Genomic DNA, 230,686 nt, shown 5'->3' on the forward strand with positions numbered 1-230,686 from the left:
CAGGTCCTGCGGATAATGGTTGATGCCACGGATGATGATGAGGTCCTTGATTCGTCCCGTGACGAACAATTCGCCTGTGACGTCGATGAAGCCGAGGTCGCCGGTGCGCAGCCACGCTCCGTCTTCGCCGGCAATCTGCGCATTGAGCCCCTCGCGCGTCGCCTCGTCGTTGCGCCAATAGGCGCGGGCAATATTGGCCCCACTCACCCATATCTCACCGACGCGATCCGGGGGCCGCGTGCGGTTGTCCGCGTCCACGATGGCGATCCGTTCGCCGGTGAGCGGGCGCCCGCAGCCGACGGCGACCTGTGTATCTTCGGCGTCGGAAGGCGCCTGCGCCGCATGCGCCTGCAGCGCCGTGCGGCTCACGCTGCGTGTGACATGACCGCCGCCACGGCGTCCGCCGGAAATCAGGAGCGTCGCTTCCGCCATTCCGTAGGCGGGATACATTGCGCGCGGATCGAAGCCGTGCGGCGCGAATGTCTGGGTGAACCGCTCGATGGTTTCCGCATGCACCGGTTCTGCGCCGTTCAGCGCGATCCTGAGCGAGGACAGATCGATGCCCTCCATCGGGTCGGCGCGATAGCGGCTGACGCAGAGGTCGAAGCCGAAATTCGGGCTGCACGCCACTTCCGCGCGATAATGCGCGATCGCGCGCAGCCAGCCGAGCGGCCGCTGCATGAACGCATTCGGCGCCATCAGCGCGCAGGTCGCGCCGACATAGAGCGCTTGCAGCGCGTTCAGGATCAGCCCCATGTCGTGATAGAGCGGCACCCAATTGACGTAAGTCGATTGCCGGGTGTTGCCGAGCGCGAGCCGGATCATCTCGAGATTAGCGAGCAGATTGGCGTGGCTCACCATCACGCCTTTGGGCGCGGACGTCGAGCCGGAGGTGTATTGCAGGAAGGCGATGTCGTCCGGCGCCGGCTCGGGTAGTTCGATTGTCTCACCTACGGCCGCGGCGAGATCGACCTCGATCCAGCGGATGTGCTCATGCGCGAAGCGTGCCCGCAAATCACCGCGGAGCGCGACGGCCGAATTGGTCAGCGCCAGCGCCGGCGTGCAATTGGCGAGGATCGCGGCGCTGGCATCGCGCGCGCCGTTTCGCCGCGGCATCATCATCGGCACGGCGATGATGCCGGCCATCAGACAGCCGAAGAACGCCACTATGAATTCGATGCCGGGCGGAAACACCAGGATGGCGCGATCGCCGGGACGCGCGGCCACGGTCAGTCGCGACGCGAGCGCGCCCGCGGCATCGTGCAGCTGTCGAAAGCTGAGGACAGCGTCCTCCGTCCCGCGATCGGAGACGAAGACATAGGCGCGGTCGTCGGCCTGCTCCGCCGCACGCCAGGCCAGCAATGCCACGAGCGAGCGGAAGGTTTCCATGGGTTGCGCCGACTTCAACCGCCCTCAGGCGGCGGGGCGGATTGCGCGCTTGTCGGCGAGAAACCGCGACAACGACTCAACGGTCGGATGGTCGTAGAAGTCGTCCGTCGATAGCTCGAGGTCGAGCTTCTCCTCGAGTTCCATCATCAGGTAGACCAGCATCGCCGAATCGAGGCCGAGGCGGCTGAATTTCGTGCCGATATCGACGCGGTCGCTCGAAATTCGCAGGATATTTGCCAGGGCGGTAACGCAGAAATCCGAAATCTGCTCGCGTGTCATGTCATGTCCCAGAAACAATGGGAACGACAATAGGGGCGACCCCCTGGTTGTCAATTTGGTCGGAACGCCGCTGCGTTGAAGGTTGTGGACTGTTGCTTCCTTGCGTCGGCCGGTGCCCAATCCGTGCACGGGCTGGCGCCATTTCCTGCGGTCGATTGCGGCAAGCGCCCGTCGCGGCAGCGGCTTCCTGATTCGCTGGCGCGGCAACGGCGCGTTCAAGTAGGTCAGTTCTGGTAGTAATAGCCCCGCGGTTGGTAAACCTGCCGGGGCTGCGGCTGATAGTAGGTGCCCTGCTGGCCGTAGCCCTGATTGTAGTATTGCTGCGGCTGCGGCTGATAGACCTGTGCGTCATAGAGCGGGCGGTTACCGCGCGGCGCGGGGTAGCGCGCGCCGGTGTCGCTGCCGTCGGCCGGATAGATGTAGTTGTCGTCTTGCGGCATGTAGCGGCGGGCAGGTGCGGCCTGAGGCGTCAGGTTCACGGGATCGCCTGATGTGGCGTACTGCTCTTCGGCGGGCTGCGGCGCGCGGGCCACTGCCGTGGGAGTGCGGCCACGCGGATTGCGGGCGAGCGCCACCTGCGCCGAGCCGGTCAGCGTTACCGTGGTGTTGAGCACGCCCTGCTGCTGCACTAGCGCGTAGAGCGTGGTGGCATTCTGGCGCGACAGCCGCACGCAGCCATGCGAGGCGGGCGTGCCGAGCCGGCCGACCGAGTCGGTGCCGTGGATGGCGTGCCCAACCTTGGTGAAGAAGATCGCGTGCGGCATCGGCGCGTCGTCGAATTCCTTGGAATAGTGATCCTCTTCCATGCGGAAGGCGCGGAACGCGCCGTTCGGCGTCTCCCGCGAGGGGATGCCTGTCGACACCGGCCAGTGGTAGCGCGCGACGCCGTCGACGGCGACGGTCATCTGCTGATTGTCCTTGTCGACGGTGATGTCGACCTTGGCCTGCGCGGCGCCCGCGCTCAAAAGCATCAGGGAGGTGAAAGCAATAAAAAACGAACGCATCTGACTCGTGGCCTCCGGCCTGTTCATACTAGGCGCCGCGGCTCTCCGTCCCCCGGCGTGCATTATGCCTGCAATCGCGCTTTCGTTCCAGCGGCCTGCAAAGCTAACCTTATTGCCATCGTTAACGGGACGCCCGGCGTAAGCAAGGCCGCTTTGTGCCGCAAAGCGAGCGGCAGCGCTGACATTTTCGCGAGCGGGAGATGCGTTCACAACGCCGACAATTCATCACAATGGTGCAACCATCCGGGGCGCAACCATTTGGCCGCATCGGCGTTGACGATCGCTGCCTCGACCGGCCGCTTCCGCGGCCGGTTTTACCTTTGGGAATGAAGATGAACAAAGTTTGCGTCGCCGCCGCTTCTCGGCCGGCTGGTCTGCCTTTCCGTGTGCTCTTCGCTGGCGCGGCCGTTCTGGCCGCGCTGTCCTGCGTCCCCCAGCCTGGCCATGCCCAAGGCATCGTTCGGGGCGCCCAGGAAGGTTCTTACGAAGGCAACCGGATCGCCGGCCCCGTCGGCGGCGTGGTTGGGGGCGCGGTCGGCGCCGGTGTCGGCGGTGCCGTCGGCGCGGTCGAGGGGGTGTTCGGCATTCCCCATCGCGGCCACCGTCGGTGTCGCGGCTATTACGACGGATACAACCGCTTCCACTGCTATCGGTAGAGCTTGCGATTCCGGGGCGCGCGCGTGCCCCCCGGAATGACGGCCGGATCAGTTCTTCAACCGATATCCCGTGCGGAAAATCCACCAGATCACGACCAGGCAGATCACCAGGAACGCCGTTGTCATGCCGATGCTGACGGCCATGCTGACGTCCGCGATCTCGTAGAAGCTCCAGCGGAAGCCGGAGATCAGATAGACGACCGGATTGAGCAGCGCCACCGTGCGCCAGGCGGGCGGCAGCATGTCGATGGAATAGAAGCTGCCGCCGAGGAAGGTCAACGGCGTCACCACCAGCATCGGGATCATCTGCAGCTTTTCGAATCCGTCGGCCCAGATGCCGATGATGAAGCCGAACAGGCTGAACGTCACCGCCGTCAGCACAAGGAAGGCCAGCATCCAGACCGGATGATGGATGTGCAGCGGCACGAACAGGCCAGCCGTGGCGAGGATGATCAGGCCGAGGATGATCGATTTGGTCGCGGCCGCGCCGACATAGCCGAGCACGATCTCGAAATAGGAGATCGGCGCCGACAGGATCTCGTAGATCGTGCCGGTGAATTTCGGGAAGTAGATGCCGAACGAGGCGTTGGCGATGCTCTGCGTCAGCACCGAGAGCATGATCAGGCCTGGCACGATGAAGGTGCCGTAGCTGACGCCCTCGACCTGGCTGATGCGCGAGCCGATCGCGGCGCCGAACACCACGAAATACAGCGAGGTCGAGACCACCGGCGAGACGATGCTTTGCAGCAGCGTGCGCCAGGTGCGCGCCATTTCGAACAGGTAGATGGCGCGGACAGCGCGGTAGTTCATGAGGCCCTCACGAGATCGACGAAGATGTCCTCGAGCGACGATTGCGTCGTGTCGAGATCGTTGAAGCGGATGCCGGCCGTGCGGAGATCGCCGAGCAGGCTGGTGATGCCGGTGCGCTCGCCCTGGGTGTCGTAGTCGTAGACCAGCGTCGCGCCGCCGTCGCAGAGGTCGAGCTCGTAATGCCTGAGGCTCTCCGGCAGCGCATCGAGCTTGCCTTGCAGATGCAGCGTCAGCCGCTTCTTGCCGAGCTTCTGCATCAAGGTGGCCTTGTCCTCGATCAGCACGATCTCGCCCTTGTTGATGACGCCGATGCGGTCGGCCATCTCCTCGGCTTCCTCGATGTAATGCGTGGTCAGGATGATGGTGACGCCGGATTGCTGGAGCGTGCGCACCACCTCCCACATGCCCTTGCGCAGTTCGACGTCGACCCCGGCGGTCGGCTCGTCCAGGAACAGGATCTGCGGCTCGTGCGACAGCGCTTTGGCGATCATCACGCGACGCTTCATGCCGCCGGAGAGCGTGATGATCTTGCTGTCCTTCTTGTCCCACAGCGAGAGGTCTTTCAGCACCTTCTCGATATGATCGGGGTTCTTCGGCTTGCCGAACAGCCCGCGGGAGAAGCTCACGGTCGCCCACACGCTCTCGAAGGCATCGGTGTGCAATTCCTGCGGCACCAGCCCGATCAGCGAGCGCGCCTTGCGATAGGAGGTCTGGATGTTCTCGCCGCCGACGAGGACCTTGCCTTCGCTCGGATTGGCAATGCCGCAGATGATCGAGATCAGCGTGGTCTTGCCGGCGCCGTTGGGGCCGAGCAAGGCGAAGATTTCGCCGCGCGTGATGTCAAGATTGACGTTCTTGAGCGCCTTGAAGCCGGACCCATAGGTCTTCGACAAATTGGCGACGGAAATGATGGAGGACATGATGGCCGCAAGTCTGAGGGGCTAAGGCTGGGGAGGGGAGGCTGGAACCTACCGGGAGGGGCGGGTCAGCGGAGCCCTGACATAGGAAGGCCCTTGCGCGGCTGCAATTAGCGGGAGAAAAATGGCCTCGAAACAGCTCCTTCCGTGGCAGGTTTCGGGCAAGTGTTGCGCGATGGTCACGGCTTGATGCTAAGATCGTCGTTCACGCGGCTCTTTGTTGCGTCTGCGAGCAGGCCATGGCTACGATTCCGGCCGAAGCATATTCCCAGGGAAAAGATCGATGAGACCGAACGGCCGTCACACCGCTGGCGTCAGCCAGTTGTCCGCCCTCCGTGCCTGGGCGATGGGCCTGCTCCTGCTGTCAGCTGTTGCCATCAGCCCGACCACCGCCAAGGCGGCGCCAAGCCAGGCTGCCGTCGCGACCACGCATGTCTACCTGCTCCGCGGCGTGCTCAACATCTTCTCGCTCGGGCTCGACACGATCGGCGCCCGGCTCCAGGCGCAGGGCATCCCGGTGACCGTGGCGAATTTCGTGTCCTGGTCCTCGCTCGCGGATGAGGCCGCTACCGCCTACAAGGCCGGCCGGCTCAAGACCATCGTACTGGTCGGGCACTCCTCCGGCGCGACTGCGCTGCCAGACATGATCGCCAAGCTCAACCGTCTCGGCGTGCCCGTGAAACTCGCGATCGGGCTCGACTCCGTGTTCAAGACCAAGCTGTCGACCGGCGCGGAGCGCTACATCAACATCTATATCGGCGACGGCCCCGGCGAGCCGGTGAAGCGCGCGGACGGTTTTCGCGGCAAGCTCGACAATGTCGACGTCCGCGGCTCCGGCGTCGGCCACATCTCGATCGACAAGAACGAAGCGATCCAGCGCCGCGTGATTGCCGAGATCGACGCCGCAATCATGCGATCGCGCGCACCGGCTCCGGTTGCCGAACCCGGCGCGCCCAGGTCGGCGCGCTCGGCGGCGGCAACGGCTCCCCGGAATTAAGCTGTTCGCCGCAAGCAGGTGAATTGACAATGCCGCCGTCACGCCGACGGCGGCATTGTCGTATCTGCACAAGCCAAGCTCGATCACCCGCCGGTCGAGGAAGGGAACTCGGCGTACGATCTGGTGTTGTTACAGCATGACAAGCGGACGAAACGTCGGCCCCATGGCGGTTCAGCCCGAGCGGACGTGGGCCGGTCGGCCTGTTTCCGAAAATGTCCTTGAGAAAAAGCCGCAGCCTCAATCGAGCCAGTTGAGCGCGACGCGAGCCGGCTTGTTAAGACAGCACGCGCTGCGGACGCAGCGTGCGTTGCTCGCCGGCAACAGCGACGGTCGCAAGAGTTCCTCGAAGTGCAAGAGTTCCTCGAATTGACAGGCCGGTCTTCCGGTGTGCCGTCTGTCTGGGGCCAGTCCACGTGAAGATCTTTCAGTGCCCGTCATGCCGCCATCCTGTCTCGTTCGAGCACATCGCGTGCGCGAATTGCAGCACTGAGTTGGCGTTCGACTCCTCGCGCATCGAGATGACTAGGCTTGCATCCCATCAATCTTGCCGTAACCGCGAGATCATCGGCTGCAACTGGTGTGTCGAGGGCGCGGACTGGTATTGCGGCTCGTGCCGCCTCACGCGCACAATTCCAAACCTCGGCAGCACCAGAAACATCATGCTCTGGCGCCGTATGGAGGAAGCCAAGCGCCGTCTTCTCTATGATCTCAGTCGCCTCAAGCTTCCGCTCGCATCGCGCACCGGCGCAGAATTGGCTTTCGACATTCTTTCGGACGAGGTCGGTCCGATCGTGACGGGGCATCTCTCGGGCCTGATCACGCTCAACCTTGCGGAGGCCGACGATGTCGAACGAGAATCTCGCCGCGTGGCGTTCCGGGAGCCGTACCGCACGCTGCTCGGGCATTTCCGGCACGAGATCGGTCACTTCTATTGGGACCTGCTCGTCGACGGCACGACATTCCAGGCCCCGTTCAAGCTGATCTTCGGTGACCAGGCGCAGGACTATCAGGCCGCGATCAACTCCTATTACAGCCGCGCCGATCGTTCATACGACCGAAGCGGCTTCATCAGCGAGTACGCCACGTCCCACCCCTGGGAGGATTGGGCGGAAACGTTCGCGCATTTCCTGCATATCGTGTCGACGCTCGACTCGCTGGCAGGTTTGCCGTTGGCGCTGGACGAGCGCGCCCGGCAGACCCTGACGGATCCCTATCTCGAGAGCGACTTCGAGGCACTCTTGGCACTGTGGATGCCGCTTGCTCGCAGCATCAACGAACTCAACCGCTCGCTCGGGATGAGCGATGCATATCCCTTCGACATATCGCCGGCGGTCAAAGGCAAGCTGCATCTCGTCCATATGGCGATCAGCGCATTCCGCGCTCAGCAGAGCCTGGCGGCGTAACTTTCGCGGAGGACAGCCCCCGTTACGTCAGGAAGGTACGAATGCTGTCCGCGATTTCCTTCGCGTGCGTCTCCAGCGCGAAATGACCGGTGTCAAAGAACTGCACCACGGCATTCGGATTATCGCGCTTGAACGCTTCGGCGCCGGGCGGAATAAAGAATGGGTCGTTCTTGCCCCAGACCGCGAGGAACGGCGGCGTGTGCTTGCGGAAATAGTCCTGGAAGGCCGGATAGAGCGCGACGTTGCTCTTGTAGTCGCCGAACAGGTCGAGCTGCACGTCGTCCGAGCCCGGGCGCGCAAGGTAGAAATTGTCGAGGTTCTGGCCGTCCGGTGACACGGTCATCGGATCGGGGACGCCATGCGTGTACTGCCAGCGCGTCGCTTCCGGCGTGAGGAGCGCGCGTAGCGCGTCGCGATTGGCCGGCGACGGATCCTGCCAATAGGTCTTGAGCGGAGTCCAGTCGTCGCTGAGCCCTTCCTCGTAGGCGTTGCCGTTCTGTGAGATGATTGCCGTGATCCGCTCGGGGTGACTGAGCGCAAGCCGGAAACCAGTCGGCGCGCCGTAATCGAAAACGTAGACCGCGAAACGGTCGAAGCCGATCATTTCGGTGAAGCGTTCGATCACGCGCGCGAAATTGTCGAACGTGTAACGGAAGCTTTCGCGCGAAGGCATGTCGGATTGGCCGAAGCCGGGAAGGTCGGGCGCCACGATATGAAACCTGTCCGCCAGCAGCGGGATGAGGTCACGAAACATGTGGCCTGCGCTGGGGAAGCCGTGCAGCAGCAGGAGTTTTGGCGCTCCGACACGACCGGCCTCGCGATAGAACACCTTGAAGCCCTCGACATCCGCGGTGCGGTACGCGATTGCGGCCATGACATTCTCCATCTTAGTAACCACTAAATTGCCTACTAAGAGGTTACGTCTCCTTACCGTAACTTGTCAATGCCGTTCTATCAGGTTATCTGAGTCCATGCTCCCGACCGGCCAAGGACCGCTCATGGACCGCCCGCCCGCCATGTTCATCGCCGACTCTCTCGGCCTCGACTTCCTCAACTCGGTGGCGACGCCGCTCGATACGCCGGTCGACTGGATCGATGATGGTCATGGCCTGATCGACTGGCTGGCGCAGGCGAAGCTGGTGCCCGCGGATGATCTGCACGCGCTGACGGCGCGCGCCACGCCGGAGGAGCTGGACAAGGTTGCGGATCAGGCGCGCGCCTTGCGCGAATGGTTCAGGGGCTTCGTGCGCAAGCATGCAGGCCGACCGCTCACGACGGATGCATTGCGCGAGCTCGATCCGTTGAACAGCCTGCTGGAGCGCGACGAAGCGTTCAGCCGGATCGAGCCGGGCCATGCCGATGGCGGCGCTCTGGCATTGCGAATGAGGCGGCGCTGGCGATCGCCGGAGGCGCTATTGCTGCCGGTTGGCGAAGCCATGGCGAAGTTCGTTTGCGACGAGGATTTTTCGAACGTCAAGGCGTGCGAGGGGCACAACTGCACCATGCTGTTCGCCGACCACACGCGCAGACGCGCGCGGCGATGGTGCATCATGGCGGTCTGCGGCAACCGCGCGAAACAGGCCGCACACCGCAGCAGGCTCAAGAGCATGCAGTGATTGGGGGGCGAGATGCTGGAATGAGCGCGGATCGAGCCCCGGTTCCGTGCCCCAAATTCCACCCAATCGACCGTCACTAAGCGCCTTTGGGGGAGGCTGCAGCCTCCCGGAGTGGGACTGCTGGACTGATGATCGATTTGAGGCGACTTCTCGCGCTGGCAGCCGTTGCGCTGCTCGCCTTGAGCACCGGGACGACCGCTGCCTCACCTGCCAAGACGAAGCCCGCCGCGGCCGCACCCGTCGCGCCGCCGCCCCCACCGTTCGAGCCATTGCCGCCGCCGAAGATCTACCTGTTCCGTGGCGCCATGGGGCCGTTCTTCTCCACCGGCATGGACCGGCTCGAAGAGAAGCTGACGCAGGCCGGCTTTTCGGCTAACGTCTATGAATTCACCATCTGCCGATGGATCGGCGATCGTGCGATCTCCAGCTACAAGGAAGCGCCGGCGCCGATCGTGCTGATGGGGCATTCGATGGGCGGGCTTTGCTCGATCGTCATCTCCGAGATGGCGGCCAAGGAGAACATCCCGATCAGCCTCGTCATCACCATCGATCCCGCGCATGCGACCGGCGACGTGCCGCTCAATGTCGAGCGCTTCATCAACATCTATCTCTCCGACAGCGTGCTTGGCGGCGGCAACGTGGTCGCGGTGCCGGGCTATCGCGGTCACTATGCGAGCTATGACCTGAAGGAGAACGCGCGGGTCAGCCACATCAACATCGAGAAGTCCGACGACATCCACCGTCAGATCGTCGATATGGTCACGCAGTTGCCGCGCATTCCGCCCCAGACGCAGGTCGATGCCGTGCCGCTGCGTTATCTCGTGCCGGCGAATACGCTGGTCGAATTGTGGGACAGTGGCGTGCGGCTACCGGTGCGCCGCGGCGACACCATGGAGAGCATCGCGGCAGCCAATCGCGTGCCGCTGTGGTCGCTGGCGCAGAGCAACTCGCTGCCGGAGAACGCGACGCTCACCCCCGGCCAGTCCATCATCGTTCCACGCCACCTGACGCCGCCGGAGCCGACAGCCGCCATGGCGACCCCCCCGCCGGGACGGCGGTAAGCGGTCAGCAACGGAGATGGCCGGGATGGGCTTGGCTGATGCCAGGCACCATCCCTCGCGGCACCTGTCATTCACGCATCTTGTGCCGCGGCAGCCATCTTGATGCGGGAGTCGCCAAGGAGGAGCGAGCCGTGGCGGAAGCCCGGCCCGCCGGGCCATAGGGCGCGGCGAGAAGCATCATAAACAAGGCCCTGTCAGCCGCATATTTGGCAGCGGGTCGGCCATTTTCGAAGCCGTGCATGACCAGGCGTCCTTCCGTCGTGCAGACACGCCATCGCCATGTCCTTCGACCGCACTTCTTCAGGAACACTTCGAATGTCGGGAGGTGTTCGGGCATGTCGATCACCCGTGCCGGCTTGCCGTCAGGCGCGTGGTGGCGTTCCCCATTGCCCGGCTCGGAGCCTGAAAGGTGAGCGGAAAGGCGGAGACGGCGAGCTTCTCGATCGCCGAGCGCTCCTCGGACACACGTCTCTCGATGAACCGCCGTTCGAACTCGGTCAGCTCGGTCTTGAGCAACCGCTGATAGCGGCTGATGTTGCTGCGGTGGCCGCGCAACAAGGCCAGCTCTTCATCAAGCATCATCGCAATCCCCGTTGAGCTGTCGTTGCCTAGGCTGCGAGGCCGGTTCGTTCGACGGATCGCGTGCGGACCGGCTTGCCGCCCGGAGGGCCCTTCGGATGGTGGTCGAGGCTCGCGAGCGCTTCCAGAATTTCGTCGATGGTGACGGCTTTGTCCGAGCCGGGCAGCTCCCGCAATGTCGGGCTCGAGGCGACACTGGCTGCGTCCGAAGCCCAGGACGTGAGGATCGCGCGCTTCTCGCCGATCGACAAAGTTGGATCGGCTATGACGTCGCGGGGATGATCATAGACGGAGCCAGGGTGCAATATCGCGTTCAGATCGATGATGTTGTCGGCATGATCGAGCATGAGAGGTCCTCCTCCTTTCTCTAAAACCTCTGACTTGCATTCGGGTACGCGATCGAAGGCCATGGCCCATCCCGCCCGACGATCGGGCGGGATCACCGGGCCTCCGACAGACCGAATTCAGGCGGCTTTGCCCTCGAGTTGATGCACGTTGCCGGACGGCGCGGCATTGATGGCAATTCGCCGCGGCTTCATGGCTTCAGGGATTTCTCGGACCAGTTCGATCTTGAGCAAGCCGTTCTCGAACGAGGCGCTGTGCACCTGAACATACTCGGCCAGGTTAAACTGCCGCTTGAACGGTCGCGCGGAAATGCCCCGGTAGAGATATTCGCGTTCGGTTCTGTCCGGCTTGTTTCCCTCGACGGTCACCGCATTCTGCTCGGCCGTCACCGCGACCTCGTTGGGTGAGAAACCCGCAATCGCAAGCGAAATCTGGTAGCGATCCTCGCCGAGACGTTCGATGTTGTAGGGAGGATAGTTGTCCTCGCCGGCACGCTGTGCCGTTTCAACGAGGTCGAAAAGGCGGTCGAAGCCAACGGTCGAACGCCACAAGGGAGAGAAGTCGTAAGTGCGCATAGCCAGATCCTCCAAGGAGCAAAATGGATACGAACGACACCGGACACGACCGGTGCCCGTCTCAGCTTCCCGACCCTACAGGCGTCGGGAACGCCACCTCTCGGCGGCAGCGGAAAAATAAAAAAAGCCCGTTTTGGTTTCAAGAGGGGGGCTCAAAATTTTTCGGAAACCCTGGCGCCTCCCGCTGACGTAGCTCGGATTACACGTTCGATCCGTGGATCGCTTCGATCACGGCATCGGTCACGTCCTTTGTCGTCGCCTTGCCGCCGACATCGGGCGTCAGCACGCCGGCCGCGCAGACGCGCTCCACCGCCGCCATCAACCGCACCGCCGCGTCCTTCTCGCCCAGATGCTCCAGCATCTGTGCGCCGGTCCAGAACGTCGCGACCGGGTTGGCGATGCCCTTGCCGGTGATGTCGAAGGCCGAGCCGTGGATCGGCTCGAACATCGAGGGGAAGCGGCGCTGCGGGTCGATATTGGCGGTTGGCGCGACGCCGAGGCTGCCCGCCAGCGCCCCGGCGAGGTCGGAGAGGATGTCGGCGTGCAAATTGGTCGCGACAATGGTGTCGAGGCTCTTCGGATGCAGCGTCATGCGCACCGTCATGGCGTCGACCAGCATCTTGTCCCAGGTCACATCGGGGAATTCGGCCGCGACTTCGGCGGCGATCTCGTCCCACATCACCATGCCATGGCGCTGCGCGTTCGACTTGGTCACCACGGTCAGGAACTTGCGCGGGCGCGACCGCGCCAGCTCGAATGCATAGCGCATGATCCGCGTCACGCCGACGCGGGTGAACACCGCGACCTCGGTGCCGACCTCTTCGGGGAGACCCCTGTGGGCGCGGCCGCCCATGCCGGCATATTCGCCCTCGGAATTCTCGCGCACGATCACCCAGTCGAGGTCGCCGACGCCGACATTGCGCAGCGGCGAGGCGACGCCCGGCAAGATCTTGGTCGGCCGCACATTGGCGTATTGGTCAAAGCCCTGGCAGATCGGCAGCCGCAGGCCCCACAGCGTGATGTGATCGGGCACGTCGGGCGCACCGACCGCGCCGAAATAGATCGCGTCGAATTTCTTGAGCTCCGCGAGACCGTCGGCCGGCATCATCACGCCGTGCTTCTTGTAATAGTCCGAACCCCAGTCGAAGGTCTTGATGTTGAAGGCGAGGTCACCGCTGCGGTTGGCCAGCGCCTCCAGCACGCGGACGCCGGCGGAGATGACCTCGGGGCCGATGCCGTCCGCGGGGATCGCTGCAATCGAATGGGTGCGCATGAAGGGCTCCGTCCAGATGTCGGTGGGGTTGCGTAACGCTAGCGAACCTAGGGGCCGGGACTCAATCGGCGCTGGTTTATACAAAAAAATGATATAATCCCGTCACAGGATCAGAGGACCGGTGGATGGAATTGCATCAGTTGCGATGCTTCGTGGCGGCGGCCGAGCAGTTGCATTTCGGCCACGCGGCGCAGCATCTCCAGATGCTGCCCTCCGCGCTGGGCCGCCAGATCAAGCTGCTGGAGCAGGATCTGGACACGCGACTGTTCGCACGGACGACGCGTGCGGTGTCGCTGACGGAAGATGGCGCGACGCTGCTGCGTGATGCCCGTGCCATCCTCGCCCGCGTCGAGGCGGTCGAGACCAACCTGCGCAATCGCGCGCGCGCGGGGGCTGCTCGAAAACTCCGGGTCGGCGCCATCGACAGTGCCGCGGCGGGGCTGTTACCGGCGCTGCTGCGCGATTTTCGCGCAAAGCATCCCGATATCGCAGTGCAGCTCCTGGAAGAGAAGACCGTCCGGCTGCTGCCAAAGATCCTGACCGGCGCGCTCGATCTTGCCTTCGTGCGTCCACCGGCTCAGCGGGACAAGCGGCTCGAATTCCGCGATCTGCTGCAGGAAACAGCCATCGTGGCCTTCCCGCAGCGCCACGCGCTGGCCAAACGCAAGTCGATCACGCTGGCGGAGATCGCCGAGGAGGCGATGCTGGTGCCGGATCGTCGCTCGCGGCCGCACAGCCACGACCTCACGATAAGACTATTCGAGCAGGCAGGCCTCACGCCGCGCGTCGTGCAGGTCGCCGACGAGAAGCAGACCATCATCAATCTCGTCGCAACCAGGCTCGGGGTCGCGATCGTGCCGCGCTGGACCATGCGGATGGCGGTGTCAGGCGTGCGCTTCGTGCCGCTGCGGCCAAAGCAGATCGGGCCCGTCGGCCGGCTGCCGCTCGCTGCCGCATGGCTGCGCGGCTCGCGCGACCCCGCCCGCGACGCAATGCTCTCCGTGCTCGAGACGCGCCTGCGCAGCTATGCGCGCGACGCCTGAGGCGCTATGACATCGACTTGGCGAGAGGGGTGATGCGATGGCTGAACGGACAGCTTCGAACGAATTGCGGGTTGCCGTCGCGGGGCTCGGCTCGATCGGCACCAAGATCGCGACCGCGCTCGATCAGGGCATCGAGGGATTGACGCTCTCCGCCGTGGCGGTGCGCGATCCTGCAAAGCATCAGAAATTGCTCGGCAGCCTGCGTCGTCCGCCATCCCTACTGCCGCTCGACCAGCTCGGCGACGCCGCTGATATCGTGGTGGAGTGCGCGCCGAGCAGCCAACTCCGCGCGATCGTCGAGCCCGCGGTGAAACGCGGCAGGGCCGCGGTCGTTGTCAGCGTCGGAGGGCTGCTCGACAATTTTGATCTCGTCGATCTCGCCCGGGCCAATGGCGGCCGCATCCTCGTGCCGACCGGCGCGCTGATCGGGCTCGACGCCGTCAACGCCGCTGCGATCGGCACCATCCATTCGGTGAAGATGGTCACGCGCAAGCCGATCGACGGGTTGAAGGGCGCGCCGTTCATCGTCGCGAACAACATCGATATCGACAATCTGCGCGAGCCGCTCAAGCTGTTCGAGGGCACCGCGCGGGAGGCAGCGAAAGGCTTTCCGGCCAACCTCAACGTTGCGGTCGCGCTGTCGCTCGCGGGCGTCGGGCCGGATCGCACCCAGGTGCAAATCTGGGCCGACCCGACCGTGACGCGCAATGTTCATCGCATCGAGGTCGAGTCGGATTCCGCGCGCTTCTCGATGTCAATCGAGAACGTCCCCTCCGAGAATCCCAAGACCGGGTTGATCACGGCACTGTCGGTGATCGCGCTGCTCCGCAAGCAGCGCACCACGCTTAGCGTTGGAACATAACCTTCAAGCGCCCGTCACGCGCCAGATCACGTTGCCGACGTCGTCGGCCATCAGCAGCGATTTCTTGTCGGGACCGATCACGACGCCGACCGGACGGCCGTAGGATTCTTTCTCGTCCGGCGCGAGGAAGCCGGACAGGATGTCGCGTGCTGGACCCGAAGGCTTTCCGTTCTCGAACGGGATGAACACCAGCTTGTAGCCGGACAGCGTGCTGCGATTCCACGAGCCGTGCTGGCCGATCGCCATGCCGTCGGGGAAGCCCGGCAGCGTGCCCGCGGGCATCCAGCACAGGCCGAGCGAGGCGGTGTGGCCGCCGAGCGCGTAGTCAGGCGTGAGTGCCTTGGCGACCATCGCCGGATCCTGCGGCACGCGGTCATCCACCGTCTTGCCCCAGTAGCAATAGGGCCAGCCGTAGAAACCGCCATCGCGCACCGAGGTCAGATAGTCCGGCGGCGTTTCGTCGCCGAGGCCGTCGCGCTCGTTGACGACGGTCCAGAGCACACCGGTCGTCGGCTCCCAGGCGAGACCAACCGGGTTGCGCAGGCCGGCGGCGAAGATGCGGTGCGTACCGGCGACGAGGTCGAGCTCGTAGACAGCGGCGCGGCCTTCCTCGACCTCCATGCCCATCTCGCCGATGTTGCTGAGCGAGCCGACGCCGGCATAGAGTTTCTTGCCGTCGGGGCTTGCGAGCAGGCTGCGGGTCCAGTGGCCGCTCGGCTTGAAAGTGGTGAGGCGCTTGCCCGGCGCGGTGATGCGATCGGCATTCGCCACGTACGGGAAGGCCATCACGCCGTCGGTGTTGCCGACATAGAAGGTGTCGCCGACCAGCGCCATGCCGAACGGCTGGCTGAGGTTTTCCATGAACGCGCCGCGATACTCCGCGACGCCGTCGCCATCCTTGTCGCGCAGCAGCGTGATGCGGTTGGCGCTGACGCCGAGCGCGGCGGCGCGCCGCATCGTCGCTTGCATTGCGTAGTGAAACACGGACCGCGGCGCCCCCGCGATCTGCGTCGCCTCCGCGATCAGCACGTCGCCATTGGGCAGCACCTCGATCCAGCGCGGATGGTCGAGGCCGGTCGCGAACGCATTGACCTTGAGCCCGGGTGCGACCGTCGGCTTCTGTCCTTCGCTCCAGCCCCGCGCCGTCGGCATCTTCAGTGTCGGAATGGCGCCTTGCGGCTTTGCTTGTGGAATGGCGGGCGACTGGCCCCAGGCCGGCGCAGGCACGGTGCCCGACAGCTTTCGCCATTGCAGCGCGATGCCACCGAGAAGCGCAACGAACTGCGCAAAGATGCTGGAAAAAGTCATGAGAAGCCCCTGTTTGCGCGCGCATCCAACGGGCTGACGGGGCAGACGTCAACCTGTGTGGAGCGCCGCGGGGCTCTATTCCCGTGGAATGGCAGCCGTTCGAATTTGCATGGGACGAATGCCGACAGGCTGCCCGGAGATCAGCGGCCGATCTGCCGCTCCGCCCGGCGCGCCGCGCGAAAATCATCCAGATGATGGATGTTCGGCGCGAGCGCCGCCTCTCTGGAGAGGAGATGATAGACGCGCGCCACCGTGCGCTGCTTCTGCTTCGGCCGCCCGGGCGGCAGCGCCCGCGCCTTGCGGACGGCGGCGATCGCGTGCTCGCGAAAATAATCGTAGGCGTCGGACATGGCTCGATGCTCTGCGGTCAGTGGCAGGTATCGAGAGGCTAACGGGCTGGAGGGAAGGCAGTTCCTCTCGCTGTCGTCCCGGCCTAGTGCGCAATTGCGCACGGGGGGCCGGGACGACAGCGAATGTGGGGCGCGTCCGCCGCTCTCAGCGCGGCGACAGGAACGGGATGATCATCGGCACGCGGCGGCAATAGGCGCCGTAGGCGTCTTCGCCGAGCTCCTTGGACAGGAACACTTCTTCCATCCGGCCCTTCTGCCACATGCCGAGCGAGATCAGGATCGCGCCGAGCATCGCGGTCACCGTGCCGACCGCGATGCCGGTCACCAGCATGCCGAGGATCAGGCCGGTGTAGATCGGATGGCGTACGATGCCGTACGGGCCGGTGTCGATGACGCGGTGGTCTTGCTTGTGGGTGATGGTGTTGGACCAGAATTGTCCGAGATGCAGCCGTCCCCACCAGGTGAAGGAGATGCCGGCCAGCACGATCAGCGCCACCACGTAGACAGCTGTATTGCTGAACACCCAGAGCGGCTTCTCGCCGAGCACTTCCGCGGTCCATGGCGTGAACAGGATGCCGCCGACCAGGATCGGGATGCGATAGCGGCCGGACTCCAGCGTCATTACCTGCTTCTGGGTGCGGCCCTGCCAGAACGAGGCGCCGACCCAGCTTGCGAGCCAGGCGAGCCAGATCAGGGCGAGCAGTTGCGTCGGCCAAGTCGTGGTCCAACCACCCCAGGCGACAGAGAGAAGCTTGCTGAAATCGAAGGACATGCGGAAAGGTTCTTTGGGTTGGGCGGCAGCTCAGCTGGCGCGCGAGGAGAGCGCGTGATGCTCGATGGCGCCGGAGGCAAGCGCGCCGCCGCGGGCGAGAAGATGGGTGATGGTTTCGCGCAGGACCGGCTCGATCGGGCGCGGCGCGTAGCCGAGTTCGGTGCGCGCCTTGCCGATCGAGAGGTCGCTCGCGGCGAGCGCAATGCGCACGCCTTCGGCGGTGCCGTTGGGCGGCCTGCGCGTGATGCGGTCAGAGAGATATTCGAGCATGATGCCGGACAGCTCGGCCATCTTGCCGGGAACGACGACCGGGAATTGCCGGCGGCCGCTCATCGCGGACATCATCCGCAGAATCTGGCCGAGCCTGACGCAGTCGCCGCCGAGGATGTAGCGCTGGCCGTTACGCCCGCGTTCCATGGTCAGCACGAGGCCCATGGCAACGTCGCGAACGTCGACGAGATTGACCGGGAAGTCGAGATGCGGCTGCACTTTCTTCTGCAGGAAGTACCACAGCATCGCAGTCGGCGGCGTCAGATTGTGGTCGGCAGCACCGATCGGCATGGTCGGGGTGCCGATCACCAGCGGAAAACCTTCAGCTGCGGCCTTCGCGGCGCAATGCTCGGCCAGCGATTTCGACCGCGTGTAGGCGCCCGGCATCGCATCGGCCGGCTGCAGTGCCTCTTCGGCGGGAACACCGTTGAGGTCGGAATAGGGGAATAGGATCGATTCCGTCGAGCAGTGCAGAAAGCGCGAGACCCCGCGCTTCATCGCGGCCGCGAGCACGATCTCGGTGCCGCGGCAATTGACGTCGTGAAAGGCCTGCTTGTCGGCGACCCACATGCCGGGCAGGCCCGCGAGGTGATAGACCTGATCGACCCCAGCAATCGCGGCATCGACCGCGGCACCGTCGAGCACCGAGCCTTGGGCATATTCAACGTCGGCATACGGCGCGGCAGGCGCACGGACGTCGAGAACACGCACCCGCTGCCCACGGGCGCGGAGCGCTTCTACAAGATGATGTCCGATGAAGCCGCTGCCACCGGTAACCAGTACGAGAGCCATGCAGTAGGTTTGCTGTTTCGCGTCTAGAACTATCGGGTTGAAAGGGAATTGGTCGGAGCAGGCGCCAGAATCGCGGCAAGGTCGCGACGGAAGCCCAATGCAATGAATAATTTTGCCATGACAAACATCGGTCCAAGCAGAAAATGCGTGGGGTGGTCGACGATCGACGGCTGCCGCTCCTCGAAAACCTTGTGACCGACGATTTGCGACGCGACGCCGAGCCCGATCAGCACCACAAAAATCGACCACATCATGACGATCGAGACCTGATTGCCAATCGCGGTTGCGACCGAAAGCAGCACGATCATCGAGGCGAGGATGCCGAGCCCGATCCCGGCGTCCAGCATCAGCCAGTAGGCCAGCACCGGCAGGGCAAGAACCATGGCCAGGCTGACCTCGATCCCGAACACCGGGAAATGGACCAGCGTCAGCGGCAGCACGGCGCCGGTGAAGAGCAGGAGGATGCCGACCACGTGCATCGCGCAGTTCCAGGGATCGCGATGATATTCGACGTAGTCGGCCAGCTGACGTTGAAAATAACTGGCCATCTCGGTCTCGTGCAGCATGGGGTCGGGCAGGGCGAAAAAAGCCTATAGCACCTGATAGGGCGGTGCACAAACCGGCGTAATTGTCGCGCGAAACCGCGCTGTTGCGCTGTGAGACAGGTCACAAAAGAAACGTGACTTCAAAGGGTTGCGTCAGACGCCGTGGCGCGTCCGCTCAGCGCTTCTTGGCGGGCTTTTTCGCCGCAGGCGCAGGTGTCGCAGCGGGATGCGCAGGCGCTTCCTCCGGTACCTTGGCGTAGGTCAGGATTTGCAACTGGGCGTTGGCGGCTGAGGTCGGCCTGGCCCGGTCGAGAAACTGCTCCTCGCCGAGGCCGATCGGATGCAGCCGCTTGGTCGAGATCTTGAACGTGTTCACCAGCACGTCGCGTATCGCATCCGCCCGGCGCTGGCTCAGGATCGCATTGGCCTCGCGCGTCTTCGCGTTGGATTCGACATGGCCGACGATCAGGAACGTGTAGGGCAGCAGCGAGGCATGGACCAGCGCATCGGCGAGGCGGCCGACGGTCTGGTAGGACGCCGGCTGGATGATCGGCGTGTCGGCGTCGAACTGGATCTGCGCAGTGAAGGTCGGCAGATTGACCAGATCAGGCGCGATCAGCGGCCGGTTCACCGGACCGGGATCGTTCTTGATCCTGGCCTTGGCCCGCTCCATCACCTGCAGCTTCAGCGCGGGGAGATCGATCTCGGCGGCTTGTTCGAAATGGTTGAGCTTGCCGACGATGTCGTCGCGGGTTGGCGGCGCCGTCTGTGCTTCCGCTGTGCCCGCGAGCAAAGCGAGGCCGAGCGCGATGCATATTCCGGCGGTGGAAAGCCTCGTCGCTGGCATCACCGATACCCCGCGTCGTCAACGGCCTTCAGGCAATTGTTGCTGATGCCCTTGGGCGTCGAGACCAGGCAGGGGACCGCCTTGCTGGTCTCCTTGGTCGAGCCGCCGCAGACCTTGACGATCTCGCGCTGGCAGACGTTCGCCACGGTGACACGGGCTGCGACGCGCTTCTGGATGGCGTCGAAGGCACCGAGATAATCGCTCTGGCACTGCTGCGAGAGCACGTCGCGGTTGCGCGAGAGGCACTCCTTCAGGCGGGTCGAATCCGGGTTGACGCCGCGGCAATTGGCGACGATTTCCGCGCCGCAACTTTTCGCCAGCAGCCCGATCGCATCGCCAAAGCTCATGGTCTCCGCCGCCGCAAGCGACGGCATACCCAATGCCAGCAAGATCAGTGTGATGGAGCCCCGGACCATGGTCGCATCTGATACGGGGAAGTTCACGGTGGTCAAGGGCTGTTCGGACCTGAACTGTCGAGAGTCCGACCAGTGCGGCGAACAGTCCTCACTCCGTGGCCTCAGTGAGGGGTGGCCATTCGATCAGGGCGACCGTGTGCTTCCCGAGCTCGTCGGCGACATCAGGGTCGGCCTTGAGCTCGTCCAATGTCCGCGGCGGGGGAAGCCGGCGGCCGTCCGCGGTCAGTTCCTGTGCATAGAACGCGAGTGCCTCGGGCGCATTCTCCAGGGCCTCATCGACGTCGTCGCCGCCGGAAATGCAGCCGGGCAGGTCGGGAAACCACACGCCGACGGCTTCGTCCGGGCCGGCGTCCTCGATGATGGCGATGTAGTGCGGCATGCAGGCCTCACGCCCGCTGCACAAAACTGTCCACGACCTTCTTCTCCCCCGCCTTGTCGAAGGCGATGGTGAGCTTGTTGCCGTCGATCTTGGTGACGCGGCCATAGCCGAATTTCTGGTGGAAGACGCGGTCGGAGAGGGAGAATTCCGAGGTCGTGCCGGTGGATTTGGCCACCAGCTCGCCCTCGATCGTCAGCGGCCCGCGGCGGCGCGAGGAGAAGCTGCCGAAATCGGGCGAGGACGACTGGGACGAAAACGACGAGGCCTGTTCCTCGAAACTGCCGCGGCCGCCATTGCCGCCGCCACCGCCGCCGCGATTGCGATTGGCCTGGGCGCGCTGCCAGCCCGGGGTCGAATAGGTGGAGCCGAACGCTTCCATGTCGTCGAAGCGGGAGGCGCCGTAGCCGCCGGTGCCGCCCCAGGCCGAGCCGCCCTTGGATTCCGTGATCTCGACATTGGCCGCGGGCAGTTCGTCGAGAAAGCGCGAGGGGATCGTGGTCGACCAGGTGCCGTGGATCCGGCGGTTGGTGGCAAAATAGATTTTGGCGCGGCGGCGGGCCCGGGTCAGGCCGACATGACCGAGCCGGCGCTCTTCCTCGAGGCCGGCGCGGCCCTGTTCGTCCAACGTGCGCTGGCTCGGAAACAGGCCTTCCTCCCAGCCGGGCAGGAACACGTTGTCGAATTCCAGCCCCTTGGCCGAATGCAGCGTCATCAGCGACACCGCGTCCTCGTCGGCGCCGCTGTCGCGGTCCATCACCAGTGAGATGTGCTCCAAAAACCCTTGCAGGTTCTCGAACTCCTCCATCGAGCGCACCAGCTCCTTGAGGTTTTCGAGCCGACCCGCGGCGTCCGCCGAACGGTCCTTCTGCCACATCTCGGTGTAGCCGCTCTCGTCGAGCACGATCTCGGCGAGCTCGGTGTGCGAGGTGACCTCGCGCTGGGCGCGCCAGCGGTCGAACTGGGCGACGACGTCGCGCAAGGAGCCGCGCGCCTTCGGCTTCAGCTCATCGGTCTCGACCACCGCGCGCGCCGCCTCGAACAGCGGGATGCGGCGCTTGCGGGCGTGATCGTGCAGCATCTGCACGGTGGCATCGCCCAGGCCGCGCTTGGGCGTGTTGACGATGCGCTCGAAGGCGAGATCGTCGGCCGGTGAATTGATGACGCGGAGATAAGCCAGCGCATCGCGGATCTCGGCGCGCTCGTAGAAGCGCGGGCCGCCGATGACGCGATAGGGCAGGCCGAGCGTGACGAAGCGGTCCTCGAACTCGCGCATCTGGTAGGAGGCGCGCACCAGAATCGCGATCTCGTTGAGCTTGTCGCCCTGGCGCTGGATCTGCTCGATCTCCTCGCCGATGCCGCGGGCTTCCTCTTCCGAATCCCAAGAGCCTGTTACCGTGACCTTCTCGCCGTCCTGGTCCTCGGTGCGCAGCGTCTTGCCGAGCCGGCCCTCGTTGTGGGCGATCAGGTGCGAGGCGGCGGCGAGGATGTGGCCCGTCGAGCGGTAGTTGCGCTCGAGGCGGATGACCTTGGCGCCGGGGAAATCATGGTCGAAGCGCAGGATGTTGTCGACCTCCGCGCCGCGCCAGCCATAGATCGACTGGTCGTCGTCGCCGACGCAGCAGATGTTTTTGACGTGGCGCGTCTGCTCCTTCTCCCCGCTTGCGGGGTCGCGACGAGCTTCGCTCACGCTGAGAAGGTCAGGATGAGGGGCTGCCTCCACGAGCTCAGCTTGCTGAGAGTCCCCCTCACCCGGATCGCTCGGGCGCGCAATTGCGCTGCCGGGCGATCCGACCTCTCCCCGCACGCGGGGAGAGGCAAAAGAAGTCGGCGCTTGGGACAGCAGCCGCAGCCACAGATATTGAGCGACGTTGGTGTCTTGATACTCATCGACCAGGATGAATTTGAAGCGCTGCTGGTACTGCCGCAGGATATCCGGGTGCTCGCGGAAGATGCGGATGTCCTCGAGCAGCAGATCGCCGAAATCGGCGGCGTTCAGGATCTTCAGCCGCTCCTGGTAGCTCGCATAGAGCTTGCCGCCCTTGCCGTTGGCGAACACGGCGGCTTCGCCCGACGGCACCTGCGACGGCGTCAGGCCGCGGTTCTTCCAGCCGTCGATCAGCCCGGCCAGCATGCGCGCCGGCCAGCGCTTGTCGTCGATATTGTCGGCTTGCAGAAGCTGCTTGAGCAGTCGGACCTGATCGTCGACGTCGAGCACGGTGAAGTTCGACTTGAGCTGCGCCAGCTCGGCGTGGGTGCGCAGGATGCGCCCGCCGATGGAGTGGAAGGTGCCGAGCCACGGCATGCCTTCGACGGCATGGCCGAGCATCTGACCGAGCCGATGTTTCATTTCGCGCGCGGCCTTGTTGGTGAAGGTCACCGACAGGATTTCGGATGGGCGGGCGCGGCCCTGGCTCAGGATGTGGGCGATGCGCGTGGTCAGCACGCGGGTCTTGCCGGTGCCGGCGCCGGCCAGCACCAGAACCGGCCCGTCCAGCGTCTCCACAGCCTCGCGCTGCTCCGGATTGAGCCCGGACAGGTATTGCGGGCCTACCGAGGCGCGCGCACGCGCGGCGATGCCGCCGGCTGCGGGCTGGTGGTCGGGGACGCTCTGGGACGTGATCTTGCTCGGCTCGGTCATGCGAATCATTTGCCCCACGTTGGCACCGCGGGGTGGTGAAAGGGGAGCCTTCTTAACAGGGATTGGTCCCTATATGGGGCCGCGGACAGGGGTTTTCCACGTGCGCCGAAAGCCAATTTGTTCCTGTCGGTCAGGCGAATTTCCGGCTTCAGCGGCCCGGAACCATTGTTCCGAGTTGGCGATTGGTTCTGCAAGTGAGGCGCGTCAGCCGCGCCGATCGCAGACAGACATCGAAACAGAGGTTCGGATCATGCTTAGCTGGGTAGTTACGTTTCTGGTTATCGCCCTGATCGCCGGTATCCTGGGCTTTGGCGGCCTCGCCGGCGCGTCGATCGAAATCGCCAAGATCATCTTCTTCATCGCAGTCGTGTTGTTCCTGGTCTCGGCCGTTGTCGGACTGGCACGGGGTCGTAACAGGGTTTAGCGCGCTTACCGCTTCGAGGGCATCGCCACGTTCCGGCCGATGCCCTCGGGCCGCGGGACGGCGCTGTGGGCCTTGACCACCGCTGCGATGCGCTCACGGATGTCTGGGGGAAAAGCCGCCACCTTTCGTGAGCCCATGTCGATGTGAAGCGACATGTTTTCCGATGTGGCGGACAGCCATCCTTCGGTCGCGTGCCGCAGCTCCTGGAAGGTGTGCAGCCGCTTGTCGTCGGCTTCCAGCAGCCAGACCGAGACCTGCACGAGATCGTCGAGGTGGATTTCGCGCAAATACCGCACGTGGCATTCGGCGGTGAAGGTCGAGCCGCCGCGCTCCTTCATGTAGCCCGGTCCGATCCCGAGCGTCAGCCACATCTGGTCGATCGCGCGGTCGAACATCACGTTGTAATAGGCCATGTTGAGGTGGCCGTTGTAGTCGATCCATTGCGGCTCGATCTGCATGATTGACGAGCGGAACGGCACGCCCTCGATCGTTGTGGCAGCAGTCTCCGGCATGTGTCCTTCCCCAGCTATGCGTCCGGTCGCTTGACTTGACCGGTGAGATGTCCTTTGCCACGGTTCGTCTCGTCGGGAGGAACGTCCGTGGGTACGACCATCACCAATAATCCGCCGCGGCCGGCGCCGAAAGCCCTCGCGAGCGCGCTGGAGCAACTTGCCGCGCGGTTCGGCAACCGCCTCATCACCTCGCAAGCCGTCCGCGAGCAGCACGGCCATACCACCACATGGATCGTGAACCAGCCGCCGGACGGCGTGGTGATGGCGCAGGAGACTGCCGACATCCAGGACGTGGTGCGGATCTGCGCGAAAAACGGCGTGCCCGTCATCGCCTTCGGCACCGGCACCTCGCTCGAGGGCCAGGTCAACGCACCCGCCGGCGGAATCTGCATCGACCTGCGCGACATGAACAAGGTGCTCGCGGTGCATGCCGAGGACCTCGATTGCGTGATCCAGCCCGGGGTCACCCGCAAGGCGCTCAACGAGCATCTGCGCGACCAGGGCCTGTTCTTCCCGATCGACCCCGGCGCGGACGCTTCCCTCGGTGGCATGGCCTCGACCCGCGCTTCCGGCACCAATGCGGTGCGCTACGGCACCATGCGCGACAGTGTGCTGGCGCTGAAAGTGGTCCGCGGCGACGGCGAGATCATCACGACCGGCACGCGTGCGAAGAAATCATCCGCCGGCTACGACCTGACGCATCTGTTCGTCGGCGCCGAGGGCACGCTCGGCATCATCTCGGAGCTGACCATCCGCCTGCGCGGCATCCCCGATACGATCGCGGCCGGAGCGGTGTCGTTCGAGACCGTGCACGGGGCGTGTCAGGCCGTGATCCTGGCGATCCAGACCGGTATTCCCGTGGCGCGCATCGAGCTGCTCAACGCCGCGCAGGTGCGGGCCTGCAACGCCTATTCGAAGTTGACCCTGCCCGAAACGCCGCTGCTGCTGATGGAATTCCACGGCAGCGAGATAGAGGTCGCCGAACAGTCCAAGGCCTTCGGCGAGATCGCCAGGGATTGCGGCGGCGGCGATTTCTCCTGGACCACCAAGCCGGAGGACCGCACAAAACTGTGGCAGGCGCGGCACGACGCCTATTGGTCGGTGAAAGCGCTGCGGCCCGGCGACAGCATCGGGGTGGTCGCGACCGACGTTTGCGTGCCGATCTCGCGGCTTGCCGAATGCGTCGGCGAGACCGAGGAAGATCTCAAGCGCCTCAACCTGTTGTCGCCGATCGTCGGCCATGTCGGCGACGGCAATTTCCACTGCTCGCTGGTCTGCGACACCAACGATGCCGACGAGATGGCGCGCGGCGAGGAGTTCATGCATCGGCTGGTCGAGCGCGCGCAGGCGATGGACGGCACCTGCACTGGCGAGCACGGCATCGGTCAGGGCAAGCAGAAATACCTCAAGGCGGAGCTCGGGCCCGAGGCGATCGACGCGATGCGGGCGCTGAAAAAGGCGCTCGATCCGCAGAACATCTTCAATCCCGGGAAGATCGTACCGGAGGCGTAGCGCGCGGCGTGGCCGCCGTTTATGCTCGCTCCCTCACCACGGAGCAGGCAATGCAGTGGTTCGCGCGCAAGACGCGTCAGGACATCTGGGACGAAGCGATCGAACGGCCGCTCGGCGACATCGAGGCCGCCGAGCGCATCCGTGCGATCTGTGACGCCGCTGCGGCGAGCGCGGCAGGTAGCGCGCGCAGCGACAAGCGCGACAGCGAGCGCTACGAGCGCGCGGCGAAAGTCGCGATGGAAATCGCGATGAAGATCTCGGATGGACTTATGCGCGACGACGCAGTCCGTCGCATCGTCGATCTCTGCATGAAGGCGAACGACCTCAAGACGGCGCAAATCCTGTTTCGCGCGATCCATGCCAGCTGGATCCGCGAAACGATCCAGCGCGATCACCCGCCATTGGCGCAGTGAGCCCAGTTATCGCGCCAACTTCCGCACGGCCTCGTCGACGCTGTGGAAGACACGCTCTCTCGGCAGGGCGTCGAACAATCTAAACCGCTCGAACGCGTCCTGCGCGCGCACCGATTCCAGCCGGGCCAGCGCGACGGTGACGCCCTGTTCGCTGCACGCCCTGAACACGTCCAGCAGGATCTGCGCGGCGGTGAAGTCGATCTCGACCATGCCGCTCGCCTCCAGCACCAGCAGCTGTGGCGGCGTCGTGCCGAGCACCTTGATCACGTCGCTGCGAAAGCCGGGCGCGTTGAGGAAGGACAGCGGCGCCTGCAGCCCGAGCACGGCGACGCCGGCGATGCGCTCGCCGGCGATGTGCGGATGTGCCGGCCACCAGATCGTGGTGCCCGGCACGCGCTCGAACTCGACCAGCCGCGCGCGCGTCGTGCTCCAGATGCCGTGCAGCAGCGACAGCACGATGCCGAGGAACGCGCCTTGCTGGATCGGCAGCACGATGATCAGCGCGGCGGTGGCGGCGATCAGCAGGAATTCGCTGGGGGATTGGCGATAGATCGTGACGATCTGCTTCACGCGGATGATGCGCAGCGCGACGAACAGCAGGATGCCGCCGAGGGCTGCGTCCGGAACGTGCTGCAGCAATCCCGTTCCAAACGCGAGCAGCGCCAGCACGATCGCAGCGGCGGCGAGACCCGCGAGCTGCGATTGTCCGCCGGTCTCGGCGACAATGCCCGTCCGCGGCGGGCTGGCATTGACCGGAAACGCACCGAACAGGCCCGACAGTACGCAGCCTACGCCCGCGCCGAGAAAATCGCGATCGACATCGGCCGGCTTGTCGGGATCGGACGGGAATGAGCGCGTCGTCGCCGCGGTCTGCACCATCACCACGACCGTGATGACAAAGGCGAGCGGCACGAGGCGGACCCATTGCTCCGGTGCAAGCTCGGGGAAGGTCGGCCGCGGCAGCGTCCCCGGCACGAGGCCTACGACATTGACGCCCTTGCTCTCGAGGCCGAGCGCGATCGTGGCCAGGGTCGCGGCGACGAGCCCGATCAGCGCGCCCGGAATTTTTGCGCTGACCTTCTCGGCGACGAAGACCACGGCCAGCACACCGAAGCCGATGCACAGCGTGAAGGGATTGGTGCGGCCGAGCTCGCTTGCGAGCACACCGATGCGATCGAGCGTCGGCCCGTTCGGCGAGTCCAGGCCCAGCACGCCCGGTAATTGCGACACGATGATGTGGACGGAGATGCCGGCGAGGAAACCGACCATGACGGGCACGGACAAGAGATTGGCGATGCCGCCGAGGCGGAAGGCGCCGCCGGCCAGCATCATTGCGCCGACCATCAGTGCCAGCGCGATCGCGAGGCCCTGATACTCAGGCGAGCCGGCGGCGGCCAGCGCCGCCAGCCCGCCGGCGAAGATCGGCGTGATCGTGGAATCGGCGCCGCAGGACAGGAAGCGGTTTCCGCCGAGCATCGCAAAGCCGAGCGATCCCGCCATGAAGGCGAAGAAGCCGATCTGCGGCGCGAAGCCGCCGAGCCGCGCCGTGGCCATCTGCTCTGGGATCGCGATTGCCGCGAGCGTCAGGCCGGCCATCAAATCGCCCGGCAGCGAATAGGACGCGAGTGAGCGAAACAGCGGCCATGATGTTGCGGTGTGAGCGTCCTGCGCCATCAGCAGCGAATCCCCGAAGCGTTCCGTTGGCCGACCAGACCACAGCTGCCGGTCGTCGGCAAACATGGGGTTGCCGGCCTCGCCTGTATATCGTGCGACACCGCAGGGCTCGCGGCACTTATCGCGTCTGCGAGCCCCACGCGCACTCCCGCGAGGCACGCCCTATGGCTTCGACGCCTGCGCCTGCTTCAGCGCGCTCTTGCAGCCATCCGACAGCTGTTGAAATGCTCGATCATGCACTGCTTGACGCGGCCGCCTCCCGGCATGATGCCGGAGCACAGCGCGCGCATGTCCGCGGTGCACGCTTGGCGTATCTCCTGTCGCGGTTGCTGGGCGGACGCGGCGCCCGCGGACGATATCGCGACCAACGCGGCGATGATGACCGCGATCGCGCGTCGCAGCTCCCGTAGCTGTACAGGTCTCACCATGCGCAGACCCTCCGCACGCCGAATGGCGTGCTGGTCCACCAACAGGCCCCAGGATAGGGAGGCGCCGCATAGGCATAGGGTGGATGGGCGTAGGGCACGATGGTCCGCCGGCACAGGCCGTTGGCCGTCAGGTGCCAGCCGGGTCCGCAGCCGCCGCTGACTTCGGTGAGGCCGTCGGACATACCGGGGTGAGGGCTGGGGGTGAAGGCTAGCGCGGTCGAACCTGCGGCCAGTGCGGCTGCCGCGGCCGACGCCAAGATCGTCAATCGTCGCATTCGAGATATCCATGCTTGCAAGTTGGAGGAAGGCAGTCCGCGGCCAGTGTTCTGACCCCGGCCGGAATTTCGCGGTCGTCCGGCGCGACGGTCAGTACCGGTATTCGTAATAAGGATGAGTCCCGACCGTGCCGCTGCGCGTCACGCTATGGCCGTTCGGACCCGTCGCGGTGCGCGTGTAGTCGAATGCATGCGGAGCGACGCGCGTGATGCTGCCGCTGCGTGCGATCGTGCCGCCATAAGGTCCCGTCACCGAAGCCGAACGCGAGCAGGTTCCGCCGGCGCATCCGCCGCTGGCGCTGCCGTAGTAGGTACCTCGCCAAGTCGTGACGCTGCCGCTGCGAACCCAGGCGTTTGCACCGGAGGCTCCCGTGAGGGCCAGCACCGTTGCGAGTGATAGCGAAGCGAGAATGGGTTTCATCGGATACTCCTGTTTGTGAGGACGCGCCGGAACGAGACCGGTCGCCGCATGGGGCCAATCTCGCCTCGATCTTTTGCCGTGATGTTGCCGGCGAGGCCGGAAGTGTAACGTTTTGTAACGAGCGACGGGGTCGCCACATTCCTGCCAGCGGGCTGCTCGATAGAGGCCGCGATGGACACTCGGACGATCATGATCGTGGAGGACGACCGCGAGATCCGCGCGCTCTTGGCGGACCTGCTGACGCGGGAGGGCTATGCGCCGGTTTGCGTCGAGAACGGCGCGGCGATGGACCGGGCGCTGATGCAGGCATGCCCGGATCTCGTCGTGCTTGACATCATGCTGCCGGGCGAGGACGGACTGTCGATCTGCCAGCGCCTGCGCAGCAAGAGCCGCACGCCGATCCTGATGCTGACGGCCAAGGCCGACGATGTCGACCGCATCATCGGCCTGGAGCTCGGCGCCGACGATTATCTGCCGAAGCCTTTCAATCCTCGGGAATTGCTGGCGCGCATCAAGGCCGTCTTGCGGCGTGTGGACGGCCCGCTGCAGATGCCGCCGCCGCGGCGAATTGCTTTCGGCAGGCTGGTGGCCGATCTCGACGGGCGCAGCCTGACCAACGACCAGGACCATATCGTCGAGTTGACGGCAGCGGAGTTTGATCTGCTGGCATGTTTCCTCGAACGGCCCAAGCGGGTGCTGTCCCGCGACCAGTTGCTCGACTGGACGCGCGGCCGGACCGCGGATCCGTTCGACCGCGTCATTGACGTGTCGGTCAGCCGGCTGCGCCGCAAGCTCGTCGCCGCGGATCCCAAGGCTGCGTTCTCGATCAGGACCGTGCGCAATGGCGGCTATCTCTTCAGTGCTGACGTTCGCCCGCTCTGAGCACGGAGCCTGTGCGGGATGAGCAGGCTTCACATCGCCGCCCGCCTCGGCCTTATCGTCGTCGGCGCCATCATTCTCGTGCAGTTGCTGTCGGTCGCCATCTATTTCGTGGAGCAGCGCGGCCGCGGCGAGCCGTCCGGATTTGCCGCTTTGTTCGCGCAGGTCGCCGCCTTGGCGGAGGCTATCGACAGGGTACCGCGCGACGATCGCGACCTGGTGCTGCGCGCGGCCACGACGGCGCGATTCAAGCCGGTCGTGCGTCAGGACGTGCCGCCCAACCCGTTGCATGGCCGTTTCCTGAGCAGCGCGGAGCAACGGCTGCGCGCGCAGAGCGGTGTGCCAGCGGAGCGGCTGGTCGCACTGTCCTTCGTCAACGTCAGGGACGGCCAACAGGTGGCCCGCTTGCGTGATCTCGTCACCTCGCGCCTGCAAGCTGTCATTGAACTTGCTGGCGGCGGCTATCTGGTGATCGAGACCGCAGGTGAGCTCAGCCTTCGCCTGCTCGGCATTCCTGTCGGCCTGCTGGCCGGAATTCTCGGCTTCGTCGTCGCTTTGGCGGCCTTGCTCGCGGTCCGCCACGAGACCAGGCCGCTGTCCGAGTTGACCGTCGCCATCGAGCGCTTCGGCGCTGCAATGGAGACCATGCCGGTCAGCGAGCGGGGTGCTCCCGACGTCCGGGCGCTGATCCGCGCCGTCAACGCCATGCAGGCGAACATCGCCGAACTGCTGCGCAGCCGCACCCTCGTGCTCGGCGCGATCAGCCATGATCTGCGCACTTATGTCACGCGGCTGCGGCTACGTCTCGAGCTGCTGCCCGAAAGCGTGCAGCGGGACAAGGCAACCGTCGATCTCGACGACATGCAATCGCTGATGGATGATGCGCTCGCCTTTGTCCGCGCCTCGTTCGCAGGCCCGTCGGCGGAAACCGTCGATCTTGCCCGCGTCGCGCGGACCGAGTACGAAGCGCGCAAGGGTGCCTGCGCAGCGCTGACGCTCACCTGCGAAGATCCGGCTCTCCTCATCCGCGGCTCGGCTGCGGGCATGGCTCGGGTCGTTGCCAATCTCGTCAACAACGCGATCCTCTATGGTGGCGCCGCGGACATCTCGTTGTACGCCGAGACCGATGTGATCGAACTCCTGGTCGAGGACCGCGGGCCGGGAATCCCGGTTGACGAACGCACCCGCGTATTCGATCCATTCTACCGGCTGGAGACCTCGCGCAGCCGCGAGAGCGGCGGCGCAGGATTGGGACTCACAATCGTGAGGCAAGTTGTCGAAAGCAACGGCGGCACGGTCGCCATTGAGGATCGTCCCGGTGGCGGCACCCGTGTCCGCGTCCGGCTGCCGCGCGAGCGGTCTCAGTAACGGCTGCGGTAGCCATCGCCGTGTCCCGGGCCGCCGTAGTTGCCGCCTCGACCGCCCATGCCCATGCCAATTCCGATGCCTATTCCGACACCTAAGGCTTCTGGCGGCGGGCCGCGATCCGGTGGCGGCGCGCGCTCGTAGATCACCTCATCAGGCGGCGGCCGGCGCGGCCTGGGCGGCGTGTCGACCACCTTGCGCTTCGGCGGTGTGTCGTCGACGCGCTTCTTGATCACAGGCGCGATCGTCGGGTTGATCGGCGAAGCCGGTGGTGTGGGCGTCGAGCACGGGCAGGTCGGGGCCATCGCGACGGCGACCGGGGCAGGAGCGGCCGCGACCGCGGCAGGCAAGACGTAGTTGCGGTTCTGCACGCGGAGCAGCAGCCGGCGTGCGGTCGCGGCCAGATCGCTGTTGTCCCAGTTCGCCAGATACGCCTCGAACGAGGCGCGGGTGTTGATCGCGGTGGCGCGCTCCCACGCCAGCATCTGGCGCCGGCGCTCCACAATTGTGCGCAGCCGCGGCGTACGGGTATCCTGAGCGTACAACTCGATATAGGCCTGATACGCCGGCACGGTGTCGTCGGTGATCACTATCTCATAGGCGACCATGGCCGGCTTGCCCTGCAAATCCTTGCGCCAGTCCTCGAGGCTGCGCGTGCCGCTCGCAAGTGCCATGGAGGATGCGCCAGGAAGCGCAGTCTGACTGCCGCTGCTGTCGCCGCCGAAGAACTTGAAGTCAGTCGTCAGCGACGAGCTTTCCCAGGGGATCTGGCGTCCGTCGGTCGATTGCGCCACGGCGACGCGAATGCGCTTGAACACTTCCTCGATCGGCAGATTGGGCTGCTTGGCGACGGTCAGCGCCGCGGTGGTATAGGGGCTGTCGATGCCGGAGCCATCCTCGGCTTCGGAGCCCGGCGAGGTCGAATAGGAAATGAAGGAGCCCGGCGCGCCGGCCTTGGTGTCGACGATCGCAAGCCCGTGTCCGGCGCCGCTGAGCGCAGGGAAGGGATTGTTGCGGCAGGCATCGAGCATGAAGATGCGCGCCCGCGTCGGCAGTGCGCCGAGCGTGTTGAGCAAATCGTTCAGTCGCACACCCTGCAGCGGAATGTCGGCTTCGCGCTTGGGGTCGAGATCGACGGGAACGAGATAGTTCTCGCCGTCGATCTGGAGGCCGTGGCCGGCATAGAACACCAGCGCGACGGTGTCGGCGCCGCTGGCGCTGACCTTGCCGGCGAAATCCGAGATCGCCTGACGCATATCGTTTTGCGCCAGATTGGATGCCGTGGTGACGGTGAAGCCGGCATTGCCGAGCAGCTCCGTCATGCCCTTGGCGTCGTTGGCTGCGTTGGGGAGTTCCGGCACGGTGCGATAGGCCGATTGGCCGATCACCAGTGCGAGCCGCGCTTCGGCCGCGGCCCCCGTCGGCATCGTCAATTGCGTGAGCGCGAGAAGAGCGGATGCAAGAAACAAATTGCGAAAGACTGGACGGCGCATGGTGTCACCTCCATCGGCAATGCGCGCGATGATGTCACCTTTTCTAGGTGGCCGCCATGCGTCTGTCTGTGCACTGGATCACGTTGAGCTGCGGCAAAATGGGGCAGAAGGTCTGCCAGAGCTGGTGCGGCATCGTTCTGGCGCCATCCATGTGAATTGCGCATTGATCCATGCGCCAATTGGATCGATGCCCAACGCTGCGCGAAAGCATCTTCTCGCGCATCGGCCCCATGCCGATCTGATCGAGAATCCCGCAAAAACATGGCTGTTTTGCCGCGCGCTGATGCCGTTGATCCTCGCGACACGCCGCTTTGCAACGGCCGGCCGCAAGCCTTGCCTGCGCCGTCGCTTTGGCCATACAGTCCGCGCAACGGGCTGCGGCAACGACCGTTGCTCGAAAAACAATAATTGGGGAGAAACCGCATTATGTCCATCGTGCCCGTGAACCGTCGCGCGTTCATCAAGTCGTCGACGGGACTTGCCGCCGGCCTCGTGCTTTCCCCCGCACTCATCGGCCGCGCCGAAGCCGCGACGCTGAAGCTGAAATGCTCCTCGTCGCTGCCGAACGATCCCAAATTCGCCAACGGCCGGGTCTACTACGACAATCTGGTGAAGAACCTGAAGGCGAACGGCCTCGGTGAGCAGGTCGAGGTCGCGTTCTTTCCCGACAACCAATTGGGTCAGGAAATCGACGTCATCAACTCAGTGAAGCTCGGCGTCATCGACCTCATGGTGTCGGGCTCCTCGATCTCGGCGAATCTGGTGCCGCTGGTCGGCACCTACGACCTCGGCTTTCTGTTCTCGAGCTTTCCGCAGCAGACCAAGGCGTTCGACGCTGGCGCGGCCAAGCCGATCGAGGACGCGCTGCTCAAGGGCAGCAACATCCGCATCATCGCCTGGGCCTATAATTTCGGTTCACGCAGCGTACTTGCGAGGAAGCCGGTGAAGACGCCGGAAGATCTCGCCGGTCTCAAGATCCGCACGCTGCCAAATCCCGTCATCACGGAATGCCTGCGCCTGATGGGAGCCGCCGCGACGCCGCTGGCGTTCGGCGAAATCTACACGGCATTGCAGGCCGGCGTGCTGGACGGGCTAGAGCACGACCCGCCGACCATCCTGGCCAGCAAGTTCTTCGAAACGGCGAAATTCTATGCATTGACGCAGCACAATTTCTCGCCGCTCGCGATCTATTTCAGCGACACGACCTACAATCGCATGGATCCGAAGCTGCGCGAGGGATTTCTCGATGCCGCGAAGAAGGCTGCGGCCGACACGCGGACCCACGGGCTCGCCGTCGAGAAGGAAGCGCTGTCGGCCTTGACCGAAAAGGGCGTGACGGTGGCCGAATGCGACCGCGAGGCGTTCAAAAAGCGCGTCGCGCCGCAGATCGAGAACTTCATGAAGGCGCGGCCGGAATCCAAGGCCGTGATCGACATCATCCGCGCCACGCAGGCCTGACGTGGCAATGACAGCTGCCGTACCTCTCTCGGGCGGCCGCCACGGGAGCATCGCCCTGCTGCTTCGCTTCAGCGACGCGATCGCGGCCATCCTGCTGGCCACGGATCTCGTCGTCGTCTGCGGTTCCGTGCTGCTGCGCTTCTGCTTCAACGCGCCGGTGGAGTGGTCCGACGACGTCGCGCGCGGACTGATGGTCGGATCGGCCTTCTTCGGCGCGGCGAGCGCGCTCGCGCGCGGCGAGAATGTCGGCGTCTCTTTCTTCCGCGATCTGGCTCCGGTACGGCTGCGCGCGCTGGTCGACGCCGCGAGCGCGCTGCTGGTGGTGCTGATTTCGGGCTACGTCGCCTACAACGCCATCAAGCTCGGCTCGCTGACGGCGGGCCAGACCACCGGATCCGGCCTGCCGCTGGAGCTGACCTTCTACCCGATGGGCGCCGGCGCGCTGTTCATGACGGTGTTTGCGATCGACCAGCTCTGCGCCAGGCCGCTCCCTGACATCGTCAGAGGCCTCGTCGCGATTGCCGTCGTGACCGGCCTTTATCTCGCCTGGGATTATCTGTCGCCCGCCACGGTGCCGTCGGCGGGCACGCTGATGCTGATCGGTTTCTTTGCGACGTTGGTCGGTGGCTTGCCGATCGGCTTTGCACTGGCGCTGGCCGCGCTGATCTTCATCTGGGTCGAGGGCGCGCTGCCCGGCGTGATCTTCGCCCAGCAGATGGCGCGCGGCATCGACAATTTCGTGCTGCTCGCGATTCCGTTCTTCATTCTCGTCGGCTACCTCATGGAAGCCAACGGCATGTCGGTGCGGCTGATCGAGCTGTTGCAGCGCGGGGTCGGCCGCATGCGCGGCGGTTTGAACGTCGTGATGGTGGCCTCGATGGTGCTGTTCTCCGGCATTTCCGGCTCGAAGATGGCCGACGTCGCCGCGGTCGGCTCCGTGCTGATTCCGGCCGCGCGCCGCTCCAAGCAGAATCCGGGCGGCGCCGTGGCGCTGCTCGCAGCCTCCGCGGTGATGGCGGAGACTATTCCGCCCTGCATCAACCTGATCATCCTGGGCTTCGTCGCGAACCTGTCGATCGGTGGTCTGTTCGTCGCAGGGCTGTTGCCCGCGGCGCTGATGGCGCTGGCCTTGATCGCCGTCTCCATCATCTTCGGCAAGACTCCAATTGAGACTCCAACTGAGTCTCCAGCTGATGCCGAGGTCATCGCGCCGCAGATGCCGGTGTCGGGCCTGTGGAGCGGCGCGATCGCCTCGTTCGGCCTGATCTTCATGATCTTCTTCGGCTTCAAGAGCGGCTTTGCCACCGCCACGGAAATCTCGGCCTTCGCCGTGGCTTATGCACTCGTCGTCGGCAGCGTGGTGTTCCGCGAACTCAGCTTCACATCGGCTGCGCACAGCTTCGTCCAGGGAGCGACGCGCGCGGGGCTCGTGCTGTTCATCGTTGCCGCAGCGCAATCGCTGGCGTTCACGCTGACCCTGCAGCAGGTGCCGCATGCGGTCGGCGATTTCATGCTGGGATTGTCCAAGACCAGCGGCACCTGGCTGTTCATCCTGCTCGCGATCGGCGTGCTGATCGTGATGGGCTCGGTGCTGGAGGGGGCGGCCGCGCTGATCATCTTCGGGCCGCTGCTGCTGCCGGTGGCCGTGCAGCTCGGCATCGATCCCCTGCATTTCGGCGTGGTGCTTGTGATCGCGATGGGCATCGGCCTGTTCGCGCCGCCGCTCGGGCTCGGGCTTTACGGCGCCTGCCTGATCGGCAATGTGCCGATCGAGCAGACGGTGAAGCCGATCATGGGCTATCTCGGCCTGTTGTTCCTTTGCCTGCTCGTGATCGCGTTCGTGCCATGGCTCAGCACGGCATTGCCGCGCGCGTTCGGCTATTGAGGGAGTATCGCCGTGAAAGTCCTGCTGGCCCACACGCCGGAGATGCGCCGCAATTACTACGGCGATCGCAGCCTGAACGGCTTGCGCGCGACCGCCGAGGTGATCCTGCACGAGAGCGATGAGACGCTGGTCTCAGCCAGCCTCGTGCGCGCTGCGCAAGATGTCGACATCATCGTGGCCGATCGCATGACCGAGGGACGCGGCGAGATCTTTGCGCAACTGCCGCGCCTGCGCGCCTTCGTCCGCTGCGCCGTCGACATCCGCAACGTCGATGTCGAGGCGGCCTCGAACGCCGGCGTGCTCGTGACCCGCGCCGGGCCTGGCTTCGTGCAAGCCGTTGCCGAGCTCGCGGTTGGCTTCATGGTCGATCTCTCCCGCGGCGTATCGCGAGCGACGGCCGATTATCACGCCGGCCGCAAGCCGGAAGCGCGGATGGGCCGTCAACTCGCCGGCAGCAAGATCGGCATCATTGGCTATGGCAGCATCGGGCGCTATCTCGGGGAAATCGCCAAGGTGATGCGCATGGAAGTGCTGGTCGCAGATCCCTTTGCGACCGTGACCGACGGTGCCATCCGGCAGGTCAGCCTCGACGAGCTCCTCGCCGCGTCCGACTATGTCGTCTGCCTTGCCATCGCCAACGAGCAGACCGAAAATCTGATCGGCGAGGCGGCGCTGGCGCGGATGCAGAAGCATGCGGTCTTCATCAATCTCTCCCGCGGCAACCTGGTCGACGAAGCGGCGCTGGCGAAGGCGTTGCTTGAAAATCGAATCGCGGGTGCCGCGATGGATGTGGGCCGCGCGCCCGACCAGATGCCAAGCCCGGAGCTTGCGAAGCTTCCCAACGTCATCGCCACGCCCCATGTCGGCGGCCTGACGCCGCAGGCGATCGAATATCAGTCGCTGGAAACCGTGCGGCAGGTCGAAGCGATCGTCAAAGGCGAGATCCCGCAAGGCGCCGTCAACGCCGACCGCTGGACGCGGCGGCCGTGATCCGCTCTATAGCCGGTCCACAGCTTTGAACGTCCCGTCCTTCTGGATCACCGTCAAAAACACCTTCGGCGGCGCGTCGAGCATGCGCATGCCGACGGTGATGGTGCTGCCGCTGATGTCGAAGCGGCCGACATCGTTGATGGTGCGCAGCAGGCTCGCGCGCGTCGGTTGCGGTCCGGCTTGTTCCAGCGCCGCGGCCGCGAGACGGCCGGCGATATAGCCTTCGAGCGCCACGAAATTCGGTGTCAGCGCCGGGTCGAACGCCGTCTGCGCCGCCTGGTAGTCGGCGACCAGCTTAAGCGAGCGGTCCCAGGGAAACGGCACGACCTGCGTGACGACGACGCCTTCGCCCTCGGGGCCGAGCTCCTTGGCGAGCGCAACGGCGCCGACAAAGGAGATGTTGACGAAGGTCGGATTGGCGCCGCTGCGGTGCGCGAGCTTGATGAACTCGGCGCAGGGACCGTAGGTCCCGACCATGACGATCGCCTCGGGTTCGACGCGCTTGATCGTGCGCCAGGCCGACGCGACGGCGCGGGTGTTGCGCTCGAAGGTGCCTTCGGCGGCGAGCTCGAGGCCGCGCCTGGCAAGCGCGCGCTTCACGCCGGAAAGACCGTCGCGCCCGAACGAGTCGTCCTGGTAGAAAATGGCGATGCGGGTGAAATGGCGATCCTCGGTGAGATGCTTGACCCACGCCTCGGCCTCGGCGCCATAGCTTGCACGGATGTTGACCACGTTCGCAAGCTCGAAGTCGCGCAAGAATTCAGCGCCGCTGAAGGGACCGATGAAGGGCACGTTCCTGGCGCTGGTGATCGGTATCGTCGCCACCGCGGTCGGCGTGCCCACCGCGCCGATCAGCGCGAACACCTTCTCGTCCTCGATCAGCCGCAGCGTCTGCGCCAGCGAGCGGTCGGGGTCGTAGCCGTCGTCACGGCTGATGAGCTGGAGCTTGCGGCCGTGGACGCCGCCTTTGGCGTTGATCTCGGTGAAGGCTGCGACAATGCCCTGCCGCATGCGCTGTCCGAGTGTGGAGGAGGGACCCTCGAGCGCTGCGGCTTGGCCGAACAGGATCGCATCCTCGCTGACGCCGATCTCGTCGGCTTTCGCCGGCAGCATGATTGCTGCCAGGACGGCGACGGTCATGACGATGCATGTCGCAGATCGAGATCGATACATCAGAAAAGTCTTGCCGGGTGCGGTGAGTAGCTTCGTGAAAGCTATCGCCACGGGATGAATCGGCGATGTATCGACGGCTCCGTACTACTCCGGGGAAAACCGGCAACTTGCTTCGACAGAGCCCGCATCATCCTGCACTTCATTAACTAAACCGGGTAATGCGGAAAAGCCGGGTTCCGAAATTGTGCAGTTCTTAACCGCGGTCCTGTTCCGATAGTGGCTCCGGCGGCTCAACCAGAGGTTCGGTTGAGCGGGACAGGGGACGGCGGTTTTTGGAATGGGCGGTCGGGATCAGAACGATCAGGATCGGGGGCGTATGACCGGATGGTGGCGTGCCGCGCCGCTGCTCGGGCTCTATCGCCCTGCGCTCGTCGCAGTCGGCGTCGGTCTTCTGTTTTCGGTCGTGGCTGCAGCCGCCGTGGCGCGATGGGAAGGCCGCGTCAACAAGATCGAGTTCGAGAACGCGGCCGAGACCGAAGTGATCGTCATGCAGAACGGCATGAGCGAGTACATCTCCAGGCTCGTCGCGCTGCGCACGCTGTTCGAATCGACCAATCAGGAGATCACCCGCAGCGAATTCGAGACCTTCAGCGCCCGCCTGTTCGAGCGCCATCCCGGCATGCTGCGCATCTCCTGGGTGCCGCGGGTGAACCGCAAGGAGCGCGCCGAATACGAGGCCGCGGCGATCACGGACGGCGTGTCCGGCTATCGCATCAAGTCGCTCCAGGGCGATGCGTTCGCGACCGCGCCGCAGAGCGACGAATATTTTCCGGTGTTCTACTCGACCCAGCCGAAGACGTCTCCAGTCTACGGAATGGACTACGCGACCGTTCCGGAGCGCCGCGCGGTCCTCGAGCGCGCGCGCGACACCGACCGGATAGGGGCCATTCGCACCCGCCTCTACGAGCCGAAGGAGGGCGGCCGGTTGCCCGACGTCCTCGTCGCCATTCCCGTCTACGCCAAGGGAACGTCGCGCGACGCGGTCGTGGACCGGCGCCGCAATCTCGCCGGCTTCGTCGTCGGCGTCTTCGACCTGCCGCTGCTGATCCAGTCCATTCGCGTGACCACCGGGGCAAGCCCCGCGGTCAGCGTCAACGTCTATCCGCCGTTCGCGGGTCAGATCGTCGGCCTGGAGCAAATGCTGCCGGATTACTCGTCGGCCGCGACGGCGCCGCAGACGATGCGGGACGTCGCGCGGACCCTGCACTGGTCGGGCAATCTCAAGATCGGCGACACCGATTGGCAGGTGCGGGCGGTTCCGGCTGCCGGCGGTCCGCTGGAGACGACTTACGATCGCGCGGGTGCGGTGCTGATCGTCGGCATGCTGCTGACGCTGTCGCTTTCGACCTATCTCATGCTCGCAAGCCGCAATTCGCAGCGGCTGTCACTGGCGAACCGGCGGGTGCTCGAACTCGCCCAGACCGACATCCTGACCGGATTGCCGAACCGCGCTTTCTTCCTGGCCCGGCTCGACGAGCTCAAGGGCCGTTTGAAGGACGCCGGTCCGACCTTCTCGATCCTGATGCTCGACCTCGACCGCTTCAAGAACGTCAACGACTCGCTCGGTCACGGTGCCGGCGATGCGCTGCTGCGTCAGGTCGCACAGCGGCTGAAATCCGCTTTGCGCACCAGCGACGTGCTGGCCCGGCTCGGCGGCGACGAATTCGCCATCATCCAGGAAGCTTGCGAGGATCAGCGCGTCTGCTCGACCGAACTGGCGGGGCGGATCGCCAAGCTCGTGGCCGAGCCGTTCCTTCTTCCCGGACACCGCGTCGAGATCGGTACCAGCATCGGCATTGCGATCGCGCCCGATCATGGCAGCGATCAGGAGCAGCTGCTGAAGAAGGCGGACCTGGCGCTCTACCGCTCGAAATCGTCGGGCCGCAACTGCTTCACCATCTACGACAAGGCGATGTCGGCCGAGCTCGAGGCGCGCAGCACGCTGGAAGGCGATCTGCGCGACGCCATCGCGCGGTGCCAGCTCGAGGTGCACTACCAGCCGTTCGTCGACGCCCTCAGCGGCACGCGGCGCGGCTTCGAGGCGTTGGTGCGCTGGCGGCATCCGACGCGCGGCTTGATTGCGCCGGACCAGTTCATCCCGCTTGCGGAGGAGACCGGGCTGATCGTGCCGCTCGGCGAGTTTGTGCTGCGGCGCGCCTGCGCGGACGCGGCCGGCTGGCCGTCCGATCTTGCGGTCGCCGTCAACCTGTCGCCGATCCAGTTCAAGGAGGCCGAGCTGTTCGAGATGATCAGCGCGGCGCTCGCCGATTCCGGATTGCCGCCGCAGCGGCTGGAGATCGAGATCACGGAATCCGTGCTGCTGGAGCGTGGCGTCGAGAACCACGCCTTCATGGAGCGGCTGAAGAGCATCGGCATCGCGCTCGCACTCGACGATTTCGGCACCGGCTATTCGTCGCTCAGCTATCTGACCGCTTTCCCGTTCGACAAGATCAAGATCGACAAATCGTTCATCCGGAACCTCACGCATCAGCCGCGCAGCTCCGCCATCATCTCCTCGATCGTGACGTTGGCGCGCGGGCTGGACATGTCGGTCACCGCCGAGGGCGTCGAGACCCGCGAGGAGTACGAGCGGCTGAAGGCGCTCGGCGTCAATTTCGCGCAAGGCTATCTGTTCGGCCGCCCGCAGCCGATCGAACGGATCCTGTTCGACGCGCCCGCCAAATCGTCGCAACGCGACGCGGCCTGAGGGCGGCCGCCCAAGGATCGCTCAATGAGGCATGCGCGAAAAGCGCTTGACCCGGGCGGTCCCGGATGGTCGGAAGGACCGTCCAGGGATGAAACACACAATGCGGCTTCCGTTCTTCTACGGCTGGGTCGTGGTCGCGGTGACCTTCGTCACCATGGCCATCGGCGTCAACGCGCGCACCGCCTTCTCGCTGTTCTTTCCTCCCATCATCTCCGAATTCGGCTGGGAGCGCGGCGTCACCGCGGGCGCCTTCTCCTTCGGCTTCGTCGTTTCGGGCATGGTCAGCCCGCTGATCGGCCGGCTGATGGACCGCGCCGGCCCGCGCGCGGTGATGGAGCTCGGCGTGGTTCTGATGGGCGGCGGATTGCTGCTCGCGCCGCTCACGAGCCAGCCCTGGCATCTCTACGTCACCATCGGCGTCATGGTCGGTGCCGGCTCGGTGTGTCTCGGCTATTCCGGACAGTCGTTGTTCCTGCCGAACTGGTTTATCCGCACGCGCGGCCTCGCCATCGGCATCGCCTTCGCCGGGGTCGGTATCGGCTCGGTCACGCTGCTGCCGTGGGTGCAGCACTTGATCGAAGGGACCGGCTGGCGCACCGCCTGTACGGCGATGGGCCTGATGATCCTGATCGTGCTGGCGCCGATCAATCTGTTCCTGCATCGACGTCCCGAGGATATCGGCCTGCGGCCTGACGGCGATGCGGCCCCGGCCGCAGGCGCCGCAAAACCCGTCTCCAACATCGTCGATCCCGTCTGGGCCGGGACCGAATGGACACTCCGGAAAGCGGTCGCCACGACACGGTTCTGGTGGATCGCGCTCGGCTATTTCTGCGGCCTCTACATCTGGTACGCGGTGCAGGTGCACCAAACCAAATTCCTGCTCGACATCGGCTTTAGCCCGGGTGTCGCGGTGTGGGCACTCGGCATCGTCAGCCTGCTCGGCATTCCCGGCCAGATCCTGCTCGGCCATGTCTCCGACCGGATCGGGCGGGAATGGGTGTGGGCGATCAGCTGCGCGGGTTTTGCGATCTCTTTCGCGGCGCTGATGGCCCTGAAATTCCAGCCGTCATTGTGGCTAGTCTATCTCATGGTGTTCACGCAAGGCGCGCTCGGCTACGGCCTGACCTCGATCATGGGCGCGGTGGTGTTCGAGATTTTTCAGGGCAAGCACCAGGGCAGCATTTTCGGCACGATCATGCTGGCGGCATTGGCCGGCGGCGCTGCCGGTCCCTGGGTCACCGGCTTGCTTTACGATCGGGTCGGCGACTACACGCTGGCCTTTGGCGTCGCCATCATCGTGAGCGGATTGTCGGCGCTCTCGATCTGGCAAGCTGCGCCCCGCAAGGTGCGCGCCGTTGCCGGCAAGCTTCAGGTGGAAACCGGCGCCGAATAGGTTCCGTGCGCGCCCAATTACCTTCGTTTCTTTCGCGGAATGTTAATCATGTCGCGTCTTGGCGCGGTGCGAGGGGACTGCAAAAACGACTTGGACACCATGGTGGCGCTAGCGTCGGTTGCATATTTTCCCGATGCCTCCGGGTCTAGCGATGTCCGCCTCCGATTGTGCCATGATAGAAACTCCGGAAGTGCTATTGGCCGCGCTCGAACGCGCCGACGAGGGCATCGTCATCGTCGACAGCGCGCATCGCATCACGCATTTCAATGCCGGTGCGGAGCGGATCTGGAAACTCGCACGCGCTGATGTGCTCGGTCACGACGCCGAAATTCTCACCCTCAAATGCCTTCAGGCCGATCCGGTTGCAGAATTCCGTGACGAGATCAGCCTCGTGCGAAACGACGGCAGCCGCATCCGGGCGGCCATCTCGCTTTCATCCATTGCAAGTGAAGGCATCACCTATCGCATCGTGTTCGCGCGCGACGTCACCGCGGATGCCGAACGCCGCGCCAGGATCGGGCTTCTCCACGCCGTCTCCGACCAGACCAACCGCGCGGTGCTCATCACCGACACCGACCAGAGCATCGTCTACGTCAATGCCGCCTTCACGACGCTGTTCGGCTACACCAGCGAGGAAGCCGAGGGCCGCCGTGCCAGGGGCCTGCTCGCCGGCCGCCACACCGATCGCAAGGCCGTTGCGAAGCTCGTCAAGCGCCTGATGGAGGGTGGCCACCGCGGCGAGGTCGAGATGCTCGCCTATGACAAGGACGGCGAGGAGATCTGGGTCTGCGCTCGCATCGATGCCTTCCGCGACAGGAAGGGCCAGGTCAAGCACATCTTCGCGCTGCTCGAGGATATCACCGAGACCAAGCAGCTGCGCTCGCTGCAGCAGCTCATCATGGGCGCGCTGGCTGACGAGGTTCCGATCGGCGAGATCGCCGACCGGCTGTGCCGCCGTGTCGAGCAGATCGCGCCCGACGTCGTCTGTTCGCTGCTTCATATCGATGCCGCGGGCCTGATCCATCCGCTCGGCGGCCCAAGCCTGCCCGAGGACTATTCCCGCGCACTGGACGGCGTTGCCATCGGCCCCAATGTCGGCTCGTGCGGAACCGCGGCCTTCTACGGCGAGCCGGTGCTGGCGACGGATCTGGAGACCGATCCGCGCTGGCGGCCGTACAAGGCGATGCCGCTCGCGATTGGCCTGCGCGCATGCTGGTCGACGCCGGTCAAGGCCAAGGACGGACGGGTCATCGCCACCTTCGCCTTCTACTACCGGGAGCCGCGCGCGCCGAGCAATTGGCATCGGCGCATCGTCGAGGCCTGCGTCAATCTCGGCGCTTTCGCGATCGAGCGCAAGGAAGCGCGCGCCGAGATCGCGCGGCTCGCCTATCACGATATCCTCACCGGCCTGCCGAACCGCGCGCAATTGCGGCGCCTGATCACCACCGCCATCGATGCCTGCCCGACCGGCAGCCACGTCGCGCTGGCCTTCCTCGACGTCGATCATTTCAAGGACGTCAACGACACACTCGGTCATGCCGCCGGCGACGAGCTCCTGATCCAGCTCGCGCAGCGCCTGCGCGAGCAGATCGGGCCCGAGGACATGCTGGGGCGACTCGGCGGCGACGAGTTCGTGATCCTGCTGCCGCAGCGCAACGCCGAGGGTGCCGAGCGCGTCGCGGCCGGAATCACCGAAGCGCTGGCCGCGCCGCTGCGGCTCGGCTCGAGGCAGCTGCAGATGTCGGCGAGCATCGGCGTCAGCCTCTATCCCGATCACGCCACCGACATCGACACGCTGATGCAGCAGGCGGACGCGGCCATGTACATGGCCAAGCAGGCCGGCCGCTCGACCCATCGCCTGTTCAGCCCCGAGATGAACGGGCTCACCGAGCAGCGGCTGGCCTTGATTGCGGCGCTGCGCCGCGCCATCGCCGAGGGCGCGCTGACCCTCCGCTATCAGCCGCAGATCCGCAGCTGCGACGGCGCGATCCATGGCGTCGAGGCGCTGGCGCGCTGGCACGATGCCGAGCTTGGCGACGTCTCGCCGGCAAAATTCATCCCACTCGCCGAAGAGTGCGGCCTGATCGAGCAGATCGGCCTGTGGTCGGTGCGCGAGGCCTGCCGGCAGATGGCGAACTGGCGCCGCGCCGGGCTGAACATTCCATCTGTGTCGGTGAATCTGTCGCCGATCAATTTCCGCAACGTCACGCTGGCCGCGCGGCTCAAGGACATCCTCGCCGAATACGATCTGGCGGCGGATGCGCTGATGCTCGAGATCACCGAGGGCGCGTTCATGCAGGACAGCGTCGCCGCGCTCGAGACGATGAACGCGATCCGGGAGCTCGGCGTCGGGCTTTCCGTGGACGATTTCGGCACCGGCTATTCCAGCCTCAGCCGGCTCGCCCATCTGCCGATCCGCGAGCTCAAGATCGACCGCAGCTTCATGCGCGACATCGAGCGTGACGCTGGCGCGCTCGCGATCGCCACCGCTGTGGTGCGCGTCGGGCAGGGCCTCGGCATGACTGTCGTCGGGGAAGGAGTTGAGACCGAGGCGCAGCGCAAAGTGCTGGCCGAGCTCGGCTGCGACGTCGTCCAAGGCTTCCTCTACGCGCCCGCGCTCGCGCCCGTAGCGTTCGAGCGCTGGCTGATCGAGCACTGCGCCGAGCAGGCGCGGGCGATGCTCGCTCGTCTCGACATTGCACCGGCCGGCGCGACCGAGGTGAAGCGATCGGCGTAGAGCATCTGCCCTCGGAGCCGCCACAGCAGCAACGACTGGCTAGTCATCGAAATCAACCAAACGCGTTACTTCGATCGTGTCTGGTTTGATTTTGCTCGGCATTGACGCGGCAATGCATAGTGAACGGTCAGCAGGCTTTCGTTCCTGTCATCGAAAATCAAGTGATCGGTCAAGGCCATTTCCGCGCGCATCGCGTTGCAGCAGAAGATCATCCATCGATTGAACGTGGGCGGCTGGCTCATGGACCGGTAAAGCTCGCCACACTCGATGGTCAGGTTCGGCCGGCCTTCCGCGCTCGCCAACTCGAGCCGGGATCGAATCTCTTGCCGGAAACGATCCGTTGAAACCATGCGACTCCGATAGCCGAAAACCTTTCTGAGAAGGGGATCAGCCGGCCAATAATGAAATCGAGCGAGGAACCCCGTCAACTCAGACGTCAGGCCGCGTGACCATAGAGCAATGCCAACACAAAGATACAGCTAATAAAGCCGATCGGATTGATGCGCTCGTCTCGCTATTGGGTGACGGCGTTCCTATATGCTCGAGATCACCGCCCGCCCTTGGCAGTTATCGGTGACTGAGAGCATTTCGCTCCCGCCTCAACCACGCAGGCGGTCGCATGTCCGATATCCCAAAATACAAATCTCCTGGACCGATTGGTATCTCGGGTGCCGGTGCGGGTCGCTGCGTCGGCTTGCATGCAGCGGAATCCATTTTCAATTGATCTGCGGCAGCGATCTCGCACGCAGATCGTCAGGAGGTTTACGTGGCAAACACAGCAACGATCCGAAATTCGAACGGACTTCCGGCCACATTCACGGGATCGAAGACCGGGCAGGACGACGCTCCGTTTGTCTTCGTCAAGGTCGGCGATGAAGAGCGCCGCATGCGAAGGGCCGAATGGGATGCGCTTCCGCCCTGGACCGGTCCGCGCCCGGCACGAACAGCCAACGACTGATCGCACAGCCTTGGGGAGGCCCGCTTGACGGTCGAACATGCCATCGTGCGAACCAAGCCGAAGCCCTGGGGCAGTCTCGATCTGCGGCCCTGGAGTGAGACGTCGACGAGCGACGGGCCGATCGGGGAATTGTGGTTCGAGCGCCCGGGTCTTGCTGCGCCCAAGACGACGTTGCTGCTCAAAATGCTCTTCACCACCGAACCGCTGTCGATTCAAGTTCACCCGGATGATGCGTTCGCGCGCTCGATCGGGCTTGCCAATGGCAAGACCGAAGCCTGGTATATCGTCTCCGCGATCCCCGGCGCCCGGGTCGCGGTGGGATTGAACCATTTGCGCTCCGCCGCGGAGTTGCGAACCGCGATCACTGATGGCTCCATCGCCGATATCGTGGATTGGCAGCCGGTTCATCCAGGCGACGTCATTTTCATTCCTGCTGGAACGATCCACGCGATCGGCGCCGGCATCGTGCTCGTGGAAATCCAGCAGCACAGCGACGCCACCTTCCGGCTGTTCGACTATGGACGAGAGCGCAAACTGCACATCGACCATGCCGTCGCGGTGGCGACGGCAGGCCCACGCCAGATCCAATCGCCGTCCGAACGCCTGAGCGGCGCGCGAACGGTCCTCACGGTCAATTCCTATTTTGCGCTGGAGCAGACGGACCTTGCTCCTGGCTCCGTTTGGATGCTCGACGCACCGAAAGAGACCTGGCTGCTGGCGATAGAAGGCCAGGCCCAACTCGGCTCGACGAGGCTGGCGCCGGGGGACGCGATCTTCCTGGAAGCCGACCATGCGGAAATCGAGGTCGGCGCGAACGGGTTGAAAGCGCTGCTGGCCTATCCCGGCCCGAAGATAAACCCTGCTGCGCTAACAGAGCGCAGTGCCGCGAGCGCCAGTCTCGCACCGCACGCCTTTCCCGGCACCCTGGTCCCGTCTCCCTTCGAGACCGCCACGCTCAAACAATCGGAGACGCCAAATTGGCTGCCGTAAATCGTATCGCATTCATCGGCAATTCGCTTCCCCGCCGCTGCGGCATCGCGACCTTCACTACTGACTTGCAGAGCGCCGTTGCGGCGTCCCGGAGTGATCTGGAGACGGTCATCGTCGCGATGACCGATCACGGCCAGGTCTACGATTATCCTGCCACCGTGGGCGTGGAGATCAACGACGACAGGCAAGATGATTATGTCCGAGCGGCTGCCTATCTGAACATCGGCGGCTTCGAGGCCGTTTCGCTGCAACACGAATTCGGAATTTTCGGCGGCGAAGCCGGAGGCCAGATCATGGCGCTTCTGTCGCGCCTGACCATACCGATCGTGACAACCCTGCATACGGTCTTGTCCGAGCCGACAGAGGCTCAGCGCGACGTCATCACGCGCATCGTCGAGTGCTCGTCCAAGATCGTCGTGATGGCTGAAAAAGGTCGGGAATTGTTGCGCTCCGTCTATCACGTGGCTGACGAGAAGATCGAGATCATCCCGCATGGCATCCCGGAATTTGCGTTCGTCGAACCCGACGCGGCCAAGGCTGCGCTCGGATTCAGCAACAAGTCGGTCATCCTGACCTTCGGATTGCTGTCGCCGAACAAGGGTATCGAAGTCATGATCGATGCGATGCCTTCGATTCTGAAGACCCGACCCGATGCCGTTTACGTCGTCCTCGGTGCGACGCATCCCAACCTCGTGCGCGACCGTGGCGAAGCTTATCGTGAGTCCCTGATGGCGCACGCGCGCCAGGCTGGCGTCGAGGGTCACGTCGTGTTCCTCGATCAGTTCGTCGACAAGAAAACGCTGCTCGATTTCATCTCGATGTCCGACGTCTACGTGACGCCGTACCTCAGTGAGGCCCAGATGACCTCAGGCACGCTGGCCTACAGTTTTGGCCTCGGTAAAGCCGTGGTGTCCACCCCGTATTGGCATGCCCGTGAACTATTGGCCGAGGGCCGTGGCATCCTGGTTCCGTTTGGCGACGCGGCAGCGCTCGGCATTGAAATCGCCAAGTTGCTCACCAACGACGTGCTTCGGCAGGCGATGCGCAAGCGCGCCTATTCGAGCAGCCGCGCGATGACATGGGAAAGAACCGCCGAGCGCTATATGTCGGTCTTCGAGAACGCCGGCCGCCGGCATCGGCTCAAGACCATCGCGCGTATGGATACTGGTACGCTGCTGCGCGACAGCCGCGCCCCGCCGGAAATGCAGCTCGGCCATTTCCTGTCGATGTGCGACGACACGGGACTGTTTCAGCATGCCGTTCATAGCGTGCCGGATCGTGCCCACGGCTATTGTGTCGACGACAACGCCCGGGCGCTGCTCGTGGCCTGTGCGCTCAACAATCCGGGCGAAGAGCGGCTGCCGGAAGCGCTGACGGCGCGATTTGCCGCCTTCGTCCAGCACGCCTGGAATCCGGATACACGACGATTTCGCAATTTCATGGGCTTCAATCGCTGCTGGTTGGAGGACAAGGGGTCGGAGGACAGTCACGGACGCACGCTCTGGGCCTTGGGCGCGTGTGCATTGACCGATGCCAGCACGTCGCGGCGCTCATGGGCCGCGGCCTTGTTTTCCGAAGCAATGGCGACAGTGGAAGATTTTCGTTCGCCCCGTGCGTGGGCGTTCGTATTGCTGGGCCTCGATGCTTACTGCTCGGCTGTCCCGGGCGATGTCCAGGCGACCCGCCTGCGTGCCGTGCTTGCCGATCGGTTGATCTTGATCTTTGACACCGTGGCAACCGGCGATTGGGTCTGGTTCGAGGACGGGTTGGCCTATGATAACGCGCGCTTGCCCCAGGCGCTGATCATAACCGGTCTTGCCAGCAAGACATCGCGCTGCGTCAATATCGGGCTGGAGTCGTTGCGCTGGCTTGTGAAGCGGCAAACCTCAGCGAAAGGCCAATTCCGCCCGATCGGCACGGCGGGGTTTGGCGATCGACGCCAGCCGTCGCAAGCCTTCGACCAGCAGCCGCTGGAGGCCGCGGCGACCATCGGGGCATGCCTCGCCGCGTGGCGGGCCGATCACGATGTCGAGTGGAAAGCCGAAGCCGCGCGGGTCTTCGCGTGGTTTCTGGGCAGCAACGACCTGTCGGCCTCGCTGGTCGATCTGGAGACCGGAAGCTGCCGGGATGGCCTGCACCCCGATCGTCCCAATGAGAACCGCGGAGGGGAATCCGTGGTGTCCTATTTGCTTGGGCTTTCCGAGATTCGGCAAATTGCCCGCCTGAGCGAAAGCCGGGCCAAACCTGCTCCTCTCGTCGCTTGACGGAGCAGGATTACGATTTCCTCCTTCAACCCATCGAGGCCGTCTTGTCGCAATCTCCCTTCCTCAAACGTCAAGCCCTTCAGCTGCGGCCTGATCCGACCCGTGTCATCGTTCGGCCTTTCAAGCCGGCAACAGAGCCGCGCGACCTCAATCCGACGGACAAGACCCGCGCCAACCATATCGTCGAACGAGTCCTCGCGCTCGATGCCGAGACGGCTGACCGGCAATTGGCCGACGTTCTGGAGAATTTCCTCGGCCGTCACCGCAACCTGTTGCAGATCTTCGAGACACGCGCCGCGGAAATGGAAGAGGCGCTGGCCGACCATGCTGTATTCACGCAGGTGCAGCGCCAACTCGCGGGCGCCTATTTTCTCAACGAATATTCGTTCGAGGCCTCGGCATTGTTCAATCCGAGTATCGTGCCGCATCCCGATCAATCCGGAACGCCGGAAGGCAGCCTTCGCTTCATCCTGAGTCTTCGTGCCGTCGGCGAGGGTCACGTGTCGTCCCTGACATTTCGCTCGGGGCTTATTGCGGCAGACGGGACCGTGACCATCGACCCGACGGCGCGCCTTGCATCCAGCCCCGATCTCGCCAAGCTGACATCGGGCGCCGGCGGCGACGAGATTGATGTTACATTTGCGGCCGGCCAGGATCTGAGCGAGCGGGTGATTTTCCCGGTCACTGAAGCGCAGTCGAACGGGATCGAGGACGCCCGCTTTGTGCATTTCAGCAACGCCGGCGAGACGATCTACTACGCGACCTACACCGCTTATAGCGGACGGGCGATCCGGTCGGAGCTGATCGAGACGTCCGACTTTGTATCGTTCCGGCTATCGACCCTGAAAGGCAGTGCCGCGCGCAACAAGGGCATGGCGTTATTCCCGCGCAAGATCGGGGGCAGATATGCGATGATCGCGCGCCAGGACAACGAGAACCTCTATCTGATCTTTTCCGACGACCTCCAGACGTGGGATGGCGGCCAGCCGATTCTGAAGCCGCGATACCCCTGGGAATTTGTGCAGATCGGCAATTGCGGATCACCCATCGAACTCGACGTCGGGTGGCTGCTTCTGACGCACGGCGTCGGACCTTTGCGAAAATATTCGATCGGGGCCGCGCTGCTCGACAAGAACGACCCTTCGAAGGTGCTCGGCCGCCTGCGCGAGCCACTATTGCGCCCGGACCCTTCCGAACGCGAAGGATATGTTCCAAACGTCGTCTACACTTGCGGCGCGATGCGCCACCACGACAAGATCATCTTCCCCTACGCGGTTTCCGACAGCTATTGCAATTTCGCGACCATCGAGATCGCATCCTTGATTGCGGCCATGGACAGGAGCGCATAGGAACTGCGCTGACCGTTCTCGACACCATCCGGTGGATTGGAAAAAGCGTGAAGCGGTCGGCGCAGAACACTGCGTCGAGCTGGTGATGTCCGGACTCAAGCATCCGGTTGCAGGAACGTGCCGTACTGCTTGGTCGCGGCGACCGCGGCCGCGGCCTGTCCGATCACCCGCATCGCTGCCAGCATCGGCCACGGCCCGAGGCTGACCCGCCGAACGCCGACGCGAGCCAGATCCGGAAGTGCGGGAACGCCTTGTGTCACCATGATGTTGACCGGCAAAGGCGTGAGCTGAACGAACTTTTCAATGAGAGCGAGGTCGGTGAGGCCGGGGACGAAAATTCCGTCGGCGCCGGCCTCGGCATAGACCTTCGCCCGCCTTGCCGCTTCGTTCATGCACTCGTCCGGCGATCCGAATTTCAGCAGGAATGGATCTGTTCTCGCATTGATGAATAGCTGAACTCCCAGATCTTTCGCGGCGTCGCGCACGGCCTTGATCTTGGCGGCATGGAGTTCGGGATTGACCAGTTGCCGCTTTCCCCCCGATAGCCCGTCCTCGATATTGATGCCGACGGCGCCGGCTTTCAAAATCTCGGTCGCCGATCTGGCGGCGGCCTCCGGGGTGTCGCCATATCCTGCCTCCAGATCGATTGAGACTGGAACCGACACGGCCGCAGTCATCCGCGATACGAGGCCGGTCACCATGTCGAACGGGACATTTTCTCCGTCGGCGTATCCAAGTGCGGAGGCGACCGCGCCGCTGCTGGTCGCGATGGCCGGAGCGGTCTTCGCGATGGCTTTGGCGGTGGCGGCGTCCCAGGCGTTGAACAGGACGAGCGGATCGCCCTTCCTGTGAAGGGCATGAAAGGTCTCGGCGTATTGATGTTGTGTCTTGGCGTCCATTGCGCGCACTCCAGATTAGAAAATCGAAGGATGTTGTGGGCCACCGCCCTCTGCGTTCAGTCAGGCGCGTGCGTCTTGAACCAGTCCATGATCAGGCCGGTGACTTCTTCCTCACGCTCGAGGTGCGGGAAGTGCCCGACATCGGGCAGGACAATCCGCTTGTGCGGCCCCTTGAACAGCGGCTCCTCCTTGACCGAGTACCTCGCTGTCGGATCGTTGCTGCCATAGATCGTCAGCGTCGGCGTGTGCATGTCATTGATCGGCAGCCGGCCCGTGAGCCCCGCATCGGTCAGGCCTCCGTAATATTTCAGCGCTGCGGCCATCGTGCCGGGCGAGCTGAGTGTCTCCTTGATCGAACGGATGTGCTCGGCATTGTTGAATGTCGGTGACCACAGCTTCCAGAGATAGTCGACAAAGGGGAGGCCCTCGGTATTGACAGCGGATTCGGCGCCGGGCAGCTGGAAAAAATAGACGTGGAAGACGGCTCGAACGAGCTCCGGATCCCGTCTGATGCTCGAAATTGTAATCGGGTGCGCGGTGTTCATGACCACGGCGGCCTTGATTGCCGATGGCGCCGTGGCCAGCGCCTGAAAGGTCGAGGTGCCGCCCCAATCCATGCCGACGACGCGTGCCTGTCCGTCGTCGCTCAGCGCCGCGATGAGGGCTTCGAGATCCTTGCCCAGTGCGATCGGATCGAAAATGCCGTCCGCCGGAATCTCGGTCGGCGCATAGCCACGCAGGAACGGCGCGACGGCACGATACCCGGCATCCGCGAAGACCTGCAGCTGCTTTCGATACGACCAGGCATTGTCGGGAAAGCCGTGCAGGAACATGACCAGGGGGCCATCGCCCTGTTCGAGATAGGCGAAGCGCACGCCGTTGGCCTGGACGTATTTCAAGGCGGGTTCGGTGCCCCTGGTATCCGCTTGGGCATTCGCTTGTCGTGCCGCGCTCCGAGTATTCATCGTCATTCTCCATGTGATCGAGCCCCGCGATCCAAATTATGTGCGGAGCGCACATATCGTCAAGTTGTTTTTTGTGCGCTCCGCACATATTGTCGGTGTATGGAAATTGGAATCGCAAATTTGCTGGGGGCGCTTTCGCTCGCCGTCATGGATCGGATCGAGCAGGGCGCGCGCGAGGTCATCGGCCGCGGTGGCGAGACCCCTGCGGCACTGGTCGTCATCGGCTATGGCCAGGGCATGACCAACGACAAGCTGCGGCGGATCCTTGGCCTGTCGCATTCAGGAACGGTCCGGCTGGTGGACCGTCTGGTGTCGGATCGGCTGGTCGAACGTCGGCCCGGACAGGACGGCCGCGAGGTTGCCTTGCACCTGACGGCGAAGGGCGCCGCAACCCGCAACGATTTGATGACTTCGCGGATTTCGGCCGTCGCATCGCTTCTGGATGTACTGTCGCCGGCTGAAACGAAGCGCCTTGAAACGCTGCTCCATGAGTTGTTGGCTCGGCAGGATACCTCCGAGATGGATCGCTTCACGATCTGCCGCATGTGCGACGACAGCGCTTGTACGAATTGCCCCTTGCCCACGGACAAGGGCAAACGCGCTCGCTAGCGGGCGCGCTCGAGACTATCATCCGGCTTGGGCGCAACGCGCGTTCACATCGCGGAAAGGAACGTCCGGCGTTTCCCCACGTTGTCGGCCCACCAGCACAAGCCGGGCCATACGATGAAGAAGATCGCCACCATCCTTGTCATGCTCTGTGCCTTTCCGGCGGCCGCCCGCGCGGACAGCTGGAGTGGCTATCGCATTCCCGAGACCGGGACCAGCGTCGATATCCCTTCGTCCATCTTCACCGAGCAAGCCGGCCGGCCCGACGGCTATGGCATGCAGTACCGGACCAGCGACGGCCGTGCGGATTTGACGGTGCAGGCCGTTCCCAATGACGGCAGCTCACCGGCCGCTTTCCTGGCGCGGAAGAATCCGCCGCCCGGCATCACCTACAAGCGCATCACGCCGCGCTTCTTCGTGGTCTCCAGCACCCGGGGCGGCAAGATCTGGTACGACCGCTGCAACTTTGGCCGCCGCTACGTGCATTGCGTGCTGATCAACTATCCGGCCGCCGAGAAGCGGCAGTGGGATGCACTCGTGACCCGCGTCAGCCGCACGCTGAGCGGCGGTTGATCTGTTCACCAGCGAAAAACCTGCTCACAAAGAAAAACTGCCCGCAGGTTGCGGGCAGCAGTCTCGTGAGGATGTTCAGCGCACGTTGGTCGATGTCGTCGACATGGTCGGCTTGGAGCCCGGCACGTGCGACATGGTCTTGGTGGTCGACCCGACCTCCTCGCCCGCCTTGACTTTCGTGCGGGTGTGGGAGCGGCTGAACGTACCACCCTCATGCGCCTGCGCGCGCGCATTGGAATTGAGCACCGGACCGTTGCCCTTGTTCATGCTGGTGCCGGACTGCGCCTTGCCGTTGGCAGACGCGGCGCTGCCGCCCGCTGCAATCGACGAGCCGGTCTGTCCGGAGCCCGACGTCGACGTGCCGCCGGTGCCGAGCGTGCTGGCCGAGGTGCCGCCGGCCGCGGCCGAGCCCCCAGTGCCGCCGGTCATGCTGGTTTGCGCCGACAACGGTGAGGCGGCGGCGAGCAGAAGTGCGACCGACGAGGTCGCGATCAACATTCTCATCTGTGAAATCCTTTTGCTAGGGCGACGATGTCGAGATGGTGCAGCCGTTGACCGTGACGGTGCTCGCGCTGGTCGAACCCGGGCCGCCGGCCGTCGAGGACGAACTCGACACGTTGCCGCCACCGGCCTGGACGTGCACCGACGATCCGCCGGCCGAGCTAGAGCTCGACAGCGAGCCGCTCGATGAGGTCGAGCCGGTGGTGCCCGAACCCGATGACCCCAGCGCGGTAATGCTGCCGTCGGGATGTTTTTCCACCGTGACCCGGCAGGTCTCGCCGGACGCGGTCTTGCCGGTTTTCTGCATGGTTTCCCCCGCAGCGGCGCTGCTCATCAAAGTCAAAACTGCGATCGCAACGATTGGTCTGTTCATGCCAGTCCTCCTCAGGAAGGACGAAGGAGCGGCATTGCTGCCGCTCCGCCGGCCGGATGTCAGTCCTTGTCCTTCTTCATCTCGTCCTTGTGGTGGCCTTTGCCCTTTTCCCTGCCCATGTCGCTGGCATGTCCCGCGGAGGAGCCGGCCGCTCCCACGGTCGAGCCGCTCTTGCCGCCGCCGGCCGACGAGCCGCCCGTGCCGACTGTCGATGCCGAGTTGGAGCCGGAGCCTGCCGCAGAGCCGCCGGTGCCGACGCTGGACGAACTCTTGCCGCCACCCGCCGACGAACCACCGGTGCCGAGCGTCGAGGCCGAGCCTGAGCCGCTGCCGGAGCCTGCGGCGGAGCCGCCGGTGCCGATCGACGAACTGCTGGTGCCGCCGCCCGCCGACGAGCCGCCGGTGCCAAGCGTCGAGGCCGAGCCCGATCCGCTGCCCGAACCCGCCGATGAACCGCCCGTGCCTACGGTCGAGTTGCTGGTGCCACCGCCGGCTGACGACCCGCCAGTGCCGACCGTCGAACTCGACTGCGCCACGGCGAGCGCGGTACCGGCCAGCAGCGCAGCTGCGGCCGCAGACAATTTCAGAATCCTCATCGCTGTCTCCTCGAATGATCAAATTGCCAAAACAGGCACGGGATAAAGTGGCAAGCTGCAGAAACGTTCCTTGGATCGGTATGAGGATGTGGAAATGCGCGCGAGAATTGCGACGAGGTTCCAGCGGCGCGGCGCGCCGATGCCGAGCGGGAACAGCGAAGCGCGACGATCTGAAGAAAACAAACGCTACTTCAACGACAATCCCGTCCTGCGCCGCAGATCCGTGATCGCGCGCAGAAAACTGTCGGCCGGCGTCGTCTCCGGATCGATCAGGCGGTGCAGGCGAAAGCCGTCTTCCAATGCCAGCACGACGGAGGCCATCCAGGGGGGATTGAGCGTGTCGCCCTTCGCGTTGCTCTTCAGCGTTGCCTCGATGATGTCGGCGACCAGCTTGCGCCGCGCGCGCAGGCGCTTTGCAAGCTCCGGTCGGCGCTTCTCGGCGCGGGCGACAAACAGGATCATCTCCATGTGGAGCAGCGGCGAGCGGCCGAGCGGATCCTGCCTTGTGCGATCCATCGCCTTCAGCGCCGCGATGAAGTCGTCGAGATTGTCGTGCTGCGCGAGGATGTCCATGTTGCGCCGGATCGACTGCGCGACATGGTCCTCGAGCATGGCGATAATCAGCTCGTCCTTGCTCTTGAAGTTGGAATAGAACGCGCCGCGGCTAAATCCGGCCGCCGCCGCGATCGCCTCGATGCTGGCGCCGCCGATGCCGTCCTGCTCGAACACGCGCGCCGCCGCCTCGAACAGCCTGTCGCGCGTGTCGTCCCTGGTCGGCCTAGTTCTCACCCTTGACATCGGGGCAGTTTAGGGCAAAATGCAACTCGATACAACAATGTATCGAGTTGATAATTCCGGGATGGTTACGCTGCGCAAGAGGGGCTGCGGCGTATGCGATTCATGCGGCAACCGATATGAGGTCACCATGAACGAGCACGTGCAGGGCACCGGCGGTCCGCTGTTCCCGCTGTCGCCGGACTTCATCCGCGATCCCTATCCGCATTATGACCGGCTCCGCGCGATCTACCCGATTCACGTGACGCCGTTCGGCCAGTTCGTCGCCAGCCGCCATGCCGATGTCAGCCTCGTGATGCGCGACAAGCGTTTTGGCAAGGATTTCGTCGAGCGCTCCAGGCGCCGCTATAGCGAAAAGATCATGGAGGAGCCGGTCTTCCGCAGCATGAGCCACTGGATGCTGCAGGCCGATCCGCCCGACCACACCCGCCTGCGCGGCCTCGTCGTGAAGGCCTTCACCGCCCGCCGCGTCGAGGACATGCGGCCACGCATCCAGGAGATCGTCGACCAGACCATCGATGCCGTGATCGACCGCGGCCACATGGACCTGATCGAAGACTTCGCCTTCCGCCTGCCTGTGACCATCATCTGCGACATGCTCGGCATCCCCGAGGACCATCGCGAGACTTTCTATAACAGCTCGCGCGATGGCGGACGGCTGCTCGATCCCGTGCCGCTGTCGCCGGAGGAAATCGCCAAGGGCAACGCCGGCAACATGATGGCGCAGATGTATTTCCAGCAGCTGTTCGAACTGCGTCGCAGAAATCCCGGCGACGATCTCATCACCAAGCTGGTGCAGGCCGAGGAAGACGGCAACAAGCTCACCAACGAGGAACTGACCGCCAACATCATCCTTTTGTTCGGCGCCGGCCACGAGACCACGGTCAATCTGATCGGCAACGGCCTGCTGGCGCTGCATCGGAATCCGGACCAGCTCGCGCTTTTGAAGGCGCGGCCGGACCTGATGGTGGGCGCGATCGAGGAGTTTCTGCGCTACGATTCCTCGGTGCAGATGACCGGGCGGGTCGCACTGGAGGATATCGACGATCTCGGCGGCGCCAAGATCCCCAAGGGCGAGACCGTGCTCTGCCTGCTGGGCTCGGCCAACCGCGACCCGGCGGTCTATCCTGACCGCCCCGACCGGCTCGACGTCACCCGCCAGAATGTGAGGCCGCTGTCGTTCGGCGGTGGCATCCATTTCTGCCTGGGGGCCCAATTGGCCCGCCTCGAGGCCGAGATCGCCATCGCCACGCTGTTGCGTCGGCTGCCCGACCTGCGCATCGACGACGTCGAAAACCCCGAATGGCGGCCGACCTTCGTGCTGCGCGGCCTGAAGCGGCTGCCTGCGAGCTGGTGATGGCTCGCCGGCGTTAACCTCCGCGCGCAACAGTCGCTGTGACTTCGCCACACTTCCCCCTATATAAGGGGCTGTTCCGGTACGTCTGAGGCCCTGCGGCTCAGGCAAGGCCCGCATCCGGTTTGGCCGAGGGGAGACCCGTGCAGACGACGCTGCTCGGATTGGCGATTGCCTTTATCTTAGCGCTGCTGGCCGCTCTGATCGGACCGTACTTCGTCGACTGGAACCAGTTCAGGCCCCAGTTCGAAGCAGAGGCCGGCAGGATCATCGGCGTGCCGGTGCGGGTGGCGGGCGAGCTCGACGCGCGGCTGTTGCCGGCGCCGACGCTGCGGCTGCGCGCGGTCACCTTCGGCGGCAACAACGATCTCGGCCGCCTGCGCGCCGACAAGCTCGACGTCGAATTCAGCCTGAGCTCGCTGATGCGCGGCGAATGGCGCGCCACCGAGCTTTCGGTCAACGGCATGGCGGTCGATCTCGGTCTCGACGCGCGCGGGCGGGTCGATTTGCCGTCCACGGCGAGCGGCAGCTTCAATCTGGCATCGCTGGCGATCGAGCGGCTGAACCTCACCGGCCGCATCGCCCTGCATGATGCCGCCAGCCATTCGACACTGGAGCTCAACGACATCGCTTTCTCCGGCGATGTGCGCTCGCTGGCCGGCTCGGTCCGGGGCGACGGCAGTTTTGCCCTCAGCGGCGTGCGCTATCCGTTCCGCGTCTCCTCCGGCCCGAGCGCCGACGGCAACGCCACCCGCCTCCACCTCAACATCGATCCCGGCGAGCGCGCGATCCTCGCCGATCTCGAAGGCGTGCTCGCCTTCGACAACCGCCTGCCGAAATTCGAGGGCGCGCTGACGTTCGCCGTGCCGGCGCCGAAGAAGCCGGGCGAGGCGGGGCCGATGCCCTGGAAGCTCACGACGAAACTCAAGGCTGATCCGGCCGGCGCCAAGTTCGAGCAGGTCGACGCCAGCTTCGGGTCCGAAGACTCCGCGCTGAAGCTCGGCGGCGTCGGCGATATCAGTTTCGGGGCTTCGCCGCTGCTGCGTGCGGTGCTGTCGGCGCGCCAGGTCGATGCCGACAAGCTGACCGGCAAGGATGAGCCGCAGCGCATCCTTCCGGCGCTCCGCGCAGGCCTCGCCGCAATCCCGCAGGCGCCGATCCCGGCACAGATCGAGTTCAACTCCGACCAGATCATGCTCGGCGCACGGCCGCTCCAGAACATCACGGCCGAGCTTGCGACCGACGGACGATCCTGGACCTTCCAGCGGCTCGAGCTGCGCGCGCCGGGACAGACGCAGCTCTCGCTCAACGGCGCGACGCCCGGTGCCGACAGCTTCAGCGGCCGTCTCAGCGTCGATTCCTCCGATCCCGATACGCTAGTGGCCTGGCTCCAGGGCCGCAGCGAGGTCAACCGCCGCAGCACGCGGCCGCTGCGCCTTGCCGGTGACGTGACCATCGCCGCCAACCATTTCGCCATCGACAGGCTGAAGGCCGAGATCGACGGCGGCGCGGTCGAAGGCCGCATCGCTTTCGTCCAGACCGGCGCGAGCAAGGGCTCGCGGATCGACGCGGAGCTCAAGGCCGACCGCCTTGACCTCGATGCGGCCGCAAGTTTTGTGCGCGCGCTTTCGGGATCGCAGGGCGAATGGCCGGAGGAAGCGAAGCTGTCGCTCGATATCGGCCGCGCGATCTCGGCCGGGCAGGAGCTGCGGCCGTTCACCGCGAAACTCGGCTACGGCCCCGCATCGCTCTCGCTGGAGCAGTTGCGGTTCGGCCAGGCCAGTGGCGTGACCACGGAAGCAAGTGGCAGCTTCGACCGCGCCAAGGCCACGGGCAAGCTCGCGCTGAAATCCTCCGCCAATTCGCTGCGCGATCTCACTGCACTGCTCGAGCCGTTTGCGCCATCGGTGCGCGCGCGCTTCGACGCCATCCCGTCGCTGCCGGGTGCGACCCGCCTGAAGCTCGACCTCAGCCTCGACAAGAACGCCGAGCACGCCGATCGCAACGACGCGCGCGCTGTCCTCGAACTCGACGCGCCGCAGCTCAAGGCCACCGCGACGCTGGCTGCGCAGACGCCGGTGGCCGCCGTCAACGGCATCGACGTCGACCGCTTGCGCAACAGCGACTTCACGCTGGACTCGAAAGTCGCGACACCGCAAGCCAGTGCACTGCTGGCGTTGCTCGGGCTCGATCGCGTGGTGGCCGCAGGCGAGGGCGCTTCGCAGTTCGAAGGCCGCTTGAGCGGCGCGTGGCGCCATCAGCTGCAATTGAATGCCAAGCTTAGCGGCGGCGGGCTGGATGCGGACGCACAAGGCAACGTCGAATTGTCGGAGCCGAAAGGCAGCGTAAATTTGCGCGTGCGCAACGCCAATCTGGGGCCGCTGTTCGGGACCAGCCCGGCCGATAAATCGGTGCAGAGCGTCAATCTGTCCTCGCGCGTCGGCCTCTCCGGCAACCGCCTGACCTTCAACGATCTCGAGAGCACCCTGGCCGGCTCGCATTTGCGCGGTCATCTGGCGGTGACGCTCGATCAGGAGAAGACCGTCGACGGCGAAGTCGGCCTCGATACGCTCGACCTCGTGCCCGCGCTCGCGATGGCCATCGGCGCGGCCGGACACGATGCCAATGCGCCGCTGAGTGCCGGGCTTCTCGGCGGCTGGCGCGGCCGCGTCGCCTTCCAGGCGTTGCACGGCACGTTGCCCGGCGGCATCGAGCTGCGCCCCTTCGGCGGTACGGTCCGGAGCGACGGTCAGTCGCTCGCGCTCGACGCAATGAAGGGCGGCGTCGGCGGCGGCGAGATGTCGGCGAGCCTTGATGCGCGCAATGGCGCCAATGGTCTGACGCTCAACGCGCGCATCGAGCTCGGCAATGTCGACGCGGCGGCGCTGCGCTACCGCGACCTCGCGCTGCCGAAGGGACGAGCCTCGGCGCAGATGGCGCTGACCAGCCAGGGCCGTAGCGTCGCGGCGCTCACCGGTGCGCTCGCCGGCAACGGTACGGTGACGCTCGAATCCGCTGAAATCTCCGGCCTCAATCCACGCGCCTTCGAAATCGCCATCCGCGCCAGCGACGGCGGCCAAATTGCCGACGACAATCGGCTGCGGCAGCTGGTCGAGCCCGCGCTGTCGGCGGGTCCGATTGCAGTGGCCTCGGCGCAGATCCCGTTCACGATCCGGGACGGGCGCCTGCGCGTCGGCGCAACGTCGCTAGAGGCGAAGAACGCGCGTGCCATCGTCTCCGGCGGTTACGACATCCCCGCCGACCAGGCCGACATCCGTGCCAGCCTGACGCCGATCATGACCGGGCTCTCCGGCGCGCCGCCCGAAATCCAGCTGTTCGCGGCCGGTCCCCCCGACAGGCTCAATCGCACCGTCGATCTTGGGCCGCTGTCGTCGTGGCTCGCGGTACGCACGATCGATCGCGAGACGCGCCGGCTGGACGCCATCGAGCGCGGCGAGCCGCCGCCGGCCACCGCCGCGTTGCCGACGCTGGTGTCGCCCGAACCGGCGCCGGAGCCGTCGCTCACGGATGTGCCGATGCCCGGCCGCGATCCGCGCCGTGCGCCGCCGCCGAAGCCCAAGTCCGATATCAGGGTTGCGCCGACGCCAAAGGCGCCGCAGGCCGCTCCCGCGGCACCAAGCCCGCCGCTTGCAAGCACGCAGATCGCGCCGCTGCCTCCGCCGATCGACGTCAGGCCGGCCCCGGGCCCGCCGCCCGCAAAGCCCAAGCCAAAGCCGCCGCTGGTGCTGACGCCGTCAAATCCGTAGGCGATAGTCCGTCATGCCCGGGCTTGTCCCGGGCATCCACGTTCTCCGTCCCAGGCGGTGAGACGTGGATGGCCGGGACAAGCCCGGCCATGACGCCGGAGAGACACCCTCACCCCAACCCTCTCCCGCAAGCGGGAGAGGGGGCGCAGCTTCCTCGTGACGTACCGGTAAACTCATTCTCTCGCTTTTTATCGAATTTTCCGCGGCAAAACTGATCTGCCGACTTTACCGGATTCTCGCGTTTGTTCCCTAGCCTCTGTTCCCAGAGGAACTCGGCGTCCTGCCGGCACAAGCAGGATGGCCAGCCAAGAACTGGGGTCATCGGGATGAACGGCGCGACAACACTTCTGCAGGATCTGGACGACGCAATCGCACGCGGCACCGACGAAAGCCGGACCAAGGCGTTGTGGCATGCGACCGACATTCTGATCACCGGTCGCTACAGCGACGACGAGATCAGCACGTTCGGCGAAGTCATCGGCCGGCTCGCCGACGAGATCGAGGTCGCCGCACGGGTGCAGCTCTCCGAGGTGATGGCAGCCTGCGATCACGCTCCGCTCAATGTCGTTGCGCAACTCGCGATCGCCGACGAAATCGAGGTCGCCGGTCCCGTGCTGCGCGATTCCAATCGTATCGACGAGAAGCTGCTGGTCGAGAGCGCCATGACCAAGAGCCAGTCGCATCTGCTCGCGATCGCCCAGCGCAAGTCGATCGGCGAGGCCGTCACCGACGTGCTGGTCAAGCGCGGCGACCAGGAGGTCGTGACGTCGGTCGCCAAAAACGAGGGCGCGCGCTTTTCAGGTTCGGGTCTGCTCCACATGGTCCGCCGCGCCGAGGGTGACTCGATTCTCGCCGAGCAGCTTGGCCTGCGCAAGGACGTGCCGCGTCACATCTTCCAGCAACTGATCTCGAAGGCGTCGGAGGACGTCCGTCGCCGGCTCGAGCACGAGCGCCCGGAAATGATGGCGCAGATCCAGAGCTCGGTAAGCGACGTCACCGGCGATCTGCAGTCCAAGTTCGGCCCGTCCTCGCGCAGCTATTTCGTTGCCAAGCGCGTGGTGACGACGCAGTACCGGCAGGGCAACCTCAACCAGGACTCGATCTCGAACTATGCTCGCCAGCACCGGTCCGACGAGGTGCAGATCGGCCTGTCGCTGTTGTCGTCGCTGCCGGTCGACGTGATCGAGCGTGCGATGATGGACCGCAATCGCGAGATGATCCTGGTGCTGTGCAAGGCGCTCGACTTCTCCTGGGACACCACCATGTCGCTGCTGTTCCTCGGCGCCAAGGATCATCTGATCACGGCGCGCGAGCTCCACGACAACGAGCGCGATTTCGGCAAGCTCAAGATCGAGACCTCGCGCAGCGTCTTGAAGTTCTACCAATCGCGCAAGACCGGCACCGATCCCGTCACGGGTCGTCAGCCCGAGCTGCAGGTGCACTGAGCGGTACACCGAACAGGTACACCGAGCATCATCCGGGAATTGGCAGGGAGTATTTTCAATGTTGCCTCAATTCGGCACCGCAGTTCGCAAGAAGAACCTCAACAACGCCGCAGCCGGCGAGATCGGCGGCGGAGCAGCGGACCAGGCCTCGGTCGATGCGGCATGGCTCGTGCTGGAAGCCGCCAACGACCTCGGCGACCATGCCGCGATCGAGGCTTGCCGCCGCGTCATCGACGCCGAGCTGAACGGCACGGCGGCCGGCAGCGCGGATGTCGATCTCGTGCTCGGGTATTTCAGGTAAGACTCCGCGGGCGTCCGCTCCATCCGCGCGATAGCGGCTGTTTCCACACCGTCATTGCGAGCGCAGGGCACCGCCGTCGCTCCTTCAACGGCACATTAACGCGCCGACAGCCCCAGACCGGGCGGCCATCCCGCGAACACGCGCATCGCACGCAGCTGTGATCTCCGGAACCGGCCGACGCGGGTAACGACCGAAGCTCCCCTTCGTACAGCCTTCAGCGAGCGTAGTCTCGCAGAGCTGATGGATGTGAAACCGGGGAGACATGGTCGGATGAAAGAGTTCAACGTCGCTGAGGTCGGGGGCGGTTCCTATCGTCCTCTTGCCATTCTGCGCTGGGTCATGGTGATCATCTTCGTATCGTTTGGCATGCAGAAATTCACGCCGCAATCTGCGCAGGGCATCGCGCAGTTCATCAGCAACAGCCCGTTCATCTCCTGGCTGTCGGTGTTCGGCCTGAGGGGAGAGGCCTATGTCCTCGGTGTCGCTGAATTCGTGATTGCGGCGCTGCTCGCGGCAGGCAGCTTCAGCCCGGTTTCGTCCGCCCTCGGTTCATTCATGGGCATGGTGACCTTTGCGATCACCTGGTCGTTCTTCTTCACGACGCCCGGTGTGGTCAAATGGAGCCTTTCATCCGATCCGATGGCGTGGAATCTGACCGGCGAATTTCTGTTCAAGGACATCGTCCTGCTGTGCGTTTGCGCGGTGTTGTTTCTGGCCTCCCTGCCGCAATCGGTTGTCCGGCTGCGCACCGGGTGATCGTCAGGCCGTCTCTCACCGCCGGATCCGGTAGAGGACGCCGTTCTCGCCGTGACGGAACGTGGTTCGCTCGAGGAGATAGTTGGACTTCTCCAGAACTCGGCGCGATGCGCCATTGCCGACATAGACCAGGCCAATGAGGGACGGCAGCTCATGGTGTAACAGTCCAATATCGGTGAGTGCGGTCGCGGTCTCGCTTGCAAGGCCACGGCCCCAGAATTCGCGCTTGAACGCGTAGGCAATCTCGATCTCGTCGACATCGTCCACGAGGATATGCCTGATGCCCGCTCGCCCGGCGAATGCCCCGTCTTTCGTTCGCAGCACCCACAGACCGAAGCCATGCTGATCCCAATGCGCCATATTGGCGTCGAGATAGGTCTTCGTCTTCTCCGCCGAACGGACGCCGCCGAGATAGCGCGAAACCTCGGCATCGAGATGCAACGCGACGAGGTCGGCGAGATGATTTTCACGAAGCCTTTCGGCGCTGAGCCTCGCCGTTCTGAAATGTTCCATTGGGAACAGATAGCCGCTTCCGAGGTGGGGCGTCGAGTAACATTGACGCGGAATGACTTGGCTGGCAGTGCTTTTCACCGTTGCAAGGACGCGCTTTCAGTTGGGCGGCCGGCCCGGGGCGAATGTTCCCAAGCGGAGTGGCAATGGATTTCGAGCGCGACATAGCCAAGATCAGCGGGATCGCTGCGGTCTCGACCATCCTCGACGTGGTCAGCCGGACCACCGGCATGGGGTTTACGGCCGTTGCCCGCGTCACCGAGGACAGGTGGATCACATGTGCCTCGCGTGACGAACTTGCGTTCGGGCTGAAACCCGGTGACGAGCTCAAGGTCGAGACCACGATCTGCCATGAGATCCGGCAGAGCCGCGAGGCGGTCGTCATCGAGAATGTCAGCAAAGACGCCGGCTACTGCAAGCATCACACGCCTGCACAATATGGCTTCCAAAGCTACATCTCCGTGCCGATCATTCTGCCCGACGGTTCATTCTTCGGAACTCTTTGTGCGATCGATCCGAAGCCGCGCAAGCTTCGGACTCCCGAAGTCATCGGCATGTTCAAGCTTTTTGCCGAGCTGATCGCGTCTCATCTCGACGCGGCCGAGCGCGTCGAACTGATCGAGAACAGGCTCGCGCTGGAACAACGCAATGCGGAACTGCGCGAGCAGTTCATCGCCGTGCTCGGTCACGACCTCCGAAACCCTCTTGCCTCGATCCAGGGCGGCCTGCGGCTTCTGAACAAGAAGGTCGATGACGAGGGGAAGAACTGGATCAACCTCCTGCAGGGAAGCGTGGGCCGGATGGCGGGCCTGATCGACAATGTCATGGACTTCGCCCGCGCGCGGCTCGGCGCCGGGATGCAGCTCAAGTTGAAAGAACAGCCACTCGAGCCTGTCATCAGGCAAATCGTCGCGGAGTTCGAGAACGTGCACCCGGATCGCGTCATCGAAACGGTCGTCAACGTTCCGGGACCTGTGAGAATCGACGCCGACCGCATAGGTCAGATGCTGTCCAATCTTCTCGGCAACGCGATTTCCTATGGCGCCGCCGACAAGCCGATCAGGGTGCTGGCGCAGACGACCGGCGCTGGCTTTGATCTCAGCGTTGCCAACAAAGGCGCGCCAATTCCGGCTGATGCGATCCCGCGCCTTTTCACTGCGTTCGATCGCGGCGACGTTCTGCCGAACCAGAAAGGGCTTGGGCTCGGACTGTACATTGCCCAAGAGATCGCGCGCGCCCATGGCGGGTTGATCGTCGCGTCGTCGATGCGAGATGAAACGGTGTTCACCGCGACGTTTCCGGCGAGCCCGGCCCGCGGCTGAGAAGGCGTGCTACGCCGGCCTAGCTTGCCGTCACGAAGCGTCGCGCCAATTCTCCGACAATACCATCATGCGCCTGTTTTGCGCGACGGTGCAACCGGCGAACAGCTGATAGCGCTGATTGTGCGAGGCTCTTTCCGGATGCGGTCCGGCGATTTTCTTGCGGGCAAGGCATTGTGCCTCTTCAGAGAGAGAGCTGCACGAAAACGTCCAGAGGATGTGAATTGGTTCACACACACGTGGTCGCTCCGGATTTACGGTACGCCTAATTCCGCGTAGAGCGGCCCGTTCGAACTATCTCGCTCAAGAGGGAGTTCAGGCTATGGCTAGCATCGTGTTGGGAATTGTCATTTCCATTTTACTATCGACACAAGCCTCCGCAGATCAGGTCCGTGACGCCGCGTCCGACCTGGTTCCTTCGCTGGTGCGCTGGTCCATCACGTTGTTGGGCCTGGTGGTGGCAGGCCGGTTGGCCTGGCAGGCTTTTGGCCGCGCGGTCAACATTGCCGAAGTCCCGACTTTCCCGCGATACATGACGACCCGGCAGCAGTATCGATTGGGCGGGTTCATCTTTGTCGTATTCTCATGCGGCTTCTTCCTTCTTCTCATCCATGAGAACCGCGACGTCATTGCCCTGGCGCCGCTGGTTCCTGCATTTCCAGTAGCCTTCATAGAGGCTGCGAAAAGTCAGTCTGCTCCGTACCTGACCGTCGTCGCCGCAATGGGGATCGTGTATCTGTTCCTCCTGACGAAGGAGGCTCAATGGAACGTCCTGCTGATGGTGCGCGATGTGATCCAGAGCTGGATCAGCGTGCCTCAGCTCGCGAAGCAGATCATGGCGCAAATCCGCTTTTCGCTGCGTGTGCCGCAGGAGGTGCTCTCGAAAGTCATCGCGAATTCTCCAGATGTCGTCGATCAGGACTTCCGCAAGGATCCGAACACCCCGGATCGGATGTGGGCGGAAATCTGTTACATGAAATGGTGGCTGACGCAGGGACGCGACACCGGAGATGACGCCACCTTCTTCACCGAGGACAGCTTTGGTTTCGACAAGCTGATGGCAGACTTCCAGCAGGGGGCGCCGACGATGAGCCAGTGGAAGGCTGGGACGTTGACGGGCCTTGCTGCGCCCCAGGCCACGCAACTGATCAAGGACCTCTACAACCGATTTGCCAGGCTTGTCGCGTGTTACCTGATCTATCGCAACGGCTCCCGCATCGACCTGCGCAATGAGGCCAGCAAATTCGGCATCGAAATCGATGCGCCCATTCACGACAATCCGCTACGGTACTGGATCGTCTATATCATTGCCTTGATCTGCTCCGTTTATCTGGGCGTGACCATTTCGGCCGTGATTTATGACGTGCTGCAAGGCAGAGGCGTCGTCTGGGCGCAGGACCCCAATCGCTCGATTGCATGGGTCATGTATTCGCTTTGCAATTATGGATTGGCAATCGTCGTCGTTCTCTTGCTTCGATTTGCGATGTCATCTCTGGGAAGCGATTCAGATCAGTCCCACCTCACCACTTATTGCTGGAGCTTCCTGGTCGCGCTCGCCGTAGGGCCCGCTGGTCTGACGTTGGCCGTGCATAACTTTGGCGAGGGCAATTTGCGGGAAATGTCCCTTGCCAGCCTTTACTTTGCGATGTTGCGGTGGGGCCTCGGGCCGGCGCTCGTGACAGTCTATATTTCGTACTATCTCGACAGGCAGAGTTGCTCCGATCTGCCGGACATCGACAATTCGATGCGAACGGTCGCGTGGCGACTGTTCAATTGCTTCGGCTTTGCGGCAACCAATGTGTTGTTGCTTCTGCCCCAACTGCTGTCGCTGATGGCACAGGAGGGGGCAATCTGGGAAACCAATAAGCTGCGCTTCATTGCGGCTGGGACGACGTTCTGCCTGGCATTCGGCCTCGCATTGGCCGCGCAGTTCGCGCTCAAGAAGGAGCGGATTGGAACGGTGCTGGCGCATAAACCGGCTTGACGCCAGATATGGTCGGTCGTGGCGATGATGGCATCATGCTCCTGTTTTGCCCGACGGAGCAACTGGCGCAGCCCTGCGGCCGGACGATTTTCGCCCAAGTGTAAGTCATTGATTTCACAACACCCGTCTACTGTGCATGGGGTTGTTTTCGCAGTTTTTTGTTTGGGGCCTACCCCGCCCCGAACGCGACCGCGACATTGTAGGTCAGAAGGCTCGCGGCATAGGCCAGCACCAGCATGTAGAAGAAGGTGACGGCCATCCAGGTCCAGCTTCCGGTCTCGCGCCGGATCACGGCCAGCGTCGATGCGCATTGCGGGGCAAAGATGTACCAGGCAAGCATCGACAGCGCGGTCGCGAGCGACCATTTCGTCGCCAGCACCTGGCCGATCTGCTCGGCCGCTTCCTTGCCGCCTTCGATCGCATAGACGGTGCCGAGCGCCGCGACCGCGACCTCGCGCGCTGCCATGCCGGGGATCAGCGCGACCGCGATCTGCCAATTGAAGCCGACCGGCGCCAGCAGCGGCTCGAGCGCCTTGCCGATGATCGCAGCGAGGCTGAAATCGATCGCCGGTTCGGTGGCGCCTGCGGGCGGCTGCGGGAACGAGGCCAGGAACCAGATCAGCACCATCATCGAGAAGATCGTGGTGCCGGCGCGGTGCAGGAACATCTTGGCCCGCGTGTAGACGCCGATCGCGATCGATTTCAGCCGCGGCATCTTGTAGTCCGGCAGCTCCAGCATGAACGGCGCCGGCGCATAGTCGCGCAGCATGAAGAATTTGATGAGAAACGAGACCAGCAGCGCGCTGATGATGCCGGCAGCGTAGAGGCCGAACATCACGAGGCCCTGGAGGTTGATGAAGCCCCAGACGTCTTTGGCCGGAATGAAGGCGGAGATGATCAGCGTGTAGACGGGAATGCGCGCCGAGCAGGTCATCAGCGGCGCGATCAGGATCGTGGTCAGCCGGTCGCGCTTGTTGTCGATCACGCGCGTCGCCATGATGCCGGGGATGGCGCAGGCGAAGCTCGACAGCAGCGGAATGAAGGCGCGGCCGTGCAGGCCGGCGCCGCCCATGATGCGGTCCATCAGGAACGCGGCGCGCGCCATGTAGCCGAAATCTTCCAGCAGCAGGATAAACAGGAAGATGATGATGATCTGCGGCAGGAACACGACGACGCTGCCGACGCCTGAGATCACGCCGTTCTGAAGGAAGCTCTGCAGCAGGCCTGCGGGTAAGGTCGCGTGCACGAACTCGCCGAGGGAGTCGAAGCCGGAATTGAGCAACTCCATCAGCGGCTGCGCCCAGGCGAACACCGCCTGGAACATCACGAACAGGATCGCCGCGAGCACGATCAGCCCCCCGACGGGATGCAGCACGACCGCGTCGATCCGCGCCGTCCAGGTGTCGGGCCGGCTGGGCAGGCTGACGCAGTCGGCGATGATGCGGTCGGCTTCGCGCTGGGTGGCGCGCAAGTCGGCCACGCTGAGCGCCCGCCAATTGTTCTCTCCCGGCTCGGCGGCGAGCTTTGCCGAAATCTCGTCGGTCAGCGACAGCAGGTCGGCCGTGCCGCCCTTGCGCACCGCGATCGAGGTGACCACGGGCACGCCGAGCTCCTTGGCGAGCCGCTCGACGTCGACAGTGATGCCGCGGCGGGTCGCGATGTCGAACATGTTGAGCACGAGGATCATCGGCCGGCCGGTGCGCTTGAGCTCCAGCAGCAGGCGGATGGTCAGGCGCAGATTAGTCGAGTCCGCCACGCACAGCACGAGGTCGGGCACGATCTCGCCGGTGGCCTTGCCGAGCACGAAGTCCCGGGTGATCTCCTCGTCCGGGCTCCGTCCGCGCAGCGAATAGGTGCCCGGCAGGTCGACCACGGAGACCTGGCGTCCCAAGGGCGTGACGAAGAAGCCTTCCTTGCGCTCGACGGTGACGCCGGGATAGTTCGCGACCTTCTGCCGGCTGCCGGTCAGCGCATTGAACAGCGAGGTCTTGCCGCTGTTTGGCGTGCCGACCAGGGCGAGATGCAGCAGGGGTGCTTCCATGGAATTGGGGTCCGGTCGCTTCAGGCGACAATAATGGCCATGGCTTCGCGACGGCGGACCGCGATGGTGATGCTGTCGACCCGCACGGCGATCGGGTCGCGGCCGACCAACCCCTCGTGCAGGATCTCGACCCGCGCGCCCTCGACGAAGCCGAGCTCGATCAGCCGACTCTCGAGTTCGATGTCCGAGAGTGCCGAGCCTGCGTCCTTGGGGGAAAGGTGCTGGATGACGCCGGTATAGCCGCGCTGGGCCAGGCCCAGCGGCATCTGCGGACGCGTATCATGGATGTCGGTCATGCCCTGTATTTTCAACGCAGGGCATCGAGGTCAAGCGCGCTCGGTCGCTGAAACTGCACCTTAGAGTGATTTTAAAGTACCAGCTTCGTGACAGAAGCGATCGGCGCCAGGATCGGCATCAAGGATCGGCGCAAAGACGGCTACTGGGCCGGGACCTTTTCCGCCTGGATGGCGGCCATGGCGCGGCTCTTGAAGTAGTCGAGCACGAACAGGCGGATCGCCGAGGACAGATTGCCCTGCTGGCGGTTGCTGTCGATCTCGCCGACCAGCTCGGACAGCGTCATGTTGCGCAGGCCCGAGATCTCCTTCATGCCGTTCCAGAACGCCTCTTCCAGGCTGACACTGGTCTTGTGGCCGGCGACGACGATCGACCGTTTCACGACGGGCGACTTCATGGCTGCTCCTCGCAATCGATCCGGTGCTGGTCCAGGTGCGTCTTCGCCTGATCCGCGCGCGTCTCCTCCGCCGACCGCTCCGCCTTCGTGCGGCCGAACTTCGTTCGGTTGGCGTCCGCCTGCTTCGCCGTGGCTTCCCGCTCGGCGCGCTTCCGGAAACGATTCAGGTTGATGACGTTCGCCATGTCGCGTCTCCATCATCCGATCCTCCGTGGGCAGGATGAAACATTCAGAAACTGTGCGCCGAATTGCGCCCGATGAGACTTGATCGCCATTCGCTTGTCCTCGTCAATCGACCCTTGGGCCATCAAACGATGAATTCCGCCCCGTGGGGGCGGAGGGGCTACGTAACACGCAATCCCGCCGCGACATTGACGGTAATCAAATCCCGTCCTTTAAGCCCTACATTTAATGGAGCTAGGGGCTCCGTATCATTACGGATGGCTATCGGAATTCGGAATTTATCCCGGGCTGGTCATCTTCTCGGGGCGCACCAGGCGGTCGAATTCCTCGCTTGAGACGAAGCCAAGCCGCAGCGCCTCTTCCTTCAGGGTGGTGCCGTTGGCATGCGCCGTCTTGGCCACCTTGGCCGCGTTGTCGTAGCCGATCTTGGGGGCGAGCGCCGTCACCAGCATCAGCGAGCGCTGCATCAGTTCCTTGATGCGCTTCTCGTCGGCGCGGATGCCGCTGACGCAATGCTCGGTGAAGGAGCGCGCGGCGTCCGCCATCAGCCGGATCGAGTGCAGCATGTTGTAGGCCAGTACGGGCTTATAGACGTTGAGCTCGAAATGGCCCTGGCTGCCGGCGACCGTGATCGCGGTGTGATTGCCGAACACCTGGCAGCACACCATCGTCATCGCCTCGCACTGCGTCGGATTGACCTTGCCCGGCATGATCGAGGAGCCCGGCTCGTTCTCCGGCAGCATGAGTTCGCCGAGGCCCGAACGCGGACCCGATCCGAGCAGGCGGATGTCGTTGGCGATCTTGAACAGGCCTGTCGCGACCGAATTGATGGCGCCGTGCGCCGATACATAGGCGTCGTTCGAAGCCAGCGCCTCAAATTTGTTGGCCGCGCTGGTGAACGGCAGCTTGGTAATCCCGGCAACGTGCTTTGCGAACAGTTTTGCAAAGCGCGGCTTCGAATTGAGGCCGGTGCCGACGGCGGTGCCGCCCTGCGCCAGCGGATAGAGCTCCTTCACCGCGACCTTGAGCCGGGCGATGCCGCTTTCGACCTGTGCGGCATAGCCGGAAAATTCCTGGCCGAGCGTCAACGGCGTCGCGTCCTGGGTGTGGGTGCGGCCGATCTTGACGATCTTTGCGAACTCCTTCTCCTTCTTGCGCAGTGCACGCAGCAATTCGCCAAGGGCAGGGACCAGATCGGCGGTAATGCGGCTTGCCGCCGCGATATGCATCGCGGTCGGGAACGAGTCGTTCGACGACTGGCTCATGTTGACGTGATCGTTGGGATGCACCGGCTTCTTGGCGCCAAGCTCGCCGCCCAGGATCTCATTGGCGCGGTTGGCGATGACCTCGTTGAGATTCATGTTGCTCTGGGTGCCCGAGCCGGTCTGCCACACCACCAGCGGAAAATGATCGTCCAGCTTGCCCTCGATCACCTCGCGCGCAGCGCGGATGATGGCGTTGGCGCGGCGCTGGTCGAGCAAACCGAGCTCCTGGTTGGACTGCGCTGCGGCGAGCTTGACGATGCCGAGCGCATGCACGAGCGAGATCGGCATGCGATCGATGCCGATGCGAAAATTCTGGCGCGAGCGTTCGGTCTGCGCGCCCCAATAACGATCGGCGAGGACCTCGATCGGGCCGAAGCTGTCGGTCTCGGTGCGGGTCGCCGGGCGCGAGGAGCCGTCGGTCTTCGAGGGGGAAGTCTTCGAGAGGGAAGTTTTGGCCATGAGCACATCCATTCCGCCGCGCGAAATGCCGCGCGGCCTCATCATGTGCCTCTATATAGGGAGTTTGGCCGCCTGCGACGGGCGCCGACCCGATCTAGATCATTTCTTGCGGAAACGATCCAATCGCACGACTTCGGCGCCGCCCTGGTTCGGAGCCGCCGGCTCCTCAGTGCCTTCCGCAGGGTCAGTGGCAGGGGCCACCGCGACCGCGGACGGGGCGGGAGCGGCCGGCAAGGTCTCGGCCGAGACGTCGGCGACATCGGAGGTGTCGAACTGGAGGCCGAATTTCACGGACGGATCAAGGAAGCTCTTGATGGCGCTGAACGGCACGATCAGCCGCTCCGGAATGCCGCCGAAAGACAGGCCGACCTCGAAGCGGTCCTCGAGCACGGTCAAATCCCAGAACTGGTGCTGCAGGATGATCGTCATCTCTTCTGGATATTGGGCCAGCAGCCGCGACGACAGCTTCACGCCCTCCGCCTTCGACACGAAGGTGATGAAGAAATGATGCTCGCCGGGTAGTCCCTGGGACGCGGCGTCGGTCAGCACCTTGCGCAACACGCCGCGCAGCGCGTCGCGGGCCAGCACATCGTATCGGATATGATCGGTCGCCATGGTGGTCCTGTTGCATTCCAGGAGCTGGGCCCTGCCGGCCCGACTCGCCAAGTCGCAATAGTACCGCGCCTGACGGGTCAGCAGGAGTCCCCGCGGGGTAGGAAATAAGAGGTAAGTGGAGGCTTCTGTTGCCAGGTGCCTCCGAACCCCGCCTAACGGAGCTTAACCCGTTAGGACTTCAGAATGGTCTTTCAAACTGCGTTACGCAGCCTGAGCAACCGGAGCAAAGTTGTCGTTGGCAACTATTGCATAGCCCGATAACGGCGGAACAATACCGGGAAAAAGAACGCCCTTTACGCCCTCGTCGATCCTATTTCGCCCCCGCCAAAGCCCGCTTTCAGGGCCAGCCCGCTGGTGGGCTTTGGTGGAGGCGCCGGGTACCGCCCCCGGGTCCGAATGGTTTATTGCGACGACCGTTTATTTCCATAGCCGGCGAACCGGCACTCCCAATATAGGGGGCAAACGTTTCAAATAACAGGTGTTTCGAGCGATCATTCCGAGGTTCCCTCTGGATAGGTTCCCGGCAGGCTTGGCCGCCTGCCGGCCGGCGTTCTAAGCTCCTGACATGTCCGAGGATTCCGCACCGGTCGCGCAACAACCAGTTCAAGAGCCGGACGGTCCAGCCACCAGCGCCGTTCCGCCGGGCTTGCTCGCGCTGTTCCTCGCCTTCGCCAGGATGTCGCTGGCGGGCTTCGGAGGGGTTTTGGTATTCGCCCGGCAGGCCATCGTCGAGCAGCACCGCTGGATGACGGCGGACGAGTTCAACGAGACTTTTGCGCTCTGCCATTTCCTGCCCGGGCCCAACATCGTCAATCTCTCGATGGTGTTCGGCGCGCGGCTGCGCGGGATCGCCGGCGGCATTGCCGCCTTTGCAGGGCTGTTGCTGCCGCCCACGCTGATCATGACGGTGCTCGCGATCATCTACGCCCGGTTCGGCGATGTGGACGTGCTGCGCCGCATCCTCGCGGGCATTTCCTGTGCGGCCGTCGGCCTCTTGATCGCGGTGGTCTTCCGGATGATGACGCCGCTGCTCAAGCGGCTGGACGCCTTGGCGCTCATCCTGATGCTGGGCGTGTTCCTCGCCATCGGCGTCCTTCGCCTGCCGCTCCAGGCCGTGCTTTTGGTCGCGATCCCCGTCAGCGTCGGCGCCACTTTCCTGATGCGGCGGAAGGTAGCAGCATGAACGCGGAGAACCCGATCTGGGGGCTGATCTCGACCTTCGGTCTGATGTCGCTGTTCGCGGTCGGCGGTGCCGCGGCGGCGGTGCCCGAGATGCACCGCATCGCGGTCGATGTGCATCACTGGATGACCGACAAGCAGTTCGCCGATGCCTATGCGATCGCGCAGCTCTCACCAGGTCCGAATGTGCTTATCGTCACGTTGATCGGCTATGCTGTCGCCGGCATCCCCGGCGCCCTGGCGGCGACTTTGGCCATGTGCCTGCCCACCGCGTTGCTTGCCTATTATGTCAGCCGGCTCCTCAACCGGCCGAACCAATCGCGCTGGCCCGGGCTGATCCAGGCTGCACTGGTTCCGCTCTCGATCGGCCTGATGGCGGCGAGCGCCCTGATCCTCGCCGAGTCGACCGATCGTACGCTTGCTGCGCTAATTCTGACCGCGACGGTTGCAGTGGTCGCATCCGTCTCGCGCATCAATCCACTATGGATTTTGCTCGTCGGGGGCTTGTTGGGTTTTGCTGGCATTGTGTAATGAAAATGGCTAGGCAGGGATCCGGGCGGGGGCATCGATTTCCAGCCGATTAGAACAACAGTGCTCGTGGCTTACGGGTCGCGGAGGAGACATGCATGGCCGATACGATGGGCCACTCGGCGACAGCCAACCGAAACACCTCGGTGGTGATCAGCTTTTGTCTGCTGGCCATAGCGCCGCAGATTTTCGAATTCATCTGGTCGTTCGGGACGATCTTTGGCTGGGGCGCTGGACGCGGGCCGGCCGCCGTCGTCATCAGCCACGCGACTGCGCTGCTCGCGGGGGCGCCCGGCGCGTTGCTCGGGGCGGTCGGCGGTGACACCAAGAAGGCGTCATCCGATGTGCTGCTGGCGCTGATCTATTCCTATCCGATCTTTGCGGTGGCGATTCTCACGTTCTTCATGACGATCAGGTCCGCGCAGGACTATGTCGGCGGAATCGTGCTGATGGCGCTCGCCTTGTTCGCACTGTGGGCCTCTAGCGATTTGCAGGGGATGCGGGGCTTCTCCTTTGGCGCCGGCACGGCGCCGCGGATGTTTGGCGGGCTCCTCGTCGCACTTGGCGCCGGCATCGCGTTGACGGGGCTGCTGACCGACGGGCCCAGCATGGCGCACTATGCCTGGCGTGGGCCGCTCTTCGTGATGTTCTCGATCGTCTTCTTCGCGCTGGCGATTCGTCCGCTTGGGGTGGTGGTAACGGCGTTCGCAAGCTTCATGATCGCGGCGATGGGTACGCATGAGACACGCTGGGTCGAAGCGCTCATTGTCGGCGCCTGCCTGACGCTCGGCTGCGCGCTGCTCTTCCCCTACGTGCTAGGCCTGCCGATGCCGATGTTCCCGCGCTTCCTGGTTCAGTGAGGGTGTGATGTTCGATCTCTTCCACAATCTGGGCCTTGGTTTCGGTGTGGTGTTTCAGATCTCCTGGTGGTCACCCTGGTGGCTCTACGGTCTGTCGCTCCCGATCTCGATCAATATTCTCATGTGCCTGATTGGCGCATTGGTTGGCACACTGGTCGGCGTGCTGCCCGGTATCGGCACCGTCGCAACCGTGGCGATGCTCCTGCCGATCACGTTCGGATTGCCGCCGGTCGGCGCGCTGATCATGCTCGCCGGCATCTATTATGGTGCCCAGTACGGCGGCTCCACCACCTCGATCCTGGTCAATATTCCCGGTGAGGCGACGTCGGTCGTTACCGCCATCGACGGTCACCAGATGGCGAAGCAAGGCCGTGCCGGCCCGGCGCTGGCGATCGCGGCGATCGGCTCGTTCTTCGCCGGATGCGTTGCGACCGTGCTCATCGCCGTGCTCGGTGCGCCGCTGACCAAGCTCGCTCTGGCGTTCGGCCCGGCGGAATATTTCTCGCTGATGGTGCTCGGCCTGATCTTTGCGGTGGTGCTGGCCAAGGGCTCGGTCCTGAAAGCGATCGCGATGATCGTGTTCGGCCTGATGCTGTCGATGGTCGGCTCCGACATCGAGACCGGCGCCTCGCGCATGGCGTTCAACATTCCGGAGCTTGCCGACGGTCTCGGCTTTGCGACGGTGGCGATGGGCGTGTTCGGCTTCGCCGAGATCATCCGCAACCTCGACGCCGGCGCCGAGATGAACCGCGACCTCGTGCAGCAGAAGATCACCGGCCTGATGCCGACCAGGAAAGACCTGATCGACTCGGCGCCTGCGATCCTGCGCGGCACCGTGCTCGGATCGATCCTCGGTATCCTGCCGGGCGGCGGCGCGGTCATCGCGTCCTTTGCGTCCTACACGCTCGAGAAGAAGATCGCCAAGAACCCGTCGCGGTTCGGCCGCGGTGCGATCGAAGGCGTGGCGGCGCCGGAAAGCGCCAACAATGCCGCGGCGCAGACCTCCTTCATCCCGCTGCTGACACTCGGCATCCCGCCCAATGCCGTGATGGCGCTGATGGTGGGCGCGATGACCATCCACGGCATCGTGCCCGGTCCGCAGGTGATGCAGAAGCAGCCGGAGCTGGTTTGGGGCATGATCGCCTCGATGTGGATTGGCAATCTGATGCTGATCATCATCAACCTGCCGCTGGTCGGAATCTGGGTGCGGCTGTTGCGCGTCCCTTACCGGCTGATGTTCCCCTCGATCGTGATCTTCTGCGCGATCGGCATCTACTCGGTGAACAACGCGCCGGTCGACGTCATCCTGGCAGGCGTGTTCGGTCTGGTCGGCTACTGGCTGATCAAGCACGATTTCGAGCCGGCGCCGCTGCTGCTCGGCATGGTGCTCGGACCGCTGATGGAAGAGAACCTGCGCCGCGCGCTGCTGATCTCGCGCGGCGACTGGAGCGTGTTCCTGACGCGTCCGCTGTCGGCCGTGCTGCTCGGCATCGCCGCTTTCCTCCTGGTGCTCACGGTGCTGCCGGCGTTGCGTGCCAAGCGCGACGAGGTGTTCACCGAATCCGAAAACTAGGGGCGCCGCCAGCGTCGGCGCGCCGTGACCCGAACCCAAGCCGGCAAGTTGGCCAGCAGGATCAATCTGATAGACAAGGGGCGGGACGCTGAGTTCCGCCCCTTGTCGTTTGCACCGGGAGCGCTCACTTTTCCGGGTATAATGCGCATGGATGGCGAATCGCCGCTGTCGCAGCGCGGGGGCGGCCGCTAAGTTCGCCGCCTCCCCAAAGGCTCACGCACATGCACCAGTATCAGGACCTGCTCGAGCGGATTCTTTCAGACGGCGCCGAAAAGACCGACCGGACCGGCACCGGCACGCTGTCGGTGTTCGGCCATCAGATGCGCTTCAACCTGTCCGCCGGTTTTCCGATGCTGACGACAAAGCGCCTGCCGCTGAAGGCGATCGTGCACGAACTGTTGTGGTTCCTGAAAGGCGATACCAACATCAAATATCTGCGCGACAACGGCGTCACCATCTGGGACGAGTGGGCCGACGCCAACGGCGATCTTGGCCCCGTCTACGGCCACCAGTGGCGCTCCTGGCCCGCGCCGGACGGACGCAGCATCGATCAGATCGCGAATGTGATCGACATGATCAAGCGCAACCCGGACTCGCGCCGCCTGATCGTCTCGGCCTGGAATCCGGCCGAGGTCGACAAGATGGCGTTGCCGCCGTGCCACTGCCTGTTCCAGTTCTATGTCGCCAACGGCAAGCTGTCGTGCCAGCTCTATCAGCGTTCGGCCGACGTGTTCCTCGGCGTCCCCTTCAACATCGCCTCCTACGCACTGCTCACCATGATGGTGGCGCAGGTCACGGGCTTGAAGCCCGGCGACTTCGTGCATTCGTTCGGTGACACCCATCTCTATTCCAACCATCTGGAGCAGGCGAAGCTCCAGCTCACGCGCGCACCGCGCGCGCTGCCGGTGATGCGGATCAACCCCGACGTGAAGGACATCTTCTCCTTCCGTTACGAGGACTTCGAGCTCGTCGGCTACGATCCGCATCCGCACATCAAGGCCGCGGTCGCGGTCTGAAGTCGATGCAGCTCAACATCCGCCGTGTGCGTCCCGGTGAGGCCGGGCTGGTTCTCGCTTTCATCCGCGAGCTCGCCGAGTACGAAAAACTTTCGCACGAGGTCGAGGCGACCGAGGCTGACATCGCCGACGCACTGTTCGGCGAACGACCGCAACTCCATTGCGCTCTCGCCGAGTGGAACGGCGAGCCGGTCGGCTTCGCGGTGTGGTTTGCGAATTTTTCGACGTTCAGCGGCCGCCACGGCATCTATCTCGAAGATTTGTATGTGCGGCCATCGCATCGGGGCAGGGGCCTCGGCAAGGCTCTGCTCGTGCACCTCGCCAGGGAATGCGTCGAGAACGGCTGGTCGCGGCTGCAATGGGCGGTGCTTGACTGGAACGCGCCGTCGATCGCGTTCTACAAATCGCTCGGTGCCATCATGCTGGAGGACTGGACGCTGTGCCGCGTCACCGGTCCGGCGCTGACGCGGCTTGCCGGGAGCGCGACCTGATGGAGATCGTCTTCGTCGTCGCGATCGCGGAGAACGGCGTCATCGGGGCCGGCAACGCAATGCCGTGGCGAATGAAATCCGACATGGCGCGCTTCAAGGCGCTCACGATCGGCAAGCCCGTGATCATGGGCCGCAGGACCTTCGAATCCCTGCCCCGGCCGCTTCCCGGCCGCACCAACATCGTCGTCACGCGCGATGCGGATTATCGCGCCGCCGGCGCCATCGTGACGACATCGACTGCCGCCGCAGACGCCATCGCGCGCGGCGATGCCCTGCGGCGTTCGGTCGCCGAGATCGCCGTGATTGGCGGCGCCGAAATCTTTCGGCAATGGCTCGATCGCGCCGATCGCCTCGAGATCACCGAAGTGCATGCCCGGCCCGAAGGCGACACGCATTTCGACATCGACAGGGCAGAGTGGGATGAGGTTGAACGCATCCGTCATCCTGCCGGACCCCACGACAGCGCCGACTACTCCTATGTGACATATCGTCGGCGGGCAGGCCATTAACCGCATTTGCCAATGTTAACATTGACTTTTCTGCCCCCAAGCTTAGCTCGGAGGGCGGCGAGGGCTGCGTTGTAAGGGACCTGCCTGTCCCCTATAAAGCCGGACCGGACAAAGCGGGCGGGGGCAATTTCACCCTGCCGAGGAGAGCGTCGAATGCCGTGGAAGAATCAGGGCGGTGGCCCATGGGGCTCGGGTCCGAAGGGACCATGGGGCAACGGCCCGCAACCGGTCGGGCCAAGGCCGCCGGATCTGGAAGATCTTCTGCGGCGCGGCCAGGATCGCCTCCAGCAGATCATGCCGGGTGGCTATTTCTCCGGCATCGGCATCACGCTGATCGTGCTGCTCATCGTCGCGTTCTGGCTGCTGTCGGGCTTCTTCCGGGTGCAGTCCGAAGAGCTCGGCGTCGTGCTGCGCTTCGGCAAGCATGTCCGCACCGTGGAGCCCGGCCTGAACTACCATCTGCCCTATCCAATCGAGACCGTGCTGCTGCCAAAGGCCTTGCGCGTTTCCACCATCTCCATCGGCATGACGCTGATCGACGACCCGGCGCGGCGCGGCCGCTCCATTCGTGACGTGCCGGAAGAGAGCCTGATGCTGACCGGCGACGAGAACATCGTCGACGTCGACTTCACCGTGCTCTGGCGCATCAAGCCCAACGGCGTCGGCGATTTCCTCTTCAACATCCAGAATCCCGAAGGCACCGTGAAGGCAGTCGCCGAGAGCGCGATGCGCGAGGTGATCGGCCGCTCGCAGATCCAGCCGATCCTGACCGGCGCGCGCAACGTTACCGAACAAGGCGTGCAGGAACTAATCCAGAAGACCCTGGACAGCTACGGCGCCGGCATTCAGATCAGCCAGGTGCAGATGCAGAAGGTCGACCCGCCGGCGCAGGTGATCGACGCCTTCCGCGACGTCCAGGCGGCGCGCGCCAATCTCGAGCAGCTGCAGAACGAGGCGCAGACGTATGCCAACCAGGTCGTGCCGCAGGCACGCGGGCGTGCGGCGCAGATCATGCAGGCCGCCGAAGGCTACAGGGAGCAGACCGTCGCCGAGGCCAAGGGCCAGAGCTCGCGCTTCCTGAAGGTTTACGAGGAATACAAGAAGGCCCCCGACGTGACGCGTGAACGGATTTATCTGGAGACGATGGAGCGCGTGCTCGGCGGTTCGGAAAAGCTCATTTATGACGGCGGCCAGTCGGGCCAGGGCGTCGTGCCTTATCTGCCGCTCAGCGAGTTGACTGCCAAGCGGCCGCCTGCAACCGGCCAGCAGACGACCGGAGGCAACCGATGAGATCTCCGGTCACAGGTATCGTCACGCTGCTCGGCCTCCTGCTCGTCGTGATCGTGGGCTACATGTCCCTGTTCACGGTGGCGCAGACCGAGCAGACCATCGTGCTGCAGTTCGGCAAGCCCGTCGATGTCGTTACCGCTCCCGGCCTGCACTTCAAGGCGCCGTGGAATTCGGTGATCAACATCGACAAGCGCATCCTCGATCTGGAGAACCCGTCGCAGGAAGCGATCGCGTCCGACCAGAAGCGGCTCGTGGTCGACGCCTTCGCGCGTTACCGCATCAAGGACGCGCTCCGCTTCTATCAGAGCATCGGCTCGATCCAGGCCGCCAACATCCAGCTCACCACGCTCTTGAACGCTGCGCTGCGCCGCGTGCTCGGCGAGGTCACCTTCATCAACGTGGTCCGCGACGACCGCGAGAAGCTGATGCAGCGCATCCGCGATCAGCTCGACCACGAGGCCGACGGCTACGGCATCCAGGTCGTCGACGTCCGGATCCGCCGCGCCGATCTGCCGGAGCAGAACAGCCAGGCGGTCTATCAGCGCATGAAGACGGAACGCGAGCGCGAAGCCGCCGAGTTCCGCGCGCAGGGCGGCCAGAAGGCCCAGGAGATCCGCTCCAAGGCCGACCGCGAGGCGACCGTGATCGAGGCGGATGCAAGGTCGCTGGCCGAGCAGACGCGCGGCGTCGGCGATGCCGAGCGCAACCGTCTGTTCGCCGAAGCCTACGGCCAGGACGCGGATTTCTTCGCCTTCTACCGTTCGATGGCGGCCTATGAGACCGGGCTGCGCGCGAACGACACCCGCTTCCTGCTGCGCCCGGACTCGGATTTCTTCCGGTTCTTTGGTAACCCGTCCGGCAAGACGGCGACCACGACGCCAGCGAAGCCGTAAGTGAGACAAGGGCGGCAAGTCCGGCCGCCCTTCGTCCAGACAAGAACAGCACAACGGGAGGTTCCAATCCGATGAGGTCCATTGCGTTCGCCGACTTCCTCATCGGTTTGGGCATCCTGTTCGTGCTGGAAGGCTTGATGTTCGCGGCAAGTCCGGCCTGGATGCGCAAGGCCATGAAAAGCGCGATGGCCACGCCGGATAACGTCCTGCGGGCGGTCGGCATTGGTTCGGCCGTGGCCGGCCTGGTCCTGATCTGGGTTATGCGACGTCCAATTTAGCCGTCGCACCAACGCCAAAGTGAAGGCGAGGGACCGGTTTTCGCCTTATTATCCGGGTCTTGAGGCCCGTTAAGGTCCGCGCTTGCGCCGTCCCCCCGTTCGAGCGCAGTCTTGACGTCGAATCCTTGTTTCCTGGAGATCACAATGACCGCTGCCACCATTGCCCCGACCCGTTTGCGCTTAGGGCTGGCCGCGCTCGCCGTTGGCGCTTTCAGCGCACTCGGCACACCGGCCTATGCGCGCGGACCGGATGGCATCGCCGACGTCGCCGAGAAGGTGATTGACGCGGTCGTCAACATCTCGACCTCGCAGACCGTCGAAGCCAAGGGCGGGGGCGGCGGCAGCAATGCCATGCCGCAACTGCCGCCCGGTTCGCCCTTCGAGGAGTTCTTCGACGACTTCTTCAAGAACCGCAAGGGTCCCGGCGGCGGCAGCAAGGGCGGCGAGAACAGCCCGGCGCCGCGCAAGACCAACTCGCTCGGAAGTGGCTTCATCATCGACACGTCAGGCGTCGTCGTCACCAACAACCATGTCATCGCGGACGCCGATGAGATTAACGTCATTCTCAACGACGGGACCAAGATCAAGGCCGAACTGGTCGGAGTCGACAAGAAGACCGACCTTGCCGTGCTCAAGTTCAAGCCGTCGAAGCCGCTGGTGTCGGTGAAGTTCGGTGATTCCGACAAGCTGCGCCTCGGCGACTGGGTCGTCGCGATCGGCAATCCTTTCAGCCTCGGCGGCACCGTGACGGCCGGTATCGTTTCGGCGAAGAACCGTGACATCTCCTCAGGTCCCTACGACAGCTACATTCAGACCGACGCCTCCATCAACCGCGGAAATTCCGGCGGTCCGCTGTTCAACCTCGATGGCGACGTCATCGGCGTCAACACGCTGATCATCTCGCCGTCCGGCGGCTCGATCGGCATCGGCTTCGCCGTACCGTCGAAGACGGTGGCGGGTGTCGTCGACCAGCTCCGCCAGTTCGGCGAATTGCGCCGCGGCTGGCTTGGCGTGCGCATCCAGAGCGTCACCGACGAGATCGCCGAGAGCCTCAACATCAAGCCGCCGCGCGGCGCGCTGGTTGCCGGTGTCGACGACAAGGGCCCGGCCAAACCGGCCGGCATCGAGCCCGGCGACGTCGTCGTCAAGTTCGACGGCAAGGACGTCAAGGACCCGAAGGATCTGTCTCGCGTGGTCGCCGACACGGCGGTCGGCAAGGAGGTCGACGTCGTCATCATCCGCAAGAGCCAGGAGGAAACCAAGAAGGTCACGCTCGGCCGGTTGCAGGATGCCGACAAGGTGCAGGCCGCGGTGAAGACCGACGAGCCTCCGCCTGAAAAGACCGTGACACAGAAGGCGCTCGGCCTCGATCTCGCCGCGCTGAGCAAGGACCTGCGTGCGCGCTACAAGATCAAGGACAGCGTCAAGGGCGTGGTCGTCACCAATGTCGACGCCAATTCGGATGCCGCCGAGAAGCGCCTCTCGGCCGGCGACGTCATTGTCGAGGTGGCGCAGGAGGCCGTCTCCAGCGGCGCCGACATCCAGAAACGGGTCGACCAGCTCAAGAAAGACGGCAAGAAATCGGTGCTGCTGCTGGTGTCGAACGCCGACGGCGAGCTGCGTTTTGTCGCGCTGAGCGTGCAGTAAGAGCGCTCGCTTTCACCTCTCGTCATGGCCGGGCTTGACCCGGCCGTCCACGCCTTGCCATGCGGACGAGCGTAACGTGGATGCCCGGGACAAGCCCGGGCATGACGGCGGAGAGGAGGAGGCTACGCCTCCACGAACTCCTCGCGCCGATACCCCTGCGCATACAGCAGCGCGGTGAGATCGCCATGATCGATCCGCGCCGCGGCTGCGGCCGCGACCGCCGGCTTCGCATGATACGCCACGCCCAGCCCCGCCGCCTGGATCATCGCGAGATCATTGGCGCCGTCGCCGACCGCCAGCGAGTCGACGTCGTCGAGATCGAACGACTCCATCAGATCCACCAGCGTCGCGAGCTTTGCCGCGCGCCCCAAAATCGGCTCCTTCACCTCGCCAGTGAACTTGCCGTCGCGGACGACGAGCTCGTTGGCGCGGTTCTCCTGGAAACCGATCCTGGTGGCGACCGCGCTGGTGAAAAGCGTGAAGCCGCCGGAGACGAGGCAGGCATAGGCGCCATGGGCGCGCATGGTCGCGACCAGTTCGCGGCCACCCGGCGTCAGCGTAATGCGCTTGGCCAGCACCTCGTCGACGGCACTGGCGGGAAGGTCCTTGAGCAGCGCGACGCGCTCGCGCAGCGCCGGCTCGAACTCGATCTCGCCGCGCATCGCGCGCTCGGTGATGGCGGCCACATGGGCCTTCACCCCGACGAAATCGGCGAGCTCGTCGATGCATTCCTGACCGATCATGGTGGAATCCATGTCGGCGAGAAAAAGCTTCTTGCGCCGGAAGCCGACTGGCTGCACCACGATGTCGATGGGCAGGTCGCCGCGAAGCTCGCGGAGCCGCTGCTCGATGGCGTGACGGTCGCCTTCGAGGTTACTGTCGGCGCCGAATGGGATGTCGACTGCAACCCCGTCGAACAGCCAGTGCGCGGGAGCTGCCTGAGGCAGCACGGCGCGGGCGCCGTCGACGATGGTGGAGTCGAGCGCGGGATTATTCGGGTTGCAGATCAGCGTGGCAACGAGGGACATTTGAGGTTTTCGTGAGCGAGGGGCAAGTCGGCAGAAGGCATGTTGGCAAGGCGGTGCTTATCGCAGGCCCGACCGCCAGCGGCAAGTCGGCGCTGGCGCTCGAGCTTGCGCTCGCTGCGGGCGGGGTCGTGATCAATGCCGATTCCATGCAGGTCTACCGCGACCTCCGCATCATCACCGCGCGCCCTACAGATGGCGACGAGGCGCGGGTGCCCCATCGCCTCTACGGCCATGTCGATGCGGCCGTGAATTTTTCGGCTGGCGCCTGGGTGGGCGACGCGGCCAAGGCGCTCGAAGAGGCGAAAGCCGAAGGCCGCCTGCCGATCTTCATCGGCGGCACCGGGCTGTACTTCAAGGCGCTGACGGCGGGTCTTTCCGTGGTGCCGCCGATCCCCACCGAGGTGCGCGAGGGCGTTCGAGCGCGGCTGGAGCGGAACGGCGTCGAGGCGCTGCATGCGGAACTCGCAGCCTCCGATCCGCGAGCCGCCGAGCGATTGAACCCGCGTGATCGCATGCGCATTGCGCGCGCGCTCGAAGTGGTCGAAGCCACCGGCCGTTCGCTGCTGGACTGGCATCATGAGGGCCAGCCGCCGCTCTTGCCCAAGGACAGTTTTCGGGCGGTGTTCCTCGCGCCCGAGCGCGACGAGCTCTATGCGCGCATCGACGCCCGCTTCGACGCCATGTTGGGTGCCGGCGCGCTAGAGGAGGCGGTGCGTCTCGCCGCCCGAAACCTCGATCCGCTGCTGCCGGCGATGAAGGCTCATGGCGTGCCGGCGCTAATCCGGCATCTGCGCGGTGAGCTCAACCTGGAGCAGGCGGCTACCATCGGCCGCGCCGACACCCGCCACTACGCCAAGCGGCAGTTCACCTGGTTCCGGCACCAATTGCCCGAATTCGAGTGGGTGAAGCCGGGGGAGATTCGGGGCTGGCTGGCGGCGATCGTGAACGCGGCGCGGGACCAAGGCTGACACGCTTTTGTGCCTCGGCTCCCGAATTTACCTCTCGCCCAACCCCGGGAACACCGCTACACTGCCAAAATCGCGCGGGAACGGCCGCATTGCCTTGACATCGGGGCGCTGGCCGCTATGTTTCGCGCAACCTTTGGGAAGCCGGGCACCTGCCATGCGTAACATTATTACCAAACTCCTTATCGCCGTCGTACCCAGGCACACCGCCGGGGGTGGCTAGCTGCCATCCACATGACAGGCGGTGTGCATGGGCCCTCTTCGGGGCCTTTTTTATTTCCGAAAACCCGACACGAACGAAGCCGCTGACAACAGCGCATCCGGAGCAAGCCAATGAGCGACAAGAGCCACGATCCGAACCAGATGACCGGCGCCGCGATGATCGTCCGCGCGCTCATCGATCATGGCGTGACCGACATTTTCGGCTACCCCGGCGGCGCGGTGCTCCCGATCTACGACGAGATCTTCCAGCAGAGCGAGGTCCAGCACATCCTGGTCCGCCACGAGCAGGGTGCGGGTCACGCCGCCGAGGGCTATGCGCGTTCGACCGGCCGGCCCGGCGTTGCCCTGGTGACCTCCGGTCCCGGCGCCACCAACATGGTGACGCCGCTCACCGACGCGCTGATGGACTCGATCCCGCTGGTCTGCATCTCCGGCCAGGTGCCGACGCATCTGATCGGCAACGACGCGTTCCAGGAATGCGACACCGTCGGCATCACGCGCCCCTGCACCAAGCACAATTGGCTGGTGCGCGACGTCAACGATCTCGCAAAGGTGCTGCACGAGGCGTTTTACGTTGCGACTACGGGTCGACCGGGCCCGGTGCTCGTCGACGTGCCCAAGGACGTGCAGTTCGCGACCGGCACCTATCATCCGCCGCGCAAATCCGACGTGCATCGCTCCTACGCGCCGCGGGTGAAGGGCGATGCGACGCAGATCCGCAAGGCCGTGGCGCTGCTCTCAGGCGCCAAGCGCCCCGTAATCTACAGCGGCGGCGGCGTGATCAATTCCGGCCCTGAAGCCACCAGGCTGCTGCGCGAGCTGGTCGAGGTCACCGGCTTTCCGATCACCTCCACGCTGATGGGCCTCGGCGCATATCCCGCCTCGGGCAAGAGCTGGCTCGGCATGCTCGGCATGCACGGCACCTACGAAGCCAACATGACCATGCATGATTGCGACGTCATGCTGTGCGTCGGTGCGCGCTTCGACGACCGCATCACCGGCCGCGTCGATGCGTTCTCGCCGGGCTCGAAGAAGATCCACATCGACATCGACCCGTCCTCGATCAACAAGAACATCCGCGTCGACGTGCCGATCATCGGCGACTGCGGCAACATTCTCGGCGACATTCTCCAGGTGTTCAAGGCGGAGGCGAAGAAGCCCGACATCAAGGCCTGGTGGCAGCAGATCGCGCAGTGGCGCGCCCGCAACTCGCTCTATTACAGGAAGAGCAACGACGTCATCCTGCCGCAGCACGCGATCCAGAGCCTGTTCGAGGCGACGCGCGGCAGGGACACCTACATCACCACCGAGGTTGGCCAGCATCAGATGTGGGCCGCGCAGTTCTACGGCTTCGAGGAGCCGCATCGCTGGATGACCTCGGGCGGTCTCGGCACCATGGGCTACGGCCTGCCGGCCGCGGTTGGCGTGCAGGTTGCCCATCCCGACAGCCTCGTCATCGACATCGCGGGTGATGCCTCGGTGCAGATGACGATGCAGGAGATGTCGACGGCTGTGCAGTACGAGCTGCCGATCAAGATCTTCATTCTGAACAACCAGTACATGGGCATGGTGCGGCAGTGGCAGCAGCTGCTCCATGGCAACCGCCTGTCGCATTCCTATTCGGAGGCGATGCCGGACTTCGTCAAGCTCGCGGAAGCCTACGGCGGCGTCGGCCTCCAGGTGCACAAGCCCGGTGATCTCGACGGAGCCATCCAGGAGATGATCTCGGTCAAGCGCCCGGTGCTGTTCGACTGCCGCGTCGCGTCGCTGGAAAACTGTTTCCCGATGATCCCCTCCGGCAAGGCGCACAACGAGATGCTGTTGCCGGAGCAGGCCAACGACGAAGCCACCGCGAAGGCGTTCGCCGGCGGTAAGGCGCTGGTGTGAGCGTGATGTTCGACCTGAACGAGCTCGAACGCGCACATGCGATCGTGGGGCAGGCGGTGCCGGCAACGCCGGCGCACGCCTGGCCGCTGCTCGCCGAGCGGCTCGGCACGCAGGTCGTGGTCAAGCACGAGAATCACACGCCGACGGGCGCCTTCAAGGTGCGCGGCGGGTTGGTCTATCTCGATCGGCTGAAGCGCGAACGGCCGAACATTCCGGGCATCATCTCGGCGACGCGCGGCAATCATGGCCAGAGCCTCGCCTTTGCGGCGAGCCGCCATGGCGTAACTGCCGTGATCTATGTGCCGCGCGGCAATTCGGTCGAGAAGAACCGCGCGATGAAGGCGTTCGGCGCCGAACTCGTTGAGCACGGCGAGGACTTTCAGGCCGCACGCGAGGAAGCCGGACGCCACGCGCAGTTCGCCGGGCTGCACATGGTGCCGTCGTTCCATACGGACCTGGTGCTGGGCGTGGCGACCTATGCGCTCGAATTGTTCCGGGCCGCGCCCGATCTCGACATCCTCTATGTGCCGATCGGGCAAGGCTCGGGGATCTGCGGCTGTATCATGGCGCGCGATCTGCTCGGCCTGAAGACCGAGATCGTGGGCGTGCAGTCGACCGAGGCGCCGTCCTACGCGCTGTCGTTCGCGGCGGGTCAGGTGGTGACCACCGAGACCAGCAACACGCTCGCGGACGGCATGGCGACGCGGATTCCCGATCCGGAAGCGCTCGCGGTCATCCTCAAGGGCGCCTCGCGTATCGTCCAGGTGACGGACGATGAAATCGCGCTCGCGATCCATGCGCTCTGGACCGACACGCATAACCTCGCCGAAGGCGCTGGCGCCGCCGCGCTCTCCGCGGCGCTTCAGGAAAAGACAACATTGTCGGGCAAGCGCGTCGGTCTCGTGCTGTCCGGCGGCAATATCGATTTCGATCTGTTCCGCGGTTGGGTCGGGACGGATGCGCCGGTCGCTCATCGGGCGACGGCGTAACGACGAGAATGAAGGGGACGACAATGAACCAGCCCGCATCCGCCTATTTCATCGAGGAGCGCCACGACCCGAACGAGACGCACACGCTTTCGGTGCTCGTGCAGAACGAGCCCGGCGTGCTCGCGCGCGTCATCGGCCTGTTCTCGGGGCGCGGCTACAATATCGAGAGCCTCACGGTCTCGGAGACCGAGAGCCAGAAGCATCTCTCGCGCATCACCATCGTCACCACGGGTACGCCCATGGTGATCGAGCAGATCAAGCATCAGCTCGACCGCATGATCCCGGTCTATCGCGTCGTCGACATGACGCTGACCAAGCGCTCGATCGAGCGCGAGCTGGCGATGGTCAAGGTGCGCGGGCAGGGCGAGCATCGCGTCGAGGCGCTGCGGCTGGCGGACGCGTTCCGCGCCCGCGTGATCGACGCCACCACCGAGAGCTTTGTGTTCGAGATCACAGGCAATACAGATAAGATCAATCAGTTTATCGACCTGATGCGTCCGCTTGGCCTCGTCGAAGTGTCGCGCACCGGTGTTGCCGCGATTGGTCGCGGGCCTGAAGGAATGTGAGCCATGCTGGCGCGCGACTGGTATTACAACGAGCGGAACCGGATAGGGATCGGGCCTGCAGTGGCCTCGATCTACGACAGTCATGACGATGCCGATCTACGGGCGCGCGCCGCGCTGAAAATGCTCGGCGTCCAGCGCGGCTGGCGCATTGCCGATATCGGTTGCGGCAACGGCGTGCTCGCGACCGAGGCGGCGCTGATGGGCGCCGAGGTCGATGCCATCGACATCTCGCCCGCGATGCTGGCGCTCGCCGAGATCTACGCGCGCGAGCGCAAGGCGCCCGTGCGCACGCAGTCCGCCGGCCTGCTCAGCTTCGCCTACCGGCCGGAATCCTATGACCTGATCGTCAGCGAGTTCACGCTGCACCATCTGCCGGATTTCTGGAAGGCGGTAGCCATGTCGCGGATCTATCGCGCGCTCAAGCCCGGTGCCACTTTCTATTTGCGCGACATCGTCTACGCCTCGATGCCCGATGCGCTCGAGCGCGACGTTGACCAATGGGCCGACTTTGAGATCAAGAACCACGATGTCCCGCGTGAAAGCGTCGTCACCCACATGCGCGACGAGTATTCCACTTTCGGCTGGGTCATGGAGCGGATGCTGACCGACGTCGGCTTCACGCTGGTCTCGGCCGATTACCACGCCCCGATGCACGGCACCTATCTGCTGCGGAAACCCAATTCCTCGACGTAACGGCCGGCGAGCAAGGCTCGACCAGAACAACAAACAGGGCTGCACGACAGGGCAGAACCGGGAACGACAATGAAGCCGGCCGACATCCTCATCGCCATCCTGGTGGCGGTCATCTGGGGGCTTGCCTTCGTGGCAAGCCGGATCGCGCTCGACGAATTTTCGCCGGAGCTGATGACGGCGATGCGCTTCACCATTGCCGCGGTGCCGTGCCTATTCATCCGCAAGCCCAAAGTCGCCTGGTCGCTCCTGATCGCGATCAGCTTCACGCTCTTTCTCGGCCAATTTCTGAGCCAGGCCTATGGCATCGCCCATGGCGTGCCGGTGGGGCTGACCAGCGTCGTCGTGCAGAGCCAGGCGCTGTTCACGATCGGCTTTGCCGCGATCGCATTCCGTGAGCGGCCGACGCCGGTGCAGACGCTGGGCATCGTCATCGCAGCCATCGGCCTTTTGATGATCTGCGGCACGGTCGGCTATGATTTCAGCGTCGGTGCCTTCGCCGTGCTGATGATCGCGCCGGTCAGCTTTGCGGTCGGCAATGTCCTGCTGCGCGGCGCCCGCGGCGTGCCGATGTTCGATCTGTTCGCCTGGTTGTGCCTCGCCACCGCGGTGCCGCTGTTCGCGCTCACGCTGGTGGTCAACGGACCGACGCCGACCTGGCAGTCGCTGGTCCACATGTCGCTCACCGGCCTCATTTGCCTGCTGTTGATCGGCGCCATCTCCACCAGCATCGCCTATTGGCTGTGGGGCCGGCTGCTGCGTGACTATCCCACCGCGCAAGTGGTGCCGTTCGCGCTGCTGGTGCCGTTCGTCGGCTCGGCTGCGTCCAGCATCGTGTTCGGCGAGCGGTTCGGCCCGCTGCGTCTCGCCGGCATGCTCACCGTGATCGGCGGTATCGCGGTGATGGTGCTCGCGAAGCGTCCGCAGGTCCTGCCGAAGACCGCTTGAGGTGACTATGGCCTATTCGCTCTTCTATGCCTTCCTCGCCTTTATGGTCGTGATGTATTTCACGCCCGGGCCGAACAACATCATGCTGCTGGCCTCGGGCCTGACCTACGGCTTTCGGCGCACCATCCCCCACATCGCCGGTATCGTCATCGGCTTTGCTTTCATGATCGCCGCCGTGGGTCTCGGGCTCGGTACAGTGTTTCTGGCCTATCCGATCCTTCAGACCATCCTGAAATACGCCGGCGCGGTCTATCTGATTTACCTTGCCGCCGTGATTGCTTTGTCCGGCCCGACCACGCCGGACGGCGAGACCGGCCGCGGCCCGATGACCTTCTGGGGCGCGGCGATGTTCCAGTGGATCAACGCCAAGGGCTGGGTGATCGTGATCGGCACAATCACCGCCTACGCGGCGATTGCCCAATTCCCCATCAATATCGCGATCCAGACCCTGGTCAGCCTACTCGTCGGCGCGGTCTCGACCGTGGTCTGGGTCCTGTTCGGCACTGCACTACGGCCGGTGTTGACCTCCGAGCGGCTGGTCCGCGCCTTCAACATCCTGATGGCGATCCTGCTGCTGGCGTCTCTCTACCCCGTCGTTATGGATGCATGATGCCTCAGCTTTCCATGCAGAAACGGGTTTCCCAGGGGGCCGAAAATGCTCTAGACAGCCCCCGAAATCCGCAAATTTCACCGTCCGAGACCTGACCGACAAGACCTGACCAACGGCCGATTCCGGCCCCTGAACGAGGAAACGACCATGCGTGTTTATTACGATCGCGACGCCGACCTGAACCTGATCAAGGGCAAGAAGGTCGTCATCGTCGGCTATGGCAGCCAGGGCCACGCCCATGCGCTGAACCTGAAGGATTCCGGCGTCAAGGACGTGGCGATTGCGCTCCGCAAGGGTTCGGCCTCGGCCAAGAAGGCGGAAGCTGCCGGCTTCAAGGTGATGGAAGTCGCCGAGGCCGCCAAATGGGCCGATCTGGTCATGATGCTGACCCCGGACGAGCTCCAGGGCGACATTTACCGCGAGCAACTGCACGACAACATGAAGAAGGGCGCCGCCCTCGTCTTCGCGCACGGTCTCAACGTCCACTTCAACCTGCTCGACCCGCGCGCCGATCTCGACGTTCTGATGATCGCGCCGAAGGGCCCCGGCCACACGGTGCGTTCGGAATACCAGCGTGGCGGCGGCGTGCCCTGCCTGATCGCGATCGCCAAGGACGTCTCGGGTAACGCCCACGACCTCGGCCTGTCCTACGCCTCCGCCGTCGGCGGCGGCCGTGCCGGCATCATCGAGACCACTTTCAAGGAAGAATGCGAGACCGACCTGTTCGGCGAGCAGGTCGTGCTCTGCGGCGGCCTGGTCGAGCTGATCAAGGGCGGCTACGAGACGCTGGTCGAAGCCGGCTACGCCCCGGAGATGGCCTATTTCGAGTGCCTGCACGAAGTGAAGCTGATCGTCGACCTGATCTATGAAGGCGGCATCGCCAACATGAACTACTCGATCTCCAACACCGCGGAGTACGGTGAGTACGTCACCGGCCCGCGCATCGTCACCGACGAGACCAAGAAGGAGATGAAGCGGGTTCTGAACGACATCCAGTCCGGCAAGTTCGCCCGCGACTGGATGCTCGAGAACAAGGTCAACCAGACCTCGTTCAAGGCGACCCGCGCCAAGCTCGCCGAGCACCCGATCGAGGAAGTCGGCGCCAAGCTGCGCGACATGATGCCCTGGATCAAGAAGGGCGCGCTGGTCGACAAGTCGAAGAACTAAGCGGCCGTTCGGATGCGGCGTATCGGTTGCGCCGCATCCGGACACGCGAGCGAAAACACAAGCTTCGCTCGCCAAACCAATTCTTAAATCTTCGCGATTATATTCGAGCGAGATCGCAACCAGCGGTCTCGCTCTTTTCGTCTCGCGCGAAGCATTGCTGCTTCATTCAAATTCTTCGCGAGCTGAAGTGCTCCCTGAGCATGAAGAACTGACGCTTAAACCACATTCTTGGTCTCGCGTTGTTTTCGGAATTTCTCAGAAGCTCCCGATCCTCAAAAGCCCAGCGTCTTCAGGGTCAAGGATTCGGCTCTTCATCCATACCTTCAGGATGCAATCAATCGCACGTCGCGAGGTTCGCACCTCGCTTCAACTTAAGAACTGACACCCGCGGCGTCTCCTTGAGCGGTGGACGGCATTGCGCCCCGGCACCTTTCGCCTGCATGATCGCGGGAGCTCTTGGGGAGGAAGATCATGCGATCCGTCGTCGTCACCGGCGCGTCCACTGGCATCGGCTGGGCCATTGCGAAGTTTCTGATCGGGCGCGGCTATCGTGTTTTCGGTAGTGTCCGCAAGCAGGCCGATGCGGATCGGCTCATGGGTGAATTCGGTACGAACTTCACGGCGCTGCTGTTCGACGTCACCGACGAGGCGGCGGTCCTCGCGGCTGCGCGAAAAGTCCGCGAGGCGCTGGGCGGCGAGACGCTGGCCGGTCTCGTCAACAACGCCGGCGTCGCGGTCGCCGGTCCCGTGCTCGAATTGTCGGTCGACGACTTTCGCCGGCAGATGGAGATCAACGTCATCGGCCCGGTCATCGCGACGCAGGCCTTTGGGCCGCTGCTGGGCGCCGACCCGTCGCTGGAGGGACCGAAGGGCCGGATCGTGATGATCAGCTCGGTCGCGGGCAAGAACGGCAATCCGTTGTCGGCGCCTTACTGCACGTCCAAGCATGCCATCGAAGGTCTGTCGGAGAGCTTGCGCCGCGAATTGATGCTGTTTGGCATCGACGTCATTATCGTCGCACCCGGCGCCGTCAAGACGCCGATCTGGAGCAAGGCCGAGCAGATCGATCTTTCGGTCTACCAGAACTCGCCTTATCTGCCGGCGCTGAACAAGGTCATGGCGTTCATGATGAAGCTCGGCGAGACCGGGCTGCCGGCCGAGCGGATTGCCGAGGTCGTTTTCGAGGCGCTCACCGCCGAGAGGCCCAAGGTTCGCTACCAGATCACGCCGGACCGGATGCGGCATTTGATGACGGCCACGCTGCCCAAGCGTGTGGTCGACCGCATCATCGCCAAGCGGCTCGGGCTGCTGCCGCAGGGCTGAGCCTCCGAGGTGAGACCATTGCCGGACAGGTGATCAATTTCCGATCGTGGGAGCGTCTTGAGATGCCGGCTTATGTGATTTTCGACGTCGAGATCAGGGATTTGCAGCAGTACCAAAGCTTCATGTTGGGCGTGAAGCCCGCCCTGGAGGCCGCTGGAGCTCGATATCTGGCGCGAGGGGGCGCCCACTAGGTCTACGAGGGAGACTGGCAGCCCCGCAGGATCGTTCTGCTGGAATTCCCATCCGTCGCAGCTTGGGAGGCATTTTACACAGGCGCGACCTACCAGGGACTCAAAGCGGTCCGGGACGCTTGCAGTTCTGCCCGCCTGGTCAGCGTCGAAGGCCTCGACTAGACGGCAAGTCGGTTCTGCACTGCGGGATTTGCCCTAGGGACGAATTGGGCCCGGAGACCGATCGGCTTCCGCTAACATTAAGCGAAGGTCGGACCGCGACACGCGTTGCTTGTCCGTGACCGTTCAATTACAGTTTTATGACACGGTGCAGGCCTTCCGGCTGCGCCGAACGCCGCAGGCCCGGTCAGCCGGCTCGGCATCACCGTGCCGGACCAGCAGTTGCGTGTCGTCGATGGCGTCCGCGCCCAATCCAGGTCCTTCTGGCACGACCGCCGTGCTGGCAAGCGTCGCTGCGCTCGGCATCTGGCGGCTGCTCGCGGTTGCAGCGCCGCATCTCGCGGCGCTCGTCCTGATGTACGAGACCGAGACGGATTTCGGCGCACGGCTCTCCTTCGTGCTGGCCTGGGGCATCCTCAACTTCTTCTGGATCGCGCTGCTGCGGCGGCCGGCGCTCTCGGGTGCGCTGTCGCTGACTATGGTCGTGGTGCTGGTGCTGCTGTCACGGCTGAAGCACGACGTCGTGCAGATGACGGCCAACTTCATCGACCTGATGATGATCGACCGCGACACGGTGGCGTTCCTGTTCACGATCTTCCCGAATTTGCGCTGGTCGGTGATCGGGGCCGGCCTGGTCACGCTGCCGCTGATGTATGCGCTGTGGTGGCTCGACCCATTCCGCATCCGTAGGCTACCGGCGCTCGCCTCGATGCTCGCCTGCCTCGCCGCGCTGGTCGGCTATTCGCTCTACCATCCGGACGAGGCTTGGCGCGGCTATTACGACGACGGCTATCTCTCGAAGTTCTTCCGCTCCGGCGTCAGCGCGGTCTCCGACTTCGCGCAATACGGCTTCATGGAGTCGGCCGCTTCGACCAACGAACGGCTCAACATGCCGCTGGTCGATGCCTGCCATCCTGCCGGCCGGCGGCCGAACATCATCATGGTCCATGATGAATCGAGCTTCGACATCCGCGCCGCGCAGGGCATCAAGGTGCCGGCCGGCTACGGCAGCCATTTCAAATCCTGGGACGGCAAGGAGCGCGCGTTCCTGGCCGAGAGCAATGGCGGGCCGAGCTGGTTCACCGAATACAACGTGCTCGCGGGGTTGTCGTCGCGCTCGTTCGGCCGCTTCGCCTATTTCGTGACGCGCATTGCAACAGGCCGTGTCGAGCGCGGCCTGCCGCTGGCGCTGCGCCGCTGCGGCTACGACACGATGTCGCTGTACCCCGCCTATGGCGGCTTCATGGCCGCGCGCAGCTTTCAGGTGACGACCGGCATCGAACGCTTTCTCGACTCCAAGGATCTCGGCGCCAAGGATGTCGAGCCGGATAGCTTCTTCTACGACAAGGCGCTCCGGCTGATGGGCGAGCGGACGCCGAACAAGCCGCTGTTCACCTTCATCTATCTCGGCGCCAATCATTTCCCCTGGGAGACGCGCTTCCGCCCGGATCTGCTGCCGAACTGGCGCGCACCGGGCAATGTGCCGTCCATCGACGAGTACCTGCGGCGGCAGGCGATGAGCGCCGAGCAGTACAACGCTTTCCTCGCGGGCTTGAAGAAGAAATTTCCCGGCGAACCCTTCCTGATCGTGCGCTACGGCGATCATCAGCCGGAATTCGCGCCCGGTATCCTCGAGCCCGGGCTCGACGAGGGCGCTCTCGGCAAGAAGCTCGACGCCTACGACGCACGTCTCTACGCGACTTACTACGCGATCGACGCCGTCAATTTCGAGCCGGTGAAAAGCGAGGCCGTGATGGACACGGTCGACGGCCCGTATCTGCCGCTGGTCATCCAGGAAGCCGCCGGCATCCCGCTCGATCCGTCCTTCGCCGAGCAGAAGGAGATCATGCTCCGCTGCAAGGGCATATTCTACGGATGCAAGGACGGGGCCGAAGCGCGCCGGCTTAACCGGCTGCTGATCGATGCGGGGATGATCAGGGGGCTGTAGCGTCTCTCCAACGTCGTCCTGGCGAAGGCCAGGACGACATCGCGGCTACCGCCCACCCACCTTCTCCCATAGCCATTTCGCCACTGCATCCGGCGACGAATTCGCGTCATTGCCGGCGGCGCGCAAATTAGCTTCGCGCATGGTCGCGATGTCGATCTTGCCGAGCAGCGGCTTCACCGCGGCCCGCAGCCGTTCGTCGCCGGCGCGCTTTGGGGCCAGCAACAGGATCGCATCGTAGGGCGGGATCGCGTGCCTGGGATCGTCGAGCGCAACGAGATCGTATTTTGCGATCAACCCGTCGCTGGTGTAGCCGGCGATGACATCGACCTCGCCGCTGGCGACGGCCGCATACATGAAGTCCGGCTGCATCTGGCGCTGGGCGCGGAACGAGAGGCCATAGGCCTTTTGCAGCGCCGCCCATTCGGGTCGCGAGAAAAACTCATAGTCGCCGGCGATCGACAGGGTCGAAGCATGCGCGGCGAGATCGGCGATGGTGCGGATGCCAAGCGCCTCGGCGCGCTTCTTCGGGATCACCAGCGCATAGGCGTTCTCGAAACCGAGCTCGCCGAGCAGGGTGATGTTCTCCTTCGCAAGCGTTGTCTGCAGCTCCGCCAACAGCTCCGCGCGCGGCTTGATGTCCGTGCGGTGAAGCTGATTGGCCCAGAGCGTGCCGGAATAATCGACGTAGAGATCGATATCGCCGGCTTTCAACGCCTCGAAGATCACGCTTGAGCCGAGACCGGAGCGTGCGACGGCGGCGAGACCGGCGGCCTGAAGCCGGTCCCGCATCAGCGCCGACAGCACATACTGCTCGGCGAACGTCTTGGCGCCGACGACATAGTTCTGTGACGAGCGCCCCATCGTCGGCACCAATGTTGCGGCGACCAGTGCCGCGATCCCGGCCGCGCCAAGCGCCGCACGCACGCGGCTGCGCCAGCGCAGGCCGCTCTCGACCAGGCCGAGCAGTTGATCGACGGCGAGCGCCAGCAGGGCCGAGGCAAAGCAGCCGAACAGCACGAACACCCAGTTCTGGGTCTGGAGCCCGGCAAAGATGTAATTGCCGAGGCTGGTCTGCCCGATCGGGGTCGACAGCGTCGCGGTGCCGATCACCCACACCGCGGCGGTGCGGATCCCCGCCATCATGACCGGCAGCGCCAGCGGCAGTTCAACCATCACCAGCGACTGCCGCGCGGTCATTCCGACGCCTTTGGCAGCCTCTATCAGCGCGGGATCGATGCCGTTGAGGCCGGTGATGCCATTGCGCAGCACCGGCAGCATCGAATAGAGCGCCAGCGCCAGCATCGCCGGCAGGAAGCCGAAAGCGGAGAAGGAGACGCCGAACCAGGCCAGCGCCACGGAGGCCGCGAGCAGCAGGAGCGGATAGAACAGCGCGAGCAGCGCCAGCCCGGGCACCGTCTGCACGATGCTGGCGAGCGCGAGCAGCACAGCGCGCGGCGTGGGACGGTTGCGCGTCAGAATCGCCAGCGGCAGGCTGACGATCAGGCCGAGCGCAAGCGCGGCGAGACTCACCCGCACGTGGTTGCCGAGATAGTCGGGCAAATGCGCCAGCGCTTCGCCCCAACGCGGATCGGTGAAAAGGCTCATGCCGCCCCGCCCTTTAGCAGCAGCGCGTTCAATCGCTCGACCTGGCGTCGCGGCGTCCGCAGCAGCTCCAGCACGTAGGCGTCGCTGCTTTTCGAGAGCTCCACTGGCGTGCCCTGCGCCAGCAGCTTCCCGCTGCGCATCACCGCGATGCGGTCGGCCAGCAAAATCGCTTCCGTCATGTCGTGGGTGATCATCACGGTGGTCAGGCCGAGCTTGCGGTGCAGCTCGCGAAAATCGTCGCCGAGCGCATCGCGGGTAAGGGGATCGAGCGCGCCGAATGGCTCATCCATCAGCACGATGCGGGGCCTTGCCGCAAGCGCCCGCGCCACGCCGACACGCTGGCGCTGGCCGCCCGAGAGCGCATCCGGCAACCGCCCGCGATGGGCGGCCCGGTCGAGCTGCACGAGCTCGAGCAACTCATCGACCCGTGTTGCGATATCCGCTGCCGAGACGCCGAGCAGCTTCGGCGTGATCCCGATATTGTCGGCGACGCTCAGATGCGGGAACAGTCCGCCGCTCTGGAAAACGTAGCCGATGCGGCGCCGCAGCGCGACCGGATCGACGGATTGCACGTCGTCGCCCTCAACCGTGATCGTGCCCCCATCCGCCTCGATCAGGCGGTTGGCGAGCCGCAGTAGCGTCGTCTTGCCCGAACCCGAGCCGCCGACGACGGCTACAAATTCGCCTTCGGGGATGTCGAGTGACACATCGTCCACGGCCTTGAGCGCGCCGAAGCTCTTGGTGACGTGGGCATAGCCAATCATCGGCCTGGACGGCATCGGGCGGGGCTCACTGCGCTGACCCGCCCCAAAGAGGGATGGGATGACAAGGCCCATGCGTAGCACGCTTGGCGGCTTGATTGAACTTGGTCGCGCGAGCGGCTAAGGCATCGGGCCAAGTTCGGAGGAAGCATATGATAACGCCTACGGCAGTGGCGCTGGAAGATGCCAAGGTCGCGTTCCAGTTGGGCGATGGCCGGGTCTATACGGCGGTGGAGAAGGCGCATCTGACGGTGGCGCAGGGCGAGTTCGTCGCCATCGTCGGCCCGACCGGCTGCGGGAAATCGACGCTGCTCAACGTCGCGGCCGGGCTGCTGAAGCCGGCTGCCGGGAGCGTCAGGATATTCGACCAGCCACTTGCCGGGCTGAACCGGGACGCCGGCTACCTGTTCCAGGCCGATGCGCTGTTCCCCTGGAAGACCGCGCTCGACAACGTCGCGATCGGGCTCGAGGTCAGCGGCACGCCGCGCAGCGAGGCACTGCCGCGGGCGCAGACATGGCTGACCTCGGTCGGTTTGGGCGCCTTCGCCAACCGCTATCCGCACATGCTCTCGGGCGGCCAGCGCAAGCGCGTGGCGCTGGCGCAGGTGCTGATCCGCGATCCAAAGATCCTGCTGATGGACGAGCCGTTCGGGCCGCTGGATGCACAGACCCGGCAGGTGATGGGCAACCTGTTGCTCGACCTCTGGAACGCTGACCGCAAGGCCGTGCTGTTCGTCACCCATGATCTGGAAGAGGCGATCGCGCTCGCCGACCGCGTCGTGATCATGTCGGCGGGGCCGTCCTCCCGCATCATCGGCGACTGGCGCGTGAGCCTGCCGCGCCCGCGCGACATTTTCGAAGTGCGGCTGGACAAGGAATTCCATGCGCTTCATCGCGAGATCTGGAGCGTGCTCAAGGACGAGGTCATGAAGGGCTATGCGCAGTCCACGCAAGCGGCGGAGGCGGTCTGATGTCGCGCGTCACCCTGCTTACGCTGCAAGTGCTGGTCGCGGTGGTCTGCCTCGCGCTGTGGCAATTGCTGTCGACCGTGCCCGTGTTCGGCAAGATCCTGCTGCCGCCGTTCTTCTTCTCCAATCCGGTCGATGTCTTCGCCCAGATCGTCAAATGGTTCTCGTCCGGTGTGATCTGGAAGCATCTCGGCATCACGCTGACGGAATCGATCCTGGCCTTCGTGATCGGATCGGCCGGCGGTGTGCTGATCGGCTTCTGGTTCGCGCGCCAGCCGCTGGTCGCCGCGGTGTTCGATCCCTACGTCAAGATGGTCAACGCTCTGCCGCGTGTGGTGCTGGCGCCGATCTTCGCGCTGTGGCTTGGGCTGGGCATCTGGTCCAAGGTCGCGCTCGGCGTGACGCTGGTGTTCTTCATCGTGTTCTTCAACGTCTATCAGGGCGTCAAGGAGGTCAGCCGCACCGTGCTCGATAACGGCCGCATGCTCGGCATGAGCGAGCGGCAGCTGATGCAGCACGTCTATTGGCCCTCGGCGCTGTCGTGGATGTTCTCCTCGCTGCACACGTCGGTGGGCTTTGCCGTGGTCGGTGCCGTCGTCGGCGAATATCTCGGATCGGCGGCGGGGCTCGGCTATCTCATCCAGCAAGCTGAAGGCATCTTCGATGTCGCCGGCGTGTTCGCCGGCATGTTCGTGCTGTCGGCCTTCGTCATCCTGATCGACTTTGGCGTGACGTTGGTGGAGCGGAGACTGCTGGTGTGGCGCCCGACCGTGGACGGACGCGGCTAGGCCGCAAGGGGCCGGCGCAACGCGCGAGCGCCGGATCGATCAGTCCAGCAGCTTGGTGTCATCGGGCGCCTGCGGCGGCGTCTTGATCGCGATCGCCTTGACCTGTCCGCTGATCGGCTTGGTGCCGCCATGCGGCGTCCCCTTCGGGATGATGACGAGGTCGCCCGGCTTCACCGTGACTTCCTTGTCACCGAACCAGATCGTGCCGGTGCCCTCTAAAATGTACTGGATCTCGTTGGTGTTGGGATGCATGTGCTTGGGCACATTGCCGACCTGGATCGAGATGGTGGCGCCATCGGCGCTTGCGAACGTCTTGGAGCGGTAGCCGACGGCGTTGGCGTTCCCCAGCGCGTCGCCCTCCATCTCGCCGGTGTGGATGATCTGCGGAGTGATGTTCTCCGCGGCCAGCGCCGGCCGCAGCAGGTGGGTTGCGCCGCATCCGGCGGCAAAAGCGGTGGCGATCGACAGTCCGATTGCAAGGCGATTCATGGATGATCCTCCCCATCAAGAATTGTTCTTGTGGGCTTCATGCTATTGCGCCGAAAGGCCGATGGCCAGCGCCTTCGGTCCTGCTTCTCAAGCCAGCCCGGCTGCTTTATGGTGCCGCCAGCCGAACGGAGGAAACCAATGAAGAACACGATAGCCAGGCTCGCGGGCGCGCTGCTCGCGCTGACGCTCACCACCGGTCTTGCCGCGGCGCAAAGCAAGGTCACGATCGCGATCGGCGGCGGCTCCTGTTTGTGCTATTTGCCGACGGTGTTGGCAAAGCAGCTCGGCGAATACGACAAGGCGGGTCTCGACGTTGAGCTCGTGGACCTCAAGGGCGGCTCGGACGCGCTCAAGGCCGTGCTCGGCGGCAGCGCCGACGTGGTCTCCGGCTATTTCGACCATTGCGTCAACCTCGCGGCCAAGAAGCAGGAGCTTCAGGCCTTCGTGGTCTATGACCGTTATCCCGGCCTCGTGCTGGTGGTTTCGCCGTCGCACACCAACGAGATCAAGTCGATCAAGGACCTCGCCGGCAAGAAGGTCGGCGTCAGCGCGCCCGGCTCCTCCACTGACTTCTTCCTGAAGTATATGCTGAAGAAGAATGGCGTCGATCCCGCCAGCACCGCCGTGATCGGCGTTGGCCTCGGCGCCACTGCGGTCGCCGCCATGGAGCAGGGCCAGATCGATGCGGCCGTGATGCTCGATCCCTCCGTGACCGTGCTCCAGGGCAGCCACAAGGATCTGCGCATCCTCTCGGACACCCGCACGCAAAAGGATACGCTTGAGACGTTCGGCGGCGAATATCCGGGCGGCGCGCTGTACTCGACCGCGGCCTGGGTCGCCGGCCACGAGAAGGAGACGCAGGCGCTGACCAACGCGATCCTGGGCACGCTCGCCTGGATCCACTCGCACTCGCCCGAGGAGATCATGGCGAAGATGCCGGAGGAGACGGTTGGCAAGAACAAGGACCTCTATCTCGCGGCACTCAAGAACACGATCCCGATGTTCTCCGAGACCGGCAAGATGGACCCGAAGGGTGCAGACGCCGTGCTCGCGGTGTTCAGCGTTGGATCGCCCGAGGTCGCCAACGCCAAGATCGACGTCAGCAAGACCTTCACCAACAAGTATGTCGAGCAGGCCAAGAAGACCACGGGAAGCGTCAAATAACTGACGCGAAGGCGTGGTCATCAGGCGTCATGACGTCACCAATCATTCATCGGGTCACGACGCTTGAACTTGCCGTGCGGCCGATCGTCTGGGCGTTCGCGGAGGAGCGGCGCGCCGAGATCGCCACGCATTTCGCCGAGAAGCAGCGCGAGCGGCCAAAGATCTGGAACGGTCGCGTCCTGCTCGGGCGTGATGCAACGTTCGCCGACGGGCATCTTTCTGCGACCTATTTCGAGACCGATTTCGCGAGCTTCCTCGCCTGGCGCGATTGGGGTTTTCCCGACAAGGCCGTGTTCAACGGTTTTGGCATGGGCGCGTTGCGCGCCTCCGACGGCGCCTTCGTCATGGGTGAGATGGCGCAGCACACCGCCAATGCGGGCCGGATTTATTTCCCGTCCGGTACGCCCGATCTCGAAGACGTCAGGGGCCACACGCTGGACATTCCTGGCAGCGTGATCCGCGAACTCGAGGAAGAGACCGGCCTGACCGCCGCCGACTATCGGGTCGAGCCGGACTGGCACTGCGTCGTCACCGGCCCGACGATTGCGATGTTGCAAATCGTCAACCTGGACATGCCGGGTGATGTGGCGCGTGCGCGGATCGAAGCCAATCTGGCGGGCGAGGCCGAGCCAGAGCTCTCGGCCATTCATCTCGTGCGCGGGGTGAGCGATCTCACGCCGTCCATGCCGCGATTTGTCACGGCCTTCGTCGAGCAGCAGTTCGCGTTGCGCTGATGCGCGAGGCTTGACATCGCTGCGCTCAGCCCATGTGATGGGCGAAAATATAAACCAAAAAGAATGCAATGCACAATCGTCCAGGGAGGTTTTGATGCGCGTGCGCATGGCTGCCCGTTTGGTACGTGGGCTGTTGGTCGCGATATCAGCGACGGGCTTGGCGGCGTCCGCCCAGGCTCAGGATCAAGGCAAAGAGAAGAAGATCAAGATCGGCGTCGTTTTCGATTTGACCGGGCCTCTCGCCGGCGGCGGCTCTGAGCTCGGCTATATCGGCGCAAAGATCATCCTCGACCATTTCGCCAGGACCGGCGTCGAGGGTTACAAGATCGAAGCGGTCTATGCCGACGCGCAGAGCAAGCCCGACATCGCGATCAACGAATCCGTCCGCCTGCTCGAGCAGGAAAAGGTCGACATGGTGCTCGGCTTCTTCTCCTCGGCGCAATGCGTGCCGGTGGCCGCCCGCGTCGAGCAGCTCAAGAAGTTCATGTGGATGACGACCTGCATCTCGTCGGCCGTGTTCAACGAGAAGGGTTATAAATACGTCTTCCGCCCGCAGGCGAGCGGCGACCAGTTCGGCATGATGACGATGGATTTCATCGCGCAGAACGCCAAGGCGAAGTTCGACAAGGAGCCGAAGGATCTGCGCGTCGCCATCATTCACGAGGACGGCGCCTATGGCGTCGACGTGTCCAGAGGCAACGAGGCCGGCGCGAAGAAGGCGGGCTTCAACGTCGTGATGAAGGAGGGTTATTCAGCCACCGCGCCTGACCTCTCCGCGCTGGTGACCAAGCTGAAGCGCGCCAAGCCCGATGTCATTTTCCACACTGGCTACAACCCTGATATCACGCTGTTGCTGCGTCAGGCGCGCGAGCAGGGGCTGAAGTTCGGCGCGCTGATGGGGCACGGCGCGGGTTACGGCGTCTATGAAAAACTGAAGGAAGGCATGGGAGCCGATGCCACCTACATCTTCAACACAGACCCGATCTCGATCTGGCTTGCCAACCAGAAGACCATGGATCCCAAGCTCCCGCCTGTGATCAAGATGGTTGGCGAGGAATTCGACAAGATCCGGCCCGGCGTCGCGATCCGCTCGGCGCATGTCGGCATCGGTGCGTCCAACACCTATGTGTTCATGAATGACGTGCTGCCGCGCGCGATCAAGAAGTATGGCGGGGTCGATCCGGATGCGCTGCGCAAGGCTGCCCTCGATACTGATATTCCCGAAGGGGGCACCATGCTCGGCTTCGGCGTGAAGTTTTACGGCGAGGGCACGCCGATGGCCGGGCAGAACGAGCGCTCGTTCCCGGTCGTGATCCAGTACATCGACGACAAGTCCTCCGTGGTGTGGCCCAAGAGCCAGGCGCAGCGCGAGGCCGTGCTGCCGCTGCCGAAGGGCACCACCTACAGCAACCAGTAGCGCAAATGCGCGCAGAGAGGAGAGCGGGACGGTGCTGGAAGTCAGCGGGCTGGTGAAGCGGTTTGGTGGCTTCACCGCCGTCAACAATGTGTCGTTCAAAGTCGATCAGGGCGAGATCCTCGGCCTGATCGGCCCCAACGGCTCGGGCAAGAGCACGATCTTCAATATGCTCTCGGGTACGCTGGCGCCGACTTCCGGTTCGATCCTGTTCGACGGCTCCGAGATCGCGGGCTTTCCGCCGCACCGGATCATCAACAGCGGCATCGGTCGCACCTTCCAGATCCCGCGGCCATTCCGCCGCCTGACGATCTTCGAGAACGTCGCGCTCGCGGGATTCTACGGCCAGGGCCGCCACAGCCGCGTCAAGGCGGAGGAGGCGGCCGAGCGATCGTTGGCGATGGTCGGTCTGCCGACAGATCGCCATGCCAGCGTCGACGGCCTCGGCGCAGCCGGCCTGAAAAAGCTCGAACTGGCGAAAGCACTCGCCACCGCGCCAAAACTTCTGCTGGCCGATGAGAGCCTCGGCGGCCTCGACGAGGCCGAGATGGGTCAGGCGGCCGACATGCTGCGCAACATCCGCGACGAGCTCGGCATCACCATCATCTGGGTCGAGCACATCATGGGCGTGCTGATGCGCGTCGTCGATCGCGTCATGGTGCTCGATCACGGCGAGAAGATCTCCGAAGGTTTGCCGAGTGCCGTTGCCGGCGATCCGCGCGTCATCGAGGTCTATCTCGGCACCGATGCCGAGACCACGCAGGCCGCGGCCGCCGCAGTGCGCCGCCGCGCGGGAGGGCAGTGATGCTTGAGCTCCGCGGCGTCAGCGCCGGCTACGGCACGTTCCAGGCACTGTTCGACGTCGATCTCGACGTGAGGGCGGGTGAGGCCGTCGGCGTCATCGGGCCGAACGGGGCCGGCAAGACCACCCTGATGCGCGTCATCTCCGGCCTGATCCGCCCCTCGCGTGGATCGATCAAAATGGAAGCCGTCGACGTCGTGGCCACGCCGCCGCACAAGATCGTCAGCCTCGGGATCGCGCATGTGCCGGAGAACCGGCGGCTGTTTCCGCAGCTCTCGGTCGACGACAATCTCAAGATGGGTGCCTTCATGCAGGAGGCGCGCGGCCACTATGCCGAGCGGCTGGACGTGGTGTTCGAGCTGTTTCCGCGCCTGAAGGAGCGCCGCCACCAGATGGCGGGCACCATGTCCGGCGGCGAGCAGCAGATGTGCGCGATCGGCCGCGCGCTGATGTCGAATCCAAAGCTGCTGCTGCTCGACGAGCCGTCGGCGGGGCTCGCGCCGGTCGTGGTGCAGCAGGTGTTCGAGCTGGTGAAGCGGATCCGCGCCAGCGGGCTGACCGTGCTGATCGTCGAGCAGAATGTGCAGCAGGTGCTGAAAGTGGTCGATCGCGCCTATCTGATCGAGGCGGGTACGATCAGGTCCTCAGGCACCTCGGCCGAGATGCTGGCGAGCGACACGGTCAAGGAAGCGTATCTCGGGGTGTGAGGTTCATGCAGGCATGCAAGCATTTCTGGACATTTTCGACATCTACCTGCTGGAGGCCGTGATCAACGGCATCCTGCTCGGCGGCGTGCTGGCGTTGCTCGCGCTCGGGCTCAATTTGATCTTCGGCGTCATCGACGTGACCTGGATCTGCTACGCAGAGCTGGTGATGATCGGCATGTACGCCATGTACTTCCTGGTGCAGTATTACGGCATCAGCTATTTCGTCGCCGCGCCGCTCACCATCCTGCTGGTCGCGGTGCTCGGCGCGGCGCTACATTACCTCGTGATCGCGCCGCTCCTCACCGCGCCGCCGATCAACCAGTTGCTGGCGACCGGCGGGGTGCTGTTCGTGCTGCAGAGCTTTGCCACCGTCGCCTTCGGCATCGACTTCCGCAACCTCGGCATCCGCCTGCCGGTGCTCGCCTTCGACGACATGAATTTCAGCTACGCACGACTTCTGTCCTTCCTGGCTGCGCTGGTCGGCATGGTCGCGGTCTATCTGTTCATGACACGGACCTTCACCGGCACCGCGATCCGCGCGATCTCGCAGGACCGGCAGATCATGGCGCTGATGGGCGTCGACACGAAGCGGATCTATCTCATTACCTCTGCGATCGGCGGGGGGCTGGCCGGGCTCGCAGCCTGCCTGCTGGTTCTGCAATATGACGTGCATCCCTTCGTCGGCCTGTCATTCGGGCCGATCACCTTCCTGATCTGCGTGCTCGGGGGCCTCGGCAATTTCATCGGCGGCTTCATCGCCGCCTTCGTGTTCGCCGAGATCATCTCGCTCGGCGGCCTGTTCTCCGATCTCGAATGGGGCTATGTGCTCGCCTTCGCGTTCTTCATCGTCATGATGTTCATCCGGCCCGCGGGCCTGCTCGCGAGGCGCCGATGATGGGGCGGAGACGGCTTGCAGCTTGGGGGATCGGATTGGCGGCGCTGGTCGCGCTGCCTTTCGTCTATCGCGATCCCTATCATCTGCACATCCTGGTGCTGATCCTGATCTGGTCGTTCGCCTATACGTCCTGGTCGATGATGGGGCGGTTCGGCCTCGTCTCGCTCGGCCATGGCGGGTTCATGGGGATCGGCGCCTATGTCACCGCACTACTCTGGAATCACCTGGGCTGGTCGCCCTGGATCGGCATCCCCATCGGCATGGTCGCGGCCGGCGCGCTGGCGCTGATCGTCGGCTATCCCTGTTTTCGCTTCCGCATCACCGGGCACTATTTCGTGCTGGTGACGCTCGCGCTCTCAGGCATCGTGCTCCAGGTCATCACGGCGACGCGCGACTACACCGGCGGCTCGCTCGGCTACACGCCGAACCGGGCCGCGGGCAACAAGCTCTGGTCGCTGCAATTCGACGACAAGATCACCTGGTACCTGATCGCGCTCGGGGTCTGGCTTTTCGGCATCGTGGTCTGGCACTGGGTCGACCGCAGCATGGCCCGCTATGCGCTGGAGGCGATCTCGGAGGACGAGGACGCCGCGGCCGCCGCCGGCGTCGACGTCACCGCGGAGAAGCTGAAGATCACGCTGCTAAGCGCGCTGATGACGGCATTGGCCGGCGCGCTCTACTGCCAGTACCAGATGTTCATCACGCCCGATACCGTCAGCGGCATCGCGGTGTCGCTCCAGATGGTGTTCGCGGCGATCGTCGGCGGCCTGTTCGTCTCGCTCGGCCCGACCTTCGGCGCTATCATCACGATTATGCTGGCCGAGACCCTGCGCATCGGCTTCGGCACCAAGGCGGTCGGCTGGGACAATCTCGTCTACGGAGTGCTGCTGGTGCTTTTCATCATATTCCTTCCGAAGGGTATCCTTGGTAGCTTGCTCGACCGATTGAAGCCGCAACGCAAGGTGTCCCGCGCTCATGAGCAAGAAGTCGTCCAAATCGCTCGCCCAGGAGCTTGACCGTTACATTACGCCATTCCGCTACGATGGTTCGGGCAAGTTTCATCTCAAGGATCACAAGACCAACGAGAAGGGCGACCTCGACAAGGAGAAGGCCCAGGAGATTCTCAATGCCAACATGAAGCGGCTGATCGCGTTTCAGGAGAAGCTCTACGCCCAGGACCGCTGGTCGGTACTGATCGTGTTCCAGGCGATGGACGCCGGCGGCAAGGATTCCGCGATCAAGGCGATCTTCGAGGGCATCAATCCGCAGGGCTGCGAAGTCAGTGCCTTCAAGGCGCCGAGCAGCAAGGAGCTCGATCACGATTTCCTCTGGCGCCACGTGGTCGCGCTGCCGGAGCGCGGGCATATCGGCATCTTCAACCGCTCCCATTACGAGGAATGCCTGGTGACGCGCGTGCATCCGGAGGTCCTCGCCAAGGAGAAGCTGCCGTCAATGCTCGTCACCAAGAACATCTGGAAGGAGCGGTTCGAAGACATCTGTGCGTGGGAGCGCTATCTCGCGCGCAACGGCACCGTGGTACTGAAGTTCTTCCTCAACCTGTCCAAAGACGAGCAGCGCGAGCGCTTCCTCGACCGGCTGGAGGATCCGTCCAAGCAGTGGAAGTTCTCCATGGACGACATCAAGGAGCGCGCGCTGTGGCCGCGCTACCAGGCGGTCTATCAGGACATCGTCCGGCACACGGCAACGCCTCATGCGCCGTGGTATGTCGTGCCGGCCGACCACAAATGGTTCGCGCGCGTCGTGATCGGGTCGGCCATCGTCGCGGCGCTCGAAAAGCTCGATCTGCGCTTCCCTCGCGCCGACAAGGCCTCGGCGGGTGAATTCGACGAGGTGCGCAAGGCGCTGGAGAAGGAGGAGAAGGCGGGCAAGAAACAAAAAACGCGAAAACAACCCCATGCACAGTAGCCGGGGATAACGAAATCAATGACTTGAAGGTCAGCGCGAGCGCTTGCGGATTTAACGAAATCGTTTGACTCGTCGGGCAAAACAGGGGCATGATGTCATCATCCCCAAATTCCTCAGTACTCGCGTCCACCGGTAGCAGAAGCGTTCTACATTGGCGGGAAGGGCGGCCTCGCAATTCGCCCACATCTCGCATTTCGCTGCAAGCGAATCCGTCGCAGTCAGATGGAACGCGCCCTCAAATGTGATTTGCGCGCCGTTGATCTTGCTTGACAGTTCTGCGTCACGGGAGGACCATCTCAATGGTCGCAAACAAGCGACGCGCAACGTCCACATCAAGAGCAAGGGGAGGTCTATGACACCACCTCCGCAGATCCAGCCGCGTTAAGTGCGATGGAGCTCGTTCGGACTATCGCATAGCGGCAGAAAACCGCGAACGGCACGCCGGGCCAAGGTTTAGAGGGCTGCATCAGTGTGGCATAGCCCCTACCTGCCCGGCGCTGTATTGTGCATCACATCGATTGCACACCGATCCACGTCGGAGCGCCGTGACGCGGCCGCCGTGCTTTTGACATCGTGCTTCTCTCTTCCTCCTCCTCACGGCCGTCATTCCGGGCCGACTCCCGGAATGACGGAGGGCTGTCGCATATCAGGGCTGTCGCATATGACGTCTGAGCGGCGCCTGAGCGAGCGCCTCGTCCTTCGAGACGCGGCGTTCTGCGGCTCCTCAGGATGAGGCTCAGCTGCATCCACTGCGTTGAAATGTTGCCGCATATTCATCCCTCATCCTGAGGGCTCGCCGCAGGCGGGCGTCTCGAAGAATGGCCGCGGTTGAGCTTCCAGCCGCGTGCCTGCATTCCGATCGCTGCACGTCCTGCCTTGAGACCGCGGTTCCCGTTTCCTGCACCACGGCAAATGCCAAGAGAATGTCGCCTCATTGGCCAACTTCCGACACAGCCCCCGGGCGAATAGCGTCGATCCGACATGATGCATGTGCTTCGGCGGTGACGGGCCCGACGTCGCCGTCGCATTCATTTTCCCAGGGATCCCTCGTGTCGCATAAGCTTGCCTCCGCGCTTCTCGCCGCGCTCTTGATCGCGATCTCATCTCTCTCCTGCGCCCGCGCCGCGCCGCCGACGAGTAGCGCTGCCGCGTTGTCGCCCGATGAGGCCAAGCGCGCGCTGGAAACGCTGCAGGACGACAAGAAGCGCGCGCAGATGATCGACACGCTGCGCGCGATCGCCAATGCGTCCGGTGCACAGCAGCCCGCGCCCGAGCCAAAATCGCCGATCCCGCTCGCGGCCGACGGCCTCGGTGCGCAGCTCATGCTCACCGTGTCCGAGGAAATCGGCGAGATTTCGCGAGACGTCGCCGATATGGCCAGGACGCTCACGCACTTCCCGGCGTTCTATTACTGGATCGTGCGGACCGCGAACGATCCCGCGGCCTACAATCTCCTGATCGAGATCGCCTGGAAGCTTGCGCTGGTGTTCGGCTGCGCCTTCTGCGCCGAATGGGTGATCTTCCGTCTGATCCGCCGCCCCGTCGTGTTCCTGGAAGGGCGCATGCCGCAAACGGCGCGTCTGCCGGTGCAGGTGTTGCCCATTGCCGATCCGCCGTCATCCGTGGCCGATGTCACCCCGGCGCCCGAACTGCACATGCGCCGCCACAGCCTGGCGCGGGCCTGGCAAATCATGCTGCGGCTGCCGCTCGTGCTGGGACGCTTCCTGCTCGAGCTGCTACCCGTGTTGGTCTTTGTCGGCGTCGCCACGGCGCTGCTCGGCACCGAGATCGGGGGGCCCACCACCGTCCGTCTCGTGATCCTCGCCGTCGTCAACGCCTATGCGTTCTCGCGCGGGCTCATCTGTGTGGTCCGTGTGCTGGCGGGACCGTTCGGCTTGTTTCCGGTCAAGGCCGAAACCGCCGCCTATATCGAGATCTGGGCGCGCCGTATCGTCGGTGTCGGCGTCTCCGGCATCGCCTTTGCGAATGTGGCGCTGCTGCTCGGCCTGCATCGCGGCGGCTATGCCGCGCTCCTGCGCATGGTGATGCTGGTCGTGCATCTCTTCATCGTCGTCATCATCCTGCAATGCCGCCGCCAGGTCGCCGAAGCGATCCGCGCGCCGGCCGACCGGCAGGGGATCGCGGCGCGACTGCGCAACCGCATCGCGGGCGGCTGGCACTATCTCGCCATCGCGCTCGACCTTGCGCTGTGGGCCGTGTGGGCGCTGAACATTCGCAACGGCTATTCGTTGCTGCTGCAATATTTCGTCGGCACCATCGCGGTGGCGCTGATCACGCGTGTCGCCATCATGCTGACGCTGGGCCTGATCGACCGCGGCTTCCGCATCAAGCCCGAGATCCTCCAGCGCTTTCCGGGCCTCGAGATCCGCGCCAACCGCTACCTGCCGCTGCTGCGCAAGATCGTATCCGGCGTGATCGCCTTCATCGGCCTGGTGGCCGTGCTCGAAGTCTGGGGCGTCGACGCCATCGTATGGTTTTATGGGGGCCAGATCGGCAGCCGGCTGATCTCGGCGGTGGTGACGATCGGACTTGCCGTGTTCATCGCAGCTGCGATCTGGGAAGCCAGCAACGCGCTGCTGGACCGCCAGATCAATACGCTGTCGCGCGATGGGCACTATGCCCGGGCCGCGCGGCTGCGGACCTTTCAGCCGATGCTGCGCACGGCCTTGCTGTGCGTGATCGCCACTGTCGTCGGGCTCACGGCGCTCAGCGAGATCGGCGTCAACGTCGCGCCGCTGCTGGCGGGCGCCGGCATCGTCGGCATCGCCATCGGCTTCGGCTCGCAGAAGCTGGTGCAGGATCTCATCACCGGCCTGTTCCTGCTGCTGGAGAACACCGTCCAGGTCGGCGACAGCGTCAGCGTGTCCGGGCTATCGGGCGTGGTCGAGAACGTCTCGATCCGCACGATCAGGCTTCGTGCCGGCGACGGTGCCGTGCACATCGTGCCGTTCAGCGCGGTCACGACTATCACCAATGCCAGCCGCGGCGCCGGCAATGCGTCCGTCAGCGTCAACGTCGCCTACAAGGAGGATACCGACCGCGCCGGCCAGATCCTCAAGGACATCGTCGACGAGATGCGCCGCGAGGTGGAATTCCGCAGCCTGATCCGCGGCGATCTCGAGCTCTGGGGCATCGACAAGGTCGACGGCGCCATGGTGTCGATCGTCGGCCAGATCCGTTGCACCGAGGCCGGCCGCTGGCCGGTGCAGCGCGAATTCAACCGCCGCATGAAGCAGCGTTTCCAGCACCACGGCATCGAGGTCGCATCCGCCACCCAGACCATCCTGATGCACATCGCGCCGCCGGCTGATGGCGCCGCTCATCTGACGCCCAGGCGAGCGGTCGGCTAGAAAGTCTGTCCATAAACGTCGGCTTGCCAATCGAAAGCGGAAGTGTCCGACCTTGCGTGTGATCGGCGGCTCGTGATCCAAACCGGAAGTCGGCATGCCAACGATAACTCAGAACAGAGGAGGTGGCGCCTTTTGGCCCCGCCTTGCCCTTAAGTTCGTTTGTGTCCACGCCATGAACGTACTCGCGCGTGTCCTTCAAACGTTTTTCTTGGATGTACGCGCTCCTCAAGTCGATTGTGTCTACCCCAATCGCCGATGACACCCACGGCGCGCGCCATGGGGCAGTCGGGGGGTACCCATTTGCTTGCGTGCTTCCTGCCGTCTGAATGCTTTTTTAAGTCAAAGCAATTGCAGAGATATCGATACCGACGAGGACAGAGTGTGGTATAATCCAAACGAGCGATGAGCCCGTTTTCATCGACGTGGAATATCTGGTCCGGACAGTGAGTTCCAACCTTCTCGGGAAAAGTGATCTTGAGCCGCCGGCGTACCGTGCCTTGGTCGGTCGCCGGGTCTATCTCTTCCGCTTTGGCACTCTCAGTGACAAACATAAATGGAGTATTCAGATAATTCCAAAGTGCATACCCGGTAAAGTAAGCCAGATGCAGCCTATCCCACGTCGTCTGAAGAGTATGTCCTTCAAACGCATTTCTTGGATGTACGCGCTCCTCGATAAGCTTCCCGTTGATTGTCTCTAACCGAACACGATCCGGTTCGTAGATGCTTTGCACGCCTTCTTCGGTAAAGTGCGTAAAGCAAGTTCGCTGTTCTTTCGTTTGCGCCTTCAATTGAACATTTTCGAAGACACCATCCCATCCCTTTCTAGTCCAGTGCGAACCATGCATCGAGAGGTTCACGTCGATCGCGTTGAATTTTCGCCATCGTTCAAGAGTTCCGTGAGACTCAAGCACCAGATCTAAAAGAGCAGTCATGTGTCCTCCGGTTCGCCCTATTGGAATTAGGGCCATCGCTTTCGATATCGCACTAGCTGCGGTTTCAGGCGCTTAGAATTCAGGGCGCCTGACCGTTGATCATCCATTAGTTGGGTTTCAGAAGGACTTTCCCGCCTTTTTGCGCATGCGCCATGGCCTGAGTTGCCTGCTCGAGCGAATAAACGCCGGCGACCGGAACGTGCAGTTTGCCTTCGGCGATCAGTCGCTCGGCTGTCCGCGTATGAGCCGCAAGCTTTTCGTGTGCATCTCGAAAGCGCGGAAATCCCAGCCAAAACCCTTCCAGGGTCATCTGCTTGAAAATGATGTTCAGAGGACTCATGGCCGCGGGCTTTCCGCTGACGCCGCCATAGACGACCATCTTGGTGTTCGACGCGAGGCAAGACGCTACCGAGTGCGAGGACTCGCCACCCACGCCGTCGATGCCCAGCTTGATTTTAGCCTTGCCGGTCGCCGCTGCGACCTGCTTCACAACGTCGGGTCCATCGACAAGGACGACGTCAGCTCCGGCTGACTTCAGCTCATCCACCAGCTCGGGTCTGCGCACGAGGCTTACCGAGCGCAGTCCGAACTCCTTTGCAAACGCAATGACGCTGCGTCCCACACCGGAATTGCCGGCGTTCTGGATGACCCAGTCGTCCTTGCCGAGTTCGACATACTCGGTTAGGAGCAATGCCGCTGTGAGCGGGTTGATCCGAAGCATTGACATCTGTTGGGGATCGGCTTGCTCAGACAAGACGATGAGATCGGTGGCCGGCACCGTGATGGCCTGTCTCCACACGGGAAGCCCGATCGGAATGGCGACACGATCGCCAGTCCTTACATTTTTAACCGAGGCTCCTACGGCGATAACGCGGCCAATAGCTTCGTTCCCGAGCGGCGCGGGCGGCTGCGGCCTGATCGCATACATGCCACGGATCATCAGAAGTTCAGCAAGTCCGATCGCTGAGTATTCGACCGCGACCGTGGCTTCATTTGCTGCCGGCGGTGGGGGTGGATCGCTTTCGACAACTTCAACCACCTCGGTGGGTTTGCCAAACTTAGACATTTGCAGAAACTTCATTGTCCCCTCCGCGAGAGCTGTATGGCTCATTCCGCCAAGTAATCTTACGGTTCCCTGACCGCTCGACGCCAAACCATGCTAAGTTCATATAACGAACTGTCATTAACGTCAACCTGTGTATGAAAAATGAACTCAGAAAAAGCGCATTCGCCCGAGCTGGATCTTCGCTTGATGTTGGAGCTAAAAAACAACTGCTCCATCAAGCGAACGCTCGAGATTGTTGGTGAAACCTGGACCTTGTTGATCTTGCGCGAGGCCTCATGGGGGGTTCGCCGCTTCCAGGACTTTCAAACGTTTTTGGGCATACCAAGAGCGGTGCTGTCTGAGCGCCTGGAAAAACTTGTTGAGTACGGAATCTTTGAAAAAACTCCCTACAAGGAGCCGGGGGCGCGAAAGCGCTATCAATACGAACCCACCAAAGCCGGCATCAAGCTATTGCCTGTGCTGATGGCATTGAGCCAATGGGGAGATGAGCATCTCGGCAAAGGATCTGCCCGCATGATCGACAAAGCGACTCGGGAAGAAGTGTTTCTGAAGGTCGTCAGCAAAAACGGCGACCATGTCCCAGTGGAGCGGGTGCGACCAGTAGTGCGGAGGTAATCACACGTTTGTGGTCAATAATGTTGATCGGCTTGCTGAAAGTAAGAAAGAAGTTCTTGAGCGATTGAGCAGGCGGGGTCCCATCGTGCGATTTGCCGAGCCTGCGGATCATCGGTCGGACACGCGCCAATGAAGCACTAACGCCAGCTGAGCGGGCCCCACGCGATTTCCACACATGGCCCAACTCGGACCTAGGGTGAGGTGCGCCAACGCGGCCGGTATCGGAGGCAGAGTGGACCTCAGACGAAGTGCAGCGCGAGTTTATGAGTACATGTCCTAAGCTGTCCGACATCATTTTCAGCTTGCCTCGGCCCGCGCCGCAGCGTTCACTCCGGCTCCAGCCTGCTGACAACATGCGGGCGACAAAAAGCGTGGGGGGAGACTGATGCGGGGGCTGTGGGCCGGATTGCATAATCATGCGATCGTCATTGCTGGGCTGATCGCCTATGGGTTGATCGCGCCGCTAAGCGCCCAGCCGTTTCCGTCGCGGCCGATCACCCTCGTGGTGCCGTTCGCGGCGGGCGGTCCGACCGATACGCTGGCGCGCATCCTGTCCGAACGCATCGCCGCTGAATTGCACACGTCGATCGTGGTGGAGAACATCGCCGGCGCCTCCGGCAGCATCGCCGGCGCCCGCGTCGCGCGCGCAACGCCTGATGGCACCACGATCACGATCGGCCATTGGGGCACGCATGTGCTCAACGGCGCGATCTTCAAGCTGCCATACGACGTGATCGCCGATTTCGAGCCGGTCGCGACGATCGCGATGGGCACGCAGCTCATCGTCGGCCGGAAGACGCTCGAAGCCAACACTCTGAAAGAGATGATCGCGTGGCTGAAGGCCAACCCCGGCAAGGTGACTGCCGGCACGGCCGGCGCCGGCACGGGGGCCCACGTCGCCGGTGTCTTCTTCAAGGAGAGGACCGGCACCGACTTCCAGTTCGTGCCGTATCGCGGCGCGGGGCCCGCCATGATCGACCTCGTGGCCGGGCAGATCGACATCATGTTCGATCAGGCCTCGAACTCGCTGCCGCACTACAAGAACGGTGCGATCAAGGCGTTCGCGGTGACGTCGCCGACGCGGCTCGCCTCCGCGCCCGATATCCCGACGGTCGACGAGGCGGGGTTGCCCGGTCTCTACATCTCCTACTGGCACGGCATCTGGGCACCGAAGAACACGCCGAAGGAGATCGTCACAAAGCTCAACGCGGCCATCGTCACCGTGCTTGCCGATCCCACCGTCAAGCAGCGGTTTGGCGAATTGGGGCAGGAGATTCCTCCGCCCGATCAGCAGACGCCCGCAGCGCTCGGAGCCTTCCAGAAGGCCGAGACCGAGAAATGGTGGCCGATCGTGAAGGCCGCCGACATCAAGGCGGAATAATACCACTGCCTCATCCTGAGGAGCCCGCGGAGCGGGTGTCTCGAAGGATGCGCCGCAAGCGAGAGCAGGGCCTGCGTGGTTCGCCCGGCGATGCAAAGCATCGTCCGGAGACGCGCGTTCCGCGCTCCTCACCATGAGGAGAACGACAGCCTCGCGGCGTTAACCTTTTCGTGCGCACGACGACCGGTCCGTCACCAAAACCTCGCTGCGGTGCGGGATCACAATGCTTGCCGCGGTTTTCTGCGTCCTTGATCTCAGGTGAGCGCTGGCCGACAATGCCCGCCCTTCAATAGGAAACTCCCTGGGGGAATTCGTGAATAGACCTGCTCGGGTCAGCGCCCATTCGACATCGTCCGATTCCGTGCACGGCATGGCGCTGCTGCGCGATCCCCTGCTCAACAAGGGCACCGCCTTCACCGCGCAGGAGCGCGACGATCTCGGCCTGCGCGGCCTGCTGCCGCCTTGCGTGCTGACGATGGAGACCCAGGTCGAGCGCGTGCTCGTCAATCTGCGCACGCTGCCGACCGATCTCGAAAAATATGTCGCGCTGAATGCGTTGCATGACCGCAACGAGGCGCTGTTCTTCCGCGTTGTCGTCGACAATATCGACGAGATCCAGCCGATCATCTACACGCCGACGGTCGGGCTCGCCTGCCAGAAATACGGCCTGATCTTTCAGCGCCCACGCGGCATGTTCATCTCCTCGCGCGATCGCGGCCAGATCGCCGAGATCCTGAAGAACTGGCCCTATCCGGCCAAGCTGATCGTCGTCACCGATGGCGAGCGCATCCTCGGCCTCGGCGATCTCGGCGCCAACGGCATGGGCATTCCGGTTGGAAAACTCTCGCTCTATTCGGCCTGCGCCGGCGTGCATCCCGAAACGTGCCTGCCGATCGTGCTCGACGTCGGCACCAACAACGAAGAGCTGCTGAAAGACCCGTATTATCTCGGCTTGCGCGAGCGGCGGCTCACGGGCGAGGCCTATGACAGCTTCGTCGACGAGTTCATGGTCGCCGCGCGGAAGACCTTTCCCGGTGTGCTTATCCAGTTCGAGGATTTCGCCAACCACTCGGCGTTCAAGCTGCTGCACAAATATCGCGATGAGGCCTGCGTCTTCAACGACGACATCCAGGGCACGGCTGCGGTGGCGCTCGCCGGCCTGTTTTCGGCGCTGCGCGTCAACGGCGGCAAGCTGAAGGATCAGCGCATCCTGTTCCTAGGCGCGGGTGAGGCCGCGACCGGCATCGCCGATCTCGTGACGTCCGCCATGATGGCGGAGGGCGCCTCCGAGGCGGAAGCGCTCCGGCGCAACTGGCTGGTGGATTCGCGCGGCCTCGTGGTCGGCGGACGCGAAGGCCTGTCCGGTCACAAGCTCCGTTACGCCCATGCCGACCAGGCGCCGATCGCCGACTTCCTCACCGCGATCAGGACGCTGAAGCCGACGGCGATCATCGGTGTCGCCGCGGTCGGCGGCGCCTTCACGCCCGACGTGCTCAAGGCGATGGCCGAGCTCAACGAGCAGCCGATCGTGTTCGCGCTCTCCAATCCGACTTCGAAGGCCGAATGTTCGGCGGAGGACGCCTACCGCTACACCGGAGGCCGCGCGCTGTTTGCCTGCGGCAGTCCGTATGACCCCGTCAAGCTCAACGGCCGAACCTTCGTGCCGCGCCAGGGCAACAACTCCTACATCTTCCCGGGCGTCGGCCTCGGCGTCATCGCCAGCCGCTCGCGGCTGGTCACGGACGAGATGTTCATGGCGGCCGCCCATACGCTCGCCGATTGCGTCGGCAAGGACGATCTCGCGCAAGGCAGCCTCTACCCGGCGCTGCCACGCATCCGCGAAGTCTCGGTGCGTATCGCCGCCGCCGTCGCCGATGTCGCCTTTCAGCGCGGGCTCGCGGACGGACCCGCGCCGAACGACGTGAAGGGACTGGTTCAGTCCCAGATGTACGAGCCGCAGTACTGAGGCCTCCGCCTCGTCATGGCCGGGCATAGCCGTCCGAAGGACGGCGTCGCTTCCGCTCGCCTATGTCCCGGCCATCCACGCCTCGCCGGATGGTACGAAGAACGTGGATGCCCCGGACAAGCCCGGGCACGACGACCGCTTGAAGCAAGCCACGTTAGGTCAGCACGCGATACCATTTCAGGTAGAAACCCGGTTGCGCGGCGCGGCCGTATATGCGACGCTCTGTAGCGTTACAAGAAATTCAATCAAGGTAAGCCGCCATGGACGATCGTTTGCCCGAACTGGGCGACCTCGAGCACGAGGTCATGCAACTGGTTTGGGCCCATGGTCCTGTGACGGCCGAAATTGTGCGCGAGAAGCTGTCGCGTCGGCTGAAGGAATCGACAGTCCGCACGGTGCTGCGCCGGCTGGAAGAAAAGGGCTATGCTCGGCACACGGTGGACGGACGCACCTATGTCTACCACGCAGCCGAAGAGCGCGCGCGGGTTGCGGCCAAGGCGGTGCAGCGCATCGTCGACTGGTTCTGCAACGGCTCGATGGAGGAGGTCCTCGTCGGCATGGTCGACAATGCGATGCTCGATCAGCAGCAGTTGCGCACACTGGCCGACCAGGTGGCCAAGGCGAAGAAGGCGAGGGGAGTGAAGAAAGAATGATCGCAACTCTGGCGGAGGCGGCGCTGCGCTCCCTTGTGCTGGGAGGCGTCGTCTGGTTCGGCCTCAACCTGTTTCGCGTGCGCAATCCGCACGTCCACATGACGGCGTGGGTCGTCGTGCTGCTGGCGTCGCTGGCGATGCCGTTCGTGATGCATTGGCCGACGGTCACGATCACCCGGCTGCCATCGCCGGTATCGGTACCGGCTGATGTCATGCCGGCTGATATCTCGACGTTCGAGATGCCGCAGCCCATGCAGCCGATGACGCCCGGCGCGGCGATTCCGCCGTCGAAGAACGGCGTCTCAATCAATTGGTGGCTGATCGCCACAATCGTCCATGCCGGCGTTGCCGGCCTGTTGCTGCTGCGGCTGGCCATCGGCCTCTGTCTGACCTGGCGCCTCGCGCGCGCGGCAAGGCCGGTCAACGGTCTGCACCTGGTCGATGCCGATGTGCGCGTCAGCCGCGAGGTCGGCGGTCCCGTCACGTTTGGCTCGACCATTCTGGTGCCGCCGCAATTTGCCGGCTGGGACCCGAAGAAGCGCCTCGCGGTGCTCGCGCATGAGGGCGCGCATGTCGCCAACCGCGATTTCCATATCCTCTTGCTCGCCTCCCTCAATCGCGCGGTGTTCTGGTTCAGCCCGTTCGCCTGGTGGCAGCTCGCGCGTCTTGCCGAACTTGCCGAGATCATCAGCGACGCCGAGGCCATTGAGGTGATCGACGACCGGCTGTCCTATGCGGAAATCCTGCTTGATTTCGCAAGCACGGTAAACCCGCGGCCGGTCGAGCTCGCGATGGCACGGGCCTCGACCGTGCGCGCCCGCGTCGAGCGCATCATCGCGACCGCCGCGATGCCCGTCGCGGTCGGCTGGCGCAAGCGGGCGTGGATCTCGGCCGCGATCGTCCCGGCCGTGATCGTGTCCGCCGGCATGATCGCCTATCGCACCCCGGAGCCTGCGCCGCTCGCCGCGGATAGTGGAGAGGTGCCGGCCCAGCATTACCGCCCCTTCGTCAACTTCTACGCCATGGGCCCGGCTTCGGTGTTTGCCATCTTCCGCGAAGGTGACGAGGTTTACGGCCAGCTCACCGGGCAACGCAAATTGCGCCTGATGGTGGGCGGTGACGGCACCGCGTCCTACCCCGCCTCCTCCGGTGAGATCACGTTCCCGCTCGATGCGGAGCGTCGCTCCGCCGAGCTGGTGCTGCGCATGAATGGACGCGACATCCGCGCACTTCGCGTCGCCGAGATGCCGACCGCGGCGGCTGATTCCGGATCGCTCGATCAGTATGTCGGCTGGTACAGGGTCGCGCCGAACCGCGTGCTCACCGTGCGCCGCGACGGAGATCGGCTCCACGTGCAGGAAACCGTGCAAGGCCGGGCTGCGCTCCTGAGTGAGGGTGCCGACGCCTTCTCGATCCATGGCGACAATCTGCTGGTCTTCCTGCGCGACGAGCAAGCCAAAATCTCGCGCGTCCTGATCCAGAACGCGGTCTTCGGCGCCCGTCTCGCGCCGCGGATCGATGCGGCGGTGGCGCAGGCGATCGAGGCCGACTTCGCGCGTCGTGTCGCGGAAGTCCCGGACCGCTTCCGCGAGCAGGTCCCCGTCGCCGGGGGCAAGGAGATGATCCTGCGCGGGATCGAGGATCTGCGCAGCGGCACGCCAAACTACGACCGCATGAGCGCACTGCTCGCCGCCAAGGTCCACCGCGAGGTTGACGAGTTGCACAGGACGTTCGTCGCCCTCGGCCCGGTGGAGTCGCTGTTCTTCCGCGGCGTCGGACCAGGCGGCTACGACATCTATGGCGCCAAGTTCGAGAACGGCACGGCGGAATTCCGTCTGCTGCTCGAGCCTGACGGCAAGGCCGGTGATGTACTCTTCCGGGCCGACGGAAATGACGAACTCGGCGGCATCGTCCCCTGCGCCGAGGAGGCGAATGTGCGCGGCCGCGCCGGCACCTCGCCGATCCGGATCATGGTCTACAACGAGATGGGCGAGGACATCCGCGTCTTCAATCTCGATGCCGACGGCAATCGCAAGGCCGAGAGCGTCGTCAGGCCCAACATGAGCTGGGCTGCCACCACTACCGTGAACAATCCCTGGGTGATTGCCGACAAGTCGGGGCGGTGCCTGGAGGTCCTGATGCCGGGCCGGCAGACGCGCTTCCACAATGTCGAGGCTTCGAACCTCGGCGCGCGTCCGGGTCGCGCAGCGCGCCGCGCTGTTCCGATCGCCAATGGCGAGGAGATGCTGCGCCGCTATATCGCGGGGGTGGGCAAGGGCGAGCCGGATTACGAGCACATGACCTCCGAAGTCGCCGGCATCACGCGGCAGCAGCTTCCGTTCGACCAGGCCATCCTGGCGAAGCTTGGCGCCTTGCGTGCGGTCTCTTTCCGCGGCGTCACCGCGCTCGACAGCGACATCTACATCGCCCAGTTCGCCAACGGCTCGGCGGAATGGCGCATCGGCATCAGGAACGGCACGATCACCAAGATCGCGCTCGGGCCGAATTTCTAGCAGCGTTGCGGGCGGCCGTCCCTCACGCGGATCGGCGGTTCGCGGTATCGTACGGAACGTCTCAATCTCTGCTTGCAAGCCCGAGCCGCTAATGCTACGTTGCGTAGCATTACAGGCTGTAGCCTCGCGCGAGGTACCGTCGGCAGGCTCGAGGGAATTGGGCGTTCGCGATGAGCAATCCTGCAAAGGCCGAAGTTGTGCTGGCGCTTCATCGCTTCGGGATGGGGCCGCGTCCGGGATCGATCGCGGCTGTCGGGGCCGACCCGCGTGGCGCGCTGATCGCCGAGCTCGGCCGGCCGCTCGTCCTGAACGCTGCCGCCAGCCTTCCCTCCAGCTCAAAGGCCTATCGCACCGTAGCCGATGCCAATGCGCGGCGCGCCGCGCGCGCCAAGCAGGCCCAGCAGCAGGCCAAGAAGCAGCAGGTGGCGGCGACGCCGACTATGTCGGAAGACCAGACGCAAGGGCAGGGAGCGGACAAGGACGCCGCCGAGATGGCGGCGAAGCAGGCGGCCGATGCCATTCCCGATCCCGGACGTCCGATCTATTTGCAGGAGGCCAAGCTGCGCACGGAAGCCGCGCTTACCGCCGAGATCGGCTTCGGCGAGCGGCTGGTGTGGTTCTGGTCCAACCATTTCTGCATCTCGGCCAACAAGATCCAAAGCATGTCCGGGGCCTATGAGCGCGAAGCCGTTCGCGCCAACGCACTCGGGCGCTTCGTCGATCTCCTGTTGGCCGTCGAAGGTCACCCGGCGATGCTGTTCTATCTCGACAATCTCGGCTCGATGGGCGCGAATTCGATCGCCGGCATCAACCGCAGCCGCGGCCTCAACGAGAACATCGCGCGCGAGATCATGGAGCTGCATACGCTCAGTGTGCGCACCGGCTACACCCAGGACGATGTCATCAGCTTCGCCAATGTGCTGACCGGCTGGACGCTGGTGCCGCCCGGCGACAATCCGGAGCACGGTGGCGAATTCACCTTCAATCCGCGGCTGCACGAGCCCGGCGGGCAAACCGTGCTCGGCAAGCGCTACGAGCAGGAGGATGCCGAGCAGGGCCGCGCGGTGCTGCGCGATCTCGCCGCGCATCCGGCGACCGCAACCCATATCGCGACCAAGCTCGCGCGCCATTTCGTCGCCGACGAGCCGCCGCCTGTGCTGATCGAGCAGATGGCGAAGACTTTTCGCGACACCGAGGGCGATCTTAAGCAGGTCGCGATCGCGATGGTGTCCTCGGACGAGGCCTGGCGCGGGCCGCCGTCGAAGCTCAAGCGTCCCAGCGAGTGGGGCGTTGGCATGGTGCGCGCGACCGGCGCCACGACGGTCGATCCAGTCCGCTTCACCGGCGGGCTGGAGCTGCTCGGCGAGGCGCTGTGGCGTCCATCCGCGCCCAAGGGCTATCCGGACGACGAGGCGAGCTGGATCGACGGCGTCGGCCGGCGGCTCGACATCGCCAACAATTTTGCCGAGCGCCTCGCCGGTACGGCTGATCCGCAGGCGATCATCGAGGACGTCTTCGCATCGGAGATATCACCCGAGGTGAAGCAGGCCGTCGGCCGCGCCGAGAGCCGGCAGCAGGCGCTCGCGCTGTTGTTCATGTCGGCGGATTTCCAGAGGAGGTGACCATGGGCTTTGACCATCATCTGCCCACGCGGCGCGAGCTTCTGGTCGGCTCCGGCGCGCTGTTCGCGTGGAGCCAGATGCCGCGGATCGCGCGTGCCGAAGGGCGCGATCCGCGCCTGCTGGTCATTGTGCTGCGCGGCGCGCTCGACGGCCTTGGCGCGGTTGCGCCGGTCGGCGATCCCGACTGGATCTCCTTGCGCGGCGATCGTGCGCTGGTGCTGGACGGCAAGCCGCCCGCGCTGCCGCTCGATGCCTTCTTCGCGCTCAATCCGGCGATGCCGAATCTGCATCGGCTCTACAAGAGCGGCAAGGCCGCAATCGTCCATGCCGCCGCGACGCCCTATCGCGAGCGTTCGCATTTCGACGGCCAGGACGTGCTGGAAAGCGGGCTCGTCAAGCCGGGCATGACCAGCTCGGGATGGCTCAACCGCGCGCTGCTCGCGCTGGAATCCAGCGGGCGTGTCGACCCGCGCGGCAGCCGCGCGCTCGGCATCGGCTCCGTGACGCCGCTGGTGGTGCGCGGTTCGGCGCCCGTCATGACATGGGTGCCGCAGAGATTGTTGCCGGCGAGCGAGGACACGCAGAACCGCCTGCTCGATCTCTACCAGCACACCGATCCGAAGCTTGCGACCGTGCTCCAGGCCCGCATGCGGCTCGCTTCGCTCGGCGGCGCACCAGGCGCGGGCGATCCGATGTCCGACGATCCGACCTTGCCGCCGCCCGGCATCGCGCGCGTGCGCGCCTATTTCGCCGAAGCCGCCGGCACGGCCGCGCGCTATCTCGCCAAGCCTGACGGCCCGCGTGTCGGCGCCATGGGCTTCGTCGGCTGGGATACGCACATCGCCGAGGGCGTGGCCTCGGGCCAGCTCTACAATCTGCTCGGTGCGCTCGACGGCGCCTTTGCCGCGATCGAGAGCAATATGGGCGAAGCGTGGCGCGAAACAGTCGTGGCCGTTGTCACCGAGTTCGGGCGAACCGCGCGCATCAACGGTACGCAGGGTACCGACCACGGCACGGGCACGGTCGCTTTCCTGATCGGCGGCGGGCTCAACGGTGGTCGCGTGATCGCGGACTGGCCCGGTCTGAAGCCGGCGCAACTCTTCGAGGATCGCGATCTCAAGCCGACCACGGATTTGCGCGCGGTGCTGAAAGGCCTGTTGAGGGATCATCTGCGCGTCGAGGAGAAGGTGCTCGCAGAAGCCGTCTTCCCGGGCAGCGCCGACGTCAAACCGATGGGAGGCCTCGTCGGCTGACGACGCGGCTCTCGCAACCGGTTCGGGTTCATGATGTGCACGCTGACACAACGGGAGCTCGACTTTCTCGCCAGCTTGAAGACCGGCTGGCAGCGGCTCTATCGGCGCGAGCTCGCGCGGCTCTCGAGGAGCGGCGCCGAACCTGACGAGGTTCCGCCGGAGACGCGCCCGATCTGGCGCGTCGTATCGGGCTTATCCCACGAGCCTGTCTCGATTCAGGACAAGCCAGTGTGGTGGAATCGCCACAGCTAACCCGAAACGGCTGCGGCCTCAGGCGCGCTTTCGTTCCGACAAGGTTCTGCCCTCATTGCCCACCGAAACTCGGGGCCATTCGGAGGGCGCATCATGTCTTGCTTTGCACGTGCCGAAAATGCCCGGATTTCGCCGGCAAGCCTGTGCCGGATCCTGCTCGCCACCATCGGCGCGGCGTCGCTTGCGGCGTGTGCGCAATCGCCGGTCGGCCGCCAGAAGGCCGATCTCGGCACCCACCGCCAGGCCGCTGTCGAACGACCGCACAGGGTGGCGGCGCTGCATCCGCGTCCGATCAGCCGGGCGCGCATCCCCGACGGTGATGCAAAGCAGAGCGTCTCCCACGGCGTCGCCAGTTTCTATTCGGACACGGAGACGGCGAGCGGCGAGAGGTTCGACAAGAACGAATTGACCGCGGCCCATCCCAGCCTGCCGTTCGGCACCAAGCTGCGCGTCACCGATGTCTCATCCGGCCGCTTCGTCACCGTCAGGATCAACGATCGCGGGCCGTATGTTCGCGGACGCGTGGTCGACGTCTCTCCCTCCGCGGCGGAGGCGCTCGGCATGGTCGACAAGGGTGTCACCAATGTCCGGCTCGACGTGGTGCAATAATTTGCGGCTGCATCGATCCGAAGCGCTGTGCTTAACCGGCTGTTAGCCGCCTCAAGCCCACCATGGATACCCAATCATTCGGGACTAGATCTAAGCTCTTGGGAGGCGGCGTTTGACCACGATCCAGTATCTCGAAGATCAGGCCGCACGCGCCGAGCGGCTGGCCAAACGGATCACGGATACATTGACGATCGAAAAGCTCCTGACCTTCGCGCACGAACGCCGCCGCGAGATCGAGGTCATCGCCGGCAAGTACGGGCGCGCCTGATTCTCATCCCCATGCGCGCTCAGCTGTGGCTTTCGACGAAGTCGCTGAGATAATCCGGCAGCGTCATGCCATCAATGTCACAGCGCGCCCGGATCTCGCCGGCGACATCGGTCGAGATGTCCTTCATCCAGTGCTCCAGCGTGTTGAACGAGATGACCTTGATGGGGTCGTTGAAGCAGCCAGCGACGAGCTCGCCGATCGTAGCGTCGAGATCGCTTCGCTCGACACGAATTTCGGTCGCCTTGTCGAGGCGGTCGATCACCACGAACAGGGTCTGGTCTGCGCCATAGGGCACGACAGGGGCTGGCACGCCGGCTTCAAGCATGTGAGGCACTCACGCCTTCGCTTCCGATCACCATCAACGGGAAAAACCGGCAGAAGGTTCCCGCGCTCAGCCGGTGCTTCTGCGAGGATCAGAGAAATTCGCGCAGCCGCGCCAGCTCCGTGATGTGCTCGGGCGAGAGAATGTCCGTGACCAGCGGCGGTTGCGCGATGGTGCGGATCTCATAGAGATGCCTGGTCGCCGCCGGCTTCGCCATGAACGCCGAGATGCATTCGTCGAGCGTACCCTCGATCACCTGGTAGGACGCTCGGTCCGACCGTCGCTGGTTCGCAAGCGACGGCCATTTATGCAGCACCGCAAGGACACCAAAGTCGACCTTTGAATCCCCAACCACGTCCCCCATCGTCCCGCCTCACGCAAAAAGACCCCGGCACACGATCGTGCGTACCGGGGCCTACACCCATTACTGCATCTCAATGCCTCAGCACCAAACGCGATGACCGGGAAATAGTTCCCGGCAAATGTTTGCTTTCAGCTCGCGGCCGCCGCGATTTTATGGCCCGGGCTGGTGTGCCCGTGGCTGGTCTCATCGCCGCGACCAACTTCGGGCGGAAGCCCGGCAAAGCGCCGCAAGGCCTCGGCCATCTGCACCCGGCCCGGCGCGCCGGTGATGATCACGTCCACCATCGTGAAGGACGAATGGAAATGGCCACGCGCCTTAAGTTGCTCGACCGGGACGCCGGCGGCTGCCATCGCCTCGGCATAGGCGATGCCTTCGTCGCGCAGGGGATCGAATTCGCAGGTGACGACGAAGGCCGGCGGTAGCCTTTCGACCTTGCCGCGGAGCGGCGAGGCGCGTGGATCGGTGCGGTCGGTCGGCGAGCAGTAGAGGTCCCAGAACCAGTACATCAGCGAGCGCGTCAGGAAATAGCCGGTCGCATTGTCGTTGTAGGAGGGGCGGTCGAAGGTGCAGTCGGTGACCGGGCAGATCAGGAGTTGGCCCGCGATCTCAGGGCCGCCGCGATCGCGCGCAAGCTGGCAGGTGACGGCGGCGATGTTGCCGCCGGCGCTCCAGCCCGCGACCAGCACCGGGCCCGGCCTGCCGCCGAGCTCGGCGGCGTGCTCGGCGATCCAGCGCGTCGCCGCATAGCCGTCTTCGGCCGCGGCCGGGAAACGATGCTCGGGCGCATGACGATAGCCGACGCTGACCAGCATCATGCCGGTCCGCCGCACCATGTCGCGGCAGAACGGCTCGTCCGACTGCTCGTCGCCGAGCACCCAGCCGCCGCCGTGGAAATAGACCACCACCGGATGCGGCCCCGGCGTTGCCGGCCGGTATACCCGGTAAGGCAGCGGACCGTCGGCGCCTGTCAGGGTGCCGTCGACGATCTCGCCGATCGGCCGTCCCGCCGGGCGGCCCTTGTTGAACTCGTCGACGAAGGCGCGGGCGCCGAGGGCGCCCATCGACTCGATCGGCGGCAGGTTGAGTGACGCCAGCAGGTTCAGCACCAGCCGCACGTCCGGCTGCAGCCGCACCACCTCGCCGTCATTGCTTTGCGCGGCGACGTCGGGGCCGGTCAGCTTGAAGCCGAGCATGCCGCGGCTGACCACCTCGTCGCAGATGCTGCGATAGGGACCGACGCCGCCGGTATAGGGCATCAGGCCCTGCACCTTGCCGGGCACGTTGGCGCCCGTGTACCAGGTGTTGGCGAGCCGGTGCAGCGTCACCATCGAGCAATCGGCCATGTGCCTGTTCCAGCCGGCCTGCGCCGTCTCGGTCGGCTCGATCGTGGTGAAGCCGCCGTCGCGCAATGCTTTGAGCCGGTCGACGACCCAGTCGACATGCTGCTCGATTGACACCGCCATGTTCGACAGCACCGACGGGCTGCCGGGACCGGTGATCATGAAGAAGTTCGGGAAGCCTGCGACAGTGAGGCCGAGATAGGTCTGCGGCCCCTGCGCCCAGACGTCGGTGAGCGACTTGCCGCCACGTCCGGTGATCGGATGCACGGCGCGGATCGCGCCGGTCATGGCGTCGAAGCCGGTCGCGAACACGATCACGTCCACGTCGACGCTGCGCTTGGCCGTCGTGATCCCACTTGCGGTGATCGCCTTGATCGGCTCCTGACGCAGATTGACCAGCGTGACGTTCGGCCGGTTGTAGGTCGCGTAATAGTTGGTATCGAGGCAGGGGCGTTTGGCGCCGAACGGATGATCGTCCGGCATCAGCGCCGCGGCGGTCTCGGGGTCTTTGACGGCGGCGCGGATCTTCTCGCGGATCAGGTCCTGGACGATCTTGTTGCCGTCGATGTCGACCGCCTGGTCGGCCCAGAGCTGGGTCAGGATGTGGACGAGGTCGCCGGCCGCCCAAGCGCGTTCGAACCGCTCACGACGCTCGGCATCGCTTAATTGCCAGCTCACGACCGTCTGCTGCGGATAGGGCACGCCGGCCATCGACTGGCGCGCCTGCTCGCGATAGGCCGCGCGATCGCCTTGCAGCAGGCTCATGCGATCGGACGGCGCGGGACCGTTGTGCGCCGGAAGCGCGAAATTCGGCGTGCGCTGGAACACGGTCAGGTGCGCAGCCTGCTCGGCGATCAGCGGGATCGACTGAATGGCCGACGATCCCGTGCCGATCACCGCGACGCGCTTGCCGGCGAGATTGACGCCGTCATGCGGCCAGCGTCCGGTGAAATAGACCTCGCCCTTGAAGTCCTTCACGCCGTCGATCTCCGGCGGCTTCGGCGCCGAGAGGCAGCCGGTGGCCATGATGTAATGGCGGCAGGAGACCGCTGCGCCATTGTCGGTGGTGAGCTGCCAGCGCTCGATCGCCTCGTCCCATTTCGCTTCCGTGACCTTGGTCTTGAAGCGGATGTCACGCCTGAGATCGTAGCGGTCGGCGACGAAGCCGAGATAGCGCAGGATCTCGGGCTGGGTCGCGTATTTCTCCGACCAGGTCCAGGCGGTCTCGAGGTCGGGATCGAAGGTGTAGCTGTAATCGATGGTCTGGATGTCGCAGCGCGCGCCGGGATATCGGTTCCAGTACCAGGTGCCGCCGACGTCGCCGGCTTCTTCGAGGCCGACCGCCGTCAGGCCGGCCTTGCGCAGCCGATGCAGAAGATAGAGGCCGGCAAATCCGGCACCGACCACGGCAACATCGACCTGCTGGCTGGTTCCGCGCCCCGTGTCCGAAGTACGTGCAGCAACCATTGCATCAGGCATGGCATTTCCTCCCGTGTGTTTTATTTTGCCCGCAGGCTATCGCTGCAGGTTCGGCTTGTCATCACGGCATGTGCAATCTTCGGTAGCCATTTGCGGCTTCATCATGGCCGCGTGAATGTTGCGGCGGCACACGCATCGCGATGCACAAGGGCCGTGATTTCCCGGGCTAATCAGGGTCGATCCACCTGTGTATGCTCTTGTTTTTGCCACGCGTGCAAACGGGCGTCATGACAGAGTTGAGTGAGCGGACCAAAGCGAACATGGACGTCGTCCTGGAGGAGACGTGCCGCCAACTGCCTCACGGCGGCGATCACGACAGCCGCAGGTTCATCGCCGAGCGGCTGATCGAGGCGGCGCGGTCCGGTCACTCCACGCTCGGCGAGCTCGGCATCATCGCACGGCACGCACTGGCGGAGCTTGCCGCCAAGCGGAGCTAGGCGCAGCCGCGGCGCTTGCTTCGCGGCGGGCCACGGACATAACCTGCCCAAAATCCTTCCGCGCGTCGAGATGCTCCGAAGATGCGGTCTGTGTTCGCGCTTTTTGCGACGTCTCTCGTCCTCTGTTGCGCCGGCTCGGTCGTGGCCCAGCCAGTCGGCCAGTTTCCATTTGCGCTGACGCGCGAAGGACAGATGCTTGGCGCCGTCGAAGGCGAGGTGGCCTCGTTCAAGGGGCTGGCCTATGCGGCCGCGCCGATCGGACCGCTGCGCTGGCGTCCGCCGCAGGCTGCACCCGAGAGCTCGGAGATGCGCACCGCCTATGCCTATGGCGCGCCGTGTCTTCAGCCCTCGCTGCCGGGATCGAGCGAGGATTGCCTCACGCTGAACGTGTTTCGTCCGTTCGGGGTCGACGGCCCGCTACCGGTGATGATGTTCATCCACGACGGCGCTTTCGTCAGCGGCACCGCGAATGATCCGCTGTTCGACGGTGCCAGGCTCGCGCAAGCCGGCCTCATCGTGGTGACCGTGAATTTTCGCCTCGGCGCGTTCGGCTGGCTCAGCGATCCCGCGCTGTCGGAAGGCGGCTCCGGCAATTTCGGCCTGATGGACCAGATCGCGGCGCTGCATTGGGTGCACGACAACATCGCGGCCTTCGGCGGTGATCCCACGAACGTCACCTTGTTCGGCAGTGGCGCAGGCGCAACGTCGATCGCGCTGCTGATGCTGTCGGAGCAATCGCGCGATCTCTTCCAGAAAGCCATTCTGCAATCGATCCCCGGCCGTGCGCGCCTGCGTTCGGCACAAGAGGCCGAAATTGTGGGGCGGCAATTCGTGGCGGTGCTGGGGCGACAGGCCGATTTACGTACAGCCGAACCGCAACGCCTGCTTGCCGTCGAAAAACATTTCCTGGAAAAATCGCCGCGCAGCTTCGCGCCGACGATCGATGGGAGTCTGGTGAGCGAGGAGGTCGCCGCGGGCTTCGCAGCTGGACATGAGAGCCGCATCCCCTTGATCATTGGCTCGAACGACGACGAGACCGGTTTCGACGGCGAGCTGGATATCCGGGAAGAGCTGGCATCGTCAGGCACCACCAGCGATGAGCTGCGCAGGCTCTATCCCGATCTCGCCAGACCTTCGGACCGCGCGGCAAGGTTCTACACCGACAGGGTCTTCTCCGAGCCAGTGAGACTGCTGGCGCGCCTGCATGCCGCCAGCGGTGCGCCGACCTTTCGCTATCGCTTCACCTATGTGCCGGAGGCACGGCGCGCAAACCCCGAGGGCGGTCACGGGCGGGAATTGCAGTTCATCTTCGGCGTCGAAGGCATGCCCGGTGCAGGCATCTTGTCAGGAGCCGATCGCGAGGTCGCAAATCGCATGCGCGCCTACTGGATCAATTTCGCCAGGAGCGGCGATCCCAACGGTGCGGACCTGCCGCATTGGGATTCGGCCGCAGGCAGCGATCGCCTGCTGCTGATCGCGAACGATGGCATCGCGAGCGGAGACGACCCCTGGTCGGAGCGTCTGGACCGGTTCGCGCATTAGAGGGATGAGTTGGACTTAAGCCGCGAGCTCGACGCGCGGCGCCGGGCTTAGCCGGTCTTCCTCCAGATAATCCATCGCGCCGTCTTTCTCGACGGCGTAGAACTGCTGGCCTTCCTTCGACTTGTAGGCGGCGCGAACGACGCCGCGGCGGCCCTTGTCACTGTTGACGACATCCCCCAACGCAAACTTCTTCATTTCACGTCCCTGGCTGCTGGCCGACTCCTTCGGCTACGCCCGGGATTCTGGGCAGCAAATCGTTAACGTCTTGCTAACCATACGGGTTTGCCTATGCTCGCGGCCGATCGCGCGGGCAGCTCGCACGCGCATGTTGCCAACGAAACGAGCCTTCGCCCATGGTGCGATTTCCCACCTTCTTCCTGTCGCATGGCGGCGGTCCGTGGCCGTTCATGGAAGACAGGCGGGTGCAATACCGAAAACCGCCGAGGCGTTCGGCCGGCTGCCACAGCTCTTGCCGGAGAGGCCCAAGGCCGTGCTCGTCATATCAGGACATTGGGAGGCTGACGCCTTCACCGTGTCGACTTCCGCGCATCCGCCGATGGTGTACGATTATCACGGTTTCCCCGAGCACACCTATCACCTCAAATACCCGGCGCCGGGGCGGCCCGAGCTCGCCGCGGAGGTAAAGGCGCTGCTCACGCGCGCGGGTGTTGATTGCCGGGAGGATCCCAACCAGGGGTTCGATCACGGCACCTTCGTGCCGCTCGGGCTGATGTATCCGAACGCCGACATGCCGATCGTGCTGCTGTCGCTGAGATCGAGTTACGATCCGGCCGAGCACATCAGGGTGGGGCAGGCGATTGCCTCGCTACGCGACGAAGGCATTCTGATCGTCGGCAGCGGACTCACCTATCACAACATGCGCGGGTTCGGCCGTGCCGAGTCGAAGCCGGTCTCGTATGATTTCGAGGCTTACCTGAACGAGGCGATCAGCCACAAGGACGCGGCGCGGCGCAACGCGATGCTGGTTGACTGGGAGAACGCGCCGAGTGCGCGCCTGGCCCATCCGCGCGAAGATCATCTGCTGCCGCTGATGGTGGCCGCCGGCGCCGCCGTCAGCGACACGGGCAAGCGCGTCTTCGTCGACGAGGTCGCGAATGTCGCGATGGCGTCGTATGTGTTTGGCGGGTGATCTTCTCCTCTTCCCGCAAGCGAGGAGAGGTGAAGAAGAGTGGCTCACCCGTATTTCAGCTTCATGAACAGGATGCCGCCGGCGAGCACCATGGTGATGGCGTTCGCGGCGACGAGGGGCGCATCGCCCGACAGCAGGCCATAGACGAGCCAGAGCGCCAGCCCAAGCACCATGACCAGGAACATGCCGAGCGAAATATCGCCGGTGGAGCGGGTCTTCCACACTTTGATGGCTTGCGGCGCGTAGGCCACGGTGGTGCAGGTCGCGGCGGCAAAGCCGATCAGCTTGATCAAGAACGGGTCCATGGCGGCTCTATAGCATTGATTCGAGGATGGTCGCGCCTCAGGCGCGCGCGGTCATGAGGCCGCGATAGAGCGCGGCATAGTCACCGGCGCGGTTGCGCCAGGACACGTCGGTCGCAAGGCCGCTCAGTTGCAGCCGGCGCCAGGTCAGCTTGTCGTGAAAGGCGATGTTGGCCTTGCGCAGCGTGCCGGCGAGGGCATCCGCGGTGACGGGTGCGAACTTGAAGCCGGTGGCATCGCGGCCTGATTTATCGGCATCGCCGATATCGACGATGGTATCCTCGAGGCCGCCGACCCGCGAGACGATGGGCACGGCGCCGTAGCGCAGCGCGCAGAGCTGGGTCAGGCCGCATGGCTCGAACCGCGAGGGCACGATGAGCGCGTCCGAGCCGGCCTGGATCAGATGCGCCATGATCTCGTCGTAGCCGATCACGACCCCGATCCGGCCAGGGTTCGCGCGCGCTACGGCCTGATAGCGATCCTGCAGATCGCGGTCGCCGCTGCCGAGCAAAGCGAGCTGCATGCCTTCGCGCAAAATGGTCGGAATAGCCTCGAGCAGGAGATCGAGCCCCTTCTGCCACGACAGGCGGCTGATGACGCCGAGCAATGGCGCTTCGTCCGAGGAATCCAGATTGAACTGTTGCTGAAGCACCGCCTTGTTCGCGGCCCGGAACGTGAGGTCCTCCGCGCCGAAGCGGTAGGCGATGTGCGGATCTTCTTGCGGATTCCAAACGGATACATCGATGCCGTTGAGGATTCCGCTCAGCACGTTCGCGCGGGCGCGAAGCAGGCCGCCGAACCCCATGCCGCCCTCGTCGGTCTGGATCTCCTGCGCATAGGTCGGCGAGACCGTGGTGATGCGATCGGCGAATTGCAGGCCGGCTTTCAAGAAACTGATGCCGCCGAAATATTCGAGGTCGTTGACGCCGTAGGCGCGCCAGGGCAGGCCAATCGAACCAATCAGCTCGGGCACGAACTTGCCCTGGTAGGCCATGTTGTGGATGGTCATCACGGTGGCCGGCCGCGGCCTGTTGTCATAGTGCAGATAGGCCGGCGCGAGCCCGGCCTGCCAGTCATGGGCATGCACCACGTCGGGCACGAAGGCGGGAACGAGGCCGTGGCCGATATCGGCCGCGATGCGCGAGAGCGCGGCGAACCGCACGCCATTGTCCGGCCAGTCGACGCCTTCGGGCGTCACGTAGGGGTTGCCAGGCCGTACGTAGAGATGCGGCACGTCGAGCACGAACAGATCGAGGCCGTCATGCGAGCCGGCGAGCAGACGCCCGGGTCCGCCGAAATAGTCCGGCCAGCGCCGGATTTCGTCGGCTCCCCCCAGCACCCGCATCACGTCGGGATAGCCCGGCATCAAGGTGCGCATCTCGACGCCATGTGCCTTCAGCGCAATCGGCAGCGCGCCCGCGACATCGGCGAGGCCGCCGGTCTTGACGATGGGATAGACTTCAGAGGCGACCGCGAGGACGCGAACAGGCGTCATGTATTGAGCCTGTCGAGCATCGGCTGGGTGATGAGCGAAATGCCCTGCTCGGTGGTGCGGAAGCGTCTTGCGTCCAGCTCGGGATCTTCGCCGACGACGAGCCCTTCCGGGATCTCGACGCCGCGATCGATCACGACGTTCTTCAGGCGCGCGCCGCGGCCGACATTGACATAGGGCATGATCACGGCGTTCTCGACATTGGCGTAGGAGTTGACGCGCACGCCGGTGAACAGCAGTGAGCGCCGCAGCGAGGCGCCGGAAATGATGCAGCCGCCCGAGACCAGCGAGCTCACGGCCTGGCCGCGCCGGCTCTCCTCGTCGTGGACGAATTTTGCCGGTGGTGTGATCTCCGAATAGGACCAGATCGGCCACGCGCTGTCGAACAAGTCGAGCTCGGGCACCACGTCGGTGAGGTCGATATTGGCGGCCCAATAGGCGTCGACCGTGCCGACATCGCGCCAATAGGCGCGGGGGTCGCTGCCGGAGCGGACGCAGGAGGTCGAATACTGGTGCGCCATGGCGCGGCCGTTCTTGACGAGGTAGGGGATGATGTCCTTGCCGAAATCGTGGTTGGAATTCGGATCCTCGGCGTCGCGCTTGAGCTCCTCGAACAGGAATTTTGCGTCGAACACGTAGATGCCCATGCTGGCGAGCGAAACGTCCGGCTTGCCCGGCATCGGCGGCGGATCTTTCGGCTTTTCCAGGAACTCTTTGATCCAGCCGTTCTCGTCGATATGCATGATGCCGAAGCCGGAAGATTCCTGGCGCGGCATCTCCAGGCAGCCGACGGTGACGTCGGCGCCGCTGTCGACGTGCTGGCGCAGCATCACCTCGTAATCCATTTTATAGATATGGTCGCCGGCGAGAACGACGATGAAGCGGCAGGCGTGGGATTCGATGATGTCGATGTTCTGGTAGACTGCATCGGCCGTGCCGACATACCACATGTTTTCGGAGACGCGCTGGCTCGCCGGGAGGATGTCGAAGCTCTCGTTGCGCTCGGGGCGGAAGAAGTTCCAGCCCATCTGAAGGTGCCGGATCAGGCTGTGCGCCTTGTACTGGGTGGCGACGGCGATGCGGCGGATGCCCGAGTTCACCGCGTTCGACAGCGCGAAATCGATGATGCGGGATTTTCCGCCGAAATAGACCGCAGGCTTGGCGCGACGGTCGGTCAGCTCCAGCAGCCGGCTGCCGCGTCCGCCGGCCAGGACAAACGCCAGCGCCTGACGGGCAAGCGGCTCGGGTCTCGCGGCACTCATGTCATCCTCCCACAACTCTTGCGCTCGCGAGAAGCCTCCCGGCCGCGCTCATTTGGAACCGATAGTAACGGCACGAATAGTAAATCGGGAAGGTGGTTGTTGGTTGCGAATGCGCCGGAAGCTTAATGCTTTGCCGCGTGATCGGGCCCCAGGCACCGTCCTGCCGGTGTCACTCGCGGCGAGGTTGTGGAGCCCGTCAGGTACCGGTTGATCAGAATGGAGGCATGCGTCTTGTGCGGTGCACGCAAAACTCGAGGCTTTGACCTCGCGCCAGGATGCCCGATGATGGCGCTGCGATCCATGTCCAAGCCAAACGTCAGAAAGGAGTAAGACGATGAGGGTCTGGAAAACGGCAGTCGCCGGTTCGCTCGCCGCCGCGGTCATGGCGGGGGGGATTCAGCAGGTGGCGGCGGCTCCGCTGCCCACCAATGTCGCAACCATGAAGGCCGCCGTCGGCGACGATGTCACGCAGGTGCACTGGCGCGGCCGAGGTTTTGGATGGGGTCTCGGCGGCCTTGCCGCTGGCGCGATCATCGCAGGTGCCATCGCCAGCAGCGCGCCTTATGGCTATGGCTACTATGGCGGCGGGCCCTATTATGGCGGCTACGGATACCCGGGCTATGGCTACGGCTATGCGCCGGCCTATTACGGCTATGGTCCGGCCTATGCTTATCCGCGCTACTATCGGCCTTACCGCCCGTATTTCGGCCCTCGTTACGGCTACTACCGGCCGTATTACCGGCACTATCACCGCGCGTATTGGTGATCGATCAAACGGGCGGACCCGCTCGCCGCAGGGCGACGACGCTGAAGAGGTTTGAGGGCCGCTGAATGCAAGCGGCCCGATCGGCTTGCGCGCGCTGAACCCGGTGATGCGGCACGACGAGCCGGCCATGCCCGCCCACGACAATCCCGATGCAGATCGCGACGATGATCGCGATCTCGATGCTCCATTCGAGCGGTCCCGAGCTCATGGCAGCGCGATGGCGTTGGCGAGATCGAACTCGGACAGGCCCGGGGCGCCGCACGCAAGGTAGATGGCGACGAGGAAGATGCGGCTGAGGACGGTGAGGCCCAATATGACCCTGATGTCGTAATGGCGAATGGCAAAAGCGAGAGGCGAGATCGCCAGATGTTTTAGAATGCTCATGGCCAACTCCTTGCCAAAATTCAGGCATCGACTGCCTGCCGACTGAAATGACAGCGTGATGAAAAGGCCGTCCGACGCCTTGCCGGCGTCTCTGAAATGGACAGGCCAATGCTAGTGCCGGCGCAGGGCGCAGGTCTTTATCGCGTCCTTACATTTGGCTGAGCTTTCCCTTAAGATGGGCGAGCATCCGGGGGTCTGAGCCGTGCGTAGAGACGCGCTTGCCTTTGGTGAATTCTGCCTCGACCGTGCCAACGCGCTGTTGTGGCGAGGCGGGGAGCGGATCGCGCTGGCGCCGAAGCCGTTCGAGGTTCTTTGCTATCTCGTCGGTCGGCCCGGTGAGCTCGTCACCAAGGAAGAGTTGCTCGACGCGGTCTGGTCCGATCTGCACGTCAGCGAGTCGAGCCTCGCCGTTGCCGTGAACGCGCTACGCTCGGTGCTCGGCGACGACAGGCAGTCCCCCAATTACATCGAGACGGTCACGCGGCGCGGCTATCGTTTCATTGCGCCGGTCGCGACCGCCGACTTGCCTGCGATCGAGCGGGCGCCCGAAGAAGAGACCGCTTCCGTCACGGAGCAGGTCGTCGATCGACGCCGGCACTGGAGAGTCGGGCGCACCGGGGCACTCGACACGCTGGAGAAGGCATTGCAACTCGCTCGCACCGGACAGCGTCAGGTCGTCTTCATCACCGGCGAGGCTGGGATCGGCAAGACCACCCTCTTGCAAATGACGCTCGACAGGATGAACCAGCAGGGACTGGGCGTGCTGCATTGTAGCTGCAACGAGTTGTTCGGCACCCATGAGGCCTTTCTTCCGCTGATCGGAGCGCTGAACGAGTGCTGCCGTCGCACCGATGGAGCATCGCTGCTGACGTCCATCCGCGAGCACGCGCCGACCTGGCTCGCGCAGATGCCCGGTTTCCTCGGCGAAGCAGAGCGGGCCACATTCCAGCATGAGGTCTTTGGCGCAACGCGGGAGCGCATGCTGCGCGAATTTTCCGATCTCATGGAACATCTCGCTGTCACGCGACCATGGGTGATCATCCTGGAAGATCTGCATTGGAGCGACTTTGCCACCGTGGATGTGCTCTCCCGGCTGGCGCGGCGGGATCGGAGGGCTTCTATCCTCGTGCTCGCCACCTACCGGCCGATGGAAGTCGCCGTCGGCGGACATCCTATCCGTGCCGTTCATCAGGACTTGCGGATTCACGGACACGCCACCGAGCTCGCGCTCGATCGACTCACCGGCACCGATGTCGAACGCTATCTGTCCCTGCGCTTCAGCTCGGCCGATTTCGCCAGAGAGCTGGTCGAGCGCATCTTCGCGCGAACCGGGGGGCATCCTCTGTTCGTGTCGTCTCTGCTCGATCATCTCGTGGCGCAGGGTGCACTGGTCGAGCACGAATTGGGCTGGCGGCTGGTCAGCGAAGACGCGGCCTCGCATGACAGCATGCCGCGCGATCTGGAAGGAATGATCAAGCAGCAGATCGATCACCTCACCGTGGACGAGCGCTGCCTGCTCGAGGTCGCCAGTGCGGCGGGAGCGGAGTTTTCCGCGCTCCATATCGCCGGTGCGCTGGACCGTCCCGTGCTGGATGTCGAGCAGATGTGCGAGGACCTGGCACGGACCGATCGCATTATCGTCGGGGCCGGCATGACCGAGTGGCCGAACGGAAGCGTCTCCGGTCGCTATGCGTTCCAGCACGCGCTTTACCAGGAGATCCTCTACCAGCGGCTCGCACCAGCGCGCTGCGCGAAAACCCATGCGCTGCTTGGGGCGGGGCTCGAGCAGGGCTATGGGCCGCAGGCTGCGGAGATCGCCGCCGTTGTCGCGCGCCATTTCGAACTGGGCCGTGATTTCCCGAAAGCGATGCATTATCTGGGCGCGGCGGCCGAGGGCTCGGCGCGAAGGTTTAGCACGCGCGAGGCCGCCAATTACCTGTCCCGCGCCTTGGAGCTGGTGCCGCATCTGCCGCCGGAATTTCGGGTGACGACACGTCTGAAGTTGCTGCTTCAGCGCGCCTGGGCCTGGCGGGCCAGTGGAGATTTCCTGAATTCCCTGCAGGATCTCAGCGCTATCGTGGCGCACGCGGCGGAGAACGGGCACGTGCGCGAAGAGGTGAACGCGCTGGTCGATCTCAGCAGATTCTGTCTTTACGTCGATCGGCGCCAGAGCCTGCCTGTTGCGGAACAGGCCCTTATCAAAAGCAGGGCGATCGACGACGCCGCATTCAGCGCTCTGGTCCAGGGCAACGTTGCCAATCTGAAGCTGATGCTCCGCGGCTGGGATCGTGAGAATGCGGACCTTGCCGAGCGTGCGTCAGCACTGATCACCGGAGAGCAGGATCTGAGCATGCGGCTGCGACGCTGCTCGATGGAAATGGTGCTGGAGTTTCTGCGCGCGAATTATCCGGCCTGCTGCGATGCGACGACCAGGGGAAAGGAGCTCGCCCGCCTGGTCGGTGACGTCTATCTGTTCGTGCTTTATGAATCTGTCGAGGCGTTTGCCCAGATTTATCTCGGCGAATGGGGCCAGGCGCAACGAAACCTCGTCTCCGCGTTGGCTATCTCGGAGCGGAATGCAAATCCGCAGGCCGTCGCGCTGTGTCATCTCGCGATCGGATGGCTGTACTCCGAGGCGGAGGAATATGGCAGCGCGTCACGGCGTGCGGAGGATGCGCTCGGCCCGATGATCGAGGCCAATCCGTTCACCTTCTTCGTTGGCAGGAATCTGCTGGCGCGAGCTTATGTCAGGATGGGCGACCTGGCTCGGGCGCGGCAGCATCTCGATGCGATGGAGCGGCGAATGGAGGTCGACCGGGTGCCGATGGAGTCGCTGGTCATCCCCCATTATCTGCTGACTTGCTGCGACTATTGGATCGCGATCGGCGATCTGGACCGTGCCCAGGGCTCGGCCAGCCAGTTTCACGAGGTGACGAGCGCGGCACCTGACCGGCCGTTTCTCGCGCTGTGCTACGAGGCCATGGCGAGAATTGCGATGCTGAAGCACGATGCGCAACTCGCCGGCGGGCATCTGTCGGCGGCCATGTCGATCCTCCGCCATGCCAGGTTGCCGCATGCCACCTGGCGGGTTTACCGCACGACCGCGGGGCTCTATGAGAGCCTCGGACAAGCGCAAAGGGCTGCCAAGTGGCGGGACCGCTCCTGCCAGGTGATCGCATCGCTGGCAGAGACGCTTGATCCCAATGATCCGCTGCGCTCGGCATCCTTTTTCGACGCAGGCCGGGACACCGGGCCCGATATTGCGGGACGCTGATCGGCTCAATCCGGCAGGTCCGCGATCTCTCGCGGTTCGCCGGGCCGTTGCTTGACCTTGAATTGATTTTGCTGCTGCCGCAGCGTGCGGGAGGCACGGTAGGCATCCCTGCGCAATCGCATGATCGAGCCGAGCGGCCGATGCGCGGCGAGACATCGCCATGGATCGAACGAAAGCACCTCGTCGGAATAGACGCGACGCGCGGGGCTGTCGGCGGTCTGGCGCGGAAGCGTGATCTTGCCGAGTGCTTGCGGCGGCGCGACGTCTTCAGGCCAGTCGATCGAGGCATCTTCGATCGGTGTTCGCTCGAGGTCGGTGCAGAGCTGGGCGAATAATTCGTACTCGGCCGCATTATCCTTGAAGAAGGCAACGACGCTGTTCAGCACGGCATCATCGGCATCGTGGCAGGGTCGGCCGGTGAGTTGGCGAACCGACGCCGACATCGGCATCAGGCGAAGCCTTGCGATATAATCGCCAAACCGCAATGCACCCTCGGTGTGAAAGGTCTCTCCGAGGATGTTGCTGCCGGCATCACCGAGCGCTTTCAAGACGATCGGGATCGGAATGCCTGTTCTGTCCGATGCGGCGACCAGGGCGCGCGCCAAAAAGCCTATGGGTCCGTACGCCAGATCAGGCAGGAACAGGGTGTGCTCGACCTTGTGCTGTGCGCGCATATAGGCCATCGCATCCGCGAAATAGCTGGGGTGATTGACGAGCAGGAGATCCTGGTTCGTCGAATCGTCGTCGCCGAGCGCCTTAGCCCCCGTCACACCCAAAACCTTGATGGCAAACCCTCGCGGCGAACGTACACGATCGCTCCTGTTGAATGCGGTGGAGAGGCGGACGATGATCGGGAAGTGGCCAGCCTGCTTGAACAGGCCTTGGCGCAGATGATCCGGCAAATTGTCGTAGACGATCAGCTCGCCCCGGAGATAGCCGGCGCCCTTGGCGTGCTGCTGCCGGGTCCCATGCTTGTCTTTGCGAAAAGTGCGATCACTCGTTCGCGAAATCGAAGCAACGATCTCCTCGACCGCCGCCGCTTCCTCCGGCAGGATGTGTTCGACGGACGGATCGTAACGAAGATACTGATCGGCTGACATGGCGCTGATCTCCAGCCCGAAGGTCGCCTTCCCATTGCAAGCGTCGACGGCCGCAGGGCGGATCACTGTAAGCCCGTCCAGTCGGGATCGGCAACCCGAGAGCGAGTTGTGATTGCCTGGACAAGCCGCGGGATGAGGCATCCTGTTACCGACGCGATCACACGGTCGATGCTAGGCCAGCGGCGTCTCGTAAGTCCTTATGGGCTCCTTATGTTGTCCTGATTTTTTCCTTAAGGCCGGGCCGGCGAGCGGGGGTCCTGGCTGGCGTCTAAAGCGACAGCCACACGATCAGGCTCATGCAGGCCAAATGCGCGAGTAAGATCGCGGCGAGATGCAGCGGGCCAGCGTTGAGACGGAGCCCGCGCATCCCGCCGCCTCCGCCTAGTTCGATCCCGCGGCCGCAGCGGTGAAGCTGCGGTCGACGGCTTTGCTGACGTCGAGCTTCTTCGGCAGGATGCCGTAGCGCGTCGAGCGGTCGGAGGCTTCCTGCACCTCCTTCACGACGTTCTCATCGATCGGAATCGGGCTGGTGCGCTGCGCGGTATAGGCCGAGAGCAGCACGTCCTCCGGTAGCTTGGTCAACTCGGCCGTGCTCTTGGCATACTCGCCGAGATGATCCAGCGACCACAGCCGCGCCTTGTTCAGCCGCTGGACGAGGTCCTGCACCGCCGCACGCTTGCCAGCGATGGCGCTGTCCGAGGCGACGATAAAGGTGATGGTCGGCGTCAGGCCTTCGCCGTTGGCGATTACCCGGGCCTTGTCCTTGAGCGTCGCGAACGAGACGTAGGGCTCCCACACCGCCCAGGCATCGATCGAGCCCGCGACCAGCGCGATCTTGGCGTCGACCGGGCCGAGCGGCGCGAACGTCGCGTCCTCCAGCCTGATCTGCGCCTTCTCCAGCGTCGCGTCGATCAGGAACTGGCCCCAGCCGCCGCGCGTGCCGGCGAGGCGTTTTCCCTTGAGATCGGCCGCCGATTTGATCGGGGAATCCTGGCGCACGAGGATGGCTTGTGTCTTGGCATCTGACCTTGTGCCGCCGATCGCCTTGATCGGCGCGACGGCCGCGTAGACGGAAAGGAATGAAAGGTCGCCGGTGTAGCCGACGTCGAGCGCGCCGGCGTTGAGCGCCTCCAGGATTGGAGCTGCCGCGGGGAATTCCGACCACTCGATCTTGTAAGGCAGATCCTTCGCGTAGCCCGAGATCTCGAGCAGCGAACGATTGCCGCCCTTCTGGTCGCCGACCCGCAGCACGACGGCATCGGCTGCGAACGACGCCGCGGCCGTCGACAGGGTGATGGAGGCGGCAAGCAGCGATGCAGCGAGCCGGCGCGCGATGGAATGATCGAGGGAGTTGATGCTCATGTGGCCTGTCTTGTTGCTTTGCCCACGACGCGTGAGCGAACGATGCAGCGAGACGATCAAGTCTATGGCCGCATGATGCGCGGTCAATGAAATGGCTAACCGTATTGCGCGCGCGATCGGCAAGGACGTTTCGGCGAGGCGCCGATTTCGAGAACGTGCGGTATGCGCCACTGATGCTGCGCAAAAATGAAGCAGGAGAGGGAGTAGCCCCGTGCTCCGTCAATCGATCCATCGGCGGAAATCCTTTCGTCGTCCTCGCACGCACCGGTGGAGAGAATGACTTCGCTTCGTGCCACATTCGAAATTCCATTTCATTGACGATACGGCGAACGCGCCGCATGATTTGCGCATCGCATCAAGGCACCGAGCAGGCGCCGGCGAAAAGATTTTCTCTCGACGCAGGTCCGCACGGAACAGGCGCAACGCAAGCTGTTGTGCCGATGGCGGAGCCGTGCCAGCGCAGGAGTGTTGACGGATGAACGACGACGACAAGCGCGACGGATCGAGGCTCGACCGGCGCCATTTGCTTCAGGCGGGATTAGCTGCGGCATTCGCTGCGCCGCTCGGTGCCTTCGGTGCAGCACAGGCCTTTGCGCCGCGGACAATCGCGCCCGGCGTCGATCTCTCGGAGTTTCCGCTGTGCCGGACTGCGTCGGATGTGCCCGCGCTCACCGGCGCGCCGCGCAAGCTCAAGCTATCCTGGAACGCGGGCGCGGTCTGTCTCGCCCCGGTGCCGGTCGCCATCGAGCACGGCTTCTTCCAGAAGCATAATCTCGACATCGAGCTCATCAATTATTCCGGTTCGACCGACCAGCTGCTCGAGGCCATCGCAACCGGCAAGAGCGATGCCGGTCTCGGCATGGCGCTGCGCTGGCTAAAGCCGCTGGAGCAGGGCTTTGATGTGAAGATTGCCGCCGGCACCCACGGTGGCTGCATGCGGGTCCTGACCCGCGCCGATTCCAGCGTGAGCAAGCTTGCCGATCTCAAGGGCAAGATCGTCGCGGTCGGTGATCTCGGCGGCCCAGACAAGAATTTCTTCTCCATTCAGCTCGCCAAGCTCGGTATCGATCCGAACAAGGATGTCGACTGGCGCGCCTATCCCGGCAACCTTCTCAACGTCGCCGTCGAGAAGGGCGAGGTGCAGGCATTCCTGTCGTCCGACCCGCTGGGTTATCTCTGGCTCAAGGACAGCCAGTACAAGGAGGTCGCCTCCAATCTCGATGGCGAGTATCGCGACAAGAGCTGCTGCATCCTCGGCCTGCGCGGCAGCCTGGTGCGCGAGGAGCCGCTGGTCGCGCGCGCCCTGACGCAGGCGCTGCTTGATGCCGCGATGTTCACCGCGCAAAATCCGTCTGTGACGGCGAAATCGTTCCAGCCTTACGCGCCGAAGACGGCGTCGCTCACGGATATCGAGGGCATGGTGCGCTACCACACCCATCATCATCATCCCGTCGGCGAAGTGCTGAAGCGCGAGCTCAAGGCCTATGCCGACGATCTCAAGAGCGTGCAGGTGTTCAAGCAGAGCACCGACACGGCCAGATTCGCGGAGCGCATCTATGTCGACGTATTCGCTGTCTGACGGCCTTGCCTCCGGCGCGCCGAGTCTCTCGCGCGCACCCTGGCTGACGAGCTGGGTCCGGGACTCCGGTGTCGGCATTCTCGCCAGCGCGGCGTGGATTGCCTTCGGCCTGTCCTGCCTGTGGTGGGAGGACGTCGGCGAGTGGTCGCGGACCCATTCGCTCGGCATTGCCGCGTTTGTCATCGCAGCGATCGCGTTGTTCGGGACGGTCGGTGCCGATTACCTCGGTTCGACGGGCCGGGCCTTGCGCCAGCGCGCGCCGTGGCTCGTCGTGCTCGGCGTTGTCCTGACCCTGTGGGAAGTCGCGACGGCAAAATTCGCCTGGCTACCGTTGCCGTTCTTTCCGCCGCCGCAATCGATCATCGAGGTCTACACCGACGATCTGCCAAAACTGCTCGACAGCGTGTTCGCCTCGGTCAAGCTCCAGCTCGGCGGCTATCTGATCGGCGCGACGGTCGGCTTCCTGACCGGCGTCTCGATCGGCTGGTCGCGCGCGGTCGGCTATTGGGTGCATCCGGTGCTGCGCTTCATCGGCCCGTTGCCGGCGACCGCCTGGCTGCCGATCGCCTTCTTCACCTTTCCATCGAGCTGGAGCGCCTCGACCTTTCTGATCGCGCTGGCAACGGGCTTCCCGGTCACCGTGCTGACCTGGTCGGGTGTCGCGAGTGTGAGCAATGCCTATTACGACGTCGCGCGGACGCTCGGGGCAAAGCCGTCCTTCCTGGTGCTGAAGGTGGCGATCCCCGCGGCATTGCCGCACGTTTTCGTCGGCCTGTTCATGGGGCTCGGCTCGTCCTTTGCCGTGCTCGTCGTCGCCGAGATGATAGGCGTCAAGGCAGGGCTCGGCTGGTACCTGCAATGGGCGCAGGGCTGGGCCGCCTATGCCAACATGTATGCGGCGCTGATCGTGATGTCGTTGCTCTGCTCCGGCGCGATCACGCTGCTGTTTGCGATCCGCGATCGCCTGCTGGTTTGGCAAAAGGGGACAGTGAAATGGTAGCCGCAACCGCACTGGCTGACTTCGACGCTCACCCGGCGGCCGGTGCCGCGCTCGACATCGAGCAGGTCAGCCACGCCTTCGACATCGACGGCGCCGAGCTGCCGGTGCTCAGCGACGTCAGCATCTCCGTCGAGCCGGGCGAGTTCGTTGCGCTGCTCGGCCCCTCCGGCTGCGGCAAGTCCACGCTGCTGCGCCTCGTCGCAGGCCTCGACAAGCCCTGGTCCGGAACGCTGCGCGAGGACGAGGCGCGCATCACGCGACCGCACCCGTCGCGCGTCGTCGTGTTCCAGGATCCCACCTTGTTTCCTTGGCGCACGGTCTGGGACAACGTCGCGCTCGGGTTGGAGGCGCAGGGCATCTTGAAGAGCCAGCGTCATCGCGTCGATGCCGCGCTCGATCTCGTCGGGCTATCGTCCTTCCGCAATGCCTATCCGCACCAGCTCTCGGGCGGCATGGCGCAGCGCGTCGCGCTGGCCCGCGCACTGGTCAATGACCCCAAAATCCTCATCCTCGACGAACCGCTCGGTAAGCTCGACTCGCTGACCCGCATCACCATGCAGGCCGAGCTGGTCTCACTGTGGCAGCGCAAGGGTTTTACCACGCTGCTGGTGACGCATGACGCCGAGGAGGCGCTGGTGCTCGCCAACCGCGTCATCGTGTTCAGCGACCGCCCGGCGCGTGTGAAGGCAGACATCCGTGTCGACCGGTCCTATCCGCGCCATCGCGGCGATCCGTATCTGGTGGATTTGCGCCGCCAGATCCTTGGCCTGCTCGGATTGGACGCCACATGGTGACTTCGATCGCCAAGGGCCGCGCGGCGCATCACGAGCCCGACTACATCGCACGTGCCGAGGCGCTGGCCGAGACTTTCGCCGCCCGCGCGGCCGAGCACGATCGCACCGGCAGCTTCCCGTTCGAGAACTTTCGCGAGCTTTCCGAAGCAGGCCTGCTGTCGCTGACGGTGCCTGCCGCCCATGGCGGGGCCGGAGCTGGCGCACGATACGCCGCCCGCGTCCTCGGCATCATCGGCAAGGCCGATCCGTCGACCGCGCTGGTGCTGTCGATGCACTACATCAACCATCTGGTGATGGCACGGAGCCCGACCTGGCCGGCGCGGCTGTCGCGCAAGCTTGCACGCGAGAGCGTCGAAGGCCTTGCGCTCGTCAATGCGCTCCGCGTCGAGCCCGAACTGGGCTCGCCTGCGCGCGGCGGCCTGCCCGCGACCATTGCACGTCGGACCGAGACCGGCTGGCGGCTCTCGGGGCACAAGATCTATTCGACGGGATCGCCGATCCTGAAATGGTATCTGGTCTGGGCGCGGACGGACGAAGCCGAGCCGCGCGTTGGACAGTTCCTGGTGCCGGCGGGCCTGCCAGGCACGCGCATCGTCGAGACATGGGATCATCACGGCCTGCGGGCCAGCGGCAGCCACGACGTCATCTTCGAGGACGTCGTGATACCCCTCGATGCCGAGATCGATGTGCGCGAGCCGGCGGACTGGCGCGCACCTGATGTGGCGCAGGCGACGGTCCACACGATCTTTGTCGCCGCGATCTATGACGGCGTTGCGCGGGCTGCACGCGACTGGCTGGTCGGGTTCCTGAAGCAGCGGGTCCCTGCCAGCTTGGGCGCGCCGCTTGCGACCTTGCCGCGGGCGCAGGAGATCCTTGGCGCGATCGAGGCGCGGCTCATCGTCAATGCACGGCTGATCGCATCCTTTGCCGGTGATTTCGATGACGGTGTCGCGCTTTCCGCGGCCGAGTCCAACGTCATCAAGCTGGCCGTCACCAATAACGCCGTCGCCGCGGTCGAGAATGCCTTGTCGCTGACCGGCAATCACGGCCTGTCCCGCGCCAATCCGCTGGAGCGGCACTATCGCGACGTCCTGTGCGGTCGCGTGCACACGCCGCAGGACGATTCCACGCGCACCGGCCTCGGCCGTGCCGCATTGGGCCTCTAGCCTGCCGCCAAAGATTCAGGGAGAACATCATGTCGGTCGAGTTCATCGGCTTTATCGCCAACAGCAATGCTTCCGAGACCATCGTACGCCAGGGCCCGGTGCTCGATGCCGCCTATATCGAGACGGTCGCGAAGGCGCATGAGCTCGCGGGTTTCGATCGTGCGCTGCTGGCGTTCCATTCGACCACGCCCGATGCGCTCCAGGTCGCACAGCATGTGCTGACCATCACCAAATCGTTGAAAGTGATGATCGCGCAGCGACCGGGCTTTACCGCGCCGACGCTGCTCGCGCGGCAGCTTGCGACGCTTGACCAACTCTATGGAGGCCGCGTCTCGCTCCACGTCATCACCGGCGGCAATGCAGCCGAGCTCAGGCAGGACGGCAATACGCTCGACGACAAGGACGAGCGTTACGCCCGCACCAGCGAGTTTCTCGACGTGGTGAAGCTGGAATGGACCAGCGAGAAGCCGTTCAACTACAGCGGAAAGTACTACAACGTCGAGAACGGTTTTTCGCAGGTGAAGCCGCTGCAGAAGGCCGGCATCTACACCTTCGTCGGTGGTGGCTCTGACGCTGCGATCGACGTCGCGGGCAAGCATGCCGACACCTTTGCGCTGTGGGGTGAATCCTATGCGCAGGTGCGCGACGTCACCTCGCGGGTTCACAATGCGGCCGTCAGGCAGGGCCGTCGGACGCCGCGCTTCAGCCTCTCGGTGCGGCCGATCATCGCTCCGACCGAGAAGCAGGCCTGGGAAAAGGCGGACGAGATTCTTGCGCGCGCCACCGCGCTCCAGGACAAGACCGGCTATCGCAAGCCCGCCGACGGCCATGCCACCGCTGGCGCGCGGCGTCTGCTCTCGCTCGCCGACCAGGGCAGCCGCATCGACAAGCGGCTGTGGACCGAGATCGCAAAGCTCACCGGCGCCAACAGCAACACCACCGCGCTGGTCGGCACGCCCGAGCAGGTCGCCGAGGTCTTCGGCGACTATTACGACCTCGGCGTCAGCCATTTCCTGATCCGCGGCTTCGATCCGCTTCCCGATGCCATCGAGTATGGCCGTGAGCTGATCCCGCTGACGCGCGAGCTGATCGCCAAGCGCCAGGCTGTTCGCGGCGAGGCGGCGGAATGATCCGTCTCATGCTGGCCGACGCGATAATGTTCGGCTGGTCGCGGACGAGCAGAGCGAAATCGACCTCTACCTTCACTGGGGTCTGATCAAGCAGAAGCTCGAGGCGGCCGAGATCGCTACTGCGCAGAGCCGGGACCCATGCCGCACAGATGCTCCCGGTGAGATAGGCCCCGGCTCAGCAGCGTACCACTGCGTGATGCGCTGCGTCCGGGGCACGAGATCTCAAAAGGCTCTCAAGCATCCGTGAAGCGGGCAGAGCGCATTCCAACCCGGCCGGATTTCGCGATGCGTTTGTTCTGCGTTTCATGCCAGCGACAGCACTCGCATTGCTATTTGCACCAACTCCCTTGCAGCACGCCCGGTGTCCTCAAAAATCATCCAGACGACCACATCGGGAGACCGGCCATGGGCCTGCAAGAAACAAAAATCGAATCGCTTCCCTTCGTCACCGCTGAACTCAAATACCTCGCGCCGGTTTCGGGCAAGCCGCGCACTTACGCCTTCGATCCACCGCCTGGCGAGCCCAAAAGCACGTCATTGCCGGAGCCGCATCAGGTACCGATCTTCGATGCCCGGCTGATCGCACAAAACATCTCGCTCGACCGCGAAGGCTTTGCGCTGGTGCGGCATCCACATCAGGTGAAGGACTTCTCTAATGAGGAGGAAATCAAGGCGGTCTACTATCCCGCCGTCGAGGCCTTCCTGCGCGCAACGCTGAAAGCCGACCGCGTCGTCATCTTCGACCATACCGTGCGCAGGCGCGTTGAGGGTGCCGCGGACATCCGCGACGGTGGCCCGCGTCAGCCGGCAACGCGCGTCCACGTCGACCAGACCGTCGTCTCAGGCGCCAACCGCGTGCGTGAACATCTGCCCGACGAGGCCGAAGAGTTGCTGAAGGGCCGCGTCCAGGTGATCAATCTGTGGCGGCCGATCCGCGGTCCCTTGCGAGATTCGCCGCTGGCGATGGCCGACGGCACGACGGTGGCGCCCGACGACCTCGTTGCCTCGGATCTGATCTATCCCAACCGTCGCGGCGAAACCTATTCGGTGAAATACAATCCGAACCATCGCTGGTTCTATTTCCCCGAGATGACACCGGACGAGGCGCTGTTGCTGAAGTGCTACGATTCCGCGACCGACGGCCGCACCCGCTTCGGGCCGCACACCGCGTTCGTCGATCCGACCACGCCGGCCGATGCCGCGCCGCGCGAGAGCATCGAAGTCCGCACACTGGTGTTTCACAAACAGTAACAAACTGTGATGGCACTGCCGGGCGCGGCCCGGCAGTGGCTCAGGAACCCGCGGGAACCGCCAAACGTTTGCGCCGGGGGCAGGCCAACCCGGAGGGGTGCCGTGCGAGCGCAGACCACGTTATTTTCTTGCCTTGCTACGTTTTCGCTTTCTGCAGTTTCCTTTGCCCAGGCCGAAAGCGGGCTTGCCTCCTATTACAGCTACGGAAAAGCCGGGAAAGGTGAGCTGACCTGCGCGCACCGGACGCGTCCGTTCGGAAGCGTGCTGAGGGTGTCCTACGGCAGCCGCTCGATTCAGTGCCGCGTCAACGATCGCGGCCCCTTCATCCGCGGCCGCATCGTCGATCTCTCGGTGCCGGCTGCCAAGGCGCTGGGCATGATGAGCGCCGGCGTGGTGCGGGTCTCGGTGGAATAGACCTGCCAGCGCGCTATAGTGCCGCCCAAAGCGGGGGGCGCTATGGCCAGGATCAGGGTGGGACTCGTCGGCTGCGGCTTCGTGTCGGAGCTGCATATGTATGCGTTCCGGCGCGTCTACGGGGTGGATGTCGAGGTCGCGGCGGTCGCTGCGCGCGGCGACCATGTCGTCGAATTCGCCGGCCGCCACCAGATCCAACGGGTCTATCGCAGCTTCGCCGAGCTGATCGCAGACCGCGAGCTCGATGTCATCGACATCTGCACGCCGCCCAATCTTCATGCGGGGATGATCGTCGCCGCCATGCAGGCCGGCAAGCATGTGATCTGCGAAAAGCCGTTCGCCGGCTATTTCGGCCGCGACGGCGACCGGCAGCCGATCGGCAGGCATGTGCCGAAGGCGCTGATGTATGAGCGCGTGCTGGAAGAGATGGACGCCACGCGTGCCGCGATCGAGCGCACCGGAAAGCTCTTCATGTATGCCGAGGACTGGATCTACGCGCCGGCCGTGACCAAGACCGCGGAGATTCTGAGAGCGACCAAGGACAAAATCCTGTTCATGAAGGGCGAGGAGAGCCATTCCGGATCGCATGCGGCCCATGCCGCGCAATGGGCGATGACCGGGGGCGGCTCGCTGATCCGGATGGGCTGCCATCCGCTCTCGGCGGTGCTGTATCTCAAGCAGGTCGAGGCCAAGGCGCGCGGTGAAACCATCCGCATCGCCAGCGTCAGTGGCGATGTCGGCAATGTCACGGCCATCCTCAAGCCGGAGGAGCGCACCTACATCAAGGCCAATCCTGTCGACGTCGAGGATTGGGGCACGCTGACCGCGACGTTTTCGGACGGCACCAAGGCCACCGTGTTCTCCGGCGACATGATCATGGGCGGCGTGCGCAATCTGATCGAGACCTACACGTCAGGCGGCTCGCTGTTCGCCAACATCACGCCGAATAATCATCTGATGAGCTACCAGACCTCCGAGGAGAAACTCGCCTCCGTCTACATCACTGAGAAGGTCGATCGCAAAACCGGCTGGCAATATGTCTGCCTCGAAGAGGAGTGGACGCGCGGCTATCTCCAGGAGATCCAGGACTTCATGGAATGCGCCGCGACGGGACGGCAGCCGCTGTCGGACCTCGCGCTGGCGTACGAGACAATCAAGGTGAACTACGCGGGATACTGGGCGGCGGAGGAGGGACGAAAGGTGGTGATGTAGGGCGTGATGAACTCACTGAGCTAGCCGCAGGCACGGTGCCAATCCTTCTCCCCTTGCGGGAGAAGGTGGCATAGGCGGCCTTCGGCCGCCGTTCTCAAGAACGCCGAAGCGTAGCTTCGGCTATAGCGCCGGATGAGGGTTCTCTCCGCGGTTTAAAATGAGAGAGGTTTGCTCGCGGAGGCAACCCCTCACCCGTCTCGCCGTTTCGCGGCGAGCCACCCTCTCCCGCAAGCAAGGGGGAAGGGTGCACCGTCGGCGCGGCGCGTAGCCTCACGTCCCGTAGGTCGAGCCCTTCGGCAGCGGAAACACCGGGTCCCGCGTCCGGATGTTCGTCGGCCACACCACCGAGATGTGTTCGCCGGCATTCTGCATCACCACCGGGGTCGAGCGCTCGTTCTGGCCGGACATCGGCGTGCCCGGCGGGAAGAATTTCACGCCATAGCCCTGGATGGTGCCGCCGGCTGGAATGTCGACGTCGAGCGCGGCCTTGCGAATGGCCTCGGGCTCGAAGCTGCCGTACTTCTCCTTGGCGACCGGCAGCACGTTGTTGAGCAAGATCCAGGTCTGGTTGAAACCCATCGAGCAATGCGGCGGCACGTCGGTGGCGCTGGTCTTGGCCTGGTAGCGCGAGACCATGGTCTTGGTCAGGTCGCCGATTCCAGGCGCGAGCTTGGAGGCATCGAGCAGTTGCGCCGGCACCGGATCGATGTTGCAGAAATTGTCGATGTCGGGGCCGAAGGTCGCGCGCAGCTTGTCGAGCTGGCTGTAGCCGGCGCCCGCGCCGAACAGCATCTTGAAGCGCAATCCGCTCTCGCGGGCCTGGCGCAGGAACAGGGTGATGTCGGGGTTGTAGCCGGCGTGCGAGATCACATCGACCTTGGCGCGCTTGAGCTTGGTCACGAGCACCGAGAGATCGGGCGCGGAAGCCGAATAGCCTTCGCGCATCACCACCTGGATGCCCGCCTGCTTGGCATAGGCCTCGTCGGCCGCCGCGACGCCGACGCCGTAAGGGCCGTCCTCGTGGATCAGCGCGACCTTGACGTCCTTCGGGTCCATGCCGAGCTTGCCTTGCGCGTGCTCGGCGACGAAGCCCGCGAAGGCCTGGCCGTACTGATCGGAATGGATCTGCGCGCGAAACACATATTGCAGGTTCTTGTCCTTGAACACGGCGGTCGAGACCGCGGTGGTGATCCAGAGGATCTTCTTCTGCTGCTCGACCTTCGCCGCCATCGGCACCGCATGCGCGCTGGAATAGACGCCGTTGATGATGTCGATCTTTTCCTGGCTGATCAGCCGCTCGGCCTCGTTGATGGCGACGTCGGCCTTGCTCTGAGAGTCCGCCGCGACCGGCACGATCTTGGTCTTGCCGCCGATGCCGCCCTTTTCGTTGACGAGGTCGATGGCGATCTGCGCGCCGACCGAGGAGGCGACCGAGCCGCCGGCGGCAAACGGACCGGTGAGGTCGTAGATCAAGCCGATGCGCAAATTCTCGGCTTGCGCCTGGGCCCGTGTCCAATCGAGGCTGAGTGCGGCGGCGGCAGCCGCCGAGCTCTTCAGCAGCTGCCTGCGTGAAGTGGGCATCCTATCCTCCCTCAAAGATCGTCTTATGATTTAGTCTTGTTATTCTTTTTCGAAGTATGGGGAGCGGGGCGGCGGAAAGTCAACATGGCGAAAGTCGGGGTCCGGTCTCCGCGACGCAGAACGCAATTGCGAAATGGGTGATGAGCGCGCCCGTTGCTGTTTCAAGCGACGGGCAAGATAGCCAGCGGTCTTCCCGCCGGCCGCGGCGACCTCTCGCGGCGTCCCCGACGACACGATACGGCCGCCTTCCTCGCCGGCGCCGGGACCGAGGTCGATGATCCAGTCGCTATGAGAGACGACATCCATGTCGTGCTCGACCACGACCACGCTGTTGCCGGCGTCCACGATGCGCTCGAGTTGGGCGATCAGCCGCTCGACATCCCTGGGATGAAGACCGGTGGTCGGCTCGTCCAGGACATAGAGCGTGTGACCGCGTTGCGGCCGCATGAGCTCGGTCGCAAGCTTGATGCGCTGGGCTTCCCCGCCCGACAATTCGGTGGCGGACTGACCGAGACGAATATAGCCGAGCCCGACCTCGCGGACGACCGATAGCGACCGGTTGAGGGTTGGATCTTCGTGGAAGAATTCGAAGGCTTCGTCGACGCGCATCGCCAGCACATCCGCGATGGATTTTCCGCGGATCTTCACCTCCAGCGTCTTGTCATTGTAGCGCGCGCCCTTGCAGGTCGGGCAGGGTGCGTAGACGCTGGGCAGGAACAGCAGCTCGACGCAGACAAATCCTTCGCCTTCGCAGGTGCTGCATCGGCCCTTCGCGACATTGAAGGAAAAGCGCCCGGCATCGTAGCGGCGGGACTTTGCCTGCGGCGTCACGGCGAACAGCTTCCGGACGTGGTCGAACAGGCCGGTATAGGTTGCAAGGTTGGATCGCGGCGTGCGGCCGATCGGCCTCTGATCCACCACGACGAGACGATCGACCTGGTCGAGGCCGGCGACGATCTCGCCGCCCAATGTCTCGACCGTGGGTGCCAGGCTATCGTCGTCCGCGTCCGCAGCCCGTGCATGGCCGAGATGCTCCGCCATGGCATCGACGAGGAATTGGCTGATCAGGCTCGATTTGCCGGAGCCCGACACGCCGGTCACGCTGGCGAGAACGCCGAGCGGGATATCGACGTCGAGGCCGCGGAGATTATTCCGGGTCACACCCCGGACTTTCAGATGCGCCTTCGGCTGGCGGCGGACCATCGGCAGCGGCTTTCGTGGATGCGCGAGATAATGGGCGGTTCGCGATTGCGCGACCTGCCCGAGTCCTGAGGGCGGTCCGCTATAGAGGATGTTTCCGCCGCCTTCGCCGGCATCAGGCCCGACATCCACCAGCCAGTCGGCATGCTTGATCACCTCGATCTCGTGCTCGACCACGAAGATCGAATTGCCCGCGTGTTTCAGCCGGTCCAGCGCCCGCAGCAGCGCCTCGGTGTCGGCAGGATGCAGACCCGCCGACGGTTCGTCGAGCACGTAGACGACGCCGAACAGGTTGGAGCGGACCTGTGTCGCAAGCCGCAGCCGCTGCAACTCGCCCGGCGACAGCGTTGGCGTGCTGCGCTCGCAAGCGAGATAGCCGAGGCCGAGGTCGAGCAGGACGGCCAACCGCGCCGACAGATCCTCACAGATCCGCCTGGCGACGATCGTCTTCTCCGATGCCCCATCCGTCGAAGCCTTTGTGAAAGGCTTCATTACCTCCTGCAGCTTCTTGAGCGGCAGATGAGACATCTCGGCGATATCAAGTCCGGCGAATTTGACCTTGAGCGCCTCGGGCTTCAATCGCGTGCCGTGGCAAGTCGGGCAGTCCTGGGTGATCATGAATTGCGCGACGCGGCGCTTCATCATCGCACTCTCGGACTTGGCAAAGGTCTGCATCACGTAGCGCTTGGCGCCGGTGAACGTGCCCTGATAGCTCGGCTCCTCCTTGCGGCGCAGGGCCCGTTTGGCTTCGGCCAAGTCGTAACCGGCATAGACCGGAACGGTCGGCTGCTCCTCCGTGAACAGGATCCAGTCGCGGTCCTTCCTGGGCAGCTCACGCCAGGGCTTGTCCACGTCGTAGCCCAGCGTGGTCAGGATGTCCCGGAGGTTCTGTCCCTGCCAGGCACTCGGCCAAGCCGCGATGGCGCGCTCGCGGATGGTCCTGGTGTCGTCGGGCACCATGGACTTTTCGGTGACGTCGAGCATCCTGCCGATACCGTGGCAGGTCGGGCAGGCTCCTTCCGGCGTGTTTGGCGAGAACGATTCCGCATAGAGCATCGGCTGTCCGCGCGGGTAATCGCCGGCACGGGAATAGAGCATCCTGAGCAAGTTCGAGATGGTCGTCACGCTGCCCACGGACGACCTCGTCGTCGGCGCGCCGCGCTGCTGCTGGAGCGCTACGGCGGGCGGCAGGCCTTCGATGTCGTCGACCTCAGGGATCTGCATCTGGTGGAAGAGACGGCGCGCGTAAGGCGACACCGATTCCAGATATCGCCGTTGCGCCTCGGCGTAGATCGTCCCAAAGGCGAGCGAGGACTTTCCGGAGCCCGACACGCCGGTGAACACGACGAGGGCGTTGCGCGGAATACTGACGTCGACGTCCCTGAGGTTGTGCTCACGCGCACCTCGTACGCGAACGAAGCCGTCGTCTTGCATCAGGCCATCGGGGTGTCTTGATCGGTCGTCCATCTCGCTGCTCCGGCCCACGCATGGGAGATAACGGCAGGATCGCAGGATGGGTCCACAGATGCCAGCGCACCGGTTGCGTTCTGCACAAAGCGAAGGCCCGCCGCGATTGAAGCGACGGGCCATGCAAGGGCGATGGGGCGCTCGGGACGGGGCCCTGGTGCCCCAGCGTGGCGTGTTACTGCGACAGCTTCACGAAGCTCGGAAACTTCAGCTTGCCCTCCGCGATCTTCTCGGGCCAGACCACGACCTGCTTGGAGTCCTGCCACTGGAAGACCAGACCGGATACGGTCGTGGGACCGGACTTGATGCCGTGGGTGAACTCGTCGTCCTTGCCGTAGAACTGGATGCGGCCGATCGTGCCCTCGTAGTCGGTCTTTTCGAGCTCAGCGACCATCTTGTCCGGATCGGTCGAGCCGGCGCGCTTGATCGCCTCCGTGATGAAGTAGACTTCGTCATAGGCGGTGTAGCCGGTGTAGGCCGGCGGCGAGCCGAACTTGGCCTTGAAGGCGGCCGCGAACGGCTTCGTCTTGGAGGTCACGGCGACGTCGGGCGTTGCGACCGCCAGCGACGGCACGCCGTCGGCGGCGCCATTGGTGTCCTTCCAGAAGGTCGGGCTCAGCGCCTGCGCGCTGATGCCGAACATCGGGACCGGCACCTGCTGGTTCTTCCACTGCACCGTCGGCTGCACGCCGACATGCGAGATGCCGGTGACGATCACGTCCGGCTTCTTGGCCTCGATATTGTTGAAGATCGGCGTGAAGTCGGTGGTATCGGGCGAGAACCGCACGTGCTCGACGACCTTGAGGCCTGCTTTCGGAAGACAGGCTTCGTAGCCGACGTCGAGCGGCTTGGTCCAGGCGGCGTCCTCGCTCATGATCGCGGCCGTCTTGAACTTGAGCTTCTCGACCAGCAGATCCTTGGCGGCGTCGCAGACGAGCTGCGCTTGTGCGGCCGAGGTCAGATAGCCGTGGAAGGTGTATTTGTTCTTTTCGTAGTCGTTATGGATCGCCTTGGTGATCTCGTTCGAGGCCGCGCCGGGGGTGATCAGCGGCATCTTCAGCCGCGCTGCCCAGGGCTCGAGCGCCAGCACGACCTCGCTGATATAGCTCGCGATCACGGCGGAGACTTTGTCCTCGCTCACCGCGCGCTGGAACGCGCGCACCGAGTCCGCCGAGGAGCTCTTGTTGTCGTAGGTCACGATCTCGATCTTGCGGCCGAGAATGCCACCCTTGGCGTTGATCTCGTCGGCGGCGATCTGCGCGCCGCCGGGCGTCGCGGCACCAGCGATCGACTGCACCTCGGCGATGACGCCGATCTTGATAGGATCGTTCGACTGCGCATAGGCGGGAGCAGCAAGGCACAGCGCCAGCGCGGAGGCGAGGAGGAAGCTGCCGCTCAAACTCTTCGATGGTCGCATGGTCGTTTCCTTTTGCTTGTTTTGTTGTTGGTATGGGCGAACTAGAGAAAATCGGCGCCAGCCTCCGCGGCGAAGCGGCCCGGATCGCCCTCCCAGACGATCCTCGCATGCTCGAGCACATAGACGCGGTCGGCATGCGGAAGCGCGAAGGTCACGTTCTGCTCGCCGAGCAGCACCGTAATCGACGTCGTCTGCCGCAGCCTCGTTAGGGCCTTGGACAGGAGTTCGAGGATGACGGGGGCGAGACCCAGCGTCGGTTCATCCAGGATCAGGATCTGCGGCTGCATCATCAGCGCGCGGCCGATCGCAAGCATCTGCTGCTCGCCGCCGGAGAGCGTTTGCGCCATCTGGCCCTGACGCTCTTTCAGGATCGGGAATAGCTCGAACAGCCAGGCGAGCTGTGCCGCGCGCTTGTCGTCGGCCAGATGTTGCCCGCCGAGATCGAGGTTTTCGCGCACGCTCATCTCGCCGAACAGCTCGCGCGATTCCGGGCACTGCACGAGGCCGCTGCGGGCGATCTTCGCCGGCGTCGTGCCGCGCAGCTTCTCGCCGTTGCGCACGATCTCGCCGCTATAAGGCAGGAAGCCCGAGATGGTGTTGAACAATGTGGTCTTGCCGGCGCCGTTGAGACCGACGATCGAGACGAACTCGCCCTCATGGACGTGGATCGAGACGTTCTCCAGCGCCTGCGCCTTGCCGTAGAACACGCTGACATTCTCGACCTGGAGCAGCGGCACCTTGTCCTTGAAGCTGGTCTCGGGCCGCGCATGGGTCTCGATGGCGCCGCCGAGATAGACCCGCCGCACCGTCTCGTTCTTCATGACGTCCTCGGCCTTGCCGGTGACGATCTCCTCGCCGAGATACATCGCGAGCACGCGGTCGACCAACGCCGCGACGCTCTTGACGTTGTGGTCGACCAGCATCACCGCGCGGCCCTCGTCGCGGAAACTGCGGATCAGGTCGGAAAACATTTCGACCTCGGCCCGCGTCAGCCCGGCAAAGGGCTCGTCCACCAGCACGACCTTGGGATCGCGCGCGATAGCCTTTGCCAGCTCGAGCCGGCGCAAGTCGGCGAAGGGCAGCGTCGGCGGGCGGCGGTTCATCACGTTGCCGAGCCCGACGCGATCGGCGATCCATTTGGCGCGCTCGAGCAGCGCCTTGTCCGGAAACAGCATGAACAGGCTGTCCGGCAGCAGCGCGACCATGATGTTCTCCAGCACAGTCTGCCGGTTCAGCGGTCGCGAATGCTGGAACACCATGCCAAAGCCCTTGCGCGCGATCTTGTGCGCCGGCAAGCCCGCGACGTTCTCGCCCTCGAATACGACTTCGCCTGATGTCGGGCGTTCGATGCCCATGACGCTCTTCATCGCGGTCGATTTGCCCGAGCCGTTCGGCCCGATCAGGCCAAAAATCTCGCCGCTATTGACCTCGAAGCCGAGGTTCTTCACCGCCGTCAGTCCGCCGAAGCGCTTGGTCAGGCCGCGGACTTCGAGCACGGCCCGGTTTGAAGATCGCATATCCATCACGAGCGCGCCTCACGCGAGAGGGCCGCTCCGAGAAAGCCGCCGGGGAAGAACAGCACGACGAGCAGCGCGACAGCTGAGACGATGAAGGTCGCGAGCTCGCCGGTGGGCCTGAGGAATTCGCCGGCGACGATCAGGAAGATCGCGCCGAGTGCCGCGCCAAGCACGGTGCGCCGGCCGCCGAGCACGGCTGAGACGATCACGTTGACGCCGACCGCGACGTCGACGACGGTGCCGACCGAGGCGGTGCCGAAGTAGAACACCAGCAGCGCGCCTGATAACCCCGAGAAGAACGCACTGACGATGAAGGCGGCGAGCTTGTGCTTGACGATGTTGAAGCCGAGCGCGCCGGCCTGGACCGGGTCCTGGCCGCTGGCTTGCAGCACCAGGCCAACAGGCGATTGCGACAGGCCATAGAGAATGGCCGCCGAGATCGTCATGAAGCCGAGCGCGATCCAGTAATTGACGCCGGCGTTGATGGAGATGACGTCGGGAATGGTCAAGCCGATCTCGCCGCCGGTGAGGTCGGCAAACACCACGATGAAATTCTGCAGCATCAGCACCGCGACCAGCGTGGTCAGGCCGAAATACGGTCCGCGCACCCGAAGCGCCGGCAGCGCCAGCACGAGGCCGGCGATGACGGAGGCGAGCGCGCCGAGCACGATGCAGAGATAGACTGACCAGCCGAACTGGGCATTCAGGATGCCGGCGGTGTAGGCGCCGACGCCGATCAGGAAGGTCGGCCCGAAATTGACCTCGCCGGCGAAGCCGAACAGCAGGTCCCACGCCATTGCAAACACGCCGAAATAGAAGGCGACGGTGAGAAGCCCGAGCACGTAGCCGGAGACGTAGAGCGGCAGCGTCGCCGCGATGACGACGAGCGCGAATGAGATGAAGAACAGGCGTGTCGTAAAGAAGCTGGCCATCTCAGCGCCTCCCCAGAAGGCCCTGGGGCCGGATGTACATCACGAACACGAGCAGCAGCAGCGCCGGAATGGTGCGGTAGGCCGGCGAGACCAGATAGGCCGTGAGCGTTTCGAGATAGCCGACCACGAAGGCTGCGATCAGCGAGCCGGAGACGCTGCCGAGGCCGCCGAGCACGACGATCGAGAACGCGCTCGCGGTCAGCGGTCCGACGCTGTAGGAGCTGACGCCGAGAAACATTCCGAGCAGCACGCCGGCGATGCCGGCGAGGATGCCGTAGATCGCCCACACCACGACGTAGATGTTGGTGAGCTCGAGGCCGAGCAGGGTGACGCCGCGTGGGTTCATCGAGGCCGCCAGCACCGCCTTACCGGTGCGGGTGCGGTTCACCAGGAGCCACAACAGAGCGATGACGAAGCAGCACACGATCGCGGTAAAGATCTCGTTCCTGGGCGTGCGGACGCCGAGAATCTCGACCACGCCCTCGACGATCGGCAGCACGGTCTTGGCGTTGTTGGTGAACAAATAAGCGATCACCTCCTGGATCATGATCCCCCATAGCAGCGTGCCGGTGAGGACGAAGATCTCCTTCTCTTCATTCGGGATGCGCCGGGAATCCTGGATCGGCTTCACCACCGCGAAATAGGTCGCAAAGGATGTAAGGAGGGCGACACCGACGCCGATCAGTGCGCCGGCATAGGTGCCGACATTCAGGATGCTGGCGGCAGCCCAGGCCGCCACCGCTGCCGCCACCATGATGGCCCCGTGGGAGAGGTTGAGGACGCCGGAGACGCCGAAGATCAGCGTGAAGCCGGTGGCACCGAGAGCATAGAGAGCGCTGATGGCAAAGCCATCGATCAGAATCTGGAAAGCACGCATCTAGGGTTGGCAATCCGATTTATGAGAGACGATGTTGCTGGAGCAACGTGCTGCGGGGCCGCATGTGGAAGCTCCCGGGAGCTGGTCCCGGGAGCGTGTCCTGCTAGTTCGAGAGCTTGATGAAGCTCGGGAACTTGACGTCGACCTTGGCGACTTCCTTGGGCCAGACCGCGCTCTGCTTGCCGTCCTGCCATTGCAGCATCAGCCCGGTGATCAGGCCCTTGCCGTATTTGATCGAGTGCGTGAACGGATCGTCCTTGCCGTAGAACTGGACACGGCCGATCGTGCCTTCCCAGTCGGTCGTCTCCAGAGCGGCGACCAGCTTGTCGGCGTCGGTCGAGCCCGCGCGCTTCACCGCATCGGCGATGTAGTAGACCTCGTCATAGGCGGTGTAGCCGGCATAGGAGGGATAGTTGCCGAACTTCTTCTTGAAGGCTTCGGCGAACGGCACTGATTTCGGCGTCACCGCGACGCCTGGGCCGGAGACGCCCTGGTAGAGTACGCCCTCGGCCGCCTGATTGGTGTCCTTGCCGAAGGTCTCGTTGGTGGCCTGCGAGGAGATGCCGAACATCGGGATCGGCACCTGCTGGTTCTTCCACTGCACCGTCGGCTGCACGCCGACATGGGAGATCCCGGTGATGATCACGTCGGGCTTGGAGCCTTCGATCTTGTTGAAGATCGGCGTGAAGTCGGTGGTATCGGGCGAGAAGCGGATGTGGTCGAGCACCTTCAGCCCGATCTTGGGCAGGCATTCCTCGTAGCCGATGTCGAGCGGCTTGGTCCAGGCGGCGTCCTCGCTCATGATGACCGCGGTCTTCATGTGCATCTTGTCGACGAGCAGGTCCTTGGCGCCGTCGCAGACGGAAAGCGCCAGCGCGGCGGAGGTCAGATAGCCGTGGAAGGTGTACTTGTTCTTCTCGTAGTCGGCATGGACGCTCTTGCTGATCTCGTTGGAGGCGGCACCGGGCGTGACGAACGGCGTCTTCAGCCGCGAGGCCCAGGGCTCCAGTGCCAGCACGACTTCGCTGATGTAGCTGGCGATGACCGCATTGACCTTGTCCTCGTTCACCGCGCGCTGGAAGGCGCGCACTGAATCTGCCGAGGAGGAATGATTGTCGTAAGAGACGATCTCGATCTTGCGGCCGTCGACGCCGCCATTGGCGTTGATCTCGTCGGCGGCGAGCTGTGCCGCCTGGGGGATGGAGGCGCCGGCAATCGCCTGCGCTTCCGCGATCACGCCGATCCTGATCGGGTCGGCCGCAAGCGCCGCGCCTGAGCTCATCAACACAGCGGCCGCGGCGGTACCGAGTGCTATTCGCAACGCAACAGAGAGCGGTTTCTTCATCTTGTTCTCTCCCTTAACAGGCCTCTTATGAGCCATTGTGCCGCGACTATACCGGCGGAGACATTCTCGGCAAGTGAAACCGCGTTCAGGATTGTGAGGCACGAACTAAAGTCTAGCGCTGGGCAATAGCGGGCAGGAAAGCTGTCGGACCCGTTTCACGCGCAGGCATGCAGATTTCGTCGGTAGGCATGCGCAGCTATCGCGGGCGCACAGCAACCGGAACGCTGAATTGCGATGCCGTCGCGTCGGCTCAGCGCGCTTGCAGCAGCGATGGATCGAGCGGCGCGAGCCGGGCCGGATCGAATGGCGAGATGTCGACGTTGCGCGTCGCACCTTCCGCGATCAATTGCGCCATGGCCTCGCCCGTGGCGGGCGCATTCAGGATGCCCCATACATTGTGCCCGGTCGCAACATACAGACCTTCACTTTGCGGCACCTTGCCGATCAGCGGCAGGCCGTCCTGTGTCACCGGCCGGAAGCAGGCTTGCCGCGCAATGATCCTCTCGGAGCGGAACAGGGGCGACAGCCGCTCGGACATGGTTTGCAGGCGCGCGATCGCGTCGTGGTCCGGCGTCACGGCAGCCGGATCCAGCGGAAGCGGCGCGATGTCGGAGAGAGCGGTGATATGCGTGCTGCCGTCGGCGCGAGGGAAGACCTCGATCGACACGGCACTGCCATTCTCTTCATACTCCAGGAACAGCGCATCGGCCGGCGCATCCGTGCCGGTGTCGTACACGATGCTCGGGCTGCGCTGGCCGTAGACGGCGGGCAGGCTCATCCATTGCGCCGCGAGCAGCGACCATGGTCCCATCGCGATCACGACGGCGTCCGCCTCGACGATGCCGCCGTCGACCTCGACGCCCGTCGCGGTGGTGCCGTTCGCATCGCGCATGATGCCGGTCACCTGGCCGGGACGAAACTCGGCGCCTTCCGCGAGCGCCGCGTTCATCACGGCTACGGTGAATTTTTTGGGGTGAACGATCGCGGCGGTCTCCATCGTGCCGATGCGCTGGGCGATGATGACGCCGTTGCTGAGCCAGCCGAGCGCGGACGGTGCATCCCGGCGCGGGTGGCCATCGGCGGCAACGAAGCCGCTATAAGCGGTCATCGGGCGATAGCCCCAATCGCCTGCGATCTGTTCCGGCAGCTGCGCATGGATCGCAAAGCTCCGTCGCGCCAGCGCATCGAGCGGCGAGCCCTCGCACCAGTCGCGCGCGAGGAAGCCGCCCGCCTTGCCTGATGCTGCGGCCGCGACGTCTGCGCGCTCCACGACGATGACGTCGATGCCGCGGCGGCGGAGAAACCAGGCGGTGCAGGCGCCGATGACGCCGCCGCCGCAGATCACAACGCGCATGAATGCTCCCTTACACAATGAAATCCTTCGCATGGAGATCCGCGGTATGGACCCCCGCCAGCGTAATCGTATCGGTCGCCGTCAGGTGGATCACCGCGTTTCCTGTGCTGTCATCGCTGATCAGGCTTTTCAGCGCCGTCCAGTCTGCGAAGCCGTAATCGCGCAAATTGATCAAATCATGCTCTCGCGCCGTGCTGCCGACAGCCTTGTTGCCCTGGTCGAAATCGTTGATCACGTCCAGGCCCGAGCCCTTGTCGAAGACGAATCTGTCGTCGCTCGGTCCGCCCCAGAGCTGGTCATTTCCGCGACCGCTATTCAGCATGTCCTTGCCGCCCGTGATCGAGCCGGCCGTGAACGGGGCGTAGGTCTGTGCATCGCCATACAGCAAATCGTCGCGGCTGCTGCCGAGAAGAATATCATCTCCGCCATGCGCGTTGCCTGACATGTTCGAGGCGTCTCCGACGAGCACGATGGACGTGGAGTCCGGGTTGCCGTCGACGGCAGCGATCAGGATATCGTTGCCGCCGTGGGTATCGTCGCTCATGTAGCCGGCGTCTCCGACCAGAGACGCGGCGCCGGATTGGGCTCCGGCGCCGACGGTGTAGCTGAGGATGTCGTTGCCGCCGTGCGCATCTCCGCTCATGGAGACGAGGGCATCGCCTGATATCGAAGCGCCGCCGTAACTGCCGACCTGGGTCACGCTGAGAATATCATTGCCGCCACGCGCGTGATCGCTCATGGAACTGCCGGAGTCTCCGCTGAACGTGCCGGACGATCTGTTTCCCATCGATGCAATGACGACGTCAATGCCGCCGCTCGTGTCGGCCGACATCGCGCTTTCGGCATCGCCAAAAATGCCGAGAGACGCGTAGATCGATGTCGATGCATCGACATGAAGTACATCGTTGCCGCCATGGGCGTCGCCGGACATCGCCTGCGCATCGCCGTCCAGGAACACGTAGTCCCCGAAGCCTGTGACGGTCGCGGCGAGATGGTCGCCTCCGCCGTGAGAATGTCCTTGGAGGGTCTGGTCGTCGCCAACGAATATCAGGACCGCGTTGCCACCGTCGACGGTCGCGATCATCCTGTCGCTGCCGCCGCGGCCTCCGTTCGGAAGGCCCGGGTCTCCGAACTCCGTCACGAATTGCTGGTTCCCCACGCTGACGATGATGGTGTCGTTCGGCATACGGCGCATCGCGCAACTCCCGGTTCAAGTCGGGCGCGAGAACGAAGAGCATCATGCCTTTGCACCGCGCTGCGGCCTTGCCGCGCGATTCAATCTTCGTTGGATTAATGGCGGAGATTTGCCCGCGGCGTAATTTGATTGCGATCAGGGAACCGCGGGCGCCGGCGATCCACGCCGACGCCCGTGCTTGCGATCTTGCGCGCGGGCTCAGCCCGGTCCGGCGCCTTGCGTGGCCGTGTACACCGCATAGAGCGATTGGCTCGCCGCCATGAACAGGCGATTGCGCTTGGGGCCGCCGAAGCAGATGTTGCCGCACACTTCGGGCAACCGGATGCGGCCGAGCAGCTTGCCCTCCGGCGACCACGTCGTCACGCCGCTGTAGCCGACGGCGCGGCCGGCATTGCTAGAGGCCCAGACATTGCCGTTGACGTCGCAGCGCACGCCGTCCGGCCCGCACTTCACGCCGTCGATCACGCACTCGCTGAACCGCTTGTGGTTGGTGAGCTTGTTGTCGGCGCCGACGTCGAAAACGAAAATCTCACCCTTGCCGCCGGGACCGGTGTCGCCGGGGCCTTTGCCGGTTGATACGACGTAGAGCTTCTTGAAGTCCGGCGAGAAGCACAGCCCGTTCGGGTCGGGCACCTGCTCCTCCGTGACGACGAGGTCGACACGGCCGCTAGGATCGATGCGATAGCAATTGGTCGGCAGCTCGCGCTTGCCCGGTGCGAAGCCGGCCGGCTGTCCAATGCGCGGATTGAGCTTGCCGCCGGAATTGCTCGGACCGCCCGCGGCATCGGGCTCACCTTCGTAGAGCTGGCCGCCGTAGGGTGGATCGGTAAACCAGTAGCTGCCGTCAGGATGCGCGACGACGTCGTTCGGCGAGTTCAGCTTCTTGCCGTTGTAGTTGTCGCAAAGCACAGTCGCGGTGCCGTCATGTTCATAACGCGTCACCCGCCGGGTCAAATGTTCGCAGGAAAGTTGACGGCCCTGGAAATCGAACGAGTTGCCGTTGGAATTGTTGGACGGCGAGCGGAACACGCTGACGCGACCGTCGTCTTCGCTCCAGCGCATCTGCCTGTTGTTGGGAATGTCGCTCCAGAGCAGATAGCGGCCCTGTGCACTCCACGCCGGGCCTTCAGCCCACAGCAAACCCGTATAGAGACGCTTGATCGCAGTGTTGGGCTGCGCGAGATCGTTGAAGGACGGATCGACTGTGACGACATCGGGGTCCCAGAAATAGGTGGTCGGCGCGCCGTTGGGACCGAAATCGCGTGGCGGGGTGGTAATCGTCGTCGGCGGCGCGGCTGGTCCGGTCTGGGCCAGCGCGGAGCCGGCGCCGGCAAAAGTGGCGGCGCCGAGCGCAAACCCCTGAACGAGCGTTCGTCGTGAAAGCGCAGCATCCTGGTCACGCTGCTTTTGGCGTGTCATCGCGTCCTCCCGGTCATGTTCGGCTAGCCGGTTGATCCGGCCGAGCAGGGCAAGGTTAGTCCGGTCCGATGACGGTTGCGAGGGGGAGGTACGCATCCTCAGCGAGATCGGGGCGGCAAAGCGCTGCAACGTCGAACATGGAAACGACAAATTCATCAGGCGTGACGGGGTTTACCGGAGCTGTCTTCGGGACATTGCCAAGCAGGGGAATGTCAAGCCTTGACCTCCTGCGCGATGCTGGCAGAACGTCATTCGGGGCGTAAATCGGAGTTTACTGTGGTCGCTGTCGTCGTACTGGTTTTGCTGCTCGGGATTGCATTTGCGGCCGGCTATTTCACCCGCGACTACGTCTCCCGAAAAAGACGAGCCGAGGCGCGCCGCTGGCGTGAGTACAGCGAGCCGGATTGGCTCAGTGCCAACGCACCAGCCAACACCAACGATATCGCGATCGCTGGCACGGCTACGCCGGTTGCCACCAGCGAGCTCGGTCAGATGCTGAACCGCTGGGAGAGCAGGGCTCGCGCTCGCCGCTCGGCATAGCTTGACCGCCTTGCCGGCGTTCGGTCGGCCAAACAATTGGCACCGTCACGCATCCGGCGCTGCGATCATGTCAGCCCTTCTGTCCATCTTTTGGCGTTGCGGTTGCTGCCATTTCTCGTCTAGAAACGACGCATCGAGCCTCCCGGCAACCAACCATCAACGGTTTTGACCGAGGATTTGAGGGCTCAAAGGGTCCGGTAATGCTGATTCGCGGCCAAATCGATGGGATTTCGGGGGAGGTGGCTCTTGCCGCCGCCGCGATCCCGGCCGCGCTGCTGCCCACCCTCCTGATTGGCGGGCTTCTTCTTACTTGCCCCTGAGGGCCGGCTGGGCGCCATGCGCCTGGGCGCTCAGGGGTTGGTCGAGATCACCGGACACCTCAAGCGCCCAGAAGACTGACGGCGCAAAAAGCTCAAAAGGAAATTCAAATGGCCCCCGTGAACAAGTCCGATAAGGACCGCGTCATCATTTTCGACACCACCCTGCGCGACGGCGAGCAGTGCCCCGGCGCCACCATGACCTTCGAGGAGAAGCTCGAGGTCGCCGAGATGCTGGACGATATGGGCGTCGACGTCATCGAGGCCGGCTTCCCCATCACCTCCGAAGGCGACTTCCAGGCGGTCAGCGAGATCGCCCGCCGCTCCAAGAACGCCGTCATCGCCGGTCTGTCGCGTGCCCATCCGGCCGACATCGACCGCTGCGCAGAAGCGGTGAAATTCGCCAAGCGTGGCCGCGTCCACACCGTGATCGCGACGTCGCCGCTGCATATGCGGGTGAAGCTGAACAAGACCCCGGAGCAGGTGCTCGAGACCTCGGTGGCCATGGTCGCGCGCGCCCGCAACCAGATCGACGACGTCGAATGGTCGGCCGAAGACGGCACCCGCAGCGAGATGGACTATCTGTGCCGCATCGTCGAAGCCGTCATCAAGGCCGGCGCCACCACGGTGAACATTCCTGATACCGTCGGTTACACCACGCCCGACGAATACACCCACTTCATGAAGACGCTGATCGAGCGCGTGCCGAACTCGGACAAGGCGGTGTTCTCCGTGCACTGCCATAACGACCTCGGCATGGCGGTGGCGAACTCGCTGGCAGGCGTCATTGGCGGCGCGCGCCAGGTCGAGTGCACCATCAACGGCATCGGCGAGCGTGCCGGCAACGCCGCGCTGGAAGAGATCGTGATGGCGATCAACGTGCGCAACGACAAATTCCCGTTCTGGAATAAGATCGACACGACGCAGCTGACCCGCGCCTCGAAGGTGGTGTCGGCGGCGACCTCGTTCCCGGTGCAGTACAACAAGGCCATCGTCGGCCGCAACGCGTTCGCGCATGAGAGCGGCATCCATCAGGATGGCGTGCTGAAGGACGCTTCCACTTACGAGATCATGCGGCCCGACATGGTCGGCCTCAAGCAGTCCTCGCTGGTGCTGGGCAAGCATTCCGGCCGCCACGCCTTCGTGCACAAGCTGGAGGAGATGGGCTACAAGCTCGGTCCGAACCAGCTGGAAGATGCGTTCACGCGGATGAAGGCGCTGGCCGACCGCAAGAAGGACATCTACGACGAGGACATCGAGGCGCTGGTCGACGAGGAGATGGCGGCTTCGCACGACCGCATCAAGCTGACCTCGCTGACCGTGATCGCCGGTACCCATGGCCCGCAGCGCGCGACGATGAAGCTCGATGTCGACGGCCAGATCAAGATCGAGGAGGCCGAAGGCAACGGGCCGGTCGATGCCGTGTTCAACTGCATCAAGCGCCTGGTGCCGCACGAAGCCAAGCTCGAGCTGTACCAGGTCCACGCCGTGACCCAAGGCACCGACGCGCAGGCCGAAGTCTCGGTGCGGCTGTCGCACGAGGGACGCGCGATGACCGCGCGCGCGGCGGATCCGGATACGCTGGTGGCCTCAGCAAAGGCCTATCTCGGCGCGCTCAACAAGATCGTCATGAAACGCCAGCGCGACACCGTAACGACCGCGGCGGCGAGCTGAGGTTGCTACTACCGCCTCTTCCGGAAGCGGGAGAGGCGGTGCTTGCGGCGTTCACCATGAATGGCTGCCCTGCTAACGACCAATAGCAGCTGGTGATGTCGACCTGTATTGATGCTGACGGCATAGGCCACCCGCGCGCCCGGTGGCCCAAATAACAACAGGGAGAGATTATGCGCACCTTCGCGATCGCTGCGTCCATCGCGGTCCTGGCACTTGGCTTGACCGGGCCGGCATCGGCCCAGTCGCCCATCATCATCAAGTTCAGCCACGTGGTGGCCACCGACACGCCGAAGGGCAAGGCGTCGGAGAAATTCAAGGAGCTCGCCGAGAAGTACACCGGCGGCAAGGTCAAGGTCGAGATCTACCCGAACTCGACGCTTTACAAGGACAAGGAAGAACTCGAGGCGCTCCAGCTCGGCAGCGTGCAGATGCTGGCGCCGTCCAATTCCAAGTTCGGCCCGCTCGGCATCCGCGAGTTCGAGGTATTCGATCTCCCCTACATCCTGCCTGATCTGAAGACGCTGCGGAAGGTGACGGAAGGTCCGCTCGGTGCCAGGCTGCTCAAGCTGCTCGAACCGAAGGGCATCACCGGCCTCGCCTATTGGGACAACGGCTTCAAGCAGATGAGCGCCAACAAGAAGCTGGTGACGCCGGCCGACTATCAGGGCGTCAAGTTCCGCATCCAGTCCTCGCGCGTGCTCCAGGCCCAGTTCAAGGCGCTCGGCTCGCTGCCGCAGGTGATGGCGTTCGGCGAAGTCTACCAGGCGCTGCAGACCGGCGTCGTCGACGGGCAGGAGAACACCTGGTCGAACATCTATACCCAGAAGATGCACGAGGTGCAGAAGTACATCACCGAGAGCAACCACGGCTACATCGGCTACGTCGTGATCGTGAACAAGAAGTTCTGGGACGATTTGCCGGCCGACATCCGCGACCAGCTGACGAAGGCGATGAAGGAAGCGACCGACTTCAACAATACGCAGTCGCAGAAGGAGAACGAGGACGCGCTCGCCGAGATCAGGAAGAGCGGCAAGAGCGAGATCATCAAGCTCACGCCGGAGCAGGACGAGGGGATGCGCAAGGCCATGGAGCCGGTCTACAAGGACGCCGCAGGCCGCGTCGGCCAGCCGCTGATCGACGAATTCCAGAAGGAAGCGAAGAGCACGACCAACTGATTTGAACGGATGATGAATGGGGGCTTCCGTGCCGGGCGCGGAAGCCCCTTTTTGTTGCGAATGATTTCCGATTGCGACTGAACTAAAATTCAGGAGCGTTACATCTTGGAAAGGACGCGCTCCCTGTCCAAGTTGTAAGTTGCGCGCAACCCGCGCTGCGCTCATCCTCACGACATCCTTCCAGAGGAGAGTTCGCATGAGGAAATTCACCATCGCCGCCATCGCCGTGCTCAGCATCGCCGGCTCGGGCGCGGTCTATGCCCAGTATCATCGCCCGTGGATGCACGAGCACATGCGCCACATCCGCATGAACCCGGAAGACCGCGCCGCCATGGCCGACGCGCGGATCGCTGCCGTCCATGCCGGGCTGAAGCTCAACGCCGACCAGGAAAAGCTGTGGCCGCCGGTCGAGGCCGCCGTGCGCGACTTCGCCAAGCTGCGCATCGACCGCGCCAATGCGCGGATGAATGCCGGCGCCGGCGATGCCGGCAAGGACGCTAACAAGGGCGCCGTCAGGCCGGAGGATCCGGTCGCCCGCCTGCGTCAGCGCGCCGAGGACATGGGCGCAACGTCGGCGGCCCTGAAGAAGATCGCCGATGCCGCCGATCCGCTCTACAAGACCCTCGACGAGGGCCAGAAGCGGCGCCTCGCCGTGCTGACCCGTCACCGCGGCCCGTTCGGCGGCGGCGAAGACGGCCCGCGCCGCCACTTCATGGAGCGTGGCATGGACCGCATGATGGAGCGCGGCATGGACCACTTCCACCGCGACCGTTTCGACCGCGACGATGGCCCGGACCGGGACCGCGAGGGCCGGCTCTGAGCCTGCAAGCGTTGCCCCGATCAACCCTGGCGAAGCCGCTGGAATCCAGCGGCTTTTCGCTTTTTTGGGGGATGTGGGCAAACCCTTGGCAAAGCCTTGGCATACCCTTGGAAAACTTACGCGCCATCGCTTGCCAGACCCGGATCGCTTTGCTAAACGACCGGCCTCGCAAGGCTTTAACCGCCTTTCGGGCGCATAGCTCAGTTGGTAGAGCAGCTGACTCTTAATCAGCGGGTCCCAGGTTCGAGCCCTGGTGCGCCCACCATATAATTCAAACACTTAGCGGGCTGAGCAAACGGCAAAACCAGCGCCGTTTACACCACCGTTTACAGTTTTGTTCTCGCTTCGAGCTTCACCACCGCAGCTTCAGCGAGCTGAATGTCGCGACCGAGGTAGTGCGCTTCGAGAATGGCCTCGACGTCTTTCAACGAATGACCTGTGACGGCTGCGATCTGTGGCACGCTGGCGCCTGCGATTGCGAGGCGCACCACTGCCGTGCCGCGCAGGTCGTGAAAGGTCAGTTCACCGATACCGGCGCGCTCACATGCCCTTCCCCAGGACGTGCGAAAGCCGTCCGACGTCCATGGCCGACCGAGCGTGTTGGTCAGGATCAGGGGGGCCTCGGCGCTCGGTGATATCGAGAAGGGTTCGCAAAGGCGCGCCGGCTGGCATCGCGACGCGCCGCCCGCCTTTAGACTGGCGCAGGCGAATGTAGGGGTTCTCGTAGGCGGACCAGGGCAGTCGCAGCAAGTCGCCTTGGCGCTGGCCAATCCACAACGCCAGGACTAAGGCGGGCTGGATCTCGCTAAAGGCGATCGCAAGAACCGCTGCGATGTCCTGCTCGGTCCAAATCTTGTCTCTGCGGTCTGCTACGTAGAGGCGGCCCCCGCGCTCGCATGGGTTGGTCGCGATGATGCCGCGGTCTTTTGCGAACGACATGATCCGCGCCAACGTGGTCCAGGCGTAGTCCGCCTTACGTGGTGTCTCGGCGAACAGGTCGCGCCAGGCCTTGAACTCACCACGCACTCGACGATCGGCCAGAGCTGCCACCGGCAGGTCGCCGAATTCATCTTCGATCAGCTTAATGTAGGCGAGGTACGCACGACGGGTCGATGCCGCTAGTCCGGTGAACTCTGGTGCGGCCTTGTACTGCGCAACGATCGTCATGAAGGTGCCGGCGCGGGGCTGCCGAAGGCTCGCATGCGCATCGTGATACTCTCGAACGAAGTCTGGCGCACCGGGCTGCGCATGGATGGCGGGGCCCCCACGCCATGCGTAGCAATGTACTTTCGTCTCGCCATTTGCGAGCCGTCTCTTGACCTTATGAATTCCTTTCAGAACGACGCGCACGGTTCATCCTCCATTCGTCCAAGGCCGCACCCTCTGTCTCGCAGTTTTTGGCGTCGCCTACGCCGCTCAGGGTCTGTCGCTCGGCACGGATATGCTGTGCCCATTTCCTCTGCGAGGAACTGGAGCCTTACTTTGGCTACGACAACACCACTAGGACGACCGATAGGAAGGTTTTCTTCTTCACCCTAGTCGACATCAACTGTGCGAGGTCGCTGAACGAACGCAAGGTCGATCTGAAGCCGATAGCGTGCAAGCTGCAGCGGGGGCTAGCCGACTGCATCGGCCGCCAGGATCGTCGTCAGCCGTCGATTTGGCCGCTCTATCGCCAAATCTCCCTCCTGGCTCGGTCGGACCCAGTCTACGCATTTAGCTCCAGGTGCCAAGGGATTCGGTGATGAGGGGGAGCTGTTCGGTATGTGGGCTTCTGGTCCCTTAACGAGGCATGCATTGATTGCCCGCTTATGGCCCGTTAGCGAAGTACCGGCACATCTCGACTAGGTCCGCTTAATGAGGCATGGCGGACCAGATTTGCTTAGGTTGAGTTCTTCGCACTTTGACCCCTAACAGACATCGCGCCCAGCGGCGTTCACTTTTCGCCTGGGCCACTGTGTTACATTGGGCAAGACGTCCGGCGCTTCGGTCGACAGATGTGCCTTCGCAAGCCTCTCCAATGTGCTATTCTCATCGTATAAGCCATAGGTATACCATGGCAGGTATTGCAGAGTGGCTAGCATCGATCGGTTTGGGCGAGTACGCCGAGCGATTCCGCGAAAACGCCATCGACCTCTCGGTCGTTCGCGATCTCACGGAGCAGGATTTAAAGGATTTGGGCGTCCTGCTTGGGCATCGCCGCAAGATGCTGCGCGCGATCGTAGAACTTCAGAGAGAGGTCCTGCGAACGCCTCAAGCGGGCGCTAAGCCGGCCTCGACGGATCACGCCGGCCGGCGTCAGCTTACAATCATGTTTTGCGATTTGGTCGGCTCGTCGGCACTTTCGGCCCGCCTTGATCTGGAGGACCTGCGGGCCGTAATGGGCACCTATCACCGCTGCATCGCAGAGGTTGTTGCCAGGAATGAAGGGGTTATCGCGCGGTACATGGGAGATGGCGTGCTCGCCTATTTCGGTTATCCCCAGGCCCACGAGGATGATGCCGAACAAGCGACACGCGCCGGGCTGGCGCTGGTCGATGCCGTAGCTAGCCTCCGGACAGAACCCGCCACCGAGCTGCAGGTTCGCGTTGGCATCGCTACCGGTATGGTGGTCGTGGGCGATTTGACCGGCGAAGGTTCAGCTCAAGAGCAGACGGTCATTGGCGAGACGCCAAACTTGGCTGCGCGCCTGCAGACCTTCGCCAATCCCGGTACCGTGCTGATTTCCGAAAGTACGCACCGGCTCACTGATGGGCATTTCGAGTTCCGCAATCTCGGCCCTGTCGCGCTTAAAGGATGGGCCGAGCCAATGCCAGCCTGGCAGGTACTGGGAACAACCGAAGTGGAAAGCCGCTTCGAGGCACAGCACAAATCTCGATTGGCGCCGCCAATCGGGCGTGACGAGGAAATCGAGATGCTCTTGCGTCGCTGGCAGCACGCCAGGCGTAGCGAAGGTTGCGCGGTGATGCTCACCGGAGAGCCCGGTATCGGCAAGTCGCACATTGCGCTGGCGCTTGAGGAGCGGCTCCAAGGCGAACCGCATATAACGGTGCGCCAGTTCTGCTCGGCGCACCACACCAACAGTGCGCTGTATCCTTTCACCCGCCAGCTCGAACGCGCTGCCCGGTTCGAGCGGGGCGACCCGCCCGCAGAGAAGTTCGCTAAGCTCGAGGCTCTGCTCGTGCGGGCTGATGCCGACCGCGTGTTGCTACCTCTGGCCAACCTTCTGTCCCTTCCACCGAGTAACCGCTACCGTATGCCAGAGCTGAGCCCGCAGAAGCGCAAGGAGCTAACGTTAGCGGCGTTTTTGTCCCAGCTAACTGGCTTGGCCGCAAGACAGCCGGTGTTCGTCATTGTAGAGGATGTCCATTGGGCAGATCCGACGTCGCTGGAGCTGCTCACGATGACCTTGGAACACCTACCCCGGCTTCGGGGGCTGCTGCTCATCACGGCGAGGCCAGAGTTCACTCCGCCGTGGCCAGGTCATGCGCATGTGACGACGATCTCGCTCACGCGGCTGAACCGACGCAACGGGGCGGCGTTAATCGAGCGCGTCACCGCTGGCAAGACGCTCCCGGAAGAGGTAATGGACCAGATCCTCGCCCGCACCGATGGCGTGCCCCTATTCGTGGAGGAACTGACCAAGACGGTGCTCGAAACCGGGCTATTAAATGAACAGGACGATCACTACGTCCTCAACCGTCCTCTCCCCCCGATGGCGATTCCAACGAGTTTGCACGCATCGCTGATGGCAAGGCTCGATCGATTGGCTCCAGTGAGGGAGGTGGCTCAGATCGGCGCTGTGGTGGGTCGCGAGTTCTCCTACGAACTGCTGAGCACCGTAGCCGGGTTGTCAAAAGAGAGACTTGAGGAGGCGCTTGCTCAGTTGGTTCGCTCGGAGTTGATATTCTGCCGGGGCGAGATACCGCAGGCAATCTATACCTTCAAGCACGCGCTTGTGCGGGACGCTGCCTACTCGGGACTCCTGAAGAGCCGACGCGCAGCGCTGCATGCTGCGATCGCGGGTGCCTTCGAGCAACGGTTCCCGGACCTTGTGGAGACTCAACCCGAAACTCTTGCGCATCATCTGACAGAGGCCGGCCTGTTTCAAAAGGCGGAGGCATATTGGCTGCAGGCAGGCAAGAAGGCCGCCATGCGCTCGGCCAACCTTGAAGCCATCGCACACTTGCAGCGGGGTATCGAGGCCTCGGGCCATCTGCCAGAAGGCGCCGGAAAGGATAAGCTGGAACTTGCCTTCCACTTCGCCCTTGGGCCCTGCCTGATCGCTACGCAAGGGCCAGCCTCGAACAAGGCGATGGCAACCTTTGCCCGCGCGCGCGAGCTGTGCGAGCGCCTGGGAGGCCCTCCCGAGCAACTCCAGGTGATGTTCTGGTTGACCACTGCGAGCGTAATGCGCGGTGAGTTGCCGGTCGCCGAGGAAACGATCGCGGCCCTGCTCCAGCTCGCCGAAGCGCGCGACGATCTACCGGCGTTGCTCAACGCGATGCGCGGGCAGGCAATGATCCGCCTCTTCATGGGACAGCTTACCGGTGCCCATGAAGCGATTGGACGCGCCTATGAAGCGTTCGAGGCGAGCAGCGAGGACGACAGGCTGGCGGCGCGTTCGGCCGGCCAGGATGCCGGCGTGGCGGACCTGGCGCTGATGTCGTGGGCGCTCTGGCTGCTCGGCCAGCCCGATACGGCAATTGTGCGAATGGACGCTGCCATTCGGCGCGCAGACGCTATAAGTCATCCGCATTCCCAGGCGTATGCCTGTTACTACGCATGCATTCTTCACGCGCTTCGCGGCGAGTTCCTGGTCGCGCAAGGTCATGCCGAACGTTGCATCGCCCTTTCCGAGGAACATGGATTCCGGCAATGGCGCCTGGCGCGCGCCCTTCGGGGCATATGCGTGGCTTCGCTCGATCCTTCACCCAGCGCACTGGGGGAGATCGGTGCCGTCTTGGACGGATATCGCAGCGCCGGTTATCAGCTGGCCATCACCGCGCTCGACGTGTTGTTGTGTCCGCCATTGTTAAATAGTCACGACTACGAGGCCGCGCTGGAGTTGATCGAGCACGGCCTAGCTACAGCTAACCGTAACAGCGAACGAATCCTAGAAGCCGAACTGTATCGTCTAAAGGCACGGGTGCTGGTCGCCCGCGGTGGACCGGCCGTGGAAGCCGAGGCGCAGGCGCTGCTCGACCGGGCATTGAGCACGGGAAGAAGTCAACACGCCAGGACGCTTGAGCTCCGCGCCGCAACGGACCAAGCTGCTCTGTGGATCCATCAGGGCAGACGCGAGGAAGCGCTCAATTTTCTCGCGCCGATTTATGCCAGCTTCACCGAAGGGTTCGAGACGCATGATCTAAAGGTGGCAAAGGTGCTTCTCGATGGGCTACGGTGATCAAGCCGGGACAACGCTTGCGCAGATTTAAATCGCAACGCGATCTGCTTACTTGGGCTTGGCACCACTAGCCGCCCTCTTTAGAGCCGCATAAGTACGATCTCGCAGCTCTAACCAATTCGGGTCGTCCTGTGGATTCTCGTTTATGAAAATGGGCTTGAGCAGCTTGTCGTCTTTACTATTCGCCTTAATCTCGTTTTCCGCTTTGTTAAATGCATCGATTGCTTGTTTAGCGGCGGCGTATCCTAGCGTTATCGAATTTTCGAGATTGCTGTGGTTCCACTTGAAATTGATGTGCCCCGGCACGTGAATCTCGACGACTACGCCTCTCCAAGGCGTTTTCCCGTTCCTCCTGTCCACGGCTGGTTTGTCGAGCATCCCGCACTCGACCGCTTTCTCGAGTATTCCGGCTTCGGCTGCTCTGTCGAGTGTGTGCGCCTCTTTGACGTGATATTTGAAAAGCTTGACGTCATCCTCACCGACCGTTGCCGCAAACAGTTGGCAGAGATTTGCTAGTGCATCGTGAAGATTTTCCGGAACGCGGATTTGCTTCGCATCGACGATCCGGCTCACCCAGATTTCATCCAAATCAGGGTGCTCCTCGAGCAAGCTATCGAAGTTCACAGTATCGACTAACGCCCCTTCGCAATATGTAACTTGGTCGATCTCAACCGTCCCTTCGACGAAGGGAAGAGACGAACACGCACACAGGCTGCTTGAGTCGATAGCTCCCCTGTACTGCTTTTTCTCGTCCTCCTTCATCCGACGATTGGAAAACAACGCCAGCTTCTGTTCGTCGAGATTCCAGGCGTTGTGATAGATGTGTGGCATACCGTCCTTTTTCAGCTCGTCGAAGTTTATGCTCTTCATAAACTCGCTATCCGGATAGTTGATCCTGGATAGGCCGTTGACCTTGGACAAGTACATCAGGGAGGTGAGGTATCGGACAAGTGGATTAGGTGCGAGCACCTTATTGAGTATCCAGTTGTTGATGTCTCCTTCGCGCCATTCCTTGAAGGGTTGTTCACCACGAGGCAGACGATTGAACCAAGCGGACATGTTGCCCTGGATCTGTTCCATCATTTTGTACGGTTGCCATCGGAAATCACTGTAACTTTTGGGATCGGTGACGAAGTCCTGGAAGGCCTTGATGTTGGCGTTCCAATCCGTCCCGAATACGGTGTTTATGGGGAAACGCTCATAGCCTTCATCGTCCCGAAACACGCCGTCCCTGAAGAATTCATAGGTCAGCTCGGCTCTGCTTTTGTTTTCTTTTTTGATTTTTTCTTCATCGAATTGATTGTAGACGATGCCAACCCAGGCGCCGATGCAGGACAACGCCCACACATCAGACTTATCGTCGAACGTCTTGCCGTCCTCAGCAAGTGCTTTCAGAACCCCGATGTGTAGCCCTGCTGCCGGTCCGCCGCCGCCGAGCGTAATCGCTCTCTTCACCATTGGTTCCTCCCATCTATTTTATCGTGTGGCTTATTCTCCGATCGAGTTTCCGAATTGCGTGAAGAGGAAGAGATTAATCGTTTTTGGGATCATTGGAAAGCGCGGTTGAGGTGGATATTCGACGCTTTCTTGGACCTTCGCATCGAACTAGCGCACATACGCTAGGAGCGCGAGGACTTGGTATCGTGCGATTACGTTTGACCCTCTCGTACAGGTGTGAACCAGTTCGCGTTAGATATTAATCGCTGACGGTAGTAGGAGTAGCTGTAGTCCGTTTCGTGACTTCCGGTAATGGCGCGTCAGGCGAACTCGCTGAGCGCTTCGTTGAGGTCCGCTCTGTACGGCAAGGCGGACCAGATTTGCTCCGGTTGAGTTCTTCGCATTTTGACCCGAAGTCGTCCTTGGACGGAGCATGCGCTGACCTCCATGGAGAGCGCACCTACGATCGATAAAATCCACTCTCTAAGAGAGACGTGCCTTTGCGACCAAAAAACAATCCTACACATCGTCGCGGGCGTTTTGATGGCCCGGCAAATGACGCCCGAGTACCGAACGAACGTAGGTTGCAGTCGCCGCGCAGTGAGATCGCCCGCGGCTATGTCGAAGATGTTGGCAAACTGTGAGGTAGTTTATATCCCTGCATTCTTGGCCCACCCTAATGTGGCAGAGGCTTCTTACTTTAAAGGAGGCATCCAATGCTCGCCGCAATCAAATGGAACTCCCGATATAGCGCTCGCGAATGGGTGATGATGGCTGGGGTGCTCGTCGTCCAACTCCGCACACTGAATGCAAACCGACAGAAGGGTGAAAGCAAGCCAAAGCGGCCACTCTGGAAACACTTCGACGACACTCATCATTGGGACTCAACCGCGGAGGAATGGGTCCCCGACAAGATCAGTGATAGTGCAACGCATTATGCGTCCCGCAGGCCGAGTTCCGAGACTCCCTCTCACTAGTGGGCCTATCGAGCGGTGCGGTCGCGCACAAGTAGCTGGATCGGGATGTGCGTGCCTCTGGCCGCTTGATAGCGATCCAGCAATTGCTTGGGCCGTTTGCCGGCCGCTTTGGTAAACAATCTGGATAACAAGGCCATCGCGCGCGTCGAGCAAGACACTTTCATCTGTCACATGCGTCAACTTGCCTGTCTTTCCCGACCGCATTCGCCGCATTATCGAGGAATGCCCGCCCCCGTCGTAGATGATCAAGGTAGGCGCGCGCCAAGCCGTGCAAAATGGCATATACTCACAAGCCAGTAGTATTAAAGCCTAACGAAAGAATGCCCTTCGGAACAAATGCAACGCGACGTCCTACGTCAGGAGGACGTCGCGATGCAATTGTGCATCACAACCAGAGGGGAAGTTGCTATGAAGCGACGTTCATTGCTCTTGGCATTGTGTTCTTCCGCCTTCATCTCTGCACCGGCACTGGCCGATGAGGTCAAGCAGGAGGCCGAAAAATTAGCCGTCGCCTACACCGACTGCGTCGCCAAGAAAGACGCGGCCTGTGTCGCTGCGCTCTATACAAAGGACGGGGTCCAGATCAACCCGGGCGGTGTGTTTTCCGATCTCAAGACCGTATACGAAAACAACTTCAAGAACGGCACCGATCATATAGAGATCAGAGTCGGCAACATGTCGGTCATCAACAACGATCTGGTCGTTGCCAACGGCGAGACCGACATCTTCGGTAAGGACCCTAAGAGCGGCGACGCCACCAAGGTTACAGTGTTCTGGGGCGGCATCGACATACGTGAAGGCGGCGCTTTAAAAATCCGCCAGTTGACCGTCGGCATGAAGCCGCCTCCAGCTAAGGAAGCCAGCGCCGAGAAGAAGTAGGACGTCATCCTGTCGTAAGTCACCACGCGCCCATCCTCTTTGAGGGTGGGCGTTTGATCTTGCTGCACGTCGCTCCGAAAGCGAAATACGGTTGCCTCGAAATGCACACCGCTCGCGCGATGTCTGCAAGTGGCCCATCCACGTCTCATTGAGGTCCGTTCCATGGGGCTTAGCGGACTGAATATGCTCGCGTTGAGGTTTTCGCTTTTGAACCCGCACCGCACATCGCGCGGCTGGCAGGCGTACTCGAGATTCTGTGGCAGAAGTCATGGCCGGCCAGTCCCAATGTGTTAGTTTGGGGCGAGTGATAGGTTGTCTCTACCTTTGCCGAGGCATCAGACATGAAGCGGCGCGAGTTCATAACGGCACTCGGCGGCGCTGCGGTGTGGCCGCTGGCGGCTCAAGCGCGCAATCTAAAAAGATTTACCGCATTGGATATCTGACGGCTAATTTGAGCAGCTATCCTTGGGTAAACGGCTTCGTTCGCGAATTAAGTGATCGCGGCTATTCGGAGGGCAACAATCTCACCATCGAATGGCGGGAGGCAAAAGGACATTCGGAACTTCTGCCTGGGATGGCTGCCGATCTGGTCCGGCAGAATGTCGACGTGATCGTGGAACGTTTGAAGTTCGTTCACCGCCGGAATTTGAGGTCGCGTTTGCTTCAATCCTGCGCGAAAGGCAGGATCCGATGATTGATGCGATGACTACCGTCACCGATCCGATGTTCGTCTTTGATCGGAAGAGGATTGTCGACTTCGGAATAGAAAACAAAATTCCGAACGCCCACGAATATCGAGAATGGGTGCAGAGCGGCGGACTGCTTGCCTTTGGTCCTACAATTGATGGAATATGGCGTCGGGGCGCATATTTCGTCGAGAAGATCCTCAACGGGGCAAAGCCAAGTGATTTGCCCGTCGAAGGGCCGAGCGAATTCCATCTTGCGATCAACCTCAAAGCTGCCAAAGATATGGGCCTATCTGTTCCTCAGCATTTGGTCGCGAGGGCTGACGAGTTGATTGTCCGCTAATGACCACCGATTGCAGACCTCCGGGTTGAGGACCGGGAGCATTCCGATGTTCTCGAAGGTCAAGGCGCTCGGCATCGATCTCCCTGCGACGCTGCTCGGCCGAGGTGATTGAATAACGATCTTCTGCGCTGCACGAGTCTGCTGTTGGGCCCATCTCGGACATTCTGACCGGCGCTGATGATGGTCCCCGGAGCTCAAGCGGAAGTAAGCAGCCTGGGACACCAAAGGCCGCTCGTGACCCACTCTAGACGTCATATGCTTCAGGACCGCCTTGCCGTTGAGAGCGTAGCAGCGTCGCGGCGCATAGCGGGGCAGGTGGTCGCCTGCGCTCAGCAGCCCGCGAGATCAAAATGCGAGGGGTACGCGGATATGTCAGTTGGCCGAGGTTTGCATCCAGCCTAGGCCAATGCTACGGGTTTACCAGCGTCCCCTCGTCGGAAACGCGCCACGCTGCCAAGCCGAAACATAGCGTTAGCATCAAGTTGGCCAGCAAGAGCAGGACCGAGGCAAAGTGGCTCACACGCGCCTCGGGAACAGAACGTCCCTCCAGTCCGGAGACAGGTGGATGATTCCAAAAATGCAGCTGTGCTGACCTGGTTGTAGTTTGTAAAAATGCTGGATCAACAGCTTCGAACGGGGAGCGCAGCCATCGAGCGGTTCGTGGGGAGCCGTGGACTTCGCGCCGCGCTGATCGTAGCTAAGAGGCACGGCAGGAGTTATGATCTGTTCCTTCTCGCTCGGGTCATTCGCTTCGAAGGAGTCTGGCGTGATAAAAATCTTACAAGGAATGCTCCTCGCGACCACGGTTCTGGCTGCTGCTAGTGGGGCGCACGCAGCGGGTGGCTGTGGCGAGGGCTGTCATAGGACAACCGGTGGCGCATGTGTCGTCGACGGCTGGGGCACGGGAGCCAAGGTTCGGAACGAATGCCCGGCGACCGCTCGCCCCCGTCCACCCTGCGGCGGCGGGGATTTCATCTGGGACCGCACCAAACAGGCATGCTTCCAAAATAACCGCACCTGGTTCTGATCTCGCGCCCCATTCAGGCGGGCTCTACACAGCGCAATCTGATCTCAGTGCGATGGCCTCAGAGCGGGTGACAACGAGTTCAGACGGGAACAGCTTGGCCCTTATCTCGGCCAGTGCGTTGCTTCATGGCCCGCTGTCGGCGCCGGCGCTGACGGGCTCGGTTCACGTGCTTCGGATCAGGTGCGGACCTCCAGGCACGGGAGCCGGATAGGGCTGGACTGCTATGATGGTTGTGCGGCCCTGCCGCTGGCTTACAGCTCAACTGCGGACTAGCCGTCTTGGCAGGGAATACCGAAGTTGTCACAAGCGAGAGCGAATGACTCTTTTGCTTTTGTATCCTCGAAGCAAAAGCGAGTGCCGACCTCTGCCTGATCGATCCACCAATCGACGTTACTGCCTTTTGCGATGCGGGAGGCTTCGCCGCGTAACAGGTCCAGTTGTCTTCCCGCAGCACGAACAATCAGGCAATTTTTCTCTTTGGGCATAATACCTTCTCCAATGGCACAGGACGCGAAGTCATTGGTACTAAGAGCCGTGATCACGAAGGCCGCAGCAGGGGGACTGCTGCTGCGGCCCGTGCGGTCAAAAATTCCGGGTCAAAAACGACTAGGTGAAATATGCAGCCAGCCCCGGTGCGATGATCGTACCGCAGCATCTCTGGCTCGCAATATGATCAGTTTCACAATCGGCAGAAGGCTTAACGTGCATCAGTGCCCCGGCTCTCAGGTCCATGGGGATCGGGAACATTCGGCAATCTGGGTGCGTTCGCCTCCAGCTCCGGGCGATGTCTCGGAGCGGACGCGTAGAACTTCCAGCCTCAGGAATCATCTGCCTGGGGCCGGCTTTTTCCAGGACCGTCTTGGCGCCCAGTTTGATTTAGCGGTCGCCTATGTCAATTTGGCAGATGAAAGGGTGGCGGTCGGAAGCTATCCGGGATATGTTGGCAATTCAGCGGAAGCTGGCGCACTGAGAGACGACCCCGGCTTGGGGGCTTGAGGGTTGATGCCGGGGCCGCTCCGCCAGCTCGAAGAAGAGAGCTAACAAAACCTGCAATTTTTCCTCTGCGCGTTCGTTCCTCCAACGAGCGCTCGATCTCGCAAACTGCGGCGGCTTGCCGGTGCTAAAATCCGGTCTGACCTGAGCCCCTCGGTTGCCGCATCCGGCGCATACACAACGCGCCTCGATATCAGACAGGCGAACATCGTCCGACCAGCGAGCGGCGCTGAGTGCAACGTTGTGGCCGGAGTGGCAGCAGACCAGGACACCGCGTAGGCCCATCTCGCGCATCTCGCCGAAGGTGATCTTGAGCGCTCGGCCGTCGGCGTGCGTTGGCGTGTGGCGTCTAGCAGGAGGGGACATGCCACCATCAAAGCGGAAGTACCTCGCAACCTATTGAATGCTCCGACGTAGCCGCCCTAACCGGGCCGCTTTTTCGTTGTGTCGGCTCGGTTTGACCCGACGGGGGGCACTTCCCCATCTAGCCATTCCTGCTCCTCGGCTAAAGCTCGCCACGCCTCTTCCATGCGCCGGTACCGCTTGTAAGCCGGACTATTCTTAGATGGTTCCCCTTCAGCGAGCGTTGCGCAGTTGTCTGCGTTCTCTTTGTAAATCTCTGATGGCTTCATCATCGGCCTCCTGCGTAATGCTTAGGAGAGGAGTCTGAAAGAAATGTGGTTTCGCTCGTCCCAGTTCGAGACGTGAAAGTAACCGGCTAGAAAGCTTCAGCCGTTGTGAAGGCATCGCATTGGGGGATCACAAGGTTCTACCCCGACTGTCAGGACGGCCGGGCTGTGAAGGACGAACACGGGGAGGAAGACCCGAGCGCCGCAGAAGTAAAGCATGAGTCGTTTCTGGTGGTCGCAACGAACTGCTCCGCGAAGGAGCGCTAGCGCTTCGATTTACTCTTGCTCTTCTTCGCGGTCTTCTTAGACGCAGAATTCTTGGTCGCCTTCTTTGGCGCGGCTTTCTTTGCAGCCTTCTTGGGTGGCGTTTTAGCCGGCTTCTTGGCAGACTTCTTCGCCGCGGATACTGTCTTCTTTGTACGAGCAGCTGCGACCCGTCTGTTAGCTCTCATAGGGGCAGGAACGCGCTTCTTCTTCCGAGTGATGATCGGCGGCGGAACAGCGGCAGCATCGGTCGCTTCAGGAATGTAGACTTGCTCGTTGGTCACTCCGGCAACCGCTTCTGGATCGGGCTTCATAGCATCCGCGGCTGCAGTCGAGGCGGTGTCCACGATCTCTTTTACAGTGTCTGAAATTCGTTGGACTATTGATTTTTTAGCCATGGGAGACTCCCTGAGTCGGGGCAGGATATCTCATTTTTGCGTCGGGAGGGATTGGTGCCGTTCTGGCATCTCCGAGGATTCATTCGGAAGAGGGAAGCGGGATTTAGCGCCCGTTCTATCAAATGATACACCAGCTAGTTATTGCCGGAAGCAAGATGGCAACGGCGCGCTGCTTCGGTGGCACGTCGGGCGGCCCCGGCGCGTCCGGCGCCAGCCCCGGGACGACCGGGGTCGTTCCCCGTGCGCAGCGCGGACCAAAAATTGTGGCTGGTCGACGATCGAATGCCGGATGCGCGGCAAATTCGTACGGCCATCACCTCAGCGGCATCTCCGCTTCGCACGGCCGAAACTAGGCTCAAGGCCGCAACGAAGACGGACCCGGCATAGATAAAAGAGGCAGATCAAGAACGCCGCCACAATGCTCACGAGCCATCTTAGGACCGGCAAATCAGGGTGGAAAGGGCATTGTTCCAAGATGCGATCGGCAAGGACCTTTGACGCCTCTTGCGCGGCTGTCACCATGGATCGATCTGTTCGTCAAGGTCGCGCTTGGAGCGGCTCAGGGGGAAGCCCATCATCCATCGGGGAATGGCTCAAGCAAGGTCCGATCGATTTGGTTGTCGTTGTCAGGAGGGCTGAGAGCTCCTGCGTTCCAGCTTGGTGGCGTGAGGCGGCGGAATGGGACAGAGAGGGCGCTCGGTTTGCGACTTCGAAGGCGGCGCGAAGTAGGGCGTGTGAAGCGAAATGGGGGCACACCGCGGGCGTGACGCTCTGCTTCGTCGACCAGACCTCGAAGATCTTCCAATTCTGAGAGCTGAGAAGTGAGTTCGCTAAGTTGTTCGACGTAAAGGATTGCGCGAGAGCCTCGCATAAATGTCCTCCCCAGCACAAAAAAGGCACTATCAGGACGGCGTCAGAGCAAAAGATCGCGAGTAGTAAAAGTAAAAGACTACCACAGGTAAAATAGCTGACTGATACGTCAGGCTCACTGCGTCAGGGTGTCGCGCTTGAGCCGCGGTCCGGTCGTTGGGCCGTCCGCCGGCCGGCACGAGCTGCTCGGTCCGAACGACCGGGATTTCGTTGCCCGTCGTCGTACTGATCGCTTGCGATCTGCTCGATGGTCTACCGATGCCTTTTGACCGTGCCGGCAATATCATTCGGATCGGCGCGGTCGGCGGCGGCACGTTCGCGCAAGGCTGTCCATTCGACCCTGCAACCAATACGGTCCTCGGCGCCGAACATCGTGAATAGAGCTTCAGGCGCCCCTCAGCGAAATCGCCGGATGGGTCAGGGGTAGGGGTATTTCGAACTCCGGACTCGGGGCCGCGAGATGCCAAGTATCGACTCCGCCCGTCGATCCTATTTTGCTCTTTCAGGGGATAGCCGGCCAAGGTTGTGGCGCCATCTCTCAGGAGAATGCGATACAATCGAAGCGGGAATCAGCTCAACCAGGTCCGACGGAATATTGCGATGACCAGAACTTTTCCTGCCGTCGGCCTATTTGCCGGACCGACGTTGGCGCAGGAAGGGCGACTGCCTTTCTGTGCCGAGCAACAGTCGTAGAAGCTCCTGCAGCTCCACTGATTGCTGCACGAGGCATCGGTGAGCGGCGAAGATCCGCTCACCGTGCTTCCGGGGTGCTTCCGGCGCGAATTTTGCGGAGAGCACGATGGAGGTAAGTGTTTGAATTAGCTGGTGCTGCCAGACAGGATTGAACTATGATCACAATCCTGCTTTTCGTTGATTTTATTGATGTTTTCGGTCCGGCGACCTGTTTTTGTGTGGCACTCTTGCGTGGCGCCGTAGCACTGAAATTAGCTTAGAGCAGCGTACGCATACGACGAAGGCCGCCTGATTGACACATGCGCGCGAGCGCGGCGAGTTCTACGATGGCGTTGCGTGAAGGTCAGGCGGCTTGCTGATCGGCGGACTTGCCGGCTTGGTGCAGGAGCTTCCATTCCCAGGGCAGCAGTTCGCGCAGCCGCGACGCGGGAAGATCGGCGATCCGGGCGAGGACGTCGGCGAGCCAGGCCTTTGGATCGACGTCGTTGAGGCGGCAGGTCGTGATCATCGTCAGCATGATCGCGGCACGGTCGGCGCCACGTTGGCTACCAGCGAAGGTCCAGTTGCGCCTTCCCAAGGCAATGCCTCTCAATGCACGCTCAGCGCAATTGTTGGTCAAGCAGATCCGGCCATCGTCGAGGAAGCGGACGAAGTCGTCCCAGCGCTTGAGCATGTAGTTCATGGGCTTCAGGACCTCGGCGGAGCGCGAGAGGCTTTCTCGCTCGCGGAGCAGCCAGTCATGCATGTCGTCGAGCAGCGGCTTGCTCCGCTCCTGGCGCACGGCACGCCGCTCGTCGGCACTACGGCCGTTGATGGCGCGCTCGATCTCGAACAACGCATCCAGACGCCTGACCGCCTCCAGCGCGATCGGGGAGACCGGTTTGCCCTTGCGGCCTTCCCGGGCGGCTTTCTCGATGTCAGCCAGTTCGAAGAATCCCCGCCGCGCATGGGCCAGGCAAAACGCCGGCGTGATCGGCATTGCTTTCCTTTTTGGGTCGAACAACGGCTCGAAGCCGCCATAGCAATCCGCCTGCAGAATGCCGGCGAAGGCGGCCAGATGCTTCTGAGGATGTTCGCCCCGTCGGTTGCCCGAGGCATAATAGACCGCCGCCGGCGGCGCAGGCCCGGCGAACGGCCGGTCATCCCGCACATAGGTCCAGATCCGGCCGGTCGTGCACTTGCCCTTCGCCAGGATGCGGATAGTGGTGTCGTCGCCATGAAGGCGCTCGGCCGCGAGCACATGACGCTCGATCAGCTGGAACAGCGGCATGACGGCGAAGGTTCCGTGGCCGACCTGGTCGGCCAGCGTCGACAGCGGCAGGTCGATCCGCTCAGCCTTGAAGCGCACGCTCTGGCGATTGAGCGGGATATGCATGCCGAACTTGTCGAACAGCATTGTCGCCAGCAATTGCGGACCGATGAAGCCGCGCGGCGTGGCATGGAACGGTGCCGGCGGCTGGCTGATCTTCTCGCAATCGCGGCAGGTGAACTTCTCGCGTATCGTCTCGATCACCTTGAAGCGACGCGGGATCTCCTCCAGCGTCTTGGTCACATCCTCTCCGACCTTCGCCAGCCGAGATCCACCGCAGCAGGCGCAGCTCGTTGGAGCCTCAATGACGACGCGCTCGTGTTCGATGTCGTCCGGCCATGGCTGGCGAACCGGCCGCTTGCGCATGAAGGGGCGAACGTTCTGCGTCTTCGCTGCTGCGGCCTGCGCGGCAAGCTCATTCTCGGTCGCCGTGGTGGCGAGTTCTTCGAGCTCCAATTCCAACTGCTCGAGTAAACGCGCCGTGCGCTCGGAGCGCTGCCCGTGCAGTTCGCGTTTGAGCTTCTCGATCCGTAGCTCAAGATGAGCGATCAGCACCTCGCTGTCCGATAGCTCCGCCCGCGCGTTGGCGGCATCCGCGACTGCCACATCGCGTTCAGCCTGCAACGCCTCGCGCTCGGCCAGCAGAGCAAGGTAGGCTCTCGTGAGATCCGAAGGAAGGTCGTCCGGCTTCGATGTCATGACGCCATTGAATCAGATCGAGCATCAGATTCAAACCCAAAACGATTATCCGACCCGCGTCGGCCGCTGGGTTTCTTGCGGATTGCGCCAATCGATCCCGGACAGCAGATAGCTCAACTGCGCCAGCGAGATCGTTACCGCTTCACCGGCAACCGATGGCCAGATAAACTTTCCTCTCTCGAGTTTTTTTGTGAACAAGCAGGCTCCCTGACCATCGTGCCAGATCACCTTCACAAGATCGCTGCGGCGACCGCGGAAGACAAACAAATGACCGCTGAGCGGTTCTTTGTGCAGCACCTCCTGCACTTGGAGGGCCAGCGACGGAAAGCCTCTGCGCATATCCGTGTAGCCTGTCGCCAGCCACACTCGCACATTCCCTGGTACAGCAATCATCGGCGTCCAAGCACATCGAGGACCCGCGCCAGCGCCTCCGGATCGACGTGCGCATCCACCCGGATGCACCGTCGGTTGCCGAGATCGATCTCTATCAATCCAGTACGTGCGGCTGCCGCCGAGCGAACTCGGCCATCAACCGTAGGCAAAAGCTTCGCAGTTTCTTCAGTCGAAGCCGCTACGGCGGCGATCTGCACCGGCGTAAAAGATGGTGCAACTTGTTCCGATGTCCGTGCTTGTCGACGCCAGGTAAACACCAGGCTGGCCGCTACTCCGTTGCGCCGCGCAACCTCAGTTACCTTCGCGCCCGGTGCCAACGTCTCCTCGACAATCCGTGCCTTGTCGTCCTGCGACCAACGCCGCCGCCGCTCCAGCCCGCCTAAAACCTCGACCCGCATCGCCTGATGACCTTAAAGCTAGACTTAAGGTCACACGCTTCGCGAATTACCAACCCTCACGCAAGACGGCCCCCATCGGAGGCGTACAGAGCAGCCGCGATTGCATCACCTTTATTCACGTCGAATGTGACATGAGCAGTCTCGGCGCGAAGTCGATCTCAGGACACCTGATGGCCCTCCCGCTGCATCGAACCCGCGCGGCTGCCTAGGGAAGTTAGTGGCTTCCATCGACTATCAGATCGGCAGGCCAAACTGCGGCTCTGCCAAGCCCTCCCCTTGCAGCGAGGAGAGTGAGACGTCCAACAGCCGGACCAGCCTGGGAAGCGGCATCGCGTTTTGAAGCAGTGCGATGGACAGCGCTCGAGGTCGTCTCTGCTCGAGACCACCACGGAGACAGACCGCTGCGGGTGATGATCCCGAAGTCCTTGAACTTTATCTTCAGCGTGTCCGTCCGGCCCGGTGCGCCCTTGTCCTCGCAGTGGGGCTTAGACTGATCCCGGATACGCAATCAGCGGGCCCGTACTCGCCGAACAGGCCGAAAGGCTTGCCACGGAAGCCTCCGCAGGATCATATTCGAAGTTCTCCTGAGTTAGCCAGCGCGTCGAATCCCTTCAGCTAAATTCTCTGCACGGCTCCTGCGTCTCGAACCCGATGCCGCGCTCCACTCCCGCCTGTCCGGGTTGCAAGAAGCCGAAAGTTGCAATTGCAACGCGCCCTCGACGTGGCGCTGCTTCAAATGCGAATCCGCCGGCTGATTCCGCTCTGTGCCTCCGGCATCGCACCCTCTCCCCCGGCGTTCCTGGAGAGTGCTGCTTTCAGCATATTCTCAATTCTCATTTTCGATTTCTTCGAGGGGCACTGCTGGCACTCTTGATTCCCGGCCGAGTTCGTGGAGCGGGTGAGAGTGATCTCATCACAAACGGCCTTTGAGGTGGCTGCTGGCGCCGGTGCCTCAGGCCTCGCCCGGTCCGGAGAAGATCGATGGCGGTGGCGTTGTGCGCGGCCCCGGGAGCGGCCGCTCGCTTGCTCCGGACCGGGAGGCCGGGTTGCCCTTCGCATCGTATCGCTTGGCGAGATCCAGCAACCGACGGCGGGTGAACGGATCGGCCTTCGGGGCGATGGCGCGGACCCGCTGCGCGAGACCCTGGTAGAATTCCTGCTCCATGACGCACCTCGCAACATCACTGCTCTCAGTTGAGTAGGCTACGGTTGCGAAGTCAAGAAGAGCCGACGCACCCGCGCAACTTTCTGCGACCGACTTGAGATCGCAGTGGCGAGGGACGTTGATGGGCAGCGCGGGGAATCAGATGGCAGTGTCCTATCCATTCCGGAAGGCTTGCCCGGCCGGCCGATAACGGCTGCTTCCGATGAAACCGTGAAGGGGAGGCTGCGGTTCAGCGGATTAGACTCGCACTGAAAATGCAAGCGCCATTTCAGAACTGGCCTGGCTTCAAACAGATACGTCTCGCGTAAGTCGTTGCGCATGCAACCCCGAAATTATTGGACGAATGATGGCGAATATTTTGTCTCGCGATTCCGCAGAGGATTTGAGCATTCCGGCATCTGGAAAACGATCAACTTCGGGAGGAGAAGGACGGCACCCATCCGAAGGCGGGCAAATGAATAGCCTCGATCCGATTTCAGTCATGTTTGTTCGTCAAGAATTCTTCGTACTTTCTCCGCCAGACCGCGAAAGGTAAATGGCTTGCTCAACAAGTTGACCCCCGCATCAAGTCGACCGTTGTGGACTATCGCATTCCGTGTGTAGCCCGTCGTGAACAGCACCTTGATCATTGGATGCAACCTTCTAGCCCGATCTGCGATCTTACGTCCGTGAAGGCCATCCGGGAGCACGACGTCGGTGAAGAGAAGATCGATGGTGCGAGATGATTCAAGGAAAGCAATCGCTGATGCCGCGTCGGCTGCTTCGAAAACTTGATATCCGAGATCGCGGAGCACACCGGATGAATACGCGCGCAAATCGTCATGATCTTCCACAACGAGGATGGCCTCATTCCCCCGTAACATTGTTGCTGTCGGAATACTGCGATCTTCCTGCTTGTCGGGTTCAGTCTTGGACCGAGGAAGATAGAGTTTGACCGTCGTGCCATGCCCCGGTTCGCTATAAATCCTAATGTGGCCACCCGTCTGTCGCACGAACCCGTAAACTTGACTTAGCCCCAGCCCAGTTCCTTTGCCGACCTCCTTAGTCGTGAAGAACGGCTCGAACACGCGATCCAGGGTTGCCTTATCCATTCCGGTTCCAGTGTCGGTGACAGCAACCAAAACGTATTGGCCGGGAGGCACGGGTTCTGGGAGTGCGGCAACATACTCATCATCCAGCCAGGTGTTGCCGGTCTCGATTGTAAGTCGTCCGCCGCCGGGCATTGCATCCCGCGCGTTAACCGCCAGATTGAGGATGCCATGTTCTAGTTCCGATGCGTCAGCAAAGGCGCTCCACAAACCGGCATTGCCAACTATCTCGATCCTGATTTGCTCTCCTAAAGTGCTCTTGAGCAGTTCGCTCATTCCCCCGAGCAAGCGATCTACATCAATGGACTTTGGATCCAGCGGTTGGCGACGTGAAAAAGCTAGCAAGCGGGCGGTGAGTGTGGCCGCGCGCTGGGATGCATGATGCGCCATCGCCTGCGCTCGCATGATGCGCCCAAACTGTGGCGCATCGGACATGCTTGCGATCTGCCGTCCGATCGTATCAAGACCACCCATGATCACCGTAAGCAGGTTGTTAAAGTCGTGTGCAACACCGCCGGTAAGCTGACCGATGGCCTCAAGCTTTTGAGCTTGGCGCAGCGCTGCTTCGGCCTCCGTTCGACGCGCGATTTCTTCCGCTACACGCTGTTCCAGCGTCGCATTGAGTTGCTGTAGCTTTAAGGACGTAGCGGACACATCTTTACGCGCACCATCGAGTGCTCTCGCAAGATGCGTTGCGTGAGTAGCCGCCTCCGTGGCAGAACTTGCGCGCGCTAGGGCCATATGAACCCGCGCTTCAGTCTTTAGCAGTTCAATTAAAAGCGGAAGGCTCGATTCGATATCATTCCAAGGGATAGACAAGTTCCTGCCGACAAATACCAGGATTGCCGCAGGGGTCGAACGAGCGACCGCGGGAACGAGCGTGTTAGCGTCGGGAAATGCTACCTCTCCGAAGAACTCACAGCAGCTTGATGCTTGCTTCAAAAACGCTCGCCAAGACGGGCCGCCAGGCAGGCGCTGGTCAAATCCCTGAGCTGGCGTAAAACTCCCCGTTTCTTCATCCTTCAAGAAAATGAGGAAAGCATCGCCTCCCATAAACTTGGCTAATCGCGCGGCAGCTTCTCGCCTCCCGTTGGCGTTGGCAAAACCACTTAAAAGATGAGCCCCGTCATCCTTCAAGTGACCTACTCGGGAAATACGCAAACGACTGCAGTGCAGTTGTGAAAGCCACTGAACTGCCCCTCCGCTCGGGCGATTTGACCGTGGGTGTTACACCCCGTCAACGGCACTTCCGAAAATCGTTCTTGCAGGCTTGAGAGTTCCAACCCGAACTCGTCTCCCATACGGAGGCGAGTAGCGACGCAATCAAAGAAAAGGGCCGCCGCTGGGGGGCCGCCTAATGCATCCAAAGCAGCATTTGCAGCCTGCTTCGCGGCAGAAACTGCGGATGCCGTGCTAGTCTTCATAATTCTTACAACTGAACCAACGGGGACCTCAGCGGCGCACACAACTGCGCCTTCCTCATCCACAGCCAGAGGAACACGCAAGCGATGTTCAGCTCCGCTATCAACCCCAATAATATTGTGCAGGAAGAATGGTAACGGTTCCTTCCGATCCAAGTTCTGATGAGTCTCTTCCGCGTGTTCTACGAATGCTTCGATCGCTGGAAACCCATCAAGGCTTATCACTTTCATGCCGTCGCTCGCCGTGACGCGATAGGCTCGGGACGCAGGTTTCCAGCCGTGACTAACACCCACGCCGATCGGCTTCGAGGAGAGAATCTCCAATGCCACCGCGGCGTCGGACAAAACTTCTTCTCCACAAAATACAGTGGTCTTTTGAAATTGAGCGTTGTCCCCCGCTCCTCCACCAAAAAACTGATACTGACCGGCTGTAGCTAACGTCAACTGATCTACTAAAATATCAGCATGCCCAGCTAGAGCATCAGCTAGAACGAGAGCAGCCCGAAACGGAAATCGTCCGGGCGGTGTTGGTGTAAACCTCGAAACTATCTCCTGGGCTGCCGCAGTGGCATCCATCGCGAGGTTACGTCCAACACTATATGAGAAGACCACATCGTCGCCCACCAACCCCAGTGCACACGCCAAGCCTTGACCACTGCTCACATTCGTAAACTCGCCGGCAGATGAAGCTCCAACAACGATGGTATCGGGCAGCTCCTTTTTTATGGCAGAAAGTATCGCTCCGTGGTCATGCTGAGGAGCTGCAAATAACACCAAGGCAGCAGGCGGTGTGCTTAGGGATCTTCGTATTTCGGTGGCCAGAAATTCGCCTGCAGTCGAGCTATCGCTCGAATCCGTCGAGACTACCGACGCTTTCATTGTTTCCCCCACTTAGACAACAGCAGTAAACAACCTCCGAAAGGATAAGTTCCAAGTAGCTCGAAAATATCAAGGGGCCTCGAGGCGGCAAAGTGACGTAAACCTTTTGGGGCTTTTACTCTGCAATCTGCCAATTCTCACCGTCGGTAATCAAAGGTTTAAAGCCGAAGTTGGTTCGGGGTGTCGTAACGCTTTAGTCGGGACGCTTTCCTTCTGGCGACCCAAAGCGGACAGCTATCCGCGATCGAGCCGTGGTCGGCTGGACCTTTTTTCGGAGCGGCGGCCTGATGCGAATGTCTGCTGTCGGGCCGACGAGAAGTGGTCAACCGAACGGCCGACCGACGCGATTGACCCGAAGCGGACATCGCGAATCCTGCAAGTGCTGCTCCTGTCGCCTTTCCGAGTATGATCTTGGAGGTTACAATGACTCATTATTATCGTGCCTCGGAGCGGAAATGAAGTAGCGCCCCTTCATGGCTCTTGATGGCCGTGCAGCTTCTTGATGGCCGTGCAGCTGATGGCGGTGCGGGTCCATGAATGTGATCGGTGCAGCCATGGGAGCGCCCCGGAAAACGCCAATCAGCCGGACGCGACGAAGGCGTCGGCGGCTCTCAGAGGATCAGATCGTGTTGGAAGGGTAGCTGTCCGCCCTTGCCAGCAGCCTCCCCGTCGAAACGCCAACCCTCCGGCGCCTCATCGGCCGGATGGGGCCATGCGGCCGCGGCGGAATCGTACTCCGGATTGAGCGCGGCGACGGGTACCGAGGAAGTGACCGCCGGGGGCGTCGAGCTGGCATGCTGCTGTTCCGCACCCGCCTCGAAATGGAACGCGGGCTCGGCCCGGTTGTCAAAGCCTTGGTCGTCGGCGCCCTGAATGACCACGGTCACGATCTGCGGCGTGCCGTCGATCGTGGTCACGGTGAAGGTGTCGGTCAGCGCGTCACAAGACCTCAAGGCCTGGACCGCGGGATTGCCGGGGTTGAGGACATATGTCCACGTGCCGCAGGTCGTCATCGTGAAACTGCCGTAGCCGTGGTCGCTCGCCTGCGGGCATGTCGTGGCCGTGAAGGTGTCGTCGGGATTATCGACGTCCCTGTCGGACAAGGTGCCGCTGGCGCGTGGCGGGGGCTCGCAGGAGTTTCTTGGCTCGGTCACGCGTCCGCAAATATCGCCGCAGACGACCGCGGCGTCGTTGCTGCCCTCGATGGTGACGGTCACCGTCTGTGCCGTACCGTCCGCGGCCCTCACCGTGAAATCGTCAGTCAGCGATTGACCTGCGTTCAGCGCCTGCACCGCGCAGTTGCCGTTGTCGAGCGCGAAGGTCCAGTGCCCATCCGCGGTCATGGTGAAGCTGCCGTAACCGTGGTCGCTCGGCTCCGGACATTTGACGGGATCGAACGCGTTCGACGGGCCGTCGACGTCGGTGGCGGTCAAAAGGCCGCACGCGGTTGGGAGGCCCTGCGCGGAATTGTCGACTCCGCCAGCTTCGACCACGCGACCATGCGTGTCCCCGGAGATGACGGCCGGATCGTCGGCGCCTTGGATGGTCATCGTGACGACCTGCGGCGTGCCGCCGATGGTGGTCACGGTGAAGGTGTCTGTCAGGGTCTGGCACGGCGTAAGCGCCAGCACCGCGGCGCTGGCGGAATCCAGCGCGTAGGTCCAGTGCCCGTCGGACGTCATCGTAAAGCTGCCATAGCCTTTGTCGCTGGCATGCGGAGAACTCACCGCCGTAAACGTGTTGGCCGGATCGTCGACATCGGTGTCGGCGAGTTTGCCGGTCGCGGTTGGGACGTCGTGCGCCATGGCCGCCGCCGCAATTGCGGCGGCAGTCATGGCGATCGTGGCGACGGATCCGCCGGTCTCGCCGCTTATCGCTGCCGCGTCGTCGGTGCCGGCGATGTCGATCGTGAAGGTTTGGCTTGCCGAGGCAAAGCCGTCGGACGCCGTGATCGTGAAGCTGTCGGCGTTCGGCGCCTTCAGCGCGTTGATGGCGTCGTTGTTCGGTACGTAGGCGTAGGCGCCGGTCCCGCTGTTCAAGTACAGGATTCCGAAGGAGCCGGCCTTCTCGACGTCGTAGCTTGCGCCCGCGACGGTGAAAGCGCCGATCGCGCCGCCCGCGATGCCAAAGGTTGGGGTCGTGCCGGAGCCGAAGCTCGTGGCCGAGAAGCTGCCGCTGCTCGCCGAGAACTCATCGAACGCGACTGTGTCGATCTCGACGGGGCCCGACCCGAGCGTCAGTGTCGGTGGCGAATGGATCAGCGGCCCATCCGACACGAAGCTGGCCGGCACCACCAGCCCGGGAAGGGCATGTTGTGGACCGGGCCCGTCGGGCGCCTGGAAATCGATCGGCTGCAGCGTCTGATCGACCGCTTCGCCCGGAGGCGTGCCGGATCCGGACGGCCCATGGTCCTTCGAGTAGTTGTCGAGCACGTCCTGCTGCCGGCTCTGCAGGTCCTCCATCCGCGAAGCGTTGTTGGCGACCTGCGCGAAGCTGACGGACGATCCGGTCTTGCTGAGGATGACCGTCTGCCCGGGATCGTCCACGATGATGTGGCGCGGCACCGCCTCCTTCGTGATGAGTTCGAAGGTGCCATGCTCGAAGCCCTTGTAGGTGATGGAGGCATCGTCGAACAACGCGAGATCGGGATCGGCGGCCCACGCTTCTTTCAGCGCCGTCAGGATCAACGGGACGAAAGACAGCGCTCCGGCCCATCCGAGTCTCGCGACAACCGCCGACTCTACAGCGCGCCCGCCGCGGACGGACGACGGACTGCGTTGGTTCTGCGCCGGCCAAAGACCGGTGAAGACACGTGCGAGCGACATCTTGAACGCCTCGCATGCTGCCCGCTTCCGCCGAAGCGGCCGGACCCATGGATCGCGTGTGAGTCCACCCGCCGAGGTGTCCGGTTTTGCGCATCAGACTACGCTTTGTCATCCCGAGACCCCTTCACGAAATGTTGACTGAGTGCGCGCAAATGCGCTCTTTTGTTAGCGCTGAGCGGTCGGGACCATCGTCCGTTGCGACTAAAGAGTGGCGGTCGCAACATGCGGTATGGTGCGCCGGGCGCGCTCTGCCATCATTCCGCCGAAGCGGGCTCTTCACGGACGGGAGCGGACGCATGCACGGACTAAGGACGGTCGCAGGACTTCTCTGCCTTTTGCTCGTTGCAGTGGCGTATCCGCCTGCGCCGCTTCGGGCGCAGGACGTCAAGCCAATCGGCAAGGTCGTGACCGTCGCTGGCAAGGCAGTGATCGAGCATATCGATGCCGCGGTTGTGCAGGCGAGACTGTCCGAGAACGGGGCCAGCGCGAAGGTCGGCGATCCAGTCTATCGGGGCGACGTCGTCAGGACGGGCGCCGACGGGCGCCTGGGTATCAATTTCGCCGATGGCAGCTCCTTCAGCCTGTCGAGTAACGCCAGCATGGAAATGAGCGAGTTCGTCTACGATCCGGACGGCAAGGACAATTCAACCCTGATCAGCCTGACCAGAGGCACCTTCACCTTCGTCGCCGGCAGCGTCGCCAAGACCGGGAGCATGAAGGTGGACACGCCGGTGGCGACGTTGGGGATCCGGGGCACCACGCCCCACATCGAGATTTCGGACGACGGCACGGTCAAGTTCGCCACCCTGATCGAGGAGGGCAAGGATGCCGTCATGAAGCGGAAGGCCGGTCCGACCGTTGCGCCTCCCCGGCAGCGGAGGGCCGACCGCGCTCTCGGCATCTGCCGGGGATGCTGAAGGTCTTCGGGACGGCGCCAGTTATGATCCTGCTGCTGGCCGCCCCCGCGTCGGCGCAGAAGCCGGAAGGTCAATTCCGGAACGTCGAGCTCTGCAACGCCGCCTCGTCCCCCGACCGGAGGATCGAGGCCTGCTCTGCCTTCATCGCAGCCGGCCGTGGCGGGCCACAGGCCCTGGCCATGGCCCACAACAACCGCGGCATCGCCTACGCGGCGAAGGTCGACTACGACCGCGCTGTCGCCGACTTCGAGGCGGCCATAGGCATCGATCCGACCTTCGCCAAACCCGTCAACAACCGCGGCGCGGCGAGACTGAGGACGGGCGACTACGACGCCGCGATGGAGGATTTCGACCGAGCCATCGCCCTCCAGCCGGCATACCCCGGCGCCTTCGTCAACCGCGCCGAGGGCTGGCTGAAGAAGGGCGATCTCGTACGCGCCGAAAGCGACTACACCGCCGCGACTCGTCTGAACGCCGACATGGAAGTGGCTTGGAGCGGCCTTTGCTGGATCCGGGCGAGCACGGGCGACCCGCAAGGCGCGGTGGAAGCCTGCGACAAGGCGATCGGGTCGGGCGCGCATACGGCTGCGACCTACGATTCCCGCGCGCTCGCCCACCTCAAGGCTGGACGGACCGATGCGGCCATCGCCGACTACGACGCCGCGCTGCGCATCGACCCCACGCTCGCCACCGCGCTGTACGGTCGCGGCCGGGCAAAGATCCGCCGCGGCGAGACGGCTTCGGGAGAAGCCGATGTCGCGGCCGCGAAAGCTGTCCGGGGCGACATCGCCGAGGAATTCGCGCGCTACGGCGTACCGTAGTCCGTCCTCAACGCGTGCCCGTCGGAGAATGCCATCTCTCCCCTACCGAGAGAACCTGAGCTGCAGCAGTCGAGCAGTTTTTGTATTGATTTTTCCCTCCAGCGAGCGACACCCGAAAAATGCTAAACGGTTCTGCTTCCTACAAAACCGATAAGCAGACGTACGAAACAGAGCCAGATGGCGAACTCATCAGCTTTCGAGTCAAAACAGGGTCAGTTGATCGACTGATAAGCTTTCATACGAAGCGGAGTCAGTTGGCCAACTGATAAGGTAATACGCAAAACCTTATCAGTGCTCCGCTGGTCCGGAATGTGGACGAGTACGTATCCCGCCTACCCGAGGATCACCGCTCCTCCAAACGGGAATGACCAAGGCGTTGAGGATTCTAAAATTTTCGGTGGGGTGAGGCGCGGTTGACGTGACTAACTACGGTTACAAGCTACAGGATTTGCTCGCCGCTGCGAGACCACCGCGGCACGTCCGGCCGACGAGCGTGCAGGTCGGCGGAAGGCCGGGATGTGAATCGGCATCGAAGCATGCCCCCTCCAATGTGATGTGAATCAGAGACTTATCGTGCCGATCAGCCTCGGGCCACGCCGATTCACACCACGGCTCAAGGCTCAATTCGCGCTTCAATAGTCTTCGCGCGCGAATTCGGAGGTCCGGCGCCGAAGCTCGCCGGCGCAGAACATATCGGCCAGTGACACCGCCAGGGTAACGTAGCCGATCCGGCCACGCCGCGATATCCGCTCAGGCGAATTGAGAATATCGGGAAAGCTGAAAGAAGGACTCCGCTTCGTAGGACGGATCGGTGGCCAGTCGGGCAAGCCTTTGCCCGATGGCAGGCGCGAACTTCGCACCGTGGCCTGAACACGCGGAGCAGACGATTAGGCGGGAATCCGGCCAGCGATCGATGATGAATTCCTCGCCCGCATCGGGCAGGCGGTCGGCGGGCACGGTGTTGGTGTAGAGGCAGACGTCTCGATCGATGATTGGCCCGGCCGCGCCCGGGACAAGGGCCGCCAACGCATCGCCGACCGGGCGGAGTTCGGCCTCGGTGGCCTGCGGACCCCAGTCGTCGGGGCCGACCACGGGCCCGTGGTTGTGAGGCGCCGCTTTGACGCCGCGCTGTTCGAAGTCCGGAAAGCCGTAGACCACGTCGTTCGGACCTCGGTCCAGAATGAAGATCGGGAAACGACCGAGCGCCACAGTGTCAGGGCGGGTCGGCTTGAACCAGCCGACCGCCTGTCGGGTCACGTTGAGCAGCGCGCCCAATGTCGGGAGTGCGCGACCGAGCCATGGACCCAGCGCCAGAATCGCGCGCTCGGCGAAGAACTCTTCGGTCACCGTGCGGATCGATACGACGTCGTGGTGCGGCGTGAAGCTCGCGCGTTCCGGAATCACACGGTTGCCGGCGCGTGAGCGCATCAGTCTCATGACGACACCGGTCCACAGTATCGCGCCACCGTCTTGTACTACGACGTCCCAGTCGTCGGGCAGGGCGAAAGCCGGAAATTCCTTGTTCGCTACGGTCGCGGTCAACATCGGATCAGGGCGCCCTTTCGCGATCGCGGCCGCGCGTGACGACGCCACCATCGCAGAGCCGGGGAGGCCTGCCTCCAAAACAGGGGTTTCCGTCAGAACCGTTTGAGGGCTTTCGGCCTGCAGCCGGATCCAACCGGCACGAGCCTCGTCGCTCAGGCTGGTGTAGTTGGGGTTTTCGAAATTGAGCGACGGAAAATTCGACATGAACCATGTGACGAGCCTCGATCCGAACCGGGTCCGACAGGGTCGAAGCCGAGCGCATCGACGCCGGCATCCAACAATGAGTTGAGCGCTGCTCCGCCCATGAGTCCTAGACCCAGCACGGCGACTTCGCATTTTCGCATGAAGGCCTCGCGAGCGATGCTACGGCTCGCCGATCATCCTGATGATTTCGCGGGTTTACAAGGTCTACGGGAGGGCGATTACGTAGCGAAAGGGACCGCGGGGCGACAGCGGGCCAGATCCGAAAGTCTGAATAGGAGCCGCAGTCAACGGCGCCCGTCTCCATAGCTTTAGTTTCGGCCGCAGGAGCAGGTCGGTCGCGGCTTAGCGCGACCATGGCCACGATAACGACGGTTGCGGTTTTATAGCTTGCGGTCTGGCAATTGGCGCCGGCTTTGGCGCCTGGGCAACATTGGCCGACTGCCGTGGACGCGGCAATGGTACTTCCTGCATGACCTGTGGCTTTTCTGGGATTGCGTTCGTACCTTCAGGCATCATCTCCTTTGGTGCTGAGGCGTTCGCCGTGGCGCGGGCGAGTTGCTCCTGGTTTGCGTTGAGGCGATCGGTGAGCGTTTGACTTTCGCGGGCCATCTGGATCTGGATCCCTTTGACATCGTCGATGACACGGCTGTTACGTGCGAGTTCTTCCTGGCCTGTCTTGAGTTGGCGCGCCACATTTTCATTGTCGTGGACCAATTTCTCTTGCGTCACGTTAAGCTGTTCGACTGCTTGCCTCAAGGCAGCGAGATCGCGCGTCATCGACTGCAGCTGCTGCGTCAAGTCGGAAACCAGGGCGATTGCAGACGGCGCCGCGTCTTTCGGCGCCGCAGCATCTCGGGGGCCCCGCGTCAGGGGTGCAGGGTCCGAAGGGGCCCTCATCGCCGGTTGTGCGGAGGACGACCACCACCACCAAGCAGCAAAGGACACAGCCAACAGAGAGCAGACGAAGGCCACGTGGGGCTGTTTCGTCGGTTGATGGTTCGTTGCCGGTGCGCGAGACGTCTCCATGGTCGGCTGGACCGAGGCACCGTCTTCCGCCTTGCGCGTCAGGTGCGAAAGCTCCTCCGCGATCTGCCGTTCCGCGACGCTGTCGTCCCGCGTGGAAGCCATTTGGTGCTCCATGTGAACCCTTGACGATGGTGCTGACTTTCGTTGTTTAGCACAGTTTTAGCCTGTGCGCTCGGGCCCAGCGCTGCGCGCGAAGGCGCCGTCGGCAAATGAGTCCGATCGCCGAAAGTTCGAGGCTGATCGAGGCAGGAAAAAGCGCCTAAACTCCAGAGCGGCGTGTGCTTATGCCGATGTATGACGTCGAATGGTAGGCTCGCGTGTCTTGCAGCGGGCGCACTCAACCTCCAGCCAGGCGAGTCCGCCACTAAGCATTGATCGATCGTCGGGCAGGGCTGCGCAGGGCCCCCGTAGCATTCCATGCGGACGGACTAGGCTTCCGCCTCCGCCCGTCGGCTTCTCGAACGGCCTCCTGGGCGCGCTCGCGGGCTCCTTGCGCATCATCATCGCGCCCATAATCCGGCCGCTCCAGACTACCTCTCCACACTTTTCGCGGAGGATTCCGCAGGTGGCTTGTGAGGCTAACCGTCAGCCGGGAGCCCCACACCTCACTTCGGGTCAAGCGCGACTGAGCCTAGCGGCTCCCGCGATCTAATGTGTCAACGTGGCTCGAACCGTAGAAGTGACAAGCTCCGCGCGGAAAAAACGCAGAGCGCTTTCGCGGAAGGGGGCGAGCTACTGGTCCCTGGTTCTCGCCGCGCCGAGGATATCCACTCCTCCGAACTCTGGGCGCTAAGCTTTCGCGAAGACGTTCATTTTTCGCAAACCGTGGACGGCTCTAGAAATAAGCTACAGTAAGGAACTACGGTAACTCGGCTAAATGGCGATACGTGATGCCACTGTGGACATCCGCCTGCAAGGATTTGAACTTCTTTGTCCTGCTGGGCTCTTCCGACTTCGACGGGCATAGTGTCCTTTGGCACGCCTCGTGCCGCTCAACTGCGAATACTTTCTGCACACGCCGGTTGGTAGCTTCTAAAATCTTCCTGGCAGTCGCTCTTCGTCGTGCTCGTGCTCGGAAGGTCGATCCCCCGCGGATTTAAGAGAGCTGCCAGCCTGCACGCAGGATGCAAGTTAGATCAAGATTTCAGAGCTCGCTGGGCGTCACCGATCTCGCAATTTCGCCGACGTGAACGGGCGCGGGAGCAGTTGGATCATCGCGGCCAACCGGGCTCAGGCCATGGCATGTAAAGACGCAGCCCTGCGGGGAAAGGCATCGATGAGCTGCAGCCGCGCCCTCTCATGCTGTGACATAACGGCCGGCACGATCAAGACCTACGGGGCCGGCACGTAGGGCAGGGGGCTCCGGCTAATCGTCGAAGCACGGTCCGCATTGCAAGTTAGACGGGCAGCCGAAGCCAAAGGTCGTTGCTGGACAGCGTACCGGCCGGCGTGGCTATCTCCATATCGACGACGCAAAAGGAGCCGGGTTGATCATCATACAGGTAACGAAGATGCCAGACGGGGCCAAGTTCCGGTGTAATGGCGAAGTCATCTAAGGCACTCGCGACGTATCGAACGGCATCGCGATGTGCTATCGGCGCGGAGAACATCGTGTCCGTCAGCGTGGCGAGGCTCATACCCTCCAGGAGCATGGTTCGCGCGACTTCGTCTCCGTGGACGAGCCTGAGGACGGATACGAGGGCCGCGATAGCGTCAGGGTTCTTTAGAGACACGGCAGATTCGTTTCAGGCCAAAAGGCCGTATTGACGTAAGGGCGCGTGGGCGGCGGTCGCGTGTTTTCGCAGGGCATGGTCGTCCGCTACAACACCTCAGCACGAACCTGAGCCACGCCACGATTCGTAATCCCCAAGCTGCGCGCAGCCGCCAGCGAGAGGTCGAGGACGCGGCCACGGACCCATGGTCCGCGGTCGGTGATACGAACCACCACCGAGTTGTTCGTCTCAAGATCAATGACGCGGACTCTCGTGCCGAACGGCAGACGGCGATGCGCCGCGGTTAGTAGATTCCGATCAAACGATGAACCGCTCGCTGTCTTGCCTTTGGAATACGAATAGTAGGAGGCTTTTCCGGAAATAACTCGATTGAAAGATTGAGCGCCTGAACGATCTTTCAGGGGCTCTTGTCCGCTCGGGCGTTGCGCTTGCGGCTCCTCCTTCTTTGTCTTATCGAGTCCTTCAGGAGCGGGCTCGGCGTGAGCGTCTGGCACGATGGACCATCTATCATTGAATGTTTGCCCAACGGCTGGGGTCGCGTGAAGCCCCGTCCAAATTGAGACCGCTGCAATCACGATCATTCCAGAAAGCGGACGCATGATCGACCTCACTACAAATCACCAGACTGACAAACAATGCAAACTCGTAAGGCGCGTTCCGGCACATCGGGATTCTCGTGTAGAGAGGTGATCTGATACCGATTTGAATGTGTTGCATGGCGAAGAGTGGAAGCAGTGCAACAAGCAGATGGTCCGCTGCAGCGCATTCACGAGAACCGGCGAGCCGTTCTAGAGTTCGACGCTTTGCGAAGCAGCGTCAACCTGGCCTGGCGTGCAGGCGGTTCAGTGGCGTGAATCTCTTCGCCTGATTATAGAGACGAGCAGGACATTGAACGGGCCACGGGCAGCTCGTGGGGCGAGATGCCGCGAGCCGCCTAAGAAGCTCCGCGCGTTATCCAGCCTCGCTCGCAGTGGATCGCAACCGTACACGGCTCCTCGGTGTTAATCGCCGGCAGTTTGCGTCTTTCGTGCTTCTTCAGCGAAAACTGCCTCGGAGCAATTGCTATGAACATAAATCTCCGAAACGAACTCGCGAAGCTTGGATGACATCCAAATAACGCCAGAAAACGTCGGACCTCAGCAGTTGGCTACCACTTCTCCCACAGGAATGCATGCGCGAAGGAGGCCGGTGACATAGGGACTGCTGTCAGCTGGCGCATGCGCTCTGGTTCTACTGGCGTTTAACGTGGCCGCTGTCCTCTCTCCTCACTAAAACGGTTGAGCAAAGAACCAAAGGCCGCCTCAGTTGGCGGCCTTTTTACAAGTAGGATACGCCAGTTTACGTGAACGAAACCTCTGATCAGTAGCGCCGATAGTACCGATGGGCATAAGGCCGACGAACAACGACTACGCCGCGGCGATAGGCAGGACGATAGACCGGGCGAGTTCGGACGCATCCGTGCGGGCTGCAAACCAGAGCTACCGTCTCAACGTTCGCGATGTTTGATTGTCCCAACGGAGCAACGGGCATTGCCGATGCCGTTGCAATTGAGAATGCCGCCCCACCGAGAACGGTTATTGCGGCAAGTGTAAGTTTGTATTTCATCCACGCTACTCCGGCGGAGCCCATCCCCGCTGACCAACCTTAGACGTTCCTTCCTGAACCTCGGATGACCACGCCGCAGCTTTCGCGCGCGCCCTGGCTGGCTGTATGTTTCGGCACAATTGGGCCACGCGCGAGGGGTTGTTCTCTCGATCCTATCCGCCGGGCGGCCGCGCGCTGGCTCTGCGACATGGCTTGCCAATGAAGGTCACGCTGGCGCGCCGATCACCTCGTACTCGAAGCCGACGCCCTCCCGATCGTTCTCATCAATTCAAGCCTGCGCCACCTCCTCTGTAGCGAACCACTTTCGGCGGGGGTGAGGCGCGCCATTACAGATCCTCGCGCAAGCTCATGAAGAACGGATGCCGGAGGACCTTGTGAATGCAGCGCGCGTCGCGCGGAACGGCCTCGACCCCTGCGCAAGCATGGCTCTCTGCAACCGGGGAAGGGGCGCCCCGGTCCCCATTGCGGAACGAACTCCAACCGAAACGGATATTCGGGTATTCGGGTTCGTAGGCGCCGGTTGGTTCCTAAGCCATAGGTCGATCTTGGGAGCCTCGTAAATTGTTCTAGAATACTGCGATGGCTGGCAAGAAAACCTCCGAAAGAGAGTTCCTGCCCTCCTAAACCAACACGCGAGGTGGAGGCGCGGCAGGTTGTCCAAGAGCAAGTCTCGATCACCAGCCGGCGCTCGTCAAAGGTTCGAAAGTAAGATGAAACGAAGGCCGCCACAGTTGGCGGAGTCGTATTGTAGCTTCCGGCACTTGGGAATGCCATGCGGTACGTTGCGTATGTGGTCGATTTATCCGGCGTTGCTCGGGCGGTTTATCAAATTGACAGTCCGACGGATGAAGACGCCAGAACGCGAGCAGAGAAATTTCTCGATACGTACCCCGCCGTAGAGGTGTGGGATGGTCCTCGCAGAATTGCCCGGCTGGTGCGTGAGAGCTCGGGCTGACCGGTCGAGAAACGCGAGAGCTACGCCGGGTTGGTTCGGATCTGCTTACGATCATGAATTGACATTTCGCCGCGGCTCGTGGCTTCCAAAATCTTCATGGCGCGCAGGAACGAGCGGTTCGACTTTTAATTGTTGCCCAAGCAACCGTCCAGGTGCGGGATCCTCGTGGCATTAACATCGACGCGCGTGTTATGACGACTGTTCAAACGGCCTTGCTCATTGCGGCCGCAGTGCCACGCTCTGCACTAGATCGTGGGCGGTAATCGACACATCAAGCATCAGAGGGCACGGCGGATGTAACCGGCTCGACGATCTTAAGGGCCCGACGTGGAATGCGTCGGGGCCGTTTGTTAGGGCTCCATCTACACCGGCAGCCGCTCAGGGGCGCGAAGCGGAAATTATATCGCTCGATCCGAGCGTTGCCGGTGGTCACCCCGGAGCAGACTTGACAAGTCGGACGAGTGCAAGGCTCTCTCTCTCTCTCTCTCTCTCTCTCTCTCTCTCTCTCTCTCTCTCTCTCTCTCTCTCTCTCTCTCTGCGAGTTAATCAGATAGCGTCGCAACGTCTGGCCGTGAGGGTTGACGATATTGGACCGCGATCGCTGTTAACCTTGGCCGCTTTTCGGCCAAATTGTTGTTTGTTGCTTGGTACTCGGGGCAGGACCTCATTTTGGAGCCCTGCAATGTTCAAGCAAGTATTTTCTGCGTGTCTCTTCGTTGTCCTCAGCTCGATCTGTTCGGAAGCAAGACCCTACCGCATAGGCCACGCGCCCGAATGCAACGTGATCATGCCATGTGACTTCTCGTCCGCGCAGACGCGCGGCGAACGAATTTCGCAATATTCTCTGCAGGCGTATCGTCCCAAACAACTCGTAGTAACCGCAGCCAACAGCTTGGCGATGAGGGTCCCTGCTGAGAGCCGGATCGTCGGGGGTCGGCCGCCCGGCTGCCCGGCGGCATTCTGTGGTTGTGGCGCAGCGCTGCGCGTGTTTGGTCGTGTGGTGCCTGAACTAAACCTCGCAGCCAACTGGCTACGCTTTCCGCGTACGTCGCCGTCGCCCGGAATGGTCGCGGCACGCCGTGGGCACGTCTTCGTACTAGAACAGCATCTCAGAGGCGACATTTGGATGGCGTATGACGCCAACTCAGGCGGACACGCGACAAGGATGCACGCGCGATCGTTGCGCGGCTATACAGTTGTCAATCCACACGTTGCGACCTGAAAGAGCGCGCGCCAGTTGGTGTACCGCTTTGTCGCTACCCGAACGTCAGCGCGTGTGCCCACCACCGCCGCCTGTGGCGCACTGGAAGGGACGGCCCCCGACCGCCAGCCCCCCGTGTTGGTCGGGGCCGATTTTCGTCTGGTGCCCAACGCTCTGACACCATTTGACGAAAACCAGCCGGTTGGTTTTCCGGTTTTTTACAGAGTGGCGTTATGTCGCGTGCGATTGCCACCGTTCAAATTCTACTGGGGCGCCGCTACGCGCTTCCAAGTGGTTCGCAGCGTCATACCGTTTGGAGTTCAGGGATTGTCGAATTTTAGTTCGTCTGAGTTTAGCAAAGTAATCGTTCTTTTCTGATTGGGAACGGCGGCGACGTTCGCGGAGGTGCTGGCTGCAAGGTTGACCATCATACCTTTTGTATTTTCGTCAACCGAGTATGTGCCGTAGTAGGCAAATGCTTGACGCCACGATACTTTGCGCCTCCTCGGGCGTCGCCTTGGCTCGGTCATTAGCCGCAATCTTTGGAATTTCCGCGCGCGATTGGAAAAGCAAGAAATGGCCATCATCTGAGAAAATCATCACACCCTTTGGGGAAGGACCGAAGGGTTCGCCTATTTGGCCGTCGTCCATTTCACTGGTAACAGCGACTAGCGTCCACGCACCAACAAGCTGTTCCTTAGCCGACTTCGCTTGCGCGAATGCTGCGCCCGACAGGGCAAGCCCAAGCCCGATAGCAACAATGGCTTTGTTCATTATGTCCTCCACCACAAAATTTAATTGTTGACTACGGTCACGTGAGATCAAGGTCGGCGTGAGCTTCGGGGTCAAAATCGGCGATGAAAACCCACACGATGCCATTCCGATCTAACCTGGACAGCGGGCCCACCCACAGACACAGACTAGCCGCAGTACCCACGTGCCAACCGCCAACCCAGCAGGAATGCCGGCTGATCTCCTACCCAGATGTGTGTCTCGGGATCATCGACCTGCGGCGGAGAGCGGGTCGGCCCACCCGTAAATTTCCCAAGTGCCGCGCCTGCCCCTGATCTGGTACGACGGCCCCAGCTCACCGGAATGAGGCGCATTCGGCCAAATGGATGATCTCGCAATGCTTCTCGCCGAGCTGGAGCGGTGCAAGGCAGAGTTCGAGCACCTGCAAACGGAGCTGAATTCCCCAAGGGGCGCCGGCCCAGTACAGCCAACAACGCTCCAAGATCTGGCGCGCCGGATGAGCGAGATCGCGGCCCGTCTTGAAGCTGCAACGCGCGCGATCTCAAAGGGACCTGCCAGCGGAATACATTGAGCAGTTCCGTAGCGCCCTAGCGAGCCGGCCATCTCCGGTTTGAAGCCAGAACGGACTTGTCCACTTCGCGGAGTACATGGTCTAGTTCGCCATTGGCCGTTGCTCAAGCAGCGCAACTCTCCGGCTTGCGCAGGATCAAAACGGACAGCCCCGTTCTCACTAGCCTCACACCTAGCCGAACAACCTGCGGTTCAGTCTGCTGAGGTTATGGGCGCCCAATTGACCTACCCCGATGGAGCGCCGCGCCTGTTACGCCAGTACTCTCGCAATGGCATCCCGCAAGGTTTGCCGTGCGAACGGCTTGCGCAAATAGGCGACGCACCCGGCGTCCACCGCCTCAGGGTCTCGGTCAGATGCAGCTGGAACGCGCGCAGCTCTTCCGCCGTCGCACTGTCGGGGGAAGGGCTGAGGAAAGCCTCTTGACGGCGCGGATATACTCGCGTTGCGTATCGGGTACGAACCTGCGCATGTTCATGTCGTCGAGCCTGCGTTGGCGCAGCGGGCTGATGGGCTTCTCGCTCATTGGGGGCTCCTGTCTTGAGGTTGGAGTGCTTGACCCCTCGATCCTGCAGACGGAGCGCCCGCCCGTCACCTGTGCTCGTTCAAACGGTTACAGCGGTAGACGTGATCGGCGGACCGCGCCGCCAGCCCTCCCGCGAGAGCGGGTTCGTTCTTTGACCCGAAGCCGAAGTTATCAGTCAGCCTTTCATGCCATCCAGACCGGGATAATCTTTGTAAATGTTTTCCTGAAGCACGGAGTCTATTCCGAGAGATGATATCGCCGACCGATGTCCTCAATCTCAGAAACTCAGCTACTGGAGATTCTTGGGCGAGCGTGAGCGCCAGGGATAACTCTCCATGATCCGATCTACGTGCTGTTTAAATCGTGTGGCTGATTTCGCGTCCATAGACCATCTCGCGGCAACAGGGCCTGCCTGGTAAGAGGCCCCTCCAAATATCTAGAGCGCTACTCTACCGCTTGGCCCAAATGCGAAGTGCACGACGTCCGCTATTTGAGTCGCTATCGGGGGAAAAGAGGACGTCGCACACAATCCGCGGGTCTTACTGTGCTAGAAATCCGAATGCGACAACCAGTGCCACCATGCTCGAGAAAATCAGCAGTGCCGGAAGGGATTTTCGGGTCATTGGCCTCGTCGAATGGCGCGCAGCCGATTGGCCGGGTTGAGGTGTAGGCGGTCTCTAGGACCGCACGACGTTGCCCTCTCTCGTTGGCGTTGCCCGTGGAGAGACGTTCCACCGGCCTGCGACCGTATGGCCGGGTTCACTCAAACATCAGTGTTGAATTGTTCTGCAATTGAGAGTTGAATGTTTGTATTTGAGAACGGGGGTTAATTTGCTGCAGCTGGAGGCACATCTCGGTATATCCGATGTGCTTCGTTTGATTGAAGAAAAGCTGGGAGCAGGTGTCTGGCGCTGTGATGCAGCCGGCCAGATGCAATGGTCGCGTGGCTTTTTTAGGCTGCTCGGATTGGATCCGCATGCGGTGTCGCCGTCATACACCGAAATCCAACGAAGGATTCATCCGGACGATCGCGGTCCGACTCGCGGTCCCAGCGAGTTGATGATAGATCGGACGTTGCTCGACGGTGAATTTCGCATCATTCGGCCCAATGGCGCTTTCCGCTGGATTAACTGCCATACCGAAGTGCTACTGAATAGCGCAGGTGAGCCGGAATGTATTTTGGGGATCGCTCTCGACATTACAGCGCAACGTCGGTTGGTCCAGACGCTGCGAAGTGACGCCGAGCGCTACAGCGCTTTGACCCAGGTGGTAGGCGGTCTGCTGTGGATCGGTAGTTCCGACGGTCGAATCACGGCACTGCCGAATGGCGAGAAGACACCAGAGGCGCATCGGTTGCTTGGCAAAGGCTGGGCTGATCTTCTTCACGAAGACGAGCGTGAGGCGGCCTTGAGAAGCTGGACGGCCTCGGTCGAGACCGGACGGCGGTACAGCGTCGAGCATCGCCTGCGAGAGCCCGACAATACATATCGGTGGTATCATTGTACGGCCGTGCCTGTCACCAATGCGGACGGCAGCATCCAGGAATGGATGGGTCTCTCCATTGACGTGCATCAGGAAAAGCTCTCCGTTCAACACGCGGCAACATCGCAGCTTACGGGCGCGCAACTGCGCGCAGCCCGCGGCATCCTAAATTGGTCTGTGAAACAATTGGCCGCGCGAACGGGGATTTCGTCCGCCATCATTCGTCGGCTTGAAGAGTACGATGATGCTCCCCCAATGTCGGACGAGACGACGGAGATTCTTCGTCGCGTCTTTTCGGATGCGGGAATCGAGTTCTTGTTCCCGTCTGTCGGCGAGCCTGCAGTTCGGCCGCGACGATGATTTGAGACAAGTTGTCGCAAGCTGGCTATCTCACTTTCCATAGGTAGCTTTGGAAGGACCGTCTTGGGGCTCAGTTTTTGGGTTGCTCGCGCATTTCGCGGCCGGGCGAACCAAAAATTTGCGAAATGCGCCGAGCTAATTTCGTCATACGCGCTGAAGCAGCAATTTTTGCGCGCGTGAGGAAAATCAGGGTCGATTTCTTCTTAACCAACTCGCAGCCAATTGTCTTCACCATGGTCTGCACGCTCAAGTAGGGACGGGAAACCTGAGCTACTGTTTTATTATCGAGTGACCCCACGAGGGATCTTTTTGCCATCTGACCTAAAAGCCGCCGTCGGTTGCGGCGACTAAGCGCGTCACATCCAAATCCATTCTTGCCAATCTTTTTAAGGGTCCAATGACCCGCGGAGTGTTGCCATGCCCTTCAAACTCAAACTTCGGATTCGTGGCCGGCTGATTTCGGGATTTCTTTCCGTATGCGCGATCATCGCGCTTTCAGTCGGATACACCGTGTTTGCGGTCGGCGGGATTTCCACGACCGTCGATCGCATGGTGAACCTGCGGACACCCGTCGCGCTCGCGAGCACAGAGCTGGTCGGCAATCTCTATTCCACACTGGCGACATTGCGTGGCTATCTCTTGACCGGAAATCCGCAAGGCAAGCTAGATCGGGCCGCGATGTGGAAGGAAATGGATGCCACAGTTGCCGGCTTCGATGAGAAGGCGGTACATTTTACCAACCCGGAGAACAGCCGAAAATGGGCCGAGGCCAAGGCGCTGCTCGCAGAGTTCCGAGCTGCCCAAGACAAAGCCGAAGCCGTCGCGTTCACTTCCGATGCATATCCAGCGACAAAGCTACTTGTGACCGAAGCCGGTCCGCGCACCGAAACAATGTTTTCCGAGATCACCAAGATGATCAACGAGGAGGAGGGCCAGGAGGCGACGGCGGAGCGTAAGAGATTGCTGAAAGCAATGGCGGACACGCGCGGCAATTTTGCCGCTGCCACCGCTCAACTTCGCATGTACCTCCTGTCGGGCGAAAAGAACGACAAGGAGAAATTCTTCAAGCCGTGGGAGCTCTTTGAAAAAGGCTATACCGCCGTGAGTGCGAAGAAGGACCTGCTTACGCCGTCTCAGCTGCTCTCGTTCGAGAAGATCACGAAGGCGCGGGGCGAATTTGTTCTCCTTTACGAGAAGATGTTCGCGTTCCGGGAGTCAGCGGACTGGAATGCACCCGTGCATATTCTCATAACGGAAGCGGCGCCGCGCGCGGTGAAGATTCTCGATCTGCTCGACGGGCCGAAGGGCGCCGACGGCACCCGCTCTGGAGGCATCAAGACGAACCAGAACAGCATGCTTGCCGAGGAAAGCCATCAGGTGCAGACGAGCATATCCTTCCTGAGGCTGGTCCTGTGGGGCTTGCTTGCGGCAGGACTGGGCCTCGGGGCCGCCATTGCGCTGCTGACCGCTCGCGCGATCGCCCTCCCGATCCAGGGGATGACCGCCGCCATGGGCAGGCTCGCGAGCGGCGATACGTCGACCTCGATCCCAGGTGTCGGCCGCGCTGACGAGGTCGGCGAGATGGCCGAGGCGGTTCAGGTCTTCAAAGACAATATGTTCGAAACCGACCGGCTGCGGGCCGAACAGGCGCAATCAGAGGCCCGTGCGGCCGCCCAGCGCAAGACGGACATGCACCAGCTCGCTGGACGCTTTGAGGATGCGGTCGGAGAAATCATCCAGACGCTCTCATCATCCTCGACCGAGCTCGAAGCGGCGGCCAAGACCCTGAGCAGGACAGCCGAGAGCACCCAGCAGCGCTCTAGCATGGTCGTTGCGGCTTCCGAGGAAGCCTCGAGCAACGTTCAGTCGGTTGCCTGCGCCACCGAAGAGATGAGCTCATCAGTCATCGAAATCAGCCGCCAAGTGCAGGACGCAGCCAGGATTGCCGGCGCAGCGGTGGATCAGGCACAGAAAACCAACGATCGCGTCAACAAGCTGTCACAGGCGGCAACTCGTATCGGCGACGTGGTCGAACTGATCAATACGATCGCGGGGCAGACCAACCTTTTGGCGCTGAACGCAACGATCGAAGCGGCGCGGGCCGGCGAGGCCGGACGCGGCTTCGCTGTCGTTGCCTCCGAAGTCAAGGCGCTCGCCGAACAGACTGCCAAGGCGACTGGGGAGATCAGCCACCAGATCGCCGATATACAGGCCGCCACCCAGGATTCCGTCGTCGCGATCAAGGAAATCAGCGGCACGATCGGTCGGATCTCAGAAATCTCTTCCGCCATTGCAGCCGCGGTGGAAGAACAGGGAATGGCTACGCAGGAGATATCGCGCAACGTCCAACAGGCCGCGCAAGGTACCCACGAGGTCGCCTCCAACATCACGGAGGTGCAGCAAGGGGCCACGGAAACCGGCTCTGCCTCTAGTCAGGTGCTTGCCTCGGCGCAAACGCTGTCGAACGACAGCGCGCGGCTAAAGACAGAGGTCGAGAAGTTCCTGATCACTGTGCGCGCAGCTTGAGGTGCTTCCATGACAAGTACCTCAACATCAGCGAGTCACGCTGGAAGTGTCCCAGCGAGGATCCGTGATGGAGCGTCCGAGCCGGTGGCTGCCAACATCATCCCGCTGCCATTTAGTCGAGAGCGATACCTGATCGTCCAGACCAGAACGGACTAAGTTGCTGCGACGGAAGGTCAATGTCGTTATCGAATGTCTTAGAGTTCTCAATGGCCTGCTTGAAGATGTGGATAACGGATCGATACGTGAGGAATTTCAGTCTCGGGTAGCGCGGCTGAACGAGCTGCTCGTGCTTCGGCTTGATCAGCTATCCGCCGCGGATCGCTTGCTGCAGGAGATGCTCCCTTATGCCTGACACGGGACGGATTGTACTGCAGCGCGTACGTTCGTCCTTCAATACTTCGAAGCAGGTGTCGGTGACCACGCAGCCACATCTTGTCCCGTCGCGCGGAATCGGCCGCACGACCGCTCTGACCCGTTACAGCAATAGCGGCGACGCGAGCGATCGATTAGCTAATGCGACGGTAGGTCCCGCGGTCGCGATATCTCCCTTCACCAATGCAAGCGGTGTGACCGATGTGCAACGAGCGCGTAGCTTCACCACAGCTATGTCGGCAACCGAACAATCCGGCTCACGAGTACGCGGTAGCATCCGCGCGACCAATTACTGAGGGCCTGCGGATGAACTTTTCAAGCTCGGAAGATCAGACGTTATTGTCTCTTTGGGAAAGTGTGCGGCGGCAAGTGTTGGCTGATCGCGCGAATGGCGGCCGCTCCCGCATTGTTGGTGACAATCTTCGCAACTATGCTGAGTTGCTCCGTTCGGAAATAGATCGGCGTGAGCTCAAGTACACCTCGATCAATTCAACTGAATGAAGAGGATGCTGCCGGGGGCACTCTAAAATGAGAGACATCCGTGAGCAGTTGGACAGACTCCGCAACGATGCCGCCGACTGCAAATCGATCAGCGATCTAGCCACTGATCTGCGAAAACGAGAATTGTTCGCGAGGCTTGCCGATCATCTGAGCGCGTTGGCTTCAGAGGTCGAACGCGCTACGGCTGTGATAGTCTCTGGCACCCCACCAGAGCTATCACCGCAACATCGGCAATGTTGGGATGCTGCAGCAGGCAGGTTTCGACCTCGGCCGGGTAAATATTCTCTCCGCCGCGGGATGTCCTCGAGGCGGCCCGTGACACGCAAGTAGCCGCGCTTATCCAGCGTCCCGAGGTCGCCCGTGCGCAGCCATCCGTCAGCTGTGATGGCCGGACGCGCATTCTCCGGCGCGTCGAGATAGCCGATTGTGGGTCTGATATCCACGGACTTGAATTACGCCCTAAGTGCCGGTCGGCAAAATACGAAGATCCATCGGATCCGCAACGCGCACTTCCGACGTTCCAGAGCGCTTTCCCGCGGTCCGGACGAACTCAGTCTGCGGATGTCGACGCTCGTCTGCGCGACAATCGGGCTGAGCTCGGTCTGACCGAAGACAGTAAGGACCGGAAGGTCGAGCGCTACCCTCACGCGGCGATGGATCTCGGGAGAGACCAGTGCACCTCAGACAACGCGACGTGCAGCGACGATCCCGACCGTCTCAGGCGTGCCCGCCGGACTTACCGCGCTGTGCCTCGGTGCCGCGATGGCATTCTGATAATTTCGTTAAGCCAACGCTCGGAGCCGCGGCCCTTCCAGCATCAGTGCCACGTCGCAGGCAGGCCGCGGCTTGCTGAACAGATAGCCCTGTGCCTGGGTGCAGCCCTCGCGCCGGAGCAACTCGAGCTGCGCGTCGTTCTCGACCCCTTCCGCGGTCGTGACGATGCCGAGGCTGCGGCCGAGGCCGGTCACGGCGCGGATGATCGCCATGGAATCGGCGCGGGTTGCCAGCTCGGAGACGAAAGAGCGGTCGATCTTGATCTTGTCGAAGGGGAAGCTGCGCAAATAGCTTAGCGACGAATAGCCGGTGCCGAAATCGTCGAGCGAGATACCCACGCCCATGGCGCGCAGCTCATGCAACGTGGTCAGCGTCGCCTCACCGTTTTGCAGCAGCACGGATTCAGTGATCTCCAGCTCGAGACGACGGGCTTCCAGTCCCGCCTCCTCCAGCGCCGCGGTCACGGATGCGATCAGGTTCGGACTCTTGAACTGCACCGGCGACAAATTGACGGCGACGTCAATATCGTCGGGCCAGGTCGCCGCGTCGGCGCAGGCGCTGCGCAGCACGAACTCGCCGAGCTGGATGATGAGACCTGTCTCCTCCGCCAATGGAATGAAGTTGATCGGCGCGATCAGGCCACGCTGCGGATGTGACCAGCGCAGCAACGCCTCGAAGGCGACGACGCGGTTGGTGGCGACGTCGCGGATCGGCTGGTAGTGCACCTCGAATTCGTTCCGTTGCAGCGCCGCGCGCAGATCCATTTCCAGCAGCCGCCGCGCCTGCGCGCGCGCATCCATGCCGGTCTCGAAGAAGCGATAGGTGCCGCGACCGTCCGCCTTGGCGCGGTACAGCGCAAGGTCTGCATTCTTCAACAGCTCGTCCGGATGGCTGCCGTCCTGCGGCGACAGCGAGATGCCGATCGAGACGCCGATCACGATCTGATGGTGGTCGATCTCGTAAGGCGCCGAGATCGCCTCGACGAGACGGCCGGCCAGGAACCTTGCAGCGGTTTCCTCGGAGCGCCCGATCAGGACCACGGCGAACTCGTCGCCGCCAAGCCGGGCCACGGTGTCGCTCTCGCCGACGGTCGCCTCCAATCTGCGCCCGACCTCCTTCAGCAAGGCATCACCGATGGGATGGCCGAGCGAGTCATTGATGTCCTTGAAGTGGTCAAGATCGAGGCAGAGAACGGCGAGTTGGTCGCCTGAATTGGTCCGGCGCAGCCCATGCTCGAGCTGCTCGTGGAATAGGATGCGGTTGGGCAGGCCGGTCAGCGCGTCGTGGCGGGCCATATGGGAGATCCTCGCCTGCGCCTCCAGCCACTCGGTGATGTCCTCGAAGGTCGCGACCCAGCCGCCACCCTGCATCGGCTGGTTGACGACCCGGATGGAGCGGCCGAACCTGGTCACGATGTCGGTCGTGGTGCGGCTCTCGCGCGCGTCGGCGACGAGGCGGGCGAAGAATTCGCCAGCATCGCCTTGCCACTGGCCCTTGGCCTGCTCCTCCCGCAGCACGTCGACCAGCAGCCGGCCGGTGAGCAGGATGTCGGTGCGGCCGAGCATCGCGGCATAACGCTCGTTGAACAGGATGATCTTGCCGTCCGCGTCGAACATGCAGAGCCCCTGCGACATGTTCTCGAGCGCCGTGTCCAGCACCCTCTGCTGGCGGCCCAATTCCCCCTTGGCCCGCCGATCGAGCAGCGCGGCGACCAATGCGATCACGATGATCGCAGCCGCAGCACTCGCGGTCAGAACCGACAGCGACGTCGGCGGGATCGACAGGCCGCTGATCGGCAGCGTCGGATCCGGCGTCAGCTGCACCGCGCCCATCGCCGTAAAATGATGCGAGACGATGGCGACCGTCAGCAGCACCGCAGCACCGAGCGTGCCGGACAAGTTGTCTCGCCGTTCAGCGACATGGAGCGCGAATGCGCCGAAAACCACCCCGAGCAGGATCGAAGCGGCCACCGTGCCCGTCGCCCAGCTGACGCGCGCAGGGATCTCGAGCGCCATCGTGCCGGTATAGTGCATCGCCGCCACACCGCCGCCGACGATCGCCCCGCCAAGAGCGACGAGGCCCGGTCGCATGGTCGAGACCGCAACGCCCAAGCCAACAAAGGTGATGGCGATGGCGAAGATTAGCGACAACAGCGTCACCGGAACATTATAGGCGCCGCTGGCGCCCGGTCCGTAGGCCAGCATCGCGATGAAATGCGTCGCCCAGATGCCGCAGCCGGCAACGACTGCATCGAGCGCCAGCCAGACCAGGCGGCCCGATCCTTGCGTCGCGCGCGCCCGGTGAAACAGGCTGATCGCAGCCGTACTTGCGAGCAGGCAGAGCGCGCCCCCAAGCGCGGCCAGTCGCCAATCGTGTTCATCGGTCAGACAGTAGAGCACTTGATACATCAGCATCCCCCAAGGCCTGCGATCACCAGAGCGGGGAAGTGGTGGATTTTAGGTAACGAAGGAGGACCGGCTTGCCGGATGGTGAACAGAGGCTTCCAGAATCAACCATTCGTTGTCAGTCGAACGACATTCGTCAAACTTCTTTCAACGGGCGATGGGCTTTGCCTGGACAATCAATCTTGACGCGCAAGCAGCAGCGCCGGTTTGCAGAGGGGACGGCGCATCATTGTTACGAGCAGGCTCTCGTCCATGGTGCCTCGCAAATAGAACGGCCCCCGCGGAGCAACGCGACGACCGCTGCTGGGTTGCCTAGAGCTGACAAGGGCGTTTCCAACCTCCACCCGAGGGGTGAAACGAACTGGATATTTCGGGTTATATTCGTCGCGCTCCGCCGAAGGGCGACAACATTTGGGATGTTGCCGAGAGGGCGCGGACGAATGGCAGAGTGCCGAAGGTACGCCGCAGAGAGTAACGCCACCTCAGTTGCCGGGCTCCTGCGCGATGGCGGAGAGTGCCCCGGCTTCAGCTTGGCTCTGAGGCGGATGGCCGGAGCCGCCTCCGCCGGCTCGGCGGCGGGCCGGCACGGATTAGCTTTCTGCTGATTTTCCATGTTCCCGTAGTACGTGAGATATTGCATACTTTTCCCGATTTGAGACTGCTGCTTTTCCCTTGAGGCTTTTGCAATGTCGAACAGAATAATCGAAGATGATCTGGAGATGCTGCGCCTGATCAAGGCATTCCAGAAAATAACTGACCAGGACACCCGGCGAATGATCCTTCTCTACGTCGAGGAGCAGCTCGAAAAGCGCCAAGCGAAGGTACCGGAAAGCCCTTCGCGCTAACGCGCCAGGCGCCGAAGTCGCGGCCTTTCGAGAACACGTCTCCAGTGCCGATGGCAGCCACCATCGCGCTCGAGATGATCGGGCCAATGCCGGGCACCGTCATCAGTCGCTCGCAGCTTTTGTCTTGACGGGGCAATGCTTCGATCTCGCTGGAGAGGTCCTCGATACGCTCATCCAGCCGGCGCCAGTCGCCCGCCAGATCCTCAATGATGCGCAACATGCGAGGCGAGAGCACATCGGTGCGCGTCGCGAGGATACTCGGCAACTCGGACCGCAGGGAGCGCAGGCCTTGCCGCACGGCGATGCCCCGCTCCAGCAGGAACGCACGGATCTGATTGATGACGCCGGTGCGCTGACCGACTAATCGCTCGCGCATGCGGTGCAGCGCCTGCAGGTCGAGCTGGTCGGCGGTCTTGGTTGCGACGAACTTCATGGTCGGGCGTTGGACAGCCTCGGCGATGGCTTCCGCATCTCGGAAGTCATTCTTCTGTCCCTTCGAATAGGGGCGCACGTATTTCGCCGGCATCAAGCGGGCGTCGTGGCCAAGCGTTTGCAGCTTGCGACTGAGGTGATGCGCGCCGACGCAGGCCTCCATGCCGATCAAGCACGGCGGCAGGTTGGCGAGCCGCGTTTCCACCTGGCCGCGCGACCACTTCTGCCGCAGCACGATGCCGCCGCGCTGATTCTGGCCAATGATGTGGAACGAGTTCTTGCCGATATCGATGCCGATGACGGCGGGCGAAGCGTCGAGTTTCTGAGACATGGCGTGCTCCTTGTCTTGGGCGCCCCTTGCCAGCTTCTCGTGCTGGCAGGGCCGGAGCACGGCCGGACCATTCCATTCTGATGTCCCCAGTCAAGCACACAGCGCACGGTTTCTCATCTCCACGAGGACTCATCGTGAAGTTCTTGTGCCGATGGATCGTGCAGAGGAGAAGGCGGGACTCAAAGACGTCGGTGAACAGGCTCTGATGCGCGGGTTGGATACCGCATTTCCGTTTTTTCGTCTGGGGCTGTCCCTGGTCTAGCGTCGGGCGTCGATCGGATGATCGGCCACATAATGGATTTCAGGATTTCCCCTGCCGTGGTCCCGCCTTCACTTCTGCACGATTAATGTCTGCGACTGCCCCCTGATCTTGATTGCAACAAAAGGGGGCTGTGGGCCGGTCGAGCGCACCTCACGACTCGAGCGGTCCACAGCCCCCAACGATGTCACGCCTGTCGAGGTGGCATGAGCTCTCGATTGATCGCCCAAATGAAGGCGGATAGCTCTCGGGCAATCGCCGTGACGATTACGGTTCGCCGCTTGCCCTTCCGCTCGAGTGAGCGGAAGCGTCCGCACAGCCTGGTTTGCGCTTTCCACGCAATCTCGCGCGCGACTCTCGGTGCGGCCTCCACCTTTGGCTGCTTGTCTCGGCTCACGCGCGGCGGATATCGATAGCTCCAGGCCGCCTCTACAAGAATACGTCGCGCCCGCCCATTACCGGCTTTGGTGATGCCGCCTCGCTTGACTTGGTCGCCAGTCGAGTTTTCTGTGGGCACCAGACCCAGATAGCCCATCAGCTCGCGCGGATTTTGAAAGCGGGATAGATCACCGATCTCAGCCAGCACCCCCACAGCCGCAATGAGATCAATCCCGCGCACCGCCTGCAGGGCCGACACAACCTCGGCGAGCGACCACTCGGGTACTACCTCGCGGATGGCATCTTCCAAACGCTCCAGCCGCTCACTTTCCTGGCGTACCCCCTCAAGTAACTCTTCGAATGCGATGCGCTGCTCGCGATGCTCGAGCTTCTGCGACATGAGCCATCTCATGTGGGCTGGTCCCCACGTTGTCTTGCCCGGATAGATGCGTCCCAGCCGCAGCATCAATGACGAGATCTGTTGACGCTTGCCCTGGAGGTCCTTCTTCACTGCTTGACGGGCGCGCGAGAGATCGCGCATAGCCTCATGGCGCTCGTCCGGCACCCATACCGCCGTGAGCTCGTCCGCGCGCAACAGCTTGGCGAGGCTTACCGCATCGCGCCGGTTCGTCTTCACTCGATCGCCGGCCTTCTTCGGAACGAGCGAGGGGGCCACCACCAGGCAGTCATGGCCGAGGCTCTTGAGCAGTCTGTAGAGACCGTATCCTGTTGGCCCTGCTTCGTAGCAAAACGTCAACTGACAGCATTTCGCTGCAAGCTTTGCCACCAGCTTTCGGATTGCTGCCTCCGTGGCAGGAAACTCCCCGAGATATCGTACCTCGCCGCCACGGCCGCCATCGGCAATGGCTATAGCATTGCGCGATTTTGACGTATCGATTCCGACAAAGACCTCGGTATGATGACCCACGACTCGCCCTCCTTGTTTGAGGCTCTACCCGTCCATCCGGGCAACCCTCGTCGCAACATCGAGGGTGAGTCGCCTCATTTTGTGGGGGGACATACAGTCTAGCGGAAGTTCGAGCCGAGGCACGCGGAAAACAAATGGTCAGTAAATTGGAACCTGCCTCCTGGGCGAGGGTTTGAGCCGCGTTGTTTCTGCGTGCTTGAGAGGAATACCGGCGATTTCGCTCCAGAATGGCCTTGGGAATAGGCTGCTGGCGGCAACGCCGCCAGCGGACCTTAACTTGCTCGCGCCCTACACCCAGAAAACGTCGTTCGACCTTGATACTGTACTGGTGCGAACGGGAGATGAGTTCAAGCTGGTCTATTTCCCCCTCAGCGGGGCCATAGCGTTCCTAGTTGAAATGTCGGACGGACGCATTGTCGCGTCAACTCTCATGGGCTCGGAAGGGGCGGTCGGCGCTCTCTCCGTCCTAAGTCCCTCACGCTCCCCAGTCACAGCAACTGCCTACGTCCTTGGAGCCGCGCTCCAGGTCCCTGTTTCGCAATTGCAGCTTGCCTATGAGCAAAGCGACACGATCAGGCGTGTTCTACGGCTCCATCTCCGCACACAATTGTTGCAGCTTAACAACGCGGCAGCTTGCAACGCGGTGCATCCGGTGGAGTGCCGCATGGCTCGATGGTTGCTTGAGATTCACGACCACACCGCAGAGAGCGGAATCCAGCTAACGCATGAGGCGCTCGCACAACTTCTCGGGGTCCGCCGAACGACCGTGACGCTAACGATGGGCAGACTTCAGGCCGCGGGCGGCGTCTTATCGGACCGACGCGGAATGCTAGACATCGACCGAAGGCGGCTCGAGAAGATCGCTTGCGAGTGCTACGCCGTGATGCGACACAGAATCAAGCGCATGTATGACAAGGAGCTGGTGGCCGCCTGATCCGCGAAAGTGAGCCGCCGCTCTTTGTTTGACTGGACCTTCGTGCTTGCCTGCGGCTCAGTAACGGCCGACGGTCGCGGTCTAGCGGCAAGTAGCTCACGTTCACCACGCCCCGACAAGCATTAGACCGATAATGGTCAAACACGAGACGCAAGCCACCGTTACAGTGTAGCATTCTGGGGTGTTCATAGTTGCCTCCCGAGCTGTTGCCTGTCACTGCTGCGCCGGGAGAGGCCGCCTGTCTCGGGGCCGCTGTTCGGCACGCCTGTGACCGGTTCGGTGCGGTGTGTTGGTCCTGTCGTCGCTGCTGTGATCCGCAGGATTGTAATCCCACATGTCTGGAGCTTCAGGGCGTTCAGCTGGGATCAGAAGCTGCTTTCGCATTTCAGCGAGGCAGGCGCGGCAATATTCACGATAGAGCAGGTCGAATATGGCGGGCATCGTCACCCCCACCGTTTGAGTGTCAGTGTCAGATCTTTCCACCGCGATCTTCGCGTGATTGTAGCCACTTCAGACGGCTCTTCGATGTGAGCCCGTTCGCAGACTGCACCAGTTCCAAGCTCAACAGCCGATTGGTTGACCTGATTGTCTGCCCGAAAAAACAAAGTCACGCTAACACAGACTATAGCAGCTCATTGTTTCAGGAAAACTTCGTCAAACAACTCCAGGGCGCCGAACGCCAACGAAAATCCAACCACAGCGCGAATAACTTTACCACTGAGTGAGAGCAACATTCGTTGCAAGCCGACCGAGTATGAGGACAGCATTCTTCCACGCGTTGGCCGACGGCGGCTTCGTAGCCAGCGGCACGCGTGACGCCGCGCTCACCACCGCCTCGGCAGAAGTGAAGTGTATCAGCGGCTGGTCCGGCGTGGCGACGTCGTTTTCCGACGTGAGCCGGTGCTATGCCGGGCAGGGCGTCGTTCCTCGACTTCCGGTGTTGGCCCATCTGCGGCCTCGGAGCCCACCCGCTCTTTGGCCGATGTTGGCGGCAAACCGGACATCAGGCGGCCGCCGCTTCATGAGTACGTGCCCTAGTACGGCGCCGGCGAAATAGTTTGAGCTTGTGCATGTGAAACTTGGGGCGTGCCGATTACGGCCGATTGCGGCACGTGCAATGGGACACCGGCCCCGGCTGTTTCTCCCAACCTGGCTGGGGTCTACGCGCCCTGCAGAAAGCTGTCAGCACTGTTGGCTGTTTATTTCGAGCGACGCCGTAACGCAGTTCGCTATATGGTTTCGTTCCCGGTTTTTACATCACCGACTGCCGGGCGATCATAAGAAAGCTGCTCCGCAAGTTTATGCTTTGGACTTTGCCGTCGTCGCCGGGTGTTCCGGGATTTTTGTATGAAATACATATTCATCGCGGTCGGCTGCTGGCTGCTGCTGAACCTGCTCTACATTCTCATAGTCACTCCGCCACGTAGGTCGCTCTGGCCTAGACAGCTCGCTCGCACCATTGCTGCGGTCAAGCGACTCATGCAACGCGGACGGCAGCCACCTACCTGAAGGGAGTGAACTTGGGAGTTTTGTGGCGCCATTCCACCCATAGATCGAATGCATCCGACATACGGCTCACCTCCTTGGCTTGACGCGAAATGGACTGTCGATGGAGAAGGCGTCCGGCGCGATCCCGCTCTCGATGCGCTTCCAGGTCACGGGCGCTGCGATCGGAAATCCCTCGCGCGCTCGCGGGGAATAGGTGCCGATCGCCGTCGTCCCGCGGCCATTGCGCAGATAATCGAGGAAGATGCGGCCGCGACGTTTTGATTGCGCAGACAGAAGGTAGCGGTCTGGATGACGCGCTGCGAGCGCGGAGACGAGCTGATGCGCGATCCGATGCGCCTTGTCGTGCAGCATCGGCTGAGCCAGTGGCGCCATCAGATGAATTCCTTTGCCGCCCGTGAGCTTGGGCCAGGTCTCGAAACCCTCGCACTTCATCAGCGTGCGCAGATCGAGCGCGGTCTCCACGACGGCCTCCCAGCCGACGCCCTCGCCGGGATCGAGATCGATCACGATACGGTCGGCATGTTCGAAGTCCTCGACGGTCGCATTCCACGGGTGCAGCTCGACAGCGCCGATCTCGACGAGACCAAAGAGGCCATCGAGGCTGTCGACCCACAGGCGCGTTCCCTGGCCGCCCTCCCGCTTCTGAATACGAAGCTGGTGCACGGCCGCCGGAATGTCCTTCGGCAGCGGCCCCTTGTGGTAGAAGGTGGTGCCTTGCACGTGGCGCACCAGCTTGAGCGGGCGATGGCCGAGGTGCGGGAGGGCCTTCTTCCACACCCTGCGCCAGTAGTCGGCGAGTTCTTCTTTGGACGGTGCAACGGCTTCGGGCAGAAGCTGCAGGATGTTCTCTCTGGGGACGCCGAGCTTCGGGCGGCCGGCCGCGCAGGGCACGAGGCGCGGCGCCTTGACCTTGCGCACCGCAAGATCATCGCGAAAGCCTTTGAACACGGCCTCGCGAAGCAGGCCATCATCGGTAAGCGCGCCATACCGGACCTCGATTTCGAGGATCGGATCGACCCAGGTCGCCTTCGGCTTTTTGACTGGCACGTCCAGGGGAGACGTCTTGCGGATCAACGGATCGAGCCGCTCGCGCAATTCGCGCGCGGTCGTCTCGGTGTAACCGGTACGCACCTTGCCGGCGTAGAGCAGCTTGCCGTTCTCGCGCCGGCCGACGTAGAGCGAGGCGATCTTGCGCGGGCGCGCCCCCAGCTTCTCAACGAACGCGACTATCGGAAAGGTCTCGCTCTTCTTGCACTTGAGCTTGATCCAGCTCTCCTGTCGGCCCGAGCGATAGGGCTCGCCGAGCCGCTTGCCGATCAGGCCTTCCAGCCCCAGCTGGCACCCTTTTTCGAAGATTACGTTGCCGTCGCCCGCAAGCGCCTCGACGTACATGAACGTCTCGGGCGCGTCCTTCAGAAGCCGCTGCAGCAACCGCTTGCGCTCTTCGTACACGACGCCACGCAGGTCATAGCCGTCGAGGTACAAGAGATCGAAGGCGTGATAGCGCACGCGCTCGCTTTGCTTCGGGCCGAGCTCTCGCCTGAGCTGCTGGAAATCCGGCAGGCCGCCACTGCCGTACACCACGGCCTCGCCGTCGATGACCAAGCTGTTTGCTTTGAGTTTGGCCGCGCCCACCGCGATCGAGGAGAACTGTTCCGTCCAGTCCAGGCCGGTCTTCGAATAGACCTTGGCGTCCTCATCTCCCCGGTGCAGTTGAGCGCGGTAGCCGTCGGCCTTGATCTCGTAGACCCAGTCCTTGCCGCGCGGCGGATTCTCGCGCAGCGTGGGATCACACGGCTCGATGTAACCAGGAATCGCAACTTTGGTGGCGCCATGGACACGCGATACTCCCCAACGAGACTGACGCAACGCCACGGCACACATGGCGATTCAACGCCGTCGCGCTGATTCGTTCCGTTCCGCGGAGGCCGCTTGACGGCCTCGCCAGCGCGGCAGGTCGAGGAGGCCAAATCCGACGAAACCGGGTAGTCGCGCTACGTCTGCACCAGGATATTCCACTTGCGCGTCGGTCTCCCGACAGGAGCACCGGGCCTTCGGCGGAGCTCATGATCGTACCGGCAGGCCGAACCCGCGCCCCGAGCAGGTGCGCTCGATGTTACGGGATGAGTTCGTCGGGCTCTGGACGCGGCGCCGCCGTGTCGGCGCGCAGCGGCGGGCCACGAACATCGCCGCGCTCGCGGGGTGGTGGGCGCGTGGACAGGTCCCGGCCGATCGCGGCTCGCAGCTCCATCAGGTCGGTGAACACGTCCGCCTGCCGCCGGAGTTCGTCCGCGATCATCGGCGGCTGGGTCGCCATGGTCGACACCACGCTCACCCGTACGCCTCGGCGCTGCACCGCCTCCACCAGCGAACGGAAAGTGCCGTCGCCCGAAAACAGAACCATTTCGTCGACGTCGCCGGCCATCTCCATGGCATGCACCGCGAGTTCGACGTCCATATTGCCTTTGACCTTGCGCCGTCCGAACGAGTCGACGAACTCCTTTGTCGGTTTGGTCACGACGGTGTAGCCGTTGTAGTCAAGCCAATCGAGCAACGGCCGGATCGAGGAGAATTCCTGATCCTCGATGACAGCCGAGTAGTAGAAGGCGCGGAGCAGGATACCTCGGCTCTGGAATTCCTGCAGAAGGCGCTTGTAGTCGATGTCGAAGCCAAGGCTTCGGGAGGTGGCATGAAGATTGGCGCCGTCGATGAACAGGGCAATCTTGCTGGGCGAGGACGACATGTTGGCAGCCCGAATGATCCCGGCGGAAGCACCGCTCCCGCTTGGCGGATGGTTTGCTCAAAGATGGAGTTTGGGCACGGGGCGGCCTTGGCCCGCCGCTCACTCGCATTCTGCGTTGCGGCAAGAACGTGAGCTCCGACGGAGCAAGGCTATATCCAAGAATTCGAGCTTTCAAATCCTTTTTCATGAACAGTTGAACCAGGAGCCTGCTGCAAAGATAATGCAGTAGGGGACGCCGTGAATGCCGCACGAATTGCCGCTCTTCGAAATCCACCTCAGGCGGCGCCGCCGGGCATGCAGATGGCGTCTCTGCACGACTGATGGGCAAACCATCATGCAAGGCTCGGAAGCCAACCGGCCGGCTGCCCGGTACCAGGCCAATCGGGCGCTCTTTCTGATGCTGCTCGCTTCCGGGAGTCGCTCGGCAGGCCGCGAAGACCCGTCGCGGAGTCGCTCGCGCCGAAGCGCCTGATCACCCGGGAAATTGCCCGCAAGCGGGCCGACAGCTCGTTATCACGCAATCGCCCGTCGAGCGACGTTCATCGTCACTTGAACGCCCTCGTTCGGCGCGGACTCGACCTTGAAGTCCGGTTTCGCGTTTTCCCTCAAGGTCTGCACGATCAGCGCGCCGATCTTTCCCGGGATCGGCCATGTAATGCCCTCAGGCAACCCGACTCCGTCGTCCGCGACGACCACGCGATACCGGTCTTCGCTCTGGCGCAGACATTCGATCGTGATCACGCCGTGGCCGCGGCCTTCAAAGGCATATTTGAAGGAGTTGGTCAGCACCTCGTTCACAACGAGCCCCACCGACAGCGCGGTGTTGACCGAAACCGGGGCATACTCCGTCTTCTGCTCGAGCCGAATTCCCTGGACGGCGCAGGTGTTCATGACCGCGGCGGCGATCTAACTGAGGTAATGGCCCAGATCGACCTCGTCGCCGGCGGCCTCGTTCGACAGGGCCTGATAGAGCAGATGCAGGGATTCGATGCGGCCGGCCAGCGTGTGCAAGTCGACCCTCTCGCCCCGTCTTTCGTTGCGTGCTTCGAGTCGTATGAGGGCGACGATCAACTGAAGATTGTTCTTCACGCGGTGCTGCAGCTCGCGCAGCAGGATGTCCTTGTCGCGGATGCGGCGCGCATACTCCTCACGCTCGGCACGCGCCCTGTCGGTGATGTCGATCAGCGCCGCGATGCGATAGTTCTCGGTCCCGTCCTCGTTTTGAATGAGACCGGAGAAGGCCTCGACCAGGAGCGGTCTAGGCCGCTCCGCCCGGAAGGTGCCGAGAAACTCTCCTCCGTCCTTCAGCACGGCCAGATCCAGCGAGACGTTCGGATCGCTTTCGTCCGTGAACCCGGCCAGGATCGACCAGCCCTTGCCGGCGCAGTCTTTCGCGTCCTGGCCGAAGAGCGTTTCGAATTCCTTGTTCGCGTAGCAGATGCGCTGGTCGCCGCGGAAGAATTTCGAGACTGGCATCCTGCTCGATGGACGGCGCATTGGTATGATGCGCTCATCGTCAACATGGCCCTACCACCCTGCTGGACGTCTTCGAGGGCCACAGCATCTCGGGTGGAATTCCTACGAGGTCGAATTGCCCCAACAGCTTGTTGTCGGCCGCCAGCTCGCGTTCGCCCTGGAACACACGTACCGTGACGGCATTCTGATTGTCCTCTGCCGTCGAGAACACCTGGCTGCGTTTTGCGGGAATTGTGGTGTTGCGGTCGATCAGCTTCGTCATCACGCCGCCGAGCGTCTCTACCCAGGGACAGGGGAGTGACGTCGAGCAGCAGCACGTCCTTCACGTCACCCTGCAGCACGCCGGCTTGAATGGCGGCCCCGATGGCCACGACCTCGTCGGGGTTGACGCCCTTATGCGGCTCGCGCCCGAACAAGGCCTGGACGGTCTCCTGCACCTTGGGCATGCGGGTCTGGCCGCCAACCAGCACGACTTCATCGATCTGACCAGGCTCCAGACCGGCGTCCTTCAGGGCGGCCCGGCATGGTGGAATGGTTTTCTGGATGAGGTCGTCGACGATCGCCTCCAGCTTGGCTCGCGTCAGCCTGATGTTGAGGTGCTTGGGTCCGTGCTGGTCCGCGGTGATGAACGGGAGATTGACATCTGTCTCTGTGCTACTCGACAGCTCGATTTTGGCCTTCTCCGCAGCGTCCTTGAGACGCTGTAACGCCAGGCGGTCGTTCCGCAGCTCGATGCCACTTTCTTTCCTGAATTCATCTGCGAGGTAATCGATAATGCGCTTGACGCCCCTGTGCTGGAACTCCTCGATCTCTTGCTCGCGGCACGAGCGGCATCGGCCTCGCCGGCGCGATGAGGACGGCGCGCCGCCGATCGCGCACGCCCAGACTGTCTCCCAGCCCTACATTGTCGCGCTGATGACCGAAGCGGCCGCACTGAAGTCCACGGACAAGGTGCTCGAAATTGGAACCGGTTCAGGCGCGCGGAGCTCAGTGAACTGCGGATCGGACGGCGGACGGGCTTCCGCATCACGCAGCCCGTGCACTTTCTCCGGGTCTTGCAGAGCATACGGTCGGAAGCTTGGACAAGGGAGCCGTGCCGCCGTCGAGATCGATCAGCGCATCAATGGCCTCATTGAGCTCCGAGGCCGCATCCGACTGCATGCCTTGCTTCGCGGACGCTACGAGGCGGTATGCGTCTAACGCCCACCGGCGGAGCAGATCTCGCTTCTGCTCCTCGCATAATGTCGGGTCGCGCAGAACCTCGCTCGGTCGCGTATAGCGATCGCAAGTTCGACCTGCACGCTCTCCTCGGCCGCTAGGCCTTTTGCGGCCGCAGGTTGAGGTGGCTTTCTGGCGACGGCACTCGCCGAAGCGCGTAGCGCGTCTTGCCGGTCGCCACACCCACTGCCGGATTGTCTGACATTTGGGATCTTGTTCGGCATAGAATCCTCCCGATACAGCGGGAGCAGGGGTCAAATGGTATCAGTCCCAATACACCTCCAATGGCGTTGCGCCGCTGGGTGTCTGAGCCAAACGCCGGCGAAGGGCGACAAGCAACTAGTGAGCAGCCAAGGAATTTCAAGAAGGACACCAAGCCTCATTACTCCACAAGATTTCCGAAGCCTGAGGAGTTTGCCTGCAGAAACTTCTCGGGAGCGGGTTGGCTATGCCGTCAGCCGCCGTGCCTTTTGGATGAGCAACTGCCGCAGGCGTTGAGGGTCAGGCATCCCCACAGGTCCGTCGTCCCCAACATGATTGGGCTGCCATCCAGGACCTGGAGGGCGCGTCCGCAGCGAGCGGCCCCTTCAGCCGCCGTGCGGCGGAGCCGTCTGCGAGTTGGCCCCGAATCCACCTAGGATCACGCGGGGGCGGGCGCCCCCTGCGCACCGGCAAATGATGGGTCCGCGATCCAGCCAAAGGTCACTCCTCATACTCTTGAATCGGTGTCGCCGTAGGCGGGTGCTCGCCGACGCCCCCCGTTACTACCCCCAACTTGTATCGTTGTGTTGGGCAAGAGCGAAACGCCCGGGCGGCCGGCAGGCACGGCGAGGATCGCAGGATACGTGAGGTGTAACTTAGCGTGCGATAAATTCGCATCTAGAATTTGCGCGGGTTGTCGTTCTAGGTCCTCGTTTGTCTCAGCCACAACACACAGTTCGTACGCGCGGTGCCGATTACTGTTCTCGGCCACGAATCGGATCGGAGTTCGAGTCCCTCCCGCCATGCCAGATTGAACAGCCGACGGCATTAGGGACGACAAGGTGGGTGCAACGGACCAAGACAATCGATTGGCGGCGCGTCTTGCGCATTGTCTCACGGACGTGTATTACAGCCTCAGCAAGGCAGCGTGAAAAGCACGATTTTTCATAGGGTTACGTAGCAGTCTTCGGAGGTTCGATCCCTCCCGCCCCAGCCAGATGTCAAGCTGTTGAGTTCATTCGGTAAGCAGTTTCACTTTGGGCGCGTTTGGAAACACAGATTTTAAGGCTCGGTCCAGAATCGAACTAAACGGCGTGGCCATGCTGGCTTATCTCCGAGGCTTCCATCCGAACATATACCGCGGAAGCTGGTCGGGCAGGCCTGTTTTGCCCTCATCGTAGAATAGGGTGCTACGGCGAACGAAGCGGACAACCGGTCCAGATGCGCATGTGCGGAATTGCAGCCGTGCCGCAGTCGGCCCGGCCGGTGGCCTCGGGCGCGGTCGTTGCCCCGCTACCGGGGACCATTACGACTGCAAATCGCGTGGCCTTCGTTTCCTTGGCCGACCGGAACGATATAGACCCCGCACTTCCTGCTGTTGAAAGAGCTCCGCGCAGACGCCACGCAGCCATTGGCTTGCCGGGTCATGATGGAAGCGGGCGTGCCAGTATTGCTTCACCGTAAATCCGGCGATTGCCAGCGGGCAGTCGAGCACGCGCAGTCCGTAATAGTGAGCCAGCGTTTCACCAATGTGCCTTGGAAGGGTGGCGATCAGGTCAGTCGTCCCGACGATTGCAGGCAACCCCAAAAAGCCGGGTAGCTCCAGCCCAACGTCTAGGACTAATTTCTGCTCCTGCAGCGCAGCGGCGAGCAACTGATGCCCGGTGCCGGAGCGAATGAGGACGTGTGCCTCACGCCTGAAATCCTTTGCCGTGATGCGGTCGCGGATCCGGGCATGTTTCGCGCTCGCCAGGCAGACCCAATCCTGCGGAAACAGTGCCTGTTGGAAGTGTCCCGCGTCGAGATCCGAGATGTAGCCGAGCGCCAGATCGGCCTTTCCGGACTGCAGCATTCTTGGGGTGTCGGGGCCGATCTGTGTCGCCTCGATACGAACGCCAGGCGCAACGCGACGGACCTGAGCGAGAATGGAGGGAAGCAGCGTGACGTGACTTCCATCCGTCATGCAAATGGCGAAACGGCGTTTCGCGGTTGTCGGATCGAAGTCGCTGCGAAGCTCGGCCAGGCGACGCAGCATCTCCAGCGCCTGCCTCGCCGTGCCGATCAGAGCCTCCGCGCGCGGCGTCGGCAGCATGCCGTCTGCTGACCGGACGAAGAGCGGATCGTCTAATTCCTTTCGCAGACGGGCCAGCCAGATCGAAATGGTCGGCTGACTTTGACCGAGCTTCTCGGCTGCCTTGGTGACGCTACCCGTTGCGAACAATGCGTCGAACAGCCTGAGCAGGCGCGGGTCCAGCAGGTTGGTCTCGACGGGATCCTGGTGCTTCATTGCGATTCACAATAATTGCTATAAAGATCATAATATATCTAAATATCGAGCGGCCGGCTACCGTGCTTCCAACGCCGAGAATGGCGCGGGAGAAGCGTTCGGATGAGGATCTGCTTTATCGGAGCGGGAGCCTTGGGCTCGACCATCGGCGGTACGCTGGCGCGCGGCGGGGCCGAGGTCTGGCTGATCGATCCGTTCCAGGCTCATGTCGACGCTATCAATGCCGGCGGCCTACGGGTGCTCGAAGTTGGCGCCGAGACCGTTGTGAAGGTCACTGCGTGCACTTCCGCGACCCAGGTTGGCGTAGAGGCAGACCTCGTCATTGTCCTCGTCAAATCCTACCACACGCGGGATGCCATCCGTGCCGCGGCGCCGATCATCGGGCCGCGGACGGTCGTGATGTCGCTTCAGAACGGTCTTGGTCACGAGGACATCCTGTCGGAGGAGGTTGGTCGTGACCGGGTCATGGCGGGCAAGACCTACGTCGGCGGTGTGCTGCTCGGCCCTGGTCATGTTCGTTCCGGGGTCCTCGGCAAGGAGACCATCATCGGCGAGCTTGACGGTCGCTTGACGGAACGTGCGCAGCTAATCTCCGGGACTTTTAATCGCGCCGGAATTCTCACGCGGCTCAGCGACAACATCTTGGGCACGATGTGGGACAAGTTGTTCATCAACGTCGCCGGAGGAGGAATTACCGCCGTTACCGGGCTGACTTATGGCGGCCTGTATTCGCTGCCAGTTCTGGAAGATTGCGCGCTGGCCGCAATCTCGGAGAGCATCGCGGTTGCGCAAGCTGCTGGCGTGAAGATCTCGATTACCGACCCGCGACGCGCCTGGACGATGGCATCCGCTGGCCTGCCGCCCGAATTCAAGACGTCGATGCTGCAGAGCTTGCAGTCCGGCAATCTGACCGAGGTTGACTACATCCACGGCTCCGTCGTGCGTTGGGGCGCCAGGCTCAACGTGCCAACCCCGGTCAATTCCACCCTCGTCGCACTGGTTAAGGGCATCGAATACGCCCGCAGCGACTATCCTGGAAAGTCCTGAGACGATGTCATTGCCCCGCGCCTATGTCGAGCACGTCGCGATCCGTGTGCCGGACGTTGATTGTCACATCGCCTTCTTTCGTGATGTGCTTGGCCTCGCCATCCGCGACGAGCAACCCGCCGACGGTGCACGCCCGCGCCAGGTTTGGGTGGTCGGAAGCGTGCAACTCATCGAGGATCCAAATTTCGTCGGACCTGAGGGGCGTCTCGCCCATCTCGGCATCATGGTCGACGATTACGAAGGTGTGCTCACCCGTGCCGCTGCCTGGGGCGCCAAGGCGTTGCCCGCTGGGGCGAACTGGCTCGAACTGCCGGGCGGGCTCAACGTCGAGATCTTGCAAGCCAGCGCCGGCGCTGTGGAAGGCGCCTTGGCAATCAATCCACGGGCCTAAGGAAAACGCGACATGACTGATGAGCGCTACTGGGACGATGCCAAGGTCGGCGATGAATGCGTCACGCCCTCGGCGACGGTCACCGAAGCAATGGTGAATGCCTACGCCGAACTGACGGGCGATTTCACGCCGGTCCATGTCGACGAGGAGTACGCGAAGACAACGCCGTTCGGCACGCGCGTCGCGCACGGGCTGTTTGGTCTGTCGCTGGCCGACGGTTTGAAGACCCGTGCCTACTACCGCTTCCTCCCAGGAATGTCGCTGGGCTGGACGTGGGATTTCAAGCTGCCGATCAAGCTCGGGGACACCGTGCACGTGAAGTTCCGCGTGGGTTCAATGCGCGAGACAAAGCGGGACGGGTGGGGCATCGTGGTGCTGCCCTCGGAGCTGATTAATCAGCGCGGCGAAGTGGTGCAGCTCGGTGAGCATCGGCTGATGATTCCGATGCGCCCGAAGACCGGCGTCGCGGGAGAGCGCGCATGACCGCGCAAGATCTGCCGCTCAAAGGCGTCCGCGTCATCGACTACAGCCATTTCCTGGCCGGCCCGTTCATGGGCCGTTGCCTCGCCGCGATGGGCGCGGAGGTCATCAAGGTGGAGCGTCCAAAGGGCGGCGACGCAGGCCGGGCCCATGGATATTTCAAGGACGAACAATCCGGCTACTTCCTACAGCAGAATATGGGGAAGCAGGGACTTTGCATCGACCTGCGCGACAAGCGTGGTCTCGACATGATGATGAAGCTGGTCGACACAGCCGATGTCTTCATCGAGAATTACCGACCCGGCGCACTCGAACGTCTCGGGCTTGGTTACAAAGCGCTATCGGGGCGGAATCCGAAGCTGATCTATTGCTCGGTCTCCGCCTATGGTCACACCGGTCCCTATGCCGATCGTCCGGGCTTCGGCCTGATCGCAGAGGCGATGTCGGGGGCCCTGGCGCAATTGGGCAATCCCGGCGAAGCGCCGCCACTGCTGCGGATGCCGCTGGCCGATATGTACACTGGCATTCATGGCGTCGCTGCTATCAATGCGGCGCTGGTTGGCCGTGCGTCGTCCGGGCGCGGCCAACATATCGATCTGGCGCTGTACGATTGCATGGTCTCGATGCACGACTATGCGGTTCAGCGTTACTTCCTCTCGGGCGGCGCTGACCTGCCGAAGCAAACCGGCAGCGGACAGCCGGACTCGACCGTTTACGGGGTCTTTCCGGCCAAGGACGGCAATCTTGTCATCGCTGCGCAAGTCGATGATGCGTGGCGACGATTGGCGAGCCTGATTGGAGGAGACACGCTGGCATTGGACGAGCGTTTCGCCAAGCCCGCCGCGCGGAACGCCCATTATGCTGAAGCCATGGAGATTGTGCGCAACTGGACGCTATCACAGCCGTCTCGGGATGCGTGTCTTGCGGCACTCGAGGAAGCAGGTGTGCCGTCCGCTCCCGTGCAGACCATCGAAGAGGTCGCGAGGGATCCGCAGATCCATGCGCGCGGCATGCTGGTCGAGCAGGAGCATCCGGTGCTCGGCAAAGTAACGCTGCCGAACCTGCCGTTCCGGTTCTCCGATTGCGACACCACGGTGCGTACTCCGGCGCCACTGCTTGGGCAGGACAATCGCCGCATTGCCGCATCGCTGGGACTGTCGGCCGAAGCCGTCGACGCGATGGTGCGCGACGGCGTGCTTTACAACGAAGCTGCAGTGCGGGAGTGAGCGATGAGCGATCGTTATGCGGTGATTGGCAATCCGATCGGCTTCAGCAAATCACCCTTGATCCATGGCACTTTCGCCAGAATGACGGGACAGGATCTCGTCTATGAGGCGATCGAGGGACCTATCGATGGCTTCAGCCGACGGGTCGACCAATTCCGGACAGAGGGTGCCAAGGGGCTGAACATCACCGCCCCTTTCAAGCTCGATGCCTTCGCTTATGCAAATGAGCTTTCAGAGAGCGCCAGACGGGCAGGTGCCGCAAACTGCCTGAAATTCGAGGGCGACCGGATCATCGCCGAAAATTTCGACGGGGTAGGGCTGGTGCAGGACATCACTGCCAATCTCGGCGTCAAAATGGCCGGTCGGCGCGTCCTGATGCTCGGCGCCGGGGGAGCGGCGCGTGGCGCGTTGCTGCCTTTCCTGCGCCAGCAACCGTCCGAGTTGGTTCTCGTCAATCGAACGCTGTCCAAAGCCGTGGCATTGGCCGAAGAGTTTGCCGGCTGTGGTCCCCTGATGGTGAGCGGCTACGCTGAACTGGCCGACCTTGCCGAGGGCTATGACGTCGTGGTCAACGCGACCTCTGCCAGCCTGCGAGGTGAAATGCCGCCGCTTCCGGGAAATGTCTTCCAGGGCGCGGAGCTGGCGTACGAACTTGCCTATGGCAAAGGATTGACTCGCTTTCTGCAAGCGGCCCGCGCCGAAGGCGTGGCCAAGCTGGCTGACGGCGTCGGCATGCTGGTCGAGCAGGCGGCGGAAGCCTTCGTCTGGTGGCGCGGCGTGCGACCGAGCACGGCCCAGGTCATCGCCGAATTGACTGTTCCATTGAGCTGACGGACGACGCCGACCATGCATCCCAAACC

Annotated in this window: 199 protein-coding genes, 1 tRNA gene, 1 other RNA gene and 4 pseudogenes (2 of these 205 running past the window's edge); 110 read left to right on the plus strand and 95 right to left on the minus strand. The window is 63.1% G+C overall.

All coding sequences use genetic code 11. The annotated features are described in order from the left end of the window. From RX329_RS11310 to RX329_RS11320, 3 genes are all read right to left on the minus strand, one after another. Positions 1–1,389, minus strand: partial view of a fatty acyl-AMP ligase gene (locus tag RX329_RS11310; RefSeq protein ID WP_085385416.1) — the 5' portion only. It extends 309 nt beyond the left edge of the window; the window shows 1,389 of its 1,698 coding nt (coding positions 1–1,389); it begins with the start codon at positions 1,387–1,389; its stop codon lies off the left edge, out of view. A 24-nt stretch (positions 1,390–1,413) separates the two neighbouring features. Beyond that, positions 1,414–1,668, minus strand: coding sequence for an acyl carrier protein (locus tag RX329_RS11315; protein WP_317245876.1), 255 nt, complete (start codon positions 1,666–1,668; stop codon positions 1,414–1,416). A 224-nt stretch (positions 1,669–1,892) separates the two neighbouring features. Beyond that, positions 1,893–2,699, minus strand: a complete 807-nt coding sequence (locus RX329_RS11320; RefSeq protein ID WP_085361389.1) for a L,D-transpeptidase — start codon at positions 2,697–2,699, stop codon at positions 1,893–1,895. A 305-nt stretch (positions 2,700–3,004) separates the two neighbouring features. Here RX329_RS11320 and RX329_RS11325 point away from each other — a divergent pair, with 305 nt between their 5' ends. Continuing rightward, positions 3,005–3,328 (plus strand): hypothetical protein, encoded by a 324-nt coding sequence (locus tag RX329_RS11325; RefSeq protein ID WP_085349135.1) that lies wholly within the window; start codon positions 3,005–3,007, stop codon positions 3,326–3,328. A gap of 48 nt (positions 3,329–3,376) precedes the next feature. Here the strand turns inward: RX329_RS11325 and RX329_RS11330 are convergent, their stop codons facing one another. Further along, a complete protein-coding gene (locus RX329_RS11330; RefSeq protein WP_018454266.1) occupies positions 3,377–4,138 on the minus strand; it encodes an ABC transporter permease in 762 nt (253 codons plus the stop codon). Beyond that, positions 4,135–5,058 carry an ABC transporter ATP-binding protein gene (locus RX329_RS11335; RefSeq protein WP_085361388.1) on the minus strand — a complete coding sequence of 308 codons (924 nt, stop codon included), beginning with the start codon at positions 5,056–5,058 and terminating at the stop codon, positions 4,135–4,137. The genes RX329_RS11330 and RX329_RS11335 overlap by 4 nt, the downstream gene beginning before the upstream one ends. A gap of 280 nt (positions 5,059–5,338) precedes the next feature. Between RX329_RS11335 and RX329_RS11340 the strand changes: the two genes are divergently transcribed. Both RX329_RS11340 and RX329_RS11345 read left to right on the plus strand, forming a co-directional pair. After that, entirely contained in the window at positions 5,339–6,052 is a 714-nt protein-coding gene (locus tag RX329_RS11340) for a hypothetical protein (RefSeq protein WP_018454268.1), read from the plus strand. A 413-nt stretch (positions 6,053–6,465) separates the two neighbouring features. Further along, positions 6,466–7,455: a putative zinc-binding metallopeptidase gene (locus RX329_RS11345; protein ID WP_026232702.1), complete on the plus strand. Its 990-nt coding sequence runs from the start codon at positions 6,466–6,468 to the stop codon at positions 7,453–7,455. A gap of 22 nt (positions 7,456–7,477) precedes the next feature. Here the strand turns inward: RX329_RS11345 and RX329_RS11350 are convergent, their stop codons facing one another. Then, a complete protein-coding gene (locus tag RX329_RS11350) occupies positions 7,478–8,329 on the minus strand; it encodes an alpha/beta fold hydrolase (RefSeq protein WP_026232703.1) in 852 nt (283 codons plus the stop codon). 124 nt (positions 8,330–8,453) lie between these two features. On the opposite strand from RX329_RS11350, the gene RX329_RS11355 reads away from it, so the two are divergent. Both RX329_RS11355 and RX329_RS11360 read left to right on the plus strand, forming a co-directional pair. Further along, positions 8,454–9,071, plus strand: a complete 618-nt coding sequence (locus RX329_RS11355; protein ID WP_085350313.1) for a CGNR zinc finger domain-containing protein — start codon at positions 8,454–8,456, stop codon at positions 9,069–9,071. A 128-nt stretch (positions 9,072–9,199) separates the two neighbouring features. Then, positions 9,200–10,132 (plus strand): LysM peptidoglycan-binding domain-containing protein, encoded by a 933-nt coding sequence (locus tag RX329_RS11360; RefSeq protein ID WP_085385093.1) that lies wholly within the window; start codon positions 9,200–9,202, stop codon positions 10,130–10,132. A gap of 342 nt (positions 10,133–10,474) precedes the next feature. Here the strand turns inward: RX329_RS11360 and RX329_RS11365 are convergent, their stop codons facing one another. From RX329_RS11365 to RX329_RS11380, 4 genes are all read right to left on the minus strand, one after another. Further along, positions 10,475–10,714: a hypothetical protein gene (locus RX329_RS11365; protein WP_018454273.1), complete on the minus strand. Its 240-nt coding sequence runs from the start codon at positions 10,712–10,714 to the stop codon at positions 10,475–10,477. A gap of 26 nt (positions 10,715–10,740) precedes the next feature. Then, positions 10,741–11,058: a hypothetical protein gene (locus tag RX329_RS11370; protein WP_085385094.1), complete on the minus strand. Its 318-nt coding sequence runs from the start codon at positions 11,056–11,058 to the stop codon at positions 10,741–10,743. Positions 11,059–11,175: 117 nt separating this feature from the next. Beyond that, the gene (hspD, locus tag RX329_RS11375) at positions 11,176–11,631 is read right to left on the minus strand and encodes a small heat shock protein HspD (protein ID WP_018454275.1); all 456 of its coding nucleotides are present in this window, start codon (positions 11,629–11,631) and stop codon (positions 11,176–11,178) included. 199 nt (positions 11,632–11,830) lie between these two features. Further along, positions 11,831–12,904, minus strand: a complete 1,074-nt coding sequence (locus RX329_RS11380) for a tartrate dehydrogenase (RefSeq protein WP_085360616.1) — start codon at positions 12,902–12,904, stop codon at positions 11,831–11,833. A gap of 125 nt (positions 12,905–13,029) precedes the next feature. On the opposite strand from RX329_RS11380, the gene RX329_RS11385 reads away from it, so the two are divergent. Both RX329_RS11385 and RX329_RS11390 read left to right on the plus strand, forming a co-directional pair. Next, complete coding sequence (locus RX329_RS11385; protein WP_085350297.1) at positions 13,030–13,947, plus strand: LysR family transcriptional regulator; 918 nt, start codon at positions 13,030–13,032, stop codon at positions 13,945–13,947. Between the two features lie 37 nt (positions 13,948–13,984). After that, a complete protein-coding gene (locus tag RX329_RS11390; RefSeq protein WP_085385095.1) occupies positions 13,985–14,809 on the plus strand; it encodes an aspartate dehydrogenase in 825 nt (274 codons plus the stop codon). 3 nt (positions 14,810–14,812) lie between these two features. Here RX329_RS11390 and RX329_RS11395 read toward each other — a convergent pair whose 3' ends face one another. From RX329_RS11395 to RX329_RS11435, 9 genes are all read right to left on the minus strand, one after another. Next, positions 14,813–16,117, minus strand: a complete 1,305-nt coding sequence (locus RX329_RS11395; protein WP_085385096.1) for a PQQ-dependent sugar dehydrogenase — start codon at positions 16,115–16,117, stop codon at positions 14,813–14,815. A 140-nt stretch (positions 16,118–16,257) separates the two neighbouring features. Then, entirely contained in the window at positions 16,258–16,467 is a 210-nt protein-coding gene (locus RX329_RS11400) for a hypothetical protein (protein WP_007613466.1), read from the minus strand. 145 nt (positions 16,468–16,612) lie between these two features. Further along, on the minus strand, positions 16,613–17,239 hold the full coding sequence (locus RX329_RS11405) for a methyltransferase family protein (RefSeq protein ID WP_007600907.1): 627 nt from the start codon (positions 17,237–17,239) through the stop codon (positions 16,613–16,615). A 30-nt stretch (positions 17,240–17,269) separates the two neighbouring features. Continuing rightward, positions 17,270–18,301: an NAD-dependent epimerase/dehydratase family protein gene (locus tag RX329_RS11410; protein ID WP_085385097.1), complete on the minus strand. Its 1,032-nt coding sequence runs from the start codon at positions 18,299–18,301 to the stop codon at positions 17,270–17,272. Between the two features lie 29 nt (positions 18,302–18,330). Further along, positions 18,331–18,867 carry a DUF962 domain-containing protein gene (locus RX329_RS11415; RefSeq protein WP_085385098.1) on the minus strand — a complete coding sequence of 179 codons (537 nt, stop codon included), beginning with the start codon at positions 18,865–18,867 and terminating at the stop codon, positions 18,331–18,333. A gap of 154 nt (positions 18,868–19,021) precedes the next feature. Next, entirely contained in the window at positions 19,022–19,693 is a 672-nt protein-coding gene (locus tag RX329_RS11420) for an OmpA family protein (RefSeq protein ID WP_018454283.1), read from the minus strand. After that, a complete protein-coding gene (locus RX329_RS11425; protein WP_018454284.1) occupies positions 19,693–20,109 on the minus strand; it encodes a hypothetical protein in 417 nt (138 codons plus the stop codon). Before RX329_RS11425 ends, RX329_RS11420 begins: the two co-directional genes overlap by 1 nt. Before the next feature lie 88 nt (positions 20,110–20,197). Further along, positions 20,198–20,488: a type II toxin-antitoxin system HicB family antitoxin gene (locus RX329_RS11430; protein WP_085385099.1), complete on the minus strand. Its 291-nt coding sequence runs from the start codon at positions 20,486–20,488 to the stop codon at positions 20,198–20,200. 7 nt (positions 20,489–20,495) lie between these two features. Further along, entirely contained in the window at positions 20,496–23,135 is a 2,640-nt protein-coding gene (locus tag RX329_RS11435; protein WP_085385100.1) for an ATP-dependent helicase, read from the minus strand. Between the two features lie 241 nt (positions 23,136–23,376). Here RX329_RS11435 and RX329_RS11440 point away from each other — a divergent pair, with 241 nt between their 5' ends. Next, positions 23,377–23,550, plus strand: a complete 174-nt coding sequence (locus RX329_RS11440; protein ID WP_007600914.1) for a DUF1328 domain-containing protein — start codon at positions 23,377–23,379, stop codon at positions 23,548–23,550. A gap of 5 nt (positions 23,551–23,555) precedes the next feature. Here RX329_RS11440 and RX329_RS11445 read toward each other — a convergent pair whose 3' ends face one another. Next, positions 23,556–24,062, minus strand: coding sequence for a thioesterase family protein (locus tag RX329_RS11445; protein WP_085385101.1), 507 nt, complete (start codon positions 24,060–24,062; stop codon positions 23,556–23,558). 87 nt (positions 24,063–24,149) lie between these two features. Between RX329_RS11445 and RX329_RS11450 the strand changes: the two genes are divergently transcribed. Beyond that, positions 24,150–25,574, plus strand: coding sequence for an FAD-binding oxidoreductase (locus RX329_RS11450; protein WP_085350292.1), 1,425 nt, complete (start codon positions 24,150–24,152; stop codon positions 25,572–25,574). A gap of 50 nt (positions 25,575–25,624) precedes the next feature. After that, entirely contained in the window at positions 25,625–25,987 is a 363-nt protein-coding gene (locus RX329_RS11455) for a hypothetical protein (RefSeq protein WP_085350312.1), read from the plus strand. A gap of 6 nt (positions 25,988–25,993) precedes the next feature. Here the strand turns inward: RX329_RS11455 and RX329_RS11460 are convergent, their stop codons facing one another. From RX329_RS11460 to RX329_RS11475, 4 genes are all read right to left on the minus strand, one after another. Then, positions 25,994–27,661, minus strand: coding sequence for a SulP family inorganic anion transporter (locus RX329_RS11460; protein WP_085385213.1), 1,668 nt, complete (start codon positions 27,659–27,661; stop codon positions 25,994–25,996). A 188-nt stretch (positions 27,662–27,849) separates the two neighbouring features. Next, entirely contained in the window at positions 27,850–28,089 is a 240-nt protein-coding gene (locus RX329_RS11465; RefSeq protein WP_317245877.1) for a hypothetical protein, read from the minus strand. Continuing rightward, positions 28,083–28,364, minus strand: coding sequence for a GCG_CRPN prefix-to-repeats domain-containing protein (locus RX329_RS11470; protein WP_143273231.1), 282 nt, complete (start codon positions 28,362–28,364; stop codon positions 28,083–28,085). Before RX329_RS11470 ends, RX329_RS11465 begins: the two co-directional genes overlap by 7 nt. A 91-nt stretch (positions 28,365–28,455) precedes the next feature. Next, positions 28,456–28,785, minus strand: coding sequence for a hypothetical protein (locus tag RX329_RS11475; protein ID WP_085385102.1), 330 nt, complete (start codon positions 28,783–28,785; stop codon positions 28,456–28,458). A 171-nt stretch (positions 28,786–28,956) separates the two neighbouring features. On the opposite strand from RX329_RS11475, the gene RX329_RS11480 reads away from it, so the two are divergent. Beyond that, a complete protein-coding gene (locus RX329_RS11480) occupies positions 28,957–29,667 on the plus strand; it encodes a response regulator (protein ID WP_085385103.1) in 711 nt (236 codons plus the stop codon). 18 nt (positions 29,668–29,685) lie between these two features. Then, positions 29,686–31,032, plus strand: coding sequence for a sensor histidine kinase (locus RX329_RS11485; RefSeq protein ID WP_085350287.1), 1,347 nt, complete (start codon positions 29,686–29,688; stop codon positions 31,030–31,032). On the opposite strand, the gene RX329_RS11490 is transcribed toward RX329_RS11485, so the two are convergent. Further along, positions 31,026–32,522, minus strand: a complete 1,497-nt coding sequence (locus RX329_RS11490; protein WP_018454295.1) for a caspase domain-containing protein — start codon at positions 32,520–32,522, stop codon at positions 31,026–31,028. The genes RX329_RS11485 and RX329_RS11490 overlap by 7 nt on opposite strands. Before the next feature lie 43 nt (positions 32,523–32,565). Beyond that, the gene (locus tag RX329_RS11495; protein ID WP_026232707.1) at positions 32,566–32,880 is read right to left on the minus strand and encodes a hypothetical protein; all 315 of its coding nucleotides are present in this window, start codon (positions 32,878–32,880) and stop codon (positions 32,566–32,568) included. 68 nt (positions 32,881–32,948) lie between these two features. On the opposite strand from RX329_RS11495, the gene RX329_RS11500 reads away from it, so the two are divergent. The 3 genes from RX329_RS11500 to RX329_RS11510 are packed head-to-tail and all read left to right on the plus strand — an operon-like array spanning position 32,949 to position 36,855. Next, entirely contained in the window at positions 32,949–33,980 is a 1,032-nt protein-coding gene (locus RX329_RS11500) for a TRAP transporter substrate-binding protein (protein WP_085350285.1), read from the plus strand. 7 nt (positions 33,981–33,987) lie between these two features. Further along, positions 33,988–35,865, plus strand: coding sequence for a TRAP transporter large permease subunit (locus RX329_RS11505; RefSeq protein ID WP_018454298.1), 1,878 nt, complete (start codon positions 33,988–33,990; stop codon positions 35,863–35,865). A gap of 12 nt (positions 35,866–35,877) precedes the next feature. Further along, the gene (locus RX329_RS11510; protein WP_018454299.1) at positions 35,878–36,855 is read left to right on the plus strand and encodes a hydroxyacid dehydrogenase; all 978 of its coding nucleotides are present in this window, start codon (positions 35,878–35,880) and stop codon (positions 36,853–36,855) included. A gap of 6 nt (positions 36,856–36,861) precedes the next feature. On the opposite strand, the gene RX329_RS11515 is transcribed toward RX329_RS11510, so the two are convergent. Continuing rightward, the gene (locus RX329_RS11515) at positions 36,862–38,028 is read right to left on the minus strand and encodes an ABC transporter substrate-binding protein (protein WP_026232708.1); all 1,167 of its coding nucleotides are present in this window, start codon (positions 38,026–38,028) and stop codon (positions 36,862–36,864) included. 316 nt (positions 38,029–38,344) lie between these two features. Here RX329_RS11515 and RX329_RS11520 point away from each other — a divergent pair, with 316 nt between their 5' ends. The 3 genes from RX329_RS11520 to RX329_RS11530 all read left to right on the plus strand — a co-directional run bounded on the left by RX329_RS11520 (position 38,345) and on the right by RX329_RS11530 (position 44,865). Then, positions 38,345–40,735 carry an EAL domain-containing protein gene (locus RX329_RS11520; RefSeq protein ID WP_085385105.1) on the plus strand — a complete coding sequence of 797 codons (2,391 nt, stop codon included), beginning with the start codon at positions 38,345–38,347 and terminating at the stop codon, positions 40,733–40,735. Positions 40,736–40,835: 100 nt separating this feature from the next. Further along, positions 40,836–42,128, plus strand: coding sequence for an MFS transporter (locus RX329_RS11525; protein ID WP_085395027.1), 1,293 nt, complete (start codon positions 40,836–40,838; stop codon positions 42,126–42,128). A gap of 151 nt (positions 42,129–42,279) precedes the next feature. After that, positions 42,280–44,865: an EAL domain-containing protein gene (locus tag RX329_RS11530; RefSeq protein WP_317245878.1), complete on the plus strand. Its 2,586-nt coding sequence runs from the start codon at positions 42,280–42,282 to the stop codon at positions 44,863–44,865. A gap of 65 nt (positions 44,866–44,930) precedes the next feature. Here the strand turns inward: RX329_RS11530 and RX329_RS11535 are convergent, their stop codons facing one another. Then, entirely contained in the window at positions 44,931–45,215 is a 285-nt protein-coding gene (locus RX329_RS11535) for a hypothetical protein (RefSeq protein ID WP_143273892.1), read from the minus strand. Positions 45,216–45,631: 416 nt separating this feature from the next. On the opposite strand from RX329_RS11535, the gene RX329_RS11540 reads away from it, so the two are divergent. Genes RX329_RS11540 through RX329_RS11555 form a run of 4 tightly spaced genes read left to right on the plus strand, consistent with a single transcriptional unit; the run spans position 45,632 to position 50,426 of the window. Beyond that, positions 45,632–45,823, plus strand: a complete 192-nt coding sequence (locus tag RX329_RS11540; RefSeq protein WP_018454304.1) for a hypothetical protein — start codon at positions 45,632–45,634, stop codon at positions 45,821–45,823. 24 nt (positions 45,824–45,847) lie between these two features. Then, on the plus strand, positions 45,848–46,813 hold the full coding sequence (locus tag RX329_RS11545) for a class I mannose-6-phosphate isomerase (protein WP_085360641.1): 966 nt from the start codon (positions 45,848–45,850) through the stop codon (positions 46,811–46,813). Continuing rightward, positions 46,801–49,077, plus strand: a complete 2,277-nt coding sequence (locus tag RX329_RS11550; RefSeq protein ID WP_085360643.1) for a glycosyltransferase family 4 protein — start codon at positions 46,801–46,803, stop codon at positions 49,075–49,077. The genes RX329_RS11545 and RX329_RS11550 overlap by 13 nt, the downstream gene beginning before the upstream one ends. Before the next feature lie 44 nt (positions 49,078–49,121). After that, positions 49,122–50,426: a glycoside hydrolase family 130 protein gene (locus tag RX329_RS11555; RefSeq protein ID WP_085360783.1), complete on the plus strand. Its 1,305-nt coding sequence runs from the start codon at positions 49,122–49,124 to the stop codon at positions 50,424–50,426. Positions 50,427–50,521: 95 nt separating this feature from the next. Here RX329_RS11555 and RX329_RS11560 read toward each other — a convergent pair whose 3' ends face one another. Continuing rightward, positions 50,522–51,325 (minus strand): isocitrate lyase/phosphoenolpyruvate mutase family protein, encoded by an 804-nt coding sequence (locus tag RX329_RS11560; protein ID WP_085360645.1) that lies wholly within the window; start codon positions 51,323–51,325, stop codon positions 50,522–50,524. A 56-nt stretch (positions 51,326–51,381) separates the two neighbouring features. After that, positions 51,382–52,290 (minus strand): alpha/beta fold hydrolase, encoded by a 909-nt coding sequence (locus tag RX329_RS11565; protein ID WP_026232712.1) that lies wholly within the window; start codon positions 52,288–52,290, stop codon positions 51,382–51,384. 120 nt (positions 52,291–52,410) lie between these two features. Between RX329_RS11565 and RX329_RS11570 the strand changes: the two genes are divergently transcribed. Together RX329_RS11570 and RX329_RS11575 are read left to right on the plus strand one after the other, a co-directional pair. Continuing rightward, positions 52,411–52,899, plus strand: a complete 489-nt coding sequence (locus RX329_RS11570) for a MarR family winged helix-turn-helix transcriptional regulator (RefSeq protein ID WP_231190451.1) — start codon at positions 52,411–52,413, stop codon at positions 52,897–52,899. A gap of 114 nt (positions 52,900–53,013) precedes the next feature. After that, positions 53,014–53,469 carry a hypothetical protein gene (locus RX329_RS11575; protein ID WP_026232713.1) on the plus strand — a complete coding sequence of 152 codons (456 nt, stop codon included), beginning with the start codon at positions 53,014–53,016 and terminating at the stop codon, positions 53,467–53,469. Positions 53,470–53,544: 75 nt separating this feature from the next. On the opposite strand, the gene RX329_RS11580 is transcribed toward RX329_RS11575, so the two are convergent. The 4 genes from RX329_RS11580 to RX329_RS11595 all read right to left on the minus strand — a co-directional run bounded on the left by RX329_RS11580 (position 53,545) and on the right by RX329_RS11595 (position 55,737). After that, a complete protein-coding gene (locus RX329_RS11580) occupies positions 53,545–53,967 on the minus strand; it encodes a hypothetical protein (RefSeq protein ID WP_018454312.1) in 423 nt (140 codons plus the stop codon). A 22-nt stretch (positions 53,968–53,989) separates the two neighbouring features. Then, positions 53,990–54,343, minus strand: a complete 354-nt coding sequence (locus RX329_RS11585; protein WP_026232714.1) for a hypothetical protein — start codon at positions 54,341–54,343, stop codon at positions 53,990–53,992. Between the two features lie 59 nt (positions 54,344–54,402). Beyond that, on the minus strand, positions 54,403–54,939 hold the full coding sequence (locus RX329_RS11590) for a hypothetical protein (RefSeq protein WP_085385109.1): 537 nt from the start codon (positions 54,937–54,939) through the stop codon (positions 54,403–54,405). Positions 54,940–55,125: 186 nt separating this feature from the next. Then, positions 55,126–55,737 carry a TetR/AcrR family transcriptional regulator gene (locus RX329_RS11595; protein ID WP_085385110.1) on the minus strand — a complete coding sequence of 204 codons (612 nt, stop codon included), beginning with the start codon at positions 55,735–55,737 and terminating at the stop codon, positions 55,126–55,128. 127 nt (positions 55,738–55,864) lie between these two features. Between RX329_RS11595 and RX329_RS11600 the strand changes: the two genes are divergently transcribed. The 5 genes from RX329_RS11600 (at position 55,865) to RX329_RS11620 (ending at position 63,357) form a co-directional block, all read left to right on the plus strand. Continuing rightward, the gene (locus RX329_RS11600) at positions 55,865–57,091 is read left to right on the plus strand and encodes a cytochrome P450 (protein ID WP_317245879.1); all 1,227 of its coding nucleotides are present in this window, start codon (positions 55,865–55,867) and stop codon (positions 57,089–57,091) included. 140 nt (positions 57,092–57,231) lie between these two features. Then, on the plus strand, positions 57,232–60,855 hold the full coding sequence (locus RX329_RS11605; RefSeq protein ID WP_085385112.1) for an AsmA-like C-terminal region-containing protein: 3,624 nt from the start codon (positions 57,232–57,234) through the stop codon (positions 60,853–60,855). Between the two features lie 326 nt (positions 60,856–61,181). Beyond that, a complete protein-coding gene (locus RX329_RS11610; protein ID WP_085385113.1) occupies positions 61,182–62,300 on the plus strand; it encodes a DUF2336 domain-containing protein in 1,119 nt (372 codons plus the stop codon). A 58-nt stretch (positions 62,301–62,358) separates the two neighbouring features. After that, positions 62,359–62,601 (plus strand): hypothetical protein, encoded by a 243-nt coding sequence (locus tag RX329_RS11615; RefSeq protein WP_018454319.1) that lies wholly within the window; start codon positions 62,359–62,361, stop codon positions 62,599–62,601. A 270-nt stretch (positions 62,602–62,871) separates the two neighbouring features. Continuing rightward, positions 62,872–63,357: a YkgB family protein gene (locus tag RX329_RS11620; RefSeq protein WP_085360657.1), complete on the plus strand. Its 486-nt coding sequence runs from the start codon at positions 62,872–62,874 to the stop codon at positions 63,355–63,357. 15 nt (positions 63,358–63,372) lie between these two features. Here RX329_RS11620 and RX329_RS11625 read toward each other — a convergent pair whose 3' ends face one another. Continuing rightward, complete coding sequence (locus RX329_RS11625; RefSeq protein ID WP_018454321.1) at positions 63,373–63,870, minus strand: GNAT family N-acetyltransferase; 498 nt, start codon at positions 63,868–63,870, stop codon at positions 63,373–63,375. A gap of 143 nt (positions 63,871–64,013) precedes the next feature. Between RX329_RS11625 and RX329_RS11630 the strand changes: the two genes are divergently transcribed. Together RX329_RS11630 and RX329_RS11635 are read left to right on the plus strand one after the other, a co-directional pair. Further along, a complete protein-coding gene (locus RX329_RS11630) occupies positions 64,014–65,189 on the plus strand; it encodes a GAF domain-containing sensor histidine kinase (protein ID WP_018454322.1) in 1,176 nt (391 codons plus the stop codon). 319 nt (positions 65,190–65,508) lie between these two features. Then, positions 65,509–67,170, plus strand: coding sequence for a hypothetical protein (locus tag RX329_RS11635; protein WP_085385114.1), 1,662 nt, complete (start codon positions 65,509–65,511; stop codon positions 67,168–67,170). A 169-nt stretch (positions 67,171–67,339) separates the two neighbouring features. Here RX329_RS11635 and feoB read toward each other — a convergent pair whose 3' ends face one another. The 7 genes from feoB to ssrA all read right to left on the minus strand — a co-directional run bounded on the left by feoB (position 67,340) and on the right by ssrA (position 72,905). Further along, positions 67,340–69,211, minus strand: coding sequence for a ferrous iron transporter B (gene feoB, locus RX329_RS11640; protein WP_085385115.1), 1,872 nt, complete (start codon positions 69,209–69,211; stop codon positions 67,340–67,342). A gap of 20 nt (positions 69,212–69,231) precedes the next feature. Next, the gene (locus tag RX329_RS11645) at positions 69,232–69,507 is read right to left on the minus strand and encodes a ferrous iron transport protein A (RefSeq protein WP_018454325.1); all 276 of its coding nucleotides are present in this window, start codon (positions 69,505–69,507) and stop codon (positions 69,232–69,234) included. A 140-nt stretch (positions 69,508–69,647) separates the two neighbouring features. Next, positions 69,648–69,902, minus strand: coding sequence for a ribbon-helix-helix domain-containing protein (locus tag RX329_RS11650; protein WP_018454326.1), 255 nt, complete (start codon positions 69,900–69,902; stop codon positions 69,648–69,650). Next, positions 69,899–70,087, minus strand: a complete 189-nt coding sequence (locus RX329_RS11655) for a DUF4169 family protein (RefSeq protein WP_018454327.1) — start codon at positions 70,085–70,087, stop codon at positions 69,899–69,901. Before RX329_RS11655 ends, RX329_RS11650 begins: the two co-directional genes overlap by 4 nt. 276 nt (positions 70,088–70,363) lie before the next feature. Then, entirely contained in the window at positions 70,364–71,809 is a 1,446-nt protein-coding gene (gene fumC / locus RX329_RS11660; protein ID WP_244561280.1) for a class II fumarate hydratase, read from the minus strand. Between the two features lie 99 nt (positions 71,810–71,908). Continuing rightward, positions 71,909–72,424 carry an SspB family protein gene (locus RX329_RS11665; protein WP_018454329.1) on the minus strand — a complete coding sequence of 172 codons (516 nt, stop codon included), beginning with the start codon at positions 72,422–72,424 and terminating at the stop codon, positions 71,909–71,911. Positions 72,425–72,538: 114 nt separating this feature from the next. Next, positions 72,539–72,905, minus strand: a transfer-messenger RNA (tmRNA) gene (ssrA, locus tag RX329_RS11670). Between the two features lie 84 nt (positions 72,906–72,989). Between ssrA and RX329_RS11675 the strand changes: the two genes are divergently transcribed. The 11 genes from RX329_RS11675 (at position 72,990) to RX329_RS11725 (ending at position 82,688) form a co-directional block, all read left to right on the plus strand. Continuing rightward, entirely contained in the window at positions 72,990–73,607 is a 618-nt protein-coding gene (locus RX329_RS11675; RefSeq protein ID WP_018454330.1) for a chromate transporter, read from the plus strand. Further along, positions 73,604–74,134: a chromate transporter gene (locus tag RX329_RS11680; protein WP_085385116.1), complete on the plus strand. Its 531-nt coding sequence runs from the start codon at positions 73,604–73,606 to the stop codon at positions 74,132–74,134. Before RX329_RS11675 ends, RX329_RS11680 begins: the two co-directional genes overlap by 4 nt. Before the next feature lie 95 nt (positions 74,135–74,229). Further along, positions 74,230–74,991 carry a tripartite tricarboxylate transporter TctB family protein gene (locus RX329_RS11685; RefSeq protein ID WP_018454332.1) on the plus strand — a complete coding sequence of 254 codons (762 nt, stop codon included), beginning with the start codon at positions 74,230–74,232 and terminating at the stop codon, positions 74,989–74,991. A 7-nt stretch (positions 74,992–74,998) separates the two neighbouring features. Then, positions 74,999–76,564, plus strand: a complete 1,566-nt coding sequence (locus RX329_RS11690) for a tripartite tricarboxylate transporter permease (RefSeq protein WP_018454333.1) — start codon at positions 74,999–75,001, stop codon at positions 76,562–76,564. A gap of 221 nt (positions 76,565–76,785) precedes the next feature. Next, a complete protein-coding gene (locus RX329_RS11695) occupies positions 76,786–77,580 on the plus strand; it encodes a thymidylate synthase (RefSeq protein ID WP_007613362.1) in 795 nt (264 codons plus the stop codon). A 5-nt stretch (positions 77,581–77,585) separates the two neighbouring features. Continuing rightward, positions 77,586–78,071: a GNAT family N-acetyltransferase gene (locus RX329_RS11700; RefSeq protein WP_018454334.1), complete on the plus strand. Its 486-nt coding sequence runs from the start codon at positions 77,586–77,588 to the stop codon at positions 78,069–78,071. After that, the gene (locus RX329_RS11705) at positions 78,071–78,580 is read left to right on the plus strand and encodes a dihydrofolate reductase (RefSeq protein WP_018454335.1); all 510 of its coding nucleotides are present in this window, start codon (positions 78,071–78,073) and stop codon (positions 78,578–78,580) included. The genes RX329_RS11700 and RX329_RS11705 overlap by 1 nt, the downstream gene beginning before the upstream one ends. Positions 78,581–78,733: 153 nt before the next feature. Then, on the plus strand, positions 78,734–79,870 hold the full coding sequence (hflK, locus tag RX329_RS11710) for an FtsH protease activity modulator HflK (protein ID WP_007600977.1): 1,137 nt from the start codon (positions 78,734–78,736) through the stop codon (positions 79,868–79,870). Next, complete coding sequence (gene hflC, locus RX329_RS11715; RefSeq protein ID WP_018454336.1) at positions 79,867–80,763, plus strand: protease modulator HflC; 897 nt, start codon at positions 79,867–79,869, stop codon at positions 80,761–80,763. The genes hflK and hflC overlap by 4 nt, the downstream gene beginning before the upstream one ends. Positions 80,764–80,834: 71 nt before the next feature. Beyond that, entirely contained in the window at positions 80,835–81,041 is a 207-nt protein-coding gene (locus tag RX329_RS11720) for a DUF2065 domain-containing protein (protein ID WP_018454337.1), read from the plus strand. Positions 81,042–81,185: 144 nt separating this feature from the next. Next, positions 81,186–82,688: a Do family serine endopeptidase gene (locus tag RX329_RS11725; protein ID WP_018454338.1), complete on the plus strand. Its 1,503-nt coding sequence runs from the start codon at positions 81,186–81,188 to the stop codon at positions 82,686–82,688. 122 nt (positions 82,689–82,810) lie between these two features. Here RX329_RS11725 and serB read toward each other — a convergent pair whose 3' ends face one another. Further along, the gene (gene serB, locus RX329_RS11730) at positions 82,811–83,716 is read right to left on the minus strand and encodes a phosphoserine phosphatase SerB (protein ID WP_085385117.1); all 906 of its coding nucleotides are present in this window, start codon (positions 83,714–83,716) and stop codon (positions 82,811–82,813) included. Positions 83,717–83,727: 11 nt separating this feature from the next. Between serB and miaA the strand changes: the two genes are divergently transcribed. From miaA to RX329_RS11785, 11 genes and pseudogenes are all read left to right on the plus strand, one after another. Then, entirely contained in the window at positions 83,728–84,684 is a 957-nt protein-coding gene (gene miaA, locus RX329_RS11735; RefSeq protein WP_085385118.1) for a tRNA (adenosine(37)-N6)-dimethylallyltransferase MiaA, read from the plus strand. A gap of 330 nt (positions 84,685–85,014) precedes the next feature. After that, positions 85,015–86,790: an acetolactate synthase 3 large subunit gene (locus RX329_RS11740; RefSeq protein WP_085385119.1), complete on the plus strand. Its 1,776-nt coding sequence runs from the start codon at positions 85,015–85,017 to the stop codon at positions 86,788–86,790. A gap of 5 nt (positions 86,791–86,795) precedes the next feature. Continuing rightward, a complete protein-coding gene (locus RX329_RS11745; RefSeq protein ID WP_085350263.1) occupies positions 86,796–87,779 on the plus strand; it encodes a threonine dehydratase in 984 nt (327 codons plus the stop codon). Positions 87,780–87,802: 23 nt separating this feature from the next. Beyond that, complete coding sequence (ilvN, locus tag RX329_RS11750) at positions 87,803–88,345, plus strand: acetolactate synthase small subunit (RefSeq protein ID WP_007613340.1); 543 nt, start codon at positions 87,803–87,805, stop codon at positions 88,343–88,345. A gap of 3 nt (positions 88,346–88,348) precedes the next feature. Next, a complete protein-coding gene (locus tag RX329_RS11755) occupies positions 88,349–89,038 on the plus strand; it encodes a class I SAM-dependent methyltransferase (RefSeq protein ID WP_085385120.1) in 690 nt (229 codons plus the stop codon). A 69-nt stretch (positions 89,039–89,107) separates the two neighbouring features. Beyond that, positions 89,108–89,983 carry an EamA family transporter gene (locus tag RX329_RS11760; protein WP_085385121.1) on the plus strand — a complete coding sequence of 292 codons (876 nt, stop codon included), beginning with the start codon at positions 89,108–89,110 and terminating at the stop codon, positions 89,981–89,983. Between the two features lie 7 nt (positions 89,984–89,990). Next, positions 89,991–90,593: a LysE family translocator gene (locus RX329_RS11765; RefSeq protein ID WP_085385122.1), complete on the plus strand. Its 603-nt coding sequence runs from the start codon at positions 89,991–89,993 to the stop codon at positions 90,591–90,593. Between the two features lie 147 nt (positions 90,594–90,740). Next, positions 90,741–91,760 carry a ketol-acid reductoisomerase gene (gene ilvC / locus RX329_RS11770; protein WP_085385123.1) on the plus strand — a complete coding sequence of 340 codons (1,020 nt, stop codon included), beginning with the start codon at positions 90,741–90,743 and terminating at the stop codon, positions 91,758–91,760. Between the two features lie 471 nt (positions 91,761–92,231). Further along, positions 92,232–93,083, plus strand: a complete 852-nt coding sequence (locus RX329_RS11775; RefSeq protein WP_018454345.1) for an SDR family oxidoreductase — start codon at positions 92,232–92,234, stop codon at positions 93,081–93,083. A gap of 122 nt (positions 93,084–93,205) precedes the next feature. Further along, a pseudogene (locus RX329_RS11780) lies at positions 93,206–93,436 on the plus strand (DUF1330 domain-containing protein). A gap of 232 nt (positions 93,437–93,668) precedes the next feature. Next, entirely contained in the window at positions 93,669–95,381 is a 1,713-nt protein-coding gene (locus RX329_RS11785; RefSeq protein WP_085385124.1) for a sulfatase-like hydrolase/transferase, read from the plus strand. A gap of 45 nt (positions 95,382–95,426) precedes the next feature. On the opposite strand, the gene RX329_RS11790 is transcribed toward RX329_RS11785, so the two are convergent. Further along, positions 95,427–96,986 (minus strand): glycine betaine ABC transporter substrate-binding protein, encoded by a 1,560-nt coding sequence (locus RX329_RS11790; protein ID WP_018454348.1) that lies wholly within the window; start codon positions 96,984–96,986, stop codon positions 95,427–95,429. Then, entirely contained in the window at positions 96,983–97,765 is a 783-nt protein-coding gene (locus RX329_RS11795) for an ABC transporter ATP-binding protein (RefSeq protein ID WP_085385125.1), read from the minus strand. The genes RX329_RS11790 and RX329_RS11795 overlap by 4 nt, the downstream gene beginning before the upstream one ends. A 134-nt stretch (positions 97,766–97,899) precedes the next feature. Between RX329_RS11795 and RX329_RS11800 the strand changes: the two genes are divergently transcribed. Beyond that, positions 97,900–98,718: an ABC transporter ATP-binding protein gene (locus RX329_RS11800; RefSeq protein ID WP_085395022.1), complete on the plus strand. Its 819-nt coding sequence runs from the start codon at positions 97,900–97,902 to the stop codon at positions 98,716–98,718. Beyond that, on the plus strand, positions 98,718–99,503 hold the full coding sequence (locus tag RX329_RS11805; protein ID WP_018454351.1) for an ABC transporter permease: 786 nt from the start codon (positions 98,718–98,720) through the stop codon (positions 99,501–99,503). Before RX329_RS11800 ends, RX329_RS11805 begins: the two co-directional genes overlap by 1 nt. A 39-nt stretch (positions 99,504–99,542) precedes the next feature. Here RX329_RS11805 and RX329_RS11810 read toward each other — a convergent pair whose 3' ends face one another. Continuing rightward, the gene (locus tag RX329_RS11810; protein WP_085350257.1) at positions 99,543–99,992 is read right to left on the minus strand and encodes a cupin domain-containing protein; all 450 of its coding nucleotides are present in this window, start codon (positions 99,990–99,992) and stop codon (positions 99,543–99,545) included. Positions 99,993–100,130: 138 nt separating this feature from the next. Between RX329_RS11810 and RX329_RS11815 the strand changes: the two genes are divergently transcribed. The 9 genes from RX329_RS11815 to RX329_RS11855 all read left to right on the plus strand — a co-directional run bounded on the left by RX329_RS11815 (position 100,131) and on the right by RX329_RS11855 (position 111,005). Beyond that, complete coding sequence (locus RX329_RS11815) at positions 100,131–101,156, plus strand: ABC transporter substrate-binding protein (RefSeq protein ID WP_018454353.1); 1,026 nt, start codon at positions 100,131–100,133, stop codon at positions 101,154–101,156. Positions 101,157–101,185: 29 nt separating this feature from the next. Next, entirely contained in the window at positions 101,186–101,890 is a 705-nt protein-coding gene (locus tag RX329_RS11820) for a hypothetical protein (RefSeq protein WP_085385127.1), read from the plus strand. A 94-nt stretch (positions 101,891–101,984) separates the two neighbouring features. Beyond that, positions 101,985–103,307, plus strand: coding sequence for an ABC transporter substrate-binding protein (locus RX329_RS11825; RefSeq protein ID WP_085385128.1), 1,323 nt, complete (start codon positions 101,985–101,987; stop codon positions 103,305–103,307). A 31-nt stretch (positions 103,308–103,338) separates the two neighbouring features. Continuing rightward, a complete protein-coding gene (locus RX329_RS11830) occupies positions 103,339–104,109 on the plus strand; it encodes an ABC transporter ATP-binding protein (protein WP_085385129.1) in 771 nt (256 codons plus the stop codon). Next, positions 104,109–104,813 carry an ABC transporter ATP-binding protein gene (locus tag RX329_RS11835; RefSeq protein ID WP_085385130.1) on the plus strand — a complete coding sequence of 235 codons (705 nt, stop codon included), beginning with the start codon at positions 104,109–104,111 and terminating at the stop codon, positions 104,811–104,813. The genes RX329_RS11830 and RX329_RS11835 overlap by 1 nt, the downstream gene beginning before the upstream one ends. A gap of 13 nt (positions 104,814–104,826) precedes the next feature. Continuing rightward, positions 104,827–105,708, plus strand: coding sequence for a branched-chain amino acid ABC transporter permease (locus RX329_RS11840; protein ID WP_085385131.1), 882 nt, complete (start codon positions 104,827–104,829; stop codon positions 105,706–105,708). Then, the gene (locus tag RX329_RS11845; RefSeq protein WP_085350250.1) at positions 105,705–106,724 is read left to right on the plus strand and encodes a branched-chain amino acid ABC transporter permease; all 1,020 of its coding nucleotides are present in this window, start codon (positions 105,705–105,707) and stop codon (positions 106,722–106,724) included. The genes RX329_RS11840 and RX329_RS11845 overlap by 4 nt, the downstream gene beginning before the upstream one ends. Continuing rightward, positions 106,684–107,634 carry a polyphosphate kinase 2 family protein gene (locus tag RX329_RS11850; protein ID WP_085385132.1) on the plus strand — a complete coding sequence of 317 codons (951 nt, stop codon included), beginning with the start codon at positions 106,684–106,686 and terminating at the stop codon, positions 107,632–107,634. The genes RX329_RS11845 and RX329_RS11850 overlap by 41 nt, the downstream gene beginning before the upstream one ends. Before the next feature lie 1,049 nt (positions 107,635–108,683). Continuing rightward, positions 108,684–111,005 carry a mechanosensitive ion channel domain-containing protein gene (locus tag RX329_RS11855; RefSeq protein ID WP_085385133.1) on the plus strand — a complete coding sequence of 774 codons (2,322 nt, stop codon included), beginning with the start codon at positions 108,684–108,686 and terminating at the stop codon, positions 111,003–111,005. Between the two features lie 149 nt (positions 111,006–111,154). Here the strand turns inward: RX329_RS11855 and RX329_RS11860 are convergent, their stop codons facing one another. Continuing rightward, the gene (locus RX329_RS11860; RefSeq protein ID WP_317245881.1) at positions 111,155–111,937 is read right to left on the minus strand and encodes a hypothetical protein; all 783 of its coding nucleotides are present in this window, start codon (positions 111,935–111,937) and stop codon (positions 111,155–111,157) included. Between the two features lie 106 nt (positions 111,938–112,043). Continuing rightward, entirely contained in the window at positions 112,044–113,018 is a 975-nt protein-coding gene (locus RX329_RS11865) for a zinc-dependent alcohol dehydrogenase family protein (RefSeq protein ID WP_158091743.1), read from the minus strand. Between the two features lie 126 nt (positions 113,019–113,144). On the opposite strand from RX329_RS11865, the gene RX329_RS11870 reads away from it, so the two are divergent. The 10 genes from RX329_RS11870 (at position 113,145) to RX329_RS11915 (ending at position 124,135) form a co-directional block, all read left to right on the plus strand. Then, positions 113,145–113,618, plus strand: a complete 474-nt coding sequence (locus RX329_RS11870; RefSeq protein WP_018454364.1) for a winged helix-turn-helix transcriptional regulator — start codon at positions 113,145–113,147, stop codon at positions 113,616–113,618. A 385-nt stretch (positions 113,619–114,003) separates the two neighbouring features. After that, the gene (locus RX329_RS11875; protein WP_085350245.1) at positions 114,004–114,999 is read left to right on the plus strand and encodes a tripartite tricarboxylate transporter substrate-binding protein; all 996 of its coding nucleotides are present in this window, start codon (positions 114,004–114,006) and stop codon (positions 114,997–114,999) included. A 370-nt stretch (positions 115,000–115,369) separates the two neighbouring features. Next, a complete protein-coding gene (locus RX329_RS11880; protein WP_244561287.1) occupies positions 115,370–116,965 on the plus strand; it encodes an NAD-dependent malic enzyme in 1,596 nt (531 codons plus the stop codon). Positions 116,966–117,225: 260 nt separating this feature from the next. Further along, complete coding sequence (locus tag RX329_RS11885; protein WP_018457458.1) at positions 117,226–117,618, plus strand: BlaI/MecI/CopY family transcriptional regulator; 393 nt, start codon at positions 117,226–117,228, stop codon at positions 117,616–117,618. Continuing rightward, positions 117,615–120,131, plus strand: coding sequence for a M56 family metallopeptidase (locus tag RX329_RS11890; RefSeq protein WP_085385137.1), 2,517 nt, complete (start codon positions 117,615–117,617; stop codon positions 120,129–120,131). The genes RX329_RS11885 and RX329_RS11890 overlap by 4 nt, the downstream gene beginning before the upstream one ends. Positions 120,132–120,301: 170 nt before the next feature. Beyond that, positions 120,302–121,753 carry a DUF1800 family protein gene (locus tag RX329_RS11895; protein ID WP_085385138.1) on the plus strand — a complete coding sequence of 484 codons (1,452 nt, stop codon included), beginning with the start codon at positions 120,302–120,304 and terminating at the stop codon, positions 121,751–121,753. A 2-nt stretch (positions 121,754–121,755) separates the two neighbouring features. Beyond that, entirely contained in the window at positions 121,756–123,006 is a 1,251-nt protein-coding gene (locus RX329_RS11900) for a DUF1501 domain-containing protein (protein WP_085360697.1), read from the plus strand. A 30-nt stretch (positions 123,007–123,036) separates the two neighbouring features. Continuing rightward, positions 123,037–123,258 (plus strand): hypothetical protein, encoded by a 222-nt coding sequence (locus tag RX329_RS11905; protein ID WP_026233375.1) that lies wholly within the window; start codon positions 123,037–123,039, stop codon positions 123,256–123,258. A gap of 93 nt (positions 123,259–123,351) precedes the next feature. Beyond that, positions 123,352–123,867, plus strand: coding sequence for a septal ring lytic transglycosylase RlpA family protein (locus RX329_RS11910; protein ID WP_085385139.1), 516 nt, complete (start codon positions 123,352–123,354; stop codon positions 123,865–123,867). 112 nt (positions 123,868–123,979) lie between these two features. Continuing rightward, on the plus strand, positions 123,980–124,135 hold the full coding sequence (locus tag RX329_RS11915; RefSeq protein WP_198957668.1) for a hypothetical protein: 156 nt from the start codon (positions 123,980–123,982) through the stop codon (positions 124,133–124,135). Between the two features lie 19 nt (positions 124,136–124,154). Here the strand turns inward: RX329_RS11915 and RX329_RS11920 are convergent, their stop codons facing one another. The 3 genes from RX329_RS11920 to RX329_RS11930 form a co-directional block, all read right to left on the minus strand. After that, entirely contained in the window at positions 124,155–124,460 is a 306-nt protein-coding gene (locus tag RX329_RS11920; RefSeq protein ID WP_018457465.1) for a hypothetical protein, read from the minus strand. Positions 124,461–124,548: 88 nt separating this feature from the next. Further along, on the minus strand, positions 124,549–124,821 hold the full coding sequence (locus RX329_RS11925; protein ID WP_018457466.1) for a hypothetical protein: 273 nt from the start codon (positions 124,819–124,821) through the stop codon (positions 124,549–124,551). Between the two features lie 128 nt (positions 124,822–124,949). Further along, positions 124,950–127,640 (minus strand): flavin-containing monooxygenase, encoded by a 2,691-nt coding sequence (locus RX329_RS11930; RefSeq protein ID WP_085385140.1) that lies wholly within the window; start codon positions 127,638–127,640, stop codon positions 124,950–124,952. Positions 127,641–127,831: 191 nt separating this feature from the next. Between RX329_RS11930 and RX329_RS11935 the strand changes: the two genes are divergently transcribed. Beyond that, complete coding sequence (locus tag RX329_RS11935) at positions 127,832–128,077, plus strand: hypothetical protein (RefSeq protein WP_018457468.1); 246 nt, start codon at positions 127,832–127,834, stop codon at positions 128,075–128,077. Positions 128,078–128,158: 81 nt separating this feature from the next. Next, entirely contained in the window at positions 128,159–129,619 is a 1,461-nt protein-coding gene (locus RX329_RS11940; RefSeq protein WP_085385141.1) for a carboxylesterase/lipase family protein, read from the plus strand. A gap of 15 nt (positions 129,620–129,634) precedes the next feature. On the opposite strand, the gene RX329_RS11945 is transcribed toward RX329_RS11940, so the two are convergent. Further along, entirely contained in the window at positions 129,635–129,814 is a 180-nt protein-coding gene (locus tag RX329_RS11945; RefSeq protein ID WP_007601069.1) for a hypothetical protein, read from the minus strand. 158 nt (positions 129,815–129,972) lie between these two features. Between RX329_RS11945 and RX329_RS11950 the strand changes: the two are divergent. Further along, positions 129,973–130,769 (plus strand): annotated as a pseudogene (locus tag RX329_RS11950) (DODA-type extradiol aromatic ring-opening family dioxygenase). Positions 130,770–130,813: 44 nt separating this feature from the next. On the opposite strand, the gene RX329_RS11955 reads toward RX329_RS11950, so the two are convergent. From RX329_RS11955 to glgC, 3 genes are read right to left on the minus strand one after another with little or no spacing between them, the layout of a single operon-like run. Beyond that, positions 130,814–131,074, minus strand: a complete 261-nt coding sequence (locus tag RX329_RS11955) for a SemiSWEET transporter (protein WP_018457471.1) — start codon at positions 131,072–131,074, stop codon at positions 130,814–130,816. Between the two features lie 37 nt (positions 131,075–131,111). Further along, positions 131,112–132,566, minus strand: coding sequence for a glycogen synthase GlgA (gene glgA, locus RX329_RS11960; RefSeq protein WP_085385142.1), 1,455 nt, complete (start codon positions 132,564–132,566; stop codon positions 131,112–131,114). Further along, a complete protein-coding gene (gene glgC, locus RX329_RS11965) occupies positions 132,563–133,825 on the minus strand; it encodes a glucose-1-phosphate adenylyltransferase (RefSeq protein WP_007613273.1) in 1,263 nt (420 codons plus the stop codon). Before glgC ends, glgA begins: the two co-directional genes overlap by 4 nt. Positions 133,826–134,159: 334 nt before the next feature. On the opposite strand from glgC, the gene RX329_RS11970 reads away from it, so the two are divergent. Next, on the plus strand, positions 134,160–134,591 hold the full coding sequence (locus tag RX329_RS11970; protein ID WP_085350233.1) for a hypothetical protein: 432 nt from the start codon (positions 134,160–134,162) through the stop codon (positions 134,589–134,591). Between the two features lie 204 nt (positions 134,592–134,795). Here RX329_RS11970 and RX329_RS11975 read toward each other — a convergent pair whose 3' ends face one another. After that, the gene (locus RX329_RS11975; protein ID WP_085385144.1) at positions 134,796–134,975 is read right to left on the minus strand and encodes a hypothetical protein; all 180 of its coding nucleotides are present in this window, start codon (positions 134,973–134,975) and stop codon (positions 134,796–134,798) included. 202 nt (positions 134,976–135,177) lie between these two features. On the opposite strand from RX329_RS11975, the gene RX329_RS11980 reads away from it, so the two are divergent. Further along, positions 135,178–138,249, plus strand: coding sequence for an ATP-binding protein (locus RX329_RS11980; protein ID WP_085385145.1), 3,072 nt, complete (start codon positions 135,178–135,180; stop codon positions 138,247–138,249). 5 nt (positions 138,250–138,254) lie between these two features. Here RX329_RS11980 and RX329_RS11985 read toward each other — a convergent pair whose 3' ends face one another. Both RX329_RS11985 and RX329_RS11990 read right to left on the minus strand, forming a co-directional pair. Further along, positions 138,255–139,349 (minus strand): catalase family protein, encoded by a 1,095-nt coding sequence (locus RX329_RS11985; RefSeq protein ID WP_085385215.1) that lies wholly within the window; start codon positions 139,347–139,349, stop codon positions 138,255–138,257. 381 nt (positions 139,350–139,730) lie between these two features. Beyond that, positions 139,731–140,711, minus strand: a complete 981-nt coding sequence (locus tag RX329_RS11990) for an ABC transporter substrate-binding protein (RefSeq protein WP_317245882.1) — start codon at positions 140,709–140,711, stop codon at positions 139,731–139,733. A gap of 475 nt (positions 140,712–141,186) precedes the next feature. On the opposite strand from RX329_RS11990, the gene RX329_RS11995 reads away from it, so the two are divergent. From RX329_RS11995 to RX329_RS12030, 8 genes are all read left to right on the plus strand, one after another. Continuing rightward, entirely contained in the window at positions 141,187–142,290 is a 1,104-nt protein-coding gene (locus RX329_RS11995; protein WP_085350230.1) for an ABC transporter substrate-binding protein, read from the plus strand. Next, positions 142,268–143,290 carry an ABC transporter permease gene (locus RX329_RS12000; protein ID WP_085385146.1) on the plus strand — a complete coding sequence of 341 codons (1,023 nt, stop codon included), beginning with the start codon at positions 142,268–142,270 and terminating at the stop codon, positions 143,288–143,290. The genes RX329_RS11995 and RX329_RS12000 overlap by 23 nt, the downstream gene beginning before the upstream one ends. Further along, a complete protein-coding gene (locus RX329_RS12005) occupies positions 143,284–144,084 on the plus strand; it encodes an ABC transporter ATP-binding protein (RefSeq protein WP_085385147.1) in 801 nt (266 codons plus the stop codon). The genes RX329_RS12000 and RX329_RS12005 overlap by 7 nt, the downstream gene beginning before the upstream one ends. Beyond that, a complete protein-coding gene (locus tag RX329_RS12010) occupies positions 144,078–145,250 on the plus strand; it encodes an acyl-CoA dehydrogenase family protein (protein WP_085395017.1) in 1,173 nt (390 codons plus the stop codon). Before RX329_RS12005 ends, RX329_RS12010 begins: the two co-directional genes overlap by 7 nt. A 29-nt stretch (positions 145,251–145,279) precedes the next feature. Then, positions 145,280–146,380, plus strand: coding sequence for an LLM class flavin-dependent oxidoreductase (locus tag RX329_RS12015; RefSeq protein WP_085360719.1), 1,101 nt, complete (start codon positions 145,280–145,282; stop codon positions 146,378–146,380). Between the two features lie 405 nt (positions 146,381–146,785). Continuing rightward, positions 146,786–147,631 (plus strand): CmcJ/NvfI family oxidoreductase, encoded by an 846-nt coding sequence (locus RX329_RS12020; RefSeq protein ID WP_085385148.1) that lies wholly within the window; start codon positions 146,786–146,788, stop codon positions 147,629–147,631. Positions 147,632–147,733: 102 nt separating this feature from the next. Continuing rightward, positions 147,734–148,045, plus strand: a complete 312-nt coding sequence (locus RX329_RS12025; RefSeq protein WP_026233379.1) for a septal ring lytic transglycosylase RlpA family protein — start codon at positions 147,734–147,736, stop codon at positions 148,043–148,045. Between the two features lie 42 nt (positions 148,046–148,087). Beyond that, positions 148,088–149,257: a Gfo/Idh/MocA family protein gene (locus tag RX329_RS12030; protein WP_085395016.1), complete on the plus strand. Its 1,170-nt coding sequence runs from the start codon at positions 148,088–148,090 to the stop codon at positions 149,255–149,257. Positions 149,258–149,527: 270 nt separating this feature from the next. Here RX329_RS12030 and RX329_RS12035 read toward each other — a convergent pair whose 3' ends face one another. The 10 genes from RX329_RS12035 to RX329_RS12080 form a co-directional block, all read right to left on the minus strand. Further along, positions 149,528–150,838 (minus strand): ABC transporter substrate-binding protein, encoded by a 1,311-nt coding sequence (locus RX329_RS12035; RefSeq protein WP_018457488.1) that lies wholly within the window; start codon positions 150,836–150,838, stop codon positions 149,528–149,530. A gap of 39 nt (positions 150,839–150,877) precedes the next feature. Next, a complete protein-coding gene (gene uvrA, locus RX329_RS12040; protein ID WP_317245883.1) occupies positions 150,878–153,505 on the minus strand; it encodes an excinuclease ABC subunit UvrA in 2,628 nt (875 codons plus the stop codon). A 175-nt stretch (positions 153,506–153,680) separates the two neighbouring features. Continuing rightward, entirely contained in the window at positions 153,681–154,922 is a 1,242-nt protein-coding gene (locus RX329_RS12045) for an ABC transporter substrate-binding protein (protein ID WP_026233382.1), read from the minus strand. A 41-nt stretch (positions 154,923–154,963) separates the two neighbouring features. Further along, entirely contained in the window at positions 154,964–156,445 is a 1,482-nt protein-coding gene (locus RX329_RS12050) for an ATP-binding cassette domain-containing protein (protein WP_026233383.1), read from the minus strand. Continuing rightward, positions 156,445–157,371: a branched-chain amino acid ABC transporter permease gene (locus RX329_RS12055; protein ID WP_085350215.1), complete on the minus strand. Its 927-nt coding sequence runs from the start codon at positions 157,369–157,371 to the stop codon at positions 156,445–156,447. The genes RX329_RS12050 and RX329_RS12055 overlap by 1 nt, the downstream gene beginning before the upstream one ends. Before the next feature lies 1 nt (position 157,372). Further along, complete coding sequence (locus tag RX329_RS12060; RefSeq protein WP_018457493.1) at positions 157,373–158,248, minus strand: branched-chain amino acid ABC transporter permease; 876 nt, start codon at positions 158,246–158,248, stop codon at positions 157,373–157,375. A 103-nt stretch (positions 158,249–158,351) separates the two neighbouring features. Further along, positions 158,352–159,593: an ABC transporter substrate-binding protein gene (locus RX329_RS12065; protein ID WP_085350214.1), complete on the minus strand. Its 1,242-nt coding sequence runs from the start codon at positions 159,591–159,593 to the stop codon at positions 158,352–158,354. Positions 159,594–159,843: 250 nt separating this feature from the next. After that, entirely contained in the window at positions 159,844–160,947 is a 1,104-nt protein-coding gene (locus RX329_RS12070) for an NAD(P)/FAD-dependent oxidoreductase (protein WP_085385150.1), read from the minus strand. Positions 160,948–160,957: 10 nt separating this feature from the next. Then, entirely contained in the window at positions 160,958–162,142 is a 1,185-nt protein-coding gene (locus tag RX329_RS12075) for a hypothetical protein (protein WP_085385151.1), read from the minus strand. A gap of 198 nt (positions 162,143–162,340) precedes the next feature. Further along, positions 162,341–163,561, minus strand: coding sequence for an SMP-30/gluconolactonase/LRE family protein (locus RX329_RS12080; protein ID WP_085385152.1), 1,221 nt, complete (start codon positions 163,559–163,561; stop codon positions 162,341–162,343). 276 nt (positions 163,562–163,837) lie between these two features. On the opposite strand from RX329_RS12080, the gene RX329_RS12085 reads away from it, so the two are divergent. The 5 genes from RX329_RS12085 (at position 163,838) to RX329_RS12105 (ending at position 168,352) form a co-directional block, all read left to right on the plus strand. Further along, a complete protein-coding gene (locus tag RX329_RS12085; RefSeq protein ID WP_018457498.1) occupies positions 163,838–164,101 on the plus strand; it encodes a hypothetical protein in 264 nt (87 codons plus the stop codon). Positions 164,102–164,529: 428 nt separating this feature from the next. Further along, positions 164,530–166,092, plus strand: a complete 1,563-nt coding sequence (locus RX329_RS12090; RefSeq protein WP_317245884.1) for a 2-isopropylmalate synthase — start codon at positions 164,530–164,532, stop codon at positions 166,090–166,092. Between the two features lie 170 nt (positions 166,093–166,262). After that, a complete protein-coding gene (locus tag RX329_RS12095; RefSeq protein WP_085385153.1) occupies positions 166,263–167,267 on the plus strand; it encodes a TRAP transporter substrate-binding protein in 1,005 nt (334 codons plus the stop codon). A 196-nt stretch (positions 167,268–167,463) separates the two neighbouring features. Continuing rightward, positions 167,464–168,087, plus strand: a complete 624-nt coding sequence (locus tag RX329_RS12100; RefSeq protein WP_085385154.1) for a Spy/CpxP family protein refolding chaperone — start codon at positions 167,464–167,466, stop codon at positions 168,085–168,087. Positions 168,088–168,276: 189 nt separating this feature from the next. Next, a tRNA-Lys gene (locus tag RX329_RS12105) sits at positions 168,277–168,352 on the plus strand. Positions 168,353–168,413: 61 nt separating this feature from the next. On the opposite strand, the gene RX329_RS12110 is transcribed toward RX329_RS12105, so the two are convergent. Both RX329_RS12110 and RX329_RS12115 read right to left on the minus strand, forming a co-directional pair. Next, the gene (locus RX329_RS12110; protein ID WP_317246402.1) at positions 168,414–168,725 is read right to left on the minus strand and encodes a tyrosine-type recombinase/integrase; all 312 of its coding nucleotides are present in this window, start codon (positions 168,723–168,725) and stop codon (positions 168,414–168,416) included. Further along, positions 168,628–169,437 (minus strand): integrase, encoded by an 810-nt coding sequence (locus tag RX329_RS12115; protein ID WP_244561199.1) that lies wholly within the window; start codon positions 169,435–169,437, stop codon positions 168,628–168,630. The genes RX329_RS12110 and RX329_RS12115 overlap by 98 nt, the downstream gene beginning before the upstream one ends. A 706-nt stretch (positions 169,438–170,143) precedes the next feature. Between RX329_RS12115 and RX329_RS12120 the strand changes: the two genes are divergently transcribed. Then, positions 170,144–173,494 carry an adenylate/guanylate cyclase domain-containing protein gene (locus tag RX329_RS12120; RefSeq protein WP_085383750.1) on the plus strand — a complete coding sequence of 1,117 codons (3,351 nt, stop codon included), beginning with the start codon at positions 170,144–170,146 and terminating at the stop codon, positions 173,492–173,494. Between the two features lie 48 nt (positions 173,495–173,542). On the opposite strand, the gene RX329_RS12125 is transcribed toward RX329_RS12120, so the two are convergent. Next, positions 173,543–174,952: a patatin-like phospholipase family protein gene (locus tag RX329_RS12125; RefSeq protein ID WP_085383749.1), complete on the minus strand. Its 1,410-nt coding sequence runs from the start codon at positions 174,950–174,952 to the stop codon at positions 173,543–173,545. A gap of 1,364 nt (positions 174,953–176,316) precedes the next feature. Here RX329_RS12125 and RX329_RS12130 point away from each other — a divergent pair. The 4 genes from RX329_RS12130 to RX329_RS41910 all read left to right on the plus strand — a co-directional run bounded on the left by RX329_RS12130 (position 176,317) and on the right by RX329_RS41910 (position 178,843). After that, complete coding sequence (locus RX329_RS12130; protein WP_085349989.1) at positions 176,317–176,787, plus strand: nuclear transport factor 2 family protein; 471 nt, start codon at positions 176,317–176,319, stop codon at positions 176,785–176,787. A 385-nt stretch (positions 176,788–177,172) separates the two neighbouring features. Then, the gene (locus RX329_RS12135; RefSeq protein ID WP_157643160.1) at positions 177,173–177,481 is read left to right on the plus strand and encodes a hypothetical protein; all 309 of its coding nucleotides are present in this window, start codon (positions 177,173–177,175) and stop codon (positions 177,479–177,481) included. Beyond that, entirely contained in the window at positions 177,478–177,816 is a 339-nt protein-coding gene (locus RX329_RS12140) for an ABC transporter substrate binding protein (RefSeq protein WP_018460464.1), read from the plus strand. Before RX329_RS12135 ends, RX329_RS12140 begins: the two co-directional genes overlap by 4 nt. Positions 177,817–178,603: 787 nt before the next feature. After that, positions 178,604–178,843 carry a hypothetical protein gene (locus RX329_RS41910; RefSeq protein ID WP_083926619.1) on the plus strand — a complete coding sequence of 80 codons (240 nt, stop codon included), beginning with the start codon at positions 178,604–178,606 and terminating at the stop codon, positions 178,841–178,843. Positions 178,844–179,112: 269 nt separating this feature from the next. On the opposite strand, the gene RX329_RS12145 is transcribed toward RX329_RS41910, so the two are convergent. Both RX329_RS12145 and RX329_RS12150 read right to left on the minus strand, forming a co-directional pair. Beyond that, positions 179,113–179,328 carry a hypothetical protein gene (locus RX329_RS12145; RefSeq protein WP_083926613.1) on the minus strand — a complete coding sequence of 72 codons (216 nt, stop codon included), beginning with the start codon at positions 179,326–179,328 and terminating at the stop codon, positions 179,113–179,115. Between the two features lie 1,400 nt (positions 179,329–180,728). Then, positions 180,729–181,127, minus strand: a complete 399-nt coding sequence (locus RX329_RS12150; RefSeq protein ID WP_143273748.1) for a hypothetical protein — start codon at positions 181,125–181,127, stop codon at positions 180,729–180,731. A gap of 1,080 nt (positions 181,128–182,207) precedes the next feature. Here RX329_RS12150 and RX329_RS12155 point away from each other — a divergent pair. Beyond that, complete coding sequence (locus RX329_RS12155; protein WP_018460462.1) at positions 182,208–182,378, plus strand: hypothetical protein; 171 nt, start codon at positions 182,208–182,210, stop codon at positions 182,376–182,378. A 655-nt stretch (positions 182,379–183,033) separates the two neighbouring features. Here RX329_RS12155 and tnpC read toward each other — a convergent pair. The 7 genes from tnpC to RX329_RS12195 form a co-directional block, all read right to left on the minus strand. Beyond that, positions 183,034–184,698 (minus strand): IS66 family transposase, encoded by a 1,665-nt coding sequence (gene tnpC / locus RX329_RS12160; protein WP_085357270.1) that lies wholly within the window; start codon positions 184,696–184,698, stop codon positions 183,034–183,036. Positions 184,699–184,743: 45 nt separating this feature from the next. After that, the gene (tnpB, locus tag RX329_RS12165; RefSeq protein ID WP_085357271.1) at positions 184,744–185,091 is read right to left on the minus strand and encodes an IS66 family insertion sequence element accessory protein TnpB; all 348 of its coding nucleotides are present in this window, start codon (positions 185,089–185,091) and stop codon (positions 184,744–184,746) included. Continuing rightward, a complete protein-coding gene (tnpA, locus tag RX329_RS12170; protein WP_085357272.1) occupies positions 185,088–185,489 on the minus strand; it encodes an IS66-like element accessory protein TnpA in 402 nt (133 codons plus the stop codon). The genes tnpB and tnpA overlap by 4 nt, the downstream gene beginning before the upstream one ends. A gap of 952 nt (positions 185,490–186,441) precedes the next feature. Continuing rightward, on the minus strand, positions 186,442–186,654 hold the full coding sequence (locus tag RX329_RS12180; RefSeq protein WP_085383141.1) for a hypothetical protein: 213 nt from the start codon (positions 186,652–186,654) through the stop codon (positions 186,442–186,444). A gap of 479 nt (positions 186,655–187,133) precedes the next feature. After that, positions 187,134–188,879, minus strand: coding sequence for an ATP-binding protein (locus tag RX329_RS12185; RefSeq protein ID WP_240543266.1), 1,746 nt, complete (start codon positions 188,877–188,879; stop codon positions 187,134–187,136). A 5-nt stretch (positions 188,880–188,884) separates the two neighbouring features. After that, positions 188,885–190,042, minus strand: coding sequence for an FIST signal transduction protein (locus tag RX329_RS12190; RefSeq protein ID WP_026234039.1), 1,158 nt, complete (start codon positions 190,040–190,042; stop codon positions 188,885–188,887). Between the two features lie 611 nt (positions 190,043–190,653). Beyond that, positions 190,654–192,867 carry a VCBS domain-containing protein gene (locus RX329_RS12195; protein WP_085394546.1) on the minus strand — a complete coding sequence of 738 codons (2,214 nt, stop codon included), beginning with the start codon at positions 192,865–192,867 and terminating at the stop codon, positions 190,654–190,656. Positions 192,868–193,163: 296 nt separating this feature from the next. Here RX329_RS12195 and RX329_RS12200 point away from each other — a divergent pair, with 296 nt between their 5' ends. Then, the gene (locus tag RX329_RS12200; protein ID WP_026234035.1) at positions 193,164–193,784 is read left to right on the plus strand and encodes a FecR domain-containing protein; all 621 of its coding nucleotides are present in this window, start codon (positions 193,164–193,166) and stop codon (positions 193,782–193,784) included. Between the two features lie 23 nt (positions 193,785–193,807). Then, positions 193,808–194,605, plus strand: coding sequence for a tetratricopeptide repeat protein (locus tag RX329_RS12205; RefSeq protein ID WP_245329435.1), 798 nt, complete (start codon positions 193,808–193,810; stop codon positions 194,603–194,605). 750 nt (positions 194,606–195,355) lie between these two features. Here RX329_RS12205 and RX329_RS12210 read toward each other — a convergent pair. The 5 genes from RX329_RS12210 to RX329_RS12230 form a co-directional block, all read right to left on the minus strand. After that, entirely contained in the window at positions 195,356–196,486 is a 1,131-nt protein-coding gene (locus RX329_RS12210) for an FAD-dependent oxidoreductase (RefSeq protein WP_085383585.1), read from the minus strand. A 210-nt stretch (positions 196,487–196,696) separates the two neighbouring features. Next, on the minus strand, positions 196,697–197,482 hold the full coding sequence (locus RX329_RS12215) for a hypothetical protein (RefSeq protein WP_026234034.1): 786 nt from the start codon (positions 197,480–197,482) through the stop codon (positions 196,697–196,699). Between the two features lie 1,295 nt (positions 197,483–198,777). Further along, positions 198,778–199,017, minus strand: coding sequence for a hypothetical protein (locus tag RX329_RS12220; protein ID WP_210350904.1), 240 nt, complete (start codon positions 199,015–199,017; stop codon positions 198,778–198,780). A gap of 182 nt (positions 199,018–199,199) precedes the next feature. After that, positions 199,200–199,712: a septal ring lytic transglycosylase RlpA family protein gene (locus tag RX329_RS12225; protein WP_085383586.1), complete on the minus strand. Its 513-nt coding sequence runs from the start codon at positions 199,710–199,712 to the stop codon at positions 199,200–199,202. 3,609 nt (positions 199,713–203,321) lie between these two features. Continuing rightward, entirely contained in the window at positions 203,322–203,648 is a 327-nt protein-coding gene (locus RX329_RS12230; protein WP_143273023.1) for a lipocalin-like domain-containing protein, read from the minus strand. A 1,904-nt stretch (positions 203,649–205,552) separates the two neighbouring features. On the opposite strand from RX329_RS12230, the gene RX329_RS12235 reads away from it, so the two are divergent. After that, entirely contained in the window at positions 205,553–206,563 is a 1,011-nt protein-coding gene (locus tag RX329_RS12235; RefSeq protein ID WP_317245885.1) for a PAS domain-containing protein, read from the plus strand. Positions 206,564–206,633: 70 nt separating this feature from the next. Here the strand turns inward: RX329_RS12235 and RX329_RS12240 are convergent, their stop codons facing one another. Next, positions 206,634–206,861 (minus strand): hypothetical protein, encoded by a 228-nt coding sequence (locus tag RX329_RS12240; protein ID WP_143273025.1) that lies wholly within the window; start codon positions 206,859–206,861, stop codon positions 206,634–206,636. A 119-nt stretch (positions 206,862–206,980) separates the two neighbouring features. Between RX329_RS12240 and RX329_RS12245 the strand changes: the two genes are divergently transcribed. Next, positions 206,981–209,089: a methyl-accepting chemotaxis protein gene (locus RX329_RS12245; protein WP_085360752.1), complete on the plus strand. Its 2,109-nt coding sequence runs from the start codon at positions 206,981–206,983 to the stop codon at positions 209,087–209,089. 1,655 nt (positions 209,090–210,744) lie between these two features. On the opposite strand, the gene RX329_RS12255 is transcribed toward RX329_RS12245, so the two are convergent. From RX329_RS12255 to RX329_RS12265, 3 genes and pseudogenes are all read right to left on the minus strand, one after another. Next, the gene (locus RX329_RS12255; protein WP_317245886.1) at positions 210,745–213,144 is read right to left on the minus strand and encodes an EAL domain-containing protein; all 2,400 of its coding nucleotides are present in this window, start codon (positions 213,142–213,144) and stop codon (positions 210,745–210,747) included. Positions 213,145–213,990: 846 nt separating this feature from the next. Next, positions 213,991–214,749: pseudogene (locus RX329_RS12260) on the minus strand (IS110 family transposase); the annotation flags it as partial. 446 nt (positions 214,750–215,195) lie between these two features. After that, on the minus strand, positions 215,196–216,314 hold the full coding sequence (locus RX329_RS12265) for an IS110 family transposase (RefSeq protein ID WP_085362079.1): 1,119 nt from the start codon (positions 216,312–216,314) through the stop codon (positions 215,196–215,198). 277 nt (positions 216,315–216,591) lie between these two features. Here RX329_RS12265 and RX329_RS12270 point away from each other — a divergent pair, with 277 nt between their 5' ends. Beyond that, entirely contained in the window at positions 216,592–217,248 is a 657-nt protein-coding gene (locus tag RX329_RS12270; RefSeq protein ID WP_240543263.1) for a Crp/Fnr family transcriptional regulator, read from the plus strand. A 1,575-nt stretch (positions 217,249–218,823) separates the two neighbouring features. On the opposite strand, the gene ligD is transcribed toward RX329_RS12270, so the two are convergent. From ligD to RX329_RS12295, 5 genes and pseudogenes are all read right to left on the minus strand, one after another. Next, positions 218,824–220,641 (minus strand): DNA ligase D, encoded by a 1,818-nt coding sequence (ligD, locus tag RX329_RS12275; protein WP_317245887.1) that lies wholly within the window; start codon positions 220,639–220,641, stop codon positions 218,824–218,826. Positions 220,642–220,873: 232 nt separating this feature from the next. Further along, on the minus strand, positions 220,874–221,500 hold the full coding sequence (locus RX329_RS12280; RefSeq protein WP_018460434.1) for an NYN domain-containing protein: 627 nt from the start codon (positions 221,498–221,500) through the stop codon (positions 220,874–220,876). 513 nt (positions 221,501–222,013) lie between these two features. Further along, the gene (locus RX329_RS12285; protein WP_085383591.1) at positions 222,014–222,391 is read right to left on the minus strand and encodes an ATP-binding protein; all 378 of its coding nucleotides are present in this window, start codon (positions 222,389–222,391) and stop codon (positions 222,014–222,016) included. A 15-nt stretch (positions 222,392–222,406) separates the two neighbouring features. Beyond that, positions 222,407–222,976: a histidine kinase dimerization/phosphoacceptor domain -containing protein gene (locus tag RX329_RS12290; protein ID WP_158091687.1), complete on the minus strand. Its 570-nt coding sequence runs from the start codon at positions 222,974–222,976 to the stop codon at positions 222,407–222,409. A gap of 91 nt (positions 222,977–223,067) precedes the next feature. Next, positions 223,068–223,743, minus strand: a pseudogene (locus tag RX329_RS12295) (Hsp70 family protein); the annotation flags it as partial. Positions 223,744–223,891: 148 nt separating this feature from the next. Here RX329_RS12295 and RX329_RS12300 point away from each other — a divergent pair. Next, on the plus strand, positions 223,892–224,176 hold the full coding sequence (locus RX329_RS12300; protein ID WP_240543991.1) for a hypothetical protein: 285 nt from the start codon (positions 223,892–223,894) through the stop codon (positions 224,174–224,176). A 1,525-nt stretch (positions 224,177–225,701) separates the two neighbouring features. Here the strand turns inward: RX329_RS12300 and RX329_RS12305 are convergent. Further along, positions 225,702–226,682: a LysR family transcriptional regulator gene (locus tag RX329_RS12305; RefSeq protein WP_085383593.1), complete on the minus strand. Its 981-nt coding sequence runs from the start codon at positions 226,680–226,682 to the stop codon at positions 225,702–225,704. A gap of 102 nt (positions 226,683–226,784) precedes the next feature. Between RX329_RS12305 and RX329_RS12310 the strand changes: the two genes are divergently transcribed. The 6 genes in view from RX329_RS12310 to RX329_RS12335 are tightly spaced (at most 15 nt apart) and all read left to right on the plus strand, a layout consistent with a single transcriptional unit that may run on beyond the window. Then, positions 226,785–227,729 carry a ketopantoate reductase family protein gene (locus RX329_RS12310; RefSeq protein ID WP_085383594.1) on the plus strand — a complete coding sequence of 315 codons (945 nt, stop codon included), beginning with the start codon at positions 226,785–226,787 and terminating at the stop codon, positions 227,727–227,729. Between the two features lie 4 nt (positions 227,730–227,733). Then, on the plus strand, positions 227,734–228,120 hold the full coding sequence (locus RX329_RS12315; protein ID WP_085359182.1) for a VOC family protein: 387 nt from the start codon (positions 227,734–227,736) through the stop codon (positions 228,118–228,120). A gap of 12 nt (positions 228,121–228,132) precedes the next feature. After that, positions 228,133–228,603, plus strand: a complete 471-nt coding sequence (locus RX329_RS12320) for a MaoC family dehydratase (protein WP_085359180.1) — start codon at positions 228,133–228,135, stop codon at positions 228,601–228,603. After that, entirely contained in the window at positions 228,600–229,826 is a 1,227-nt protein-coding gene (locus RX329_RS12325) for a CaiB/BaiF CoA transferase family protein (protein WP_018460427.1), read from the plus strand. The genes RX329_RS12320 and RX329_RS12325 overlap by 4 nt, the downstream gene beginning before the upstream one ends. Positions 229,827–229,829: 3 nt before the next feature. Next, positions 229,830–230,657 carry a shikimate dehydrogenase gene (gene aroE / locus RX329_RS12330; protein WP_018460426.1) on the plus strand — a complete coding sequence of 276 codons (828 nt, stop codon included), beginning with the start codon at positions 229,830–229,832 and terminating at the stop codon, positions 230,655–230,657. Between the two features lie 15 nt (positions 230,658–230,672). Continuing rightward, a protein-coding gene (locus RX329_RS12335) for a shikimate dehydrogenase (protein ID WP_085383595.1) crosses the window boundary here: on the plus strand, positions 230,673–230,686 show its 5' portion. It continues 841 nt past the right edge of the window; only the first 14 of its 855 coding nucleotides appear in the window; its start codon is at positions 230,673–230,675; the stop codon falls past the right edge of the window.

The organism is Bradyrhizobium sp. BWC-3-1 (assembly GCF_032917965.1).
Taxonomy (GTDB): Bacteria; Pseudomonadota; Alphaproteobacteria; order Rhizobiales; family Xanthobacteraceae; genus Bradyrhizobium; species Bradyrhizobium canariense_D.

Bases quoted from the DNA above. Each gene is read 5' to 3' on its own strand.
- RX329_RS11825 (WP_085385128.1), top strand. From the start codon at position 101,985: ATGCGCGTGCGCATGGCTGCCCGTTTGGTACGTGGGCTGTTGGTCGCG.
- RX329_RS12205 (WP_245329435.1), top strand. From the start codon at position 193,808: ATGATCCTGCTGCTGGCCGCCCCCGCGTCGGCGCAGAAGCCGGAAGGT.
- uvrA (WP_317245883.1), bottom strand. From the start codon at position 153,505: ATGGACGACCGATCAAGACACCCCGATGGCCTGATGCAAGACGACGGC.
- RX329_RS11490 (WP_018454295.1), bottom strand. From the start codon at position 32,522: ATGCGCCGTCCAGTCTTTCGCAATTTGTTTCTTGCATCCGCTCTTCTC.
- RX329_RS11835 (WP_085385130.1), top strand. From the start codon at position 104,109: ATGCTTGAGCTCCGCGGCGTCAGCGCCGGCTACGGCACGTTCCAGGCA.
- RX329_RS12230 (WP_143273023.1), bottom strand. From the start codon at position 203,648: ATGAACAAAGCCATTGTTGCTATCGGGCTTGGGCTTGCCCTGTCGGGC.
- RX329_RS11635 (WP_085385114.1), top strand. From the start codon at position 65,509: ATGGCTAGCATCGTGTTGGGAATTGTCATTTCCATTTTACTATCGACA.
- RX329_RS11465 (WP_317245877.1), bottom strand. From the start codon at position 28,089: ATGGTGAGACCTGTACAGCTACGGGAGCTGCGACGCGCGATCGCGGTC.
- RX329_RS11360 (WP_085385093.1), top strand. From the start codon at position 9,200: ATGATCGATTTGAGGCGACTTCTCGCGCTGGCAGCCGTTGCGCTGCTC.
- RX329_RS11795 (WP_085385125.1), bottom strand. From the start codon at position 97,765: ATGCCGTCCAGGCCGATGATTGGCTATGCCCACGTCACCAAGAGCTTC.
- RX329_RS11760 (WP_085385121.1), top strand. From the start codon at position 89,108: ATGAAGCCGGCCGACATCCTCATCGCCATCCTGGTGGCGGTCATCTGG.
- RX329_RS11755 (WP_085385120.1), top strand. From the start codon at position 88,349: ATGCTGGCGCGCGACTGGTATTACAACGAGCGGAACCGGATAGGGATC.
- RX329_RS11910 (WP_085385139.1), top strand. From the start codon at position 123,352: ATGTCTTGCTTTGCACGTGCCGAAAATGCCCGGATTTCGCCGGCAAGC.
- RX329_RS12180 (WP_085383141.1), bottom strand. From the start codon at position 186,654: ATGGAGCAGGAATTCTACCAGGGTCTCGCGCAGCGGGTCCGCGCCATC.
- RX329_RS11340 (WP_018454268.1), top strand. From the start codon at position 5,339: ATGAGACCGAACGGCCGTCACACCGCTGGCGTCAGCCAGTTGTCCGCC.
- RX329_RS11940 (WP_085385141.1), top strand. From the start codon at position 128,159: ATGCGGTCTGTGTTCGCGCTTTTTGCGACGTCTCTCGTCCTCTGTTGC.
- RX329_RS11930 (WP_085385140.1), bottom strand. From the start codon at position 127,640: ATGCCTGATGCAATGGTTGCTGCACGTACTTCGGACACGGGGCGCGGA.
- hflK (WP_007600977.1), top strand. From the start codon at position 78,734: ATGCCGTGGAAGAATCAGGGCGGTGGCCCATGGGGCTCGGGTCCGAAG.
- RX329_RS11560 (WP_085360645.1), bottom strand. From the start codon at position 51,325: ATGGACGCCAAGACACAACATCAATACGCCGAGACCTTTCATGCCCTT.
- RX329_RS12030 (WP_085395016.1), top strand. From the start codon at position 148,088: ATGGCCAGGATCAGGGTGGGACTCGTCGGCTGCGGCTTCGTGTCGGAG.
- RX329_RS12120 (WP_085383750.1), top strand. From the start codon at position 170,144: ATGGCAGGTATTGCAGAGTGGCTAGCATCGATCGGTTTGGGCGAGTAC.
- RX329_RS12310 (WP_085383594.1), top strand. From the start codon at position 226,785: ATGAGGATCTGCTTTATCGGAGCGGGAGCCTTGGGCTCGACCATCGGC.
- RX329_RS11405 (WP_007600907.1), bottom strand. From the start codon at position 17,239: ATGTCCTTCGATTTCAGCAAGCTTCTCTCTGTCGCCTGGGGTGGTTGG.
- RX329_RS11820 (WP_085385127.1), top strand. From the start codon at position 101,186: ATGACGTCACCAATCATTCATCGGGTCACGACGCTTGAACTTGCCGTG.
- RX329_RS11680 (WP_085385116.1), top strand. From the start codon at position 73,604: ATGAACGCGGAGAACCCGATCTGGGGGCTGATCTCGACCTTCGGTCTG.
- RX329_RS11725 (WP_018454338.1), top strand. From the start codon at position 81,186: ATGACCGCTGCCACCATTGCCCCGACCCGTTTGCGCTTAGGGCTGGCC.
- RX329_RS11845 (WP_085350250.1), top strand. From the start codon at position 105,705: ATGATGGGGCGGAGACGGCTTGCAGCTTGGGGGATCGGATTGGCGGCG.
- RX329_RS11315 (WP_317245876.1), bottom strand. From the start codon at position 1,668: ATGACACGCGAGCAGATTTCGGATTTCTGCGTTACCGCCCTGGCAAAT.
- RX329_RS12300 (WP_240543991.1), top strand. From the start codon at position 223,892: ATGACCGAAGCGGCCGCACTGAAGTCCACGGACAAGGTGCTCGAAATT.
- RX329_RS11870 (WP_018454364.1), top strand. From the start codon at position 113,145: ATGAACTCAGAAAAAGCGCATTCGCCCGAGCTGGATCTTCGCTTGATG.
- RX329_RS12255 (WP_317245886.1), bottom strand. From the start codon at position 213,144: ATGTATCAAGTGCTCTACTGTCTGACCGATGAACACGATTGGCGACTG.
- ilvN (WP_007613340.1), top strand. From the start codon at position 87,803: ATGAACCAGCCCGCATCCGCCTATTTCATCGAGGAGCGCCACGACCCG.
- tnpB (WP_085357271.1), bottom strand. From the start codon at position 185,091: ATGATTGCTGTACCAGGGAATGTGCGAGTGTGGCTGGCGACAGGCTAC.
- tnpA (WP_085357272.1), bottom strand. From the start codon at position 185,489: ATGCGGGTCGAGGTTTTAGGCGGGCTGGAGCGGCGGCGGCGTTGGTCG.
- RX329_RS11935 (WP_018457468.1), top strand. From the start codon at position 127,832: ATGCTCTTGTTTTTGCCACGCGTGCAAACGGGCGTCATGACAGAGTTG.
- RX329_RS11900 (WP_085360697.1), top strand. From the start codon at position 121,756: ATGGGCTTTGACCATCATCTGCCCACGCGGCGCGAGCTTCTGGTCGGC.
- RX329_RS41910 (WP_083926619.1), top strand. From the start codon at position 178,604: ATGCTCCTCGCGACCACGGTTCTGGCTGCTGCTAGTGGGGCGCACGCA.
- RX329_RS11895 (WP_085385138.1), top strand. From the start codon at position 120,302: ATGAGCAATCCTGCAAAGGCCGAAGTTGTGCTGGCGCTTCATCGCTTC.
- RX329_RS11485 (WP_085350287.1), top strand. From the start codon at position 29,686: ATGAGCAGGCTTCACATCGCCGCCCGCCTCGGCCTTATCGTCGTCGGC.
- RX329_RS11890 (WP_085385137.1), top strand. From the start codon at position 117,615: ATGATCGCAACTCTGGCGGAGGCGGCGCTGCGCTCCCTTGTGCTGGGA.
- RX329_RS11440 (WP_007600914.1), top strand. From the start codon at position 23,377: ATGCTTAGCTGGGTAGTTACGTTTCTGGTTATCGCCCTGATCGCCGGT.
- fumC (WP_244561280.1), bottom strand. From the start codon at position 71,809: ATGGCCAAAACTTCCCTCTCGAAGACTTCCCCCTCGAAGACCGACGGC.
- RX329_RS12200 (WP_026234035.1), top strand. From the start codon at position 193,164: ATGCACGGACTAAGGACGGTCGCAGGACTTCTCTGCCTTTTGCTCGTT.
- RX329_RS11355 (WP_085350313.1), top strand. From the start codon at position 8,454: ATGGACCGCCCGCCCGCCATGTTCATCGCCGACTCTCTCGGCCTCGAC.
- RX329_RS12215 (WP_026234034.1), bottom strand. From the start codon at position 197,482: ATGGCTTCCACGCGGGACGACAGCGTCGCGGAACGGCAGATCGCGGAG.
- RX329_RS12315 (WP_085359182.1), top strand. From the start codon at position 227,734: ATGTCATTGCCCCGCGCCTATGTCGAGCACGTCGCGATCCGTGTGCCG.
- RX329_RS11765 (WP_085385122.1), top strand. From the start codon at position 89,991: ATGGCCTATTCGCTCTTCTATGCCTTCCTCGCCTTTATGGTCGTGATG.
- RX329_RS11325 (WP_085349135.1), top strand. From the start codon at position 3,005: ATGAACAAAGTTTGCGTCGCCGCCGCTTCTCGGCCGGCTGGTCTGCCT.
- RX329_RS11840 (WP_085385131.1), top strand. From the start codon at position 104,827: ATGCAAGCATTTCTGGACATTTTCGACATCTACCTGCTGGAGGCCGTG.
- RX329_RS11330 (WP_018454266.1), bottom strand. From the start codon at position 4,138: ATGAACTACCGCGCTGTCCGCGCCATCTACCTGTTCGAAATGGCGCGC.
- RX329_RS11610 (WP_085385113.1), top strand. From the start codon at position 61,182: ATGAACGGCGCGACAACACTTCTGCAGGATCTGGACGACGCAATCGCA.
- RX329_RS12075 (WP_085385151.1), bottom strand. From the start codon at position 162,142: ATGCGCCGTATGCCGAACGACACCATCATCGTCAGCGTGGGGAACCAG.
- RX329_RS12070 (WP_085385150.1), bottom strand. From the start codon at position 160,947: ATGCGCGTTGTGATCTGCGGCGGCGGCGTCATCGGCGCCTGCACCGCC.
- RX329_RS11920 (WP_018457465.1), bottom strand. From the start codon at position 124,460: ATGCTTGAAGCCGGCGTGCCAGCCCCTGTCGTGCCCTATGGCGCAGAC.
- RX329_RS12050 (WP_026233383.1), bottom strand. From the start codon at position 156,445: ATGGATATGCGATCTTCAAACCGGGCCGTGCTCGAAGTCCGCGGCCTG.
- RX329_RS12285 (WP_085383591.1), bottom strand. From the start codon at position 222,391: ATGAACACCTGCGCCGTCCAGGGAATTCGGCTCGAGCAGAAGACGGAG.
- RX329_RS12290 (WP_158091687.1), bottom strand. From the start codon at position 222,976: ATGCCAGTCTCGAAATTCTTCCGCGGCGACCAGCGCATCTGCTACGCG.
- RX329_RS12065 (WP_085350214.1), bottom strand. From the start codon at position 159,593: ATGAAGAAACCGCTCTCTGTTGCGTTGCGAATAGCACTCGGTACCGCC.
- RX329_RS11625 (WP_018454321.1), bottom strand. From the start codon at position 63,870: ATGGAACATTTCAGAACGGCGAGGCTCAGCGCCGAAAGGCTTCGTGAA.
- RX329_RS11790 (WP_018454348.1), bottom strand. From the start codon at position 96,986: ATGAGCCTTTTCACCGATCCGCGTTGGGGCGAAGCGCTGGCGCATTTG.
- hspD (WP_018454275.1), bottom strand. From the start codon at position 11,631: ATGCGCACTTACGACTTCTCTCCCTTGTGGCGTTCGACCGTTGGCTTC.
- RX329_RS11435 (WP_085385100.1), bottom strand. From the start codon at position 23,135: ATGATTCGCATGACCGAGCCGAGCAAGATCACGTCCCAGAGCGTCCCC.
- RX329_RS12210 (WP_085383585.1), bottom strand. From the start codon at position 196,486: ATGCGAAGTCGCCGTGCTGGGTCTAGGACTCATGGGCGGAGCAGCGCT.
- RX329_RS11995 (WP_085350230.1), top strand. From the start codon at position 141,187: ATGAACGACGACGACAAGCGCGACGGATCGAGGCTCGACCGGCGCCAT.
- RX329_RS11520 (WP_085385105.1), top strand. From the start codon at position 38,345: ATGACCGGATGGTGGCGTGCCGCGCCGCTGCTCGGGCTCTATCGCCCT.
- RX329_RS12055 (WP_085350215.1), bottom strand. From the start codon at position 157,371: ATGGCCAGCTTCTTTACGACACGCCTGTTCTTCATCTCATTCGCGCTC.
- RX329_RS12320 (WP_085359180.1), top strand. From the start codon at position 228,133: ATGACTGATGAGCGCTACTGGGACGATGCCAAGGTCGGCGATGAATGC.
- RX329_RS12130 (WP_085349989.1), top strand. From the start codon at position 176,317: ATGAAGCGACGTTCATTGCTCTTGGCATTGTGTTCTTCCGCCTTCATC.
- RX329_RS11400 (WP_007613466.1), bottom strand. From the start codon at position 16,467: ATGTCCGACGCCTACGATTATTTTCGCGAGCACGCGATCGCCGCCGTC.
- RX329_RS11335 (WP_085361388.1), bottom strand. From the start codon at position 5,058: ATGTCCTCCATCATTTCCGTCGCCAATTTGTCGAAGACCTATGGGTCC.
- RX329_RS12125 (WP_085383749.1), bottom strand. From the start codon at position 174,952: ATGGTGAAGAGAGCGATTACGCTCGGCGGCGGCGGACCGGCAGCAGGG.
- ilvC (WP_085385123.1), top strand. From the start codon at position 90,741: ATGCGTGTTTATTACGATCGCGACGCCGACCTGAACCTGATCAAGGGC.
- RX329_RS11925 (WP_018457466.1), bottom strand. From the start codon at position 124,821: ATGGGGGACGTGGTTGGGGATTCAAAGGTCGACTTTGGTGTCCTTGCG.
- RX329_RS11585 (WP_026232714.1), bottom strand. From the start codon at position 54,343: ATGAACAGACCAATCGTTGCGATCGCAGTTTTGACTTTGATGAGCAGC.
- RX329_RS11785 (WP_085385124.1), top strand. From the start codon at position 93,669: ATGGCGTCCGCGCCCAATCCAGGTCCTTCTGGCACGACCGCCGTGCTG.
- RX329_RS11800 (WP_085395022.1), top strand. From the start codon at position 97,900: ATGATAACGCCTACGGCAGTGGCGCTGGAAGATGCCAAGGTCGCGTTC.
- RX329_RS11530 (WP_317245878.1), top strand. From the start codon at position 42,280: ATGTCCGCCTCCGATTGTGCCATGATAGAAACTCCGGAAGTGCTATTG.
- RX329_RS11850 (WP_085385132.1), top strand. From the start codon at position 106,684: ATGAGCAAGAAGTCGTCCAAATCGCTCGCCCAGGAGCTTGACCGTTAC.
- RX329_RS11655 (WP_018454327.1), bottom strand. From the start codon at position 70,087: ATGGCGAACGTCATCAACCTGAATCGTTTCCGGAAGCGCGCCGAGCGG.
- RX329_RS11505 (WP_018454298.1), top strand. From the start codon at position 33,988: ATGACAGCTGCCGTACCTCTCTCGGGCGGCCGCCACGGGAGCATCGCC.
- RX329_RS11875 (WP_085350245.1), top strand. From the start codon at position 114,004: ATGCGGGGGCTGTGGGCCGGATTGCATAATCATGCGATCGTCATTGCT.
- RX329_RS11475 (WP_085385102.1), bottom strand. From the start codon at position 28,785: ATGAAACCCATTCTCGCTTCGCTATCACTCGCAACGGTGCTGGCCCTC.
- tnpC (WP_085357270.1), bottom strand. From the start codon at position 184,698: ATGACATCGAAGCCGGACGACCTTCCTTCGGATCTCACGAGAGCCTAC.
- RX329_RS11410 (WP_085385097.1), bottom strand. From the start codon at position 18,301: ATGGCTCTCGTACTGGTTACCGGTGGCAGCGGCTTCATCGGACATCAT.
- RX329_RS11495 (WP_026232707.1), bottom strand. From the start codon at position 32,880: ATGGCCAAAGCGACGGCGCAGGCAAGGCTTGCGGCCGGCCGTTGCAAA.
- RX329_RS11535 (WP_143273892.1), bottom strand. From the start codon at position 45,215: ATGGTTTCAACGGATCGTTTCCGGCAAGAGATTCGATCCCGGCTCGAG.
- RX329_RS11815 (WP_018454353.1), top strand. From the start codon at position 100,131: ATGAAGAACACGATAGCCAGGCTCGCGGGCGCGCTGCTCGCGCTGACG.
- RX329_RS11425 (WP_018454284.1), bottom strand. From the start codon at position 20,109: ATGGTCCGGGGCTCCATCACACTGATCTTGCTGGCATTGGGTATGCCG.
- RX329_RS11880 (WP_244561287.1), top strand. From the start codon at position 115,370: ATGGCGCTGCTGCGCGATCCCCTGCTCAACAAGGGCACCGCCTTCACC.
- RX329_RS11385 (WP_085350297.1), top strand. From the start codon at position 13,030: ATGGAATTGCATCAGTTGCGATGCTTCGTGGCGGCGGCCGAGCAGTTG.
- RX329_RS11860 (WP_317245881.1), bottom strand. From the start codon at position 111,937: ATGACTGCTCTTTTAGATCTGGTGCTTGAGTCTCACGGAACTCTTGAA.
- RX329_RS11650 (WP_018454326.1), bottom strand. From the start codon at position 69,902: ATGAAGTCGCCCGTCGTGAAACGGTCGATCGTCGTCGCCGGCCACAAG.
- RX329_RS12220 (WP_210350904.1), bottom strand. From the start codon at position 199,017: ATGAGCCTCGCCACGCTGACGGACACGATGTTCTCCGCGCCGATAGCA.
- RX329_RS12190 (WP_026234039.1), bottom strand. From the start codon at position 190,042: ATGAAAGCGTCGGTAGTCTCGACGGATTCGAGCGATAGCTCGACTGCA.
- RX329_RS11575 (WP_026232713.1), top strand. From the start codon at position 53,014: ATGAAGAAGATCGCCACCATCCTTGTCATGCTCTGTGCCTTTCCGGCG.
- feoB (WP_085385115.1), bottom strand. From the start codon at position 69,211: ATGGAAGCACCCCTGCTGCATCTCGCCCTGGTCGGCACGCCAAACAGC.
- RX329_RS11445 (WP_085385101.1), bottom strand. From the start codon at position 24,062: ATGCCGGAGACTGCTGCCACAACGATCGAGGGCGTGCCGTTCCGCTCG.
- RX329_RS11430 (WP_085385099.1), bottom strand. From the start codon at position 20,488: ATGCCGCACTACATCGCCATCATCGAGGACGCCGGCCCGGACGAAGCC.
- RX329_RS11645 (WP_018454325.1), bottom strand. From the start codon at position 69,507: ATGACCGACATCCATGATACGCGTCCGCAGATGCCGCTGGGCCTGGCC.
- RX329_RS11630 (WP_018454322.1), top strand. From the start codon at position 64,014: ATGGATTTCGAGCGCGACATAGCCAAGATCAGCGGGATCGCTGCGGTC.
- RX329_RS12150 (WP_143273748.1), bottom strand. From the start codon at position 181,127: ATGGCTAAAAAATCAATAGTCCAACGAATTTCAGACACTGTAAAAGAG.
- RX329_RS12005 (WP_085385147.1), top strand. From the start codon at position 143,284: ATGGTAGCCGCAACCGCACTGGCTGACTTCGACGCTCACCCGGCGGCC.
- RX329_RS12080 (WP_085385152.1), bottom strand. From the start codon at position 163,561: ATGACACGCCAAAAGCAGCGTGACCAGGATGCTGCGCTTTCACGACGA.
- serB (WP_085385117.1), bottom strand. From the start codon at position 83,716: ATGTCCCTCGTTGCCACGCTGATCTGCAACCCGAATAATCCCGCGCTC.
- RX329_RS11415 (WP_085385098.1), bottom strand. From the start codon at position 18,867: ATGCTGCACGAGACCGAGATGGCCAGTTATTTTCAACGTCAGCTGGCC.
- RX329_RS11395 (WP_085385096.1), bottom strand. From the start codon at position 16,117: ATGACTTTTTCCAGCATCTTTGCGCAGTTCGTTGCGCTTCTCGGTGGC.
- RX329_RS11970 (WP_085350233.1), top strand. From the start codon at position 134,160: ATGAGGGTCTGGAAAACGGCAGTCGCCGGTTCGCTCGCCGCCGCGGTC.
- RX329_RS11720 (WP_018454337.1), top strand. From the start codon at position 80,835: ATGAGGTCCATTGCGTTCGCCGACTTCCTCATCGGTTTGGGCATCCTG.
- RX329_RS12280 (WP_018460434.1), bottom strand. From the start codon at position 221,500: ATGTCGTCCTCGCCCAGCAAGATTGCCCTGTTCATCGACGGCGCCAAT.
- RX329_RS12325 (WP_018460427.1), top strand. From the start codon at position 228,600: ATGACCGCGCAAGATCTGCCGCTCAAAGGCGTCCGCGTCATCGACTAC.
- RX329_RS11320 (WP_085361389.1), bottom strand. From the start codon at position 2,699: ATGAACAGGCCGGAGGCCACGAGTCAGATGCGTTCGTTTTTTATTGCT.
- glgC (WP_007613273.1), bottom strand. From the start codon at position 133,825: ATGAGTGCCGCGAGACCCGAGCCGCTTGCCCGTCAGGCGCTGGCGTTT.
- RX329_RS11480 (WP_085385103.1), top strand. From the start codon at position 28,957: ATGGACACTCGGACGATCATGATCGTGGAGGACGACCGCGAGATCCGC.
- RX329_RS11990 (WP_317245882.1), bottom strand. From the start codon at position 140,711: ATGAGCATCAACTCCCTCGATCATTCCATCGCGCGCCGGCTCGCTGCA.
- RX329_RS12035 (WP_018457488.1), bottom strand. From the start codon at position 150,838: ATGCCCACTTCACGCAGGCAGCTGCTGAAGAGCTCGGCGGCTGCCGCC.
- RX329_RS11565 (WP_026232712.1), bottom strand. From the start codon at position 52,290: ATGAATACTCGGAGCGCGGCACGACAAGCGAATGCCCAAGCGGATACC.
- RX329_RS11590 (WP_085385109.1), bottom strand. From the start codon at position 54,939: ATGAGGATTCTGAAATTGTCTGCGGCCGCAGCTGCGCTGCTGGCCGGT.
- RX329_RS11455 (WP_085350312.1), top strand. From the start codon at position 25,625: ATGCAGTGGTTCGCGCGCAAGACGCGTCAGGACATCTGGGACGAAGCG.
- RX329_RS11955 (WP_018457471.1), bottom strand. From the start codon at position 131,074: ATGGACCCGTTCTTGATCAAGCTGATCGGCTTTGCCGCCGCGACCTGC.
- RX329_RS11675 (WP_018454330.1), top strand. From the start codon at position 72,990: ATGTCCGAGGATTCCGCACCGGTCGCGCAACAACCAGTTCAAGAGCCG.
- RX329_RS11390 (WP_085385095.1), top strand. From the start codon at position 13,985: ATGGCTGAACGGACAGCTTCGAACGAATTGCGGGTTGCCGTCGCGGGG.
- RX329_RS11420 (WP_018454283.1), bottom strand. From the start codon at position 19,693: ATGCCAGCGACGAGGCTTTCCACCGCCGGAATATGCATCGCGCTCGGC.
- RX329_RS11380 (WP_085360616.1), bottom strand. From the start codon at position 12,904: ATGCGCACCCATTCGATTGCAGCGATCCCCGCGGACGGCATCGGCCCC.
- hflC (WP_018454336.1), top strand. From the start codon at position 79,867: ATGAGATCTCCGGTCACAGGTATCGTCACGCTGCTCGGCCTCCTGCTC.
- RX329_RS11945 (WP_007601069.1), bottom strand. From the start codon at position 129,814: ATGAAGAAGTTTGCGTTGGGGGATGTCGTCAACAGTGACAAGGGCCGC.
- RX329_RS11525 (WP_085395027.1), top strand. From the start codon at position 40,836: ATGCGGCTTCCGTTCTTCTACGGCTGGGTCGTGGTCGCGGTGACCTTC.
- RX329_RS11810 (WP_085350257.1), bottom strand. From the start codon at position 99,992: ATGAATCGCCTTGCAATCGGACTGTCGATCGCCACCGCTTTTGCCGCC.
- RX329_RS12195 (WP_085394546.1), bottom strand. From the start codon at position 192,867: ATGTCGCTCGCACGTGTCTTCACCGGTCTTTGGCCGGCGCAGAACCAA.
- RX329_RS11600 (WP_317245879.1), top strand. From the start codon at position 55,865: ATGAACGAGCACGTGCAGGGCACCGGCGGTCCGCTGTTCCCGCTGTCG.
- RX329_RS11620 (WP_085360657.1), top strand. From the start codon at position 62,872: ATGAAAGAGTTCAACGTCGCTGAGGTCGGGGGCGGTTCCTATCGTCCT.
- RX329_RS11740 (WP_085385119.1), top strand. From the start codon at position 85,015: ATGAGCGACAAGAGCCACGATCCGAACCAGATGACCGGCGCCGCGATG.
- ligD (WP_317245887.1), bottom strand. From the start codon at position 220,641: ATGTGTGCCGTGGCGTTGCGTCAGTCTCGTTGGGGAGTATCGCGTGTC.
- RX329_RS12245 (WP_085360752.1), top strand. From the start codon at position 206,981: ATGCCCTTCAAACTCAAACTTCGGATTCGTGGCCGGCTGATTTCGGGA.
- RX329_RS11985 (WP_085385215.1), bottom strand. From the start codon at position 139,349: ATGTCAGCCGATCAGTATCTTCGTTACGATCCGTCCGTCGAACACATC.
- RX329_RS11460 (WP_085385213.1), bottom strand. From the start codon at position 27,661: ATGGCGCAGGACGCTCACACCGCAACATCATGGCCGCTGTTTCGCTCA.
- RX329_RS12225 (WP_085383586.1), bottom strand. From the start codon at position 199,712: ATGCGTCCGCTTTCTGGAATGATCGTGATTGCAGCGGTCTCAATTTGG.
- glgA (WP_085385142.1), bottom strand. From the start codon at position 132,566: ATGACGCCTGTTCGCGTCCTCGCGGTCGCCTCTGAAGTCTATCCCATC.
- RX329_RS11500 (WP_085350285.1), top strand. From the start codon at position 32,949: ATGTCCATCGTGCCCGTGAACCGTCGCGCGTTCATCAAGTCGTCGACG.
- RX329_RS11905 (WP_026233375.1), top strand. From the start codon at position 123,037: ATGATGTGCACGCTGACACAACGGGAGCTCGACTTTCTCGCCAGCTTG.
- RX329_RS12000 (WP_085385146.1), top strand. From the start codon at position 142,268: ATGTCGACGTATTCGCTGTCTGACGGCCTTGCCTCCGGCGCGCCGAGT.
- RX329_RS12015 (WP_085360719.1), top strand. From the start codon at position 145,280: ATGTCGGTCGAGTTCATCGGCTTTATCGCCAACAGCAATGCTTCCGAG.
- aroE (WP_018460426.1), top strand. From the start codon at position 229,830: ATGAGCGATCGTTATGCGGTGATTGGCAATCCGATCGGCTTCAGCAAA.
- RX329_RS12090 (WP_317245884.1), top strand. From the start codon at position 164,530: ATGGCCCCCGTGAACAAGTCCGATAAGGACCGCGTCATCATTTTCGAC.
- RX329_RS11700 (WP_018454334.1), top strand. From the start codon at position 77,586: ATGCAGCTCAACATCCGCCGTGTGCGTCCCGGTGAGGCCGGGCTGGTT.
- RX329_RS11365 (WP_018454273.1), bottom strand. From the start codon at position 10,714: ATGATGCTTGATGAAGAGCTGGCCTTGTTGCGCGGCCACCGCAGCAAC.
- RX329_RS12140 (WP_018460464.1), top strand. From the start codon at position 177,478: ATGATTGATGCGATGACTACCGTCACCGATCCGATGTTCGTCTTTGAT.
- RX329_RS12060 (WP_018457493.1), bottom strand. From the start codon at position 158,248: ATGCGTGCTTTCCAGATTCTGATCGATGGCTTTGCCATCAGCGCTCTC.
- RX329_RS11685 (WP_018454332.1), top strand. From the start codon at position 74,230: ATGGCCGATACGATGGGCCACTCGGCGACAGCCAACCGAAACACCTCG.
- RX329_RS12095 (WP_085385153.1), top strand. From the start codon at position 166,263: ATGCGCACCTTCGCGATCGCTGCGTCCATCGCGGTCCTGGCACTTGGC.
- RX329_RS11690 (WP_018454333.1), top strand. From the start codon at position 74,999: ATGTTCGATCTCTTCCACAATCTGGGCCTTGGTTTCGGTGTGGTGTTT.
- RX329_RS12100 (WP_085385154.1), top strand. From the start codon at position 167,464: ATGAGGAAATTCACCATCGCCGCCATCGCCGTGCTCAGCATCGCCGGC.
- RX329_RS11865 (WP_158091743.1), bottom strand. From the start codon at position 113,018: ATGAAGTTTCTGCAAATGTCTAAGTTTGGCAAACCCACCGAGGTGGTT.
- RX329_RS12045 (WP_026233382.1), bottom strand. From the start codon at position 154,922: ATGCGACCATCGAAGAGTTTGAGCGGCAGCTTCCTCCTCGCCTCCGCG.
- RX329_RS11975 (WP_085385144.1), bottom strand. From the start codon at position 134,975: ATGAGCATTCTAAAACATCTGGCGATCTCGCCTCTCGCTTTTGCCATT.
- RX329_RS12305 (WP_085383593.1), bottom strand. From the start codon at position 226,682: ATGAAGCACCAGGATCCCGTCGAGACCAACCTGCTGGACCCGCGCCTG.
- RX329_RS11665 (WP_018454329.1), bottom strand. From the start codon at position 72,424: ATGGCGACCGATCATATCCGATACGATGTGCTGGCCCGCGACGCGCTG.
- RX329_RS11885 (WP_018457458.1), top strand. From the start codon at position 117,226: ATGGACGATCGTTTGCCCGAACTGGGCGACCTCGAGCACGAGGTCATG.
- RX329_RS11595 (WP_085385110.1), bottom strand. From the start codon at position 55,737: ATGTCAAGGGTGAGAACTAGGCCGACCAGGGACGACACGCGCGACAGG.
- RX329_RS11805 (WP_018454351.1), top strand. From the start codon at position 98,718: ATGTCGCGCGTCACCCTGCTTACGCTGCAAGTGCTGGTCGCGGTGGTC.
- RX329_RS11515 (WP_026232708.1), bottom strand. From the start codon at position 38,028: ATGTATCGATCTCGATCTGCGACATGCATCGTCATGACCGTCGCCGTC.
- RX329_RS12020 (WP_085385148.1), top strand. From the start codon at position 146,786: ATGGGCCTGCAAGAAACAAAAATCGAATCGCTTCCCTTCGTCACCGCT.
- RX329_RS11615 (WP_018454319.1), top strand. From the start codon at position 62,359: ATGTTGCCTCAATTCGGCACCGCAGTTCGCAAGAAGAACCTCAACAAC.
- RX329_RS12145 (WP_083926613.1), bottom strand. From the start codon at position 179,328: ATGCCCAAAGAGAAAAATTGCCTGATTGTTCGTGCTGCGGGAAGACAA.
- RX329_RS11745 (WP_085350263.1), top strand. From the start codon at position 86,796: ATGTTCGACCTGAACGAGCTCGAACGCGCACATGCGATCGTGGGGCAG.
- RX329_RS11775 (WP_018454345.1), top strand. From the start codon at position 92,232: ATGCGATCCGTCGTCGTCACCGGCGCGTCCACTGGCATCGGCTGGGCC.
- RX329_RS12010 (WP_085395017.1), top strand. From the start codon at position 144,078: ATGGTGACTTCGATCGCCAAGGGCCGCGCGGCGCATCACGAGCCCGAC.
- RX329_RS11470 (WP_143273231.1), bottom strand. From the start codon at position 28,364: ATGCGACGATTGACGATCTTGGCGTCGGCCGCGGCAGCCGCACTGGCC.
- RX329_RS11705 (WP_018454335.1), top strand. From the start codon at position 78,071: ATGGAGATCGTCTTCGTCGTCGCGATCGCGGAGAACGGCGTCATCGGG.
- RX329_RS11350 (WP_026232703.1), bottom strand. From the start codon at position 8,329: ATGGCCGCAATCGCGTACCGCACCGCGGATGTCGAGGGCTTCAAGGTG.
- RX329_RS11695 (WP_007613362.1), top strand. From the start codon at position 76,786: ATGCACCAGTATCAGGACCTGCTCGAGCGGATTCTTTCAGACGGCGCC.
- RX329_RS11370 (WP_085385094.1), bottom strand. From the start codon at position 11,058: ATGCTCGATCATGCCGACAACATCATCGATCTGAACGCGATATTGCAC.
- RX329_RS11580 (WP_018454312.1), bottom strand. From the start codon at position 53,967: ATGTTGATCGCGACCTCGTCGGTCGCACTTCTGCTCGCCGCCGCCTCA.